The organism is Brucella sp. JSBI001 (genome assembly GCF_026014005.1).
GTDB classification, from domain to species: domain Bacteria; phylum Pseudomonadota; class Alphaproteobacteria; order Rhizobiales; family Rhizobiaceae; genus Brucella; species Brucella anthropi.
Genome location: NZ_CP110339.1, coordinates 173,015 through 403,700, shown reverse-complemented (window position 1 = coordinate 403,700; position 230,686 = coordinate 173,015). Strand labels below are relative to the sequence as shown.

Genomic DNA, 230,686 nt, shown 5'->3' with positions numbered 1-230,686 from the left:
GCAGCAGACCGCCGGGATACATGTCGATCATCGGTGCCAGACACCGACGAATTCCATTCCCCTCCAGCTCCTCGATAAAAGAGCGGATATCCCGTTGCTCCATTCTCGGGAATACGAAGAACTCGTCAGCATCAACCGACAAATACCAGCGCCCGCGTCCGTAGAGGTTGAACAGGGCATCGCGCCAGGCACGTCCGCGGTCAGCCTGTGCGTAGCCAACGTCCGAGGTGAACAAATCCACATCAGGAGCACTGGACAAGATTTCAGTCGTTCCGTCGTCCGATCGGTCGTCTACCACGATGAAACGCGTAACACCCATCTCGCGATAATAGCGCAGAAACGACTTCATATAAGGCGCAGCATTGCGAACCACGCAAACAAGCGGCAGATCGCCTGGCCGTAAAGCCTCGAAGCTTCCGGATGCAGCAATCAGATTTGCCGATTTTTTTCGATGCGGAACCGAAAGCTGCACGTGCCTCCAACGCAAGCGCAGATGTCGCATCGGTGAGGCGCGCCAATAGGCAGTCCAGTCGCCGGTCGCCGAGGCTGGATAGTTCATCACCGTTCGCGTTGGTTTCATAAAGGTGCCAGGTTTTCAATGAAGGTCACAAAAAGCTGGTATTTTGTTGCGCTTCATTCAAGCAACTCTTTGTTGAAGCCGATCACTCTGTAACAGCCCCCGACACGCTTCGTGATGAAAACTTCGTCGCCAGTATTTTGATCGTCGAGCCGATTTGCTTGATTTCAATCAATGCTGCTTCACACAAACGTGGCAAATTGCCCATCAATGCGCCATGGACGGCAAGTGCCAAAAGCGCTAGTTAGTGCACAGACTAAGGAGCGCATTATGGACTATCGCCGTTTTTTCGAAGAAGCGATCGACCAGTTGCACGCCGAGAAGCGTTACCGCGTTTTTGCCGATCTTGAACGTATTGTCGGACGTTTCCCCCGAGCTATCTGGCGCAACAATGGCACTGCCCGTGAAATCACCGTCTGGTGTTCCAATGATTATCTTGGCATGGGACACCACGCCGATGTAATCAAGGCAATGTGCGATACAGCTGGCAATGCTGGCTCAGGTTCCGGCGGCACGCGCAATATTTCCGGCAATAACCATCCGCTCGTTGAACTCGAAACCGAACTCGCCGATTTGCATGGCAAGGAAGCTGGCCTCGTTTTCACGTCGGGCTTCGTTTCCAATGAAGCTTCGATTTCCACGATTGCACGGCTGCTGCCGAACTGCCTCATCCTCTCCGACGAACTGAACCATGCCTCGATGATCGAAGGCGTGCGTCGTTCAGGCGCGGAAAAGAAGATTTTCCGTCACAATGACGTCGAGCATCTGGAACAGCTTTTGAAGGCCGCCGATCCGGCGCGCGCCAAGCTGATCGTGTTCGAATCCGTCTATTCGATGGATGGCGATATCGCGCCGATCGAGAAGATCGCCGACCTCGCCGACAAATATAATGCCATGACCTATATCGACGAAGTTCATGCTGTTGGCATGTACGGCGCGCGTGGCGGCGGCATTACCGAACGCGACGGTCTGGCACATCGGATCGATATTATCGAGGGCACGTTGGCCAAGGCTTTTGGCGCTCTCGGCGGTTATATTACCGGTTCGCGCGCGATTGTTGACGCCGTACGCTCGTATGCACCGGGCTTCATCTTTACGACCTCCTTGCCACCAGCAGTTGCCGCATCTGCGACGGCCGCCATCCGGCATTTGAAGAATTCGCAGGTGGAGCGTAACGGTCAGCAGCGTCAGGCGCAGCGCGCAAAGGACGTGCTTTCGGCCGCAGGTTTCCCCGTGATGCCGTCCGAAACGCATATCGTGCCTATTCTGGTCGGCGATCCTGAACTTTGCAAGAAAGCCAGCGACCGTTTGCTGGAAGTGCACGGTATCTATATCCAGCCGATCAACTATCCGACCGTGCCACGCGGAACCGAAAGACTGCGTATCACGCCGTCGCCTCTGCATGACGACGCCCTGATCGACGGCCTCAAGGATGCCTTGCTGGAAGTCTGGAATGCACTCGGCATTCCTTATGCAGAGCCCACTGTTTCGCAGCCAGCCAGTTCCGAGCGGATCATTCCGCTGATGGTCTCCAAGGCTGGCGGCTGACAATTTCTGGAATTCTCCAATAAAAAGGCCGCTTCGAGCGGCCTTTTTTGTCAGAGCTTTTCGATCCAGCGCACGAGCCGCCGTGCGGCTTCGTCCACCTGTTCCGGATCGCGGCAGAAACAGAGGCGGAAAAAACCTTCGCCGCCGAGGCCAAAAGCGCTGCCAGGTGCCAGACCGACATTGGCATTGTCCACCATATCGATGGCCGCCTTGACGGAATCCCCGACACCATCCACGCCGAAGAAAAGATAAAATGCCCCTTGAGGCGGCGTCAGGCGAACTTTGCCGGTCGATAACAGCGCTGCGCACAGGCTATCGCGCGTCGAACGCGCCCGTTCAACCTGCATCGAAATAAAGGCATCGCCTTCATCGAGAGCCGTAACGGCACCACGTTGCATGAATTGGGCAACACCCGAATTCGAATATTGGATCAGATTTTCAATGACCGGCCCCAGTGACGGGTGCACCGTCATCCAGCCTACACGCCAGCCCGTCATCGCCCAGTTCTTGGAGAACGAGTTGACGAAGATGATGCGATCATCCGGCTCCATAATATCCATGAAGGATGGAGCGCGACCGCCACCATAATAGAAATGGGTATAAATCTCGTCGGCGATGATCCAGAGACCATGCTTGCGGGCAAGATCGAGAATGAATTGCAATGTCTCACGGTCCGCTGTCCAGCCGGTGGGATTGGATGGCGTATTGATGAAGAGTGCTTTCGTGCGCGGCGTGATGGCGGCTGCGATCTTTTCTGGATCAAGCATCCAGCCATTGGCACCGAATTCCAGCTCGACCGGAACCGGAACAGCGCCTGCCAGACCAGCTGCGCCAACAAAATTTGGCCAGGCCGGGGAAAGATAAATCGCCTCTTCGCCCGCCCCAACAGTTGCTGTCAGCGCCATTTCGATGGCGTGCATACCGGAGCCGGTGACATAGAAGTTCTCCGGTTTCAGGGGCAGCGGGAAATGACGCGCGTGATAGCGAGCCAGCGCCTCCCGCAGTTCCGGGATGCCAGCCTGCCAGGTATAGAAGGTCTCGCCTTCAGAGATACCTTTTTGGGCCGCGGCGCGGATGAAATCGGGCGTCGAAAGATCTCCCTCGCCTACCCAAAGCGGGATAAGCCCCTCGCGCCCGCGCCCGTGATTAGCGACCGCCACAATCCCGCTTTCCGGTGACTGGGCTGCTTCCCGACGAAGATTGGCTATGAGCGTCATGATTTCCCCGCGTTGAACTTCGATTTTGATTTCGTGCTTATCAAGGCCCGTTAGCGAAATCACGCGGCTTTTTGTGATGGTCCGATCAAGTGTATTTATGGATCAAAAGAAAACGGGGCCCGAAGGCTCCGCTTTCATTCACCAGTTTTGGATAGGTCAGGCTTTCTGCTTTGCCAGAAGATCGCGGATTTCGGTCAGCAGGACCTCTTCACGCGGTGCTTCCGGTTCCGGCTTTGCCTCTTCCTTCTTCTTCATGCGGTTCATTCCCTTCACCACAAGGAACAATACCCATGCGATGATCAGGAAGTTGATGAGAAGCGTGACGAAATTGCCGTAGGCAATGGTCGCACCGGCTTCACGGGCAGCTGCCAGCGTGGCTCTGGGTTCACCTGCCAGCTGTATGAACATATTCGAAAAATCGATACCGCCAGTGATCAGACCGATGATCGGCATGATGATATCGTTGACGATGGAATTGACGAGGCCGCCGAACGCCCCGCCAATAATGACACCGATGGCCAGATCGACCATATTGCCCTTCAGGGCGAATTCCTTGAATTCCTTTAGCATTACCTGTCTCCCTCACGAACGCGGACCGTTGGGGCCGTCCTGCCGCGGTGGCGTTCGCCAAATCAACCTGGGCACCAGATAAACTGGCAGTGGATGGCAGGGCCCATCTCAGAAGCGAAACTGAAAAGCGCGCTGCCATTTCAAATGCTATCCTGAAAAATGACGTGCACTTCTTCGGGATCACACTCCTAGTGTGTAGGCGAAAATTACCAAAGAAAAGATGAAACCGCTAAAACACACTGTTTTTCATCAATAATCTTGCACGAACGCACTGAAAGTGCTTGCGTCAAATCATGATCGAGGAGTGAGGGAACAGGCTGGCTATGCAGGGCTGGGGTATTATTGGCGCCGCCTTTTTGTATTTGCTGCTGCTTTTTGCAGTTGCCAGCATCGGTGACCGGCGTACGTCGCGCTGGAACAGCGCTCCGCGCCCCTATATCTATGCGCTCAGTCTGGCCGTTTACTGCACCTCCTGGACCTTCTTCGGCTCTGTCGGCTTATCGGCTCAGCGTGGTCTTGAGTTTCTTGGAATCTATATCGGCCCCATTCTCGTCTTTACGCTCGGCAACCGGCTGCTGCGGCATATCGTGCGACTGGCGAAATCCGAGCACATCACGTCAATTGCTGATTTTCTCGCTGCCCGCTACGGCAAGAGCTTCGGTGTAGCCTCTCTTGCAACCTGTATCGCAGCTGTCGGTTCAATCCCCTATATCGCGCTGCAGCTCAAAGCCGTTTCCGGCAGTGTCGGTCTTGTCATGGAACATTACGGATCAGCCGTCGATCCGTCGGTATTCATATTCGGTGACATCTCCCTCCCCGTTGCCGCTGTGCTCGCTGTCTTTGCGATCCTCTTCGGCACCCGCCATACCGACGCCACGGAACATCAGAACGGCCTTATTTTGGCTGTGGCTCTGGAATCCGTCATCAAGCTTTGCGCCTTCCTGACCGTTGGCTTTGCCTGTACCTTCTTTCTGTTCGGCGCCCCATCGCAGCTGATCAATCAGATATCCCAATCACCAGAAGCGCTGGAAGCGTTCCACTACCAGACATCCATCGGCACATGGATCGTACAAAGCGCACTCAGTGCCGCCGCCATCATCATGCTGCCGCGACAATTCCATGTGACCGTGGTGGAAAGCCGGAGTGAAAAGGAACTGCGAACAGCCTCCTGGCTCTTCCCGCTTTATCTGGTCCTCATCAATATCTTCGTCTTTCCCATCGCACTGATTGGCGTGATGACGCTCGGAGGTAATGTCAGCGGAGATTTGTACGTTCTGGCTCTGCCGCTTGCAGCAGGCGCCCATTGGCTCGCACTGGTGGCTTTTCTCGGCGGATTGTCAGCGGCAACGGCGATGGTCATCGTCGCCTGCGTTGCGCTTTCGATCATGATCTCCAACCATCTGGTGCTGCCGCTCTTCATCCGGCGTCTCGCGAAGCAACATGCCGCCGAACAGCGCGACCTGACCAAAGTCATTCTGAACACACGCCGCCTCACCATTATCGGCATTCTGGCATTCGCATTCGCCTATTATCGGTTTACCTCCAACAACATCCATCTTGCTTCGATCGGCTTCGTTTCTTTTGCTGCAATTGCCCAGTTTGTTCCGGCTTTCATCGGCGGGCTATTCTGGCGCAATGCGAATGGGCGCGGTGCCATGCTGGGTCTGTCAGCAGGATTTCTGGTTTGGGCCTACACATTGCTACTGCCAACGATGGCGCCGGAAAATGCTGCCATTCTGCGCAACGGCTTCCTTGGCTTTACGGCGCTACGTCCCGAAGCGCTTTTCGGAACCAACGCTCTCCCGTTGACCAATGGCGTGATGTGGAGCCTTGCAGCCAATACGCTCTTCTACATCCTTGGTTCCCTTTCACGCACCTCGACGCCGCTCGAACGCATTCAGGCAAGTATCTTCCTGCCGCGTTATTTCATCGGCACGCCGACGCTCAAGCGCTTCCGCACAACCGTCACTGTTGCCGAACTGAAAGCCACCATGGCGCGCTATCTCGGTGCGGAACGTGTCGAGCGCGCCTTTCTGCGCTTTGAAGGAAGGGAACAGAGGCGGCTTGATCCGGGCATGACTGTCGACACACCGCTCATCCGTCATGCGGAGCAGCTGCTCGGCACAGCCGTTGGCTCGGCATCGGCGCGCCTTGTACTGTCACTGCTTTTGCAGAAGAGCGATGCATCAGGACGTGACGCGCGACAGCTCCTCGATGACGCTTCGACCGCCTTGCAGCAAAACCGCAATCTGCTGCAAACGGCCCTCGATCAGATGGAACAGGGTATTACCGTTCTCGACAAGGATCTGAGGCTGACTTTCTGGAACCGGCAGTTCCGCAAGCTTTTCGATCTTCCAGATGAAGTGATGCAGGTCGGGATACCCGTTTCGGAAATCGTGGAACAGCTGCACCGCCGCGGCGATATATCGTTCAACGCGCAGAACGGGGTCATCCGCTCGCTCGCAGCTGTGCGCCAGCCATGGCGCATCAACATGAAATCGACGGGCAAGGTGCTGGAAATTCAATCCAACCCGATGCCGGATGGCGGAATTGTCGCGACATATACCGATATCACGGCGGCAGTCGAAGCCGACGTCACGCGCCAGAAGGCAGCGGAAATGCTGGAGCAGCGCGTGGCGGATCGCACGGCAGAACTGACCCGCGTCAACCAGCAGCTCGCCAAGGCCCAGACGGCAGCAGAAGAGGCCAATCAGGGAAAGACGCGCTTTCTGGCAGCAGCCGGTCATGACATTCTGCAACCTCTCAACGCAGCGCGATTGTACAGTACCGCGCTTGCCGAAAAACTCGGACGCTCCGAAACGAGCGAATTCGCACGTAATATCGATTCCTCGCTGGAGGCCGTGGAAGCCATTCTGGGTATGGTGCTGGATATTTCCCGACTGGACACCGGGTCACTCAAGCCTGACCTCTCGGTGTTTCACCTCGACAAGCTGATGAGCCAGATTGCCACCGATTTTACGCCTCTTGCAGCCGCCAAAGGGCTGAAGTTGCGCGTTGTGCCGTCGAGCATCGTTGTCAAAACGGACCGCAATATGCTTCGCCGCCTGATCCAGAACCTTGTTTCCAACTCGATCAAATATAGCCGCAAGGGTGGTATTCTGCTCGGCGTCCGGCGTCGTGGCTCCTTTGTGGAGTTGCAGGTGTTCGATACCGGCATCGGCATTCCATCGCAAAAGCTAAAACTTGTCTTCCGGGAGTTCACACGGCTGGATGAGGGCATGCGGGAAGCGGAAGGGCTTGGCCTCGGCCTTTCCATTGTTGACCGCATCGCAAGGCTGCTGTCGCTGCCGCTGTCCCTGTCTTCGACGCCCGATAAGGGAACCATGTTCACCCTGCGCATTCCTGTCTCGCAGGAAAAAGTGCCCGCCGATGACGTGAAGAGCCGCCGCGGCCTGCAGAAAGCGCTGGAATTGACCGGGCTCGATGTTCTCTGCATCGATAATGACGCCAGCATCCTGTCCGGAATGGAAACGCTGCTTCGCGGGTGGGGATGCCATGTAACGACGTTGCGCAGTGGAGCAGCGTTGAAGAACTATTGTGCCGACCACTCCACACCGCCCGATGTGATCGTCGCAGATTATCATCTTCTACACGAAAACGGCCTCGATATGATCGGCTTTGCACGCGAGACGTTTCAGGTGGAAATCCCCGCCGTCCTGCTGACAGCCGATCGTTCCAAGGAAGTCCGCCAGCGCGCTGAAGACGAGAACGTCACGGTTTTGCACAAGCCACTTCGGCCCGCCGCATTGCGTTCCCTTCTATCGCATTTTTATCATGCGAGGCAGGATAATAGGTCAGCGCAGAACGCCGCTCAGTAGTTGACCGTCATTCAATCCGTGCTCAGGGCATCATTGCCGATGCGTGACAGAAGAATGACCGCCTGCGTGCGGCTGTCGACCCCAAGTTTCTGCAGCACCGCCGAAACATGCGCCTTGACCGTGGCTTCCGACACGCCAAGCTCATAGGCAATCTGCTTGTTCAGAAGACCCTCGGCAAGCATGGTCAACACACGCGTCTGCTGCGGCGTCAATGTACGCAGTCGCGCAATGAGAGCCTCAATTTCAGGGTCGTGCGGATGATCCAGCTCAATATCGGCAGGTGTCCAGATATCGCCGGCCAGAACGGCACGCACGGCCTCGCCAATGGTCTCCATGCTGGCGGATTTCGAGATGAAACCGGAAGCGCCGAGCTCGACAGCATGACGGATCGTGGCGGCATCGTCAGTCGCCGAGACGATGATAACCGGAAGCGCCGGTTGCAAGGCCTTCAACGTCACCAGACCGGAAAGCCCGGTTCCTCCCGGCATCGTCAAATCCAACAGTAGAAGATCGATATCTTCTCGTTCGCCGACCAGTTTCTTGACGGCGTCAAAATCGCCGACTTCGATGATTTCAACACTCTGCGACTGTCCCGAAAGGACCTGCCTGAGTGCGCCCCGGAAAAGCGGGTGATCGTCAGCAATGATGAAATGCATGTGCCTCGCGCGCCATTGTTTCAGGTCTCCTCCCCTCGCGGTGCAGGCCAATCAGCCAACCACTCCGTTTTATGCCGTTTTTTGGCTTGGGCAACCAAAATTCACGTTGCTAACCCGTTTTCACAATACGCATTGCCGCCATCTGGCCGCATTGTATGTTAGGCTGGTGTCGAAAATAACATAAGAGCGGCCCGACCAGCCTAATGGAAGGGAACCAAAAAGGCATTTCATGACGCGCAATACGCTTTATCCAGAAATCCAACCGTTCAAGGAAGAGATGCTTCAGGTTTCTCCGCTGCATCGAATCCATGTCGAGCAATGCGGCAACCCGGACGGCAAGCCGGTCATCATGATCCATGGCGGCCCCGGCGGCGGCATCACACCGACCATGCGCCGTCTGCACGACCCGGAGCGCTATCGCATCATCCTGTTCGACCAGCGCGGATGCGGCCGTTCGACCCCGCATGCGGAACTGCGTGAAAACACGACATGGGACCTTGTGGCGGATATGGAACATATTCGCGCGCATCTCGGCATCGAGAAGTGGCAGGTCTTCGGCGGCTCCTGGGGATCGACCCTTGGCCTTGCCTATGCGCAATCCCATCCGGATCGCGTGGCCGAGCTTGTTCTGCGCGGCATCTTCATGATCCGTCGTTTTGAAGTCGACTGGATGTATTCCAACGGCGCAAGCATTCTATTTCCGGACCATTTCGAGGCTTATCAGGAGCATATCCCGGAAGCCGAGCGCGGCGATATGATCGCCGCTTATTACAAGCGCCTGACTGATCGTGACCCGCAGGTGCAGCTTGAAGCAGCGCGACGTTGGGCGCGCTGGGAAGGCTCGGTCATTTCGCTTCTGCCCGACCCGGCCCGCGTCGATGCCTTCGGTGAAGACCAATACGCCATCGCTTTTGCGCGTATCGAATGCCACTATTTCCAGAACCGCGGCTTCCTCGATTCCGATGACCAGCTTCTGCGCAATGTCGATCGCATCCGGCATATTCCTGGTGTGATCGTGCATGGCCGCTATGATGTCTGCACGCCGTTTATCAATGCCTGGCAGTTGAAGAAGATGTGGCCCGAAGCCGATCTCAGAACCGTCGAGGATGCAGGGCACGCCGTCACCGAGCCCGGTATCACTCATGAACTGATCGAAGCGACAAAGCGTTTCGCTCAATAGAGCGGAAAGCATTCACATTCGTTCGCGCTTCCGCTCTATCTGTTTGTTTTACGCATTATCCTACGCAAAACCGCTTCGTACTTTTGCTAGAAATGCTCTAATGAAAAGGCGCCACATGGCGCCTTTTTTCTTTATCGTCAGGTCCGACCGCCCGGCGCAGTTTCTTTGTTCGGGCTTTCCGGCTCGCTGTCGAAACTTTTCGCAATATCCATGAAGCGACGCATGAAGCGTTCCATATAGCTCATGGATTGCTCGAATTCCTGCTCGGTCGGCAGGCCAGAAGCGGCACTTCCGCCCTTCCCCTCAAGAGCGGAAACCTTGTCTTCAAGCTTCTCTAGACGATCCTGCAAGTCGGCAATGTCGTTCTCATAAGCTTCGCGATCTTCGGTCGCCATCTTGCAGACGAGTTGTCCCTGCTGCTCCGTGCAGGTCGAGAGCGCCCCGGTTCGTGTATCCAGGCGGACATAACCGGTTTCCGTGCCTTCCAGCCGATAACGCCCGTTTTCCTGCGCAAATGCAACACTTGGAGCAAGCGCTGAACCGAGAAGAGCAACAGCAGCCAGATTGCGAACCATCAGTGTCTTTCTGTTCAACATAATGCAATTCCCTTCAGCTTCTCTTTGAGATGTCCCCATCATATGGGACGTTTACGACGAAAATCGAACATGCGGGACTTTGATTTCCGAAGAATTTCAGTCTAGAGAGCAGCCATGACCAATGAGATCATCTATAAGATCGCTCCGCGCGACCTTTGGGCACAAGCAGAACAGGCTGGTAGTTTTACCGGGGCTCCGGTTGATATTGCCGACGGCTATATCCATTTCTCTACTGCAACACAGGTACGGGAAACGGCAGCCAAGCATTTTGCGGGCCAACAGGATTTGCTTCTGATCAGTGTGAACGCTTCCGCGCTTGGAGCAGCATTGAAATTTGAAGTTTCACGCGGCGGAGCCCTGTTTCCTCATCTTTACGGCGAGCTGCCGCTTGCAGCTGTTTTGAAGGTTGAACCCTTGCCACTGGGCGATGATGGTCTTCACATTTTTCCGGAGCTGGAAGATTAATGAGCGGGCTTTTTGAAACTCTCGGGCGACGTGCCCTCTTTGCCTTTGATGCGGAACAGGCACATGGCCTTTCCATCGCTGGCCTGAAGACAGGTCTTGTTACCTGCGGCGCGCCGAACGATCCGGCTCTTTCCGTCAAGGTTGCCGGCCTGCAGTTTCCAAATCCGCTCGGCATGGCGGCAGGTTATGACAAGAACGCCGAAGTCCCGGATGCACTGCTGAAACTGGGCTTCGGCTTCACCGAAATCGGCACCATCACACCGCGCCCTCAAAGCGGCAATCCACGCCCGCGCATTTTCCGCCTCGTTGAAGATAGAGCGGTTATCAATCGTCTTGGCTTCAACAATGAAGGCCATGATGCGGCGTTTAAGCGCCTGTCGCAACGTGCAGGCAAGAGCGGTATCGTGGGCGTCAATATCGGCGCCAACAAGGATGCCGAAGACCGCATCGCCGATTATGTTGCCGGTATTCGCCGCTTCTATCAGCTGGCACGTTATTTCACGGTCAACATCTCTTCGCCCAACACTCCGGGTCTGCGCAATCTTCAGGCTCGCGACAGCCTGCGTGAATTGTTGAGCCGGGTACTGGAAGCCCGAAACGAAGAAGGCAAGATGTGCACGCTGAAGCGTCCGGTTTTCCTCAAGATCGCGCCCGATCTGACCAATGAAGAACTGGACGATATAGCCGCCGAGGCAACCGAACAGAAGCTGGACGGCATCATCATATCCAATACGACACTTTCACGCGCCGGACTGAAAAGCGCAGAAAATCGTGATGAAACAGGTGGGCTTTCCGGTGCCCCACTTTTCGACCGTTCCACCATCGTCCTTGCCCGGATGCGCGAGCGCGTCGGTCCTGACATGCCGCTGATTGGTGTCGGCGGCGTGGATAGCGCCGAGACAGCGCTGACGAAGATCAAGGCAGGCGCCGATCTCGTCCAGCTTTATACGGGCCTGATCTATCGCGGCCCGAACCTGCCTGCTGAAATCGTGCGCGGCCTATCCGCCGCTGTAAAACGTGAGGGCGTTACCAACATCGCCGCACTGCGCGACCGGGACACCAAAGACTGGGCCCGGCGCGAACTGTCTGCATGATTAAGCGATGAATTCTGTACGATAGCGTCGTGGCAAGATCGCCAGAAGCGTAACGCCGCGGATAGACAGAAACAGATTGAGAGCCAGCCAAAGCCCGTGATTGCCCATCACGGGCTTTGCCGCATAAAGAACAACCATAAAGAGTGCGAGCGACAGGAACATCATGTTGCGCATGTCGCGCGACCATGTAGCGCCGATATAGACCCCGTCCATATGGAAGGCCAGCAGCCCCGTAATGCCTGTCAGCGCCGCCCATGGCAGATATTTCAGAGCCTCGGCATGAACGTCTTCCGCTTTGGATAGAAGCCCGATGATGGCATCGCCGAACACCAGCAGGAAAAAGGCGATGACGCTCGCCATGACCAGCCCCCACACGAAAGTGAGCTTGGCGCCCCGTACAAAGGCCGGGCTGTAACGCGCCCCGATCGACCGGCCGACAATTTGTTCGGCAGCCGCCGCCATGCCGTCCAGAAAGAAACCGGCAACGAGAAAGAAGTTCAACAAGACGGCATTGGCCGCAAGCGTGACCGTCCCAAGGTCGGACCCCGCCCGGGTAAAGAAGGCAAAGGCCGTGAGAAGCAGGAATGAACGGATCATGATGTCGCGATTGACCGCGAACATGCGCAAAATTCCTTGCTTCTGAAAGATGCGTGCCCGGTTCGGACGCAGGGATGCATCCTTGCGGAAATGCCTCAGCACGATGAACATGCCGACGAGAGCGGCAACCGTTTCACCAGTCACTGTCGCCCAGGCAACCCCCGTGACGCCCCAGCCCATTTCAAGACCGAGGATGATGCAGAGCACTATATTGATGCCGTTGAGCAGCACTTGAAGACCGAGACCGACAAGGCCCTGTCCGCGGCCAAGAACCAGCCCGAGGATCGAATAATTGATCAGCGCAACCGGTGCCGACAACATGCGGATCGACACATAGGTCGCCATGGCTTCCTGCGTGGCGGAAGTTGGATGCATGAAGGTGGACGAGACAGCGATGATGATCGGCAGGCACAGGATCATCAGACTGCCGGCTACCACCGCGATAATGATTGCGCGCCAGAAGATCGCCTGTTCTTCCACTGCATCTTCCGCACCCACGGCCTGCGCCACAAGTCCAGTCGTGCCGGAGCGGAGGAAGTTGAACATCGATAGCAGGAAGTCAAATACCAGCGCGCCGATCGCCAGACCGCCGATCAGCTCGGCCTGTCCCATCTGGCCGACAACGCCCATGTCCACAAGTCCGAGAAGCGGCGTCGTGATTGCAGCAAGCGTCATGGGAATGGCGATCAGCATCACCATCCGGTGCGTTACGTCGAACGGCCTTGTTACGCCACCAACACGTTGCAGCGACTGATCCATTATGTTTGTCCCGAATGCATTCCCTCTGATGAAGATCATCTACTCTGGAATCAATCGAAACTACAGATAATTCGGCCACCGCATTGTCGCAGTTCCTGACAGCGAACTGTCAGGAGAAACGCGATGTTAGAGACCCAACATCATGGCCCAATATATGTAAGTGGGTTTGTTTTCAGGCGTAGCCCAGGCAAGGCCATAATGCTCGAATGTCGGATCGAGCATGTTCTTGCGATGGCCCGGCGATTTCATCCATGCGTCGAAGACGGCTTGGGTATCACGCTGTCCCGAGGCCACGTTTTCGGCGGCTGGTCCGCGGATACCCGCCTGGCGCAGTCGCGCGACGAAGCCATTGCCCCAACCGACGCTGTGACCGATCTTTCCGTAACTCGCCATACGCCTTGCTTGATAAAGCGCGGCTTGCTCGAGCTTGGAATCGGTCGCCATCAAAGGCAGGCCATTTGCCTTGCGAATAGCGTTGAAAATCGGGGTGGGATCATTGTCTCCGGCAGCCAGCGCCATGTTCAATGGCGCGGCCGACACCGCCAGCGCCCCACCTGCGAGGACCAGAAAACCGCGCCGGTTGAGTGTTAATCCTTGTTTTTGCTGCATTGCCTGTCTGAGCTATCCAATTACCGAATTGAGTTCATTTCCGGTAGCTGAGGATACGGAGCAAAATAAAGGCAGGAATGACGACAGCCGCCCCAAGGATCAGATAATCGACAAAACCTGAGATTGCCGAAAAGCCCATATTCCACAGGCGCAGGAAGAAATCGCGAATGCCGTAGAAAATATCATAGGGCGTCCAGTGAAACGCGCTCATGACCACGCCGACGACCAGCGAGATCAGCACCAGCTTGATCAGGACGCGGGCGGGGGTATCGCCAAGAAAACGGTTCACACCATCCGACATGCAAATCTCCTGAGTGGTTATTGGTCAAAGCGACAGATTCATCGCGCAAGAAATAGGCTGTCCGTGCAACCTTCGCAAGTTCCACACGCGTTTATCGCTGTTTGCGGTAATCTCGCGGAGCTTTCTGCTTTTGCCGCGAAAATGAACGGTTCATGCTGCGCGTATCGGTGAAACCGCTTGCAACAGCCACTTCCAGCAGGGACAGACCTGTTTCGGATAAAAGTTCTTTGGCCTTTTTAACCCGAAGTTCTTCGCGAACCTCGAATGCCGTTCGCTCAAGGGCAAGTTTGAAACCACGCTCCATCTGGCGGACAGAAATTCCCAATCGCCGCGCGACATCGATCATCGGCACCGGGTCTTCCAGCGTTTCCTCAAAAATACGGATCGCCTTGCGGATCATCGGCGAGCGTACACCGTTGAAACTCAGAGCGGGTTGTTCAGAACGTACAAGCTCATAAGGGATCATGAGGATGGATGCGCTCTTGCGCGCCAGTTCCTCGGAAATTTCGTTCTGTATGATTGAAAGTGCCAGCGACGCCGTACCAAGCCCACCAGCACAGGTGAAATGTCTTCCGCTGCGGTGAAACAGGCTGGTCGTATCGGCTGTATAACCGTCGAAAAGCTCCAGAAAATCGTCGCGATGGAACCAGCTGACGCAGCAATTGCGGTCCGGCAGAAGATCGGCCTCCGCCAGCAGAAAGGCGGCAGTACAAAGACCGACTACGGTCTTGCCGCGCCGGTCCGCACGCTTGATGATATCGATCAGTGCCTGCTGCCTCGGCCGATACTGTGCAAGCAGCCCGCCGACAACGGCAACATAATCACAATCGTCGAGTTCTCCCATGGGGGCCGTCGGCTCGATCACCATGCCGGAGCTGGAGGTTACGGGGTCTCCTGATAGCGTGCAGATTTTCCATGCGCAGCGTATCTGACGGCTCTTGTCGCGATCATCGGCAGCAAGGCGAAAAGGATCGAGGAAAAGGCTGAGCGCACTCAGCGTAAAGCCCGGCAGCGCAACAATGCCGACCGATAGCCTGCGCTGCGGGGCATCCGTTGTCGCTTGAAGCTTCCCGTCCTGATCCCGTTCGATTCCAGTTGTCACTTAGGTCGGTCTCCTCCACCCAGAACTATATCTGCTCGGAGGAGGCTAATACAGTCAACGAAAATGCTTGGAAAGCTTCAACTGCTGCGCCTGATAGTTGGAGCCGAGGTCGACACCGTAAAGCGCAGATGGGCGGTGCAGCATGTGTTCGTAAACCAGACGCCCGACGATCTGCCCGTGCTCCAGAATGAACGGAACCTCATGGCTGCGAACTTCCAGAACGGCGCGGCTGCCGGTTCCACCCGCAGCGCTATGCCCGAAACCCGGATCGAAGAAGCCTGCATAGTGAACTCGGAATTCGCCAACCAGCGGATCAAACGGCGTCATTTCCGCCGCATAAAGCGGGGGAACATGCACGGCCTCGCGTGAGACGAGAATATAGAATTCATCCGGATCAAGTACGAGTTCGCGCGCGCCGCGATCATAGATCGGTTCCCAAAAGTCGAGAACGTCGTGCGCTGCGCGCTTGTCCACATCGACCACAGCCGTGTGATGCTTGCCGCGATAGCCGATCAGCCGGTCAGGACCGCCCGAAAGATCGACCGAAAGGGCGATGCCGCCGCCGGAAATATTCGGCATTTCCGCAGCAACCAGTGTTTCGGCATTATGCAGAGCAGCGAGTTCAGCTTCATCAAGCTGGGCCCGCCCCTTGCGGAAGCGTATCTGCGACAAGCGCGATCCCGTGCGCACGACGATCGGGAATGTGCGCGGGCTGACTTCCAGATAAAGCGGGCCATTATATCCCGCAGGCACCTTGTCGAATTCCTGCGCTCCGTCCGCGATAACGCGGGTGAAGATATCGAGGCGTCCCGTTGAACTTTTCGGGTTTGCCGATGCCGACAGATCCGGCGACAGCGCCAACCCTTCGAGGAGCGGAACGATATAAACGCAGCCGGTCTCAAGAACTGCCCCTGCGGTCAGGTCGATCTCGTGCAGTTTCAGTCGTTCCAGCTTTTCCAGGACCGGTGTGCCTGGCCCCGGCATGAAGGAGGCGCGGACACGATAGGCCTTTGCGCCAAGCCTCAGATCGAGGCTTGCAGGCTGTATCTGATCGGGATCAAGAGGGCGTGGAGACGCCAGCAAACCGCTTTCAAACAGCGCGGAAATATCCGCATCCGCCAGAATTCCAGCATCTTTCTGCATCATTACCCCGATACTCCGTAGCCTAAAGCATGTCGTGCTTTATCGTGTTCAAGCGACATGCTTTAATCTCTTGTTTTCACGCATATCTTTATCCCGAAACCGGTTCCCACTTTCGGGAGACATGCTCTAAGCATTGCTTGACAAAGACCATTGACCGCTCGCGGCGTCAATGCCAACCCTTCCAGCAGCTAGAAACCGGGTTTTCCGCAGGAATCCAAGCATTATCACGGCATGCGGGATGCGCTTTTCCCGAAATGGGGCGGTTTCGGCATTGACGGCTCTACTCAACAGGCATAATGGAAATGTGTTCCGTGGTGATTTGGCCGGCCGGCTTGCAGCCACGTTAAAGAATTCGCTAAAAAAGGCCGCGGTTCGTTACCGGCCTTTTGCGTGTTCGCAAGGCCGGTTTTTTATTGGCCGCCGAGGCTCGACTATCCTGCCCCGGCCGACCAGCTTTCGACAGGTTGGAAAAATGACGACTGAGAATACCCGCAAGTTTCGCCCTGCAACTGAGCTCGTGCATGCCGGATCGTTGCGTTCCGGATTTGCCGAAATGTCGGAAGCAATGTTCCTGACACAGGGCTTCCTCTATCCGAATGCCGAAGCCGCCGAAGCGCGCTTCAAGGGCGAGGATCCGGGTTTCATCTATTCGCGTTATGCCAACCCGACCACCGACATGTTCGAAAAACGCATGTGCGCGCTGGAAGGCGCCGAAGAAGCCCGTGCAACCGCATCCGGCATGGCAGCGGTCGCAGCTGCGATCCTGTGTCAGGTGCAGGCGGGCGATCATGTGATTTCTGCCCGCGCCGTTTTCGGCTCCTGTCGCTACATCGTAGAGACCATCTTGCCGAAATATGGCGTCGAAATCTCGATTATCGACGGCTCCGATATCGAAAACTGGAAAGCGGCTGTTCGCCCGAACACTAAGGTCATGTTCCTTGAAAGCCCGTCCAATCCGACGCTAGAAATCATCGACATTGCTGCCGTTGCACAGGTCGCCAATGAAGCGGGCGCCAAACTGATCGTCGACAACGTTTTTGCCACACCACTTTTCCAGAAGCCTCTGGAGCTGGGCGCGCATATCGTCGTTTACTCTGCGACCAAGCATATCGACGGTCAGGGACGCTGCCTTGGTGGTGTAGTCCTCTCCGACCGCGAATGGATTGAAAACACCCTGCAGGATTATTTCCGTCACACCGGTCCGGGGCTCAGCCCATTCAACGCGTGGATCATGTTGAAAGGCCTTGAAACACTGGCCGTTCGCGTGCGCCAGCAGACGCTATCGGCGACTGCGGTTGCCGACTTCCTCGCAAACAAGCCGGGCGTGAAGCGCGTGATCTATCCGGGACGGGCAGACCATCCGCAGGCCGACATCATCGCCAAGCAGATGACCGGCGGCTCGACCCTCATTGCTTTGGAACTTGACGGTGGCAAGGAAGCAGCCTTCAAGTTCCAGAACGCGTTGCAGGTCTTCAGCATCTCCAACAATCTGGGTGACGCAAAAAGCCTGATTACACATCCGGCGACAACCACGCACAAGAATCTCAGCGACGAGGCGAAAGCTGAACTCGCTATCTCGGACGGCCTCCTGCGTATCTCGGTTGGCCTCGAAGATACGGATGATCTCGTGGAGGATGTAGAAGAAGCGCTGAAGGCCGTGCGCTAAGCAAACACAGAGCTATATTGTGGCATTTAGGCTGCAAACAAAGGCTAAAACTGAGCATTTGCCGGAACATTTCGGCAAATGCCGTTCATTTGACGTGCCGAATTGTTGACCTCCCCCGCAACTTTAGCGATAGGTGGGGCGAACAACGGTGCCCATGAAAAGAATCGGCAAACCGTTCAATGCAAAGCATCTTTGCGATCCGGTTTCATCTGATCCCAAGGGTGCCAAGGCCGATGTGAATGTAGGGCGGGTGCGCATGTACAGAGCGGTAACGCGGGGGATCGAAGTTTCGGTCGAACCTTTTTATCTGGAAGATCAATCCGAACCCGAAGAAAACCGTTATGTCTGGGGCTATCGTATAACGATTGCTAACAACTCCACGGAAACCGTACAGCTTCGTTCGCGTTACTGGCAGATTACCGATGCGAACGGGTATGTCGAGGAAGTGCGCGGGCCGGGCGTGGTCGGCGAACAACCAACGCTCGAACCAGGCGACTCTTTTCAATACTCATCGGGCTGCCCGTTGACCACCACGTCGGGAGTCATGGTCGGACGCTATCAGATGCAGGGTAACGGCGGCAGCTTGTTCGAAGTGGACATACCCGCTTTCTCGCTCGATATTCCGGAACAAAGGCGAACTTTAAATTAGGTTGGTCATAAAAAAATGGCTCGCCACCAGTGGTAACAAGCCATTTTCTCAGCTGTAATAAAGCCTAGGACTTTGGCGCGAATTCCGCCGGATCGAACTCATAGCGTTTCGAGCAGAACTCACAGGTCACGGAAATCTTGCCGTTGTCCGCACTCTCCGCAATTTCCTCGGCTGTAAAACCTGACAGCACACCGGAAATTTTGTCCCGCGAGCACGAACACTCGTCCAGCACAGGCACAGAGTCGAACACGCGCACGCCACGTTCATGGAACAAACGATAAAGCAGCCGCTCGGAGCCGACCTGCGGGTCCGTCAGTTCGGAACTTTCGATCGTTCCAACCAGCGAACGGGCTTCGTCCCATGCGTCGTCTTCGGGATGAAAGGCGACTTCGGCTTCATCCTCATCACCGCCTGGCAGGTCGGGGATGCGTGCGCGCAGTTCGGATTCCGGCAGGAACTGAATGATCAGCCCGCCAGCACGCCACTGTTCCACTGGCTTACCATCGGCACCGCGTTCGACAAGCTTGGCAACGCTCAGTTTCAGATCAGTCGGAATCTGTTCCGACTGACGGAAATAGGTCGTGGCGATTTCTTCCAGCGTCGAACCATCAAGCGCAACAATGCCCTGATAGCGCTGAGTATAAGCGCCCTGATCCACGGTGAAGGCGAGTGTGCCTCGTCCAAGCAGTTCCTCGGGCTTCGTCTTGTGGGCGGCAACCGCCTCCTTCAAGCGCTCTTCGTCGAAACGTGCATAGGCGCGTACCGAACGCGGCGTGCGGAAATCGACCACCAGCATGTCGACGGGACCGTCGGACTGCGTCTGGAAGATAAACTTGCCTTCAAATTTGAGCGAAGTGCCAAGCAATACGGTCAGCACCGTTGCTTCCGCCAGCAGGCGGGCCACTTCTTCCGGATAGTTATGGCGTTTCAGAATGCCGTCGATACTCGCGCCAAGCTGAACCGCGCGACCACGCACGTCGAGTCCTTCCACCTGAAAGGGCACAACGGCGTCATCGCCTGCGAAGTCGAAATCGCCCAGATTGACCTGGATGTTCTCGACTTCGGTATGCTCATTGCTGGTCTTGTCAGCCAAATTATGCTCCCAGATCGCGGCTTTGCAGACACCAGGCCAGAATGGCTTTCTGGGCATGGAGCCTGTTTTCCGCTTCATCGAATACGACCGATTGTGGTCCATCGATCACTTCATCCGTCACTTCCTCGCCGCGATGTGCAGGCAGGCAGTGCATGAAAAGCGCCTTCGGATCAGCTTTTGCCATCAGTCGCGCATTGACCTGATAGGGCATGAAAACGTTGTGGCCGCGGGCATGATCTTCCTGCCCCATCGAAACCCACGTATCGGTCACGATGCAATCTGCGCCGTTCGCCGCTCTTTCCGGATCGATGGTAGACATGATGCTCGCGCCATTCGCTTTCGCCCAATCGACATATTGCGACTTGGGTTCACTGCCTTCCGGCGTTGCGATATTGACGTTGAAATCAAAACGCGCCGCAGCTTCAACCAGCGAGTGGAGGACGTTGTTACCGTCCCCCATCCAGGCAAAAGTCTTGCCTTTGATCGGGCCGCGATGTTCCTCATATGTAAGAACGTCAGCCATGATTTGACAAGGGTGTGTATCGTCCGTCAGTGCATTGATAACCGGAACAGTTGCATATTCGGCAAGTTCCAGCATGCGTTCATGCGATGTGGTGCGGATCATGATCGCATCAACATAGCGCGACAGAACTTTCGCCGTATCGGCGATGGTTTCACTGCGCCCGAGCTGCATTTCCGAACCGGTCAGCATGATCGTCTCGCCGCCAAGCTGGCGCATACCGACATCGAACGACACACGCGTGCGCGTGGAAGGCTTTTCGAAGATCATCGCAAGCACCTTGCCGGCGAACGGTCGTTCGATTTCTCCCGCCTTCAGGCGCGCCTTGCGCGCCTTGGCGTCTTCCATGATAGCGCGAAGTTCCGATGCCGGAACAGCAGAGAGGTCGATAAAGTGTTTGATCCCGTTATCGTTAGCCATGATATCACGCCGTCTTGCTGATCGGATTTGCAGTTGCGAGCCGTTCGACCGCCGTTTCAATGCGCTTCAGCGCTTCACGTGCTTCTTCCGGCGTCGTAACCAGCGGTGGCAACAGACGAACGACATTGTCGCCAGCGCCGACGCTCAGGAAATGCTCGTCACGAAGGGCTTGAATGAGACTGGTATTCGGCAACACACATTTGATACCGATCAGCAGGCCGCGACCACGGATTTCGGAGACAACACTCGGGTAGCGGTCAACGATGGAAGCAAGCCCTTGCTTCATGACCAGAGCGGTTGCCTGAACATTTTCGAGGAAACCGTCAGCCAGAACAACATCGAGCACGGCATTACCGACGGCCATGGCCAGCGGGTTGCCGCCATAGGTCGTGCCGTGAACACCAGCCGTCATGCCCTTGGCCGCTTCTGCGGTCGCGAGACAAGCACCCATCGGGAAACCGCCGCCGATGCCCTTGGCCACAGCCATGATGTCCGGCTTGATACCAGCCCATTCATGCGCAAACAGCTTGCCCGTGCGGCCAACGCCGGTCTGCACTTCGTCGAGGATCAGCAGAAGACCCTTTTCATCACAGATCTGGCGCAGCATGCGCATGAATTCTTCAGGGAAACCGCGCAAACCGCCTTCGCCCTGCACGGGTTCAAGCAGGATCCCTGCGGTCTCATCGGTAATAGCGGCACGCAATGCCGCTTCATCACCGAACGGAACCTGATCAAAACCGTCGACCTTCGGGCCAAAGCCTTCGAGATACTTGGCCTGACCGCCAGCGGCAATCGTGGCCAGTGTGCGGCCATGGAAGGCGCCTTCAAAGGTCACAATGCGGTAGCGTTCCGGGTGACCGCTTACATATTGATAACGGCGCGCGGTCTTGATCGCGCATTCAAGGGCTTCAGCGCCGGAGTTGGTGAAGAAGACCTTGTCTGCGAAAGTGCTCTCGACAAGACGCCGTCCTAGCTTCTCCTGCGCCGGAATTTCGTAGACATTCGACAGATGCCACAGCTTTTCCGCCTGGGTCTTCAGCGTTTCCACCAGATGTGGATGCGAATGGCCAAGCGAGTTCACAGCAATGCCGGCAGCAAAGTCGAGGTAACGTTCGCCGTTTTCGGTAATCAGCCAGATGCCCTCACCTCGCTCGAAGCGCAGCGCCGCACGATTATAGGTGTCGTAAAGCGGTTGCACGGTCGTAGCGTCGGTCATAGCGTCAGGCCTCCAAAGCCTTTTTTGCAGCTTGCACGGTTGCACCGGCAAAGCTGTGTTTCCTATAAATAGTCCTCAGGCACTCGAAACGGTTCCCACCTTTCGAAAAGCGCCCAATATTCCATCCCAGCTGCCACGAAAATATAATGAGACATGAGGGAACGGCCCAGATAGCTCATGCTCCTCGCCTGAGCTTCCGGCAGAAATAAAAAACCGCCCTCAGGGCGGCATATTTATCTCGCGCGTATATTGGCGTTCACAAAAAAAATGTCAATCAAAGCAAGCAAGGTTTGCAGGCCATCTTTCGGCATGAGTTCATGCATTTTCTCGTTCTTGTAACATTCGCCGGTCGAAGGTGACTTTACGCGAGCGTCCACACTCTATAGAGAAAGGCCTCTCCTCGGCTGAGGCTGCCAGACGGCATATCCGCTTCGCAAGTTCGCGATGTTCCATCCTGAAACAATCCGGGTTTTCAGTTCAGGACCAATTGCGTGCAAAAATTCGGCGCTGGATCAAAGAAAAACCGTCTTTGGCACCCAAGTTGGGGAAAACCATAAAAATGGAATCTGCCTGACAGGGCTATCCCTTGTCATGGAGTCGTTGGATATTGTAGTTTCTTTTTAGAGATTAAAGCTACATTTCGTGCGGCGGACCTAGTCACCCGGATAGATATGGTGTTTGCGCTTGGAGCAATCCGAGAACACTGGCGGATTCCGGATAACGAAAATGATTGGAGCCCAGGGCGATGAACTGGACAGACGAACGCGTCGAACTACTGAAGAAACTGTGGAGCGAAGGCTTGAGCGCAAGCCAGATCGCAGCACAGCTTGGCGGCGTGAGCCGTAATGCAGTGATCGGCAAAGTGCACCGTTTGAAGCTTTCAGGCCGTGGCAAAACCACGACCGCTGCTCCACGCAGCAAGAAGGTCAACACGGTTGCCGCAGCGCCACGTCCTGCAGCACAACATTCAACCGGCGTGCATACGACGACGATGCGCACGGCTACGGTCACCAAGACGGTTGGCGCTACTGCACTTCAGATGGACTACGCCGTAGACGTCGTTGCGGAAAGAGTGGTCAAGCCGGCTTCAGATGTGGTGGTGCCTATTTCGCGCCGTCTCTCACTGCTGCAGCTGAGCGAACGTACCTGCAAGTGGCCGATTGGCGACCCGCTGAACGAAGACTTTCATTTCTGCGGCCATGAATCCGGTGAATCGAGCCCATATTGCAGCTATCATTCGCGTCTGGCTTTCCAGCCGACTGCGGAACGCCGTCGGGCTCGTTAAGACGAATACGAGAATGAGATTATTGGGCCCCGGAGCGAAAGCTTCCGGGGCCTTTATTTTAGTCCGCACACGCCTTGTCCCGAAAGCCACCCCACAACTTTCGGGGTGCGTTCTATTTCAAAGTAGACTTGTAAACTTCCAGCGTGCGGTCAGCGATCCCGCTCCAGCTGTAATCCCGCGCGATCCAGTCGATCATTTCTTGCGACTGCTTGCTGGTCAACGGGCTATCGATCTTCCGTCGCAGCGCATCCTTCAATGCATCGACATTGCCAAGCGGAAAGTAACTCTCCTCTGAAAGCCCCACTTCGACATTGGCAGTAATATCGCTTGCGAGTACGTTCAAGCCATACCCCATCGCCTCCAGCAGAGCGATCGGCATGCCCTCGTGGCTGGATGGCAGAACGAACAATGCCGCGTGACTGAACAAGGCTGACAGCTCTTCTCCCTGAAGTGCGCCCGTCAGCACGACACCTGGCACAGCATCAGCCCTTGCGCGGACGGCTCCGGCATATTCAGCGGTATATTCCGCCGAACCGATCAGAGCCAGTTTCAAAGAAGGATCGGAAAGTTTTGCAAACGCCTCGATGAGATCGAGTTGACGTTTCTCTGGAACAATCCGTGCCACAAGAGCGATATACCGCTCCGGTAACAGGCCGTGCTTCTCCAACCACGTCTTGTCTCGGCAGGCAGGACGCAGCGTGACGCCGTTCGGGATAAATGTGATCGGCACATGGAAATGCTGTTGCATGGTTTGCGCGATGTCGTTGGACACAGCGATACGTGCATTTGCAAAACGCATCCCGCACCATTCGCCAAGCTTCAGCATCGTGCGCGCAAGACGCCCCCACTTCTGACGATTATAGTCAAATCCGTGGTGCGTCACGACCGTGCGTAACCCCAGCAGACGCGCCAGCGGAACAGCCAGAGCCGGACCGATTGCGTGAATGTGCAGAACATCCGGACGTTTGAACCCTGCCCGCAGCACGCCCAGAACCGTATGGACAATCGCCTCGAATTTCATGGAAGTCGGCGCCCAGATCGGCGTTACCCGCACACCCTCCCATACATAAGGCTGTTTCTTTTCAAGATATGGGCGACGTCCGATGACCTCGACATCCCAGCCCTTTGTCACATAGAGCCGGGCGAGCTCCTCGACATGTTTTTCCACTCCGCCTTGTACGTTTGGAACACCGCGTAGACCCAGCATCATGACGCGAGGTCGTCTGTCGTTTCGGACCATCAAAGCGCCCCTAACTCGGCATAAAGTTCCAGCGTGCGGTTTCTGTATGCCTGTGGCGAGAATTCGTTGCCGGCCCAGACCCGCCCCACATTTCCCATCTTGCGTCGTGCCTGCGGAGATAATCTCGCAAACTCGCCAAGAACACGGGCGAGATCATCGATATCGCCTGCACGGGAAACCATTCCGGTCTCACCTTCGATGATCATTTCGGGAATTCCACCAATGTCTGCGCCAATCACCGGCACCCCAAGCGCATAGGCTTCCAGAATACTGATCGGGGCATTTTCATACCATTCAGACGGAAGAACGAGCGCCTTTGCTTCTCCGATCAGCCTATGCAGTCGTTCACCCGAGACATAGCCTGCGAATGTGACATCGCCGCCCGCCTCAGTGGCAATCGCTTTCAGTGACTGTTCTTCAGGCCCGGTGCCTGCAATAACAAGTTTCTGCCTCGCAATCGCCGCTGCACGAATGAGGGTACCGATCCCCTTTTCCGGTGCCAGTCTTCCAACATAGGCGAAGTAGTCGCCCTCATCTGCGTAAGGTTTCAGATCGTCCGTATGGGCGAAGTTGGGAATATAGACCAGCTTTTCTTCGGGCCAGCCCCATTCGGCAAGCTTGGCAATATAGAAGCGGCTCGGCACAACGATGCGGTCAAGCGTATTGCGGTAAAGACCAAGCATGCGATGAATGGCTGTCTCAACGAAAACCAGCCCGCTCAGCGCCGTGGAATCCTTGATGCATTTATGAAGCGCCACATTATAAATGCGCCCGCCCTTGCAACGCTCGCAAATCTGATTGTGTGACAGCATCTTATAGGCCGGGCAGGCCAGCTTCAGGTCGTGGGCTGTCATGACCGTCGGGATACCCGCGTCCTTCAGAACCGGGAAAATCGACGGTGACAAATGATGATAGATATTATGTGCATGCGCGACATTCGGACGAAAACGTTCGATCAACGCCTTGATCCGGTCGCGCGCTTCCCATGAATAGATGATCTTGCCCGCTTGCACGACTTTTGTGAGTGGGCTGCTTTCCCGGCCATACTCAATTTCCGAGACAAAATAGGAAGACCAGTCGGATGGGAAATTATCCGGATGCTGCATGGCAAAAGGTGCCGTTTGCCAGCCGATTTCAGAAAATAGTTTGATGTGGTCGAGAAAAACAGTTTCGGCGCCACCGCGCCGATAAAAGTAATTGTTGATCGCCAACAGGCGATGTTCTTTATCATTTAAATGCGTCAAGCAGCACCTCGTTGAGCGCCAAGGCGCGCCAATGCTTCGCGGACAGAAAGAACAGCCGCCCCGCTTTTGACCGCATGAGATACGAGGCGCTCAAAGGTTTCAGGCTTGCATCCGAACTCGGTCGGTGTATCGCTGACATCATGCGTATAGAAGACAAGCCAGCCGGGATTTGCATTCAGATCATCGATCCAGCGAGTCTGGCGCGCGGCGTCATCGTCAGGCTGCCTGATCTCCACCGCCTGCAGAAAGGCAAGGTCGATCATGCCGCGATTGATGCGGTTGCCACCTCCGCGGCATGTAGAGAAACGATCAGCAAAGAGCCGCCGCGACATCATGGAAGATGCGCAGTAGGGATAAGCGAAATTGCGCGCCTCAACACGATCAGGCTCGAACACATCGAGATAGGCGGTGTTGCGATCTAAATCGGCCACTATGTTCTGCGCCCCAACATAGGGAACCTTGAGATGATCATAGGTATGGCAACCCAATTCATGTCCGCGCTCGACCAGTTTCCGGCAGCCTTCCTGTGTGATCAGGTTCCTTTTGGCTTCTTTCGTACCAACCAGGTTGCCTGCAATATAGAAAGTGCCATGAACCCCATGCTTGTCGAGAATGGCAGCCCCGGCGCTTTCGGCCGTATCAGGCACATCGTCAAATGTGAAAGTGATGATCCGTTCATTCTTCGGCAGGCAGAATGGGCGCAATGGAAACCGACGGCTGATGCTGTCGTTCAGCCGTATAGCATACCATTCCAGGCGGCTGCGCGCCTTGTCGAGACTATCCATTTCCATCATTGCCCCAGCCCCCAAAAGCTGTTTCAGACGAGCTTTGCCTTTGCCTGCAAGCGCAATCCGAAGACAGCAACCATAATGCAGAACCACACCGCCCCACCGTTCTGAAAGAACGTGCTCTCCATACAAGACATATATAATCCGTAAAGCCAAAGGCGAATATAGAGGAGCGTTAATATAGGGTCGTTATCTGTGCTTTCCGCTTCCTTAATATACCGAAGCGGTAAGACCATTATCCAGATAAGCGTCAGAATTAAACCAATAATCCCAGCATTGATCATCATATCCAGAAAAGAATTATGTGCATTGAAGGCTGCAACCGCCCAGCTTGCGCCACCGCCACCTGCATAGACCATTTCCGGCGTTTTCCAGAACGAGTCCAGACCGTAGCCGAAAATCGGCTTTGCCGAGATTGCGGCGAATGCGAGTTTCCAGATGTCAGATCGATTTGTAAAGCTGGCGTCAACGCCCAGGCTTCGGACAAGCTCGCGCAAGGGATCGAAAACGGCCGCCCCGACAGCAATAATATTGAAAGCAGCGATCCCGCCGATAGCAATGAAAACACGTGTCCATTTCAGTCGCACAAACACCAGCGACATCACGACGATAAACGGCAACATGGCCGTCGATGTCTTGCCGCCCGTGTTAAGAACAAAGAACACGCAAAGGGCGACGATAAGCATACCCGTCTTCGGCAAGCCGGTTTTCCAGATATAGAGGCCGAAAAAGCTCATCAGCACCAGAGAGGCGGCGGCGGCATTCTTGTGTGGATAGTGGCCGCGCCATGCACCGGCCAGCATAGGTTCAATAACTTCAGTACCCTGATGAATAGCCCGTTGCGGCATAAAGATTACGCCGAAATAGGCAAACGCCAGTGTTATCAATGAACCAGCTGCCAGCAACCGTGCCATCTGGCGTTCGGATTGCGGCAACATGAGAAAGATGCTCGCATTCAACGCGGTCAGGATGGACAAGACCACTTTCTTGCTGGCGATCATCGGGTGAGCCGACAAAAGGGCCGTCATAAAGAGCCAAAAGAAAACCAGGCCAATCAGAACGCGCGGTTGCAGAATGGCACTGCGCATGGAGCTGCTCAGTGCGCAAACCAGAAAGCTGCCCGTCAGAAACAAGGTGACCAGCTGGTTGAGCGAGCTGGAATCTGCAGCTTTGGCTGTGACGCCGGTCACGGCACCAAGATCCGGATAGGGATTGGTGCCTATCCAGATGAATAAGAACATGCAGAGAAAAAGAGCGGCCCCGATAGCTGACGAGACTCGCGGTTGTATCTCCTCACGGTAATGAACCGATAGTTCAGCCAAGTCAGACCAGACCCTCACGGTTTCGACGCCATGCACCAAGATAGCCCAAACTGAGCGCGAGAACCACACCAAGGCCCATCCCGGCAATGCCACCCCCAGCACCCAGCACGACGGTCTTGGGTGGCCAGCTGCGACCAATCGGAGGAATGGCAGTCGAAATGATCCGGATATTGGTCGCATCGAGTTGCTGGCGCTGGCTCGTCTCCGATGAGCGGGTCAGAAACGTATTGTAAATAGAGACCTTGGCGGCCATGTCGCGTTCGAGGTCCGAAAGCTGGACTTGCGCGTCATTGTCGAGCGCAACAGCCGAACGTGCGGAAGCGGCCTGTGCGTTGAGAGCCGCTACAACGGCATTTGCCTGATCGAGGTCAACCTTGGCCGATTGCAGGATACGCGCCCGTTCCTGCGCCAGCTGCTGCTCCAGACCGGCAAGCTGGCGTTCCGTATTCATCAGTTCCGGATATCGCGGACCGTAGGTCATGGCGAGAGCATCGTAGCGCTGTTTCAGCGACGCATATTGTCCACGCAGGTTCGTCATCGTGGGCGATTGCAAGGTGCTTGCCGGACTAACGGCGCTGCCGGTATCCTTCGTCAGTTCCTGATAGCGCGTGCTTGCATCGGCAACGCGCGCTTTGGCATCGACCAATTTAGAATTGATCTGCGTCATCGACTGGGTGCTGACGAGTTCGCCACCTGATGTTTGCAGGCCGTGCGCCCGGCGGAACGCCGAGACTTTTTCTTCCGCCTCAGTTGCCGCCTTCTGCAGAGAGGACAGACGTTCGGATAGGGCAGCGGCAGCACGTCCTGCACCATCGGCATCCGCTTGTGCAACTTCCTCCTGGAAGGCGTTCGCCAGAGAATCTGCGACCTTTACCGATTTTTCGGGATTTTCCGTCCAGACCGCAATCGTAACCAGATAGGATCGTTCAGGACGCGTAACGTTGATCCGCTGCGACAGTGCACGCACAGCAGTCAGTGTATCATCTTTCGGACCCGTCGGTTTGCTGAGGCCAAGCATAGCCCTAACATCGAACGCTGGCGGAGGAGGCACAAACTCCTCATCTTCATTCAGCTTCAAGTCCGTCACGACCCGTCGGAGTACGTTGCCGGAAGTCAAGATGCGCATTTTGCTTTCGATGTCGAGAATCTGGCTGTCAGCCTGCAGGCTCTGGGCATAAACATCGTTGGGCAACAACTGGAGTCCAGACGGCGGAACCAGCAAATCCGTATAGGCTGTATAACGAGGCTTTGCCGTCATGCCGTAGGCGAGACCCGCCAAACCACCTATTATTGCGAGCGCTGCGATCAAAATCCACCGGGCACGCATCCAGGCGAGCGCCTCGAACAGGTCGAGTTCCGGCAGCATCAGTCCCTTGTTTGCAGGCGCAATGATTTCAGTAACCTTTTCTTCTTCACGGACAACATACGTCTCGCGTCTGACTGCACGCAGCCGGTCATCGACGGATGCCAGATTTTCACTGGCAGTCTCTGTTACCCGTGCTTTCGAAGCGAGGTCGCGCAAGGTGTACATTAGTCGTCCCTAAGGTTCACTCAATAGCGCAAACATGGCGCTACTATTTTCCTTAGACTTAAAGATTAAAAAATTCGGTTAATGAAAGGCAATCATCTGCACGAGTGTCACCAAAATGCAAATGACGGTCATTTAGTCCTGCAGTTTGTGATAAATTTCGGTCGACATGCTTGGCACCTCATGTTCTTCGGGACTAAGAGAAAACAGTGCATATGCCTCATCATCAGAAGCTTTACGAAAAAGAAGCCTCTTCGCTGTCATAACCTTATCTTGAAGTTCCAAGCGTGCCTTTGATCCTCCAGAAGCACGCTGAGCCATAGCGGCCCGAAAACTCGGTATGAAAATTTGAAACGCCATTGGTCGACATTACTGTCCTACGCAGCTTCTAGCGGCAGCCTTTTTGCGGCAAACATCGCACAGCTTTTTACATTCGCTATCCTGGCACGCTATCTTGGTTCTCACGAGTTCGGTTTGTTCGTGACGGTGATGGCCGTTACCAGCATCGCCACCTTCATTTGCGGCCTGGGCGGAGCGGAATGCCTCGTACGTCGCGTGGCGCAAGACCGAGCGATCTATCCGGCAATGCTTGGCCACAATCTCATTTTGATCGCAGTAACAGGCGTTGTCCTCGTCGCTGCCGGAATGGTGATATTGCCGTTCTGGCTGAGTGGCTCTCCAGAATTTACAAACAACCTGTTTGGGCTTTTTCTGCTACTTGTCACCAATATTGTGTTGGTGCGTCTTATCCTGCTGGTCGAGCAAATTTACATTGCGCATACTGACTTCGTATCGGCCAATCTCTCCGTCGTCGGATTTGCCATTGCCCGCACCATTGGCGCGACAATCGCCTGCCTTGTGTTTGGCGTGTCCACTGTTGTCGGATGGGCTTATTGGCAGTTCGGGGTTCATGTGCTGGTCGCCGTGGTTTATGCCTTGTTCCTGCGCAGACTAGGTCGTCCGCAATACACAATCGTGCGCGATGAACTGCGGCTCGGAGTGATGTTCGCATCACAGTTCATCTTCAAGGCGGTCCGCCAGAATGCCGACCTTCTGCTTCTCGGAACATTGGTAACTCCCAGCATTGTTGGCAGCTACGGCGTCACTCGTCGCATCATCGACAGCAGCACATTGACCGTTGAGGCGATGAACCGTCTCGTCTACCCGCATCTGGCCCGCGCCAGCGCAAACGGCATCCATCATGCGCTACCGATTACAATGCGCCTGCTCGGCGCCGCGATTGCAATCGGCATACTCACATCACTGGCCGTCTTTATCATTGCGCCCTATCTGCCCTATCTCTTCGGCAGCGAATACGACACGCTGGTTTCCTTCTGCCGCACGCTTTGCTGGATCACGGTGTTTGTTGCTCTATGGTCGATAGCGGTGGATCTTCTGGGTGCAGCCAGCCAGCACAGCTATCGCACGGCGGTCCTGAACACAGGCAACATTCTTGGTGCACCGCTTCTGGCACTGGCCACTTGGTATGCGCCAATCACAGGAACTTTCGCAGCTATTTACGTAATCGAAATCAGTATTGTGTTGGCATCGTGGGGCTGCGTTATCTACCTCGTTCGCCGGAGTCGTGACGCAGAAGAGAAAAAAGGCGGTTTCAAGCAGGCGGGGGCTTAGATGACGCGCATCTCCACACCAGCAAATGACATCAAGTCGCGACGTGTTCGCGCGATGCATATTGATGATATTCCTGCCGTCCGCACGCTGTTCCAGCGAGTTTTTCGTCCACACTCAAAGTCATGCAACAAGACTTTCGATCAGTATTTTCAGAAGTTCTTTTTTGAAAGCCCCTACTACGACCCTGCAATTGGCAGCGTGGTCCATGAGGACGAGCACGGTGAGATCGATAGCGCGATCTCGGTTCTGCCCATCCCCTATAGGGTCAATGGTCAATCGATCATGGGGCGATTGCTTTGCGCCTTCATGATGAAACCGGAAATGTCGCCACGCGGCGCCGCCGAATTGACACTCACTTTGCGTCCAAGTGAAAAGATACTCAACTTCACCGACAGTGCTGCGCCAGTAAGCCTCAAACATTCCGAAGCAATTGGGGGGATTACACTCGGCACACATGGGCTCGGATGGACACGCATATTCCAGGCTGCCAGCTATGTGGCCAGTTACGTTGCAGAACGGCGTCCGATCCTCGGCGGATGGGCAACAAGCTCAGTAGGCAGAATGCTCAACCCGCTTTTTCCGATTCCTGCGATCACGAGAGCTGCCAAGCCCCGGGCGAATGTGAAGGAAATTGCGCAAGACGAAGCCATATCTCTTGTTCCAGGTTACCTGCAAAGCTATTTGGCACATCCAGCTTGGACAGAAAGCGACATCAACTGGCTGTTTCTGATGGCGTCCGATAATCAGGCTGCCGGTACCTTGCGTTTCTGTGCGATCAACGACCGCACCGGCAGTCCGAGCGGCTTTTTTTGTTACTACGTCCGCTCCAATGGCATTGCAGAAGTTCTGAACATCCTCGCCAAGGCCGGAATGGAAAAACATGCCGTCGATGCAATGCTGCTCCATCTGCAGGATGAAGGGCATGTCGCAGCGCAAGGCCGGGTCGATCCGCGTTATCTCAATGCGCTCTCACAACAGTCGATCATGTTCTTTCGTCTGAAAGCCAACGTTTGTGTAGCCACAGCAAACGCGGATATGCTGAACGCCGTTCAGCGTAATGATATCTTTATTGGCGGGCTCGCTGGCGAAAGCTGGAGCAGGCTGTCGACGGATTTCTATTGAGCTGCAAGCTTCCGTTCCAGCAAGAAGAACGTCGTCGGCCCTGCTTTGCCAGCTCCATTGTCCAGCCGGAAGGCAATGGGGCCAGACCCGACAGCTATTTTGTCATGAATCTTCCCATCAAGACCGACTGGCGAGAGTGTCCATGAAACAGTATTTCCTGCCAGTGTCACATCCACCCGGTTACGCAGCAGAGTGACTGGCAACCGTCCCCAATCCTCTATGATTTTCTCCGCCTTGTCGCGGAAGCGCATGTCGGTATTGCGGGCATCACTGGCGAAAATTATCAGCAGCTTTTCACTGTCCTTCAATGGCTTCTCATCAATAGCCGAAACAGCAAACAAGCCCCTCTCCTCGGCATTGCCGAGGGATAGCTCACGCAAAGTCAGGCGGTCTTTCAGTTCAGCAAAGGCAATGGCCTCGGTCTTAGGCGTAACGACCTGCATCCGCAGCTTGTTACGGTCGAGCCGGATTTGACCAGTGGCGCTTTCAAACAGGCCTTGCGAGGGACTGGTCGCGTTGTCATCTGCAAGGAGACCCGCCATTTTCAGACGCTGCAACACGTTATCGAGTGATACATTTCGATAATCGACCGCGACTTTTTTTTGTAGGCCTTGCGGCCAAGTCAGTTCTTTCGTGGCAAGACCGATCCCGCCAACAAGTGCCAGCGGTTTCAGTCGCGCCGATTCTCGAAACTCAAGCGATTCACCAAGGCTCGTCTCACCCTGCATCATGAACGGTAGATTGAAATCTGCAGTTTCGATGTCGCCTCGACGAAACAGGAGTGACGCCAGCGTTTCGCCCGCACGTGCGACAGGATCGACGGCAAAAGTGTAGGGAACGATACGTTGGCGGAATGGTGCTGCCTCATCAAATGCAAGCGTTAGCGGCCCCTGCCCATGGCGACAGATACCGTCCCAGCCCTGCAATGCGGCATAGGCCGGAAACACCAAACCCGCTTCATATCGATAGCGGTTCCAGAACAGATGCTCGTACTCGGTCACAAGAAAAGGCCGCCCGAGCCAGCGCCCGACAGCGATTTCACTGACATAGGAAGCAGCGTCGGCAATCGAACTCGTATGCTTGATTTCCGTTCCTGGGTTGAGGGTTCCGATCCAGTCATGATAGGTATTGGCAACCAACGCGTTCTGGTTCTGTCTTGAAAGAGCCGTCTGGACGGTGAACCAGTTGTTATAGGGGGCGACAAGACCGCGATAGCCAAGATCGCGTAGGCCCTGTTCCATCCGTTGCGCCAGTAACCGTTCGCTTTCAACGAGGAAAGCCTGAAAATCCCGAAGCCGTCTCCCGCCGCCGCTACGGCTTTCAGGCAATTGGATGGTTTGTTGCTCCAGATTTTCGTTGGGAGCCAAACCACCCCATGCTCGTGACAAGGCAGCGGTATTCGCATAGCGCTTTTTCAGAAATGCATTGAACGCGGGACGATAGCCGGGCCAAAATGTGGTCCCGTCGTCATGCTCGTGCACAAAGCTTGTGAATTCGATACCATTTTCATTGAACGGAATGATCAGAGCGAGAGCGGGATCCTCAAGAGGTGTGAGGCCTGTATAAGGATTGATCGTGGCGTAGACTTCTTTCTGGAAGCGCAGCCAGTGATCAAATGCTGCACCGTTCACATAGGTTCGGCGTTTCAGATTGCCTTCAAGTCCCCAACGATCAGTGTCCTTCCCGCCCAAAGCGCCGCTTTCGGAGGTAAGCCCGTCGATGATCCAGTAAATGCCCTCGCGTTTGAGCGCCGCCATCAGGTAACGCATCCGGTCGAGAGCTTCCGGACGAAAATCGAAATCGCGCTCCTGTCCAAGCATCAAGTCGGCATCAACAAAATGAAGTCGAGCTATATTGTAGCCGTGCAGGCGAAGCTGTCGCACATATCGATCAATGAAGGCATGATCTACCACGCCAGATGAGGGTGGCCCCCAGGCAATCGCGGCACACTGCAGCCGCATCGTTTGGTCAGGCTCGTCGGCTTTTGCGAAACGCCCGGCGGCATTTGCGATCAAACGATTTTTCTCTTCAATCGGGATGTTTGTCAGAAACCCCGAAAAATCGAGCGGACTTCCATCGGAAATTTCGAGATTGTTTTCTGTGACCGGAAGCCATTCCTCAGCATCAGCGCTGGACATCGCGAGGCCTATAAGTGAAACGGATATGACCAGTCGCAGGATTTTCATCAAGGCTCCCTTATAACCTTACTTTCGATCCAGTCGGTTGGTTTGCGGCGCGGCTGAAAAAAGCCAAGCGGTAGTGCAGCTGCATGAAATATCCATGCTACCACCGCGTAGACGCCAAGCTCGATACTACGCGAACGAATGGACATTGCCGCGAACGGGATCACCACAATCACGACTGCCGCCAGAATTGCCAGCGGCCATCCCGGCACGAAAGCGAGAGCCGCCAAGATCACCAGCCACCAAAGATAAACCGCGCCCCAAAGCCGTAACTCCGGCAGTTCACGGAACAGATTCTTCTGGTGCGCCTGCCCCATTGCAGCACGCAAAACCTCGCCGGTTCCACGCAGATATTTGCTTTTCCAGCGGCGTACCAGAAGCTTATAGGCGTTCATCGTATAGCCAAAATGCTGCACAAAAGGGCGATCCAGACGATGGAGTTTCCAGCCTTTGCTGCGCAGCCGAACACCCGCATCAAACTCTTCATGACCATGAAGATTGCGATCGGAAAAATATCCCGCCTGCTCGATCGCGCTGCGCCTGTAAAGTCCACCGCCATTCATGCGGTCGATGTCACCTGTTCGCGCTTCCGGCGAATGCCGCTTCGCCCGACGCTGGAACTCCAGGCTTTCCAGAATCTGGTCCACGACATGGCCGGTCACGCCACCAACATCTGGATGTTTGTCGAGATAATCGAGCGCTGCCGGCAGAAAATCTGGCTCGATTATCATGTCGCCATCGATCAGGCAGATATAGGGCTGCGTCGAATACTGAAAGCCCAGTTGTGGACCGAGACCGCAGCTGGCCCGCGCGGGAGGCTCGATCTGCACAATCTTGATCGGATAAGACTGTGCTATCTCTATTGTGCGATCCGTGGACCCGCTATCTGCTACGATTACTTCCACTTTTCCGCCAGGCAAAGCCTTCAGAGCGCTCTCTACAGCCTCGGCGATGCGCTTTTCTTCGTTCAAAGTTTTGATGATAATCGAAACAGACATCGTTGACCTATTTGGGAGAAAGCACGCGCCTAGCAATCTATTGGCAGAACCAATCAAGCCAGCATTTCATAGTTTCCTTTGGTTTCAAATCCACTAAACACTTCAACTATAAAATGAGATTCGGCGTACTCAAATAATTGAGGTTTCCTAATTTAGGAAATCCTGAAAGACATTTATGCTGACCAAAGATTTTGACATTCGGGTCTATAGCAGCGCGGAACAGCTATCCAGCGACTGGCCAGATGCCGATGACAAAACCGGCAGCGCATTTTTTGTGTTCCAGACCAAATCTTTCGTAAGAGCATGGGACGCAACTTACGGGCGCAGACCCGGCACACAGCTATGTTTGACCGAGGTTCGCCAGCACGACGGCACCCCGCTTCTTTTTCTGCCGCTCTCAATCACACGTATTTACGGATCCCGTGTGCTGGGATTCATCGATGACGGTGTGAGCGATTACAACGTGCCTATCGTGTTTCCAGCTGCAGCGAAACTTTCCCCTGACACTACCGCACGCATTCTCGAAGCTGTTGTCGCAGCGGTTCCCTCGCATGATGTGATTGCATTCTGCAAAATGCCGGAGCGAGTGGAAGGCTTCGCAAATCCGCTGTGGCAACTGGCAAACAAGCTTTCTAACGCATCGACACATGCGATTTCTCTGATGCGCCCGATGGATGAGATAGAGCGATCCATACAGAGTATCAGCAATATCAAGAAGCGTGATCTCACGCTTCAGAAAATGGAAGGATGTCGGTTCTTTATAGCGCAAACCCAAGCGGAACGACGATCTGTTCTGGAGGTCATGCTACGCCAGAAACAGCGCCGCTTTGAAGAAACAAAAGTCCCTGGCTTCGATGCGCATCCTGAAAAGCGCCGCTTCTTCGAAGAGGCAACCGAGCAACTAGCCCAACACAATGGCCTGCATCTTTCAGCGCTTGCCGTTGGAGAAACAATATTGGCCACCATGTGGAGCGTCGTTCGCAATGACCATTACTGTGCGATGATCACAACCTTCGAAGCCGGTACATGGAGCAAATTTTCACCCGGCAAAGTGATAATTCTGCGCCTTTTGCACAGGCTAAAAGCAGATGGCTACACCAGTTTCGATCTTGGCTTTGGCGACGAAGCATGGAAAATCGGCTTGTGCGACCGGACAATACCCCTGCGCGACTATATTCGCCCCGCCACTTTTCGGGGACGCACCTCCCTCATTCTTGCCCGTTCACTGGAATGGATACGTTCAACCTTGCTTTACAAAAAGCTACGCCCATTGAAATGGCAAGTGTTGCGCAAGTTTGGTTAGAAAGTTCTACACAGTACGTTTCGGCATCCGCACCGTGAAAGTTGATCCTTCGCCCAATTGCGAGCGAACAACCAGACGACCGCGATGGCGTGCAAGGATATGTTTGACGATGGCAAGCCCAAGGCCCGTACCCTTTTGAGCCCGGCTCGTTTCGACGTCAATCCGATAGAAACGTTCCGTCAGGCGCGGCAAATGCTCCGCTGCAATGCCCGGACCAAAATCCTGAACTGATGCCACCACCTCAGCAGAACTGCCGCTATTGTCTTCGTCCAGTTTTACGATGACGCGCTTGCCTGCCTGCCCGTATTTGCAGGCATTTTCGACGAGGTTCTGAAATACCTGGATAAGCTCGTCACGCGCGCCAGTGACTGTAACGGGATGATCCGGCAGTTGACGCTCGATACTGATATCGAGACCGGCTGCCAAGGGCGTCAGTGTGTCGGCAACATGATTGAGGATGGATGTCATGTCCACACATTCATTGACCGCCAGATGTGCCCGCATTTCAAGACGAGACAAGGACAAAAGATCGTCGATCAGCCGCGACATGCGTTCGGCCTGTTTCTGCATGATATCCAGAAAGCGGTCGCGCGCAGCTGCGTCGTTTCGAGCTGGTCCCTGCAACGTCTCGATGAACCCGCGAAGCGAGGCGAGCGGCGTGCGCAGTTCGTGACTTGCATTCGCAATGAAGTCTGAACGCATACGATCAATGCGACGCGTTTCGCTCTGATCGCGGAACAGCAGGACGAAAAGTTCAGGCCTGCCATCCTTACCCGGCAAGGCCTTGACCATCGCCTTGAACCAGCGATCAATCGGGACGCGCTCAAAATATTCAATACTACGCGCTTCGCCGTCTGCAATCACGCCCTGAATGAGAGCATGCATTTCCGGCGCTCGAAACCGCAAGTAGAGCGCTGTGCCGGTTTCCAGCGACTGGAACGCCTCCAGAGCCGCAGAATTGTTGAATAGAACAGTTCCGCTATGATCGAAGACGACCATCGGATCGGTCAGAAGATCGGCCAGACGCTCGCCGGACACTCCCGCCATTTCGTTGGGTGCCGCTGTCTTCACCGGCTCTTCGTCTGGCTCGCTGCTCGCAACTTCGCTTGCGAGCCACACAGCGCCGAGTACAACAACGGCCAGGAGGCCAGCTCGAAACCAGAAGGGGAGATCAAGAGCCAGCACGCAAACCGCGAGAACCATGCTGGCAATCAAGACACCCTTGACCCGGAGAAGCGGTTCGAAAATCGACTTCTCCGCCTGTGGTTCTGGATCGGTGCGGTTGCCTGCCTCGCTCATGCTGCTTCCTTCTGCGGTTGGGGCATAGAGTTATCCGGAAATGCTCGAACGTCCTTTACGCGGCTTCCAAACAGCCCATATCATGCTTTGATATAAACGAAAGGGAATTGCCGTGGGTGACAGTTCGAAGACAGCTAACAAAAAGAAAGACAAAAAAGACGAAGCGAAGCCGACCGACAAGCCAATCAAGCTGAAAATTGACGGTGTAGCGCGTTCGTTTGACATAAATGATCCGAAACTGCCGAAATGGATTGACGATAATGCGCTGCAGTCAGGTGGATATCCCTACCCATCCAAGATGAAGTCGGACGAATATGAAGAAACGCTGGAACGGCTTCAGATCGAACTCGTCAAACTTCAATACTGGCTTCAGGATACTGGAGGCCGCGTCATCAGCGTTTTCGAAGGCCGCGACGCGGCTGGTAAAGGCGGGACAATCTTTACTATCCGTGAGTTCATGAACCCCAGAACCGCGCGGAACGTTGCTTTGCCGAAGCCCACCGAAACCGAACAGGGTCAATGGTATTTCCAGCGTTATGTCGCGCATTTTCCAACTGCCGGCGAGTTCGTTACGTTTGACCGATCATGGTACAACCGGGCTGGTGTGGAACGGGTGATGGGTTTTTGTACCCCGGCGCAGCTTGAAACCTTCCTGACTGAAACACCCGATTTCGAGCGCATGATCGTTACGGACGGTATTCATCTCTTCAAATTCTGGCTGGATATCGGTCAGGAAATGCAGCTCAAGCGCTTTCATGAACGTCGCCATAGTCCGCTCAAGAACTGGAAGTTCTCGCCGATGGATGTGGCGGGAATCTCCCGCTGGAATGATTACTCCGACGCACTACACACCATGCTTGAACGGACCGATACAGGTTACGCACCCTGGACGATCATTCGGTCGAATGACAAGCGACGCGCCAGATTAGCTGCAATCCGGCGCATCCTTTTGACGCTGCCCTATGAAGGAAGAGACCTTCAGGCAATTGGAGCCGAGGATCAATCGATCATCGGACGCGGCTCTACATTCCTCACCTCGTCATCTGCGGAAATGTAGAACAGGCTTGGCTGGTGCGGCGTCTTTTCCCACAGATGAGGCACACGCATCAGCTGCCATAAGGCGCGCCACGCGGAGATTGAAATCAACACCCAGTATACCGGGATTGAGAACAGATAAGCATATCCTCCCAGCTCCGTTGGCTCCATTGTTCTTGCACCCAGAAGATAGAAGCTAAGATAGGCCAGCAGAATATTCGTTACATCAATCCCCAACAGCCAGACGCCATGGGTTGTCAAAGGCCCGAATAACATGCTGGTCAGCAAGATCGCGAACATGGCCAACATGAGCGGATGCAGAAGCGCTGAACTGATTATACCTAGCGTGTAGATCTGATTGACAGAAAACCGGAACCAGCCAAGTTCACGCCATGTGTTGTGCGGCTGGCGTCCATGAACGAGCCATGTCTGCATCCAGCCTTTGAGCCAGCGTGTTCGCTGTTTGCGCCAGATATCATAGTTTACGGGTGCGTCCTCAATCGTTCCGCGCGTGATGACGCCGATGTGATAACCGAACCGGGCGAGCCTCACCCCGAGATCGGCATCCTCCGTGACATTGTAGGCATCCCAGCCGCCAACTTCTTCCAGACAAGATCGCCGAAAATGATTGGAAGTACCGCCGAGAGGAATGACAAGCCCCCGCGAAGCGAGCCAAGGCAACAAACCGCGGAAAAGCGCTGCATATTCAAATGCAAACATTCGTGTCAGCAGGTTGTGGCGGAAGTTCCCGATAATCAGCGGTGCCTGCACACAGGCCAGCTTGTCGCCTTCAGCCTGAAAAGTCTGCCATGCTTCCAGCAGCTGGTCAGGGTGTGGACGGTCTTCAGCATCGAAGACCGCTACAATCTCGCCTCGCGCAAATTGCAATGCATAATTCAGTGCCTTCGGCTTCGTCTTGGGTCCGCCAGACGGCACGAGAACCAATTCGAAATTCAACGGCAGCCGTTCACGGCGTATCGCCGATACTGTATCGAAATCATCCTTCTCGCAAACAAGCTTGATATCGAGTTTGCTGGCGGGCCAATTCAGCCGTTTCAAGCTCGTAATGAGCTGACCGATCACTTCCTGCTCCCGATATAACGGGACCAGGACTGAATAGTTCGGTAAGTCACGCGGATTGCATTTCCTGATTTCGAGAAACTTCAACCGGCGTCCCGAAACAGCCGCGAACAAACGGATCATCACGCATCCGAAGAAGAATACCGACAACGCCACATGAAGCACCAGAAGCGTCATCGTCGGCCAGTTAAACACGCAGGCAAAGAACGCATAGATTGCCATGGCAATGATAAATGCCTGTGGCGTATCCAGAACGCGCGCTGCTGAAAACGACTGCGGCGTCATTTCATGAGCCCGCGCAATCAGATCCTTCTGATGTCGTTGCCGCATGATCTGTTTCAAAAGTGTCGGCGTACAGATCCGAATTCGGCTCTTCAATTGCGGTGTCGCAAGAATATGATCTCGAAGTTTTCGGATACGATTTTCGGACGGAGCAATGTAGAGATAACTATTTCCGTCTGCGCCGAGCACCATAACCTGTCCGACATCGATGAAAGCCGATGGCTTTTCCTCCCCCGATACGAAAATGCGCGACGGTAAAGCCTCGTTTGTGAATTCCAATCCCAGAAGATCAGCGATAGCTGCATAAATGGCCGATTCCGCAACATCTCCTCGCTGAATCAATTCCACACAAAACGATGTTCCATGGTGAGTAGCCGTACTATACGCCCCCAACAACGCATCTCTAGACACGCCACATTGTTCCAATCTGGCTGATATGGCACTGCATATCTCCAGATCGAACGCAATCGATCCATTACTCATAGCACCCCCGCACTACTGAATACCTATATTTACTTATTTTATGCTTTAATAATTCAATTCTTTACTATTTTACCATTTACTTCATTAGGTATTTATTTCGGTAAAATTTGCAATCGAAAGGTAATATACTGAAAATGAATTGCAACCTTTATTTTTATTGAACCTTCGTTGAATATTGCTCGTCACTCGATAACTCAGTTAACGCGAAATTATAGAGAAAAAGGCAAAAGCGGGTCATGAAACGCTACCTTCCAAGACTGCTCGTCGCGTTGGCATTCACGTGTGGCGCCCATGGTGCCTGGGCCTCAGACGCACAGCCAGAGGCTCCATCTTTCATCAACCAGAAAGAACGCCTGCCGTTATCGTCCTTGCAGGCGCTCAATCGGCTGAGGTTCATCACAACCGTTGACTTTCCCCCGTTCAACATGCTTGGCGATCAGGGACAGCTGTCCGGCTACAATGTCGACCTAGCCAAAGCCCTTTGTCGTCAATTGGGTGTTGACGACGTCTGTCAGATTGAAGCTGTGCCGTGGAATGAGCTTGAGGAACGACTGCTTAGCGGACAAGCAGAAGCCATCATAGCCGGATGGAAACCAACCGATGAGAATCGTGGTCAATTTGCTTTCTCGCGGTCCTATATGCGATTGCCTGCGCGATTTGCGACGACCAACGCAGGCGCATTTAATGACGATGCAATTACGGCCACAAAAGGTAAAAGCGTTGGCGTTATTGCGGGATCGGCCCACGAGCAACTGCTAAAAAGCTATTTTCCTCAGGCGATCGCCAAATCTTACCCTGATGCATCTCTCATGTTCGCTGATCTCAAGAGCGGCAAGGTCAGCGCTGTGTTCCACGACGGCATGTCACTTTCAATGTGGTTGAACAGTCCTGAAGGCCATGCTTGCTGCAGCTTTACAGCCGGCCCATACCTCGCACCGCAATATCTTGGCTCCGGTCTCAGCATTGCTGTCGCACAGAAGAACGCTCCCCTTGTCAGTGCCTTCAACAATGCTCTTCAGGCCTTGCAGCAGAAAGGCACGCTAACGGAGCTCTATCTGCGCTATTTCCCCAACAGCTTTTATTGAGCCTAACTCAAGACGGGTGACGCCGATAAAATCGAGATCCCCTTTGCGTGCCATTTTGACGCAGAGAAGGGCCGTCACTAGACGAATTTTCAGATATTCTTGAAATTTCCGATATAACGATACTTACAGTAAAAAAGTAAAATTGTTTTATATCAAATATATAACTTGCGAAAATCGCACCCAAAGCGGAAGAACCCTGCGCTTTGTACAGCAAATTGCGCCGCTTATAGCAGAATAAGATCAATAAATACATGCATTTATTTTGACTTGAACAAATCACCCTCTCATCAATAATCAAGTTGAGGGAGAAGGAGGATTTATACAATGTTCGATGGCGTTCCTGCCCAATGGCACAAGACTCCGGAACAAACAAAGCGCTCGCCCAATGAGGCCGCCTATGTGTTTCTCGGTATCATGCTTGCAGCGCTTAGCGTACCAGCAACTTTTCTGGGCTGGGCAATCGTTCAGAGTATCGCATCGCTGTTTTAGAACATGCGCATCCTTTGGTTCGAGGGATATGTCGCAACGAAATGCGAGTACAGCCTGATAAGCATGAGCATTAACTGATGTAAAAAAAGCCCCGCCTATCGGCGGGGCTTTTGTTTGAAGTTCGAAACGGACTAGATATCTGTCTGCCCATTCGGGCCAGTCGTTTCATTCACATCTTCATCCTCTGGCCGCTTCGGCGGCTTGCGCGCTATCAGACTATAGAACATCGGAATGAAGAACGTTGCGATGAACGTTGCAGCCAACATACCGCCGATAACGCCCGTACCGATCGAGTGACGGCTTGCCGAACCGGCACCCGTACTGATCGCAAGCGGCACAACACCGAGAATGAAGGCCAGCGAGGTCATCACAATCGGGCGGAAGCGCAGGCGGGCCGCCGACGCTGCCGCCTCTATCGCGGACTTGCCTGTCTCTCGCTCGAGTACCGCGAATTCCACGATCAGAATCGCGTTCTTCGCCGCCAGACCTATGAGTGTCACCAGACCAATCTGGAAATACACGTCATTGGTCAACCCGCGCAGATCAGTCGCCAACAGCGCACCGAAGATAGCAAACGGCACTGCGGTAATAACGGCGAGCGGCAGGCTCCAGCGCTCGTATTGCGCCGCAAGGATCAGGAACACCATGACGAGACCGAAGATCATCGCCTGCGTACCTGTGCCGCTTGTGGTTACTTCCTGATAAGCCGAGCCCGTCCATGCAATCTGGTAGCCCTGCGGAAGAACCTCCGCAGCCACTTCCTGCATTGCCTTGATGGAATCGCCAGAGGTGAAACCTGGTGCCGGATTACCGGTGATCTTCGCTGCATTGAAGGCGTTGAAGCGTTCAAGCTGATCCGGGCCAACAATACGTTTGACGGTCACAAGAGCATCAAGCGGGATCATGCTGCCGGAATTGGCCCGCACGAAGACATGCTTGAGATCGCTTGGATCACGACGGAACTCAGCCTCCGACTGCAGGTTGACCTGATAGTTGCGGCCAAACAGCGTAAAGTCGTTGACGTAAAGACTGCCGAACGTTGCCTGCATTGCAGTGAATACAGAGTTGATCGGCACACCCATAGCCTTCGCCTTTTCGCGATCAAGCTGGATGTCATATTGCGGAACATTCGGATCGAACGTCGTGCGTACGCCCTGCAGTTCCGGTCGCTTGGCCGCAGCCTCGGTGATGAGCTTGGTTGCACGCGTCAGCGATTCAACACCACCGCCGGTACGATCCTGAACATAGAGTTCAAAGCCACCGGTCGTGCTGAGGCCCATGATCGGAGGCGGGTTGAATGCCAGCACAAGCCCGTCTTTGATGCCCGAATTCATGGCCATGATGGCACCGGGAAGATTGCGGGCATCGGTTTCAGGTGTCGTGCGTTCCTTCCAGTCCTTGAGCATGATGAACATCGTGCCCGCACTGGTTTTCAGACCACCCGACAGAAGATCGAAGCCGGATACCGCAAAGACGCTTTCCACAGCCGGGCTTTTCCGGATATTCGCGCTCGCCTGATCAAGAACCGCCGTTGTGCGCTCCAACGAGGCCGCGGGAGGCAGCACGGCAACGCTGAACAGGTAGCCCTGATCTTCGTCAGGTAACAGCGATCCCGGAACCCGTTCAAAAAGATAGTATGTAGCACCAAGAAGGCCTGCAAAAATGATCAGACCGATTGCAGCGCGCTTCAAAAAGAAGCGAACGCCACGAGAGTAACCGTCCGTCACCCGCTCGAAGAAGCGGTTGAAGATGCGGAACGGCAACATCGGCTCGTGATGACCCGGCTTGAGGATCAACGCGCAGAGCGCCGGTGTCAGTGTCAGAGCCACAAGACCAGACAACGTCACCGAAATCGCGATAGTGACGGCGAACTGCTTGTACATTTCACCGACAAGACCACCCATGAAGGCCACCGGAATGAACACGGCGCAAAGCACGAGAACAATCGCAACAACCGGCCCCGTCACTTCACCCATGGCCTTGATGGCGGCCTTGCGCGGCGACAGTTTCTCGGTCGACATGATACGTTCGACGTTTTCCAGAACCACGATAGCGTCGTCGACCACGATACCGATTGCCAGCACCAGACCGAAAAGTGTCAGGAGGTTGATGGAGAAGCCGAGCACATACATGCCCGCAAAAGTGCCAATGATCGAGATCGGCACTGCGATGATTGGAATGAGCGTCGCGCGCCAGTTCTGCAGGAAGATGAACACCACCAGCACGACGAGAATGATCGCCTCGATGAAGGTGTGTATCACTTCCTCGATGGAGACCTTGATGAACTTCGTCGTATCGAACGGGATCGAGTAATCGATACCCGCCGGGAAGCTCGCCTTCAGCTCGTTCATACGGTTCTGAATGAGTTCCATCGTGTTGAGCGCATTCGCGCCCGGCTGCAGATAGATTGCAATCGGAACCGCGGACGTACCATTAAGATTACTGTCGACGAGATAACTTTCCGTGCCTAGCTCGACGCGCGCAACGTCCTTCAGACGCAGCGTTGCGGCGTTAGAGCTGGAACGAAGGATAATGTTCTCGAATGCAGCGGCATCCGGCAGACGCCCCTGCGTGGTCGCCGTATAGGTGAACGGCCCGGCCTGCGGATCGGGCTGATCGCCGAAACGACCGGCTGCGAACTGTGCGTTCTGTTCCTGGATAGCCGTCGAGACATCGCTAGGGGTCAGATTATACTGCGCCAGCTTGTCTGGACGCAGCCAGATACGCATCGAATAATCAATATTGCCGAGCAGCTGCACATCGCCAACGCCCTGCAGACGCTTGAGGTCGTCGACCACGTTCAGCAGCGCGTAGTTACCGACGTAGGTGCGGTCATAACGATCGCTGTCGGAGAACATGGCGACCATGCCCAGAATCGTGGTGGAACGCTTGTCCACCGTGACGCCGAGACGCTGAACCTCCTGCGGAAGCGACGAGGTTGCACGCTGTACGCGGTTGTTGACGTTGATGGTGGCCTGATCGGGGTCGGTGCCCAGAGCGAAGGTCACGGTCAACTGCATCGTACCGCTACCAAGGCTCGAGGACTGCATATAGAGCATGTTCTCGACGCCATTGATCTGCTGTTCCAATGGCGCAGCAACAGTCTGCGCCACCGTTTCGGCACTTGCGCCGGGATAGGTTGCACTGACGACCACCTGTGGCGGCGTCAGTTCAGGGTACTGCGCAATCGGCAGGATCCGGATGCAGATCAGGCCAGCCAGCACGAGCACAATGGAGATGACCGCCGCGAAAACGGGGCGGTCGACGAAAAATCTATTCATTGCTTGTCTGCCGCCTGTTCTTTGCCAGCTTCAGCACCCGCCTTGTCAGGCGATGTCTGATTGCTTGCTTCAGTAGCTGCGTCGACCGGATTCACGGGCTTACCCGGGGCTGCCTTGACGAGACCTTCGCTTATAACCCGTTCGCCTGCATTGAGACCTTCGGAAACAAGCCACGCGTCACTCAGTTCACGCGACACCGTGATCGGTCGCACTTCGACAACATTGTCCTTGTTGACCACGTACACAAACTGCGTTTGCGGACCCTGGAGCAACGCGGCCTTCGGGATCGTGATTGCATCCTTGACCTGAATACCGAGGATCACCGCACGGACGAACTGGCCAGGGATCAGGCGGCGATTAGGGTTCTCAACGACTGCGCGGGCACCAAGAGTGCCTGTTTCCGTATCGAGCGACGATGAGGTGAAGTCGATCGTACCTTCATGATCATAAGCCTGTCCGTCACCAAACAGGACCTTGATCTTGAGGCGATCGGCATCTTCACCCGTTGCACCGCGTTCTGCGCGCAAACGGTCGATTTCGGCAGCTTCCGTATCGGTGAAGGAGAAGTTCACATACACCGGATCGAGCTGGGTAATCGAAGTCAGAAGACTGGAGGATGCATCAGTACCGATGAGGCTGCCCTCATTGACCTGTTCCTGGCTGGTAATGCCGCTGATGGGCGCGGTGACCTTGGTATAGCTCAGATTGAGTTCTGCGGTGCGAAGCTGTGCCTTGGCTGCAGCAACCGCCGCCTTGTTCAGGTCGCGCGTCGCAAAAGCGGAATCACGAACTGCCGTGCTCTGCACCTTCTGCTGGACGAGTTGTTCTGCGCGCTCGGCATCCCGAATGGATTGCTGATACTGCGCTTCGGCCTGCGCTACCTGAGCCTGAGCCTTTTCAAGCTCGGCCTCATACGGTGCAGGGTCTATTTCAAACAACACGTCGCCCGCTTTGACTTCCGTACCTTCGATGAAATTGCGGTGAAGCAATATTCCGCCCACGCGCGCTCGGACCTGAACATCGCGATAGGCGCTGATACGCGCCGCATATTCATAGGTAACAGGTACATCATGCGGCTTGACCACCGTAACGGATACCTGTGGCGGTGGCGGTGTAGCCCCCCCGGGTGCCTGCGCCAGAACGGGTTGCCCCGCAAAGACAAGAAATGCGGCCCCTGCCGCAAAAAGCCGAATGGAACGGTTCAAAGTCATGATGGGAGTGCCCTTGCTGTCGCGCGGTGCTGCCAATTTAACATACACGAGTGTTTGTAAATACGGACTACCGTGTTATAGTCAATCACCTAATATTACAGATCACGAATGAGTTATCCAGATTCAGTGGCAAACTGGGCCACTAGCCTGCATCTACCTGAGAGAAGTCATGCGAAGAACGAAAGCCGAGGCAGCCGAGACCCGGGAAGCCATTCTGGTGGCCGCCGAGCAGGTTTTCCTCGAACGTGGTGTCAACCAATCTACACTGATGGAAATCGCATGTCATGCCGGAGTAACGCGTGGTGCGATTTATTTCCACTTCCACGACAAGCTTGAAATCGCGCGCACAATCATAGGTAATGTCCGCTTCCCGCAAGAAGAAATCATGTTGCAGGCAGCAGCCGTTAATCACCCCAATCCAATGCATGTTCTGGAACAATCGATTATCCAGGCGCTGCATCTTTTTTCGAACGATGTACGCCAGCAGAACATTTTCATTATCATCAATCAGCGATGCGAATTCGTCGGCGAGATGGCCCCACTTGAAGACAGGCTCAGGGAAGCGCGATCTAATGTCCTCTCATTGCTCGCAGGATTGCTCGACGTGGCGGCAAGACGCGGGGAGCTTTCAAAGGAATGGACTGCTGATACGGCAGCACTGATCCTGCTTTCCATGTTGAGCGGGCTCCTCAATGAATGGTTGCGCGGCGACAGGAACTACGATCTCGTCACCTATGGCGGCAAGGCAATCTCGATACTCATTCGATCTCTGCGAAATCAGGAATTCGAAGCTCATCAGACGCAAGATTACACATAATTGCGATATGACCCGCCCATCGGACCTGCTATTTTCTCCCGTGCTATCTTTCAACCTATTGTGATTGCTGAACTTAAAAATTGGGGAAGACGCTCGACTCCTTTATAATTTACGCTTACGTCAATGTAACTCTTGCGAAGAGAGTAAAACTCGACCACATTTATGGTGAGGAGGCTGTCCGGGCGGACAGCTTGGGAGACGGCGGGCGCACAGGCTGCCCAACTTAGGACGGAGCAATCCGGGGAGAAGACATGGCGAAAAAAACGACTGGGCGAAGTGCATCCGTAGTTGAATCCGTCGCAGCAGATACAGCCAAGAAAGGCGCGTTGACGCAGGAAAAAATCTGGCTCAAATCGTATCCGGTCGGCGTTCCGCACGAGATCGATCTGAGCAATACCTCGTCTATTGGCGATATGATTCTGGCGTCCTGTCGGCAGTTCCCCGACAATCCCGCCTTTACCTGCATGGGTAAGGATCTCTCTTTCAAGAAGCTGGACGAATACTCTCGCGCCCTCGCAGCATTTCTCCAATCGCGTGGCCTCGTCAAAGGTGATCGCGTCGCAGTGATGATGCCAAACATCCTGCATTATCCAATTGCGTTTACGGCTATTCTCCGCGCCGGTTTCGTGGTGGTGAACGTCAATCCGCTTTATACGCCGCGCGAGCTGGAACACCAGCTGAACGACTCCGGCGCCAAAGCATTGATTGTTCTGGAGAACTTCGCATCGACGGTGGAGAAGACCCTTAACTCCGTCAATGTTCCCAATATCATTGTCGCTTCAATGGGTGACATGCATGGCTTCAAGGGCCACATCATCAATTTCGTCGTGCGCCGCGTGAAGAAAATGGTGCCTGTGTGGAACATCCCGGGGCATATCCGTTTCAAGGATGCATTGGCTCAAGGCCGTGCCCAATCCTTCAACCCCATTCCGGTTCAAGGTTCTGACCTTGCTTTCCTGCAATATACAGGCGGTACGACGGGCGTCTCGAAAGGCGCCATGCTCACCCATAGCAATATTCTTGCGAATGTGGAGCAGATGCATGTCTGGATGGAGGTTGCTTTCCGCAACAAAGGCAAGCCCAAGGCCCTGAATTTCGTATGCGCCCTGCCGCTTTACCATATTTTCGCGCTCACCGTGAATGCGATGATCGGCATTAAGCTTGGTGCACGAAATATCCTCATTCCCAATCCACGCGATATTTCCGGCTTTGTCAAAGAGCTGAAGAAATACCCGTTCCATATCTTCCCGGGCCTCAACACCTTGTTCAACGGCCTCATGAACAACCCTGATTTCCAGACACTGGATTTCAAACCTCTTATTCTCACTCTCGGCGGCGGAATGGCTGTGCAACGTCCTGTTGCCGAACGCTGGCAGAAAATGACTGGTTGCCACGTCACTGAAGGGTATGGTCTCTCGGAGACCTCGCCCGTCGCATGCGCCAACGCGCTTGATGCGACCGAGTTCTCCGGCACTATCGGCCTGCCCATGCCATCGACTGATGTGGCAATCCGTGACGATGACGGAAATGACCTGGCACTCGGAGAGGTCGGGGAAATCTGCGTGCGCGGACCACAGGTGATGTCGGGCTATTGGGAACGTCCCGATGAAACCAAACGCGCGATCATGCCGGATGGTTTCTTCCGCACGGGCGACATGGGCTTCATGGACGAACGCGGTTACACCAAGATCGTCGACCGCAAGAAGGACATGATCCTGGTTTCCGGCTTCAATGTCTATCCAAACGAAATTGAAGAAGTTGCCGCCGGTCACCCCGGCATCGTGGAAACGGCTGCCGTTGGCATACCGAACGAACATTCGGGCGAAGTCGTCAAATTGTTCGTTGTCCGTAGCGACCTCAACCTGACCGAAGACGAAGTCAAAGCCTATTGTGCCGAACGTCTCACCAACTACAAGCGTCCGCGCGAAGTCGAGTTCCGCGAAAGCCTGCCAAAGAGCAATGTTGGCAAGATTTTGCGTCGCGAACTTCGCGACTGAGAACGTTGAAGTTTACAAACAAATACGGCCGGACATTTCATCCGGCCGTATTTGTTTCAGACTGTATCATGCAGATGGCGGCACCAGAGGCTGAACGATCTCCTGGAAAGGTGCCAGCGCTTCGCATCGAGCTGCCAGACCAGCCAATGCCGGATGTTTCTGCTCATTAAAGAGGCTTGGATGCGCCTCGCGCAGAAAGCGAAGCGCACAAGCCGCCGCGATATCGGCATGTCCGATATCATCTCCAAACCAGTATGATGATTTCCGTTCCGCAAGATCACTTTCCAGAACATCCAGCACCCGCGCGATCTGTGTCTCGCAGCGTTCCACCCAAACGCTTGATTTTTCGCTTCGCAGCAAACCTTCATAGAGAAGGCTCACGGCCTTATCGGCAAGACCGGTAGAAAGCGCACATATCTTCAAAGCCTGACGGCGCTCGATACCTTTTTGCGCCACCAACGGAGGCTTGCCGACTGCGATCTCATCGAGATAATCGAGTATCGCCGCGCTTTCGATCACGACGTCGCCATCGTCGAGGACAAGCGTCGGCACGCGGCTCAGCGGATTGAACTCCGCAATCCTGTCACGGTCACCGAATGTCGACCACGGTTCATGCTCGAATGGCAGGCCGTAAAGCCGCATGGCGATAGCGACACGCCGCACAAAAGGGGAATCATACTGGCCGATCAGGATCATGGACATAGCTCGGGAACGTTGAACGTTCCGTCATGCTACTCCACACCGATCACACCGCAAGAGCATTGAGGATGAATTGTCATGATGCTTCCATTCAACGAATTGAATGGAAGCCAGCACTCATCACTTCAATAATTCAGGCAATCCAGCAACGCTATCCAGCACCACATCGGCATGAGGCTCCAGCGCCTCACGAGGAGAGTTGCCCGATAGAACACCGACCGCAAGCCCTGCCCCGGCAGCATGGGCTGTTTCCAAATCATGCAGATTGTCGCCGACCATGGCGATCTCGTGGGGTGCCAATCCCAGCTTTTCTGCAAAATAGAACAGCGGGTCGGGATAAGGTTTTGGGCGCGCCGCCGTGTTGTAGCCAATCACGACTTCGAAGAGCCCGTGGATACCCAGAGCTTTGGCGGTAGCGTGGGCACCAGCCTCGGAATCGTTGGTGGCGATACCAAGGCGAAGCCCCATCTCCCGCAGCGTTTCCAGCGTTTCGCGAACGGCTTCGATCGCAACCGCCGAACGCGCACCTTCGGTGACGCAGTAAGCGTCATATTCTTCGACCAGTTTGCGCACCTGCTCGGATGCGACGTCTGGATGCCAAAGTGAAACGATATCTTCGACTGTACCTGCCGCGATGACCGAATTGGCCCGGAAACGCTCGGTCAGCCAGTCATAACCTCCCGCATCGAGCAACGCGCGAGCCCGCACCTCGTCGCCTTTTGCTGCACGCTGCGCCAGTTGCCACGAGATTGAAAACCAGGTGCGGTCGAAATCGATCAGGGTGCCGTCCTTGTCGAACAGGACGGCACGGATTGATTTCATACGCTCTGCGGAAAGCTTGTCGCTCATGCTTCCAGCGCACCAGCACGCTTCTTGACGGTTGAAGGCTGTGCTCCAAGCAGCTTGAGAAGATCATCCCCACGACGCACATAACGCAGCGAACGACGGGTCAGGATGCGCCCGTCCTGCGGTGCTGTCAGCGTGATGTCGCCCTCCGGTTCACCCGGCTTCGTAACCACTGTAACCAGCTTCGTTCCCGCCTTTACTTCATCGCCCGGCGCTACATGAAAGAGCACCATACCCCCTTCCGGCGCGCGCAACATCTCAACATGTGAGAGCGGCGTGACAAGACCCTTATATTCCGTCTCTAGCTTCACATTGTCGTCGCGGACAACACCGCGATGGACGAGAAATTTGTACAGTCCTTCGGCATCGCCTTTGCCCATATCGGCATAAACATCGCTCAAGCCACGGAATTCAACCGTTGTAACAGCCCGGCGCTTCATGTTGCGCTTGTCCGCCGGCAATTGCAGAACCGGATGCGCACAGGCTTCTTCAAAAGCTGCGTCGGCTGTCGTGTCCCATGCGAGGATTGCCGTCGAATTGAGCGCGATGGCCAGATCTTTCATATCCTCAGCAAACTCTTCCGCGATATAAACGTAGTTTTCGCTCTCATCGTCGCAATGCAGGTCGAGCACGATATCGTTCGTCAGAGCCAGCTTCAAAAGCGTCGCCTTCAGGCGCTGAGCCAGTGAGATCGGCGCATCCGGCTCCGGCAGTTCAGACGTGTCGAAATCCGGCAGTAGCGGGAAAGCGCGATTGAAATTGGTCAGCGAAAACGTCTCGAAACGGCCGAGATGCTGATGTGCCTGCCACTGATTGGAGCCGATCGGGTTGGCTTGCGGAACAACGGTAATATTACCAAGAACGCGCCCTTCCTCAGTCGCTTTCTTCAACATCGGAACCAGGAAATGAAGAGCCGCCTGCCCCGGAAGTTCGGCCCCATGAAGCGAAGATTGCAAATAGGCGGAAGGCGCATCGCTGTCCTTGCCTGCAAAGCGCAGCACGCGCAACTCGATGGCATTTCCCGGTACATCGCCGGCAAATTTTACGATCTCGGTTTTCATTTCATTTCCCATTTATTTCTCATGAAGAGAGCCGGGTTACAAACCCGGCTCTCCTTTATTTCTAGCTGTGCAGAGAATGCCGTCAAGCTTTCCTTCGCGCATGCAGATGCGCGACAAGCCCTTGTGTGGAAGCGTCGCGACCGTCGCTGCTCTCCTCACCCGAAACCACCGGCAGAAGTTCGGTGGCAAGTTCCTTGCCAAGCTCCACGCCCCATTGATCGAAAGCATTGATGCCGAAAATCTGTGCTTCGACGAACACGCGGTGTTCATAAAGCGCTACCAGACGTCCCAGAGCAAACGGATCAAGCTTGTCATGAACCAGCGTCAACGAAGGGCGATTGCCCGAGAAAACGCGATGCGGAGCAATGCGTTCAACTTCGCTCTCCGGCAGGTTCTTCGCCTTCAACTGTGCCCGCGCTTCATCAAGGGTACGCCCCTTCATCAAGGCCTCGGACTGTGCAAGGCAATTCGCCAGCAACATTTCATGCTGATGGTCGAGGTGCTTTTCATGGCCCTTTGCCGCAACGATGAATTCGAGCGGAATGGTGTCGGTGCCCTGATGCAGAAGCTGGAAGAAAGCGTGCTGGCCGTTCGTGCCAGGTTCACCCCAAACAACCGGGCCTGTCGGACCGGAAACCGGCTTGCCATCGACCGTGACGCTCTTGCCATTCGACTCCATGTCCAACTGCTGCAGATAGGCTGGGAGACGGGCGAGACGCTGGTCGTATGGAATGATCGCACGGCTGCCATAACCACAGATCGCACGATGCCAGTAACCGATGAGACCCAGCCAGACGGCTAAGTTCTTTTCCAGCGGCGCATCTCGGAAATGCACATCCATTGAATGCGCACCTGCCAGAAACTTGCGGAAATCCTCCGGTCCAATCGCAATCATCACTGGCAGGCCGATGGCCGACCATACGGAATAACGTCCACCGACCCAGTCCCAGAAACCAAAGACCCGGTCTTCAGCAATGCCGAAGGCGGCAACCTTGTCCAATGCGGTTGAGACAGCAGCGAAATGAGCGCCCACAGCCGCTTCTCCAAGTGCATCTGCTACCCATTTACGCGCGGTCTGCGCGTTGGTCATTGTTTCGATGGTCGTGAACGTCTTGGAAGCGATGATGACAAGCGTTGTCGCAGGATCGAGAATGCCAAGCGTATCCGCAATATGAGCGCCGTCGATATTGGAGACGAAATGCGCACGCGGGCCATCATGATATGGGGAAAGAGCCAGAGTTGCCATGACCGGTCCGAGGTCGGACCCGCCAATGCCAATATTGACGATATCGGTGATCTTCTTTCCCGTCGCTCCCTTGATCGTGCCCGACCGAATGCCATCCGCAAATGCCGCCATACGGTCGAGCACTTCCTTCACGTCCGGTAAAACATTGTGTCCGTCAACAAGCACTTCCTTCGAGGAAGTGTCGCGCAGCGCGACATGGAGAACGGCACGGTCTTCCGTATTGTTGATGTGCTCACCCGCAAACATCGCCGCACGACGACCTTCGACATCGGCAGCAACGGCCAGTTCCTTGAGGAGCCCGATCGTCTCGTCATTGACCCGGCATTTTGACCAGTCGAACAGAAGGTCATCCAGGGATAGCGAATACCGCTCGAACCGGCCCGGGTCTGATTTGAACGCCGCGCGCATATCGTGCGGGGCCGAATCTGCCCAGTGCTTTTTAAGCTTTGCGACCGTTGCTTCAAGCTTCGTCGCGTCTCTTGCCATGATGCTACTCCCGAATCAAATCGATTTAATTGCGGACATTAAGCGTTTTAGAGAGGATTTGCGGCAAATAAATTACCGAACTTCCAATTTGGACAGAGTGTCATATACACCATATTGATCAATTTAGGGTGATCCACCTCGGAGTGAAGCATGGACCTGACCGGAGAAGAGCGGATTGCGGCACCACGCCAAGCAGTCTGGGATGCGTTGAACGACATTGAGACGCTGAAATCCTGCATTCCCGGTTGCGAAGATATAGAGCGCATTTCGGAAACAGAGATACGTGCCGCCCTCAAAGTGAGTTTCGGAATCCTGAAAGTCCGCTTTCACGGCATTCTGGAATTGTCGAATATGAAACCGCCTGTCTCCTATACGATCTCCGGCCATGGGGAAGGCTCTATAGCAGGGTTTGCGCACGGCGCGACCGATGTGCGCCTGGACGAAGATGGTGACGACACGATTTTATCCTACGCCATACGTGGCGATGCCGGTGGCAAGGTGGCACAGATCGGCACGAAATTGCTCGGCTCAGTCGCACGAAAAATCGCAGACCGCTTCTTTGCCAATATCGCAGAAGCGGCGTCGAACGCCGCCGCAAAAACGACCTGATCCAGCTTCACTCTTATAAAGCTGCAACGGTGTTCCTTAACAATCCGGTATTCGATAATTCGCAATACTTCTTGAAAGCCCGCTGGCATGAAACCCAGAGACGTCGCGACCTATATTTTCCTTGCCGTAGCATGGGGACTTTCGTTCCTCGTGGTGTTGCGCGTGGTCGAAGCCTTTGGCTGGGCCGGTGCGGTTGCCTTCCGCTCCTTCATTGCCGCCGGAACACTTTTTGCAATCGCGAAACTCTCCGGACGCAATCTTGATTTTCAGGCGGGCTGGAAACCCTTCGCCGTGGTTGGTGCAACCACCGTTGCGGGCCAGCTTATTGGCCTTTCCTACGGGACGCCGCTGATCGGCACCGCTATGGCCGCGATCTGCGTCGCATCCATTCCGCTTTTCTCGATGGTTATCAGCCAGCTCTGGGGTCTCGAACGCATCACCTCGCGCGGCCTCATCGGCCTGCTCCTCGGCGTGACCGGCATTGTGCTTCTGGTCGGCTTCCCGGCTGTTGCGGTTACGCCTCAATTTATCATGGGCTGTATTGCTGTGCTTTTCTCCTGCTTCTCGGCAGCTTTCGGCAGCAACTATGCAAGCCGTCGTCTTTCTACCACCGGCTCATGGGAAACCACCATCGGCGCATTCGTGTTTGGCGGCATATTAAGTTTGCCACTGATCTTGGCCGTTCCTGTGCCAGCCATGCCGGGGATGATTGATTTTGTGTATCTGCTGATTTCGGCATGCGTGATGAGTGCGCTTACCTATGTGCTTTATTTCAAACTGGTTGGAAATGTCGGGCCGACAAAAGCCATCAGTGTTGAATTCGTGGTAACGGTCATCGCGGTTCTCGTCGGTGCGGTGTTCCTCAAAGAACAGCTTTCCTTGATCCAGTTTGTCGGCGCTGCTGTCATTATCAGTGGCTGTGCTCTGGTGCTAAGCTCGCGCCCGGCACTACCCAAAGAATCCCAAACTTTCCCTGCCTCGGAAGCGACACCGGACGGCCTCAAGTCCGATCCGCTTTGATTTCACACTCTGATCAACTGTCAAAGGCCCGCGCTTCCAAAGCCGGGCCTTTCTCTATTTCTAGTGCCTAACTTTCATAAATTGACCAGATGATAAAAAATTTGACCTTCCGTAAAAATCTGTCATCCTGTCATTAACGGGCATCACGCGACGGCAAAGATCGCAGCCCGGAACAACGTTTAAGGTGCGCAAAGGGAACCCGCGCCTGAACAAGCAAAAATGGGAGATGCGATCGATGAGATCAGCAGACAATTCGCCTATTGATGCAATTGATAATCCGGGACATGCGAACGGGCCTGATATTCACGGCTCGCGGCTGGAAAAGGCCGACTACGCGCATGTTTTCGATGATCTGCATCCGCCGCTGAACAAGCATGAAGCCCTCGTTGAATCTGATCGCTGCTATTATTGCTATGATGCGCCTTGCATGAATGCATGCCCGACCAGCATCGATATTCCGCGTTTCATCCGACAGATTAACACCGGCAATGCAATCGGTGCGGCAAAGACCATTCTTTCAGAGAACATTCTGGGTGGCATGTGCGCCCGCGTTTGCCCGACAGAAACGCTTTGCGAAGAAGTGTGTGTGCGCGAAACGTCCGAAGGCAAGCCGGTCAAGATTGGCGAATTGCAGCGCTATGCCACCGATGTTCTGATGGAAACCGGCAATCACCCATTCAAGCGCGCGCCTGAAACCGGCAAGCACGTCGCAATCGTTGGTGCCGGTCCGGCTGGTCTTTCTGCGGCGCATCGTCTTGCGATGCATGGTCATCAGGTGACGATTTTTGAAGCGCGGCCCAAGGGCGGCGGGCTCAATGAATATGGTATTGCCGCCTATAAGACGGTCAATAATTTCGCCCAGCGCGAACTGGAATTCGTGCTGAAAATCGGCGCAATCAATATTGAATACAATCAGACGCTCGGTCAGGACATCACGATTGAAGCCTTAAAAGCGGGCTATGATGCGGTGTTCCTCGGCATGGGTATGCCGGGCGTCAACGATCTGGCGCTTGCAGGCGAAGATGCGCCCAACGTGATCGATGCTGTCGATTACATCGCCAATCTGCGTCAGGCAAAAGACCTCTCGTCCCTGCCCGTTGGCCGCAATGTTGTCGTTATCGGCGGCGGCATGACGGCGGTAGACGTTGCCATTCAGACGAAGAAGCTTGGCGCTGAAAACGTGACAATCGTTTATCGTCGCGGTCAGGAAAACATGAATGCCAGTGCCTATGAGCAGGAACTGGCGCAGATTCATGGCGTGGTGATCCGTCACTGGTTGCAGCCGCATGCCCTTGAGCGGAATGAGGACGGCACGGTCAATGCCGTGGTCTTTGAATATACCGCTGCCGAGCACGGCAAGCTTTCCGGCACCGGCGAATATCTCCTTCTTGAAGCCGATCAGGTGTTCAAGGCTATCGGCCAGAAGTTTGAACCCGAGCCAATTGCCGGGTCTGGCATCGGACTTTCCAAAGGGCGCATCAGCGTCGATGAAGATCGTCGCACATCCGTTGAGGGCATATGGGCAGGAGGCGACTGCGTTGCAGGTGGTCAGGATCTGACCGTTGCATCGGTGGAAGACGGCAAGGTTGCAGCAGAATCCATCCATGCGACGCTGACAAAACGTCCCGAAGCGATTGAAGGCTTTGCCGATGCGGTATTGTCGGGCGGCGCACTTCATGCGCCCTCCCCGTCTGCTTCGCGCAACCGCAGTGTGCCATTGGGCCAGGAACAGGGCTGAGGAGAGTAAATATGGCTGATCTTTCAACAAACTTCCTCGGCATTAAATCTCCGAACCCGTTCTGGCTGGCTTCGGCTCCACCGACCGACAAAGCTTACAATGTCGAACGGGCTTTCAAGGCTGGCTGGGGTGGCGTGGTCTGGAAAACGCTGGGGGCTGAAGGGCCGCCCGTCGTCAACGTCAATGGTCCGCGCTATGGCGCGATCCATGGTGCCGACCGGCGCCTGCTGGGTCTCAACAATATCGAGCTGATCACCGACCGGCCGCTGGAAGTGAACCTGCGTGAAATGAAAGAAGTGAAGATGCGCTGGCCCGACCGCGCATTGATCGCCTCGATCATGGTGCCGTGCGAAGAAGAAGCGTGGAAAGCAATCCTGCCTCTGGTGGAGGAAACCGGTGCCGACGGCATTGAGCTGAACTTCGGTTGTCCGCATGGCATGAGCGAACGCGGCATGGGTGCGGCTGTCGGCCAAGTGCCGGAATATGTCGGCATGGTCGTGAAATGGTGCAAGCAATATAGCCGGATGCCGGTGATCACCAAGCTCACGCCAAACATCACCGATATTCGCAAGCCAGCGCGTGGCGCGAAAGAAAACGGTACCGATGCGGTATCGCTGATCAACACGATCAATTCGATTGTGTCAGTCGATCTCGACAGCATGTCACCGGTGCCGTCCATCGATGGTCGCGGCAGCCATGGCGGTTATTGCGGACCAGCCGTCAAGCCGATTGCGCTCAACATGGTGGCAGAAATCGCACGCGATCCTGAAACCTATGGTCTGCCGATTTCAGGCATTGGCGGGATTACCACATGGCGCGATGCTGCCGAATTTATCGCGCTCGGCTGCGGCACCGTTCAGGTCTGTACCGCTGCTATGACCTATGGCTTCAAGGTCGTTGAAGAAATGATCGACGGTCTTTCCGACTGGATGGATAGCAAAGGCTATCAGACGCTGGACGATTTCCGCGGCATGGCTGTGGGGCATGTCAGCGACTGGCAGTATCTCAACCTCAATTATGTCACCAAGGCACGGATCGATCAGGATTCCTGCATCAAGTGCGGCCGTTGCCATATTGCCTGCGAAGATACCTCGCATCAGGCAATCACCAGTCTGGTGAATGGTGCGCGGCACTTTGAGGTGATCGATGAGGAATGCGTTGGCTGCAATCTCTGCGTCAATGTTTGCCCGGTCGAGGATTGCATCACCATGGAGCAGATCGGCGATTTCGATCCACGCACCAAGGCACCGATCCCGGCACAATATGCCAACTGGACGACCCATCCGAACAATCCGATGGCCGTGAAAGAGGCCGCCGAATAAAACAGAAACGCCGGGCAAAAACCCGGCGTTTTCTTTTGCTGTATTTGTTTTTAACGGCTGACGCGTTTGCCTTTTTCCGGCTCGAACACATGGCTTGTTGCTGGATCAATCGCAATGGTCAGCACATCGCCCGGACGCACGGTCAGGCGCTCGCGGAACAGGCAGGTAATCGGCTGATCGCCGAGCTTGCCCATGACCATGATTTCCGAGCCGGTTGGCTCAACGATTTCGACCGTGACCGGAACGCCCTGCTCTGCGATCTTCATATGTTCAGGGCGCGCACCATAAACGGCCTTGCCCGAAAGACTTGCATAATCGCCTTCCGGAACCGGCATACGGAAGCCGCCGTCGGCCACGAACGAGCCTTCTTCGATCTTGCCATTGACGAAGTTCATCGATGGCGAGCCGATGAAGCCAGCCACAAACATATTGGCCGGACGATCATAGAGATCGAGCGGAGCGCCGATCTGTTCCACCAGACCATCGCGCATAACGACGATTTTGTCAGCCATGGTCATGGCTTCGATCTGGTCGTGGGTTACGTAGATCGTCGTGGTCTTCAGACGCTGATGCAGGCCCTTGATCTCACCGCGCATCTGCACACGCAGTTTGGCGTCGAGGTTGGAAAGCGGTTCATCGAACAGAAACACTTGCGGATCGCGAACAATGGCACGACCCATGGCGACACGCTGACGCTGACCACCGGAAAGCTGACGCGGAAAACGGTCGAGCAGTTTGTTAAGGCCGAGAATTTCCGCCGCACGATTAACGCGGCTGTCGCGTTCTTCCTTCGGCGCGTTTTTCAGCATGAGCGCAAAGCCCATATTGTCGGCCACCGTCATATGCGGATAGAGCGCATAATTCTGGAACACCATAGCAATATCGCGTTCCTTGGCGCGCAAGTCATTGACGACACGCGGGCCGATGGCGATTTCGCCATCGCTGATTTCTTCTAGCCCTGCGATCATGCGGAGCAATGTGGATTTGCCACAACCCGACGGGCCGACCAGAACGACGAACTCACCGTCTTCGATATTGACCGACACACCATGCAGAACGCCAACATTGCCGTACTTCTTGACTGCATTTCGGATGGATACAGATGCCATCTTGAACCTCAACTCTTATTTGACGGCGCCTGCGGTCAGACCGGCAACGATCTGGCGCTGTGCGAAAACGGTTAGCAACAGGACCGGCAATGTGACCACGAGGGCTGCGGCGGCAAGCGGACCCCAGCTGACCTGTTCAAAGGACAGCATGTTGTAAACTGCGACCGGCAGGGTGCGTGTCTCGCGGCTTGCAAGCACGATGCCGAAAACGAAATTGTTCCACGAGAAGATCACCGCAAGGATGAGCGACACCACAACGCCGGGCTTGGCGATTGGAAGTGCCACCTTCATTAACACCTGCCACGAGGATGCACCATCGATAATGGCGGCTTCTTCAAGCTCCAACGGTGTTGTCTCGAAATAGCCGATCATGATCCAGATCACGATTGGAACAGTCACAACCAGATGGATGATGATCTGTGGCCAGAGCGTGCCAAGCAGTCCCAGCGTCTGAAACAGCAGGAACAGCGGGATCAGATAGGACAGGCCCGGCGTCATACGCGCAATCATGATGACAATTGCCGACTTGTTGGCGCGCAGTCGTGCGATGCCGTAGCCTGCCGGAACGCCGACCAGCAATGCCAGCAAAGTCGCTATTCCGGTCACGAGAATACTGTTCCAGAAATAGAGCAGGAAATCGTTGGTCTCGAAAATCCCGGTATAGTTCGACCAGGCGAAGCGGTCGGGGATCAGGATGGGCGGATAGGCGCCGTTGTCGATTTCATATTTCAACGAAAGCGACAGCATCCAGACGAAGAAGAAGATTGCGGGCGACACGATGATGAAAACCATGAGTGCCGTGCCAAGCTTGGAAAGAATTGACTTGCGTGCCATGGTCGGTCCTCACGAATTCCACTTGGTCCGCTGGCGCAGGGCCAGAAGAACCATCGACATGGCGATAATGACAATGAAGAACACCACGGCAATCGCCGATCCATAGCCAATGTCGTAATAGGAAAACGCCACGTTATAGAGATAGATATTGATGGTTTCCGATGCCGTTCCGGGACCGCCCTGCGTCATCGCATAGATGATGTCGAAGCTTTTCAGCGCATCAATCGATCGGATGATAACGGCCACCATGATAAACGGCAGGATCATCGGAAGCGTGATATAGCGGAACTTCTGCCAGCCATTGGCGCCATCGATTTCCGCGCTTTCAAACGGATCACGCGGCATGGAGGCAAGGCCACCCAGCACAATGAGCATCACGAGCGGCGTCCATTGCCAGGTTTCAACAGCCACCAGCGACGGGATAACCGTGCTCTGGTTGAATATCCATTCCTGTGGGCCAATGCCGATCAGTGACAGAAGATAGTTCAGCACGCCCAACTGCGGGTGATACATCATGGTCCAGACAAGGGCGACCGCAACCGGTGTTGCCATCATCGGCATCACGAAAATACCGCGCAACAGTCCGCGCATCGGCAATTTGCTGTCAAAGACCAGCGCTGCAATCGTGCCTAATATCATCGGCGCCACGACCGAGAGAACCGTATAAACAAGCGTATGCCACATGGATTCCCAGAAGCGCATATCGGCTGCAAGACGCAGATAATTGTCGAAGCCGACAAAGCTCTGCTCCCCGCCGAGCTGCCACTGGTTTGCACTCATCCAAAGCGTAAACACCCATGGGAAGACAATCACCGCCCCGACGGTGATCAAGGCTGGAAGAACAAATGGCCAGTAACTTGGCCGCAAGCGGCTCTTGCCAGTCTTGGTGGAGGAAGCTGCATTGGCAGCAGCTTCCGTTTTTGCACCTATCGGGGCGGCAGATGTCATTTTCCTTCGCTCCGTGCGAGGACCGGACGGAATTCTTCCGTCGCGCGTTTCATTTCAGTTTCTGCATCAGCACCATTCAACAGATTGGTGAGGCCAACACCGATAATGTCGCGGAATTCCGTGACAGGTACGATGACCGGCAGGCAGAGCTGGCTGATTGGTGCGGATTTTGACAGAGCTTCCACCCAGCCCGCTGGCATAGTGACGCCCTTGCGCACGGCTTCATCATCGATGACCGACTTGCGGAATGGAACGCCCGATCCCGACTGCAACAGGCGGGCACCCATTTCCTTGGAAATGGCCCACTGGCAATAGAGATAAGCGGCTTCCTTGTTCTTGGAAGCTTCGGTCACGCCGATGCCGTCGCCGGTGGTTGGTGCTGCCTGTGCATTCGGGCCTGCTGGCATGACACCATAGCCAACCTTGCCGACAACACGCGACTTGTTCGGGTCTTCGAGCGGCGGTGCAAAACCGATACCGTCGAGCCACATTCCGACACGACCCTGCAGGAAGTTCGACTGGCATTCAGCCCAGTTGAAGCCTGCAACACCGGGAGGTGCCGATTTGGTCATCAGGCGCTGATAGAGCTTGGCAGCTTCAATGCCTTCAGCCGAGTCGGTCTGCAGATTACCGTCTGCGTCAACCGACTGCTTGCCATAGCCGAGCAGGAGGCTGGTATAGACCGGCGCATTGGCATTCTTCATGCCGCGAGCGACAAAACCATAGGTTCTGGTTGATGGATCGGTGAGCGCTTCTGCAGCGGCAACCAATGCTTCAAAAGTCTTCGGGAATTCGATGCCCTTGGCGGCAAAGAGTTCCTTGTTCCAGTAGATGATCCAGTAATCGACCGAGAAAGGCAGCGCGCCAAAGCGGCCATTGGCGTCCTTCGCGAATGTCAGACCAGCGCTCGCGAAATCATCTTCTGTGAGTGTTGCGTCGGTCAGCGTCGGGTCTTTCAGGAACGGGTTGAGGTCGGCAAGCCAGCCACCCTTTTCAAACTGACGCTTCTGAACGTGATAGCTGATGTGAATGACATCGAAGCTCGGACGACCAGACGTCAGCTCGATCACCGCTTTCTGGCGCTGCTGCTGTTCCGGCATCTGCTCGGAATTGACCTTGATGCCGGTGAGCTCTTCGAATTCCTTCTGATATTTCTGAAGGATCTCGCCGCGCGGGCTCTTGATGAGATTTACTTCAAGCGTGGTGCCAGCATACTTCTTCCAGTCAACGGTCGACTGCGCGAAAGATGGGCTGATGCCCGTGACACCCGAGGCGGCGATGGCCGCTGTCCCCGCCAGAAACTGACGACGTGTTGGACGTAATAGATTCATTACATGCTCCTCCCCTATGGCTTCTTGGCCCTATCATTCTTCCGGCCCGGCAACTCCTCTTGCCCGACCCTGGTTGTTAAATCTGCAAAGCCAGCTTCCGTGCATTGTTGATGTGAACGGCGATGGCATCCATGGCTGTCTGCGGATCGCGTGTTTCGATTGCAGCAAGGACAGCGAGATGCTCCTGCATGACCGGGATAACGCGCCCGGTAATGCGGAAGCGCTCCTGATTGATCAGGCGCATCTTGATCGTATTGGTCTGGTAAGCACGCCAGATGATCTCATTATCGAGCGAGCCGACAATCGTATCGTGCAGGCTCCAGTCGATATTCTGCGCCCGCTCTTCAAGCTCCGGCGTTTCACCTTCGCTCATTGCGCGATTGAGAGTGTCTTCATGCTCGGCACGCAGCGAACGCAACAGCTCGTCGGAAGCCGACTGACAGAAAATCGCAATCGACTCCTTTTCGATGAAAAGGCGGAACTGAAACGCTTCGCGGATCAGATTGAGGTCGATATGAGCGATCTGAAGCCCGCGCTGCGGCACTGTCTTGATAAGACCTTCCGCCTCAAGGCGCGGGATCAGTTCGCGGATCGCACCCAGTGGCAAGCCCGTCATGGTGACGAGCTGGCGCTGCGAAACGAACTGGCCCGGATGAAAATCACGCGCCAGCAAATGCTGGGTGAAGCTCTGATAAGCCTTATCCCGCAATTTTACTGGTTCGTTGTGATCGTCTGCCAAAGCCTGTCCCCTCTTAGTCCCGTTTGCTTATGCCGCCCTTAAGCTGCTTTTGCCATATGCAAACGGTCGAATACACTGCCGATTGCATCGAAATCCGCATCATTCAGTGAAATCAGCGGTGCGCGTACGCGACGCCACTCCTTGTCACCCGTATGACGCGCCACCATGGCCTTGACCGCGGGCGTTACCGGATAGTTCAGCAATTGCTGTACTGCGCCGACCAGTTCGACATCGTCCTGACCGTCGTTGATCATGCGCAGCAGGCGATCCGGGAACAGATTGGCCATGCCGGAAATCGCACCCTGCCCGCCGAGACGCACACCGGCCGCAAGGTCGCGTTCATCGCCGATCAGGATCGCAATGTCTTTGTGCGCAACAAGCAACTTTTCCGTATAGGCCCAGTTACCGGACGAATCCTTCACGCCGATGATGATTTCACCGAAAGTTGCGCGCAGGCGACCGATGAGATCGACCGACAGTTCAACTGCAGTCACCGATGGAATATTGTAGAGAATGATGCTGCGGGCATCGCTGCCCAGACCTTTGAAGACTGCCGAGAACCAGTTGAACAGACCTTCGTCGGAGAGATTCTTGAAATAGGAAGGCGGTGCCAGAAGAATAGCCTTGCAGCCGCGACGCAGCGCATCGGCCGACTGCAGGACCGCATCGGCAATCGAATTTTCCATAACGCCGACAACAATGTTCGAAGCCGGGAATCCGCCTGCGAGAAATGCATCGAGAAGAGCAGCGCGTTCTGCATCGGCAATCGATGACCCTTCACCGGTGGTGCCAAACAAGGTTACGCTTGAGCAGCCGCTGTCGAGGCGTGCGAGAGCGTGCTTCAGCGCACGGCTGACATCGATTTTGCCATCTACATCGAATGGCGTCGTAAGCGCTGCAGAGAGCCCAAAGCGCTCCTGCCCTGAATGATTATGCGCCAAAACTGGCTCCTCCCAAATTTGAACTTTAAGCTTGCACATACTAACATGTTAGTAAAGAGTCAATTCGGGTTCAGTGTGTAATCTCATGATTTTGGAAGAACCTGGGAGAAAGTAGAATTCGAGCGCTGACCTCTCCTTCCCTCATCCTGAGGAGCTGTTGAAAACAGCGTCTCGAAGGACGAGGGAAAATGAACCAAATGCCTCCCCTCGTCCTTCGACACGGTGCTTCGCACCGGCTCAGGATGAGGGAGGGGACGACAGGAGACGTTCAATTTATCGGACTGGAACAACGCCGGTTTCGATGAAGGAAAGAACTTCTGTTTTGCTTGGCGAACCGGCACGTCCGCCGAAGCGCGCGCATTTGATGGCGGCGGCAGCATTGGCAAAGCGGATGATGTCGGTCATCGGCTTTCCCTCCACCAGACCATGCGCGAAAGCGCCATGGAAGACATCGCCTGCAGCCAGCGTATCGACTGCATCGACTTTGAAACCGGCCACATGGGAAACAGGTTGATTAGCACCTTTCGCCCAATAGCAGCCATCTGCGCCAGCCGTGACAGATGTGAAAATATCATAGCGGTTGCTGAGAATACGGACACATTCACGCAAATCAGGGGTGCCCGCGACGCTGATTGCAGCGGGTTCCGACGCAACGATATGGGTTGCAAGCGGTAGCAGCGTTTCCAGCAATTCGACAGGCGCGGTATCGGCATCAAGTATCGCCGGAATGCCTGCATCGCGTGCCGCACGCAGTGCTGTTTCGGCAGCCCATGGCCAGCGCACATCGGTCATGACAGCCGCATAGGCTCCCGCCACAATCGGCGGCACCGGATCAGACGGACTTGCAAGCTTGCGATCATAAAAGGGCACGATGATGCGTTCACCATTCGCATCGACGAGGATCGAAGAAAATGCTGTGCGTGCGCCTTCCAGCCGTCGGATATAGGAACAATCAATGCCTTCGGCTTCCAGTTCGGCGACGGCGCGATCGCCCACTGGATCAACCCCGGCAGAAGCCCAGAGCGCCACATCGCCGCCAAGCCGGGCAATCGCGGCAGCAGCACTTGAAGCCATGCCAGCTGCAATCTCGACCGCCTCGCGCGGCAGATATTTGCCTGCCTGTTCGGGAAGCGTGTCGAGGCGGAAAATGGTGTCCATTGTGAGGGCACCGACGCAGAGAATCTTGGACGTCATGATCAGGAAATGAGGCCTTCAGAGTGCAAGGTCTGCCAGAATTCATCCGGGATAGACTGCTCGAACCAGACCACATTTTGCCTGATCTGTTCAGGTGAACGTACACCGATCAGAATGGAACTGACGGCCTCATGCCTCAACGGAAACTGCATGGCGGCAGCGGCAAGCGGCACATTAAACTGATCGCAAATATCATGCAGACGATTGGTGCGCGCAATGATGTCGGCAGGTGCATCGGCATAGTCGAACTTCTGTTCGCCGCCGCGCGGGGCTGCCAGGATGCCGGAGTTGAATACACCAGCAATCACCAGCGCCATGCCACGCTTTTGTGCCAGCGGCAGGAATTCTTTTTCGGAAACCTGATCGAGCAGTGAATAGCGCCCAGCCAGAAGCGAGCAATCAAGATCAGCCTCTTCCAGCGCATCGCGAATGATCTGCCATTCGTTCACACCAAGACCGAAGCCCTTGATATTGCCTGCCGCGCGCAACTCGGTCAGCGCACGGAAGCCGCCCCCCTTGGTCAGCGCGTTCCAGTGAAACTCGTGTCTGTCGGCATGGGTCACGCGGCCGATGTCATGGACATACAGAAGATCGATTTCCGGAAAGCCGAGGCGCTGCTGGCTGTCATCGAAGCTGCGCATGACGCCGTCATAGCTGTAGTCAAAAACCTCACGGAAATTGAGGCCATTATGCCAGCCCGAATCGAGCGGATTCTTTGGCGGCGATGGTGGCAGCGTACGACCAGCACGCTCATTGGTCATCAGACGCCCGACCTTGGTTGAAACGACGGCGCGCTCGGGTCTTTCACGCAACATATCGCCAAGAAGGTGCTCGCATCGGCCATAACCATACATTGGTGCGCTGTCGAAATAGCGGATGCCGCTGTCCCAACCGGCTTCCAGCAAAGCGTCCGCATCAGCACGCGAAACCGGCGCATAAAGCCCGCCCAAAGGCGCGGTTCCCAGACCAAGCGCGGTTACAGTCAGACCAGTTCGGCCAAGCGTCCGCTTTTCGGATGCCTTCAATTGCATGGATATCTCCTCAACAACGGCGCTCAACGCACCGCACTCCTCTTCCAGCGATTGATAGGAGCAAGCTTGTCGAAGCGCAATCGGAAAAGCATGCGCATGCAAACAGTCTATTCACGTGCAAATAAACCGTTCTTGACAGCCGCGAATTCCTGTCGATATTACTATGATGTCAGACCAATTTAAGAACCAATAAGGGAACCGGCTCTGACCTGATTGCGCGTTGAGACCCTGGGCCAATCTGTGAAATGGAGGCAGAATGAAAGATCGCAGGCTGCTGCAGATAGCTCCATTACCGCCGATGGATCGCGCCCGGCAGGTAACAGATGCGCTCGCCAATTACATCGCGACAGCGCAGCTTCAGGCCGGAGATCGCCTTCCGGCTGAACGTGAATTGATGGCTGCACTGGCTGTCGGCCGCTCCACCATTCGCGAAGCAATCCGACACTTTCAGGCGCTGGGTGTGATCGAAGCCCGCAAGGGCAGCGGCACCTATCTGCTGAAGCCGATTTCGGCGGCAACCATCCATATGCCACTTTCATTCGACCCCGCGCAATTGCGCGATGCATTGCTGCAATCGCTTGAAGTGCGCCGTGGCATCGAAGCCGAGGCCAGCATGGTCGCCGCGCGCAAACGCACGGCGGAAGACCTCGTCATCATCGAACATAATCTCAATGAGATGGAACGCGTTCACATCGCGGAAGGGACGTCGGGTCCGGAAGATCTGGCGTTTCATCTCGCCATTTACGACGCGACCCATAATCCGCTTTTCAGACAATTGCTCGAACAGATGCGCGAAGCCTTCTTGCACTTCTGGGATCATCCGTTTGAGCGGATCGACTTCGCGCGGCGGACCTTTCCGTTCCACCGCACGCTCTTTAACGCCATCGTGGCTCAGGACCCTGAAGCCGCACGGCAGGAAACACTCAAGATCCTCGACATTGTCGAGGAAGACATCAAGGAAATGTCCAAATGACCGACGGGATGGATCCGCTGGATTTCGCAGCACTTACGGTTGCTCATGATGAAAGCAATGCCTACGACGCCGTGGTTCCACCCATCGTGCAGACCTCGCTTTTCACCTTCCCAAGCTATGACGACATGGTCGCCTCCTATCGCGGCGAAAAGGTTCGCCCGATCTACACGCGCGGCCTCAATCCGACCGTGCGGGCATTTGAAGAAATGCTGGCAAAACTTGAAGGCGGCGAAGACGCGCTGGGCTTTGCCAGCGGCATGGCTGCGATCTCTTCAAGTGTTCTGGCCTTCGTCAATCCGGGTGATCGCATTGTTGCCGTGCGCCATGTCTACCCGGATGCGTTCCGGCTTTTCGGCACCATTATGAAGCGTATGCAGGTTCAGGTTGACTACGTCGACGGACGTGACGAGGAAGCTGTCGCCAAGGCCCTGCCCGGCGCGAAAATCTTCTACATGGAAAGCCCGACGAGCTGGGTCATGGAAGCCCATGATGTCGGCGCCCTGGCAATGATTGCCAGGCAGCATGGCGTGTTGAGCATCATCGATAACAGCTGGGCCAGCCCGATCTTCCAGCGCCCGCTGTCGCTTGGCGTTGATCTCGTCGTGCATTCGGCATCGAAATATCTCGGCGGCCATAGCGATGTCGTGGCCGGTGTCGTGACCGGATCGAAAGCCCTGATCAATACAATCCGGGCGGAAACCTATCCATATCTCGGCGGTAAACTTTCACCGTTTGATGCGTGGCTTCTGGTGCGTGGTATGCGCACCTTGCCAACGCGCATGAAGGCGCACGAGGCTTCGGCACTGGAAATTGCAAAGCGTCTTCAGGCGCTGGATGTGGTTGAAACTGTCTGCCACCCTGCACTTGCAAATCGTCTGCCAGCAGGTCTCAAGGGCACGTCCGGCCTATTCTCGGTCATCTTTCGGGAAGGCGTGAACATTCGCGAATTCTGCAATCATCTCGATCTGTTCAAACTCGGCGTGAGCTGGGGCGGACATGAGAGCCTGATCGTGCCGGGCGAAGTCGTGCTGCAGCAGAAGGCGCAGCCAAATTCGGCACATACGTTCGGCATCGACCCGCGCTCCGTGCGCCTGCATGTCGGACTGGAAGGAACGGAAGCGCTGTGGCGGGATATCGAAGGAGCGCTCGCAGCATCGACCGAATAACGAAAATCCAGTGAGGAGCAATAAGGGGAACTGCAATGAAAAAACTAATAGCAGCCGCATTCGCAACCATGCTTTTGAGCGGTACGGCGCTTGCCGATACCACTCTGAAGCTTGTTGAAGTCATCACCAGCCCGGAGCGCACCAAGACGCTTGAATCCATCGTTGCCAAGTTTGAGGCAGCCAATCCGGGCACCAAGGTCGAAATCATCTCGCTGCCATGGGGCGAGTCCTTCCAGAAATTCGCAACCATGGTTTCGGCCGGTGAAATTCCCGACGTCATGGAAATGCCGGACACCTGGGTTTCGCTCTATGCCAACAATGGCATGCTGGAAAACCTCGAACCATATCTCGAAAAGTGGGAAACCACGCCAGACCTGACCGAGCGCGCGCTTGAGCTTGGCCGCAGCGTCAAGAACACGGCCTATACGCTGCCTTACGGCTTCTATCTGAATGCCATGTTCTACAACAAGAAGCTGCTGTCTGAGGCTGGTGTGTCCGAGCCGCCAAAGACGATGGACGAATTTGTCGAAGCCTCCAAAAAGATCGCCGCCCTTCCCGGCAAGTCCGGCTTCTGTATGCGTGGTGGCCCCGGCGGCCTCAATGGCTGGGTGATTTTTGCTGCATCCATGGCCGGTGACAACAAGTTCTTCAACGAAGACGGCACCTCGACCATGAACAGCGAAGGCTGGAAAAAGGGCATCACCTGGATGGTCGATCTCTACAAGAACGGCCTTGCACCGAAGGACAGCGTCAACTGGGGCTTCAACGAAACCGTCGCCGGTTTCTATAGCGGCACCTGCGCCTTCCTCAACCAAGACCCGGATGCACTGATCGCCATTGCCGAACGCATGAAGCCGGAAGATTTCGGCGTCACCATCATGCCAAAGGGCCCGGACGGCAAGACCTTCCCGACCATCGGTTTTGCCGGCTGGTCGATGATGAGCGGTAGCCAGAACAAGGACCTCTCCTGGAAGCTGATCTCGATGCTTGAAGGCCCGGAAGGCAATATCGAATGGAACAAGCGCACCGGTGCATTGCCGGTTCTCAAATCTGCTCAGAACGATCCGTTCTATAGCGGCGAGCAGTTCAAGGGCTGGTTCGATGAACTGGCTGACAAGAACGTTGTTCCGACCGTCATGCCGACCTATCTGGAAGAATTTGCCTTCTTCAAGGATTCGCTCGTCATCAAGACCTCGCAGGAAGCGCTTCTCGGTGACATCACGCCGGATCAGCTGGCCGATCAGTGGGCAGAATATCTGACCAAGGCACAGCAGAAGCACCTTTCAAAGCAATAGCACCATGAACAGCTTGCAGGCGTGGAAGACCGCGCCTGCAAAGCGAATGATGCAGCCCCGCGAAGGGAAAAACGATGAACGACACCGCTTCCATAAAGGCCCCGGTGCGCAACGACGTGCCAAGGCAGGACCGCCGCAGCTTTCTGCAGCGACTTGCGCACGCCTCCGAGCCTTATCTTTACAGCGCGCCCGCACTGATCCTCATCGGCGCCATCATGCTGGTTCCGCTGGTCCTCGGCGTCTCCTATGCCTTTCGCGACATTCAGTTGCTTAACCCGTTTTCGGGTGGCTATGTGGGGCTTGATCATTTCCGCGAACTTGCGACGGATCAGGCTTTCTATCGTTCCTTGAAAAACACACTCTGGTGGACCGGCTGCTCGGTGCTGCTGCAGTTCGTTTTCGGGCTTATTCTTGCCCTGCTGCTCGACAAACCATTTGCCGGACGCGGCATTGCGCAGGCGCTGATCTTCCTGCCATGGGCTGTGCCGACTTTCCTCACCGGCCTTAACTGGGCGTGGCTGTTTAATCCGGTGATCGGCCCGCTGCCGCACTGGCTACATGCAATCGGCATTCTGAGCGCACCAGACAACATCCTGTCCGACCCTAATCTGGCCATGTGGGGCATCATTACCGCCGGTGTGTGGTGGGGTATTCCGTTCTTTGCCATCACCATGCTGGCCGCTTTGCAGGCCATCCCCCGCGATCTTTATGAAGCAGCAGCGATTGATGGCGCTGGCCCCGTGCAGCGTTTTCTCTCGATCACGCTTCCATATCTCGCGCCAACCATGGCTATCACCATTTTGCTGCGCACCGTCTGGATTGCCAACAGTGCCGATCTGATTGTCGTGATGACCGGTGGCGGCCCTGCCGACCGGACACAGATCGTCGCCAGCTACATCTTCACGCAGGCCTTCAAACGGCTCGATTTCGGCTATGCCTCGGCAATTGCGATGGTCCTGCTTGTCCTGCTGATGGTCTATTCAATGCTCATCGTGCTGTTGCGCCAGACGCTGCTGAACAAGGACTGAGGCCATGACCAACCGTAAACTCCTCCTTGTCGGCGCGCATCGCATTGCCATTCTGCTATTCGTCCTTTTTGCGCTGTTTCCGATCTTCTGGCTGGTGAAGGTTTCCGTCACACCCAATGATCTGCTTTACAGCGAAGGCGTGCGGCTCTGGCCATCGCGCATGACGTTCGATCACTTCAGCCATGTGTTGAACAACAGCTCATTTCCACTGTTCTTCCGCAACAGCCTGATCGTGTCCGGCTCAACCGCTATTATTGTTACGCTGCTGGCATCGCTGTCCGGCTATGCGCTGTCACGTTTCAACTTCCGCGCCAAATACTGGATTGTGGCGCTGATGCTGCTGACACAGATGTTTCCGCTCGTGATGCTGATCGCGCCGATCTACAAGATCATGGCACCGCTCGGCCTCACCAACAGCCTGATCGGCCTCATCATCGTCTATTCGGCATTCAATGTGCCTTTTGCCACCTTCCTGATGCAGTCGTTCTTCGACGGCATTCCGAAGGATCTCGAAGAAGCCGCCAAGATCGACGGCGCAACGCAGTTCATGGCTTTCCGCCAGATTATTCTGCCGCTGACCCTGCCCGGTATTGCTGCAACGCTCGGCTTTGTTTTCACCGCAGCGTGGAGCGAGCTTCTGTTCGCGCTGATGTTGATTTCCGGCAATGATTCAGCCACGTTCCCGGTCGGGCTTTTGAGCTTCGTCTCAAAATTCTCGGTCGATTTCGGACAGATGATGGCAGCGGGCGTGCTCGCGCTGATCCCGGCCTGTCTCTTCTTCTTCCTCATTCAACGATATCTCGTGCAGGGCCTCACGGCTGGCGCGGTCAAAGGCTGAAAGGATTTTTCCCTATGGCTTCCATCGATATTCAGTCAGTCCGCAAAAGCTATGGCGAACATGCTGTTCTGCACGGCGTTGACCTTGAGATCAAAGATGGCGAATTCATCGTGCTGGTCGGCCCGTCAGGCTGCGGCAAATCCACATTGCTGCGCATGATTGCAGGCCTTGAAGACATCACTGCCGGTCAGGTGCAGATCAGTGGCAAGCGCGTCAATGAACTGGCACCCAAAGACCGCGATATTGCGATGGTGTTTCAGTCCTATGCGCTCTATCCGCATATGAGTGTCGCCGACAACATGAGCTACAGTATGCGGCTGCGCAAAACGCCGAAAGAAAAGATTGCAAGCGCCATCAAATCGACCGCCGCCAAGCTCGGCCTTGAGCCTTTGCTGGAACGACGCCCGAAAGCGCTTTCCGGTGGTCAGCGTCAGCGTGTTGCCATGGGGCGCGCCATTGTGCGTCAGCCCAAGGCCTTCCTCTTTGACGAGCCGCTTTCCAACCTCGACGCGCGCCTGCGCGAGCAGATGCGTGCCGAAATCAAGAAGCTTCATGGTGAGCTGAAAGCCACATCGATCTACGTGACGCATGACCAGATCGAAGCCATGACTCTGGCCGACCGTATCGTCGCCATGCATGGTGGTGTGGTGCAACAGGTCGGCTCTCCACTGGAGCTTTATGACCGTCCGGCCAATCTCTTCGTGGCAGGTTTCATCGGCTCACCCGCCATGAATTTTCTCGATGTGACCTATCTTGAACAGGATGGTGGCCCGCGTCTGAAACTCAAGGACGGCACGCTCATCGCATTGCCGCAGCCCGTAAAACTCAAGGATGGCGCGAACGCCACGCTCGGCGTTCGTCCCGAGCATGTGCATATCGAGGATTCAGCAGGCCTGACGGCTGATGTCGATCTGGTCGAGCCGACCGGCTTCGGCATTATCCTGCATCTCAGCCTGCATGGATTGCCGTTCAAGATTTTCACGCTGGATCGCGATGCGCTTCATGCGCAGGGTTCCATTCAGGTGAGCTTCCCGGTACAGCACCTGCATCTGTTCGATCGCGAAGGAAATCGCGTCGAGAGCGCTTAAACTGCATCCGAAAACCGCGCCTGAATGCTCTGCGAAAGCAGGGCAACGGGACGGCTTTGATCGCCAGCCTTGATCCAGATCAGCTCTTCAATCTCGCTGGAAGCGGCAGGCACCTGCCCTTCCTTAAGGCTAAGATGGAACAGCTCGGCTTCAACTGTTGCATCGAATTCATTAGCGGCGGGGGCTGACATTTTCGCAGCATAGCTTAACTGGTCCTCGTCAATGCGAATGCCAAGTTCTTCCTCGATTTCGCGGATAAGGGCTGTTTCAGGCTGCTCGCCTGCATCGATCTTGCCGCCTGGCTGGAAGAAAATCTCGCTGCCCCGCTTGCGCACGAGGAGGAAACGGCCCGCTTCATCACGGACAATGGCTGCTGCAATAAGAATCGTTTTCATGATGACGAGTTTTCGTTTCGTGGGCGGATTCCGTCAAGAATAATGGCGCTCACCGCTTTGGCCGTCTCATCATAAAAACCGGCCTCCTCCGACCGCCTGCCGAGAACGGCCCCGACCTGCACGGAAAAATCCGAATAGTGCTGCGTTACCGCCCATATGGTGAAGATCAGATGATAAGGATCGACCGGAGCCAAGCGTTTTTCAGCAATCCATCGATGAATGACTGCCGCTTTTTCATCGACCAACTGCTTCAGGTGCCCTTTGAGAAAGTCAGAAATCGCCGGAGCGCCATGCAGTATCTCATTGGCGAAAAGGCGCGAAGCCTCCGGTTTCTTCGCCGACATTTCAAGCTTCACAGCAATGTAGCGCCGCAATTCTTCCAGCGGATCACCGTCCGGATTAATGTGTTCGAAAGGCTCCAGCCAGGTGGCAAGCGTATCTTCCAGCACGGTCACATAAATGTTCTGCTTGCGCGGGAAATAATAAAGCAGGTTTGGCTTCGACATGCCTGCCTTCTCGGCGATCTGATCGACCGTCGAACCGCGAAAGCCATAGGCGGAAAAAACCTCCAGCGCTGCATCGAGGATAAGCCTGCGATTTATACCCTGAATGCGCGTCGCGCCTTCCGACTTGTCGTTCGACATCTTCTCGTTTTCAACCGTGTCGGTCCGTGAGTCTGAAGGAGCTGTGGCCATTTGACACCTTTCAGCAGTGTAGAATTTTTCAAAAGCGCTTGACCATATTCAAACGCTCTTCTAGCCTGCAATTTGACCAACTAGTCAAGTTTTTGCCCGCAAGGCAAGAATATTGTGGCCAAAGAGCCGGGTCGTGGGAACATATATTGGCGGGTGGATACGGGCTAGAAGTATAATGGCCCGAATTTAAATGCACATACATAATGCGGAGGCAGAGCGCATGGTGCTCACCAGCAATCTTAGAGTCAATGGCGATCGTCTTTGGGACAGTCTGATGGACATGGCCCAGATCGGTCCCGGTGTGCGCGGTGGCAATAACCGCCAGACCTTGACCGATGAGGACGGCGAAGGCCGCAAACTGTTTCAGAGCTGGTGCGAAAAATCCGGGCTTTCCATGGGTGTGGACACGATGGGGAACATGTTCTTCCTCCGCCCCGGCGAAGATGCCGACGCCGATCCGGTCTATATGGGCAGCCATCTCGACACGCAGCCGACGGGCGGTAAATTCGATGGCGTGCTGGGCGTGCTCGGCGGCCTCGAAGTCATGCGCACGCTCAACGATATGAATATCAAGACAAAGCGGCCAATCGTCGTCGTCAACTGGACGAATGAGGAAGGCACGCGATTTGCCCCGGCGATGCTGTCATCCGGAGTTTTTGCCGGTGTCCACGAGCAGGACTGGGCCTATCAGCGCACCGACGCCAAAGGAAAGAAATTCGGAGACGAACTGGAGCGCATCGGCTGGAAAGGCGATGAACCGGTTGGGCAGCGGAAAATCCATGCGATGTTCGAGCTTCATATCGAACAGGGACCAATCCTTGAAGTTGAGCACAAGGATATCGGTGTTGTCACGCACGGTCAGGGGCTGTGGTGGCTGCAGGTGACCTTGACCGGCAAGGAAGCACATACCGGCTCTACGCCTATGAAGATGCGAAAGAATGCGAGCCTTGGCCTCGGCAAGATGCTGCAGCTCGTCAACGAAATCGCCATGTCCCACCAGCCGGATGCGGTTGGCGGTGTCGGCCATATCGACGTTTCACCCAATTCACGCAATGTGCTTCCGGGCCAGATCGTTTTCACTGTGGATTTCCGTTCGCCCAACCAGGATGTGCTGGATGACATGAAAACGCGGTTTGAAAAGGAAGCGCCGAAGATTGCCGCAGAACTGGACATCGGCATCGAGATTGAGGTGGCCGGACATTTCGACCCGGTGACCTTTGATGATGGTTGCGTGGTGGCGATCCGCAATGCGGCAGAGCGGCTTGGCTATAGCCATCGCAACATCGTTTCCGGCGCAGGCCACGATGCCTGCTGGGTCAATCGTGTCGCGCCAACGGCCATGGTCATGTGCCCATGCGTGGACGGGCTCAGCCATAATGAAGACGAGGATATTTCGAAGGAATGGGCGTCGGCGGGAACCGACGTGCTTCTGCATGCGGTATTGGAGACTGCTGAAATTGTAAGCTGATTTCACAACCATCCACTACTGCTACTGTTCGCAACAAAACCAAAAAGGGGAACGACGAACAATGGCAAAGGTCATCAAAGGCGGAACCGTCATCACGGCTGACCGCACCTTTAAAGCCGATGTTCTCATCGAAGGCGAAAAGATTGTCGCTGTCGGCGACAATCTCTCCGGCGATGAAGTCATAGATGCATCCGGCTGTTATATCATGCCGGGTGGCATCGACCCGCACACCCATCTGCAAATGCCCTTCATGGGGACCTATTCTTCCGACGATTTCGATACTGGAACGGCGGCTGCCCTTTCTGGCGGGACGACGATGGTGGTCGATTTCGTGCTGCCGGATTCCGAAGGCAATCTGCTCGACGCGCTTCAGGAGTGGTTCCAGAAGGCTGGCAAGGCGCGCACCGATTATTCGTTCCACATGGCGATTACCGGCTGGAACGAGCGCACGTTCAACGAAATGGCCGAAGTGGTGAAGCGCGGCATCAACACCTTCAAACACTTCATGGCCTATAAGGGCGCGTTGATGGTGAATGATGACGAGATGTTCGCATCGTTCCAGCGTTGTGCTGAACTGGGTGCCATGCCGCTCGTCCATGCTGAAAACGGCGATATCGTTGCGCAGTTACAAGCCAAGCTGATGGCCGAAGGCAATGACGGACCGGAAGCCCATGCCTATTCGCGTCCGCCGGAGGTGGAGGGTGAAGCAACCAATCGCGCGATCATGATTGCCGATCAGGCAGGCGTTCCGCTCTATGTCGTGCATGTTTCCTGCGAACAGAGCCATGAAGCGATCCGCCGCGCCCGGCAAAAGGGTATGCGCGTGTTCGGCGAGCCGCTGATCCAGCATCTGACGCTGGACGAAAGCGAATATCATAACAAGGATTGGGATTATGCGGCACGCCGGGTGATGTCGCCGCCATTCCGTGACAAGGTCAATCAGGATAGTCTGTGGGCCGGTCTTGCAGCCGGAAGCCTGCAATGCGTTGCAACCGACCATTGCGCATTCACTACTGAACAGAAGCGTTACGGCATCGGCAATTTCACCAAGATTCCGAATGGAACGGGTGGTCTGGAAGAACGTATGCCAGTGTTGTGGTCACGCGGCGTGCGCACTGGTCGCCTGACGCCAAACGAGTTCGTGGCTGTCACCTCGACAAACATTGCCAAGATCTTGAACATCTATCCGCAGAAAGGCGCAGTGCTGCCGGGTGCTGACGCTGATCTTGTCATCTGGGATCCGGAGGCAACCAAGAAGGTTTCTGCAAAAACACAGCTTTCCTCGATTGATTACAACGTGTTCGAAGGTTTTGAGCTCAAGGGCCTGCCGAGGACGACGCTTTCACGCGGACGTATCGCTTTCGACAAGGGACACGTCAAGGCAGAGCCAGGCGACGGGCGCTTCGTCGAGCGCGAACCGAACGGTGCCGTCAATCGGGCGCTGTCACAATGGAAGGAAATCGTTGCGCCGCGCAAGGTGGAACGCAGCGCCGAACATATGCCGATAGGGGTCTGAGACATGGCCATCGTCCAGCTTCGGGAACCGCGCATGAACTTGAATGACAGCATGGCCCCGGAACGGGGCGAGGCAAATGCGCAGACAGTGATCGACATCAAAGACTTGTCGCTCGTCTTCGAGACGAATGACGGACCTGTCCATGCGCTGTCCAATATTGATCTTGCCGTCAAGCGCGGCGAGTTCGTTTCCTTCATCGGACCTTCGGGATGCGGCAAGACTACCTTGATGCGTGTGGTGGCCGATCTGGAGCAACCGACATCAGGTTCTGTCACGGTCAACGGCAAAACACCGGAGCAAGCCCGTCTCGACCGGTCCTATGGTTACGTATTTCAGGCGGCCGCTCTGTTTCCGTGGCGTACCATCGAAGACAATATCAGCCTGCCGCTGGAGATTATGGGGTTCTCCAAGGCAGAAAGGCGCGAGCGGATCGAAAAGAACCTCGCGCTCGTCAATCTCTCAGGCTTTGACAAAAAATATCCCTGGCAGCTTTCCGGCGGCATGCAACAGCGCGCATCGATAGCCCGCGCATTATCATTCGATCCCGATATGCTGCTGATGGACGAGCCCTTCGGCGCTCTGGACGAAATCGTGCGCGATCACCTCAACGAACAGCTTCTCAAGCTTTGGGCAGCAACCCGCAAAACAGTGATTTTCGTCACACACTCGATCCCGGAAGCGGTGTTTCTCTCAACCAAGATCGTTGTCATGAGCCCGCGCCCAGGCCGCATTCATGAAATCATCGATTGCGATCTTGGCCCGGACAGACCACTTGAAATCAGGGAGTCCGAAGCGTTCCTGAAAATTGCCCACCGCGTCCGTGAGGGTTTGCGTTTGGGGCACATCCATGAATAAGGGGGCTTTTCAACGGCATCGTGCTGGAGATCGTCCATGAAAGGCTTCCTGCACGACAGATTCATCCCCGTGGCGACTATACTCGCCGTCATTATTGCGCTTTGGTACGGCCTGGCGGCGGTGCTCAACGCCCCGTTTGAGCGTGATCAGGCGACACGCGCAGGGACAGAAATCACCTTCTCGACGCTTGTTGCCAATACGATGCATCAGGACCGACCGGTCCTGCCCGCACCGCATCAGGTAGCTGAAGAAATCTGGAAAACCGTCTTCGGAGTCAAACCGAGTTCCAAGCGCAGCCTGATCTATCACGGATGGGTCACACTATCGTCCACCCTGCTCGGTTTTGTGCTTGGGTCGGCGCTGGGCGTTCTTCTCGCTGTGGGAATTGTTCATTCCCGCACACTCGACAAGAGCCTGATGCCATGGATCATCACCTCACAAACGATCCCGATCCTCGCCATCGCGCCGATGATTATCGTGGTCCTGAATGCCATTGGCATATCGGGCTTGCTGCCCAAAGCTATCATCTCCACCTATCTCTCTTTCTTTCCCGTAGCGGTGGGAATGGTGAAGGGGCTGAGATCGCCTGATGTGATGCATCTCGACCTCATGCGCACCTATAATGCATCAAGATCGCAGGTGTTCTGGAAACTGCGCTGGCCTGCGGCCATGCCATTCCTGTTCACATCGATGCAGATCGCCGTCGCGATCAGCCTTGTGGGGGCTATCGTCGGTGAATTGCCAACCGGTGCAGTTGCCGGCCTTGGTGCCCGGTTGCTTGCTGGCTCGTACTACGGCCAGACCGTGCAGATATGGGCAGCACTCGTTGCTGCTGCTCTGATGGCTGCGGTGCTGGTTGCGCTGATTGGCGTCGCGGCACAGCTTGTGAACCGACGCATGGGTGTAAAGCCGGAAAGGGCAGCCACATGATGACAGGCATCCTATCCGTCATAGCGCTAATAGCTGTTTCATGGCTGGTTGTGGGCTGGGTCGCAAGTCTCAAGACCCGTAACCCTTTGGGCCAAAAGCTTCTGGATATCGCAGTGCCAGCGCTCTTTGGCATCGCAATGTTATTGCTCTGGGAAGTAACCGTCCGGCTTTTCACTATTCCTCAGGTTCTCCTTCCAGCACCATCAGCAATCTGGGCACGCATAACGGCGTCCGTACCAATTCTCTGGGCGGATTTCCGACAGACCTTTCTGAAGGCCGTCATCATCGGCTATGTGGCGGGATGCGGTCTCGGTTTCATAACCGCCATCATCGCCGACCGGATTCCATTCCTGCGTAAAGGCCTGTTGCCGCTCGGCAATCTGGCTGCAGCACTTCCAATCGTGGGCGTCGCACCGATCATGGTGATGTGGTTTGGCTTCGACTGGCAATCGAAGGCAGCGGTGGTCATCATCATGACCTTCTTCCCTATGCTGGTGAACACGGTTGCGGGCCTTGCCAGTACCGGGGCAATGGAACGGGACATGATGGAAACCTACGGCTCAAGCTACTGGCAGACATTGTTCAAGCTGCGTCTTCCAGCGGCCATGCCGTTCATATTCAACGCTCTCAAGATCAATTCCACCCTCGCACTTATCGGAGCGATCGTGGCGGAGTTTTTCGGCACGCCGATTGTCGGCATGGGGTTCCGCATCTCTGCGGAAATCGGGCGCATGAATGTGGATATGGTTTGGGCTGAAATCTTTGTGGCTGCTCTTGCGGGGTCGCTCTCTTATGGGCTGATCGCGCTGATCGAGCGCAGAATGACATTCTGGCACCCTTCATACAGAAGGGCATAAGCCTGAATATTTGGCATCCGTCACTATAAGACGGAGCTGACAACCAGAGGAGAACTGAAATGAAAAAGGCAATTTCTTTATGCCTTGGAACAGCTGGACTGGCGCTCGCACTCATGAGCAGTTCGGCAATGGCAGCCGACAAGCTGACCTTGCAGCTCAAATGGGTGACGCAGGGGCAATTTGCCGGTTACTATGTCGCCAAGGACAAAGGCTTCTATGAGGAAGAAAATCTCGATGTCGATATCAAGCCGGGCGGACCGGACGTCGCTCCGCCGCAGGTGATTGCCGGTGGTGGCGCGGATGTTGTGGTTGACTGGATGCCGTCGGCGCTCGCGACCCGCGAAAAAGGCGTCCCGCTCGTTAACATCGCCCAGCCCTTCAAGAAGTCCGGCATGATGCTGACCTGCCGCAAGGACACCAACATCACCAAGCCGGAAGACTTCAAGGGTCGCACGCTCGGTGTCTGGTTCGGCGGCAATGAATACCCGTTCCTGTCATGGATGAGCCATCTGAAAATTCCGACCGAAGGCGGCAAGGATGGCGTGACCGTGCTCAAGCAGGGCTTCAACGTCGACCCGCTGATCCAGAAGCAGGCCGACTGCATTTCCACAATGACCTATAATGAATATTGGCAAGTGATTGATGCAGGCATTCCAGCCGATCAGCTTGTCGTCTTCCCATATGAAGAGCAAGGTGTCGCCACGCTGGAAGACGGTCTCTATGTGCTGGAAAAGAGCCTTGATGATCCGGCAATGGTCGACAAGCTCGCCCGTTTTGTCCGTGCCTCAATGAAGGGCTGGAAATACGCATCCGAGAACCCTGGAGAAGCAGCTGATATCATACTCGACAACGATGCTTCCGGTGCTCAGACCAAGGAAGTTCAGGAACGTATGGTCAAGGAAATCGGCAAGCTGGTTGACGGCTCCGATGGCACCCTTGATGTGGCGGCTGCCGACCGCACCGTGGAAACGCTTCTGGGCGGTGGCTCCGACCCCGTCATCACCAAGAAACCGGAAGGCGCGTGGACAGCCAAGATAACCGACGCCATGAAGAAGTGATCCGGTTCAAAACAGCAAAAAACCGGCCCCAAAAGGCCGGTTTCTTTTTGTTTATTCCGCCGGTTCAGCGGTGCCACCCTTTTGTGACTTCCCTTTAAGGGCGTAGTTCAGCTCTCTTTCGAGCCGTGCTTCCTCTTCGGCTTTGGGCTGCGTAAAGCGTCCCAGCAGCAGATAGGCGACCGGCGTTACATAAAGCGTAGCAATCGTTGCTAATCCAAGACCACCCACAATGACCCAGCCCAGAGCCACACGGGCTTCTGCGCCAGCGCCACTTGCCAAAACCAGCGGCACACCGCCAAGCACGGCGCAGATCATCGTCATGCAGACCGGGCGAAGACGAATGTTGGATGCTTCCTCGATTGCTTCTCGAACGCTCAAGCCCTTGTCACGCAATTGATCTGCGAATTCGACAATCAGGATACCATTCTTGGCCATGATGCCGACCAGAAGCACGAGACCGATCTGGCTGTAGACGTTCAGGCTCGTACCTGTGAGCAGCATCGCAAAAACCGCACAACCAAGCCCGAGAGGAACCGTCGCCATCACGATCAGCGCACTGACAAAGCTTTCAAACTGCGCTGCCAGCACCAGAAGAATGATGATGATGGCAAAACCGAACACCATTGCCAGGCCGCTTGATGTTTCGCTGAGTGTCGAAGCTTCAGCCAGCGGAATGATATGGCTTCCCGGAGGCAGCAAAGGTGCCGCGATTTCCTGTGCGACCTTATAGGCGTCCCCCAAAGCGAAATCGTCGCGCAGATTTGTCGTTATGGACACCGAGCGCTGGCGCGTCTCGCGATCAAGCTGCGGCGGAACCGCTTTCTCAACGACCGTAGCGATAGACGACATCGGCACATAACGACCGTCCGTCGTCTTCATGAATATGTTTTCAAGATCGGTCGGATCGTTGATCGGGTTGGTGGTGGCAACGAGTTTCACATCGAAACTGCGATCTCCGACATAAACCGATCCGATCTTGCGACCGTCGAGTACCGACTGCACAGCATTCGCAAGCCCTGTGATGTCGATACCAAGATCGGATGCTCGTTCGCGATTGATCTCGACGGAAAGCTGCGGCTGGGTCGGCTCGACGGACAGTCGCGGCTGCACGAATCGTGGATCCTTTTCCAGCGCGGCAACGACCGCCTGCGCGGCAGGCTGTAGCTTGGCATAATCGCTACCGACTATGGCAAACTGCAAACCGTTGCCCGCACCACGAATACCAAGGCTGTTCGGTTGGGTGGTGAAAATACGCACCGCCGTTATGCCTTTGATGCGCTGGGTAATGTCAGCCATGATTTCCTGCTGGCTGCGCGCGCGTTCTTTCCACGGTGCCAGCGTCAGGACAACAAAGCCGTTATTGGACGACCCGCCGGAACCTGCGATGGCATAAGTAGTAATGATTTCACCGCTATCGCGCAGAGGCTGGACGGCCTCCTCAATCTTGTCAAGCTGAGACTGGAGGAACTCCACACTGATGCCCTGCGGCCCATTGATACGCAGCAGTGCAACGGCACGATCTTCCGAGGGCGTCAGTTCCTGACGGATCAGACCGTAGCCGACAAAGGATGCGCCTGCGAAAAGCATTGCCACCAGCACAACAACGAATGGCGCCGACAGACAGATGTGCAGCGTCTTTTTATAGAAGGTCGCAAGCCCGCCGCCGATACGACGCAGGAAAAGCGGGCCATGGCCGCCGTCTTCGCCATTCCCTTCCTTGAGGAAGCGAGAGGCAAGCATGGGGCAAAGCGTCAACGCAACAACAGATGACAGAAGAACAGCAATTGCCAGCACGAAGCCGAATTCACGGAACAGACCACCCGCCTGCCCCGGCAAAAACGAAATTGGAACGAAAACTGCCGCCAAAGTCAGCGTCGTGGCAATAACGGCGAAGAAGACTTCCTGCGTGCCGAGGACTGCCGCAGCACGCGGCCCCATGCCCTGATTGCGTCGCCGGACAACGTTTTCCAACACAACAATGGCGTCATCAACCACGAGACCTGTGGCGAGCACCAAAGCCAGAAGGGTAAGAATATTGACCGAGAATCCTGCCAGATAGATGGCCGCAATCGTGCCGATCAAAGCGACAGGCATGGACAAGGCCGGGATGAGCGTTGCGCGTATATCCCAGAGGAACACGAAGATAATCGCCACCACGATGATCACTGACGCAATCAGCGCGATTTCCACCTCGTGGATAGCGCCATTGATGAAATTCGCATCGTCACTGGTAACGGCGATATTCACGCCCGCGGGCAAGGTTTTCTGCAAATTGGCGACCGCTGCGCGAATGCCCTCCGAGATGTCGAGCGTATTGGATTGCGCCTGACGGACGATGCCGAGACCGATTGCCGTCTTGCCGTTGGACCGGACCGCCGAGCTTTCGATATCCGGCCCAAGCGTGACGGTCGCAACATCGCGGATTTGCGTGCGTCCGTTGATGTAGACGTTCTCGAAATCTTCCGGCTTTTCCAGATTGGCCGTGGCACGGACAACGATGGACTGATCGGCACTACGCAAAGAACCGGCAGGGGCGTCCAGCCCCATCGAAGAAAGCGCCGTAGAAATATCCGCAATGGTCAGACCGTAGCTCGCAAGGCGCGCCTGATTGATATCGATGCGGAATATCTTGTCGCGGTCACCGTTGATCTGGACGTCAGCCACGCCCGGAACCGCGGAGAGGATATCCTGTATCTGGTCTTCGACCAAAACCGTCATGTCATCGACAGACATGGTGTCAGACGTAACCGCCAGACGCATCACGGGATCAGCGTTGGAATCGGCCTTGATGATGCGCGACGGATCCGCTTCTTCCGGCACGTCATTGGCGACACGGGAAATCGCATCGCGCATGTCGGCGGCGGCAACGTTGAGGTCTACACCATCGTTGAACTCCACCGTGACGCGGCTGCGTTCAAACGACGATGTTGAGGAAATAGATTTTACGCCCGAAACGCGCGCGACAGCGTTTTCGAGAACCTGTGTCAACTGACGGTCAATGGTTTCAGCGGATGCACCACTGAAATCCGTGCTGATTGTCACCACAGGCCGGTCAACGTCCGGCAGTTCGCGAATATCGACGCCTGTGAAAGCAGCAAGACCCGCGACGACAATCAGAACGTTGATAACGAAAGCAAAAACTGGACGACGGATGAAAAGCGCCGTCGATCCGCCGCTGCTGGATGAGGAATTGTGACCGGTCACGCGTTTACCCTCATCCTGCAGTACGTGTTATCGAAACAGGATCAGCCAGTGCCGTACCCTGCTCGTCCTTTACACGTACCGGCGCATCATCGCGCACGGTTTGAACACCTTGCGTAACGATCATGTCGCCCTGCTTCACCGGACCATCGATGAGAATGTTGGTTGAATTGCGCTGAACGATACGCGCGACAATTCTCTTGGCGACACCGTCCTCAACACGCCACACATAGGAACCGTCAGCCCCCCATTGAATGGCCAGTGGGTCGACCGAAGGATAGCGATCACCCGGAAAGAGAACCGTGACGGAGAACGACATGCCCGCGCGCAGACGATCCTGCGTGTTCGGCACTTCTGCGCGAACATGCAGCGTACGGCTGGCTTCATCCAGCATATTGTCAACCGCGTTGATCTCGCCGCTATAGGTCTCACCCGGGAAAGCGGTCGATTCCGCAGTCAATGGCTGGCCAACCTTGATTTGCGGTGCGAAGCGTTCTGGCACCCATATATCGATCAGCACTTTCGACCGGTCATCGATACGACCGATGGAAGTCTGTGCGGTAATGTAGTTACCCACATTGACAGGAAGAATACCAACAATACCGGAGATTGGTGCACGAACCGTGCGACGGCTCAAGGCGAGCTGCGCGTCCTGCAAAGCAAGCTGCGCATTGGCGACCGCCAGCTCAGTCTCAACCACCTGAACTTCAGTTGCGGTGTTCGTCGCCCGCAATTTTGCAATGCGCTGGCGTGTCGTCTGCGCATCTTTCAACGCCGTCTCGGCCTTAGCGACAGCGATCTTTTCCGTCTCGGCGTCAAGTTCGGCAATCGAGTCGCCTTCCTTCACGCTATCGCCCGCCTTGACGTAAAGCTTCGTCATGTAACCGCTGGAGTACGGGGTTATCGACACGGTGCTGAGAGCCCGTGCCGAACCGATAGCCGTCAAACGGTTATTGATGGTCTCTTCGCCAGCAGCCTCGACAACAACGAGTGGTGCGGATCGCCCGCCTTCGCCTTTCGGCGCTTCCTCGCCCGTTGCTGCGGCCTTCACCACATCATTCTTGTTCTTATAGGCATACCAGCCGCCAACAGCAGCCGCAGCTATGAGCAGGCACAAGGCAATCTGCTTCCAGGATTTCATTCAGCTCTCCGGCAAGGCCTACCGTCACCTGACGGCCCTCGTTTTCGAAACCAATTTGTCGGGCGCGGAAAATGCCAGCAAATAGTATCAGAATGATGATTGCCTTCACATTGCGCAAATCATGCAACCCATCAGGATGCATGGATTTTTCCAACCAAGACTTTGCACGCACGATCTCAAGGCGTCGAGTTAAATTTCGGTAATACTGCTTGCAGAGATCCCGGGAGCGGGTGCGTTCTTAACCGATTGAACAAAGGCTGTTGGATTTATCGATCGGCTCCATATATAGGAGGCTACCTTTATGTATTGCGTTTCGATGGCACACAGGTTGAGGCACTGCGGCGATTAGGCCGGTTCACCTCGCGTTGGAAGCACAGGCTATGGCGGTTGTTGAAAAGACCACAGATACGGGCACGCCCTCCCCTGAAGCGGCCTCCCAAACTGCGACCACGGAACGGCTCTCGTCAACCCAGTTCACACGTTTACCCTGGCGAAACCGGCTTTCGAGCAAACTATTGCTCTTGACCGCACTTGCCGTGCTGATCACCGAAGTTCTGATCTTCGTCCCGTCTGTTGCCAATATGCGCGTGCGCTGGATGAGTTCGAGACTTGATACGGTGGGCGCGGTCAGCGAGGTTCTCGCCGCAGGCGGCGATATGGATGTGCCGCGTGACATTCAGGACAAGGTACTTCTGGCAACCGGTACGAAAGCTATAGCCATGCGTGAAGCCGGTGCTTCGCGTCTGCTCGCCATGTCGGAAGTACCCGGCAAGATTGACCAGGTCATTGATCTCAACAATATCAGCGAAGCAGCTGCCATATGGGACGCATTCGGAACCTTGTTCAACGGCGGAGACAGAACACTACGAATCTATGGTTCGGTTTCGCCATCCAGTTCTCCGGGACGTATTATTGAAATCGTGACCTCGGATGCACCCCTCCGACACGCCATGCTCGTCTATGCGCGCAACGTGACTTTTATCTCGCTCATCATTTCAGTGATTGCGGCGAGCCTGATCTACCTGATCATTCACGAAATGCTGTTGCGGCCGGTGCGCATCATGCATCGCAACATGATCGATTTCGCCTCATCCCCTGACAATCCTGCGCTGATCCTTGTGCCAGAAAACCGCAAGGACGAATTCGGCGTGGCACAGCGTCAGATATCGCATATTCAGAGCGACCTTCAGAGAACGCTCAAAGAACAGAAACATCTCGCCGATCTTGGCCTCGCCGTCTCCAAAATCAACCACGACATGCGCAATATTCTGGCCTCAGCGCAGTTGATGTCTGACCGGCTTGCCGATACCGAAGACCCAATGGTGCAGCGGTTTGCACCCAAACTTATCCGCACTCTCAGCCGCGCGATCAGCTATTCCGAAAGCGTCATGGCCTATGGTCGCTCGCAAGAAGCACCACCGCGCCCGCGTCGCGTTCTGCTGCACACAATTATCGCTGACGTTCAGGAAACCCTGAGCCCCAGGTCAGAAAGCAGCGTTGAGTTCGAGAATCTTGTCCCGGAGGATTTCGAACTCAATGTCGATTCGGAGCAGTTGTTCCGTGTACTGAGCAATCTTTGCCGGAATTCGGTGCAAGCCATGGAGCGTGATCAGAGCATTGATGACGCGACCGTCAAGCGACTCACAATTTCTGCCGGAAGAATCGGGACGACGGCAATCATCGGTGTCGAGGACACCGGCCCCGGTTTGCCACAAAAAGCACGCGACAATCTTTTCACGGCTTTCAAGGGATCAACACGCAGTGACGGCACTGGTCTTGGGCTTGCCATCGCGCAAGAACTGATCCGCGCGCATGGCGGGACAATCGAGCTTCGAGAAGACCGCCCGGTTGGGGCACATTTCGAGATTCGCATCCCCGATTTGCCGATGCAACGCGGAGACCGGAGCCCCCAACGGGCAGAGGAAAGTGTTTAGGCAATCTACCGTTGTGCCAACTTTGAACGAAAAGCCCGGAAATGTGGGGCCTGACAAGAAATCTTCACAGAACCACATTTTTTTCTAAGAAGACGCTTGCATTTAGCGATCCGTCCGATTATCAACCGCCCATCGCCGCAGCGAGCGGCACACAGGCAAGCACCCGTAGCTCAGCTGGATAGAGCACCAGACTACGAATCTGGGGGTCAGAGGTTCGAATCCTTTCGGGTGCGCCATTTTCTCGATACTATCAACTGTCACGTAATTTAGCCTTTTGACAGAAATAACCTATTGTCAATTGTCACTTAACTTGGACTCGTTGATCACTAGCTGCCTTTAAGCTGGGGTTGCTGATTTTTCTCACGATTTCAACTGCGCGCGTCCAAAACTGTGACCAAGCGTGGGTGCTAAGGTTTCGTCAACACTCGTGTTAGCCTCCGACCTCGTTCCACACACCAGCGCCAGTCGCCGGGAATGTCCGCTTCACTGCAGGCTAGTTGGGGCCGAACGGGGACAGGAAGGCGCTACGCCGTGGCTGCCCTCGAAGAGCGCTACCCGCCAGTAAGCGGCTACTTCCTCGAGGCCGTGCGAGCGTACCTTGTGAACCATAAAGGCTCTTCCGATTCTATCGGGAGGAGAAGCTGACAGTAGGCAAGCGTGGCGGTCGGAAGCGAGCGATAGGCACACGTGCACCGTCCACATTCTGGCCTCGGCTGGCTGACACCTGCCGAGTTCGCTCAGACCATCAACCCGCGACGTGATGCGGTGCTGCGCAGCCGAAATGGCTCCGCACCGCAACCCGCCGCTACCGCCCCAAATACAGCAACCCAAAACCGCTGGAGCGAACTCAAAACTGGATAAAACTTGCGGGCAAGGTCAGTCACCATGAACATCTGTTCACCAACGATCAACACGCTCGCCAAATCATCGAAGAATGGGGAAGCTACTACAACCTTAGTTGTCCGCATACGAGCCGTGGTGGCTTGCCCCCTTATGAGTTTGCAACCCGGTCCACAAACGACCAAAACCTGAACAGAGCTAATTTCTAATCGCGGACATCAAGGGGAGCAGGTCATCTGGGGCGCAGCATTCTCCATGTCAACGGAAATAAGCCGGTCCTTTTCCTGACGTGAGAAGATGTAGATAAACTTCCAGAAAAGCCGGGTGATTGAGCGCGGTTTCGCGTCCAAATATTTCTGGCCTGAGAAATGTTCTACTTCCGACATCTCGGCAATATCGCGCATGGATTCTGACGTAGGGACCATTATTCTCTCGTTCATGATCTTGCCATTTTTTAGGTTTCCCTAATATATAACCTGATCATCTATCTAACAACGGCACAGGCAGCTTGCTATTAAAGCTAGCCCAGCATGCTCGTTGGTTTGGGAAGGAGAAATATGTCGAATAGGAAATAGGAGACCGACAGAACGTCACCTCTAGGCGCTGAACGCGACATATCAACTGACGTCCAGGCAGAAAATGCCACACTGAACGCAACCATCGATCTGCTTTTAAACAAGCTTTCGAAAATTGAAGCGGCCTACCGCGACGAGCTTACTCGGGCTATCGACCGGGCAGACACGCAAGAGCGGCGCGCTAACCAGGCTATTGCGCGCTTGCAACAGTTTGAACTCAGCGAAGCATGGCGCATTGTGTCAGCACTGAACACTAGGTTGAACCGATTCCCGAAACTGCGCATCACACTTTTGAGGGCGGCGAAGGTAGCTCATTGGACTACAACTGGTCAGCTTCGGGCGAAATATCGACAGTACAAGCTGGTGCGTCAGTTTGAAAAGAGCACTACAGATATCGCCGAACCTGATGGGGGTAAATTAGGGTTTGCCTATCCTGTAAATCAAAGTGGATTACCCGCACCGCTCTTGGACGAAATACTCACGTTCATGAAATCGAACGGGTCTATTGACCTCCTGATGGCTATAAACTTCTATGCCGGTGGTGGTGCAGAGTCCGCCGCGCTGGAATATGCCAAAGCCTATGCCTCCAAAAATGTCGACAAGTCTGCGTTAATCGTGCTCACGGATGGTGGTCCAAAGCGGCCACTTCCAGAAATGCCGAGTAACATATTAATAGTTGATTTAAACGATTGGGATGTAATTGATGCCATCCATAGAGAAGAGTTGCTCTATCTGATATTCCGGGCAATTCCGTTACATGTTTTCATATAATAAATTCTGTGACTGCCTACAATTTCTGAAAAAACTTCCATCAAGATTCTTGAGCGATATAGATATTATTGCCAGCGTCTTTGCATTGCAGTTTGATCCAGACGATAATACAAAAATAATAGGTTACGCTCAAGATTTTCTACCGCCAAATATAGATAAAATCGATAATGTCGTTACAGATAATTTGCGGTTTTCCATTGAGGAGCCGTTGAAAATAGGCATAACTGAACATTCAAAAAATTTATTACTGTTTACAACAAGTCAAAACTCGACGGCATTTTAACCGTCAAGGATCAATAGCACTATCATCCAAACGGAAATTCAATTCATCCGGCGGTGAAAAGCTAAAAGTTATTTGGGCTGGGCGTCTAGATAAAGAAAAGCGCGTAGATTTGCTCATTGAAGTAGCAAAAATAACTGAAGAATTTTGCGATTTCTACGTGTTCGGTGGAGCTGTCGTTGACGGTGGGTATGAAGCGGAACTCAATAAACTGAAAAATTTGGTTCTGTCTGGACCATATGAGAATCCCGTTGAATGGGACCAGAAAGTTTTGGGCAATGTGTTCTTGTTTACTTCCGTCTGGGAGGGGATGCCGAATACCGTAATCGAAGCTTCTTATCTTGGATATCCGATAGTAGCATCAGATGTCGGTGGCGTTTCGGAATTAATAACGCCCTCGACGGGGTGGGCAGTGGATCGGTTCGCGTCAGCAAAGTTTTACGCGGAGGCGTTAAGAGAAATATACGCTGACCATGCTGAGGTGGAGAACCGAACCAAAAGGCTGATCGATTTAGTTCATAGCCGCCACAATGAGAACGCTTATTTGAAATCTCTTTGTCAGGTATCAGGTTATACAAAATTGAACCAATGAGAGCAGAGACTGACAATTTGTTAGCCGCCCTCTGAGGCGGCTTTTTCTTTGCCCAAGGTGTGCTTTGCACCGGTCGCGCGATCCTGTGATCTTCCGCACAATGGAAGAACTCAGGATCGTGCATTATGGATAAGTCAGCACCAACCGGAGCGGCGCTCTTGCTCGACTTCATCTATCGAACCGATGCAGAGAAAGCACCGCCCCATTTCTATCAGGTGATTTTCGGAAACCGCCAGAAGCATTTGCCGAAGCCTATCACCCAGATGACGCTCGGTAATCTGATCGACGTGCAGAAAAACTGGCTAAGCAAAGCTGGGTCAAAAAGAGCTGGAGCTATTCCACCGCATCGTCGGCGACAGGCGCAGCACAGTTCATGCGCGCAACATTGCAAGATTTGTAGAGTGAACTTGGCCTTCGCGACACTCAACTGTCTGATAAAAATCTACAAAATCGACTCGACTTTCACTTATTAAAGCGGCGCGGTTACAGCTTCTTTTCAGCCCGGCATTATCGGTTTTGCCATCTACAGCATAGAGCGGCGCTCCGATCTGTTTAAGGTCGTGAAAGACCTCCAGTCGGAGATTCGTTGATGTTCGATCTACTCGACATTCTCAAAATGGGAGCGGCTGTGGTGGCTGGCGCTGTTATCGTCAGCTCCGCCGCGCACGGCATAGGCGTCTCTGACGGCAAGAAACAGGCTTCAGCCGATGCTCTTGCTGCGACCGTGAAATATTATCAGGACAAGGGGGGGGGTATCAAAGATAAGTTGGATGCTGCTGCCGCTCTTTGCGCTGATTACGGGCTACGAGACGACGAGCTCCCCGAGTGTCTGCGCCGGGTTCGAGAAGTTGCGGCCAAGTCTGGAAACGTCGGTGAACATTCTGACAACTGATCGACCATTCGCCAATCAGGTGACGGCACATAATAGATTCGGAAAACAGGCGGGGTGCTGGAACTGAGTCCGATGAATACCGAGGCTGAAACTGTCGAACGCATGACGGAGCTTCCGTGCCGAACGAAAGAGTTCCTGCCGAAGCCCCTTCTTGTTTTTTTATAAAGCTCTCTGCACTGAAAGAACGACAGTAAATACAATCAGATAGATAGCCTAGACTATGAATCCGGGGGTCAAAGGCTCGAAACCTTTCGGGTGTGCCATTCGTTTCAACAACTTAGCAGTAAGGACGTGCCTACGCATTGCTTTGCATATTTCCTAAATTGACTGCCCCCGACCTCGTGACGTTTTTGCTCGCTCCGCTATATGTGGCTCGACATATCGGCATCACATTTCTGCAGTGGAATTTTTCTCATGAAGCATCACGCGCTCGTCTGGCTGCGTAACGATCTTCGAATCAACGACAACCCCGCACTGGATGCAGCCGCCGAAACAGGCGGCCATATAACAGCAGTTTACGTTCATGAGACCGTTGCCGAGATTCGGGCGCCCGGCTGCGCGGTGCGGTGGTGGCTGGACCAAAGTCTTGAAGCGATAAGAAAACAGCTCGCTGATCGTGGTATCGAACTTCTCATCGAGACCGGTGATCCGAGGGGTATCCTCCCTCAGTTGATCGCGAAACTGGCCGTCACCGAACTGTTCTGGAACCGTCGCTACGCACCGGCGGAACGTGAATTCGATGCAAAACTGAAGTCACAACTCAAGGAGAGTGGAACCGGTGTAACCTCATTTCCTGGCAATCTTCTTCTTGAGCCCTGGGAGCTCAAGACGGCCAGCGATACGCCCTATCAGGTCTTCACCCCTTTCGCCAAAGCGTTGCGCCACCATCACATTCCTCGCCCGCTTTCGCGCAGGCAATGGGATATCAAACCAACACAGGAAACCTGCTATTCACCCAGCGTTCCGTCCTGGGCGGAAAAGTTGGATGGGCTTTGGAATATTGGAGAAGACGCAGCGCGCGACAGCCTGACACGCTTTCTCGAGAGCACGCTTTCGACCTATACCGAGGATCGCGACGTTCCCGGCATCGATGGGACTTCGAGACTTTCACCTCATTTGCGGTTCGGTGAAATCAGCGCCCGTCAGGCGTGGTATGCCACACTGGCGTTTATGGACGAGCATTTTGCAGCACGGGCGGGCGGTGAAAAATTTCTGTCCGAACTGATCTGGCGGGACTTTAACTATCACCAGCTCTATCACCGCCGCGACATCAGCCGACACGATATGCGTGACACACTGTCCGGCATCGCATGGCGCGATGATCGAGCTGCATTCGAAGCATGGCGTCGCGGACAGACGGGCTTTCCCATCATCGATGCCGGTATGCGTCAGCTTTGGGCCACCGGGTGGATGCACAATCGCGTGCGAATGCTTGTGGCATCTTTTCTCACCAAGAATCTGCTCATTGACTGGCGAAAGGGTGAGGAATGGTTCTGGGATACGCTCGTGGACGGCGATATCGCCAGCAATCCGGGAAGCTGGCAGTGGGTGGCAGGCTGCGGCATGGACGCTGCGCCCTATTTCCGGGTGTTCAATCCGATCTTGCAGGGTGAAAAATTCGATGCCGAAGGACAATACGTCCGGCATTGGGTGCCAGAACTATCAGGCCTGTCCGACAAATGGCTGCACAAGCCGTTTGAGGCCCCCAAGGATGTGCTGACCAGCGCTGGAATTGCGTTGGGCAGTACCTATCCCAAACCAATCATTGATTTGCAGGCCTCACAACGGGAGGCCCGCAAACGGCTCAACAGCCAGCCGTAATCAACGCGCTTCCAGTCCGCCATTCTCAACGATAAAGTCGATGATTTCCGGCACGCCCTTGCCGCGATGGAGGTCGGTGAAACCGAATGGACGCTTGCCGCGCATGCGTGCCGCATCGCCTTGCATAATATCGAGATCGACATGAACGTGAGGGGCAAGATCGCTCTTGTTGATCACAAGAAAATCTGACCGCGTGATACCCGGACCGCCTTTGCGCGGAATTTCCTCACCCTGACAAACAGAGATGACATAAAGCGTCAGGTCCGCCAGATCAGGTGAGAAGGTGGCAGCGAGATTGTCACCACCGGATTCGATGAAGACGATCTCCAGATCGGGAAACCGCCGGTTCATTTCGGCAATTGCCTGCAGATTGATGGAGGCATCCTCGCGGATTGCCGTATGCGGGCATCCGCCCGTTTCGACGCCCATGATCCGATCTTCGGACAAAGCCTGAGAACGCGCCAGAATGAGGGCGTCTTCCTGCGTGTAGATATCGTTGGTAATCACGGCGACCGAGTATTTATCACGCAGCGCTTTGCAAAGCTTTTCGGTCAGCGTCGTCTTTCCCGATCCCACCGGGCCGCCGATGCCGATACGCAAGGGTCCGTTTTTCTGTGTCATGTGCGAAAAAGCCTCGAATGTTGGGTTTCGTGTTTCATGGCCATGATGTCGCTAATGTAAGTCGCGGAACCAAGGTCACTCAATGAAGTTTTTTCTATTCGCGCCGCTGTTTCGGCGAGAACCGGCTCCAAATCCGACATTGTCGCAGTCACGCCGTTCTGCCCCATGACCGAAAGACGGATCGATGCCTGCAAAAGATTGATACAGAAGGCTTGCAGAAAGGCGGCGAGTGTCAATCCAAGCGATACTTTGTTAGCGCCCGCCACGGCACCGACTGCCACCGGATAGGGGCAATCGGCTGGCAGGCGATCAAATACAGAACTGGGCCAGCTTCTAGCTGCAGCCAGAAACGCCTCGCCCTGCAGCATCGTCTCCATATGACGTTCACGCGAACCGGCCAGTGCTTCGGCCAATTCTGCAACTTCAACAAGATCGCCTTCGGCAACCGCACACCGCCAGCTTTCCGCGCAAAGCACGGCATCATTCCAGCCGGAGCCACGTGTTACAAGCCAGCGCAGCCAATCGCTCATTGTGGCGGTGTCTGCGACATAGCCATCATGGACGGCCCGCTCCAGCCCATGACTATAGCTGAACGACCCGACCGGAAAGACAGGCGACAGCCAGGCCATCAGCCGCAGCAAAGCGGTGGTGGTATCAGTCGTGGTGGTGGTGATGATGTTCATGATCGTGTTCGTGATGACCATGATGATGATGATCATGGTCATGGTCATCATGCGAATGGCCGCCAGAATAAGCACCGCGCAGCGGACTGAAAATTGCCGTTACATCCGTGACTGTTGCACCAAGCCCCTCAAGCATAGCCTTTATGACATGGTCGCGAAGAATGAAGATACGATCACTCTCGATCTGGGCCGCGAGGTGACGGTTGCCGATATGCCAGGTGAGTTCGGCAATATGCAGCGGATCACGCCCGCGGATTTCGTAAAGTTCCTCGCTTGCGGCGCGGATTTCAATCTCGCGTCCGTCATCGAGGACAAGCCGGTCACCGTGTTCCAGCACCACCGGCTCTGCGAAATCGACGAGTACCTTCTCGCCGCCTTCCAGAACAATGGCTTTGCGCCGCAAATGACGTTCATCACGTTCGAGAACGGCATGGCCCGCAGGCACGGCATCGATCACCTTATCCGCACGAATAATGGCAGTGGCACGAAACATTTTTTTGCCTTTCAAGATCAGAACATGAAGTAGCGTTGCGCCATTGGCACGACGTCGACGGGCTCGCAGGTCAGAAGTTCGCCATCTGCGCGCACCTCATAGGTTTCCGGGTCAACTTCCATTTGCGGCATCGCATTGTTGAGGATCATGGAATGTTTGCCGATACCGCCTCTGGTATTGGCCACTGCAATCATCTGCTTGTCCACCCCAATCTTCTCTCGAAGCCCCTCATCCATTGCGGCCTGCGAAACAAATGTAATGGACGTATTGGTGCGGGCTTTTCCAAACGAGCCGAACATCGGACGATAATGCATCGGTTGCGGCGTTGGAATTGAGCCATTCGGGTCCCCCATCGGCGCGGTTGCGATCCAGCCACCAAGCAGAACCATCTCCGGCTTGATGCCGAAGAAAGCAGGATTCCACAAAACGAGATCGGCGCGCTTGCCCACTTCCACCGAACCGATTTCATGCGCCATGCCATGGGCGATGGCAGGGTTGATGGTGTATTTCGCAATGTAGCGACGCGCCCGATAATTGTCATTTCCGGGCTTGTCGTCGGGAAGACTGCCACGCTGCTTCTTCATCTTGTCTGCAGTCTGCCAGCAGCGAATGATCATTTCGCCGACACGGCCCATCGCCTGACTGTCGGAGGAAATGATGGAGAACGCTCCCATATCGTGGAGAATGTCTTCTGCAGCGATGGTTTCCTTGCGGATACGGCTTTCTGCAAAGGCAATATCTTCCGGGATTGCCGGGGACAGATGATGGCACACCATCAGCATGTCGAGATGCTCTGCAATCGTATTGACCGTGTATGGCCGGGTCGGGTTTGTCGACGCTGGCAACACGTTCGGATACTGACACACCCGAATAATATCCGGAGCGTGCCCGCCACCGGCGCCCTCCGTATGGAAGGAATGGATCGTGCGTCCCTTGAAGGCGTTGAGCGTGTCTTCGACGAAGCCGCCTTCGTTCAGCGTATCGGTGTGGATCGCAACCTGAACATCGAACCGGTCTGCAACCGACAGGCAATTATCGATCGCGGCTGGTGTCGAACCCCAGTCCTCATGCAACTTCAAACCACAGGCACCGGCGCGGATCATTTCTTCCAATGCACCGGGCAGTGAAGCGTTTCCTTTGCCGAACACACCGATATTCATCGGCAGGCCGTCGAATGACTGGATCAGCCGGGCTATATGCCACGGCCCCGGCGTGCATGTGGTTGCAAGCGTGCCATGGGCAGGTCCGGTGCCGCCACCCACCATGCAGGTGATGCCTGCATTAAGTGCTTCATCCACCTGTTGCGGTGAGATGAAATGGATATGCGTGTCGATACCGCCCGCCGTGAGGATCTTGCCTTCACCCGCGATAATCTCCGTACCGGGTCCGATGATGATCGAAACGCCGGGCTGCGTATCCGGATTTCCGGCCTTTCCGATCACCGCGATACGCCCGTCGCAAAGCCCCACATCGGCCTTGTAGATGCCGGTATGATCGAGGATCAGAGCATTGGTAATGACTGTATCCATCGCACCGTCGGCGCGCGACATCTGGCTTTGTCCCATACCGTCACGGATAACCTTCCCTCCGCCAAACTTCACCTCTTCGCCATAGGTGGTGAGGTCCCGTTCGACTTCGATAAACAGTTCCGTATCGGCGAGACGCACCTTATCGCCAACAGTAGGGCCGAACATTTGCGCATAGGTGGCGCGACTAATTCTGGCTGGCATGAAATGTCTCCGTCACCTGTTTTAAAGCTTTCCCATGACCATCTGGCGAAATCCGTAGATCTCGCGCTTGCCGCTCACGGGAACCAATGTCACGTCGCGTTCCTGACCGGGCTCGAAGCGCACGGCAGTTCCGGCTGCAATATCCAGCCGCTGTCCGAGCGCCTTGTCGCGTTCGAAAGAAAGGGCCGCATTCACTTCGTAAAAATGAAAATGGCTGCCGACCTGGATGGGTCGGTCGCCGGTATTGGCGACCTTGATCGTGATGGTGGGTTGCCCCTGATTGAGTTCTATATCGCCGTCCTGCGTAATAATTTCGCCGGGGATCATGTCACACCTCACCCGGCCATCAGCATCAGGCCGCCAAGTGCGGTAGCGCCACCGGCCATACGCAAAGCAATTTTGCCATTCTTGCCCGCCATAAGCCGTCCTGCGGCAAGGCCGACACCCATGCCAGCGGCGTGTAGCAGTGCGGTCGCAAGCGCAAATCCAGCCGCATAGGAGAGGAATGTCGCGCCTCCGATTTCCCCGCCGTGTGCATGACCGTGAAAGAAGGCGAAGAAGCCGGCAATAAGTGCACCAACAACCGGAGTGACAGGGAAGGCAAGCGCCACCATAAGACCAAGCACGACCACCGAAGCCAGAATGACCGGCTCAACAAAGGGCAGTGGCATGCCCAGAAGTGCCGCCACAAAGCCAAGCAGCATCACACCGACAAATGCTGCTGGCACGACGAAGAGTGCCCGTCCACCCAGCATGGCGGCCCAAAGCCCGACCGCAACCATCGCCAGGATATGGTCCGCGCCGGAGAGCGGATGCGTGAAGCCCGCCGCGAATGAGCCGTGTTCGGCCGGGTTAAGATGGGCAAAGGCAGGGCTTGCGGTGAGCGCCATTGCCACTGCGGCAAGGACCGTAGTCTTCTTCATTATCGTACCTTTCAAAAAACAGGTTCGCCTCGGCGAAACCTGAAAATCAGCGGATCGGCTCGTGCACGGTGACGAGCTTTGTGCCATCGGGAAATGTGGCTTCGACCTGAATGTCGTGGATCATTTCGGGCACACCATCCATCACCTGTTCACGGGTGATGACGTGCGCGCCTGCTTCCATCAGATCGGCAACCGTGCGCCCATCGCGGGCACCTTCAACGACAAAATCGCTTATCAGTGCGATCGTTTCCGGATGATTGAGTTTTACCCCGCGCTCCAGACGGCGGCGGGCAACCATGGCGGCCATGGCGATCAAAAGCTTGTCTTTTTCCCTGGGCGTCAAATTCATGACTTCGTTCCAAACTTCATACTTTCAAAGCGGTATGCATTCCGCTGGCGTTAAAAGCGGCGGGATTGCCGCGAACTCAAAATGTCCAAACTTTGGGCAGTCCTGCCTTACCGTTAAGCAGGGCAAGCAATGGCCCCAGACGTTTGCGCAAGGTGTAACTATCCGGCGCGTGAAGTCGCATCATCAGTTTGGTTGCAGGACCAACCTGCCAGAGGCTGGCACCGCCCTCCTCTCCAATGATCTGCCGGGCAGCTTCCAGATGTTTCCCGGCCTCCCCTGAAATCAGAAGCACGGTGGCGACTGCACAGGCCGCATCTGCCACCGGACGGGCTTGCAATTCAGCCCCAATATCCGGTCCCAGCCGAAACTCTTCGGCATGCACAAGCCTCCCATCGGGCCGCCCACCCAACCGCACACGCCAACGATCACTGAACATCGCTTCATCAACCCGCTCACCCATGGCAAGGCGCCCGAATATAGTCGCCTCCACCACCAGGATTTCCGCCCCCTCCTCCAGCTCGACATCCAGCGTTCGTGACAACACGGATTGATTGAACAGAATGGTTTCCTGCGGAAGCCAAGCAAGACGCGTGCCTTTTGCAGCCTTCAAACGCGTGGCAATGCGTGCCCCGCCGCCCCCTGAGCGATAGATACGCTCACAGGCCTGCGTGGTAATGACAGCCGAAGCGTTTTCGCCAAGCTCCACATCCCATTGCAGTCGGTCACCGCCCGTCAGCCCTCCTGATGTGTTGATCAGGATTGCTTCCAGCGGATCGCCTCCGACCTGCGGCATGCGGATCTTGGCTGCGCCTTCCTGGTAAAGCCTGGAAATGCGCGAACGCCCGTCCTTGAAATGTATCGAAAGCCCACCCAGCCCGTTGACGCGCTGCGAGGAGAGCTCCGCTAACTTATTGTTATTTATTATCATCTGCGCGAATCTCGTCTTGCTCTTCTAAAGCAGAACTGACCGCAGAATAAAGGGGGGTGGGGGTGCGGCAGGACGCCGCCACATATTGGAAAGCTTGAAAATGTTTCATCAAAAGCCACGGCAATCCCACCCGAAGCAATGTTTCGGATGGGATTTATCGATCAGTTCCCCGGTCAAATACGCATTGCCGCCGGGTGCGTGACCGTCTTTCGATAGAGATGCCAGGTTGCATGCCCAAGGATGGGTATTACTACCGCCAACCCGGCAAACATCGTGGCAAAACCGACGATCAGCATCGCGGTTACGATTGCAGCCCAGAGCAGCGATTCCATGGGGTTGCGCATGACAACACGCAACGATGTCGCAACCGCTGCCGCAGCGCCGCAATCCTGATCAAGCAGCATCGGGAAAGTCACAATCGTCGAGCACAGGACAACGATTGCAAAAAGCAAACCAATGCCACAACCGGCAAAAATCAGACTGCGTCCCTCTTCCGTTGACGACACCTGATTCATCAACATTGAGAAGCTCTCGGGCGGCATCGGCCCGAAATAGTGAACATAGAGATTTTGAGCCACCAGCAGCCAGACAATAAAGATTGCGAACAGAAAAGCACCGACAGCCACGATGGACGGCAATGCCGGTGAATGGCTCACATCGAGCGCACGTTTCCAGGATGTATCCAACCCTTCTTCACGGCGGCGGCTCATCTCATAAAGCGGCAGCGCAGCAATTGGCCCGATCAAGGCAAAGCCGGACATCAGGGGAAACAAGAGCGGTAACGCGTTTGCGTTCGTGCTCCAGTAAGTGATGAACAACCCCGCCAGCGGGTATATGAGGCAAAGGAAAACGTAATGCGATGGCTTTGCCCAGAAGTCGTCGAAGCCCAGACGCAGGGCATCAAATACATCTGCCATGCGAATGCGCTTAACTTCGGGATAAAAGGCTGATTGGTCTCGACCTGCAACAACATGAAACTGTGCCATGACGCTCCTCCTGCGGATTAAGCAGTCCTGACGGCAAGGAAACGGTCAGGACATGGCCTGCACGCAATTTCTGGCTTTCAACCGGTCACCGGATAAATCCGATTTCGTGACGCCAATTCGTCGGGCTACGCCTGACGGTCTGGCGAACAGTATACATCGAAAAGACTGGTGGCGAAAGAAAAGCGGCTCAATGAGATTGAACCCCGCGTGAACTGATCTCAAATCAGCAACCACACGCACTTTCCATTAGAGCGCATCCCGAAAAGTGTGAAACGGTTTTCGGAAAAGATGCGCGTAACAACAAATGATTAGAGCGCCGATCTGATCCGGTCAGATCGAAACGTGCTTTAACGAAAGCACGGCAAAGCCAGTTTCTGGATTTTATTGGAAAATAATGGTGCTGCGAGAGAGGATTGAACTCTCGACCTCTCCCTTACCAAGGGAGTGCTCTACCACTGAGCTACCGCAGCAATCTCTTGAGTGCGGCGGACTTCTGCCACATCATTACGCAAATCGCAAGCAAGCAATTGCATTTCTTTTCACATAATGTGGAAATCTGCCGGACGCGCATTTGAAAGCAGCTTTTCCGGCCCTTTTTCCCGTAGTAGAAGACCGCCATGAGCGAAAATACGACCAACAAAGAGAAACAAACCCAATCGGACCAGCGCAAAAAGCGCCGGGCTGAGGAGTTACGCGCGAATCTGATGCGCCGCAAAGCACAATCCAGATCACGTCGCGCAGGCGAAGCGGATGAACGAAACGACGGCATCACCGCCGCCAGTGACGATACCGACTGAGAATCGCAACAACAAAGCCTTCCTTGAAGATAGGGGGGCTCTGCGGTAAAAGCTCATTTCTGTTCTTCGCAGCGATGTCGTCCTATTGTGATTCGTATTTGACGTAATTTGGCCGCAAGACTCGTAATTTCATGACGCAACGCCACCGCGCCGTAAGGGCTGCCGGATTTGGTGAAAATTTATCGGGCAAGGTATCGGCCCAGAAGGTGACACAGCATGGATCGCATCAAAATCGTTGGTGGCAACAAGCTCAACGGCATCATTCCAATCTCCGGCGCAAAAAACGCCGCTCTGCCGTTGATGATCGCCTCGCTTCTGACCGACGATACGCTGACGCTCGAAAATGTGCCGCATCTGGCTGACGTCGAACAGTTGATCCGCATCCTCAGCAATCACGGCGTGGATTATTCGGTTAACGGACGCCGCGAACATCAGGATGGGGCCTATTCGCGTACGATCCATTTTACTGCCCGTAATATCGTCACCACCACTGCACCCTATGAACTCGTATCCAAGATGCGTGCGAGTTTCTGGGTTATTGCGCCGCTTCTCGCCCGCATGGGCGAAGCAAATGTTTCCCTGCCGGGCGGCTGCGCTATCGGGACACGCCCGGTCGACCTTCTCCTCGAAGCCTTATTAGCTCTTGGAGCCGACATCGAAATCGAAAACGGCTACGCCAAGGCGAAAGCCAGGAACGGTCTCGTCGGCGCACGCTATAAGTTTCCGAAGGTCTCCGTCGGCGCGACCCATGTCATGCTGATGGCAGCAGCCCTCGCCAAGGGCGAAACCGTCATCGAGAATGCTGCCCGCGAACCGGAAGTCGTCAATCTCGCCGACTGCCTTAATGCAATGGGCGCCAAGATCACGGCGCCGGAACCAGCACTATCCATATCGATGGGGTCACCAACCTGTCGGGTGCGCGCGTTCGTGTTATTCCAGACCGTATCGAAGCCGGCACCTATGCCATGGCCGTCGCCATGACCGGCGGCGATGTGCTTCTGGAAGGTGCTCAGGAAAGCCAGCTTTCAGCCGCTCTCGAAACGCTGCGACAGGCAGGAGCTGAAATCACCGAAACCAATAGCGGTCTCCGCGTTGTCCGTAACGGTCATGGTATCCATCCCGTCGACGTTACCACGGATCCTTTCCCCGGTTTCCCGACTGACTTGCAGGCGCAGTTCATGGGCCTGATGACCAAGGCCAAGGGCACCTCGCGCATCACGGAAACCATTTTTGAAAATCGCTTCATGCACGTGCAGGAGCTGGCACGTCTTGGCGCAAAGATTTCTCTGTCCGGCCAGACTGCAACCGTCGAAGGCGTAGAACGCCTCAAAGGCGCGCAGGTGATGGCAACGGATCTTCGGGCTTCGGTTTCGCTTGTGATCGCTGGCCTTGCTGCTGAGGGCGAAACCATGGTCAACCGCGTGTATCATCTGGATCGCGGCTTTGAGCGCCTGGAAGAAAAACTGTCACGCTGCGGCGCGACAGTAGAACGTATCAGTGGCTGATCTGACCAAGCCGGAGTGACATTCATCGCTCCGGCTTTTTCTTGTGCTACGCTAAAGATTCCAATCGAAGGGCGACAGGCTTGAAAAGCCTGTCGATTTTTTTGTTTTGACATGCCAAGTTGATAATCGGCCGAGCGGGTGATTGATTTTCTGCCTGTTGGGAGCAGTTATTAACCGACAACGGAAAGTGGTGCTGGAGTATGGAGATGTTGAAGCTTGTGGCGCTGGATGAGGAGGATTTGCAGGTCCTGTCCGCTCATCTTCAGGACGCAGTTTTGAAAGTATCCGACCTTCAGTATCTCGGGAACGAGAAGCGCTTCGTTCTCACTGCAAACCGTTTTGTCTGGGAAGAAAGCAAACCGAAGTTCCTGCGCAAGCCGCAATACCAGCGCAGGCGCACCGCTCTGCACTTCAACCGTGTGATCGCAGCCAAGGCAGTCGGTATTGACCGCCAGAAACCGGATGAAGTGCTTTCCCTGATGGCCATTCAGTTCACGGCCGGTGAAACACCTGCCGGAACAATAGAACTGACTTTCTCGGCAAATGCGGCTATCCGTCTTGAAGTGGAATGTATCGAAGCGCAAATGACGGACCTTGGCGCGGCATGGGAAACAGAATCACTTCCTCGCCATAACGTCTAATACCAAACCTTGATGAGCTGAATCATCGAGATTTGGAAAGCCTGTGTGGCGATTGAGCATTTTCAGGGCTTGGATAGCGTCAGCATCTTAGCACCCTGGCATAAGAGAGGGTTATACAAAACCGTCTTTCGTCAGCCAGACGCCAGTCTGGCAAAGCATATTTGAAGGAACAGAAGCGTGGTCAAGACGCTCAGACAAACCGATCCCGATTTCGAGAATAATTTCGCGACATTTCTGGCCAGCAAACGCGAGGCGTCCGAGGATGTCGATCGTGCGGCCCGCGAGATCGTTGAACGGGTGCGTCGTGAAGGTGACAGTGCGCTCATCGACTATTCCCGACGCTTTGACCGGATCGATCTCGAAAAAACGGGAATTGCGGTCACTGAAGCTGAAATCGATGCCGCATTCGACATAGCCCCGGCATCGACGATCGAAGCGCTGAAGCTTGCTCACGAGCGCATCGAGAAACACCACGCGCGGCAATTGCCGAAAGATGATCGTTATACGGATGCGCTTGGCGTTGAGCTCGGTTCGCGCTGGACCGCTATCGAAGCTGTGGGGCTCTATGTTCCGGGCGGCACGGCAAGCTACCCAAGTTCCGTATTGATGAACGCTGTTCCAGCCAAGGTGGCAGGTGTAGAGCGCATTGTCATGGTGGTTCCAGCACCTGACGGCATTCTCAATCCATTGGTTCTGGTGGCAGCACGTCTGGCTGGCGTTTCCGAGATTTATCGTGTCGGCGGCGCACAGGCTATCGCAGCCCTCGCCTATGGCACCGAAACAATTAGTCCGGTTGCCAAGATCGTCGGCCCCGGCAACGCCTATGTTGCGGCGGCCAAACGTATCGTCTTCGGCACGGTTGGCATCGACATGATCGCCGGGCCATCAGAAGTGCTGGTCATCGCTGACAAGGACAACAATCCCGACTGGATCGCCGCTGACCTCCTTGCTCAAGCGGAGCACGATACCGCTGCGCAATCGATCCTTATGACCAATGATGAGGCTCTTGCTCTAGCTGTCGAAGAAGCTGTCGAACGACAGCTCCGCAATCTCCCGCGCGCGCAAACTGCCGCCGCGAGCTGGCGTGATTTCGGCGCGGTTATTCTGGTCGAGGATTTCGAGGCAGCCATTCCGCTTGCCAATCGCATTGCAGCCGAGCATCTGGAAATCGCTACGGCCGATCCGGAAGCATTGCTGCCCAAAATCCGTAATGCGGGATCGATCTTCATCGGCGGCTATACGCCGGAAGTGATCGGCGATTATGTCGGCGGCTGTAACCACGTTCTGCCAACGGCGCGCTCGGCGCGCTTTTCGTCCGGCTTGTCGGTTCTCGACTACATGAAACGCACGTCGCTTCTCAAACTCGGCCCTGATCAACTGCGCGTGCTCGGACCTGCGGCAATCGAGATTGCCCGCGCCGAAGGCCTTGACGCACACGCGCAGTCTGTCGCTATCCGGCTGAATCTATGAGGTGACATGACTGCCGCTGTTCCAAATGCGCGCCTTGTTGACGTCGAGCTCGATGAATCCATCGGGCGCTCGACGCCTGACGTCGAGCATGAACGTGCGGTAGCCATTTTTGACCTCATCGAAGAAAATTCCTTCCACCCGATCGGAGACGACACGGGAGGGCCGTACCGTCTCAAGCTTTCGCTGATGGAATCGCGACTGATCTTCGCCATCACCCGGGAGGCCGGTGAAGACGTCGCAACTCATATTCTCTCGCTCACGCCCTTACGGCGCGTCGTGCGGGATTATTTCATGATTTGTGAAAGCTATTATCAGGCGATCCGGTCGGCCACACCAAGCAAGATCGAAGCAATCGACATGGGACGGCGCGGCCTGCACAATGAAGGATCGCAGACGCTCCAGAACAGGCTGCAGGGCAAGATCGAGGTTGATTTCAACACGGCACGGCGGCTTTTCACACTTGTCTGCGTCCTGCACTGGAGAGGCTGATCATTGATGGTCATCACCGATGCCCCTCCCGTGAATTTCAGCGCCGACGGCGACGAAGATCATAAATCGAGCCTGCCCAAGTCCCTGCTTTTTGTCTGCGGCAAGAATGCAATTCGTTCACCCATGGCGGAGTTACTTGCAAGACAGGCCCTGCCACCCAATATTTATGTAGCTTCTGCAGGTGTGAAGCGGGGTGAACGTGATCCGTTTGTCGATGCTGTACTTCAAGAGGAAGGCTTGACGCTTGATAACCGGCAACCGCGTGGCCTCGAAGAACTTGCTGATGGATATTTCGACCTGATTGTAACGCTGACACCACTTGCCCACCATACTGTGCTGGAGCGAATGCGGGGTTTCTCGGTTGATGTCGAATATTGGCCAACGCCGGACCCCACGCTGGTGGCAGGCAGCAGAAGTCAGATCATGGCGGCTTATCGCGATGTGCGGGACCGCCTGAAGCGGCAAATCATGCAGCGTTTTGACAAGAACGGTTCCGGCTAATACGGAATCGGCGGAACCGCTCTAACTGTTTGTTTTGTCGCATTATCCGACGCAAAACGGCTTCGCACTTTTGCTGGAAATGCTCCAGCATCAAGTTCACGGAATTCCGTTGTTCACAAATGCCGCCTAATCATATAGGTTCCGCGCAAATTCCGACCTAAAGACCGCTCGAGAGCGGCATTTTATCAAAGAAAGACACAGGTATCGCATGGCGAAAGAAGAAGTCCTAGAATTTCCGGGTGTTGTTACGGAACTGCTGCCGAATGCTATGTTCCGCGTGAAGCTCGAGAACGAACATGAAATCATCGCCCATACGGCAGGCCGTATGCGCAAGAATCGCATCCGCGTTCTGGCCGGCGACAAGGTTCTGGTTGAGATGACCCCTTACGATCTGACCAAGGGCCGCATCACCTACCGCTTCAAGTGAGCAATCCGTTCCCGTTCCAGGAAATGTCTATTCGATGAGCGCGCAACACAAGCTGGTTCTTGCCTCCGGTTCTCCACGCAGGATCGAGCTTCTGGGGCAGACAGGCATCGAACCGGACCACATTCATCCGGCCGATATAGATGAAACGCCGCAGCGCGCGGAACACCCGCGCTCGCTGGCGCGACGTCTGTCGCGGGAGAAGGCGCGCAAGGCACAAGAGCAGCTGAAGGACGATGCGAATTTCGCCGGTGCCTTCATTCTTGCTGCCGATACTGTTGTGGCCGTGGGCCGGCGCATTCTCCCCAAAACGGAGATTGCCGACGAGGCAAGAGAATGTCTGCGGCTGCTTTCCGGGCGTACGCACAAGGTGTTCACAGGAGTGAGCCTTGTCTTGCCGAACGGGAATTTGCGCCAGACACTGGTTGAAACACGATTGCGTTTTGAACGGTTATCCCGCCAGCAGATGGATGCCTATCTCTCGTCTGGTGAATGGCGAGGGAAAGCGGGCGGCTATGCAATCCAGGGGCTGGCCGGTAGTTTCGTTGTGAAGCTGGTTGGCTCCTATACAAACGTCGTGGGATTGCCGCTGCAGGAAACTATCAGCCTGCTGAACGACGTCGACTACCCGGTTTACGCTAACTGGAACAGCGGGAAAGTCTGAGAGCAGGTATGAGCGACAAGAAGGACATATCGACCGCAGCAGGTGCACGAGTGACGCCATTGCGTCCGACGCGCCCCTGCCCGGAATGCGGAAAGCCTTCATCGCGCGAATCCTATCCGTTCTGTTCGCCACGCTGTAAAAGCATCGACCTCAATCGCTGGCTATCCGGCAGCTATGTCCTGCCGGGGAAGCCGATTGACGAAGAGGAAGAAGAAGGAAACTAAACCTCTATCAAAGTGGCTTCCTCCAATAAAATCAGTTATTTATCAAAGATGTGAGAAAAGCTGATAAAAATTGCGATACGGTGCTGGACAGCGCGAAATTTAATGCTATAACCCACCCACTTCCGGCGGGAACCAACACCGCCTCGAACGAGCTAACTGCTTGTTACGGATGCCCGGATAGCTCAGTTGGTAGAGCAGCGGATTGAAAATCCGCGTGTCGGTGGTTCGAATCCGCCTCCGGGCACCACTTTAAGCCCTTCAATAGTCGTCGCAAAAATACTTGTTCAATCAGGCCTCTGTATTCGGCGTGATCATGCTCGAAATATTGACCTGACGATTATCCTCTGCAAGGACTAATCATTCCATTTGTTCCTTCCAGGTTCTTCACCAAGCGAGGAAATCTCCATGCTCTGGACGTTGTTCGGCATCCTTTCCGGTGCCTGTATTGCTATTCAGGCGCCAATCAATGCAGCCTTGGCTCGTGGATTGGGATCGCCGGTAACAGCTGCTGCGATTTCGTTTCTTTCCGGTGCCGTCATCCTTGCCGTTATCGCCGGAATTACCGCGCGTGCGACGGGTGCAATGCCAGCGTTCAACGTGCCTGCGGGCTGGCTGTTCGTGGCTGGCGGTGCGCTTGGCTGTATCTATGTGACCGCATCGGTGTTGCTGACGCCGCGCATCGGGGCTGCTGCCGTGATGGGGCTTGCTGTTGCTGGACAATTGATGGCCGGACTGGCTGCTGACCGCATCGGCTTCATGGGCGTTGCGGTGCGTGAAATCACCGCCGGGCGCATTGCCGGGGCGGTTCTGTTGCTTTCCGGCGCATTGATGATCCGCTTCCTCTAAAAACAAAGCCGCGCTTTTCAGCGCGGCTTTTTATTTTACAATAAGCCGAAAACTGGCTCTCAATCCTTGAACGTATATTCCGCAATCGACTGCGGCTTCATTTCAATCGAGAAGCCCGGCAGCGATGGTGGCATATAAGCCGCATCCTTGATGATGCATGGCTCGATGAAGTGTTCGTGCAGATGATCGACATATTCGATCACACGACCGTCCATGGTGCCGGAAACGGCAACATAATCGATCATGGAAAGGTGCTGCACATATTCACACAGGCCAACGCCGCCCGCATGTGGCCAAACCGGCTTGTTGTATTTTGCAGCAATCAGCAGCACGGCCAGAACTTCATTCAGGCCACCCATACGGCATGAATCGATCTGAACGATGTCGATAGCGCCTTCCGCGATGAACTGCTTGAACATAATGCGGTTCTGGCACATTTCACCAGTCGCAACCTTCACATCGCCAATGGCTTCGCGGATCTTGCGATGGCCTGCAACATCATCCGGGCTGGTCGGTTCTTCGATGAAGAAGGGCTTGGAGAAGGCAAGCTTGTTGACCCACTCGATTGCCTGATTGACTTCCCAGACCTGATTGGCGTCGATCATCAGATAACGATCCGGGCCGATTACTTCACGTGCGATGGTGAGACGACGAATATCGTCTTCGAGATCGCGACCAACCTTCATCTTCACATGATTGAAGCCTTCATCAATCGCTTCCTGGCAAAGACGACGCAGCTTGTCATCGTCATAGCCGAGCCAGCCAGCAGACGTCGTGTAGCAAGGATAACCCTTGGCTTCGAGCTTCGCGATACGCTCAGCCTTGCCGGCTTCCGCTTTACGCAGAATTTCGACAGCTTCGTCGCGGGTCAGCGCATCGGTGAGGTAGCGATAATCGACGATATCGGCGATCTCTTCCGGTGACATGTCGGCCACAAGCCGCCATACCGGCTTGCCAGCCTGCTTTGCAGCCAAATCCCAGAAGGCGTTGACGACAGCGCCGGTGGCAAGATGCATCGCGCCCTTGTCCGGGCCGATCCAGCGCAGCTGGCTGTCACCGGTCAGGTAGCGCCAGAACTTGCCGGGGGCCGCGAGGAAATCATCCATCGAGGCACCCACGACCAGATGACGCATGGCGAGAATCGCCTGACAGCAAATGTCGTTGCCGCGTCCAATGGTGAAGGTCAGGCCATGGCCCTTCAGCGCCCCGTCATCCGTATCGAGGATGACATAGGCTGCCGAATAGTCCGGGTCCGGGTTCATCGCGTCAGAGCCGTCCAGACTTTGCGAAGTCGGGAAGCGGAGATCGAAGACGCGCAGATCAGTGATTTTCGTCATGATTTATCCGTGATCAGAGCATGCTCAAAAAATTAAACGTCAGCGCGCACGTTCTGCTTCTGCGTGCCGAGACCTTCGATGCCGAGTTCGACAACGTCGCCAGCCTTGAGATAGCGCGGTGGCTTCATGCCCATGCCAACGCCGGGAGGCGTGCCGGTGGAGATGATATCGCCCGGCTGCAAAGACATGAACTGCGAGAGATAGGAAACGAGGTGGCGTACGCCATAGACCATGGTCTTGGTCGAGCCGTCCTGCATGGTTTCGCCATTGACCTTGAGCCACATGCCAAGGTTCTGCGGATCGGCAACCTCGTCCTTCGTCACCAGCCATGGGCCGGTCGGGCCGAACGTGTCGCAGGATTTGCCCTTGGTCCACTGACCGGCGCGCTCGATCTGGAAAGCGCGTTCCGAGACGTCGTGCAGCGTGCAGTAGCCCGCGACATAATCAAGCGCATCATCTTCCGAAACATATTTCGCGGTCTTGCCGATAACGATGCCGAGTTCGACTTCCCAGTCGGTCTTTTCCGAGCCGCGCGGGATGAGCAGATCGTCGTTCGGGCCAACGATGGCCGAGGTGGCCTTCATGAAGATAACTGGTTCTGGCGGAACGGCCATGCCGGATTCTGCAGCGTGATCAGCATAGTTGAGGCCAATGCAGATGAACTTGCCGGTGCCTGCAACGCATGGACCGAGGCGTGGATTGCCTTCGACCTTCGGCAACGAATTGATATCGATCGCACCAAGCTTGGCCAGTGCATCCGGGGTCAGAGCCGCGCCGGAAAGATCGCCTACATGGGCGGAAAGATCACGGATATTGCCGTCTGCATCGAGAAGGCCCGGCTTTTCCTGACCGGTTTCGCCATAGCGAAGAAATTTCATGAGTTTACTCCTTGAGGGGATAAAATTGGGGGTGGTGGAAATGCCTAGAGCTGTCGAAATTCTGGTTATGGCGTGCCGAAAATGGTGTTTTTCGAGAACCGGAGCGGAATGTACTTAAAGGTACATGAGCACCGGAAGCGCAGAAGAATACCGTTTGCAGGCCGCCAGAGCCTGAATAGCGATAGCTCTAGATCGTCCAGCCACCATCGATGTTATACGCCTGACCGGTGGTGTACGTGGCACCTGCGAGATAGACCGCGAGATCGGCGATTTCTTCCGGCTGGCCGATACGGCCAATTGGCTGACGCGCGATGAAGGCTGCGCGCTGTTCTTCATAATCGCCCTGCGCACGCAGACGGTCCTGAAGCGACGGGCTTTCAACCGTACCGGGGCAGATGGCGTTGCAGCGGATGCCCTTGGCAACGTAGTCGGCAGCGACAGCCTTGGTGAGGCCGATGACCGCCGCCTTGGTGACGCCATAAGCAAAGCGGTTCGGCACGCCCTTCACGCTCGAAGCGACCGACGCCATGTTGACGATAGAACCGTCCTTGCGTTCCAGCATTCCCGGCAGCACGGCGCGAATGGTGCGGATCATGGCCTTGACGTTGAGATTGACGGCAAAGTCGAGATCTTCGTCCTTCATCTCAAGGATTGAGCCGCCATGGACGACGCCCGCGCAGTTGAACAGGATATCGACCTGACCGATCTCGGCGACCGCTGCCTTCACTTCCGCCTCGTCAAGCACGTTGAGCTTGCGGGTGATAATGCCCGAAACGCCTTCGATTTCCTTGAGTGCGGCCTCGTTGATGTCGGTCGCATAGACCTTGGCGCCAGCTTCCGCAAAAGCCAGCGCACTTGCACGGCCAATGCCCTGAGCGGCGGCTGTCACCAGTGCGGTTTTTCCATCAAATCGTATCGTCATTTTCAAGCCTTCCGTTCGACAAGCAGGATGTGGTCGCAAGCCAGCACCACTTCATCCCGCTGATTAAGCACTTCGCACCGCTCGGTAACGCGGCCCATATTGGCCCTCTTCGGGTCATCTTCCTTGGCGCTGATTGTCACGCGCGTGCGGATCGTATCTCCGATATGAACCGGACGAATAAAGCGCAGACGATCATAACCATAGGAAAATGCAACCGGATTGATCAGCGTTGCGGTCAATCCGACACCGATTGCAAAGATCATTGTGCCGTGGGCAATGCGCTGACCACCCGGCAGGGTCTTGGCGAATTCCGCATCCATATGATGCGGAAAGAAATCGCCCGTATGCCCGGCGTGAACCACGAAATCCGTTTCGGTGATGGTGCGGCCCGTGGTGAGGCGCACATGGTTCATTTCATAATCTTCGTAGTAGATTTTCTGTTCGGCCATGATCAGACCTCCGGTTTTGCGGCAAGCGGCGTGGCAGGCGCAGCGCTCGACTGATAGGCGGCCTCGACCAGTGCCATGGTGTGCCAGGCATCTTCGACCGAGCCGACAAGTTCAGCGTCTTCGCCAGTCACGAAACGCTGCAACTGCGCCATGCGGTTCAAGAATGCGTCCGGGAACCACGCGCCTTGAAGTGCGACCTGCACCCAGTCGTCGTCGCCCTTTGGCTTGATCCACAGCTCGTCCGGCTCGCCACGAGGATAGTCGAGATTGACGCCCAGTTTCACATAGGCAGCACCTTCGGTGCCGCAGATGCGAAACTCGCAAGCCTGAAATTTGCGGCCAAAATCATGGTCATGATTGATCGACAGCGCACAACGCACGCGGTTGCCATAATCGAGAATCGCTGCGGTGCGCGTCTGGGCAACTTCGTGGTTCGGATGGCCGATGGTCTTGGCGTGAACGCCGAGCGGATTGCCGAGCAGACCACGCACGAAATCCAGATAATGGATCGAATGCATGGCAATCTCGATGCGTGGTAGACCTTTGAGGAACGGCCACAGACCCCAAGGAGTCGCAAGCGCCAGCCACGCGTCGAAATCCACCACTTCACCAAGCAAGCCCTTATCGACAGCATCATAAAGTGCCAACATCATCGGCGCGAAACGCAGCTGGAAATTCACCGCCGCTTTCAGATTGCGCGCGCGGCAGACTTTCAGAATTTCCGTGGCGCTAGCCAAGTCGCTGCCCATCGGCTTCTGAATGAGGACGGCTGCACCTTCCGGCAATTGCGCGAGGATCGAAGCATGGGCTGAGGGCGGCGTCGCCAGATCGAAGATCGCGCCTTCGACGGCAAGAGCTTCCTCAGTACTTGCAAAAGCCTTGATGCCCCACTGGTCGGCCAGCTCTTTAGCCTTTTCCAGATTGGGATCGAAAATGCCCGCAACCGGAAAGTCGCCCTTCTTGTAGGCGGGCAGGTGCGCGTCGCCGACAATGCTGCCCGCGCCGAAGATCACGATGGGCTTCGGCTTCGACGGCCTGGCCCACCATTGGCGCAGGCTCTTGGGATCAAAAGTCTCAGTCATGATGGAAAACTTCCTCCATCATCGCCCACCACTCACCCTCTTTACGGGTTTCAAGCGGCTGCTGGCATGGCATACAGACTGACCACCATTCCTGATTTTTAGGGTTATCGGCCATCTTCTTCATGTCGGCTTCAAAGTCGGTGCCTACATAGTCCCATGTGCCAAACAGCAGGTTTTCCGGCTCTTTCAGAAAGATCGTATAATTGGTGATGTTGCACTCGGAAATGAGCGACAGAATCTCCGGCCACACGCTCGCATGCAGCTTTTTATATTCTGCGATCTTCTCAGGCTTCAGCCCGATCACCATGCCCATTCGCTGCGACATCACGACCTCACGATCTCGCGGGTGAATTCGGAAACGGAGCGCGCACGCACGGCATCCCAATCCCACGAAATACCAATACCTGGCTCCGATGGAGCAATAGCGTGACCATCACGAATTTCCATGCCCTTGGTGGTCAGATCATCAAGCTGCGGGATATATTCGACATAGCGGCCATTCTGGACGGCACAGGTAAGGCTGACATGCAGTTCCATCAGGAAGTGCGGGCAGACAGGAATGTCGAAAGCTTCTGCGGCGTGTGCCACTTTCAGCCATGGCGTGATGCCGCCGATACGCGCCACATCGACCTGCACGATGGAGCAAGCGCCCTTCTGCATATATTCGCGGAAATGGCGGATCGAATAGATCGATTCACCCACAGCAATCGGTGTCGGGGTGGAACGGGTCAGACGGATATGGCCGTCAAGATCATCCGCCGGAAGTGGTTCTTCAATCCAAGCGAGATCGAGTTCTTTCAGGCGTTCGGCGCGGCGAATGGCTTCGTCCACCGTAAAGCCCTGATTGCAATCGGTCATGATTTCAAAGCCGTCGCCCACGGCAGCACGAACAGCCGCCAAACGCGCATAGTCTTCCGAACCATGCGGCTTACCGATCTTCACCTTGGAACCGGAGAAGCCCTTGGCCTTGGCCTGCAACGCATCCTCGACCAGCGCTTCTTTCTCGATATGCAGCCAACCACCTTCGGTCGTGTACAGCGGACAACGATCCTTGGCACCGCCTGCAAGCTTCCACAGCGGCAGGTTCTGTTTTTTCGCACGCAAATCCCAAAGGGCCGTATCAATCGCAGCCAACGCCAAAGCCGTAATCGCGCCGATGGTGGTGGCGTGGGTTGCAAATTCGAGCTTGCGCCAGATCGCCTCGATGCAATCCGCATCCTCATTGATAATCAGCGGCACCAGATGATCGTTCAACAGGCGCATGACAGACGAGCCGCCGGTGCCGATGGTGTAGCTGTAGCCCGTACCCACCGCACCATCACTGTCGGTGATGGTGACGATTGGCGTTTCCTGGCTGACAAAGCTCTGGATCGCATCGGTGCGCTTGACCTTCGGCGGAAGGTCGACCATGCGCAGTTCGACTTTTTCAATACGCGCCATAACTACACCGCCAAGCTCTTGCCGCTTGCCGCATCAAACAGATGCGCCTGCGACAGATCAAAATGCATGGAGACCGCTTCACCGGAAGTAAGGTGACGCGGGTTCAGCATACGCGCCACCCACTCTTTGCCGGCAATTCGACAAAGACCAGCGTTTCATTGCCAAGCGGCTCGGTGATCGAAACGCGCAATTCGCCCTCATGAACGGCGTCTCCCGATGAAAGCCCATGGCCTTTCGGAAACAGATCATCCGGGCGCAGGCCGAACGTGACCTTGGAGCCATCCGTGACCTTGGCCTTGAACTGTGCCGGCACTGGCAGGCGGTCGCCACTGGCAAAAACCAGTTCCGAACCCTGCACGGTAGCCTCGGCCATATTCATGGGTGGCGAGCCGATGAAGCCCGCGACAAACTGCGTTGCTGGGTGCTTGAACACTTCATCGGGTGTGCCGACCTGCTCGATATGGCCGTCGCGCATGATGACAATACGATCAGCCAGCGTCATGGCTTCGACCTGATCGTGCGTCACGTAAACGACGGTGGACTGCACTTTGGCATGAAGCTTCTTGATCTCCGTGCGCATCTGCGTGCGCAGCTTGGCATCGAGGTTCGATAACGGTTCGTCGAACAGAAACACTTCCGGATTGCGCACGATGGCGCGGCCCATGGCAACGCGCTGACGCTGACCGCCCGAAAGCTGTGCCGGACGGCGTTCCATCAGCGCTTCGAGGCCAAGAATGGCGGAGGCTTCATTGACGCGGCGGTCGATTTCCGCCTGCGGCTGCTTGGCGATTTTGAGCGAGAAGCCCATGTTCTCGCGCACCGACATATGCGGATAAAGCGCATAGGACTGGAACACCATGGAGATGTTGCGATCACGCGGCGGCAGATCGTTGACCACCTTGCCGCCGATTTCGAGCGCGCCGTCGGAGATGCTCTCAAGACCTGCGATCATGCGCAGCGTCGTGGACTTGCCGCAGCCGGACGGACCGACCAGCGCCACGAACTCCTTGTCGGCGATTTCGAGATTGATGCCATGTACCACGCCGACATTGCCGTAGCGCTTGACGAGATTTTTAATGGAAAGCTGAGCCATTTTATATCAACCTTTAACCGCGCCGAACGTCAGACCAGCAACAAGGTGCTTCTGAACGATGAATGTGAGGGTCAGCGCCGGAATAATCATCACGACCGCCAGCGCGCACATGCCACGCCAGTCGATGGTGAATTCAGCGGTGTAATCGAGAAGACCGACTGGAAGGGTCTTGGAATTGACGGAACGGGTAAGCTGGGACGCCAGCGCATACTCGTTCCATGAGGTGAGGAAGGCGAAGATGCCAGCAGTCGCAATGCCGGGACCGGCCAGCGGAAATTCCACCTGCCAGAAGGCCTGCCAGCGCGTGCAACCGTCAATCTGGGCAGCCTCTGCCAGATCCTTCGGTACCTGACGGAAGAAGCCGTCGATCAGCCAGATCGTAAACGGCACATTGAGCGCCACATAGGTGACGATGAGACCAAAATGCGTGTCGATAATGCCGATGCGCGAATAGAGCATGAAGAGCGGCAGTGAAAGCGCAATGCCCGGCACCGAGCGCGTCAGCATGAGGCCGAGGAATGTCGTCGACTTGCCCCAGAAGCGGAAGCGCGCAAAGGCATAGCCACCCGAAACGCCGACAATCAGCGCGATGATGGTGGATGTGACCGAGATAATCAGCGAGTTGCGGAAATAATCCCAGACAGGAATACCGCCGCCGCCTGCGCCTGAGAATATCGCATAATAAGCATCAAGCGTGATTTCCTGCGGAATCCAGACCGGCGGCTTTGCCATGATTTCGACCGGCGGACGCAGCGAGGACAGCACGATCCACAGACCGGGCAGACAAATGATCGCCATCGCGAGAAACAGGCCGATAAGATAGGCGACTTTCTTGACGCGGCGCAGCAGGCGATGCTGGTTATTGGAGAGCGTTGTTGATGCCATGATTACCACTCCGCTCCAATTTGCGCGCGTGCGGCTGCAAGCTTGCGGAAGAACATTACGGTGAAGAGGATCGAGAGCAGGATCGCGACATAGGCCATGGCATTGGCCAAGCCCATCTGCGCATCCGAATAGGCGGTGCGCCCGACCAGCGTCCAGATCAGCTCGGTTCGGCGTGCCGGGCCACCATCGGTCATGATCTTCACGATGTCATAAGCGCGGGCCACATCGAGCGAACGAATGGTCATTGCGATGAAAGCAAAGGGCATCAGATAAGGCCAGATGACATAGCGGAATGTCTGCCATGGCGTGCAGCCGTCGACGCGCGCGGCTTCAACCGGGTCCTGCGGCATGGACAGAAGACCGCCCAGAATAAGGATCGCGAACACCGAGGTCGACATCCAGACTTCTGCCAGCAAAATCGCAAACAGCGCCAGATTGCCGTCGATCAGCCATGGAATAGCCTGGCTGGTGATGCCCAGAGATTGCAGCGCATTGTTCACGAGACCGATATTGTCGTTGAACATGAACTTGAACTGGAAGCCGACGAGAACCGGCGAAAACATCATCGGGAACATCATCAGCGTGCGCAAAACACGCTGACCGTGGGTGGCCTTGTTGATGAGCAGCGCCAAGCCAAGGCCGAGCAGCATTTCCAGATTGAGCGCGATGGTGAGGAAAATCACCGTGCGGATGAATGCAGCCCAGAACACCCAATCACTCATGATGCGCTGATAGTTGCGCAAGCCGATGAAGTTGAACAGGCTGTCAGGGCGCGTCAGCCGGAATGGCGTGAAGCTTGAATAAAGCGAAAGCGCGAGGGGAAAAAGAACCACCGCTGCGAGGATGATAATGGCCGGAAGCAAAAGCAGAACCGGCGGAGAAATTCGTTTAAACATTGTTCTTCCGAAGCGGTGGATCAGCCAGAAAACCTGTCAAAACGGCCCGCCAATTGGTTTCCCAAAGGCGGGCCATGAAGTCACAAAGCGAGACTAGAGTTCGCCAGCATCCTCAAGGATCTGCGTTGCCTTCTTGGCTGCATCGTCAAGCGCCTGCTGTGAGGTCTTGTCGCCAAGGATCGCCGCCTGAAGCTCAGGATAAACAGCGTTGGAAATCTCGATCCAGGAAGGGGTCTGCGGAACCGGGAAAGCGGTCTTTGCCGTTTCCTGGAACACGGAGAGCACTTCCTTCTTGTATGGATCGGAAGCAGCCTGTTCGATGACATAATCCCAGACAGCCGTACGGGTTGGCAGCGTGCCAGCAGCCGATTCCTGCTTCTGCGAATCCTCGTTGGTCAGGAACCAGACGAGCGAAGCAGCAGCTTCCTTGGTGGCGCAGGATTCGGTGACCGAGAAGCCGTGATGGCCCGACCAGCCGGTGCGCTTGCCGGAAGAACCTGTCGGAGGCGGAACGATACCGACATTGCCTGCGACCTTCGACGACTTTGGGTCGTTGAAATAGGTCGCCCAGCCCGGCCAATCCAGGTTGATTGCAATGGTGCCGGATGCAAAGCCAGCGCCGAGCTCATCCCACAGATAGTTGGTGGTGCCTGCAGGAACGGCCTTGGCCTTGTAGAGATTGACGAACCAGTCGAGCGCACGGACACCGGCTTCAGAATTGAAAGCAGGCTTGCCGTCCTTGAGATATTCGCCGCCTTCTGCGACCAGCATTTCATAGAAGCGGCCATTGATCGCCTCTTCCTTGCCCGCAAACTGCGTGCCGTAGAAATTCGGTGGATCGGCAAAGAACACAGCCTGATCGGAAACTTCTTTCCAGGTCTTTGGCGGTGCCAGATCGTAGCCGTATTTTTCCTTGAACGCGGTCTTCTTGGCGTCGTCTTCGTAAAGGCTCTTCTGATAGTAGAGCGCCGAGACGTCGAACTGCGCGCGCGGCAGCATGACCAGCTTGTCGTTAAGCGTCGAAGCCTTGATCACCGATGGCACGAAACCTTCGATTTCGCCCGATGGAAGCAAACCATTCAGGTCGGCATAGAGATCAGGATATTGCGGCGCAAAGGACGAATGGTTGGAGCCGACGCACCAGTTGATCGAACCAGAAGCGATGTCCGACTTGATTTCCTTGTCCAGTTCGAAGTGGTTCTTCTTGGACAGGATGTTGACCTTGGCACCGGTCGCTTTTTCCCATTCGGCAATGCGTGAATACAGCGCTTCATACTGCTGACCGCCGATCAGCTTGGCGTTTACCGTCACGCCTTCAAATTTACCCGGCAAATCGGCCGCACCAGCGGAACCCATTGCCAACGCCAGTAGAGCCGTTCCCGCCAGGCAGGACGTTTTGAAACTCATCATGCTTCTCCTCCTCACGACGGACTTTTCCCCGGTCCGCCCCCAATTGTGAATTTGGTATTTATATGCAAACATATTATTCAAAACCGGTCAAGGCGAGTTTCCGCACATTTGCGACTTTCGCATTCCGGGTTGTTCGTATATGAAGAGGGATATTCATGAGGGGAGCCAACTTGGAAACAGACGATCGCTACCGCGCGCCCGCGCTGGACAAAGGACTGGATATTCTGGAACTGCTTGCGAGCGTGGATGGTGGGCTGACACAGGCAGAAATTGCCAAACACCTCGACCGCAGCCCCAACGAGTTTTACCGGATGCTGGATCGCCTGGTGAAGCGCGGTTACGTGACCAAGCTCGAGGGCGACCGCTATTCACTGACGCTCAAGCTGTTCGGTCTTGCACACCTTCATGCACCGGTGCGCAGACTTGCTTCCTTTGCCACGCCTTTCATGCGTGAACTTGCCGACCGCTCAAAGCAGGCCAACCAGCTTGCCGTGTTTGACCGGGGATCTGTCGTTGTCATTGCACAGCAGGAGGCTCCGGATTACTGGGGCATCTCAATCCGCGTCGGTTCGCATATCAGTCTGTTCGATACCGGTTCCGGCCATGTGCTTCTCGCCTTCCGGTCACCGGAAGAACGCAAGATGATGATTGCCGAATATGCAAAAGACGGTGAAAGCGTGAAGCTCGATGAGAGTTTCTACGAGCGCCTCGACCAGATTCGCGAACGTGGCTATGAAATGATGCCCAGCGCTCAGGTGGCAGGCGTCTACAATCTCTCGGCCCCGATTCTCGGCCCGGATGGTACTTGCATTGCCTCACTGACCTGTCCCTATGTGACACTCGTCAATTCGGCTTCAGCACCCGACATTACGCAGACCATCAGCCTGCTTCAAAAGACCGTCAAAGACCTGTCGAAACTGGTTGGCTCCGATATCGGGGCAACCGACTAAGCAATGCCGATAATTCTTATTTGAAAACTCTCTTCTTTTTTGAAAGTATGTCAATGGAGGAGAGTTTTCATGATTATCGATACCCATCTGCATCTGATAGACAAAAGCGCGCTGACTTACCCATGGCTGGGGGATGTACCGGCGCTCGACCGCGATTTTCTGTTTGAGACCTATCGGAAGCAGGCTGAGCGCTGCGGCATCAAGGCAGCACTGCATATGGAAGTGGATGTTGCGGCTGATAGCATTCAAGCCGAGACGCACCATGTTCAGGATATTTCAATCGCGAATGATGGCTTCATAAAAGGTGCAATTGCCTCCTGCCGCCCGGAAGAACCGGGCTTTCCCGAGTATCTCGAATTGCAGCTTGGCAATCCTTTCGTCAAAGGCTTTCGTCGTGTGCTGCATGTCGTACCTGATGACGTTTCCGAGGGTGTTCTTTTCCGCGAGAATATCAAGCGGCTGGAAGGCACTGGCCTGACCTTCGATCTCTGCACACTCCCACATCAGATCGACAAGGTACTTGCGCTGGCCGATCTTGCCCCGGACGTGCAATTCGTGCTCGATCACTGCGGCGTTCCGGACATCAAGTCAGGTGCGCTGGACGGCTGGAAAAAGGGCATTACCGAGATTGCGCAGCGCGACAATGTGACGGCAAAGATTTCCGGCGTAGTGGCCTATGCCGAGCAGACAAGCTGGACCGTCGACACGGTACGTCCCTATGTGGAGCATGTCATTGAGGCCTTCGGCTGGGAGCGGATTGTGTGGGGCAGCGACTGGCCTGTCTGCACACTGGCAAGCAATGTCGATGCCGGACTTTCGACATGGGTGGCCACAACCCATGCGCTTCTTGAAGGATGCAGCGAAGACGAAAAAGCGCTGCTTCTCTCTGAGAATGCAACGCGCCTCTGGAAACTATAAAACCAATCAGGCTGGCGGCACGCCGCCAGCCTTTCCATATAAATCAGAAGCTTTCGCGGAAAAGCCGGTTGAGATCGGCGATGACGACCTCCGCCTTCTCATTCTCCCGCAAGCCTTTGTTGATGCGTTCCGACGCCGCTTCCTGAAACGGCATATAGCCATCGTGACGCGGGCGCACCCATGCGCCTTCCAACGTCGCGCGCGTGTCGCGATAAAAGCCTGAAGTTGCATTGTTTACGGTATCGTCTTCCCATGCATCTGCATGTCCGGGCTGGCCGTTGGACGCCGCATAAAGCCCCTTTTGCACGTCACCACTGGCAATCCAATAAGCAAAGTCGATTGCCGCTTCAGGATGCTTGCTGAAGGCAGAAACTGCAATGCCTGTGCCACCCAGAGCAGAACCAGCAACACCCGCCGCACCCGCTGGAATATCGGCAAAACGGATCAGGCGATCGCGGAAGCCCGGCATGGCATAATTCACATAGCCGTAGATCAGCGGTGAGCAGGCAATATCCGAATCTGGCTTTGCCATTTCCTCAAACACGGCAATCGGGTCCATGCCGAAGCATTTCGGCTTTACTAGCGAAGCGATCTCGCGCAGTTGCTCGAAAGCTTTGACACCATCCTCAACAGAGATCAGCTCGCCTTCGACCGCGCACGGTGTTCCAGCATTGGCGACAAGCGTGTAAAAACACATCAGCGAATGCGGCGAGCGCAGTGGAAGCAGAACTTTCCCGGCGCGGGCAAGACGCAACACCTCGCCCCATGAGGTGACTGGCTTATCCATCAGGTCCGGACGCCATGCCTGAACCTGTGTTGCTGCATCGAGCGGAAACGCCCATTGCCGCCCCTGCCAGTTATAGCTTGGGAAGGACTGGCCCACGGAACCATCGGCAAGCTCTTTCAGTTCCGTTTCGCGGCCCGGCACATCAAGCGGCAGCAGACAGCCTTCCTTGGTGATCTGCCCCACATGCGGATGGTCGATCACGATCATATCGAAATTGCGGGCCAGTTCCTCGACCGGAAAGGTCTCGAAATCCTGTAGCGACCGCTTTTCCCACTCGATTTCGACGCCCTTGTCAGCAAGCCATTGTTCGGCACCCGCAACCATCGGATCATAGCCGCGCGGGTGGCTCCAGGTCATGCCTTTCAGCTTGATCGTACTCATAGACCGAACTCCTCGCGAATTTCTTTGCTGTTTTCGCCAATGCGCGGTGCAGCACGTGCCACCTTTGGGCGTTGTCCGTTGATGCGCAGCGGCGAACGTGTCGTGGTAATGGAAACATCATCCTCACGCGTTACCGTCTGGAGCATGTCGAGGGTCGAAAACCCTTCGCTTGCGAGCAGTTCTTCCCAGTTGAGAACGCGGGCGCACCAGATATCGGCAGGTTCCAGAATGGCGAGCCATTCATCGACAGTTTTCTTGGCAATACATTCGGCAATCAGACGCTTGATCTCATCGCGCTTGGCGAAAGCCACTTTCGGATCGTCGATAAAAGGCGAAAGCGCATCTGTTTCAAGCAATGCTGCCAGTTTCGCAATCGGCATCATGGCGATGGCAAGATAGCCGTCCGCTGCCGGATAGACGCCATAGGGAGCAGCAAGATAGGCATGGGCGCTGCGGAAATCGGAACGTTTTGGCAGACGACGACCATCGTTAAGGTGGGTGGTCAGCACTTCAAACTGGAAATCAACCAGCGCTTCGAGAAGGCTGGTTTCGACATGCGAGCCTTTATTGGTGATGCCGCGCCGAACCAGTGCTGCAAGAATGCCCTGCGCTGCGGCTGCACCCGCCAGCATATCGGCAACCGCCAGACCAAATGGCACCGGCCCCTGCCCTTCATCGCCATTGAGCCACATCAGGCCCGAGCGCGCCTGCGCCAGCAGATCCTGCCCCGGACGCCCGACCCATGGCCCCTCTTCGCCATAGCCGCTGATCGATGCATAGACGAGACGCGGATTGATTTCTTTAGCGGCGTCGTAGTCAAGGCCAAGACGCTTGATGACACCGGGACGGAAGTTCTGGATCAGCACATCCGCCTGTGTGAGAAGCTTTTTCAAAGCAGCCAAATCGTCAGGATTTTTGAGGTCGATCGCAAGACTGTCCTTGCCGCGATTGATCGCATGAAAAATCGTGGAATCGCCGCCGATCTCCGTGTCGCTCAGATAAAGCCTGCGCGAGAGATCGCCACCATCGGGCCGTTCAATCTTGATGACGCGTGCGCCCAGATCCATCAGACGCAACGAGCAATAAGGCCCCGACAGAAACTGGCTCATATCGACAACGACAAGCCCGCTCAGCGGCAGTTCGCTTTCCGACATCGGGAAATTCCCTCCTCATGAATTTCTTATGTGAATACAGTCTTCACATATGGATTTATGGAAGGCAAGACCGAATTTGGGCTTTGAATGCAAAAACGCCGCCCGGTTGGGCGGCGTTTTCAGTCTCGATTTGATGAATTGGATTGCGTGTTAAACCTCGTTGCTGGCCAGTTCCAGCAAGGTCCAGACGTGATCGGCAAACGAGTTCCACACTTCGATCCGGTAGTGATCGGCATCCCACTTCAACAGAATGATCTGGGCGTGATCAAAGATTGTGCGCGCAGCACCCGGAAAGCTCATCTGCGAAAGCTCAAGTGGGGAAGCGGCATTCAACAGCCATTCGGCCTGCGAACCGGAAATATCGATGCCGGTTTCCCGATGGCTTACTTCCGTCAGGCTGTGCGGCTCTGTTTCATAAAGCGTGGCGAAAGCCTGCGTGATCGCAGCACCCTTGGCTTCATCAGCCCAGATATACCATTCATCCGGTCCGATGCAGGCAACGGCAATATCGTCCGTGCGGATCAAACCGCCGATCTTTGCCGGGATTTTTGCACCCAGTGCCTTTTCGGCCAAGGCCAGTTTTGCCGGGGCAATGCGCAGGATGAAACGGGCGGCATCATCGGCTGCATGGATTTCCAGACGACCGGGAATGACGACCTTGCGGTTCGAATAAGGTTTTGTCTCAACAAGCATGGTTCAATCCTTATCACTACAGTTGCAAATTCGTCAGGCCGTGGCGAAAAGAGTGATTTTCGAGTACCGGAGCGGAGCGTACTTAAAGGTACGTGAGCACCGGAACGCAGACAAATTGCTCTTTGCAGCCCGGCATCACGAAGAATGCAGCTGTAGTGTTATCCGTTCAGTTTCTTTCCTTCGGGGTCATAGAAGACCATTCCCGAAACCACAGCCTCATGCACTGTGCCATCAGGCATCGGCATATAAAGCGTTTCACCCATACGATCCTTGCCACCGGAGACCACTGCCATGGCGATGGAACGACCAAGCGCCTCGCTCCAATAGGACGAGGTGACATGACCAAGCATGGTCATCGGCAGCGCCTGCTTTGGATCGGCAACAATCTGCGCACCTTCTTCCAGCACCAGCTTCGGATCGTTGGTCAACAGACCCACGAGATGCTTGCGATCCGCTTTCAGCATATCCGGACGCGCCAGCGAACGCTTGCCGACGAAATCCGGCTTCTGCTTGCCGACAGCCCAGCCAAGGCTTGCATCATCCGGCGTAATCGTGCCGTCAGTGTCCTGACCGACAATGATATAGCCCTTTTCAGCGCGCAGAACGTGCATGGCTTCGGTGCCATAAGGCGTGATGTCATATTGCTGACCGGCCTCATAGAGCGCCTTCCAGAGTGACAGGCCGTAACGGGCAGGCACGTTGATTTCATAGCCCAGCTCGCCGGTAAAGCTCATGCGGAACAGACGCGCTGGCACGCCAAGGAATGTGCATTCCGCAACCGACATATGCGGGAAGGCTTCATCGGAAATATCCAGACCTTCAACCATTGGCTCAATGAGCTTGCGCGCATTCGGGCCGTTGATTGCCACCACTGCCCACTGTTCGGTGGTCGAGGTCAATGAGACTTTCAGGTCAGGCCATTCGGTCTGGAGATAGTCTTCCATCATGTTGAGAACACGCGCGGCGCCGCCGGTCGTGGTCGTCACGTGGAAGCGGTCCTGCGTCAGACGACCGACAACACCGTCATCGCGGATGAAACCATCTTCGCCAAGCAGCAGACCATAACGGCAGCGCCCGACACCAAGCTTCGTCCATGGATTGGTGTACATGCGGTTCATGAATTCCGCGGCATCCGGGCCGACCACTTCGATCTTGCCAAGCGTTGAGGCGTCGAACATGCCGAGCGACTGGCGGGTCGCCTTGCACTCGCGCGCCACGGCCTGATGCATGTCTTCGCCGGTTTTCGGGAAGTACCATGCGCGACGCCACAGTGAGACCGGCTCAAAAGCTGCGCCATGCTGTTCGGCCCAGCTATCGATTGGTGTCTTGCGCGTGACATCGAACAGCTTGCCGCGATTGTAACCGCAGAAAGCGCCAAAGGTCGTCGGCGTATAGGGCGGGCGGAAGGTAGTGAGACCCACCTGCGGCGTTGGGCGCTTGAGCGCATCGGCTGCAACGGCCAGACCGTTGATGTTCGAGGTCTTGCCTTGATCGGTCGCCATGCCGTTGGTGGTATAGCGCTTGACGTGCTCGATGGAATGGAAACCCTCGCGCACGGCCAGACGAATATCCTTGGCAGTCACATCGTTCTGGAAATCGATGAAAGCCTTGGCCTTGCCCGGATCGCGATCGGTTGGCAGTTCGCGACAGCTTACGCCATCGCAGACAAAATCACCGGCGACCGCATATTCCGATACCTTGGCTTTGTGTCCGGAATCATTGGCAGCAGCGGCACCCGCTTCCGCACCCTCACGCAATGCAGCCTGCAGGTCGAAATTGCCATTGCCTGCACCGGCGCAGCGGCTTTCCTCGGTGCGTTCGCCTGGCAGATAAATCTGGCGTGCCTCATCCCAGACGAGAGAGCCTTTCGTGTGCGAGAACAGATGCACGCTCGGATTCCAGCCGCCGGACATCAGCAGCACATCGCAGGCAATCGTGCGCGCAGCACCGACCGAGCCGTTAGAAACCGGATTAGCGCGGACCGACGACACGCGATGGCGTCCGCCGGTATCCGTCACAGTCCAGCCGGTCAGTGTTTCAATGCCAAGCATTTTTGCGCGATTGACGAGGCTGTCGGCAACGCTTGAACGCACATCGATGATGGCCGGAACCTTGACGCCTGCGACCGCGAGATCGAAAGCCGCAAGCCATGCGCTGTCATGCGAGGTGACGACGACAGCCTGATTGCCGACCTTGACGCCATAGCGATTGAGATAGGTGCGTGCGGCAGAAGCCAGCATCACGCCGGGGCGATCATTGCCTGCAAAGACCAGCGGCTTTTCAATCGCGCCCTGCGCCAGCACCACCTGTTTTGCGCGCACGCGCCACATACGCTCACGCGGCGCATTGGAGGCAGGCTTGGCCTGATGATCGGTCAGGCGTTCGCAAAGACCAACCATGTTCTGATGGTAATAGCCGATGGCCGTCGTGCGCGGCAAAAGCGTGACATTCGGATTGGCTTTAAGGGCCGCTATGGTTTCGTTCAGCCAGTCCCAGCTTGCGCGGCCATTGATGACCGGCTCCGGTTCCGACAGAAGCGAGCCGCCAAATTCGGCCTGCTCGTCGACGAGGATGACCTTCGCGCCACTCTTTGCGGCTTCAAGGGCGGCGGCCAGACCGGCAGGTCCACCACCGGCAACCAGCACATCGCAGAAAGCATAGCGGCTGGCATAGGTGTCCGGATCGGGCTCGGACGGCGATTTGCCAAGACCGGCAGCGCCACGGATGAAAGGCTCATAAACCTTGTTCCAGAAGCTTTTCGGCCACATGAAGGTCTTGTAGTAAAAGCCTGCCGAGAAGAACATGTAGAACGCATCATTGATCGCGCCGACATCGTGCTTCAGCGACGGCCAATGGTTCTGGGTTTCGGCCTTGAGACCATCATAGAGTTCCAGCACCGTTGCGCGGGTGTTCGGCTCAAACCGACCTGGTCCACGCGAGACGCCCATCAGTGCATTCGGCTCTTCGGAACCGGCAGAAAGAATGCCGCGCGGGCGGTGATATTTGAACGAACGACCGGCCAGATGTTCGCCATTGGCAAGCAGCGCGGATGCCAGTGTGTCACCTTCAAAACCGGAATAGGTCTTGCCGTTGAAGCTGAATCGCACGGACTTGGTCTTGTTGACACGGCCTTTGTTATGAATGCGCATATCGGTCATCATTTCGTCTCCGCAGCCGGAGTTTCTGCCAAAGCAGGACGGGGCTCACCGGCCTTGTAGGTGGTGACAAACTTGTCGCTCACCGTATCGCGCACCGCATTGAAAAAGCGGCCGCAGCCATTGATATGCCGCCAGCGTTCATAATGGGTGCCGCGCGGATTGGAGCGCGTGAACAGGAAGTCGCGCCATTCATCATCGGTCAGTGTCGATGGGTCGGCTGGACGCGCAATATGCGCTTCGCCCGCATAGGCGAATTCCAGCTCAGGACGTTCCATCTCGCAATAAGGGCAACGGATTAAAAGCATATCATACCTCCCTTAGTGCGCGACGGCGGCAGCAGCCGCTTCATCGATCAGGCGACCGGTGGTGAAGCGTTCAAGCGTGAACGGTGCGTTGATCCAGTGTGGTTCGTCGCGTGCGATCGTATGGGCAAAGACATGCGCCGAACCTGGCGTCGCCTTGAAGCCGCCGGTACCCCAGCCGCAATTGACAAACAGGCCCGGAACCGGCGTCTTGCCGATAATCGGCGAACGATCCGGCGTGACGTCAACAATACCGCCCCATTTGCGCAGCATTCGCATACGGGTGAAGATTGGGAAGACTTCGCAGATGGCCGCAAGCGTATGCTCGATCAGCGGCAGGCCGCCGCGCTGGCTGTAGGACACATATTGGTCCGTGCCGGAACCGATCACCAGCTCGCCCTTGTCGGACTGACTGATATAGGCATGAACCGTGTTGGACATGACCACACATGGGAAGATCGGCTTGACCGGCTCGGACACGAGCGCCTGTAGCGGAAAGCTTTCAAGCGGCATACGCACGCCTGCCGTATCCATGACAATCGATGTGCTGCCAGCAGCGGAAACCGCCACTTTCTTCGCCTTGATGAAACCGCGTGGCGTATCCACGCCGGTCACGCGACCCGACGCATCGCGACGAATGGCCGTGACCGGGCAATTCTGGATGATATCAACGCCGCGCTCCGTCGCGCCGCGTGCATAGCCCCATGCAACCGCATCGTGACGGGCCACGCCGCCGCGCCGCTGTAAGGTGGCACCGACGACCGGATAGCGCGCATTGGCTGAAATATCGAGCGGCGGGCAATATTCCTTCGCCTGCTCCTTGGTCAGCCACTCATTGTCGATGCCGTTGAGGCGGTTGGCATGGATGTGACGCTTGAAGCTCTGCACATCATGCACCGTATGCGCCAGCATCATCACGCCGCGCTGCGAGAACATGACATTGTAGTTGAGGTCCTGGCTCAAGCCTTCCCACAGCTTCATCGCATGTTCGTAGAGATGTGCGCTCTCATCATAGAGATAGTTGGAGCGGATAATTGTGGTGTTGCGCCCGGTATTGCCGCCGCCAAGCCAGCCTTTTTCGATGACCGCGACATTGGTGATGCCATGTTCCTTGGCCAGATAATAGGCCGCACCCAGACCATGCCCGCCAGCGCCGACGATGATCACGTCATATTCGGCCTTGGGTTCGGCATTCGGCCATTGCGGCTTCCAGTTCTTGTTGCCGGAAAGCGCATTTTTAATAATAGAAGCTGCAGAAAAACGGGACATAGACAACCACCAGTTTCGCGACCGCAAGCGCCCTGTCGGCACAAGCGAAGCCTTTGATGATATTTCTATTGTTTCCGTTTCAAACCCGACAGCAGGCTTGCGTCAAAAGACGCCACAAATACGACATGCCCACCATTTCGCGACATCTCGCCCACCTCATACAAGTGGGCCCGCGTCTGCAACCTGACGGCAAAGCAGTTTCAAAAATCGCCCCTGTAAAATAGGACAACATTATTGTCCTTTTCCCTTTTCTTTTATTGCGCAAAAGACTACGCATTCTTTCGTAAAATCGCGTCCAAAATAAAAGAAACGCAAGAAAGGTGATTCCGTGACTAAGGAGAATCTACTCGAAAGTGCACTTGTCCGTCTGGACGAGGCTGCAGGCCACATCAACATCGATGCGGACGTCATCGAGAAGCTGAAATATGCACGTGAGACCATGAAAGTGCGACTGATGATCCGCATGGATGATGGTTCTCGCAAATCCTTTCTTGCATGGCGCTGCCGCTACGACGACACGCGCGGACCGACGAAGGGCGGCATCCGCTATCATCCGGAATCGACCGCGGAAGAGGTTGAAACGCTGGCCTTCTGGATGACTTTCAAATGCGCAGTCATGAACCTGCCTTATGGCGGCGGAAAGGGTGCAATTCAGGTCGATCCACGTCAACTCTCAAAGGCTGAGCTGGAGCGTCTTTCGCGCGCCTATATCCAGGCTTTCTCCGGTATTATCGGGCCGGATCGCGACATTCCGGCACCGGATGTCTACACCAATTCCATGATCATGGGCTGGATGGCAGACGAATATTCCCAGATCGTCGGACAGTCCTCGCCTGCCGTCATCACCGGCAAGCCGCTGGCGCTTGGCGGTTCGCTTGGACGCAATGATGCCACGGCGCGCGGCGGCTTTTATCTCGTGCGCCATCTGTCACACGATCTGGGCCTTGCTGCGCAGCTTCGCGTCACGGTTCAGGGCTTCGGCAATGCCGGTCAGTTCATCGCCAAGCTGATGGCTAGCGATGGTCACAAGATCGTTGCCGTATCGGATTCGTCAGGTGCTGTTTATTGCGCCAACGGCCTTGATCTCGATGCTCTTCTGGAAGCGAAAGCACAGAACAAGTCGGTTGTCTCGACAGCTGGCAAGAACGGCCATGAAGCCATCACTCCCGATGAATTGCTTGCAGCCGACTGCGATGTTCTGGTGCCAAGCGCCATGGAAAACATGATCCATGCCGACAACGCAGCTTCCATCAAGGCAAAGCTTATTGTCGAGCTTGCAAATGGTCCAGTGACACCGGAAGCAGACGAAATCCTTGCGAAAAATGGCGTCATCGTTCTGCCGGATATTCTGGCCAATGCCGGTGGCGTGACAGTTTCCTATTTCGAATGGGTGCAGAACCGTCAGGGCTATTACTGGACGCTTGAAGAAATCCACGAGCGCTTGAAAACCATCATGGAACGTGAAGGCCGCGCCATCTGGAACCATGCCAAGCAGCACAATGTGACGGTTCGCTCGGCAGCTTATGTCCATGCGCTGCAGCGTCTTGCACAGGCTATTGAAGCACACGGCACGCAAAACGATTTTGCTGCCTGATCCAGCCTTTTGACATTACCCCTCCTGCCAGCCTGCTGTCAGGAGGGGTGTCGAACGGCGGTTTCCTTTTCCCGTTGGCGCTATAGTTTACCTTCACAAGGAAAAACCAGCGCGATGGGATGATGAGCATGTCGTACAGAAACCTATTCAAGGGAAGTGCCATCGCACTTGCCCTCTTTGCAGGCGCAGTTCAGTTTCCCAGCCTCGCGCAGGCACAGGTGGTCGTGTCTTCCAAGATCGACACTGAGGGCGGCGTCCTTGGCAACATCATTCTGGCCATTCTCAATGCAAATGGTATCCAGACCACTGATCGCATCCAGCTCGGCGCCACGCCGGTCGTTCGCAAGGCGATCACCGCTGGCGAAATCGACATCTATCCCGAATATACGGGCAATGCCGCCTTCTTCTTCAACAAGGCTGACGACCCGCTCTGGAAAGACCCAGCCAAAGCTTATGAGACTGCAAAGCAGCTCGATTACGATGCCAACAAGATCGTCTGGCTGGCACCATCACCGGCAAACAACACCTGGGGCATTGCGGTGCGCAAGGATGTCGCCGACGAAAACAAGCTTACGAACCTGAGCGAATTCGGAAAGTACATTTCAGGCGGCGGAAAGGTCATTCTGGCCGCATCCTCGGAATTCGTGAACTCGGCAGCAGCCCTGCCCGCTTTCCAGACCGCCTATAGCTTTACCCTGAAACCCGACCAGCTCATCACACTTTCAGGCGGGGACACGGCTGCAACCATTGCTGCCGCTGCCAACCAGACCAGCGGCGCCAACGCGGCCATGGTCTACGGCACCGATGGCGGCATCGCGCCTTCCGGACTTGTCGTTCTCGAAGACGACAAGCATGTGCAGCCGGTCTACCAGCCCGCCCCGATCATCCGTGAGGAAGTCTTGAAGAAAAATCCGAAGATCGAGGAACTTCTGAAACCCGTCTTCGAGAAACTCGATCTGACCACCCTTCAGGAACTCAACGGTCGCGTGCAACTGGGTGGCGAACCGGCAAAGGCGGTTGCCGAGGATTTTCTTAAAGCCAACGGATTTCTCAAGTAGAGAGCGCGATAACGGATAATTGCCGGGCATGAGTGCAACACACCAGACGATCCAGGCAAATGGCACGAGGGGCTTGTTTGCATATATCGACAAGCTCGGACTGGTCATTGCGGCAATCGGCTTATCGGGATTGCTTCTGCCATTCGCAAACTTTCGGGCAAACCGCATCGTTCAAGGCGAGCCGCGTTATCTTTTGGATGCCCTGCCACCCTCATTGGCGCTGCTGTTCGCCGCTGTCGTAGCGGCAGGACTGCTGATCGGCTTTGTCCGCAGCAACAATTTGTTGCGGCTGTTCGCGGCTCTGTTCTGCCTCACATCCGTCATGGTGGCAATCGGCCTGGCCGCGTCATATCTGTCGCCTGAAGGAAGCAGATATGCGCGCGTTTCTCCGGCTTCCGGTTTCTGGCTGCTGTTTTTTGCGAGCGCACTTTATGTCGCGGATGGGCTGGTCCGGTTGCGTGCCGGTCCGTTTTTACGGGTCGGACTGCTGGTCATTGCAGGATTACTTCTGGCCGCGCTGCTTTCCTCAGGCCTCTGGGACAGCATCTCATTCATGAAGGAATATCAAAGCCGCGCGGACAGCTTCTGGAACGAAGCCGAACGACATATAGCCCTGGCTTTGGGGTCGCTTGCAGCGGCGACCGCAGTGGGCATTCCGCTGGGGCTTGTCTGCCATCGCTTGGCCGGGTTGCGCGCTTTCGTTCTGAACAGCCTCAATATCGTGCAGACCATTCCATCGATGGCCCTGTTCGGTATTTTGATTGCGCCACTCGGCTGGGTCGCCACGCAGTTTCCCTGGGCGGGTGCTATCGGTATCCGTGGTATCGGCGCTGCACCGGCATTCGTTGCGCTTTTCCTCTATTCGCTGCTGCCTATCGTGGCAAATACCGTCGCAGGGCTGGCACAGGTGCCGGAGCCGGTAACGGACGCAGCCCGCGGCATGGGCATGACGCGCCTGCAACGCCTCTTCAAAACGGAATTTCCGCTCGCTTTTCCCGTTATTCTCACCGGCATACGTATCGTCATGGTGCAGAATATCGGCCTGACGACCATTGCGGCATTGATTGGTGGCGGCGGCTTCGGAACATTCGTCTTTCAGGGCATTGGGCAAACGGCCATGGATCTTGTTCTGCTGGGTGCCTTGCCTACCGTTCTCCTCGCCTTTGCGGCTGCTGTCATTCTCGATGCAGCGATAGAAATCACCGGGAAAGGCAGCTCCCAATGATCGAGTTTGACCATATCACCAAGCGCTATAACGGACGCGCAGCGGTGGACGCGGTGAGCTTCACCATCGAACCCCACAGTATTGCTGCCATTGTCGGGACGTCAGGTTCCGGCAAGACGACCCTCCTGCGGATGGTCAATCGTCTGGTCGAGCCGACCGACGGAGAAATCCGCATCGATGGCCGCAGCATCATGGACGAACCTGGTCATGTTCTGCGGCGGCAGATCGGTTACGTCATCCAGCAGAACGGACTTTTTCCGCATCGTACCGTCGCGGAAAACATAGCGACGGTTCCCCTTCTGCTTGGATGGCAGAAACGGCGCATCGATACACGTGTGGATGAACTGCTTGACCTCTTCCAGCTTGAACCAGCGGACTATCGCGACCGCTATCCGCATGAACTTTCCGGAGGGCAACAGCAACGCGTCGGTGTGGCACGCGCACTCGCTGCCGGGCCGAACATCCTTCTCATGGACGAGCCATTCGGGGCACTCGATCCGGTAATCCGAGCCAAGGCACAGGAAGATCTGAAGGCGATCCAGAAGCGGCTCGGCACGACCATAATCCTTGTCACGCACGACATGGAGGAAGCCATATCGCTGGGTGATCGTATCGCCGTCATGGATGACGGAAAATTGCTGCAATATGGTCCACCGGCAGAAATTCTTGCCCGTCCGGCAACCGATTTCGTCGAACGTCTTGTCGGTACGGGCGAACGGCCTTTCCGCCTCCTCTCTCTCATGGACCTTAAAACCGTGCTCCAGCCCGGTGATGCAAGCGGTGCAACAATGCCTGTAACAGCGTCGCAACGCGATGCCCTTGCCGAGCTTCTGTGGTCAGGACGCAAGGCTCTTCCCGTTCTTGATCATGATGGAAGACCACTTGGACAAGTTACGCTCGACAGGCTCCTGCATCAGGCAGAGCGTCCGGCATGAGGTTGTTCCTGTCCCTTGTTCCGCGTGCGCTGCTTCTGGGCGTTCTGCTGCTGTTTCTGTGGCGGCCCCATCTTTTCGAGCCGTTGTTTCGACCGCTCGTCGATGAGGGCGTCCCGGTCATTTATGATCGTGCAAACTTCGTGACACTGACTTTGCAGCATCTCGGCCTGGTCGCTCTGGCCGCACTTGCATCCACGATTGTAGCCGTCTCGATGGCAATCTTTGTTACCAGAAAGCAGGGCGCAGAGTTTCTGCCACTCTCACGCAGCCTTGTGAATATCGGCCAGACCTTTCCTCCAGTTGCAGTGCTGGCACTTGCAGTGCCGGTCTTCGGTTTCGGAGACAAGCCGACCCTGATTGCACTCTTCCTCTATGGTCTGCTTCCGATTTTTGAAAATACACTGACAGGACTAACGACTTTGCCGCCTCCGGTTGTCGAAGCTGCACGCGGCATGGGGATGACCAGCGCGCAACGGCTTGTCAAAGTCGAGGTTCCGCTTGCCATGCCGGTTATTCTGGCGGGTATCAGACTTTCCGTTGTGATCGGCCTTGCAACGGCTACCATTGGCTCGACTGTCGCTGCCAGAACACTTGGAGAAGTCATCATCGCCGGGCTCATTTCCAACAATCTTGCTTTTGTTTTGCAAGGAGGGCTCGTCGTGGCTGCACTTGCCATACTCATCTTTGATGGGTTTCAGGCAATTGAACATTACCTCATGAAACGTTCCGGACGAGCCATCTGAACGCATAAGCCTCTTTGAAAGACGTCTCTGCATTCCTATATCCTTGCAAATAACCAGCCAGCGAGGAACGGGATGAATATAGGGCAGGCAGCTGCAGCATCTGGCATATCGGCGAAGATGATCCGCCATTATGAAACGATCGGACTCATTGAAGCTGCCGAGAGAACCGGTTCGGGCTATCGCGTCTATACGCAGAAAGACGTTGAGACGCTGCGCTTCATCCGCCGCAGCCGCGATCTCGGTTTTCAGGTTGAACAGATCAAGGAACTGCTGACGCTCTGGCGCGATCGCAACCGCGCATCGGCTGACGTCAAGAAGGTAGCGCTTGGCCATGTCGAGGAGCTGGAAGCCAAGATGCGTCAGTTGCAGGAAATGGCTGATACGCTGCGCTACCTCGCGAAAAACTGCCACGGGGACAACCGCCCCGATTGCCCGATCATTCACCAGCTCGCAGAAAACAGCGTGGAAAGCCGCAAACGCCCGGCTCCACGCAAAGGTGAATTGCTGCACGGTAAAATTTAAGGTCTGCAAATAAAACGCCGGGATCACTCCCGGCGCTTTTCTTTCACATCACCGGCTCAGCCTTTCGGCAGAGTATAGGCGATCACATAATCGCCGGGCTTGGTGCCAACAGAACCATGCCCGCCGGCAACCATCAGAACGAATTGCTGATCGCCGACCGTATAGCTCATTGGCGTCGACTGCCCGCCAGCAGGAAGCCGTGCTTCCCAGAGCTGCTTGCCCGAAGTCAGGTCATAGGCGCGCAGATAATCATCCACGGCTGCACCAAGGAAGGCAACGCCGCCTGCGGTGATCATCGGTCCGCCAATGCCCGGGACGCCGACCTTCAGCGGAAGTGGAACCGGTGACATATCGCGGATCGTTCCATTCCGATGCTTGTAGGCAATCTTGCCGGTTCGCAAGTCAACACCAGCGACATAACCCCATGGCGGCGTCTGGCAGGGAATACCGAGTGGGCCCAGGAATGGTCCCATGAAGACGCCATAAGGGGCGCCGTCGTTGCGGTTCAGGCCCTGCTCGCTTCCCTTTTCATCCTGTCCTTTCGGCGGAATGTCCGCGCGTGGAACGAGGCGCGAGGTGAAGGCGAGATAGGTCGGCATACCGAACATGACTTGCCGCACCGGATCGACAGCAACGCTGCCCCAGTTGAACACACCGAAATTGCCTGGATAGACAATCGTTCCGCGCAGCGAAGGCGGGGTATATCGGCCTTCATAGAACAGCTCGTGGAACTTGATACGACAAGCGAGCTGATCGAACATCGTCACACCCCACATGTCACTTTCGCGCAAGGGCGGCGGACTGAAAGTAAGATCGGAGATCGGCTGCGTCGGCGCAGTATGGTCCTCGGGTATCGCGCCTGTCGGAGCAGGAATTTCCCTGACTGGAATGATCGGCTCGCCAGTGCGTCGATCCAGAACATAGAGATCGCCCTGCTTCGTCGGTCCGACCAGTGCCGGAACCCCGTTGATTTCCAGCAGGACCGGCTGGGCTGGAACGTCCATATCCCATAGATCATGGTGAACTGTCTGGCGCACCCAGCGAAGCTGTCCGGTGTTCACATCGAGAGCGACGATGGACGAGGAAAACTTCTCCACATTCTCGCTGCGGTCCATACCAAGCTGGTCGGGCACCTTGTTGCCGAGCGGAACAAAGATCAGCCCGAGCTTCTCATCGACGCTTGAAACGGACCAGCTATTGGGTGAGTTGGTCGTGTAGTGCTCACCCTCCGGCAGCGGCGTGGTGACATCCGGATTGCCTGAATCCCAGTTCCACAGCAGTTGGCCGGTGCGGATATCGAATGCGCGAATGACGCCCGACTGTTCTTCCGTCGAATAATTATCGTTGACGGCACCGCCAACGATGATCTTGTCGCCGACGACCGCAGGGGGCGAAGTGGAGTAGTAATACCCTGCCGGATTGTATTTCATGCCGTGGCTGAGATCGAGAGTTCCACCATTGGCGAAATCCGTGCAGATTTCTCCGGTGGCCGTATCCAGTGCAATCAATCGCGCATCAGATGTCGGCAGATAGACACGCTCGGCGCATTTCGCTCCAGCCGTTGCGGTCGTATCTTTCCAGTAGCTCACACCACGGCAGGTCTGGTGCTGGCGGTCTGTATTGAAACCGACCTTGGGATCGAATTTCCACTTTTCCTTGCCGGTCGCCGCATCCAGCGCAATAGCCCAGTTATGCGGCGTGCAGAGATAAAGGGAATCGCCAATCTTGAGCGGCGTGACCTGATAGGTCGTTTCGCCCACATCCTGCGGCTGCTTCACATCGCCGGTCTGATACTGCCAGGCGACCTGAAGCCTGGAGACATTCTCCGGCGTTATCTGTGCCAGTGGCGAATAGCGCTGACCGTAAGGCGTTCGACCATATTGATGCCATTCACCATCGGGTACGTTGCCACCAAGATCGGGCGTTGCAGCGACCTTCTCCGTCGGCAGGTCTCCGGCAATATTGTAGCTATCCTGTGTTATCGCATAGCCTGCGACCACGACTGCGATCACCGAGGCTGCAGCCAATGGCAGACCGCTATCGCCTGCTCCGTTATTCAATGGTTTCCTGATCCAGGGCGTCAGCATCCAGAAGCCGAGCAGCACGATGATGCCGCCGCGTGCGCCAAGCTGCCACCAATCGAAGCCGACTTCATAAACGGCCCAGCCGAGCGATCCAAGAATGACAAGCGCATAGACCCATAATGCTGTGGCGCTGCGCCGGGAAAGCAAAACGGCGGTCAGCAGAAAGCCGATCGCCGCGAGTATGTAATACCAGCTACCGCCGAGTGCGGCGAGCCAGATGCCTCCCGCGCCGAGCGCAAGCCCGATCAGGAAAAGAACAATAGAAGTTAACCAGATAAGCAAGACATTACCCCCTTCTAGCACAACCGGCATCCCGTCATATGTGCAGGGAAGCCGGGCGGATTAACCGCTCACCAATTTCGAGGCATTCCAGATATGGCCAGATATGGTCAGATATAGGTTGCAAGTCTTGCAGCAATCCGTGTGCCGCACAACTCCCTGCTGCCTACATATCCACATAGGCGAGCATGGAAAAAATCTAGGGAGCGGCAGAGTAATTCTTTCGCCGGAAAGGTCGAGAGGGACTGGTTTCAGTCCAAGCGGCATCCTTAATTAAGGCAGAGTGCCGAAAAGAAGCTTTGAGCTGTCAGAAGACGCGAAAGGTTGCGCGAATAGGCGTATTTTCGCCCATCAATTATGGCTAACGCATGGCAAAACTGTGTATATTCCGGCTTTCAGGAGGCTTTTCGGTGGCATCACGCAGAGCCGCGCATGATGAGGTGGCTATCGAGACGGCGAATTTCCTTCTCGACGGCTACCCCGCTTTCCTGCGCATTGATCCGCGAGAAAAGCATATCGAGACCCAATTGCGCGATTTGCCGATAATCCTGCGCAGCCGTCGTCAGCGGCGGACAGGTGAAGCGACTGAGAGGATGGTCGTCGTGACCGGCAACACGAAGATCGCAGCCCTCTTCGCGTCCGACATGGCGCCGACGCTCGAAGGCGGCGGAGATCACGCCGAAGGCCAGACGATCATTGGCACACAGAACCGTGCGCGTCGGAAACCCGCCGCGATCAAAAATCCGGCCTGCCTCCTGATAGCCCAGTTCCTCGAAATTCCAGTTCTTTGCTTCTATGGGAAGGACGATCGGTTCAACGCCAAGCCTTTCCATGGTTTCGATATAGGCCGAACGCCGTTCCAGCGCATTCTGGTTTACGGCCGGCATTTCGAGGAAGCAGGGGTGTTCCCCCGTTCGATAGAGATACTCGGTGATATTCCCTATGCTCTGACGATTATCCGTGCCGACGAACGGCTGATCGTCGCTGATACGGCTGTCCAGGAAAACTGCAGGTGTCGAGTTCGACAGACTGGAAAGAAGCTTCTCATCCGTATCGAAACCGAGCGGAGCCATCAGAACACCCGCAATCTTGAGAGACATCAAGGTGCGCATCGCCCGCGCTTCGAGTTTTCTCTCACCATGAGATGACAGCACGATGGTCCAGTAGCCCTCCGCCAGACAGCGCATCTCGATCTGGCGAATGATTTCCGCGTAGAATGGATCGGATATATGCGGAACGATAACGCCGATGTTCTTCGGCTTCTTGCGATTGAGGCTGACTGCAAAAATGTTGGGCTGATAATTATAGTCTTTCAACGCCTTTTCGATACGAGCCCGCGTGGAAGGCTTTACGCTTTCAGGATTGTCGAAATATTTCGAGACCGTAGGACGAGACAATCCGCTTGCCGCCGCGAACTCTTCCATCGTCCTGATCTTCTGTTCGGTCATGCCCTGCTTTTCCCATTCGGGTATCGAAGCGTTTTTTCGGCGCCACCCACTTTTCTTTTCATGCGTAAATTTATTTCCGCCCGGAAGCAACAAGTTTCAACACATCAGTGATCAGTAGTCCACGCCTTCACGTGCTTACTGCAGTTCACGCCTATGTAACCTGCCCAAATTCAATCGTTATAATTTTTACACGTGAAAAATTTTATATTGACACACTGAACAAGCTCTAGCATGTCTAGGGGAGCTCAATCACGAGCTGAAGGCCCTGCCCTTCGGGAGGTTTGAAGTTGGCGACAACTGACGGACCAGCAGGAAAACCGTTGTTCATGTCCCATAGAAGGACGCCCCGGCGAGCGCCGGTCATTCGGAGGAAATCATGTTTCGCAAATCGCTCAGCCGTATTCTCTTTTCCGGTGTAGCTCTGGCAATGATGGCAGGTGCTGCATCTGCCGAAGGCATCGGCGCATCGCTTCTCACCCAGCAGCATCCGTTCTACATCTCGCTCGCAGACGCGATGAAGAAGGAAGCGCAGGCAGAAAATGTACCGCTGGAAGTCTCCATCGCCAATCAGGACCTGAGCAAGCAGCTTGCTGATGTGGAAGATTTCATCACCAAGGGCGTTGACGTCATCATCATCTCGCCGGTTGACAGCAAGGGCGTTCGCTCGGCCATCAACAAGGCTGAAAAGGCTGGCATCAAGGTCATTACTGTCGACGTACCGGCCAACAATGTCGATGTGACCTCCTTTGTGGGCACGGACAATTTCGCAGGCGGTGAAAAGGCTGCCGAACTGATGGCAAAGTCCATCGGCGAGAAGGGCAACGTCGCCGTGATCGATTATCCGACGGTTCAGTCGGTCGTGGACCGTATTGAAGGCTTCAAGAAGGGCATTGCCAAATATCCCGACATCAAGATCGTGGCGATCCAGCCGGGCATCACCCGTCCGGAAGCTCTTTCGGCTGCCCAGAACATCCTTCAGGCCAATCCGGATATTGTCGGCATCTTCGGTTTCGGTGACGACGCTGCGCTGGCTGCTGCCTCGGCAGTAAAGTCGGCCAAGCTTGAAAACCAGGTCAAGGTGATCGGCTTCGATGGCATGGAAGAAGCCCGCAATGCCGTCAAAAGCGACCCGGTCATGGTCGGCGTTATCGCCCAGTACCCGGACCAGATGGGCAAGGTTGCAGTTGAAACCGCTGCCAAGGTCATCAAGGGCGAGGAAGTTCCAGCCAAGCAGCCAATCGTTCCGGGCGTCGTCACCAAGGACGGCGAAACCAAGTAACACCGCGTGAAACAGCGACACTCCTCCCAGTCGCTGTTTCCTATCTGCGTGCGGCGGCCCGGCGAACACCACACGCCTTGCCGCCGCCGCAACCCTTTTGAATTGCAGACTTCGCTCGGGATCGATCTTAAAATCCACTGCGAAACTGAATAACGGAGAGTGGAGGCCCCCAAAGTGACAGATACCGAGACAGCCACCAGATCCGAACGAAACGCCCTGCCGGATACGGTGCTTGAAATTCGCGATGTGGCGAAATCCTTCGGCCCGGTCATCGCGCTCAAGCGCATGAACCTGACCGTGCGCCGCGGCCGCGTGCATACGCTTCTTGGCGAAAACGGCGCCGGCAAATCCACGCTGATGAAGATTCTGGCTGGCGTTTTCAAGCCAACCTCCGGCACCATTTTGCTCAAGGGCGCGGCCTATGCGCCGAAAGACCCGCGCGATGCCCGTGCAAATGGTATTGCCATCGTCTTTCAGGAATTGAGCCTGTCGCGCAATCTCAGCGTGGCCGAAAACATCTTCGCCAATCATGAGCCAAGCCGCTTCGGTTTTGTGCGGGAGCGCGAACTGAACGCCGCTGCCGACAAGCTCATCGATGAGCTTGGTCTGCCTGTCGATGCACGCGCAAAGGTTGGCGACCTGTCGATTGCCCAGCGCCAGCTCGTCGAAATCGCCAAGGGCCTGAGCCAGCCTGCTGACGTCGTCATTCTGGATGAGCCGACCTCATCGCTCTCAGACAGCGAAGCGGAAATCCTGTTTTCGATTATCGAGCGCCTGAAAGCCAGGGGCACAGCCGTCATCTATATTTCGCATCGCATGGAAGAAATCATGCGGCTTTCCGACGACATTACGGTCGTTCGCGATGGCGAATATGTAACGACAACCGAGAAGAGTGAGACCACGATCGAGCGACTGATCGCCCTGATGGTCGGCCGTGAGATGAACGACATCTATCCGCCGCGCGAAGCGCCGAGACCATCGGCAAGCGTGCCGCCCATACTTGAAACGAAGAACCTCTCGGTTGCGGGCAAATTTAGCGATGTTTCCATCGACGTGAAACCCGGCGAAGTTCTGGGTCTTTTCGGACTGGTCGGTTCCGGCCGTTCGGACGTGATGAAGGCATTGTTCGGTATGCTGCGGCCCACGGGCGAAATCAGGCTGGACGGAGAGGTTATCACCCTCTCCTCACCGACCGACGCCATCCGCAACGGCATTGCTTTCGTGACCGAGAACCGCAAGGAAGAAGGCCTTGTCCTTCCGCATAGCGTTGAGCGCAACATCAACATGGTTGGGCTCGGACAGCTTGCAGGGCCTTTCGGCCTGATGCGTTCCAGAGCAGAGCGCTCCGCCGCCAAGGCGGAAGTACTGCGTCTTGCCATCAAGACAGCATCCATCGACACGGTTGCCGGGTCGCTCAGCGGCGGCAACCAGCAGAAGATCGTGCTGGCAAAGTGGCTGCAGACAAAGCCGCGCATTCTCATTCTCGATGAGCCGACACGCGGCGTCGATGTCGGCGCGAAATTCGAAATCTATCGCATCATCCGTGAACTTGCCGCCAATGGCGCGGCGATCCTGATGGTTTCCTCCGAACTGCCGGAAGTGCTGGGCCTGAGCGACCGCGTGGCCGTCATGCATAACAAGCATGTCGCCGCCATTGTCGATGCCGATGGTCTTACGCCCGAAACCGTCATGAGCTACGCAGCAGGAATGCACATATGAGCAACGCACAAAATATTCAGAAGAAAGCCGTGGACGCGGAAGTCCGCCGTTCGCTTTTCTCCTCCCCGCTGGTTCGCCAGTATGGCGGCATCATCATCTCACTGGCCGTGCTCTGCGTGGTCTTCGCGGTGCTGAACCCGCGCTTTCTCGCCTTCAACAACTTCATGAACATCATGCAGCAGGTGGCGGTGATCGCCGTTGCTGCCTATGGCATGACCTATGTGATCCTGCTCGGCGAAATCGACCTGTCCATCGGCTCGATCATCGCAGTTTCCGGCATGGTGGCAGCGCAAGCCTTCGCCATGGGCTTCGGCTTTGTGCCGACGGTCGTTTTCACCCTTGCGGCGGGCGCCATCATGGGTGGCCTGAACGGCGTGCTTTCGGCAAAGCTGATGCTGCCATCCTTCATCGTGACGGTTGCGACAATGGGCATCTATCGCGGCATGGTCAGTCTGCCGACCAATGGCGCGCCTGAAATCATCGAAAACGATACCTGGCTTACCATCGGCTCGGAAAACTGGCTCGGTCTGCCGATCATCATCTGGATCGTCGGCATCCTGTTCATCTTCAATTATATCCTGCTGTCGAAGACCGTTTTCGGCCGCCGCATCTATCTTTCGGGCGGCAACAAGGAAGCGGCGATCTATTCGGGTATCCGCGTCGACCGCATCAAGATCATCGTCTTCATGCTCTCCGGCGTCATGGCAGCCATCAGCGGCATCTTGCTCTCATCACGCCTGTCCTCAGCACAGACCAATGCAGGCATGGGCTATGAACTCGACGCCATTGCGGCGGTCGTGCTTGGCGGCACCTCGCTTGCTGGCGGCGTCGGCACCATGGTCGGCACCATTCTGGGCGCGCTCATCATCGGTGTCATCAACAACGGCATGAACATGCTGTCGGTGCCCTATTTCTATCAGCTCATCGTCAAGGGCGTGGTCATTCTGGTCGCCGTCTGGCTGGACGTGCGCTCGAAATCCATGCGCACATAATCGCGGTGCACCTTATGAAAAAGATCATCACCATCGGCGAGATCGTCGTCGAAATCATGGCCCTAGAAACCGGCAACGGTTTCAAGACCGCCATCCCATTGATCGGGCCGTTCGCCTCCGGCGCGCCCGCAATCTTCATCGATCAGGTGGCCAAGATGGGCCAGCCTTGCGGCATGGTCAGCGCGGTCGGCAATGACGATTTCGGCGCGCTCAATGTCGAGCGCCTGCAGAAGGACGGCGTGGATGTTTCGGCCATCGGCGTGCATCCGACAGCCGCCACCGGCAGCGCCTTCGTGCGTTATCGCCCGGATGGCAATCGCGATTTCATCTTCAACATCAAGCACAGCGCATGCAGTGCCATCGGCCTGACGCCGGAAGCCGAAAAGCTGATCGAGACCGCCGATCATCTGCATATCATGGGTTCTGCCCTGTTCTCCGAGGGCATTGTTTCGGCGATCCACGAGGCGACGATCCGCATCAAGGCAAAGGGCGGCACTGTCTCCTTCGACCCGAATATCCGCAAGGAAATGCTGGAATTGCCGGGTATGCGCCAGGCACTGGCCCATGCGCTGGAAAACACCGACCTGTTCATGCCAAGCGGCCCGGAAATCTTCCTCTTCACCAAGGCGACCGAGGAAAAGGCGGCCGTGGAAGAACTGCTGGCGCGGGGCGTCAAGGCCGTTGTGGTCAAGCGCGGTGCGGAAGGCGCAAGCTATTTCGATCAGTCCGGCGAAGTTTTCGCGCCTGCCTTCAAGGTCGATGAGATCGACCCGACCGGAGCGGGCGATAGTTTTGGCGCGGCATTCGTTACCTGCTGGCTGCGCGACATGGCACCGAAAGAAGCCCTCGTCATCGCCAACGCCACCGGCGCACGCGCCGTCGGCGTCAAGGGACCGATGGAAGGCACCTCGACCATGGCCGAAATTGAAGCCTTCCTTCAGAAAAACGGAGTTCCAGCATGAGCAGCACGAAGGTTCTGAGCGCACTTCCCGCCCGTTACGCCAGCGGCGTTCGCGGCGGCATTACGTCGATCTGCTCTGCGCATCCGCTGGTGATTGAAGCAGCCCTTCTTGAAGGCATCGCGACCGAGACCGACGTGCTGATCGAGGCCACCTGCAATCAGGTCAATCAGGACGGCGGCTATACAGGCATGACGCCCGCCGACTTCCGCCGTTTTGTGGAAGACATCGCCGCCCGTGTCGGCTTCGACACCAAGCGGCTTATTCTGGGCGGCGACCATCTCGGCCCCAACCCGTGGAAGCATCTGCCCGCCGAAGAAGCCCTTGCGAAGTCGGATGTGATGATCGACGCCTTCGTGCGCGCAGGCTTCACCAAAATCCATCTCGATACGTCGATGGGTTGCGCTGGCGAACCGGTCGCGCTGCCTGATGCCGTGACCGCCGGGCGCGCTGCGCGTCTGGCCAAGGTTTCGGAAGCAGCGGCCCGTGAAGCCGGATACGACCTGCCTGTCTATATCATCGGAACGGAAGTCCCGATCCCAGGCGGCGCGATGGAAGAAATCGAAGAGCTGGAGCTGACCAAGCCGGGTGCGGCGGTCGAAACCGTCGCCATTCACCGCAAGGCTTTTGCGGCACTCGGGCTGGAGGACGCCTTCGCCCGCGCCATCGGTGTCGTGGTGCAGCCGGGCGTCGAGTTCGGCAACGAAAATGTCGTCTTCTACAACAGCGAAAAGGCGACAGCTCTCAGCGGCGTTCTCAGCGAAATGGCGCAATTCGTCTTTGAAGCCCACTCCACCGACTATCAGCCGGTGGAAGCGCTTTCCGATCTGGTTGATGACGGTTTCACCATTCTGAAAGTCGGCCCCGGCCTGACTTTTGCGCTGCGCGAGGCGCTCTATGGGCTCGACCAGATTGCGGCTTTCCTCGACAAGCTGCCGGAAGAAGAAACCCTGCGCGGCAAGATGGAAGCACTGCTGCTGGCCGAACCGAAGAACTGGGAAAAATATTACCACGGCGACGCGGAAGAACTGCGCCTGCAACGCCATTTCTCCTATAGCGACCGCATTCGCTATTACTGGCCGCATCCGGTCGCAACTGCTGCCGTGGATGCGCTTTTGAACCGTCTGGAAGGGCGCAAGATACCGGAAACGCTGATCAGTCAGTATCTGGGCACGCTTTATCCAGCAGTCGCCTCGGGTGAGATTGAAGCGACGCCCCACGCCTTGATGGTGGAGGCCGTCCGCAATGTGGTCCGGACATACGGCAAGGCTGTCGGAACCCACTGAAATCGAAAGGCGCGGTCAACACCGCGCCTTTCTTTTGCTCAGGCCTCTATCGGGCTTTTAAAAGCCTTGAGCCGCAAGGCATTGCTCAGCACGAAGATGCTGGAGAAAGCCATGGCGCCTGCCGCCAGAACCGGTGACAACAACGTGCCAGTGAACGGATAGAGGACACCCGCCGCGACAGGGATCAGCGCGACGTTATAGGCAAAGGCCCAGAACAGGTTTTCGCTGATATTACGGATCGTCGCCTTCGATATGGCAATGGCATTGACCACGCCGCGAAGATCGCCCGACATTAGCACCACATCTGCGCTTTCGATCGCAATATCCGTGCCGGTGCCAATCGCAATGCCAACATCGGCAGCAGCCAGTGCAGGCGCATCGTTGATACCGTCACCGACAAAAGCAATCCGCTTGCCACCTGCCGAAAGCCGCTTCAACGCTTCGACCTTGCCGTCCGGCAGCACTTCTGCAACGACTTCATCGATGCCGAGACGTTTTGCGATGGCTTCCGCCGTGCGGCGGTTATCGCCGGTGATCATGGCGACCTTCAGCCCCTGCTCGTGCAGGGCAGCAATCGCCGCTGGCGTGGTTTCCTTCATTGGGTCGGCAACAGTCAGGATTGCTGCCAGCTTACCATCGACAGCTGCATAGAGCGGAGACTGCCCTTCATCGCCGAGACGCTTCGCATCATTGGCAAAGACAGCAACGTCATGACCAAGCTTTGCCATGTAACGATCAGCGCCGATGGCAATCTCATGGCCGGACACATGAGCCTTCAGGCCAAATCCAGGAACGGCTTCGAAAGCCGATACATCCGCAAGCTTCAATCCCTTCTCTTTTGCTGCTTCCACAATCGCGTCGGCAATCGGGTGTTCGGAACGTGCCTCCACAGCCGCGACAAGCGCCAGAAGTTCGTCCTTCTCAAAGCCTTCGACGGTCGCGAAATGAGCCAGCGCGGGCTTTCCCTGTGTCAGCGTACCGGTCTTGTCGACGGCGATAACGGAAGCATCGCGCAAGGTCTGCAATGCGTCACCGCGGCGAAACAGGACGCCGAACTCGGCTGCGCGGCCAGTGCCAACCATAATGGAGGTCGGCGTGGCCAAGCCCATGGCACACGGGCAGGCGATGATGAGAACCGCAATGGCGTTCACCAGCGCGTAACCCAGCATGCCCGTGCCACCGATCACAAGCCACAATGCGAAGGTCAGTGCTGCGGCTGCCATAACAGCGGGTACGAACCAGCCGGTCACCTTGTCGACCTTTGCCTGAATTGGCAGCTTGTCAGCCTGAGCGTCCTCGACCATGCGGATGATCTGCGAGATCACCATATCACGGCCAACCTTGGTTGCGCGGAAGGTGAAAGCACCGGTTTTGTTGATCGTACCGCCAACCACTTCCGCGCCTTTTTCCTTGGCAACAGGCACAGGCTCGCCGGTAATCATCGATTCATCCACATAGGACGAACCTTCGATCACTTCGCCGTCGACCGGCACTTTCTCGCCGGGGCGGACTTGTACGACGTCACCAGCGCGAACATCTTCCAGCGGCACATCGATCGTCTCGCCATTACGCACCACACGCGCCGATTTCGCCTGCAGGCCAACCAGCCGGCTGATAGCCGCACTGGTGCGTCCCTTGGCACGCGCCTCCAGATAACGCCCGATCAGGATCAATGTGACGATGACGGCGGCGGCCTCGAAATAAACATTCACCGTGCCTTCCGGCAGCACACCGGGAAGGAAAGTCGCGACCACCGAATAGCCCCATGCCGCGAGCGTGCCAACCACGACGAGCGAATTCATGTCAGGCGTGCCGCGCAACAGCGCCGGAATGCCTTTCTTGAAAAAGCGCAATCCCGGACCGAACAGAACCAGCGTGGTGAGCACAAGCTGCAGATACCAGCTGTTCTGCATGCCGATCCTGTCCATGACGAACATATGAACCGCAGGGATCAGATGCGAACCCATTTCCATAACGAAAACAGGCAAGGTCAAAACGGCAGAGAGAATGACGCTTTTCTTCAGTTCTGCCGCTTCAGCATCCCGCTTCTCGGACTGGGTTTCCTGCTTGACGTCGCTCTGCGCGTCACCCAGCGAACGCGCCTCATAACCTGCCTGTTCAACCGCCTTGATGAGTTCGGAGGGCTGTACCGGCCCGGCCAGTTCCACATGGGCACGTTCAGTTGCGAGATTAACACTGGCGCGTGTTACGCCCGGCACAGCATTCAGCGCCTTCTCAACCTTGCTAACGCAGGAAGCGCAAGTCATGCCTTCAATAGCGAGATCAATGTTCCCTGCCGGGACATCATAACCCGCCTTGCGAATGGCATCGATCACCGACGGCAAATCCGGTTCGCCCTTGAAAGTCACGTCGGCGCGTTCCGTTGCAAGATTGACGGAAACCTTGTCGACGCCCGGAACTTTGGACACGGCTTTTTCAACGGATGACACGCAAGACGCGCAGCTCATCCCTTCGACGGGCACTGGAAAACTGATGGTTTCGTGATTAACAGGCTTGTTCATGGCAATCCCTTTCATCGCCCGGAAAGGGCATAATTCGAGAGTTGCTCCTTAGATAGGCCTTCCCACCGTTGGAAGGTCAAGCCCTTTTTAAGGCGAGGTTCGATTTGGACTTTTCGTTTGGTGTTATGGCTTTTCGAGCGCCGCTCAATAACAGGTGGGCGATGCCCTAAATCGGCAATCTGTTGTGTGCCGCAGGCATTTCCAGACCGACATTGCTGCGATTCTGGATAAAGGAATGCACGTCTCCGGCAGGCATTGGCCGCCCGGTCAGGAAACCCTGCACCTCACCAAAACGCTCGGTCTTCAAACGTTCCAGCTGTTGTGCGGTTTCCACGCCCTCAGCCGTCGTGACAATATTGAAGCCCGCACCGAGCGTTGCCACAGCCTGAATGATGGCCAGATCGCGGGTATCGACTTCGATCCCGGAAACGAAACTGCGATCAATCTTGATCTTATCAAATGGGAATGATCGCAAATAGCTCAAAGAGGAATAGCCAGTCCCGAAATCATCCATCGCGATACGAACACCCAATCGGCGAAGTTCGAACAGCAACTCGATATTGTTCTTGCTGTTCGACAGGAAGACCGACTCCGTGATTTCAAGCTCAAGCCTGTCGGGTGAAAGACGTGCTGCTTCCAACGCATCCGTGACGGAATTCAAGAGCGTGGTCTGACTGAACTGGACCGGTGAAAGATTGACCGAGACTTTTATGTCCTCCGGCCAGAGCACAGCCTCCCGACATGCAGTCCTTAGAACCCAGTCGCCGATCGGTCCGATGAGCCCGGTTTCTTCTGCCAGTGGAATGAATTCCGCCGGTGAAACCATACCGCGATCAGGATGACGCCAGCGGATCAGCGCTTCAAAGCCGGAAATCTTGCCGCTCTCAAGATTGAAAATCGGTTGATAATGCAGTTCAAACTGTTCATCCAGCAGAGCCTGACGAAGTTCGCCGGTCATGACATAACGCTTCTCCGCCGCCAGGCGCAGGGAGTGCTGATAGAACCGGAATGTACGGCGTCCACCTGATTTTGAAGCATAAAGCGCGAGATCGGCATTGCGCATCAGCACATCGGGGTTGTCTCCATGCAATGGCGCTTGGGCGATGCCCATGCTGCAGGCGACGAATTCTGAATTGCGCACCAGTTCGAACGGATCCTGAAAAGCAGAAAGGATACGGTCAGCGAACATTGCAATTTGTGCCAGCGTCCCGCTCCGGTAGACAATGGCAAATTCGTCGCCTCCCAGCCGGGCAATGAATTCGTCCGAAGTCGTGATCTGCTTCAGTCGACGCGCCACTTCCTGCAAAAGCTGGTCGCCAGCCTGATGCCCGATATTGTCGTTGATGTTCTTGAAATGATCGATATCAAGGTAGAACAAGGCAAAAGGCTCGGAATCCCCGCCCTTTTTCAACAAACTCTCTACATGGTGAGCAAAATAGGCGCGGTTCGGCAAGCCTGTCAGACTGTCATGCATGGCAATATGTGCCATGCGTTCCTCAATCTCACGCCGTTCGGTTATATCCTCAACGAGCCCGATCAAATAGCGAGGCTCGTTGCCCTCGACCGGTGGGATCGAACATTTTATGATCCGCATCGTTCGTGACGTTCCGTCCTTGCGCTCGATCTTGCGTTCGACGTTCAACACGCCCCGACGCCGCATCGCCGTGCGATCTTGCTGGATGATGACGGTTGCCTCGCGTTCAGGGAAAAGATCGAGGTCGGTCGAACCGATGGCTTCGTCTACCGGCTGTCCGCTCGCCGCTGATGCGGCCTGATTGTAGAGCACATACCGACCGTCATCGTGCATATCCTTGACGAAGACACCAAGCGGCAGATTGTTGACGAGGCTGTCCAGCAGGGTTTGGGCGTGGTTTGCCTGACGATTGGCTTCTGCCAACTCTGTCCTGTCCTGAACAATGGCGAGAATCGCTTCCTTGCCGTCGAAAAGAACCTGACGTCCATAAGTCAGAACATCAATGATTTCACCATTCGCGCGCAGATGCTGCCAGCGCTCCGGTCGTTCAAGGTCGCTGCGATCACGAATGGCAGCCAGCATTCGATCCCGTTCTGTCTGGGGTCGAATATCGAGCACTGTCATGCCCGGAATTTCATCAGCAGTGTATCCATAGAGCCGATAGGCAGCGTCATTCATCACGATGAAATGCAGCGTCTCCGGGTCATAAACCCACATCGGTGTCGGATGGGTTGTGAAAAGGATGCGGAAGTCCTGCTCGGACGTGCGCGCCATCGTGCCTTCCGTCGAAGCTGAAGCGCCCCTCCGCTTCCTCATCGTAAATCCCTCATCCAACTGATCCTACTGGATAATCTCGATCCACCCTATAAGTGGACCGTCAAGTTTCATGGCACCATGAGTAACACGCGGAAGATGCACCCCGAACATAGATTAAAGCCGAGAATTTTAATAAACCATATACAAATTGAGGGTCGATTTAAGGATTTTCTTTAAAACTGCATTTTTCCATCGCTTGACCGGCTTCAACTTCCAGCCTATGCCTAAAGACGCAAAATTCGTTGGGGTGCCTTCGAAGCAATATCAGGAAAAGTGCCAAGCAGTTTTCCGTCCGATGTTGCGACACAAAAGGCTGAGAGACGCTGATCGCGTTAACCCATTGAACCTGATCCGGGTAATACCTGCGTAGGGAACGGAGTTTGACGCGTCGCAGCCGAGGGTTTCCCTCATCGGAGTTCAAGCTCCAAACAGGTTCATGACGTCTCATTTTTCCGTTCGGAATGAGAGACGTGATGATGGACCAAAAAAACAGTTTCTCCCGAACCACATCAAACGGCAGTGCGGCATTCGTGCCCATATGCGTGACTATTGCCGGTTCCGATAGTGGTGGCGGAGCTGGCATTCAGGCCGACCTCAAGACATTCTCGGCGCTCGGCGTCTATGGTGCGAGCGTCATTGCCGCTGTGACCGTGCAGAACACCTGCACGGTGAGCGCGGTGCACGATATCCCACCCGCCATCGTCGCAGGGCAGATCGATGCCGTCTTCAGCGATCTCGATGTAGCGGCGGTGAAGATCGGCATGGTTTCCGTGCCCGAAACCATCGAGGCCATAGCGCGGGGCCTTGCGCATTTCTCCGGCCCTGTCGTACTCGACCCGGTGATGGTTGCAAAATCCGGCGACCGGCTTTTGAGCGAAAACGCCATTGCGCTTTTGCGCCAGAAACTGGTTCCGCTGGCCACGCTGCTGACGCCCAACCGGCCTGAAGCGGCCTGCCTGCTCGACAGCGATCTGGCTCGCGACGATGTAGACGCCGAAGAACAGGGGCGTGCCTTGCTCGAACTCGGCGCGAAAGCTGTTTTGATGAAGGGCGGCCATGCGGAAGGCGAAATCTGCGTCGACCTGCTGGTTCGCCGCGATCAGCCCACGTTGCGTGTTGAGGCACCGCGTATCCGGACCGCCAACACCCATGGCACGGGCTGCACGCTCTCCTCAGCCATTGCTGCAGAGCTTGCCAAGAACCTGCCGCTCGAAAAAGCAGTCATTGCAGCCCATGCCTATCTGCAAGGGGCAATCCGCGCCGCCGATGCGTTGAAGATCGGACACGGCCATGGGCCTGTTCATCACTTCCATAATCTCTGGAAAGTTCACTCAGAGGAGGCAATGTGATGCGCGTCACCATCATCGGAGCAGGTGTCGCCGGTCTAGTGTGCGCGGCAGAATTTCACGATCAGGGACATGCCGTCACTGTCATTGCCAAAAGCACTGAGATCGGTTCCGACAGCTGCTCATGGTTTGCAGGCGGAATGCTGGCACCATGGTGCGAAGGCGAGAGCGCGGAAGAGCCGGTCGTTCGTTTGGGACAGGAAGCGATCGGCTGGTGGGAGCGGCACGTTTCGACAGTCCATCGCAAGGGTACGCTTGTACTCTCGCACACACGCGATGCGACCGAACTGCGCCGCTTCGCCCGCCGGACGGAAGCATTTGACACCATTGATCAAGACCAGATCGATACGCTGGAACCAGACCTTGCCGGCCGTTTTCGGCAGGGACTTTTCTTTGCGGCAGAAGGCCATCTCAACCCGCGCCAGACACTGATCGAGCTCGCCGAAAAACTGCAGAAGAAAGGCGTGGTCTTTCATCTGGGACAGGATGCGAAAGACGTCAAAGTCGAGGCCGACATTACCGTCGATGCACGCGGTCTTGCAGCGCGTGATCAGTTGCAGGACCTGCGCGGCGTCAAGGGTGAAATGCTGGTTGTGCGCTCGCGCGATATCAATCTCAAGCGACCCATACGCCTCCTGCATCCGCGGATTCCGCTCTACATCGTGCCACGCGGCGACGGCGTGCACATGATCGGCGCGACGATGATCGAAAGCGATGAGCGGGGTGGCATCAGCGTGCGCTCGACGCTGGAACTCTTGAGCGCCGCTTATGCCTTGCATCCGGCCTTCGGCGAGGCGGAAATTCTCGAAACCGGCGTCGATGCGCGCCCGGCCTTTCCCGACAATCTGCCCCGCGTCCGACGGCGCGGCAAAACCGTCTATGTCAACGGGCTTTACCGCCACGGCTTCCTGCTTTCGCCGGCGATAGCGCGCATGGCGGTTGCGAGCGCGACCATGCCGGAGGATGCGCCAGAGCCCAAACCAGAATTTGTGGAGGACTATGCATGACGATCGTGCTGAACGGTGAGGTCATCACCACGGCAGCCGCCAATCTGGCGGCGCTGCTCGCCGAAATCGAACTGGATGAAGCGGTTGTTGCAACCGCGCTGAACGGCGAATTCGTGGCCAGCGACGAGCGCGCAGCCGCGACCCTGTCGGCTGGCGACCGCATCGAAGTTCTGGCCCCGATGCAGGGAGGCTGAGATGCTGGAATTCTACGGACAAAAATTTGAAAGCCGCCTGCTACTCGGCACGGCGCAATATCCATCGCCTGCCATATTGGCCGATGCGGTGCGCGCTTCGCAAAGCGATATCGTCACCGTCTCGCTGCGTCGTGAGAGTGGCGGGGCTCGCGCCGGACAGGATTTCTGGGCGCTTATCCGGGAGCTGGGCGTAGCCGTTCTGCCCAACACGGCAGGCTGCCACACGCCGCGCGAAGCGGTGACCACGGCAAAAATGGCGCGCGAAATCTTCGGCACCAACTGGATCAAGCTGGAAGTGATCGGTGATACCGACACATTGCAGCCAGACCCGTTCGGACTGGTCGAGGCGGCACGCGCACTCTGCGACGACGGCTTCGAGGTCTTTCCCTATATGAATGACGATCTGGTCGTCGCGGAAAGGCTCATTGAAGCTGGCTGCAAGGTGCTGATGCCCTGGGGGGCGCCGATCGGCTCGGGCCGAGGCCTCAACAATCCTTATGCGCTGAAGACCATGCGGGCGCATTTCCCCGATATTCCGCTTGTTGTCGATGCCGGCATCGGCGTGCCGTCCCATGCGGCAGCGGCGATGGAGCTGGGCTTCGACGCCGTGCTCATCAACACCGCCGTCGCCAAGGCTGGCGATCCCGTCGCCATGGCACGCGGCTTCGCGCTTGCGGTCGAAGCCGGGCGGCTTGCTTTCGAAGCAGACGCCATCGAGGCGCGCGACATGGCCGCGCCGTCCACCCCTCTTCTCGGAAAGGCATTTTTGTAATGGCCCTCGATCCGTTCTACCCGATCTTCGATAGCGCCCAATGGCTGGAGCGTATGGTGCCGCTCGGCGTCAAGCTGGTGCAACTGCGCGTCAAGGATAAGAGCGAGCCGGAGCTGCGCAGTGAAATCCGTGCCGCACGGGAAATCTGCCTTGCACATAACTGCCAGCTGATCGTCAACGACTACTGGAAGCTGGCGCTGGAGGAAGGTTGCGACTTCATCCATCTTGGGCAGGAAGACCTCGACGATGCCGATCTCAGTGCCATTCGCGGCGGTGGCTTGAAACTGGGTGTTTCAAGCCATGACGAGGCCGAACTGGACCGTGCCTTGTCGGTGAAGCCTGACTATATCGCACTCGGCCCCATCTATCCGACCATTTTGAAAAAGATGAAGTGGCACGAGCAGGGCCTGCCGCGCCTTGGACAATGGAAAGCGCGCATCGGCGACATTCCGCTGGTGGGCATCGGTGGCATGAGCGTTGAACGCGCGCCCGGTGTTTTCGAAGCAGGCGCCGATATCGTTTCCGTCGTCACCGACATTACCCTCCATGCCGACCCCGAAAGCCGCCTGCGCCAATGGATCGAAACCACGCGCACTTATGCAGGCCATACTCTGGAGCAGACCCTATGAAAAAGACCGCCTTCGCCGCCCTGTTCGGCCTCGCCCTCACGGCTGCCACTTCGGCTCACGCTAACGACAAGCTGAAGCTCATTCTCGACTGGTATGTGAACCCCGATCACGGCCCCATCATCGTCGCCGACAAGCTTGGCTACTTCAAGGATGCCGGTCTGGATGTGGACATCGTCGCACCTGCTGACGCCTCGACGCCCACCAAGATGGTGGCGGCAGGACAGGCGGATCTCGCCATTTCCTATCAGCAGCAGGTGCATCTTCAGGTGCATGAAGGCCTGCCGCTTATCCGCGTCGGCACGTTGATCGACTCGCCGCTCAACTGCCTGATGACCAGAGACGATGGATCGGTGAATTCCATCGCCGATCTCAAGGGCAAGAAGATCGGCTATTCGGTCGCCGGAACCGAGGAAACATTGCTCGGCACCATTCTCGGCCAGCACGGCGTCAAACTCTCGGATGTCGAGCTCATCAATGTGAATTTCTCGCTCGCGCAATCGCTGATGTCGAAGCAGGTCGATGCGGTGATGGGCGCCTATCGCAATGTCGAACTGAACCAGATGGCTGTCGAAGGCGTGCCCGGAAAATGCTTCTTCGTCGAGGAAGAAGGCGTGCCGGTTTATGACGAGCTCGTCTATGTCGCAGCTTCCGACAAATTGGACGCGGCGGAAAAGGACAAGATCGCACGCTTCCTCTCGGCTACCGAGAAGGCCGCGCAGTATATCGTCAATCACCCGGAGAAGAGCTACTACGTCTTCGCATCCTATAGTTCCGAACTCAAGGACGAGCTGAACCAGCGCGCCTGGAAAGACACGGTCGCCCGTTTCTCCCGCTCGCCTGCAAGTCTCGATTACGGACGCTGGAGCCGCTACGAAACCTATCTCAAGGAAAACGGTCTCGTGCCTTCGGTCCTTCCGGTCGAAAAATTCGCCATCGACGTCAACGCGGAAGGGAGCAAGTCATGAGCCAGCCGCAACCGCATTATTCATCCGAACTGTTCACGCGCCTGCGCGCCGCGACGCTTGATGACTGGAAGCCCTATATCGATCATGAATTCGTGCGCGGATTGGGTGACGGCACGTTACCCAAGGCAGCCTTCCTGCATTATCTCCGTCAGGATTATGTCTATCTGCACCACTATGCCCGCGCCTTTGCGCTCGGCGTCGTCAAGGCCAACACACTGCAGGAAACACGGCTCTGCGCCCAGATCATGCATGGTCTGGCCGTCACGGAACTGCCGCTTCATGTCGGCATTTGTGCTCGTGAAGGGATCAGTGAAGACGAGCTCTACGCGACGAAGGAAGAACCGGAAAACCTCGCTTATACGCGCTATGTGCTCGACTGCGGACAGGCGGGCGATTTCCTCGACCTGCTGACGGCGCTCGTGCCCTGCGCACACGGCTACGGCGAGATCGGCCTCAACCTTGCCGTGACCGCCCTGCCCGGTACGCCTTATCAAGAATGGATCGACACCTATGCGGGGCCTGACTATCAGGACATGTGCCACACGGTCGGCAAGCTGTTCGATCAGGCTGCAAAGGACCGCATCGGCGACGACTTTGAGAAAAGCCCGCGCTGGCCAAGGCTCTGCCAGATTTTCGCGACGGCAAGCAGGCTCGAAGCCGATTTCTGGTCCATGGGCTTGAAGGCCGGATAGTGAACGAAGCACTCCCGAACCGAAGTCGAAAAAAGCGTGCTGCCGACGGTTTACTGTCGGCAGCCATAGCGCTTGCCATCTGGCAGGCGGTGGTGAGCATCGGCCAGATGCCGCGCTTCATCCTGCCCGGCCCGCTGGATGTGTTGCAGTCACTGATCGGCAATGCCGGGCTGATTGCCGAAAACGCTGCCGCCACTATCGGCGAAGTTCTGGGCGGTCTGGCGCTTGGCTGCGCGGTCGGCATTGCCACCGCCATCTGCCTGATGATGTCACCGCTGGCGCAGCGGCTTGTCATGCCCGCCATGGTGTTCAGTCAGGCGATCCCGATCTTCGCGCTCGCCCCCATTTTGACTTTGTGGCTTGGCTACGGTCCCGCATCGAAGATTGCAGTCACAGTGCTGATGATCTTCTTTCCCGTCGTTTCGACATTCTTCGACGGCATGCGGCGGACCGACAGCAGCCTTATCGACGCAGCGGAAATTCTCGGTGCCGGACGCATGGCGATCCTGTTTCGCATCCGCATCCCATCCGCCTTTCCTTCGCTGGCGTCGGGTCTGAGCCTCGCCGCAGTCTATGCGCCCATCGGCGCTGTAGTCGGCGAATGGGTGGGCGCATCGAAAGGTCTCGGCTATCTGATGCTGCTCGCCAATGGACGCGCCAAGGTGGATCTGATGTTCGCCTGCCTGTTCGTGCTGGCGGCCTTCACCATGCTGCTGCACGGCACCGTGTCGCATTTCGCCCGCAAGCTTGCTGCCTGGCCTAAAAAAGCCGCATAGAAAAAACCGGCGGTTTCCCGCCGGTTTTTGCATCCACTCACATTGCTATCAGGCCAGCGTATAGGCTGTCTTGACCGTCGTGTAGAACTCGGCGGCATAGCGGCCCTGCTCGCGCGGACCGTAGCTCGAACCCTTGCGTCCGCCAAATGGCACGTGGAAATCGACACCGGCGGTCGGCAGATTGACCATCACCATGCCCGCTTCCGAATTGCGCTTGAAATGCGTGGCGTATTTCAGGCTCGTCGTGCAGATGCCCGACGACAGGCCGAAGCTCGTATCGTTGGCGGTAGCAAGCGCTTCTTCATAATTCTTGACGCGGATGACCGAAGCGACCGGGCCAAAGATTTCCTCGCGGCTGATACGCATCTGGTTGGTGGCTTCAGTGAAAAGCGCAGGCTGGAGATAGAAGCCCGGCGTTTCGCGGTTCAGACGTTCGCCGCCAAAAGCAAGCTTTGCGCCTTCCTTGCGGCCGATCTCGATATAATCCATGTCCTGCTGAAGCTGGCTTTCATCAACAACCGGGCCGATATGCGTGCCCTGCTTCAGGGCATTGTCGACCACAACGCTTTTCAGCTTTTCGATTGCAGCAGCGACAAACTTGTCATGGATACCTTCCGTCACGATGATACGCGACGACGCCGTGCAGCGCTGGCCCGTCGAGAAGAAGGACGAATTGACCACGGACTCGACAGCGACATCGAGATCAGCGTCATCCAGGACGACAACCGGGTTCTTGCCGCCCATTTCGAGCTGGAAGCGGCGGTTGTGCTCGATGGAAGCCGCCGCAACGCGCTTGCCCGTGCCGGTCGAGCCGGTGAAGGTGACGGCCTGAACGTCCGCACTGTCCAGAATGGTCTGGCCGACAACCGAACCCTTGCCCATGACGAGATTGAGAACGCCCTTTGGCAATCCCGCACGGTGCAGGATATCGACAATCGCCCAGGAGCAGCCCGGCACGAGATCAGCCGGTTTGAACACAATCGTGTTGCCGTAGCAAAGTGCCGGCGCAATCTTCCAGGCCGGAATAGCGATCGGGAAATTCCATGGGGTAATGATGCCCACGACACCGATCGGCTCACGGGTGATTTCCACACCGATACCCGGACGTGCAGAAGGCAGAACTTCGCCAGCCAAACGCAGGGCTTCGCCCGCGAAGAAATCAAAAATCTGGCTGGCGCGAATGGTTTCGCCGATGCCTTCAGCCAGCGTCTTGCCTTCTTCGCGCGACAGGAGACGGCCAAGCTCGTCCTTGCGCGCCAGAATTTCATCGGCAGTTTTGCGCAGGATGGCGTGGCGTTCCAGAATGCCGGAACGCGACCAGGCCGGGAAAGCGGCTTTCGCGGCGGCAATGGCTGCCTTGGTGTCTTCGGCAGTTGCCCGCGCATAGGTCCCAACGACATCATTCGTATCCGAAGGATTGATGTTGGCGATCCCGTCGCCGCCGACCCATTCGCCCGCGATCAGATTTTGATGGACTGTCATGAACTCTCCCTGTGCGCCGCACGGCTCTGATATATCTCAGGACGACCCTTCACCCATGAGCGGCAGAATTGCAAGGCCGGAGCCGTCCTGTAACGGAAAAAGTGAAAATATCCGGTCGGCAAAGGGCTGAAAGCTAACAACGCCCTTTAAACAAGGCTTGCAAATTTGTCACAGTCAAATGGCTGGATAGGAAATTCGCCATTTTGCGTCTTGGCAAAATTTTCTGCTCATTTATTGTGCACGCATCTGCAACACTGGCAAGAGGTATGAGATGCGTGTCTATTACCCATTCCCCATGGTGCCCAGTGTTTGCGCGGGCGCTTCCAAGCTTTAAGTCTTTGGCCCGCATTGCAGGCTGAGGCCTGAACGCCCTCCCTAAAAGGGCAAATTCCAAAACTTCCAAATTTGCCGCAGCCCTCACCGGCTGCTTGTTTTGTCTTCTTTAAAGGAACCAGAATCCGTTTAAACACGGCCTGGTATTATAGATATGACTCGGTTTCGCATAGATTTCCGGGGACCTGCCTTCCGCAATGTCCTCGGCTACACTTTCGGCCATTGGCGAAGTCAGCCCTTGCGGCTGACGCTGATGATAATCGGCATGCTGCTTGCAACAGCCGCAGATGTTCTGACACCGCTCTATTCCGGTCGGCTGGTCGACGCATTGTCGCTTGGCGGCGACAGTGGATGGGATGCGGCCATCCACGCCCTGATCATCCTGCTTGCGCTGGGTGCGCTGGCGTTGATTACGCGTCAGCTGACCTTCTATGTCATCACGGACTTCACCTTGAAGATCATGAGCGACATGGCAGCAAGTTCGTTCCGTAAGCTGCAGCGGTTTTCGACAGACTGGCACGCCAACGCCTTTGCCGGATCGACCGTGCGCAAGGTCTCGCGTGCCATGTGGGCGCTCGACCTGCTCAACGATACGCTGATCGTGGCACTGTTGCCGTCAATCCTGATGCTGGTTGGTTCGGTGGTACTTCTATCGTGGTACTGGCCGCTGATGGGGTTGCTGGTTGCAATCGGTTCGGTGCTGTTCATCGTCTGCACGATCGTGATTTCGCTTGGCTTTGTTGCGCCTGCGGCAACGCTTGCCAATAGCTGGGACACGCGCATGGGCGGCGCTTTGGCCGATGCCATTTCGTGCAACGCCGTTGTCAAGGCATTTGGCGCGGAAAGCCGTGAAGATGCGCGTCTTGCAAAGGTCGTTTCCAAGTGGCGCGGTCGCACACGCCGCACATGGCTGATCGGTACGCTGAATGGCTTCATTCAGGGCGCGAACCTGCTGGTGATGCGCGGCGTGGTCATCGCCTTTGCGCTCTATCTGTGGAGCCAGGGCAAGGCAACGGCGGGTGATATCACCTTCGTCCTGACAGCCTTCTTCATGTTGCAAGGCTATCTGCGCGACGTAGGAATGCATATCCGCAACCTGCAGCGTTCGGTCAACGACATGGAAGAACTGGTCGACATCGAGGCACAGCCTTACGGCATTGCCGACAAGCCAGGTGCACCGGCGATCAAGATTGGAAATGGCGAGATCACCTTCGATCACGTCACTTTCCACTATGGCAACCACGAAGCAGCCCTCTATCGCGACTTTTCAGTCAAGATCGAGGCAGGCGAACGGGTTGGTCTGGTCGGTCATTCGGGCTCGGGCAAGACGACGTTCGTCAAGCTGATCCAGCGTCTCTACGATGTCAGTGGCGGCGCCATCAAGATTGACGGACAGAACATTGCCGAAGTCACACAGGCATCGCTCAGATCGCAGATCGCCATCGTGCAGCAGGAGCCAATCCTGTTTCACCGGACGCTGGCCGAGAACATCGCCTATGCCCGCCCCGGTGCGACACAGGCGGAAATCGAAGAGGCTGCACGCCTCGCAAGCGCGCATGACTTCATCAGCCGCCTGCCGAAAGGCTATGCAACGCTTGTCGGTGAACGGGGTGTGAAGCTTTCGGGTGGCGAGCGTCAGCGTGTGGCGATTGCCCGTGCGTTTCTGGCAGATGCACCAATCCTTATTCTGGATGAGGCCACATCGAGCCTCGATTCAGAATCGGAAGTGCTGATCCAGCAGGCAATGGAACGGCTGATGGTTGGTCGTACGACGCTTGTCATTGCGCACCGGCTTTCGACGGTTCGTGCGCTTGACCGGTTGCTGGTTTTCGACAAGGGCAAGATCCTTGAAGAAGGCGATCATGATGCGCTTATCCGCAAGCCGGGTGGCATCTATCGCCGCCTGTTCGAGCGGCAGGCGCTGGAACTGACCAAGGGACTGGAAGACGTCTTTTCGTAATCCAATCCGCTATAATGCCATGGACAGGGCCGGAATAGTTCCGGCCCTGTTTTCATTTTAGAGCATTCCCTGTTTTGATTGAAACATTCGAAATGCTCTATCTGTTGTTTTTACGCATGTCTTTATCCTGAAACCGGTTCCCACTTTCGGGAGACATGCTCCATTCATCATCCATTCAGATCACGGTGCGTATCACTCGCGGCCCAAGCGTGCCTTGACATTTCCATGACAGAAATGTGACAGGCTTTTTGTAGAAGTGCGGGAGTTAGTGAGTAAAACATGCCGGGTGTGATGGAAAATACCGCAGCGCGTCGCTGGAGCGATGCCGCGATTTTCGGGCCTGCCCGTATTGCCTGGCCGCTGCGCCTCGCCGCAATTGCGCTCGCTTCCATTGTACTTTCAACGCTGCTGGTTTTCACTGTCGAATGGATCGTGCGCGGCTCGTTCACCGACACGATGCAGTTCTTCCGCACACCGCATAAGCCTGCATGGACGACCGTTGCGCTCTTCGTCGTGGTCCTGACAGCAAGCGACGCTATTTTCGGACGCATTCACTATGGCTTCTTTGTTGTCGCCCCGCTGGCACTGATTGCGGCCACAACTGCACGCGAAAAGAGCCTTTATCTCGGTGACCCGCTTTATCCGAGCGATTTTCTCTATGCCCGTCAGATCGTCGATCTTCTGCCGCTTCTGGTGCGTGACCGCCCGTGGAGTGCGGTCGGCATAGCCCTGCTTCTCATCGCTTCGGCAGCGGTGATGATCACCGTGACGCTGTTCTGGTGGCGGCGCTTTGATCCGATCCCATGGAAGGGTCGGATGCTGCGTATTGCCTTCGCGCTGCCCTTGCTCGCCTGGTCGCAGTGATTTCCGACTATGCCAGTTTTTCGCTGGCGCGCGACCGTCTGCGCATCCTGCCGATCATGTGGGACCAGAAGGAAAACTACGCCCATAACGGCTTTACCATGGCCTTCATCCTGAATGTGCCAATGGCTACCGTCTTCGCTCCGGAAGGCTATTCTTCCGAAGCAATTGCCGCCATCGAACCGCCGGCGCAGTTGATCCCTGCTGCATTCGATACCAGCAAGCCTGACGTCATTATGGTGATGAGCGAATCCTTCTGGGATCCGACCCGCCTTCCGGGCGTGGCTTTCAGCGCCGACCCGATTCCGACAGTCCGGGCGGAACAATCCGGCCATGTCTTCTCGCCAGAATTCGGTGGCATGACTGCCAATGTCGAGTTCGAGGCTCTGACCGGTTTTTCCAAAGCCTTCCTGCCCTCCGGCAGTATCCCTTATCAGCAATATATCCGTCGCCCGCTTCCCTCGCTTGCAAGCTTTTTCAAGGATCAGGGTTATGCGACGCGCGCCATCCACCCCTATCGCCAATGGTTCTGGAACCGCGGCCCCGTCTATGAAAGCATGGGCTTTGACAAGTTCATGTCAGAAGAAAACATGCCACCGCTGGAAAAGCGCGGCTCATTGGCCTCCGACGCTGCTTTGACCGACGAAATCATCCGCGAAGCAGATTCCATGGATGCGCCGTTCTTCTTCTTTGCCGTCTCGCTTCAGGGACATGGCCCCTACGAAGCCAATCGTTACCCGGATTCCAAACTTGAGGTGCAGACTGACGCCAGCGAGCACACGCGCCAGTCGATCCGTTCCTATTCGCAAGGCGCCATGGATGCCGATGCGAGCCTTGCACGGTTGATGGAGTGGGCGTCGAAGCGCGACCGCGAAACCATTCTCGTCTTCTTCGGTGACCATCTGCCACCACTCGGCCCCGTCTATGTCGAGACCGGGTTCATGGCAAACCGGGTCGCGAGCCGCACAGCGCCTGCCGCCGATATGATGCTGCAACACGAAACGCCGCTTGTTCTCTGGTCGAATAAACGTGGTGCCGAGCGGGGAACCGGTACGATCAGCCCTGCCTTCCTGCCCCTGCACATTCTGGATATGGCAGGGATGCAGCATCCCTATTACACAGGCTTCCTGCGTCAGTTGCATGAGCGCTACCAGGTCGTTGACAATCATGCGGTTTTCGACCGCTCGGAGAAAGTCGAGGAAGGCTGGCAACAGAGGCCGCCATTTCCTCCTCTCCTGCGTGACTATCAGATGCTGCAATATGACATGATCTTCGGCAGCAATTTCGCCCGCGAGCGGTTCTTCCCCTCGCATCCTGCCCAGAGCTAGACAGGCCTATACCGGCGCTTTTCCCGATGACTGGCGGATGATGAGTTTATACTCAATCCGCCGGGAGGCCGACAAATGACCGGTTTCGATCTGGTTGAGAAGCATGTCCGCCGCATCGCGGGTCATCTCGAAAATCGGCTGGCGGACGGTGGTGATCTGCGGCGAAACCATGCTGGCAATCGCGCTGTCATCGAAGCCAACCACCGTTAGCTGATCAGGTATCGCAATGTTGCGGTCATAGGCGACCTGCATGACGGCGGCGGCCATATCGTCGTTTGACGCAAACACTGCGGTGGGTGGTTCCTCAAGCGAAAGCAGCTTCTTTCCGGCGGCGAGACCGCTCGCAAAACTGAAGCCACCCTGCACCTCATAATCGGGATTGCGCTTGATCCCTGCCTTTTCCAGTGCGCGGCGATAGCCTGCGAGGCGCAGCTCTGCCGAGCGATGGGTTGGATCGCCAATCACGATCGCAATCCGGCGATGGCCGAGTTTCAGAAGATACTCCATCAGATCGACGCCAGCCGCTTCGTCATCGATCGTGACGCTATCGGTCGGGTGAACATTCGCGTCGCCTGCGACACGGGCAAATGGCATTGCGGAAGCCGTCAGTTCGGCCAGAATTTCAGGATCGTCCGACATGGGGGGCGTCACGATGATGCCGTCGAGACCTGAAGCGTGGGCTGTTTCGATCAGCGCACCACGGATGTCTTCGCGATTTTCGACGGGGAAGATCAGCAGCCGGTATCGCGTGTCGCGCAGCCGTTCCAGTGCGCCCATCTGCAGTTCGGTGACATAGCTGGCGCTGGGGTTCTCGAAGAAAAGTCCGATCAGGTGAGAACGCCGTTCAACAAGGTTGCGTGCTGCAGCATTGGGACGGTAACGGAGCTCACCCCCCGCCTGTCTGACCCTTTCGCGAATGGCTTCGCGCACATTCGGTTCGTCATTGTAGACGCGTGAAACTGTCTTGATCGACACACCGGCAAGGCGTGCCACATCATGAATGGTTGCTCGTTTTCCTGCTGCGGCCATGTTGGATCGTCTCCCTCCCTCTCCGATCTAACTAACCGCTTCGCCACAAAACGAAAAGAGAAATCAGGGAACCGAACAGACCCGCGAACGCGTCAGAAACCGAACTTCGCGCCCATTGTCGAGGGAGAACATGCCTCCGCGCCCCGGAACGACATCGATGATGAGTTCGGTATGCTTCCAGACCTCATATTGCGGGCCGCTGATATAGACCGGAGCGTCACCGATTTCGCCCAGTTTTACATCCGTATCGCCGACAATAAATTCTCCTTGTGGATAGCACATCGGTGATGACCCGTCACAACAACCACCCGACTGGTGGAACATGATCGGCCCATATTCGGCCTGCAATTCACGGATGAGGTCAAGCGCTGCCGCCGTGGCGCTAACCTGACCCTTGCCGTCGCCGGGAGCTACCTCAACCATATCCTCCTCCATGATACGAAAGGGCGGAAATTCACCGCCCTCTCTTAATATTAGCCCAACTTGCCTATTGAGTCAGGTCCACGACTACGCGACCTTCAATATTGCCTTGGCGCATATCATCGAAGATGGAGTTGATATCTTCGAGCTTCTCCGTGCGGATGGTAGCGCGGACCTTGCCGTCGCCAGCAAAATCCAGCGACTCCTGCAGATCGAGCCGCGTACCGACGATTGAGCCGCGCACGGTGACGCCGTTCAGCACCATGTTGAATATTGAGAGCGGGAAGTCACCGGGTGGCAGACCGTTTAGAGATACAGTCCCACCACGCGATACCATGCCCAAGGCCTGTTCGAATGCGATCGGCGAAACAGCCGTAACCAGCACGCCTTGCGCACCGCCATCGGTTTCTTTTTTGATATAGGCCGCCGGATCATTATGCGTTTTTGCATTGACGGTAACCGTCGCGCCAAGCTTCCGCGCGAGATCAAGCTTTCTGTCGTCGATGTCGACAGCGGCAACGTTAAGCCCCATTGCCTTGGCATATTGCACCGCCATATGGCCGAGACCACCGACACCGGAGATCACAACCCAGTCACCGGGTTTGGTATCCGTTACCTTCAGACCCTTGTAGACCGTCACGCCAGCACAGAGAACCGGCGCGATTTCGTTGAAATCAATGTTCTTCGGCAAGTGACCAACAAAATTCGGATCGGCAACGACATATTCGGCAAAGCCACCATTGACCGAATAGCCTGTATTAAGTTGCTCTTCGCAGAGTGTTTCCCAGCCGCCCAGGCAATGACGACAGTGGCCACATGCGGTATAAAGCCATGGAACGCCGACGCGGTCGCCTTCCTTAACGTGTTTGACACCGCTACCGACAGCCGAAACATAACCGACGCCTTCATGCCCCGGAATGAATGGCGGGTTGGGCTTTACCGGCCAGTCGCCTTCGGCTGCATGCAGATCGGTATGGCAAACGCCGGACGCATGGATGGCAACCTGTATCTGTCCCGGTCCGGGCTCGGGTATCGGCACTTCGTCGATTGTCAGTGGCTTTCCGAATGCGCGCACCACAGCGGCTTTCATTGTCTTTGCCATGAAGTTTCTCCTTCGTTGTCGAACTGAGCTGGCTTCCTGGGGGAGGGAAGAAATGAATGTCGAAAACTGAATGCTTTCCGGAGGCACTAGAAGAAGGTCGCCCGGGCGTTTCCGCCCAGGCCCCCTTGGGAGGGGTATTGGAAACCGTTATGCTCGACGCAATACTGGCATGAGGAACGGTTCCATCCCTTGATTGAGCGCAATACGAAGATGTTTTCTCCGTATTGCAGTTCCGGGGTCAGCTTCGGCTAGAAGAAACCCAGTTTCTTCGGGCTGTAGCTCACCAGCATGTTCTTGGTGTTCTGATAATGATCCAGCATCTTGAGGTGGTTTTCGCGACCGATACCCGATTGCTTGTAACCGCCGAATGCTGCATGCGCCGGATAGGCATGGTAGCAATTGGTCCACACACGACCGGCCTGAATGGCACGCCCGAAGCGATATGCACGCGTGCCATCACGCGTCCATATACCGGCGCCCAGACCGTAAAGCGTATCGTTGGCAATCGATAGCGCCTCCGCATCGTCCTTGAAGGTAGCAACTGACACAACCGGTCCGAAGATTTCCTCCTGGAAAATGCGCATCTTGTTAGTGCCCTTGAATACGGTTGGCTTGACGTAATAACCGCCAGCCAGATCGCCCGGCAGAATATTGCGCTCGCCACCTGCCAGCACTTCAGCACCTTCTTGGCGGCCAATATCGAGATAGCTCAGGATTTTTTCCAGCTGCTCACTGGAAGCCTGTGCACCGATCATCGTGGCAGGATCGAGGGGATCGCCCTGCACGATTGCATTCACGCGCTTGAGCGCCTTTTCCATGAACTTGTCGTAAATCGATTCATGGATGAGCGCGCGACTTGGGCACGTGCAGACCTCGCCCTGATTGAGTGCGAACATCACAAAGCCTTCGATGGCCTTGTCGAGGAAATCGTCGTCTTCCGCTGCGACATCCTTGAAGAAGATGTTCGGCGACTTGCCGCCGAGTTCCAGCGTAACCGGGATGAGGTTCTGGCTGGCATATTGCATGATCAATCGACCCGTCGTCGTTTCGCCGGTGAAGGCGATCTTGGCGATGCGCGGGCTCGACGCGAGCGGTTTGCCTGCCTCAAGACCAAAACCATTGACGACATTGATCACACCGGGGGGCAAAAGATCGCCGATCAGATCCATGAGCACCAGGATCGATGCCGGTGTCTGTTCAGCCGGTTTCAGTACGACGCAGTTGCCCGCCGCAAGGCCGGAGCGAGCTTCCACGTCGCCATGAGAAGCGGGAAATTCCACGGAATGATCTGACCGACAACGCCGAGTGGTTCATGGAAATGATAAGCGACCGTGTCGTGGTCGATTTCGGAAATGCTGCCTTCCTGGGCGCGGATCACACCGGCGAAATAGCGGAAATGGTCGATGGCCAGAGGAAGATCGGCAGCGGTGGTTTCGCGGATTGGCTTGCCGTTGTCCCAGGTTTCGGCGGCAGCGAGCGCAGGCAGATTTTCCTCAATCCGGTCAGCAATGCGATTGAGGATGAGCGCGCGTTCCGCCGCGCTCGTCTTGCCCCAGGCATCCTTGGCGGCATGCGCTGCATCAAGAGCCGCTTCAACATCGGCGGCATCCGAGCGGGCTACTTCGCAAAGCACCTGACCATTGACCGGTGAAGTGTTCTCGAAATAGCGGCCCGACTTGGGCTCGACCCATCTGCCCCCGATGAAGTTTCCGTAGCGTTTTGCGAAAGCCGGCTTCACGGTCCGGCTGAATTCAACCTTGTTCATGACATTCCTCCCAAAACCACGCTGCTCCTACAGCGTTTCATGAGTGAGGATCGCGCGGCAGCACGAAAGAGTCATCCCGCGCATTCAAGCTCGCAAGGTTATGTGTCGCAATATTGAGACAGTTGCGCCCGCTTATTGCTGATTAGTGCGGACGAATGATCTTCAGGCGGTTGAGCTTGCGATGAAGCGTGGCGCGACTGATGCCCAAAAGGCCGGCTGCGGCCGAAATATTCCCTTCCGCGCGCGCAAGAGCGCGCAGAATAACGCTGCGCTCTGACTCGGCCATATCCTCACGAGGGTCAGCATGCCAGCCGAGAAGATCGGCTGCAGGCAACGGAACTGCAATAGCGGCATCGTCAAGGCCCATTGCCAGACGCGCCGCACGTGTGGCGCCGATGACCAGATCATCCTTGTCGACCGCGATCAGTGCTCCGCCGGTTCTGTCGGGGCTTGGCGCCAGCATGATACGAGCCTCGGGAAAAGCCTGACGGAAATTTTCAGCCTCGATGCGCCGTGCAGCATCGATCACTGCGACAGATATAAGCTGCGCAAAAGCCTCCGTCAGATCGGCGCGGCACGAGGAAACATCAAGCGCTGCCATCAAACGCCCTTGATGATCATGGATCGGGGCGACCGTACAGGAAAGCCCGATATTACGGGTATGAAAATGCTGGTCGCGATGAATTGTCAGCGGGCGCTGTTCAACAATGCAGGTGCCGATCCCGTTGGTACCTTCGCTCTGTTCGCTCCAGACAGCACCGGTCCAAAGCCCCCAGCGATAGAATGTATCATCATCGCCCGGCGCACCACGACGTTCAACGGGAACGCCCTCGCTGTCAGCCAGAAGCACGCAACAACCCACACCACCGACGGCCAGATAAAGGCGATCCATACTGGCTTGCGCTATGCTGACAAGACGTTCGATACGTTGATGAGCAGTTCTGAATTCACCATCGGAAAGGGTGCGCACAGACCCCAGTTCGGCAGGATCAAGCCCGTGCAGTTCCGACGAGCGTCGCCACGAGGCGACCAGAGCAGATCGCGCTGCCCCTCCCGCTGTCATGATCGCGGATTGAATCAGATCGGCATGTGTTCGGTCTTGCGGTGTGCCCATCTTTTCCTCCCAGGAAGGCTGGAACCCGCTGTCTGGGAGGATAATGACCGCTCAAAACACAACTGGCAAGTGCGGCTACAGATTGAGAGGGCTTAGGCGACGCGTGCAGGCTTCAGATATTCCTCAAGCGAGGAAACATCCGCCGCATTCAGGCGAAGACCAAGTTTCGTACGCCGCCACAAAATATCCTCGGCGCTCACCGCCCATTCATTCTCAAGCAGATACCGCACTTCGGCTTCATAAAGATCGGCACCGAAATGCTGTCCAAGGTCGGCAAGTGAAGCGGCTTCCCCAAGCAGAACACGAATACGCGTCCCATATTGCCGGAACAGGCGCCGCGCATGAGCAGGCGTCAGGAAAGGATATGCAACTTTCACCTTCTGCAGCTCACGCTCGAACTCGACATCCACGAAATCACCACCGGGTAACGGAGCAGCATGGGTCCACGGCGCACCTTTTTGTCCCAGCCTATGCTCGATCTTCTCCAGCATATGTTCGGCAAGTCGCCGCGCAGTGGTCAGCTTACCGCCAAAAACGTTGATCAGAGGTGCAAGCCCATCGGGTGCGTCTTCTTTCAGGACATAATCGCGCGTTGTTTCCTGTGCCTTGCTTGCACCGTCATCATAAAGCGGGCGCACACCGGAATAGGTCCAGACGATATCCGCGCGTCTGACCGGCTCCTTGAAATATTCACTGGCTGCCGCGCAGAGATAGTCGGTCTCGCCGTCGGTGATCGCAACCTTGGCCGGGTCACCCTGATAGTCCTGATCGGTTGTGCCAATCAGGGTGAACTCATCCTCGTAGGGGATGGCGAATATGATACGCCCGTCATTGTTCTGGAAGAAATAGGAACGGGGATCGGAGAACTTCTTGCGCACCACAATATGGCTGCCCTGAACAAGCCGGACATTGTGAAGCTGTCGATCTCCTTCGACACCCTGCAGAACCTTGTCGGCCCAGGGACCAGCAGCATTGACCAGCAGACGAGCCCGAACTTCCTCGCGCTCACGTGTGCCGGTATCTTCGAGCGTAATGGTCCAGTATTCCCTGTCCCGGCGCGCGCCACGACCTTGGTTCGGGTTTGGATTATCGCTCCGCGATCCGCTGCATCACGGGCAGTTAAGGCAACGAAACGCGCGTCATCCACCCAACAGTCCGAATATTCGAATGCCTTGGTAAAAAGCGGTTTCAAGGGCTGCGCAGCCGGGTCGGAGCGCATATCAAGCGTACGCGTGGCGGGGAGCTTTTTACGCCCGCCCAGATGGTCGTAGAGAAACAGCCCGAGCCTCAACAGCCATGCAGGGCGCATTCCGCCCTTATGATAAGGCAGCACAAAGCGCATCGGATGAATGATGTGGGGTGCGTTGGCCCACAACACCTCGCGCTCCATCAGCGCCTCGCGCACCAGACGAAATTCATAGTGCTCCAGATAGCGCAAACCACCATGAATGAGTTTGGTTGCCCGCGATGAGGTGCCACTTGCCAGATCGTTCATCTCGGCAAGGCCAACTGAAAATCCCCGACCAACCGCATCACGTGCGATACCGCAGCCGTTGATGCCACCGCCGATTACAAAAATATCAAATAGTTTCTCTTGCGCCATGGCGAACCCCGAAGACCACTCTCCGAAAACCAAAGCGAATATAAATCATTTCATACGAAAGCAAATCGAAAATAAACGAAACTATGCTTGTTTTTCTGCCGCCCGGCTTTCTCCAAGGGTTTCAATCAGCTCTACCTCACTTTCGTGGCACAGCTCCCGCAACTGGTTCGACGGACAATGGTCGGTAATGAAGGTATTGATCTGCGATATGTGGCCGATACGCACCGGAGCTGTCCGCTCCAGCTTTGTGGCGTCAGTCACAAGGATTACGTGCCGGGCATTGGCGATAATGGCCTGCGCCACCTTCACTTCGCGGAAATCGAAATCGAGCAAAGCACCGTCTTCGTCCATAGCCGAAGCGCCGATGATTGCGTAATCGACCTTGAACTGGCGGATGAAATCAACGGCGGCCTCGCCAACAATCCCTCCATCAGACGGGCGCACGACGCCGCCTGCCACCACCACCTCTATAGAGGGGTGAACACGCAACGTATTGGCAACATTGATATTATTGGTGATGACCATCAGATTGTTGTGGTCGACCAGCGCTTGACTGACGGCTTCGGTTGTGGTGCCGATATTGATGAACAAGGAAGCACCGTCCGGAATGATTTCTGCGGCAGCGCGCCCGATCGATTCCTTTTCATGCGCGGCGATGCGGCGTCGTGCTTCATACTCCATGTTCTCGACGCCGGATGGATAGAGTGCACCCCCATGGACGCGGCGCAACATCCGGGCGCGGCAAAGATCATTCAAATCCTTGCGGACCGTCTGCGGCGTCACCTCGAAAGCCGTAGCCAGATCATCCACCAGAACCTGCCCTTGCTTGCGAGCGAGCTCAAGAATTGCGTTGTGACGGGGAGTGAGCTGCATTTTTATCCCGGATCTGGCATTATTCTGATTACGTTCGGGTAATTTCGCGTTTTTTCAATAGAAAGCAACCATTTCAGTTCGAATGGCTTCGAATAGCATTCGCTTTTCAGCAATTTTCGATATTTGTCGCTTTCGCCCAATGGCCAACAAAAACAGCATAAATTCAAGTATAAACATTCGTTTACATTTCAAACGAAACGCATATTTCACCGATCAATGTCTAAAGCTCGACCGCCCCTTCGAACGGCCCGACGCAACTCTCATAAACCTAATCGTTAATAGAGAATCCAATATCTATATTCACTGAAAATCGAACAGTTGTATTCTTTCAGTTATCTCTTGCACACGAAAGACTGAAGCAAAGCAAGAGTTACTGGTATGGTAAAAACTTCGCATAGCGCATTTATCCCGGTTCGATGTAACTAAAAAACAAAACCATCGAGCCGTTTAATGATGTTGTTTAGCTTTGGTCGAAGAATGTGGGGAATGAGTAGCGTTATAGCGTAGCAGATCGAGTATGTAATCGGGCTCTGGAAGGCTGGTATTTCAGGGGAGACTGGACTGAGAGCCCAACAAAAGAACATCCATCCTATTATGGAGGAGCGGATCACCAGTTCGCCCCTCCATATTTTGTGGGCAACAGGCGCTGAGCCAGTCCAACGAAAATCGAAATAGTCAGTCGAAATCGAACTTCTCGCCGTACATTCTGTGCAGCTTGCACGCTACTTCCGTGCGGTTCGCGGCACCGATCTTCTTCATGATATTATGCACGTGTGCCTTTACCGTGCCTTCGCTCATACCGAGTTCGAACGCGATGATCTTGTTCGATTTGCCAATTCGGATGGCATGGACGACCTCGATCTCTCGTGCCGTGAGCAGTTCACCCAAAACATCGTCGTCGATATCGGTCGGCGCGGTTTGGAAAACCATGGAGGCCGGAACATACATACCGCCAGCGGTGGCAAGATGGATGGCTTCAACACAGACTTTGATATCGACTGAAGTGGGAATGTAGCCACGAGCACCGATTTCCATGGCGCGCACAACCTGGGACCACTCCTCGCGTTCGGCGAGAAAAACGACCGGAACCGGACGCCAGAGTTCGATCACAGCCTGCAACTTCTCCGAAAAAAACGGATCGGCCAAACGCTTTGAGCCGATATTGATCAGAACAACAGCAATATCGTCCGTTGGATCTGCGAGTTCAACCGCCGCTTGTGTTTCCACGGGAAGCTTGAGTCCGTTCAGCACAAGCCCGTTATAAAGGCACTGCCGCTCAAGATTGCTCTTGCATACGAGCAACAAACGCCGACCACGTGCTGCCTCAATGCTTGCGGCGTTTCCCCTGTCGCCCATGCTTTCCGAAGCAGCCCAAAGGCTATCCCCTCTTGTTTCCAACATGTGATACTCCCGGCGCTACTCAAGTTGCTCTATGTTTATGCATCCAACTATTACTTTCGTCAGAGACGAGTGATTTCCGGTGCTTGTCTGGATAGACCTGTAGCCTTGACTGGGGTAAATATTGCTATCGGGAAATAATCGTGTCATTAACTTATGTTAGCAATGCAGAAAATTTATGACCGTCCATAAGAACGACTTGGAGAGAGGTAGGATATAGCCTCTATATCTTTCGTTTAGTTGGTTTTCGATTTTACTGAATTCGTCAGCGCAAAGGGGGGCAATTGCGCGTTTCAAAGCTCAGGGGCAACTCAGACTTCCAACTGAAATGTTCAACTGGTTGTTTATTCGATTTCCGCGCAAAACCGCCATGCGGTATGGTGGAAGTGCTTTAAATTGCATATCGATTTGATTGAATCGAACGAGCGCCCTAACTGTTCATGTTGACGCGCATCTTTTCCGAAAGGCTGTTTCACAAATTTCGGGATACGCTCTAGTGGGTTAGAAATGCATAGTGGCAAGCAGATCACAGACCCATCGATTGAAGCGCTTATTGGTTTATTGGAGGCACCTCCAATTCTTGCCAAGCTGGAAGCGCGGGAAACAGATGCGCTTTCTTCTCTCACTGTTATCGAAAACGATTATGCGGCCGATGCCACCCTCATTGAACAGGGGGCACGTGTCAGAAGCATCCATCTCGTGCGATCCGGTTGGGGGTGCGTATATCGCGATCTTTCAAGCGGCGAGCGGCAGATCATCGACTTTCCCATGCGAAGCGATTTTCTCGGACTCCGAACCGCCGATGGCTACAGCTACAACACAATCGCGGCAATTACGCCTATGTCGGCTTTCGAGATTCCGCTTGCCTCACTTGAAGCTTCTATCGAACGCGCGCCACGTCTCAGTCTGATCCTTATCGAACTTCTGGCGCGGCAGCGGTCGATGTTGATCGAACATCTCACCAATATCGGATGCCGCGCGGCGTTCGTCCGAACTGCGCATCTGTTTCTGGAGCTTTCCGACCGCGTGAAATCGTGCGGAATGGGTGATCCGAATTCGTTCTACTGCCCGCTGACGCAATATCAGCTTGCCGACGCTCTTGGGCTGACACCGATACATCTCAATCGGATGCTGCGTGACCTGCGCGAGGAAGGGCTGATCCTGTTTCGCTCAAACAGAGTGGAGATACTGGATCGCAAACGCGTGGTCGCCCTCGCCCAATATGATGGGGAGTTCATGCGCATGTCGGTTTTCGGGAAAACGGACTAAGTGAGCGCAACAGCATTCAAACATCACCCATTGAGGATGATAGAAGGCCCGAAACGGGCCTCCTTTTATGTCAGGACGTGACTGCCGTAAGCAGCGACTGCCAACCAGTCTCTTGACCCGGTTCTCCCGGTTTTATCGAGATCATGACACCGGTTTTGAGGCGTCGTCGCAGCATGCCGTTTTCATCCGGTACAATCCGAATTACACCTCCATCGCTAAGTGCCTGAAGGCGAGCACGAGATAATTTAAGCTCAGCTGCAAGCAGACGATCAAGGCGAATGCTGACCGGCAGGGCAATTTGCAATTCGATCTCGATTGCCTTGCAGCTGGCAGCCCCACACACGATACGTTTAGCAACATCGTACTCCGGGAACTCATCGACGCGCTGCGATTTCCGTTTCAGTGCCTGCATATTAAACGCCTCGACCCAAATCCATTGCGGATCGTTGGAATGAAGTGCCTCCAGTATCCTGGGATTGATCTCGCGGATATTCTGTCGTTCGAAGATCGTCCGGTTCCATGTCTTGTCGCATGTCAGGCATTTATAGATCAGCCACGCATCAAGCTTGCGACCGTTGGCATTCAACCGAACCTTTCCACTTGATTGAAAAGGCTTCAGCTTGCCGCATCCGCTGCACGCAATCCAAGGCTGGGGGGCAATATTCGGTGTGATCATCCACCGCACCCGAAGAGTATCGCTCATAATATCTCGGTCTTCCATTTTGGAAGTTCACCAAGATGGCGAATGAGGTGCCCAATCCGGGCGCGGCATGGCGATATTTCAAGTGGCTGAAGAGCAGAGACAGCGCAAGCTGTTCCGGCACATTTGACAATGCCAAACCGGTCTCTAGCCACCACCCAATGAACAAGTTCACACGCCCGACAGCTCTCTGCTGTCAGGTCGCGTAGGTGAAACTGGGTTGAGACCGGTATTAGTTAGGCAAAGTCTACCTCAATGCGCCAATGCTCTTCGAAAAGGCACTTACCACAGTATCCGTTTAGGAGGTAGCCAATACTGATGTTCTGAAGGAAAAAAGCATCGCCTGACACACAAGCAATTGCCCATCATCGGCGATGATATACTCTGTCTGATACTAAAAATCGGATGAAAGAGCAGCCTTCACTCTCAGGAAAATGGTCGGAGTGAGAGGATTCGAACCTCCGACCCCCTCGTCCCGAACGAGGTGCGCTACCAGGCTGCGCTACACTCCGTGACCACGTGGTCTTGACCATTGAGGCGGCTTATAACGCCCCCAATTTCAAGCTGCAAGAGCATCCTGTCGTTTTTTTAATGCCTAACCCCAAAAGTTGGAAATGGCTTCAGACGAGTTGCATATGAGAGCAGGACGGCGCTATCCGTTTGCTTCCAAAATCTATTAAAGCATAGCAAAAACAGGCTTCGTACCACCGCCAAAAGCCACGAAATTGGGGTTTGCAAAACCCGCAACACCTTCATTGGCGCGTTGACCATAAGAGAGCGGCGTTCCCTCGAAAGTCGTGGTGAGGCCACCAGCGGCGCGTAACACGGCATCGCCCGCCGCCGTATCCCATTCCATCGTCGGGCCGAAACGTGGATAAATATCGGCCTCTCCACTGGCAATCAGGCAGAATTTCAGCGACGAACCGATGGAAACACAGCTGTTGATCCTGTTGTCGTTCAGGAACTTTTCCGTTTCCGGGTTCTTGTGTGACCGGCTGCAGACGGCCACCCGCTCTGGCCCATGGACGCGCACCGCTATCCCACGCCTTGTTCCGATTGCATGATCTTTGGTCGTCGTTATTTCTTCAGCACCATTGCTGTTTCCAATAAACAAGCGATTGCGAACTGGTGCATAAACGATGCCGAGAACCGGAGCGCCGTCCTCGATCAGGCCGATATTCACCGTGAAATCGCCGTTTCGCAACAGAAACTCACGGGTGCCGTCGAGAGGGTCGACCAATAAAAATCGCCGCCCCAAATGTGAAGGCAAACGTCCCGCTGCCACTTCTTCTTCAGCCACAACCGGAATATCCGGAACAACGGAAGCGAGTGCAGCAAGAATGATGGCTTCCGCGTCACGATCTGCTTCCGTGACCGGGGAAGAATCTTTCTTACTCTGAACCGCGCAACCATTGGCATAGTGCTTCATGATAACGCGCCCCGCCTCGAGTGCAGCTTCCTGCAGGACGGCCAGCATTGCTTCGTCGTTCGGATCGGCTTTCGGGGAGGCTGAAATCTTCATTGCTCAGATTGACCAGGAATCGCTGCCATAACTGCCGATGATACCACGTTCGGCAAGATACTTTTCTACTTCTGCGACGAGTTCGTCAACGTCACGACCTGTCGTGCTAAGGCGTAATTCCGGTGAAACTGGCGCCTCATAGGGAGAATCGATCCCGGTGAAAGCCTTGATCTCGCCACGCAAAGCCTGCGCATAGAGCCCCTTCGGGTCACGCGCGATGCATTCCTCTATCGGTGTATCCACGAAAATCTCGACAAACTCGCCTTCAGGCAGGCGAGCGCGAATCCGATCACGCTCAGCTTGAAATGGCGAGATGAAGGAAACCAGCACAACCAGCCCCGCATCGGTCATCAACCGGGCGACTTCGCCGACACGGCGGATGTTCTCCGCCCTATCCTCATCGGAGAAGCCCAGATCGCTGTTGAGGCCATGACGGACATTATCACCGTCCAGCAGGTAGGTGTGCTTGCCAAGCGCGTGGAGCCGCTGTTCCAGCCGGTTCGCGATGGTGGATTTGCCGGAGCCTGACAGCCCCGTAAACCAGAGCACAGCCGGTTTCTGGAATTTCTGCGCTGCGCGTGTCTGCTTGTCGAGGTCGAAGGACTGCAGATGCACATTCGTCGCCTGACGAAGAGCACTATCGATCATCCCAGCGCCCACAGTCGCGTTGGTAAGCCGGTCGATCAAGACGAAGGCGCCGGTTACGCGATTATCCGCGTAAGGATCGAACGCAATCTGATCCACCGTCTGGAGATGGCAAAGTCCGATTTCGTTGAGGTCAAGGCGGGGTGCTTCCTGACGGGTGAAGCTATCGACATCGGTTCTGTATACGATCTCGTTGATCGTTACCGGTGTCTGATCAGTCTCGGTACGCAGGATATAGGAACGGCCGGGATGCAACGCCTCCTCGCCGAACCAGACTATATTGGCTGAAAACCGATCAGCAACTTCGGGCCGGGCCTCCGTCCCGACCAGCATATTGCCGCGTGAAACCTCGATCTCGTCCTCAAGCACCAGTGTGACAGCCTGTCCTTCGGAAGCACGTGGCAGATCACCGTCATAGGTGGCGATGCGTTTTACGCGGGAGGTTTTTCCTGATTTGGCAACCACCACGGCATCACCGGCACTGATCGAACCGGATGCCACAGTGCCGGAGAAGCCGCGAAAATCGAGATTCGGCCGGTTCACATATTGCACCGGAAAACGAAACGGCTTGGCCGCTGCCTCCGTGTCGATGCGCACGGTCTCCAGATGTTCGAGCAGATGCGGCCCTTCATACCAGTCCATGCGTGGCGACGGCAGGGTGACATTGTCGCCGAAACGCGCCGAAAGCGGGATCGGCTGGATGCTGACAAAGCCTAATTCATTGGCGAAACTCATATAATCGGCAACGATGCGCTCGAAAGCCTCTTGCGAAAAATCGACCAGATCGATCTTGTTCACGGCCAGAACGATGTGACGAATACCAAGTGCAGCGGCAATGAAGGAATGGCGTCGTGTCTGGGTCAGTACACCCTGACGGGCATCGATGAGCACGATAGCAAGATCGGCTGTCGAGGCACCAGTCGCCATGTTGCGCGTATATTGCGCATGACCGGGTGTATCAGCGACAATGAATTTACGACGTGGCGTCGAAAAGAACCGATAGGCGACATCGATGGTGATGCCCTGCTCCCTCTCGGCCTCCAGACCGTCAACCAGCAACGCAAAATCGAAATCATCATCCGTGGTACCGAACTTGCGGCTATCGTTCTTCAACGATGCGAGCTGGTCTTCGAAGATCAGTTTCGTGTCATAGAGCAGGCGTCCGATGAGCGTTGACTTGCCGTCATCCACCGATCCGCAAGTAAGGAAGCGCAAGAGTGTCTTGCGCTCCTGATCGGCCAGGAAGTCGCTGACTGCGGCATTGGTCGCAACAGGCTTGATTATCGCATTCATCAGAAATAGCCCTCGCGCTTCTTTTTTTCCATCGATCCGGCTTCGTCACGGTCAATGGCGCGGCCCTGCCGCTCGGATGTACGGGCAATCAGCATTTCTTCGACAATATCGGAGAGGTCAGCCGCACTGGATTCAATAGCGCCGGTCAGCGGATAGCAGCCAAGCGTGCGGAACCGCACCAGCCGGTTTTCCACCGTTTCGCCCGGACGCAACTTCATGCGGTCGTCGTCGAGCATGATCAGCATGTCGTCGCGTTCGACCACCGGACGATGCGCTGCAAAATAAAGCGGGACGATGGGGATATTCTCTTGCAGGATATATTGCCAGATATCGAGTTCAGTCCAGTTCGACAGCGGAAAGACGCGGATCGATTCCCCTGCGGAAACCCGCGTATTGTAGATCTTCCACATTTCCGGACGCTGGTTCTTGGGGTCCCAACCATGCTGCGCGTTACGGAAGGAAAAGATGCGCTCCTTGGCGCGCGATTTCTCCTCGTCGCGACGGGCGCCACCAAAAGCAGCATCGAACTTGTACTTGTCGAGCGCTTGCCGCAAAGCGACCGTCTTCATCACATGAGTGTGGACATTCGATCCATGGCTAAAGGGGCCAACCCCCTCGCGCACGCCATCCTCATTGATATGCACGAGCAGCTCAAAACCCTTTTCACGCGCCTGCGCATCGCGAAACTCAATCATCTCCCGAAACTTCCATGTCGTATCAACATGCAGAAAGGGAAAAGGCGGCGGAGCGGGATAGAATGCCTTCATCGCCAGATGCAGCATCACCGACGAATCCTTACCGACCGAATAAAGCATTACCGGGTTGGAAAAACTTGCCGCAACCTCGCGAAAAATATGGATAGCTTCCGCCTCAAGGCGCTGAAGATGCGTCAGGTTCTTGGTCAGGGATGCATGATGCACGACTACTTACTCCCGGCAACCGGATGGGGACTCGATACTGGCGGGAGGGATGGCGAATGCCTTCATCCGGCGCAGGTGTGGCAAAAGCCACGGTGCGCGCATTGTCGTAAAATGATGCGGAAAAGTGAAAGAAACCTATCGCGTATTGCAACTCGCTTGCGCGAAAAACTTACCGTATTTGCACGCGGGGCCGGAACAAACTTGCGCGCGCCGGGAAAAGCCGCTTTTTGGCCAAGTCACGGAAAATCATACAATTTTTGTGATATTTAACGGGATTTTGCTCTGGAGCTGCCCGTTATTCGGACAGCTCCAGAGCAAATTATTACCTGGTGAGGCTTGCCTGAACATCGTTCAGCGTCGCCTCGAGCGCGGACACCATCGTATCAATCTGCTGATCGTTGATGATGAGCGGCGGGCAGAAGGCAAGCGTATCGCCCATTGCGCGGGAAATGACGCCGCGCTCCTGAAGAACGGCGTTTGCCTTTGCGCCCAGAGCGCCGGTTGGTTCAAGGCCCGTCTTGGCCTGCTTGTCGGTGACAAGCTCGACACCGGCTATGAGACCAACGCCACGCACTTCGCCGACCAGAGGATGATCCTGCAACTCACGCAGGCGCTTCTGCATATAGGTGCCGCGGTCGCGCGCATTGGCGACCAGATCACGCTCTTCAATAATGGCGAGGTTTTCCAGCGCTACCGCTGCCGCCACCGGATGACCGGATGCCGTGAAGCCCGTGCCAAGCGTGCCGATCTTGTGGCTTTCTTCGGCAATTGGCGCGTACACACGCTCGTTGATGAGGAAGGCCGAAATCGGCAGATAGGATGACGAAAGCTGCTTCGACATCACCAGAATGTCCGGTTTCATATCGAAAGTCTGGCTGCCGAACAGATTGCCTGTCCGTCCGAAGCCGCAAATAACCTCGTCAGCGATCAGCAGAATATCGTAGCGCTTGAGAACAGCCTGCACTTTTTCCCAATAGGTTTTGGGCGGCACCACCACGCCACCGGCACCCATGACCGGCTCTCCGATAAAAGCGGCGATCGTGTGTGGCCCTTCAGCGATGATCAACTGTTCCAGCTCATCCGCCAGCCGCGTTGCGAATTGTTCCTCACTCTCGCCAGCCTGTCCTTCGCGATAATAATGCGGGCAGCCCGTATGCAGGATACGATCGATCGGCAGATCGAAAGAACGGTGATTGTTGGGCAAGCCGGTCAGGCTGGCAGAGGCAATCGTCACACCGTGATAGCCGCGCTTGCGTGAGATGATTTTCTTGCGCTCCGGTTCACCCAGCGCATTGGAGCGATACCAGATCAGCTTCACGACCGTATCGTTGGCTTCGGAACCTGAATTGGTGAAGTAGGCCTTGCTCATCGGAACAGGAGCCATTGAGACAAGCTTTTCAGCCAGATCAATGACAGGACCATGCGAACGGTAGGAGAATGTATGGTAGAAAGGCAGCTTCTTCATCTGTCGTGCAGCTGCTTCGGCCAGACGCGGTTCGGAAAAGCCCACGCCAACACTCCACAGTCCTGACATCGCTTCGATATAGCGCTTGCCCGATACATCTTCGACGTAAATGCCATCGCCACGCTCGATGACGAGCGGACCTTCCGCTTCGAGGCGGACAGCATCGGTATAAGAATGGAGATGATAACGGATATCGCGAGCTTCAAGAGAGTTTGGCTGAGCAGTCATTCATTGATCCTCCGGGAAAGATAATGAATTTGTAGCCCGTTTCAGAAAAAGCGCAAACCGGAAAGCCGCTGAAAAATGCCCTTCGGATCAAACCGCCGAGGGACTTGGAAGATATTTACAGAAGACCGAAAGTGCGGGCCTTGGCGACGGCCTGAACCTTATTCACCGCAACAAGCTTTGTGAGCACGTTGCTGATATGGAAATTCACCGTGCGCGTCGAAATATTGAGGATCGTGCCGATGATCTCGGCAGTCTTTCCCTCACTCGTCCAGCGCAGGATTTCCCGCTCGCGCATCGTCAGGTTCACTTCAGAAACGCAGTTCATCGTCGGAACATCAAGATGTTCGTACATGGACAAATGCAGCAGATTGGCTGCGATCTGCATCTGGCGCCGCAACATTGAAATCTCGCCGGAAGATAATGCCGGGCCAGTTCTCAGGAAAGACAGCATTCCGAACACGCCTTGAGCAGCCCAACACGGCTGGGAAATCCCAACCTTGAGGCCGAAGCGCTGTGCATCGGCCCATATCTGTGGTGCTTCCGCAAAGAGCTTCGACGACCAGACCAATGGCTCTATGCTGTTCAGTGCCTTGCGAACCAATGGGTCAACATCCGCATATTTTCGGGCTGTATAGTGATCGGTCCATTCCTGCGGCAACGACCCAAAGCTGAGCCATTTGACCACGCCGTTCAACAAGGGAACGCGCATGACATACGCCGTATGTGCAAATCCGCACTGCCTGGCATAGGTGCCTATATATTCAAGGAGCTGTCCGGCATCGTCAGCAGATTGCATGGATTCATAAATTTGTTCCCATTTCATTGCAGACTTCCCAACGAAAAATATAACTATTGATGATTATTGAAATTCGAAGCATTTAAATAAAACGCCAACAAATCAGTAACACATCTCTGTATTTTTCTCTATATACTAATCAGAAATGCATACATCTCCACCGGTTAAATATTACAGTAATCTAAATTATAAATTACTTTAATAAATACTTAATTATTACATGAAGCAAGGCCAGCTCTAAAACGCCAAATAAATCAACGGTTCTGGAACATGGAATGCCGAGCCGATGCAGTTACGTCTGCTAGTTTGTAGTCAACAAGCAACTACAAACCAGTCAAACGCACCCAATACATCTGTCAGAAATACGAGTATATGAGATTAAGCTAAACAAGTTGCGGCATTTGTCACGCCGCAGCCTCTTCGGGAGCTGCACCTGGGGTATAATTAAGGATCGGTGCGAGCCAGCGCTCGACTTCCTCTATCGTCATTCCCTTGCGGCTCGCGTAATCCTCGACCTGATCCCGTTCGACTTTGGCCACGCCGAAATAATAGCTTTCCGGATGGCCGATATAGAGACCCGATACGGAAGAGCCGGGCCACATGGCGTAGCTTTCGGTCAGTTCCACGCCCGTATTCGCGGTCGCGTCCAGAAGGCGGAAAAGCGTCGTCTTTTCAGTGTGATCGGGCTGGGCCGGATAGCCCGGCGCAGGACGAATACCCTGATAGGGTTCACCGATCAGTTCTTCAGGCGTGTAAGTCTCGTCAGATGCATAAGCCCAGAACTCCTTGCGCACGCGCTCATGCATCAGTTCTGCAAAGGCTTCGGCAAAACGGTCAGCCAGCGCCTTCACAAGAATAGCGGAATAGTCGTCATTGGCGCGCTCGAAACGCTCGGCAATCGCCACTTCGCCAATGCCTGCCGTGACGACGAAGCCGCCGACATAATCCTGCTTTCCGCTCTCGGCGGGTGCGACGAAGTCGGACATCGCCACATTCGGACGACCATCGCGCTTGCTCAATTGCTGGCGCAGCGTGAAGAAAGTGGCAAGTTCCTCGTTCCGGCTTTCATCGGTGAAAAGACGAATATCGTCGCCGACCGCATTGGCGGGCCAGAAACCGACGACAGCTTTCGGCGTGAACCACTTTTCGTCGATGATCTTTTTCAGCATCGCCTGAGCGTCGTCCCAGAGTTGCCGGGCTGCCTCGCCCTGCTTCTCGTCTTCAAGAATTGCCGGATAGCGGCCTTTCAACTCCCAGGTCTGGAAGAACGGCGTCCAGTCGATATAGCGGGCGATTTCGGCCAGATCGTAATCGTCGAAGGTCTTCGTGCCAGTGAATGTCGGCTTTACCGGAACAAAATTATCCCAGTCAACCTTATGCGCATTGGCGCGGGCACGAGCGATCGGCAGGCGCTGCTTTTCCGCTTCATTGCGCGCATGAGCGGCTGCCACCTTGGCATATTCCCCGCGCAGACCGTCAACATAGGCCTGCTTGCCTTCCGGCGACAGCAGGCTCGAAACCACACCGACGGCACGGCTGGCATCGATGACGTAGACCGCCTGTCCGCGTTCATAGCGCGGATGAATCTTCACCGCCGTATGGACACGGCTCGTGGTCGCGCCGCCGATCAGAAGCGGAATATCGAAACCTTCGCGCTCCATTTCTGCTGCCACATGCGCCATCTCATCCAGCGAAGGCGTGATGAGGCCGGAAAGGCCAATGATATCCACCTTTTCGTCACGCGCTACCTGCAGAATTTTCTGCGATGGCACCATCACGCCAAGATCGATGATCTCGTAATTGTTGCAGGCCAGCACGACGCCGACGATATTCTTGCCGATATCGTGCACGTCGCCCTTCACGGTCGCCATCAGCACCTTGCCAGCGCTCTGACGTTCACCGCCGCCAATGCCTTTTTCAGCATTGAGACGCTTTTCTTCTTCCATATATGGCAGGAGAACGGCCACGGCCTGCTTCATCACGCGGGCCGATTTGACCACCTGTGGCAGGAACATCTTGCCGGCACCGAACAGATCGCCGACCACATTCATGCCAGCCATCAGCGGGCCTTCGATGACGTGCAACGGACGTTCGGCAGACTGGCGCGCCTCTTCCGTATCGGCTTCGATATATTCGGTGATGCCGTTGACCAGCGCATGTTCGAGGCGCTTTGCCACCGGCCATTCGCGCCAGGTCAGATCCTGCACCTTGGCTTCCTTGGAGCCGGAGTCGCGGAAACGTTCGGCGATTTCCAGCAAACGTTCGGTCGCATCGGAGCGGCGGTTCAACACCACATCCTCGCAGGCCTCGCGCAGTTCCGGATCGATGGCATCGTAAACCGCCAGCTGACCGGCATTGACGATGCCCATATCCATACCCGCCTGAATGGCGTGGTAGAGGAAGACGGCATGCATCGCCTCGCGCACCGGCTCATTGCCGCGGAACGAGAAAGAAAGGTTCGACACGCCACCCGAGACATGGACATGCGGCAAGGTCGCCATGATCTTGCGCGTCGCTTCGATGAAATCGACACCGTAATTATTGTGTTCTTCGATACCGGTCGCCACTGCAAAGATGTTCGGGTCGAAGATGATGTCTTCCGGTGCGAAACCGACCTGTTCGGTCAGGATCTTGTAGGCCCGGGTACAAATTTCGATCTTGCGCGCCTCAGTATCGGCCTGCCCGGTTTCATCGAAAGCCATGACGACAACCGCCGCGCCATAAGCACGGACGAGCTTGGCGTGATGGATAAACGCTTCCTCGCCTTCCTTCATCGAGATGGAATTGACCACCGCCTTGCCCTGAACGCATTTCAGGCCAGCCTCGATTACCTCCCATTTGGAACTGTCAATCATGATCGGCACGCGAGCGATATCCGGCTCGGCAGCAATCAGATTGAGGAATTCGACCATGGCCTTTTCGGAATCGATCAGGCCTTCATCCATGTTGATATCGATGATCTGGGCGCCGTTGACCACCTGATCGCGCGCGACGTCGAGCGCAGCAGCAAAATCGCCAGCCTTGATCAGCTTGCGGAAGCGTGCCGAGCCGGTCACGTTGGTGCGTTCGCCGACATTGACGAAAGGAATATCCTCGGTCAGCGTGAAGGGCTCAAGGCCCGAAAGGCGCATCAGCGGCGCGACCTTGGCAGGCTTGCGCGGCGGGTGTTTCGCAACAGCCTCGGCAATGGCGCGGATGTGTTCGGGCGTCGATCCGCAGCAGCCGCCGACCACATTGACCATGCCGTCACGGGCAAAGCCTTCGATCTGGGCAGCCATCGCTTCCGGCGTTTCGTCATACTGGCCAAACTCGTTCGGCAGACCGGCATTCGGATAGGCGCAGATGAAGGTGTCGGCAATGGTCGACAATTCGTCGAGATGCGCACGCATAGCGTTGGCGCCGAGCGCGCAATTGAGGCCGATGGTAAATGGTTTGGCGTGACGCAACGAATGCCAGAATGCCGTTGGCGTCTGGCCGGACAGGGTGCGACCGGAAAGATCGGTGATCGTGCCGGAAATCATTACCGGCAGAAAGATGCCCTTTTCCTCGAACACTTGTTCCGACGCGAAGACGGCAGCCTTGGCGTTGAGCGTATCGAAGATGGTTTCAATCAGAATGATATCAGAACCGCCGTCGATCAGCCCCCGGATCTGCTCGGCATAGGCGATGCGCAGATCGTCGAAGGTAACAGCGCGGTAGCCGGGATTGTTGACGTCAGGCGACAAGGAAGCGGTGCGGTTTGTCGGCCCCAGAGCGCCCGCAACGAAACGGCGGCGGCCATCCTTCTGCTCGGCGCGCAAGGCTGCACGGCGGGCAAGACGCGCACCGTCGCGGTTCAATTCGTAGACCTGCTCTTCCATGCCATAATCGGCCTGGGCAATTGTCGTGGACGAAAACGTATTGGTTTCGAGAATATCTGCGCCCGCAATGGCGTAGGCATAATGGATTTCCTCGATAGCCTTGGGCTGGGTCAGCGTCAGAAGGTCGTTATTGCCCTGAAGCTGGCAGTCGCAGGCGCCGAAGCGCTCGCCGCGGAAATGCTCTTCATGAAAACCAAGCCCCTGAATCTGGGTTCCCATCGCGCCGTCGAGGATCAGGATGCGCTCACGCGCTGCCTTGGTGAGAGCTGCGAGCACTTCTGAGCCATCCGGCTGCGCAGCCGTTGCACCAAAAAGACCGTCGAGGGAAGAGGCCATAAAACACCGCCTATATTCAATCTGTTACCAGGCAGCAGGTCTGTTCGGACACATAAACCTGAATTGCCCTTTATACGCACATCACGGAAGTCGCTTAATGACATAAACATATCTTTATGTCAATTCGGGGCGACTAATTCCTACCCCAAAATCAGAGCATCACCCATCTGTTGCCGCAACGAAGAAATCGTGACTTCGCAGGGCCACTGCTCCGCCACAATGTCCGGCCTAAAATAACGGCAGGGACGATATGTGTTGTTTATTTTTACGCGCATCTTATCCGAAAACCGTTTCACATTTTTCGGTATGCGCTGTGAGGAGAGACCGATGAAAAGGTTTGCTTATTCTCTGTTTGCCGCATGTTTGTCACTCGGCATGGGACTATCCGCTGCTGCCGGAACTGCGAATGCGGCGCAGCCGTCTTTGATGGCGACACCGTCCGCCCAGGCTCCAGCACCGAATGTTCAGAACGTTCAGTATTACGATTATCGTGGTGACCGCCGCTATTGGCGGGAGCATCGTCGACACTGGCGGCATGATCGTCCGCGTTACCGCCCATACTATCGCTATGATCGCCGTTACTGGGGACCGCCGCCTGCTTATCGCTACCGTCCGGCACCGGTCTATCGCGGCGGCAACCCGCATGTGCGGTGGTGCTACAACCGTTATCGTTCCTACCGAGCCTACGATAATACGTTCCAGCCCAACTATGGGCCACGGCGCCAGTGCTATTCGCCATATCTCTAAAACGAAAAAGCCCCGGAAAACCGGGGCTTTTTTTCTTAATCATACGGTACAAAAATCAGGTGACATAAGCACCGATTGAAGCCGCAACCAGACCGATCGCAACCGCAATCATCACGCCATAAACGCGTGGCTTGTCAAACAGGACGCGAAAGCCGCGAACCAGCTGACAACCGCAGCGCCCAGCGCGAATAAAAAGCCCGGCTTGTCGCCGTGGTACAGGTTGGCCGCCATGAGGCCGCCGATAATCAGCGCGCCAAAAACGATCATCAACCCTGTGGCATATCGCTCGTAATCGTCCATTTAAATTCCTTGGTTCCGCGCCCGCCGTGACAGGTGCCGGAAACTCTCGTCAATCCGTTTGGCCATTTAAGGGCATTGGCCGGTCGCCATCACACAATCATTATTTGTGTCGTTCTTCAACCATTTCGCTGCGCCATTTTTCGCAATTGTTACGACTTTTCACGTGAACGTTCCTATCGTTGCCCGATAACCGGCATTTGTCCCGTTCAAAACCATGTTAATATGACTTCCATGGAATCGTCAGGCGTCACCATTTTCGAAACAGAGATCGGACCGTGCGGCATTGCATGGCGCGGACAGAAGATTGTGGGCGTCGAGATCGGGGATGCTGACGAGAAGGAAACCCGCTATCGGCTCGGCGAGCGGTTCCCCGGTGCCGAAGATATCAACGAGCCCTCCTTCGTCAGCAATGCAATCCAAGGTGTGCGCGCGCTTCTGGCAGGCACCGATGTCGATTTTTCAGGTACACCGCTGGCGCTGGATGCCCAGCCCGATCTCAACCGGCAGGTCTATGAAATTATCCTTGAGCTGAAACCGGGCGAGACAACGACCTATGGTGCGATTGCCCGACGGATCGATGACGTAAGTCTCTCGCAGGCTGTCGGTTATGCACTGGGCAAAAACCCGTTTCCAATCATTGTGCCCTGTCACCGGGTGCTCGGTGCCAATGGCAAGGTCGGCGGCTTTTCCGCAGCAGGCGGAACGGCAACAAAACTCAAGCTCCTCAATATCGAACGAGCGAGAACGTCCAGCGAGCCTGATCTTTTCGGCGGCCTGCCGTTACAGGAAAGACCACAGGCCGACTGGTAGTTATTTTTACGCATTTCCGAACGCAAAACCGCTTCGCACTTTTGCTGGAAATGCTTTAACGCTTGTCTGTCAAAACATCGGCTGAAAAGCGCAATTCGCGCATCGGACGCACCAGTTGCGTCGTCGCGTCATAGGTCGGATGTTTCTTAAAAGCGAAAAGCGCTTCCTCATCTTTGAACTCGGCATAGACCACGAGATCAATGCGGTCACACATCGGATCGACCCTGGAATTCGGCAGAACTTCAAAAAGGTCAGCATGAGGAATGGTGCCGAGTTGCTCCAGCCCCTTTTTGACAGTCTCTATATCCTGACCTTCTTTGACACTGAAGAAAACAATATGCCGGATCACACCGCGACTCCCTGAAGTTGGTGAGGCGTGTCTAGCGCATCAAGGCCCGCAGAAAAATGGCAAATTTGAGTGATGTGCCTAACTTGCCTTGACGCGACGCCAGGCGAACCCAGCCTCTTCCGGCACAGAACCGCGTCCTGGCTGATAATAGCCGGGCGTATCGACCAGACGATTTTCGCCAAGACGGCCCTGCGCCACCTTGTTGGTCACCTGAAGGCTGTCGAAACCGGTCCGCAGCATCAGGGCGGCCTGATCGATCAGCACGTCGCCAACGGCGCGCAACTCACCCGCAAAGCCTTCGCGGCGCAAAATCTCCGCCTTGGAATAGGAACGCCCGTCATTAAAGGCCGGAAACTGCAAGGCGATCAGCGGCACACTGCCCAGATCATCCAGAAGCGGATCAATGGCTTCGCCCGGCGCCACCGAAACGCCGATCCGGCGATTGGAGGCGCGGCGGCGCTCCTCATCCAGTCCGAGCCAGACGGCCAGCGGAATGATGATTGCCGGGGCATCGCCCGCCATTTCAAGATCGTCGGCAAAGACATAGTCGTCCTCGCGAAAGCCCTCGGCAGACCAGAGTTTGGTTTCGTTGATATCGCTCATTTCCGGTCACCTGCTCCCAAATTCTTCAAACTATCGGACAGACCCGACAGATGGATGCCGCATTCTGTCTTTTCCGATCCGGCCCAGCGTCCGGCTCGCTGATCCTCGCCCTCGCTCACGGGCCGTGTGCAGGGCATGCAGCCGATGGAACGATAGCCCTGCGCGATCAGCGGATGCGGCGGCAGGTCGTGTTTTTCGGCATAGGCCTTGAGATCGGCTGCCTGCAAACGCGCCAGCGGATTGATACGAATGCGCGAACCGACCGATTCAAACACCGGCAGGCTTTCGCGCGTCGATGCCTGAAACTGCTTGCGGCCCGTCATCCAGGCCCGATAAGGGGCCACGGCGCGCGCCATCGGCTCGACCTTGCGGATGAAGCAGCAGCGATCCTTGTCGGTCATCGACAAAGCGCCAAACGGGTCTTCCGTCCTGACACTGTCTTCCAGCGGCAGAATATCCTGCACATCGGTCAATCCCAGCCGGTCCACCAGATCATGACGATAATCAAGTGTCGCCCGAAAATGCTTGCCCGTATCGAGAAACAGAACCGGCGTCGCCGGATCGATTTGCGAGATCATATGCAAAAGCACAGCCGATTCCGCGCCGAAGGAAGACACGACCGCGATCTGCCCCTCATAGAGTTCACGCGTGACGAGCGCGATCACATCCTGCGGGGAAGACGCACCGTGGCTTGCCTCCAAAAGGCGGGCTTCGGCGGCAGCACTTTCTTCAGCATCAAGCTGCACGGCTTATTTCTCCATAAAGCGCTTGTTTGAACGGCTCCATGCCGACGCGGCGATAGGCGGTAAGGAAGGTTTCTTCCGGGCTTTCCCGCAAGGACAGATAGGTGTCCACAACTGTTTCGATGGCATCAACCACCTCTTCCGACGAGAAGCCGCGACCGGTGATGTCACCGATAGTCGAATACTCGTCCGCCGAACCGCCAAGCGTGATCTGATAAAGCTCTTCGCCCTTCTTCTCGACGCCCAGAATGCCGATATGGCCGACATGGTGATGACCGCAGGCATTGATGCAGCCGGAAATCTTGATCTTGAGATCGCCGATCTCAAGCTGGCGCTGCTGGTCGCCGAAGCGCTCCGAAATGCGCTGCGCCACCGGAATGGAGCGTGCATTGGCAAGGGCGCAATAATCGAGACCGGGGCAGGCGATGATATCGGTGATGAGACCGGCATTCGGCGTCACCAGACCGTCCGATTGCAGCAGATCGTAGACGGCTGCGAGATCGGCCTTGGCCACATGCGGCAGAACCAGATTCTGCTCGTGGCTGACGCGGATTTCATCAAAGGAATAGGTCTCGGCAATATCCGCCACCAGCTCCATCTGTTCAGCGCTTGCGTCACCCGGAATACCGCCAATGGGCTTGAGCGAAATGGTGACGACCGCATAATCCGGGTTCTTGTGCGGCGTGACATTGCGCGCCACCCAACTTGCAAATTCCGCATCGGCCTTCTGGGTGACAGCCAGAATTTCCCAACCTTCCGGCCGTTGCGGCAAGTTCGGCATGCGGAAATAGCTTTCGATGGCGTCGATATCGCGCTGCGGCAGCTTCAATTCGCCATTGCGGATTTCGTCCCACTCGGCATCGATCTCACGGGTCAGCTCTTCAACGCCCGTTTCATGGACGAGAATCTTGATGCGCGCCTTGTATTTGTTGTCGCGACGGCCATGCAGATTGTAAACGCGCACGATGGCCGTCACATAGGTCAGCATGTCCTCGATGGGCAGGAAGTCGCGGATTTTCTTCGCCACCATCGGCGTGCGGCCCTGACCGCCGCCAATATAGACAGCCAGCCCCAGATCGCCCGCCTCGTTCTTCTTCAGCTGCAAGCCGATGTCATGCACCTGAATGGCGGCGCGGTCGTGGTCCGAGCCGACGATGGCAATCTTGAACTTGCGCGGCAGATAGGAAAACTCCGGATGCAGCGACGACCACTGGCGCAAAATTTCGGCGAATGGGCGCGGATCGGCCACTTCGTCGGCGGCAGCGCCCGCGAAATGATCAGCCGTCACGTTGCGAATGCAATTGCCGGAGGTCTGGATGGCGTGCATTTCGACTTCCGCCAGCTCTTCCAGAATACGCGGCACATCCTTCAGCGCAGGCCAGTTATACTGGATATTCTGGCGCGTGGTGAAATGGCCGAAGCCGCGGTCATAGACGCGGGCAATGTGACCGAGCTTGCGTAGCTGGCGGCTCGACAGCGTGCCATAGGGAATTGCCACACGCAGCATATAGGCGTGCAGTTGCAGATAGAGACCGTTCATCAGACGCAGCGGTTTGAACTGGTCTTCCGTCAGTTCTCCGGCCAGACGGCGCTCGACCTGATCCTTGAACTGGGCAACGCGGGCCGCAACAAAATCGCGGTCGAATTCATCGTAACGATACATAGGCTAGGTCCAAATCCACAATCAGGAGGCGCGCTTCAATTCAGGCTTTTCGAGGGGCAAATCGCCAAAGGTCACGATGGTCGGGCCGGAAAGGCGGATGCGTTCGCGTAGGCGGATCGGGTAAAGCCCCTCCTCGCGCTCCTCGACATCGATCACATTCACATCGACAACCAGATTGGCCTTCGCTGCAAGCTTGCCCGCATCTTCAAGCGCCGTGACAGCTTCGGCATGGCGGGCGATCAGCGCGCCGTCGATGGTCTCCTGCCACGACCCGTCAGCACCGAGCCAAACAGCCTGTCCGTCGATCAGCCGGTTTGCAGTGAGAACTTTTACAACCATTTCCAAACTCCAAACTTTTGTTAACCGCGCATCCCGCAGGTTTAGGCTGCGACGGATACCGGCTTGAGGGCCAGCGCTTCGGCTTTGTCGATTGCGGCACCGGCGACCGCATCGCCAATGATCACCATGACCGGACCGGAAAGCTCCTTGCGGCTTTCCAGATCCGGCAAATCCTTCAGCGTACCGTGGAACAGGCGCTTGTCCTGCCGGCTCGCATTTTCCACCACCGCCACGGCGGTATCTTCGTGCAGGCCCGCACCCATCAGCCGCGCGGCAACCGATGCCGCGACGGTCGAGCCCATATAGACGGCAATGGTTGCGCCGGAGACGGCGAGCTTCGCCCAGCCCGGCAGCACGTCGCCGGTCATGTCATGACCGGTAGTGAACACCAGCGACGAGGCGACACCGCGCAGCGTCAGCGGCAGTTCCATGTCGGCTGCGGCGGCAAAGGCAGAAGTGATGCCGGGAACGATTTCGAATCCGATACCGGCGGCACGCAGTGCGGCCATTTCTTCACCTGCACGTCCGAACACCAGCGGATCGCCCGATTTCAGCCGCACAACGCGCTTGCCTTCGCGGCCCAGCGCAACCAGCAGGCGGTTGATCTCTTCCTGACTTTTGGAATGGCAGCCTTTGCGCTTGCCGACGGCAAGACGCTCCGCATCGCGGCGACCCATGGCGATGACACCTTCCGGCACCAGCGCATCATGCACAATCACATCGGCTTCCATCAAGGCGCGATGGGCGCGCAGGGTCAGCAGGTCTTCGGCACCCGGACCGGCACCGACCAGCCAGACATAACCGGCGACATTGTCGCGCTGCTTGATCAGGTCGTTCGCGGCTTTCTGCGCTTCCTCCCGGTCGCCATTCTCGATGGCATGGGCGACACGGCCCGAAAAGAACCCGCGCCAGAAGCTGCGGCGTGCCAGCCCCTTGGGCAAGGCGCGCTCGACCAGCGGACGCCAGCTTTCGGCAAAATGCGCAAGCTCGCCCAGACGCGGCGAGAACGCGGCATCAATCCGCGCGCGCACCATCTGCGCCAGAACCGGGGCTGTCCCTTCCGAACCGATAGCAATGGTGACCGGCGCACGGTTGACGATGGCGGGCGTCAGAAAATCGCAAAGTGCGGGACGTCAACCACATTGACCGGAATTTTTTGCGCCTTCGCGGCAGCAGCAATGGCGCGATCCTGCGCTTCATCGCCGGTTGCGACAAAAACCAGCTTTGCGCCATCGAGATGCTCAGGCGCGAAAGGTGCAGCCACATGCTCCGCGCCGTGGCCTGCGATGAACTCGGCCAGATGATGTTCTGTTTCTTCGGCAACGATGCGAAGTCGCGCCGAAGTCTGCGCCACAAGGCGCGCCTTGTTCAAAGCTTCCTCGCCGCCGCCAACGACGACAACCACCTCTTCCGATACCCGGAAGAAGGCAGGAAAATCAGCCAGTAAACGCTTTTGCGATAGAGACACGGCGCCATCCTTGGGAGCATTTCCAGCGAAAGTGGATACTGGTTTCGCGTGCGGAAATGCGTCTTGTAAAAGTTGGCGCCATTATCCGTTGAGCGACGTGATTTTATAAGAAATGGGCTTGCGCGTGAAAATGACGGCGAGCATCACTTTTCCTCAAAACAGAGGAATACGGGATTTTAATTTCCCGTAATGCCGGAAATATACCCCACAATTTTTATAGGATTTACATAGACTTATCAGTAGTTGCCGCTCGTGAAGAATGCCGGAATATGTTTGGGCCACCGTCGCGGCAGCACGGCAATCAGATCGAAACGCAGCGACAGGCGGGCATGGTCGGGCTGGCGTTGCAGCCAGAGATCGGCTGCGGCTTCGATGCGGCGCATGGCCTGCGGCGTGACAGCGAGGTGTGCTGCTTCCAGACTGCTCCGCGCCTTGACCTCAACGATCAAAATCAGATTGCCACGCCGGGCGATCAGATCGATTTCGCCGAGCCTTGTCCGATAGCGCCGGGCGACGATCCGAAAACCTTTCAGAAGAAGAAGCACTGAAGCAAAACGTTCGGCGCTGTGTCCGCGAAAGAAAGCAGTTCGCTTTTTCTCGCGGAGGTCTGTCATCGCTGATCCGATTTCAATTGCATGAGACGCTGATAGAGAACCGATTTCTGTCCGCCGGTCATGCGGGCTGCCTCGCCTGCGGCCTTGGATGGCGGCAGTTCGGCGGCAAGCGACAGCAGCAGCTTGTCGATGTCTTCCTCGCTTTGCGGAACGGCGTTGCCCGTTGGCGGCCCCACTAGCAGAACGACTTCACCGCGAATGCGATCTTCGCCGTCAAACTCGGCTGCAAGCTCGCCCAGCGGCGCAGTGCGAATGGTCTCGTAGGCCTTGGTCAGTTCACGGCAGAGCGCGCCCATACGATCCGGCCCGAACACTTCGGCCATTTCCGCCAGCGTTGCCGCTGTCCGGTTTGGCGATTCATAAAAAACCAGCGTCGCATCGATGCCCTTGAGGCTTTCGAGCTTCGACTGTTTTTGTCCATGCTTGGACGGCAGAAAGCCGCAGAACATGAAGGCGTCGGTCGGCAGGCCCGAAGCGGCAAGTGCGGCCAGAACGGCGGAAGCACCCGGAATAGGCACGACACGAATGCCCGCCTCGCGCGCTTCGCCCACCAGACGGAAACCGGGATCGGAGACGAGCGGCGTTCCGGCATCGGACACCAGCGCAACGCTTTTGCCCGCTGAGAGCGCCGCTATCAGCTTTTCACCGGCTTCGGCGGCATTGTGCTCATGATAGCTGATGGGGCGGCGCGCTATACCATAGCGGTCGAGCAGAACGCGGGTTACACGCGTATCTTCGCAAGCCAGAATATCGACGGACGCCAGCGTTTCGATACCGCGCAGCGTCATATCGCCGAGATTTCCGATGGGGGTCGAGACGATATAAAGAGCAGGCTCCAGTGGCCGGGCGCGCATTGTCGTGCCGCCAACCACATATTCCCGTCGCCCCTCGCCTGCTTCGTCCGTCATTATAAGTTCCTTATGCCGCCAAGTCGGCAACCAGCGCGTCGAGCACCAGCGCACCATCTGGCGTTGCGCGAATGATGCTGCCGCTCATCGGCTCGATCATGCCTTCCGCGATCAGTTTCGCAAGTCGCTTTTCATCAACTGCATGGCCAGAAAGTCGCTCATAACGGGCAAGATCGATGCCTTCGCGTAAACGCAAGCCCATCATCAGGAACTCGTCGCCTTCCTGTCCGCCATCGAGATATTCTTCTTCGATAATGCCGTGGCCATTGCGTTCGACCTTATCCAGCCAGGTTTCCGGATGTTTTTCGGTCATGGTGACGGTACGAATATCATTCTCTACGAAACGCCCATGCGCGCCGGGACCGATGCCGACATATTGCCCGTAACGCCAATAGACGAGATTGTGCTGTGACTCGCGCCCCGGCACCGCATGGTTGGAGATTTCATAGGCAGGAAGGCCGTGCTCTGCCGTGACCCTTTGCGTTTCCTCATAAAGCGCTGCGGCGTGATCCGGCTCGGGCGTCGTCAGCTTGCCAGCCTTCCAGAGATTATAGAACTGTGTGCCTTCCTCGATCGTCAGCTGATAGAGCGACAGATGATCGGCAGCAAGCCCGATGGCCTCTTTCAGTTCCTCCCGCCAGTCCTCGATTGTCTGGTTCGGGCGTGCATAGATCAGATCGAAGGACAGGCGCGGGAAAATCTCACGTGCCAACCGAATGGCCGCCTTGGCTTCCTCGACCGAATGCATGCGTCCGAGACGGCGCAAATCGGGATCGTTGAGTGCCTGAATGCCAAGCGACACGCGATTAACGCCTGCCGCGCGATAGCCGCGAAAACGGTCTGCCTCCACGCTGGTCGGATTGGCCTCCAGCGTCACCTCAATATCGGGCGCTACCGACCAATGGGACGCGATCCCATCGAGAAGTGCACCCACGGTTTCCGGCTGCATCAGCGACGGTGTGCCGCCACCCAGGAATATGCTGGTGATCGTGCGTGGGCCGGTGCGCTCACGCAAGATTTCCATCTCGCGAAGAAATGCTTCCGAAAAACGCGCCTGATCGACCGGCTTGTGACGAACATGGCTGTTGAAGTCACAGTAAGGGCATTTGGCCAGACAGAATGGCCAATGCAGGTAAACGCCAAACGCATTTTCCCCATTTGCACGCGCGATTGGGATCGACCCGGCGGCATTTGCGCGAGCAGCATCTATTGCCTGCAAAGGGGGAAACAGCTTGTTCATTTTGCGGATGCCGGCTCCACATTAAGCACTTTTTCGGCGAAAAGCTTGAAAGCACGGGCACGGTGCGACAGGGCCGAAGCATCACCTGGCTTCCAGCCGTGCTTCTCATCGGCAGTCATTTCGCCGAAAGTCTTTTCATAGCCATCGGGCAGGAAAATCGGGTCGAAACCGAAACCCGTAGTGCCACGTGGCGGCCAGACAATCGCGCCCTCGACTTCGCCACGGAAATATTCAGCCTCCCCATCGGGCCAGGCAAGGCAGATGACCGATACGAAACGCGCCTTGCGCTGCTGTGGCGCAACGGCAGCCTTTTCTTGCAGCAGGTTCTCGACCTTTTGCATCGCCATGTCGAAATCGCGTGTGCCGTCTTCAGTCTCGGCCCAGTTTGCCGTGTAGACTCCCGGATCGCCATCGAGCGCATCGACCATCATGCCGGAATCGTCGGACAATGCAGGCAATCCGGTGGCCTCAGCCGCAGCAAGAGCCTTGATATAGGCGTTTTCCTCAAACGTGGTGCCGGTCTCGTCCGGCTCAGGCAGGCCAAGAGCGGCAACCGAACTGACTTCGAAGCCGAACGGACCGATCAGACCGTCGAACTCCTTCAGCTTGCCCGCATTGTGCGAAGCGACGATCAGCTTGCCCTGTTCCAGTTTTCTCATTTTCAGTTCCACAGTTTGGGTTCGGCAATCTCCAATGAATTGCCGGACGGATCACGGAAGTAGATCGAATGCGCACCATTCGGCCAGTCGAACTCGGCCTCGATTGCTATGCCATGTTTTGCCAGATGGTTGCGCCAGCGTTCCATCTCCTCGCGGCTTGCAGCAAAACATACATGGCCGGGACCGCTTGTGCCATGGGACGGCACGGGCAAGTGCTCTGGCAATGGCGGCTTCAATGTCTCTTCGGCCTTGAAGAGAAGCAATATGCCGTCGCCGCACCGGAAAAATGCGTTGCGCTCGCTGACTTTCCCAACCGGCTCCAGACCCATAATGCCGTGATAGAACTCTATAGCCTCCGCGACATCGCGGACATAGAGCGCGGTTTCAAGGATGCGTGCTGCGCGCATGGAAGAGGTCTCCTCGATATATGGAGCAGACCTCGTTCCTATCAGGCGACAGCCATCTTCTGCAAGGACACAAGGCGATCAATGCCGCCGCGAGCGAGCTTCATCAGATTGGCAAACTCTTCTTCCGAGAAAGGTGCACCTTCCGCCGTTCCCTGAATTTCAACAATTCCGCCCTTGCCGGTCATAACGAAATTGCTGTCGGTCTCGGCGACAGAGTCTTCGGCATAGTCGAGATCAAGCACCGGCTCGCCCTCATAGATGCCGCAAGAAATCGCCGCGATATGATCTTTCAGAACCTTCTCGACGCGCACCATCTGGCGTGCTTCCATCCAGCGCAGGCATTCATGAAGCGCTACCCAGCCGCCGGTGATGGCTGCCGTCCGCGTGCCGCCATCGGCCTGAATGACATCGCAATCTACCGTGATCTGTACTTCGCCAAGCGCCTGCATGTCCACGACGGCGCGCAAGGAGCGTCCGATCAGACGCTGGATTTCCTGCGTGCGTCCGCCCTGCTTACCGGCAGCGGCTTCGCGGCGCATGCGGTCGCCGGTCGAACGCGGCAGCATGCCGTATTCCGCCGTGACCCAGCCCTTGCCCGTATTGCGCATCCAGCCCGGCACCTTTTCCTCAAGGCTTGCGGTGCACAACACATGCGTATCGCCAAACTTGACGAGGCAGGAACCTTCGGCATGTTTGGAGATGCCGCGTTCGAAAGAAACGGCACGCATTTCGTCAGCCGCACGCTTGGATGGACGCATAGAAAATTCCTCGATTCATTTTTCCGGTGCGGCTTTTTAGGCTTCCCGGTCGCAAATAGAAAGCCATTCTGCCCGAAAAACCGTCAGAGATGTTGAGAGGCCTGTCACTATAGCCTAAAGGCTTTGACGCTTTGACTTGCGACCTTATATTTGGCGTATGCTATTTCCAGTGTGGCGAATCCGAAATTCGCATCACCTGGGAACAGCGCTGTGAACGAATTTCGGATTCAAAGCCACACTAGGGTTCGCGACCATATTATGATGAAAACGCCGGAACACCAGCTTTTGAGTTCGCTCGACCAGCGTTCGCGCGATATTTTCCGGCTGATTGTGGAAACCTATCTGAACGATGGCGATCCGCTTGGCTCGCGCAATCTCTCACGACTGCTGCCACACACGCTTTCACCTGCCACGATCCGCAATGTGATGAGCGATCTCGAGCATCTGGGTCTCATCTACGCACCGCATGTCTCAGCCGGGCGCCTGCCGACCCAGATCGGGCTACGCTTCTTTGTCGACGCGTTTCTCGAAGTGGGCGATCTGCCGCCGGAGGAACGCTCCTCCATTGAGGCGCAGGTTCGTTCCGCCGGTATGAACAATTCTGTCGAAAGCGTTCTGACCGAAGCAAGTCAGGTTCTTTCAGGTCTGTCGCGCGGCGCGGGCCTCGTGCTTGCCACCAAGGCGGAAGGTGCGCTGAAACACATCGAATTCGTTCGCCTCGAACCGACACGGGCACTGGCTGTTCTTGTCATGCAGAACGGCGATGTCGAAAACCGCGTCGTCAATCTGCCCGTCGGCATCAGCAATTCGCAGCTGGTCGAGGCATCGAACTTTCTCAACGCACACATCCATGGCCACACGCTTTCCGAAGCCAAAGCCGAATTGAAAAAGCTGACGGAAGAAACACGGCAGGAACTCGATCAGCTATCGCAGGAACTTGTTGCCCAAGGGCTGGCGGTCTGGAGCGGTGCCGGAACGGATCAACCGGCACGGCTGATTGTTCGCGGACGCGCTAATCTTCTGGAAAATATCCATGCGCAGGAAGACATCGAGCGCCTGCGCCATCTGTTCGATGATCTCGAAACCAAGGACGGCATGGTCCAGCTTCTCGATCTCGCGGAAGCCGGTTCGGGTGTCCGCATCTTCATTGGTTCGGAGAACAAGCTTTTCTCCCTTTCCGGCTCATCGCTGGTGGTCGCCCCCTATCGCGACAGCGAGCAAAGGGTTATTGGTGCTCTGGGAGTCATTGGGCCCACACGGCTCAACTATGCGCGGATCGTTCCCATGGTGGACTACACCGCTCAGATCGTTTCCCGGCTCCTGCGGTAACTGTGAGATTTGCCGGGACAAACCAAGTCCCTGAAAATAGACCTTGATTTTACTGGCATGAAACTCGATATCCGCCCCAGAAGATATTCAAGACGGAAGTAGCATTATGGCTGACGAAAAAAACAAATCCCAGAACCCCGATCTTGAGCAGCGCGACATCAACAATCCCCGGGATCGTGAGGCGCTGAACCGAGCTGCCGACGATTTTCTGAAAGCGCGCAAGGCTGAAGCTCGTGCGGAAGTTGCCGAGGATGAAGCTGAGGCGGCGGTAGATGAAACCGCAAACCGGATCGCGATGCTCGAAGCTGACAATGGCGAGCTGAAGGATCAGCTCCTGCGTGCTGCAGCCGAGATGGAAAACCTTCGCAAGCGCACCCAGCGCGATGTGCAAGATGCGCGCACCTATGCCGTGACCAACTTCGCTCGCGACATGCTGTCGGTCTCTGACAATCTCCGCCGCGCGCTCGACGCTATTCCTGCTGATGCTCTGGCGACCGATGCCAGCCTGAAGTCGCTCGCAGACGGCGTCGAAATGACCGAACGCGCCATGCTGCAGGCTCTGGAGCGTCACGGCGTCAAGAAACTTGAACCGGAAGGCGAGAAGTTCGATCCGAACTTCCATCAGGCCATGTTCGAAGTGCCTAATCCGGATTTGCCGAACAACACCGTCGTGCAGGTCGTGCAAGATGGTTACGCCATCGGCGACCGTGTTCTGCGCCCGGCCATGGTCGGTGTCTCCAAAGGCGGCCCGAAGGCGACTGCCGACAATGGCGCTTCCGAAGGCAATGGCTGATTATTTCAGCAATAACGGATGAGTATTGGAGCGGCGGCTTTGTCTGCCGCTCTTTTCATATCTGCAGTCCAGTTTGCGATAAAGCGCATTTCGATCTGACTGGATCGGATCAGCGGTCTAACCTATTCTATTTTAATCATAATCTTATCGATCCTCGTTTCACTCCGGTCGGATTATGCTCTAATGTGCATATTGCTATTGGCGCGAACCGGTGAAAAATTGTCACTGGAAGTGTGGAGGAGACCTGCAGCGTGACGATTCCTGAGTTTTTGAACTTCGCAGGCGTTTTCGTTTTCGCTGCGACCGGCGCTCTTGCAGCATCGCGACGCCAGCTCGACATCATCGGTTTTCTGTTCCTTGCCAATATCACCGGTATTGGCGGCGGAACGTTCCGCGATCTCGTCCTCGGTGCACCGGTTTTCTGGGTTGTCGAGCCGACTTATCTGCTGGCGGGTACGCTGGCGGCCATCTTTGTCTATTTCACCGCACACATGGTCGAATCGCGCTATCGCGTCCTGCTCTGGCTCGATGCCATTGGTATGGCCGCCTATACCGTAATAGGTGCAGCCAAGGGACTGGCGCTCGGTTTCGGACCATCCGTCGCCATTGTGACCGGCATTTCAACAGCCACTCTGGGCGGCATATTGCGCGATATGGTGGCGGGCGAGCCTTCCGTGCTAATGCGTCGCGAAATCTATGTCACGGCTTCGCTTGCCGGTGCGTGTCTCTATGTCCTGCTTGCCTGGTTGCAGGTCGAGCCAGCTATATGTGCGATTGCAGCGGCTCTGACCGCGTTTCTCATTCGCGGCGGCGCACTTTATTTCGGCTGGACATTGCCCGTCTATAAAAGCCGCCCCGGACGCACTGAAGAAGAGCTTCAGCGCGACCGGATCATCAGGCCGGAATAAATCTTAAACAAGGCCAGCCTGACCTGCAGCAGCCTGCAGGCTGAGCTGCGGACGCGGCCCCATCTGCTGGATAATAAGCCCCGCCGCCAATGAACCAAGACGGGCGCAATCTTCCAGTGAACGCTCGTTCGTATAACCGTAAAGGAAACCAGCTGCGTAGAGATCGCCTGCGCCGGTCGTATCGACCAGCGCGTCGATTTCAATGGCTGGGACGGTCAAGGTCTGGTCAGGTGTGACGACGACCGCACCTTTTTCCGAACGGGTGATGATCGAAAGCGCGCAGTCCATGCGCATGGAGGCAATCGCCGTTTCAAGCGACTTCGTCTTATAGAGCGACTTGGCCTCATCCTCATTGGCGAAAACGATATCGACAGTGCGCGAGCGCATGAGTTCCAGAAACTCTTCGCGATACCGGTCGACACAGAACGGATCGGAAAGCGTCATCGCCATCTGGCGCTTCTTTTCGTGCGCGATCTTCGATGCCATGACGATGGCTTCCTTCGCGCGCGGCGGGTCCCACAGATAGCCTTCGAAATAGGTCACCTTCGCATCGGACACCTTGGAGGTTTCGACATCTTCCGGTCCGAGTTCCACGCAGGCACCGAGATAGGTGTTCATCGAGCGTTCGCCATCCGGCGTCACGAAAATCATGGAGCGAGCAGTCGGCGATCCCTTTTCCAGCGGACGGGTGTCGAATGCAACGCCTTGCGCGCGGATATCATGCGCGAAAACACGGCCCAGGTGATCGGTCGCAACCTTGCCGAAATAGGCCGAGCGTCCGCCAAGGCTCGCGACGCCGGCTGCCGTATTTCCGGCACTGCCACCCGACATTTCTGTTGCCGGACCTGCAATCCGGCCATAGAGCAATTCAGCACGCTCTGCATCGATCAGGTTCATCGCGCCTTTGACGATTCCATTCGTTTCCAGAAAAGAGTCATCAGTGCGCGAAAGAATATCGACAATGGCATTGCCGATGCAAAGAACGTCGAATGTGGCCATGAGCGCGAGAAGCTCCCCTTTTAATTAGTCTCCTATCCGGCAAAACAGATCGTCATCGGAAAAGTCGCTATGCATTTTTCCGCGACATGCGTTGGGCCGGATATGCGGCAGTCATGTGGGTGCCGGTTTAGCGGTTTGAAACCCCTTTGGCTACCCTGCAAGCCTCCCGCATTGTGGGTAGTGCAGCTTGCGCCAAGATGAAGGCATACCTATTTCCATCTTCGTCCACAGTCGGAATTGGGTCGAAAATGATCTTAGATGCTGCATTGAAAGCTCTGAAACGCCTGACCACGCCAGAATTGCGTGCAGTTTTCTGGAAGACCCTCGGTTTGACGCTGTTGCTGCTGATCGGTCTTTGGGCGGCAGTTCGTCAAATCTTTTTTACTTTTGCCTGGCCGTGGATGGAGCAGATACTGCCCGGCATGCCGGAATGGGCAGGCTGGCTCGGCATTGTTGCAGCCATTGTCGCAGGCCTCGGTCTGGCGCTTGTTCTCGCATTGATGATCGCACCTGTCACTGCACTTGTGGCAGGTCTCTTTCTCGATGACGTCGCCGAAGTGGTCGAACGCGAAGACTATCCGAACGATCCACCCGGTACGCCTTTGCCGACCGGCCGCTCTATCGTTGTTTCGCTGAAATTCCTCGGTATCGTCATCCTCGGCAACATCGTCGCCCTGTTCATGCTGTTCATACCCGGCGTCAATCTGATCGCCTTCTTCGTCATCAATGCCTATCTGCTCGGGCGGGAATTCTTCGAGTTTGCCGCTATGCGTTATCATTCCGAAGCCGAGGCCAAGGCGCTACGGTCGCATTATAGCGTAACCGTCTTTCTGGCCGGGCTGCTGATTGCAGGCTTCATGGCTATCCCCATCGTCAATCTGCTGACACCGCTTTTCGCGGCAACGATGATGGTCCATCTGCACAAGGCTGTCTCGCAACGCGAAGCCCGGCTCACGCCTGCGGTGGCAAGGGGATAAGCGGCGCAGGAATGTCGCAGGTTTTCGCCGGATATTTGCAGATATCGGCAATCACACATTTCTCGCATTCCGGCTTGCGCGCCTTGCACACGTAACGCCCATGCAAGATCAGCCAGTGATGCGCATGAAGCATATATTCTGCGGGGATGACCCGAACGAGGATGGCTTCCACGGCCTCTGGCGTTTTTCCCGGCGCAAGACCAATCCGATTGCCGATACGCAGGATATGCGTGTCCACCGCCATTGTCGGCTGGCCGAAAGCCATATTCAGCACCACATTGGCAGTCTTGCGGCCAACACCCGGCAGCTTTACCAGTTCGTCCCGGTCCCCCGGCACTTCTCCGCCATGATCGCGGATTAAGGCTTCGGACAGGAGAATGACGTTCTTTGCCTTGTTCCGCCAAAGACCAATGGTGCGAATGTGGTCGCCGACTTTCTCTTCGCCCAGCGCCAGCATTTTCTGCGGCGTATCGGCAATTGCGAAGAGCCCGCGCGTCGCCTTGTTGACCCCGGCATCGGTGGCCTGTGCCGACAAGACCACGGCGACAAGAAGCGTAAAAGCATTCACATGCTCAAGCTCGCCCTTCGGCTCCGGTCTCTGAATGGAGAAACGGCGAAATATCTCATGAATTTCGTCTGCTGTATAAAGCGTACCACGCACCCGACGTTGAGGGCGGGTGGCGGCAGAGACGTTCACAGGCGATTTGATTTTGGCCTTTTCCATTCCGTCTCTATAATAGTTTCTTGATCGACAAAACAATCAGCAGCTTGCCGCAGGCCAGTATAGGCCGGGACAATCTGCCAGACGACCTGAATGCTATGCATCACCCAGACGGCGCAGAACCTGACCGGTTCGACAAACCCATTTTCGAAGCTCTCCTCACCCCCTATCGTTCGCTGGGACGTACGGGCTTCACCATATTGATGAGCGCTCTGATCGGCTGCTGGATGTTCGTCGGTATTCTTTTCTGGTCCATCGGCGCATGGCCGATCTTCGGATTTTTCGGTCTCGATGTACTGCTGATCTATCTGGCTTTTCGCTGGAATTACCGCGCAGCCCGTGCCCGCGAGGAAATTTCCATGTCGCGTTCCACCCTGTATATTCGCAAATATGCAGCGTCCGGTAAGCTGACTGCGCATCGTTTCAATCCATTCTGGACGCGATTCAAGGTTGCGCGAAAGCCGGATATCGGAATTACCGGTATGAGCGTCGAAAGCCGTGAAGCGAGTGTAGTGATCGGAAACTTCCTCTCCCCGGATGATCGCGAAAGCTTTGCGACAGCTTTCGGCGCAGCGCTTTCAGAAGCACGACGATAGCAACACCCTAGGGTCAGGACCTATTAATTTGATGGAAATGGCACCTGAAATGACAAGGGCTGCTAGGAGAGACGCGAAGAACGGGGTGGTTTCCCCGGTCAAGCGGTTCGACGCAGCAGATCGCCAGTCATTTCGGTGTCCAGAGGATGTGGTCCATCCACCCGGCTACTTTGTCGAAAAAGCTCGAAAATGAACCACATTTCCTTCGCCTTTTCTCCTCGTATCCGAATGGATGGCCTCACACCATTTTCACCAGATTAATAGGTCCTGACCCTAATATTGCCGGGTATCCTGAACCTCTCCTTCGTTTTAAGTTGAAACGAAGGAATCCGGATTGGCCCTTGAAGTCAGGCTTTTCACAAGCCATATCAGTTAGCGAGGAGATACGCCGTAAGGGTTCTCTTCATAACGGTCGCTTCTCATCAAGGACTGATGCAATGACAAGAATGACACCGTTTTCGAGCCCTTTGCTGCTCGGATTCGACACGATGGAAAAAACGCTGGAACGGATCGCAAAATCCGGCGACGGTTATCCGCCCTACAATATTGAACGCCTGCGCGGCGAGACGGGTTCCGAACGTCTGCGCATCACTTTGGCGGTGGCCGGTTTTGCCAGCGAAGACCTCGAAGTCATGACGGAAGACAATCAGCTCGTCATCCGCGGACGCCAGACCGACGATACCGAACGGGAATTTCTGCATCGTGGCATCGCTGCCCGACAGTTTCAGCGCGTTTTCGTCCTGGCAGACGGTATGCGGGTTCTCGGTTGCGACCTGAAAAACGGCCTTTTGGCCATCGATCTCGACCGCCCCGAACCCGAACGGCTGGTTAAACGAATCAGCATAGCGGTGAAAGACTGAGCTTGTTCAGTTTTTGTTCAGCACAATACCGCTATATTGAGAATGTGAAGCTCTGATGCGGCATGGTCGCAAATGACATGCCGACGAAATGGAGGCTAAGACCATGAACAGACATATATTCACCGAAAATGAATTCGCCCATCTCGGCGAAGGTGAAGTTGCCTATGTGCGCAAGATCCGTTCAGATGACCTTGCCCGCAGCTTCCCTGCCCTCCCACCGATAGAGCCGGGCCTTGAACTCTGGGCGCTTTTTGGCGCCAGCGGCGAGCCAATCGTGCTCTCCGATGTCCGCGCCACCGCGCTACAAGGCGCGCAAGACCATGAACTGCGCACGGTAATGCTGCACTAAGGATAGACGCGATACCGGCCATCGCCGGTATCGCGCTTCCGTATGAAATCAGTACGGAAGATCGTGGCGTATACAAATGCCGCAAGTCGTCTTGAGGCAGAAGAAATATGCTTCTGCTCGGACTGTTTTTTCCTTCCCTGCCAATTCGTTTCTGCGAGCAAACAAACAAAACCGCCGTTCAAGCCGAACGGCGGTTTTGTCTACGAGAAACTATTTGAACTCAGGCGGCGTTGGAAGCAGGCTGAGCTGTCAGGAATGAATAGAGCGCCTGCGCGTCATGTGTGCCGCGCAATTTGGCAACCGTATCGGCATCGCGCAGCATACGGGCGATGCGCGAGAGTGCCTTCAGGTGATCCGCGCCGGCATTCTCCGGCGCGAGAAGCAGAAAAACAAGATCGACGGGTTGATCGTCCAGCGCCTCGAAATCGACCGGGGTTTCCAGACGAGCGAAAATTCCGGCTATTTTGTTGATGTTCGCCAGCTTGCCGTGCGGAATGGCAACGCCATTGCCCACCCCGGTAGAACCGAGGCGCTCACGCTGGAGAATTGTTTCGAAAACTTCACGCTCAGGGAGACCGGTCAGTTCCGCAGCCTTTTCAGACAGAATCTGCAAAAGCTGTTTTTTGGAGCTGGCTTTCAGCGCCGGGATAATCGCCCCAGGCTGAATCAGATCACTAAGATCCATTCTCTCCGTTCCTTCTTCAATCAGGCCTTTGCGGCCCGGTTTTGGGAAGCGCACGCGGCCGCCTAATCGCGATCTGCTGCGTGCGCTTCAGGTTTGCCGTCAGGCGCGTGGCGCGGCCTGGCGGGTGACCATCGATGGATCGACCCAGCCGATATTGCCGTCCGCGCGACGGTAGACGATGTTAACTTCATCATTGCCGGCATTGCGGAATACCAGAACCGGGTTCTCGATCAGATCCAGTTCCACAACCGCCGACGCCACCGACATGGTGCGCAGGGCGACGGACGATTCCGCAACAATTGTCGGCGCATAATCCGCCGGAAGATCCTCCTCTTCCTCCGACAGCGGTGCCATAACACGATATGCAACGTCATCATAGATCGCATCTGGCTGCGTAGCCGGGCGCGATTTCAGACGACGCTTATAGCGGCGAAGGCGGGTTTCGATCTTGTCCGCGGCCGCTTCAAAAGCCAGCTGCGGATCCTGCGCGTCGCCAGTGCTTTGCAGAGTTGCACCACTATCGAGGTGCAAGGTGCAATCCGCACTGTAACGCGAACCGGACTTGGTGACCGTAACCTGTCCGGAAAAGCCATGATCGAAATATTTGCCGACTGCTTCATTCACCCGATCAATGATCCGGGTTGTGAAAGCTTCACCGACGTCCATATGCTTTCCAGATACACGCAGAGTCATTTGGCACACCTCATTTGCGTTACACCACAGGACTCAGTCTAATCACAAGGCGAGCGAAGCGCAAAGCGAACCAGCATCAAAGATGCTTTTCGTCCTGTGCGTTTTCCAACTAAATTCATGGTGCATGCACGCTTGCCAGGCGCACTTTCCGATGAGGCGTTGAAACACCTTCCGAAAAGCCGTCGAAGTCGTGACTGCTCCAATCAATAGCCCCTTTACGGGATGGTTGCCGCACATTGCTCTTTTAAGTAACGCCCCAGTAGCTGGTCCGTTGCCCGGATTTTTCCGGCCCGATTTTCCCGGAACGCCACATTGCCCTTCCTTCAAACATATGGACAACCGCAATTTCTTCCAGAAATTACAGCGATATTATCGGACGTTGTCTGCAAAACGCATTCGGCGGAAACGTCCAACCCATGTCTTCATCCCCAAACCGGTTCTACTTTGAGGAGACATGCTTCAATTCTGCTTTGGCGTATTTTCGATCGTAGAAACACAAGTGCTTCTGCTGACATCTCGCCAACTCACGCTGACGACTTATCAGGAAGCCCTGGAAATGAGGGCGTCCAGACACGTGCCGCAACGCGAGCCGGGCTTCTATTGGGTGAAATGGCGCTTGTCAATTGGTCCTCCTGCCAGTTGGTCCTCTTGCAATGCTGATCTTTCCACAAATCGAGATCGAATTTTTCTGAAAGAGCAGCGCTACAGATCCAAAATTTTAGAGCATTCCCCCCTATTCGAATACGGGAATAAGGCCCTAGAGGTACAATCGGTAATTTAAAACGGTCCCTTCTCAGCGCAATCTGTGGAACCATTTTGGCTAGAGCGAAATGCGCTCACATTCGTTCGCGCTTCCGCTCTATCTGTTTGTATTACCGCATTTATGCAACGTCAGGTGATACCACCTGAATGCAAAATGCTCTACGCAGTCAGGAAGCTGACAATCTTGCCTTCTTTTCACGCCTGCGCTGAACCGATGAAGCAATATTCATCGATTCCCGATATTTTGCGACCGTTCTTCGCGCGATATCCACACCGTCCTTCTTCAGAGCATCCACGATGGCATCATCGGACAGCACGTCATCGGGCTTTTCGGCGTCGATCATCTGCCGAATACGATGGCGCACGCTCTCCGACGAATGAGCGTCGCCGCCCTCGGATGAGGCAATGGAGGCCGTAAAGAAATAGCGCAGTTCAAACACGCCACGCGGCGTGGCCATGAATTTGTTCGCCGTCACGCGGCTGATGGTCGATTCATGCATACCGACCGCGTCGGCAACCGTGCGCAGGTTGAGCGGCTTCAAGTGGGTCACGCCGTGACGCAGAAAGCCGTCCTGCTGCCGGACGATCTCCTGTGTTACCTTGAGAATGGTGCGCGCGCGCTGGTCGAGACTGCGTACGAGCCAGTTCGCGGTCTGCATGCAATCCGAGAGAAATGCTTTTTCTTCGGCTTTGACCGAGGTGCTCACCTCTGCATAATATTCATTGTTGACGATAAGACGTGGCATTGCGGCTGCGTTGAGTTCAATAGTCCAGCCACCGTCACGCGACGGTGTAACCAGTGCGTCCGGCACGATGGCATCGGCCACGGAGATTTCGAACAAAGCACCCGGCTTCGGATCGAGCATGCGGATTTCGGTCAGCATATCGAGGATATCGGCCTGATCGACACCGCACAGCTTCTTGAGCGTCGCGAAATCCCGCCGTGCAAGAAGATCGAGATTGTCGATCAACGCCTCCATAGCTGGATCGAACCGATCCTTTAGACGCAGCTGTATCGCCAGACACTCCCGCAGATCACGGGCAAAAAGTCCTGCCGGATCAAAGCCTTGCATCATTCCAAGAACGCGCTCGATCTCGACGGTTTCCACGCCAAGATTCTGGGCCAGACCGACAATATCGACACGCAGATAGCCGCTCTCGTCCAGTGCATCGGCGAGCGCCGTCGCAATGAACCGGTCTGCCGCTTTGGAAAAAGTCAGCGTGATCTGTTCCGCTACGTGCTCGCTCAATGAAATCCGGCTGGCCGTAACCTGATCGATGTCGTAACTGCCACCTGAAACATATCCGTCACCGACGGACGATTTCCATTGCGCGGCAAGATCGGGACCGATCTCGTCGAAGCGACCCGGATCATCCGGAAAGATATTTTCAAGCGAGCTGTCGAAGGTGGATGAGAGATTTTCGGCATTATCCGAAGCGCCTGTTTTGAACCAGTCGCCATCCGGCGAGTCGTCCGACGCCGCATCCTCTCCGCCGGTTTCAGCACCGTCTCGTGCTGATTCAGCGCCTGAAAAATCATCATTCGCTGCCTCAATTCGATCCAGCAGCGGATTTTTTTCAATTTCAATGTCGAGAAATTGCTCCAGCTCCATATGCGTCATCTGCAGCAGCTTGATCGACTGCATCAGCTGGGGGGTCATCACCAGCGATTGCGATTGACGGAAATCGAGCTTGGGCGACAGAGCCATGCGACGCGTTATTCTCCCCCGTTAAACCCTGTCAATAACCGCGGAACACATGGTCAACGCGCGAGATATCCTTGACAGCAATCTGGCCTTCAGACGGCACTCATCGACATGGGACCTGAGTCCATACAGAGGAATAAGCCGTGCGCTCGCAGCCGTTTCAAGCTGAAAGCGTATTTGAATGAAAACTGGTATGAACCTTGCTTGTCAATTCAGAATGTGCGGTTTGGGGACAAAAGGGGAAATAGTCGCGGTTCAGCGGCACTTTCTGTAACTTTGTACAGAACATAACAGGCTCAAACCGATGGCTGATCAGAATGAAGGCATTTCCATAGGAGCCTGAGACGATATGAAAATGCCGAATATTAAAGTGTGAATTGGTCGCCGAGATAAAGCCGGCGCACGTCGGGATTGGCGACGATTTCGGCAGGACGACCATGTGTCAGCACCTGACCGGCGTGAATGATGTAGGCGCGGTCGATAAGGCCGAGCGTTTCACGCACATTATGGTCGGTAATCAGAACGCCGATGCCGCGGCTTGTCAGATGGCGAACGAGTTGCTGGATATCCGAAACGGCAATCGGATCGACACCAGCAAAAGGTTCATCGAGCAGCATGAAGTTTGGGCGCGATGCCAGCGCACGCGCAATTTCGAGACGACGGCGCTCGCCGCCGGACAGCGAAATGGCAGGCGCCTTGCGCAGATGAGCGATGTGAAATTCTTCCAACAACGCATCCAGCTCGGAAGCGCGTTTGGAGCGATCTTTCTCCACAACTTCCAGCACAGCCTTGATGTTGTTTTCCACCGAAAGGCCACGGAAAATGGATGCTTCCTGCGGCAGATAGCCGATGCCAAGACGGGAACGGCGATACATCGGCATAGACGTGACGTCGAAACCGTCGATCTCGATGGAACCGGCATCAGCCGGAACGAGGCCTGTCACCATATAGAAGCAAGTGGTCTTGCCTGCGCCGTTCGGCCCCAGAATACCGACAGCTTCGCCAGCACGCACACCGAACGATACGCCATTGACGACCTGCCGGCCGCGATAGCTCTTGCAGAGACCGCGTGCCACCAGCGTCCCTTTGAGACGCGTCGACTTACCCGGCTGGCCGGGCATAGCGCCCGCGACATCGGATGGTGCGTTCACATTTTGCGATGCGTCTTGCGGCCCGTCGGCCTTCTTGTTCCAGAACAATCCCACGCCTGCTCCGGTCAGTTCTGCTTGGGCGCAGCACCGCCCTGCTGTTGATCTTTCGGGGCCATGATAATCGATACGCGACCCTTGGTCTGGCCCTTGCAGCTTTCGACATTGGCGCGGCCCGTATCGAGATGCGCCGTCAGCTTGCAACCGGTCACGACATTGTCGCCATCGGTCAGAACCACTTTCTGCCCCTGAAGAACCATAACCTGGTTTTTCGCATCATAACGCCCGGTATCACCAGTTGCGACCTGCGTCCCGGACTTGAGATAGACTTTCCCCGAAATGTCGATGTGATCGATGCTCGATGAATCGAGGCCGCCCACGCCAGCACTTGTCGGTTCCGGGGCCGGTGCTTCGCCGTCTTTCTTGGCCTTGTTGTAATAGACTGTCATCTGGCCTGCCTTCAACAGGGCGTCGCCCTGCGAAACGGCAACATTACCGGTGAATATGGCAATGCCTTCCTTGTCGCGCATTTCCAGCTTGTCAGCGTCGATCTTGACGGGCGCCTTGCTGTTGGAAAGCTTCAGGCCGTTCACGGCTGCGCCTTCCTGCGCCAGTGAAACTGTCGGAGCCGCGACAATGCCGAGCGCCAGAACTGCAAATCCCATCCGCAAAGTGCGGGCCATCGTACCCTTGTTCATCTTGCCCGTCTCGCGTTCCATATAATTTCAGCTCCCCGAAGCATTCGACCATCTCTGGGTCGACATGCGGTCAGACGCAACATTAAGCACTTTGCGGCCAAATGGGAACATTCAGCATCGCAAAATGCGATCAAAAAAGCGGCTTAGAGCCTGTACCATTCCGATTGCATCAGAATCACGCTCTAACAATCTGTTTTCGAGCACATTTCGATCCGAGGACCGGTTTCAGAATGTACTCAACCGCGCCGCACAGATATGAATCGGTCCGAACGCTTCCCCTATCCTCAAATCAGGCGCCCTTTTCAGGGAGCCTTGTTGGGCGAAACAACGCTGCCGTCAACAGTCATTCGAACCTTGTTCTCGAAAATCAGAACCTTGCCGTTGTCCTTGACCTGCATGCTGTCGGCCAGAATATGCGTGCTGCCGCTGCGGATATCCACGGGCTTGTCAGTGGTGATCTGCCCGCTCTTGAGATTTACGTCCGCAGAACGCAGCACCGCACGTAAACCGTCGTCTGTCGTAACAGTAAAGTCCTTATCAAGTTGCAAACGCCCATTGGCATTGTCGTAAACACCGGACGTTGCCTCGACCTTGGCCGTGCCCTTGTCACCAACCGGCAGCTCCGCGGAAATGCCTTCAAGCGAAATCGCACCGCTGTTCTTTGCATCCTGCGTCGCCTTGGAAGCGGTCATCGAATAGGGGCGGTTATCCTTGGTATAACCATTCAGGTGCGGGCTCGTCATGACAAGCTTTCCGCTTTCGCCGCCATTGTTCACTTCGACCTTAACGGGCGCGTTCGGCGTCGCAAGAAACGTATACCAAGAGAATACCGCTCCCACGATGATTGCGGCGACAGGAAGGACTGTCTTCAGAACGCGAACGCGGATCGAATGGCGCTGCGCAGCATGAAAAAGCGTCTCGGCCTTCTCCGACGCACCAAAACGCATGCCACCCGTGCCGCGACCTTGAGCGGTCGCGTTCTGCGGCGCATGGCTATCTGTGGTGTCGGCGGTCATGTGGCGTTCAATTCCTCAACGGCTTTCGTAAAACTCGATAATCAGCGCGTGTGTGTCGCGCTTTTTCATTTCAATAAGGTTTATTTGGGGTGAAATAGTCGGTCGCTCAATAGCTTTATACCGCGCAAAACACCGCACCCGCCTCGCAAACAGCAAGCAGGAACGGCCTATGCCTTTGATAATTCAGCCCAATTGACACCCCACCGAATTAAGCAGGATGCTATTCAACTCTTTGATACCACAAAACTCGGTCAAATTACAGCTGTGCGTAATGCAACCGCCAGAGCTGATCCGGCAACGAACATAAGAATCTCGGACAGCTTCATTACAATATGTATTTCAGGCACTATCTCTAACCAGACCTATTTTTCGAAGATACTTGCCGCGTGCCCTCATTCGGGGCACAAGGTGAACTGCGGGGCGCAAGCCGCGCGATTTGAACGAACGGATGGACGGGAATGGCTCAAGACGCCGAAGCAATTATCGAACGCCGGAAATTGCGCAGAAAGCTGACGATCTGGCGTGGGGCCTTCCTGCTTTTGATCGCCGCCCTGATTGCCGTCTTCGCTTCATGGTCCATGCGCGGCACCAACTTCAACCAACCGCACATTGCCAAGGTTCGTATCGAAGGCACCATCTTCGAGAATGAGGAATTGCTGAAGCGTCTCGACAAGATCGCCAAGGATGACGCCGTCAAAGGCGTGATTCTGGTTCTCGATTCGCCCGGTGGAACGACGGTGGGCGGCGAAGCGATTTTCGAAGCCGTGCGCAAGATTGCCGAGAAAAAGCCGGTCGTCACGCAGGTAGGAACCCTTGCAGCTTCCGCCGGTTACATGATTGCCAGCGCTTCGGACCACATCGTGGCACGACAGACATCCATCGTTGGCTCGATTGGTGTCCTGTTCCAGTATCCCGATGTTTCGAAGCTGCTTGATACGATCGGTGTGAAGGTCGAAACCATCAAGTCCTCACCACTCAAGGCGGAACCCAATTATTTCAGCCCGGCCAGCGAAGAAGCCAAGGGCATGATCCGCAATATGATCATGGATTCCTATGCATGGTTCGTGGACATTGTCGAAAAACGCCGTTCGTTCACACATGAACAGGCGCTGGCCCTCGCCAATGGCGCGGTTTTTACAGGGCGACAGGCACTCGATAAAAAATTGATCGACGGATTGGGCGGTGAAGAGGAAGCGGTCGCCTGGCTTGCGAGCAAGGGGCTTTCCAAAGATTTGCCGCGTCTGGAATGGAAGCCGGTCAGCAGTGAAACGGGTTTCTCGCTGCGCGATCTTATCATTCATGCCGGTGCACGCCTTCTTGGCGTGCCGCAGGAAGCAGACGGCATGTTGAAGCAGATCGCCAAGGAACGCATCTTTCTTGACGGACTTCTTTCGGTTTGGCACGTTGACGGTACGCCTGAAGCGAATTGACGCCAGCCAGGTAAACTTACACAATATCCGGTAGATACCGGATGAAACAAACAGAAGAACAGGGGTTTAAAGCCGTGATCAAATCGGAACTCGTTCAGATTATCGCCAGCCGTAATCCGCATCTCTTTCAGCGCGATGTCGAAAACATCGTGGGCGCGGTATTCGACGAGATCACAAACGCTCTTGCCGAAGGCAATCGTGTTGAGCTGCGCGGCTTCGGCGCCTTTTCGGTGAAGAACCGCCCTGCTCGCAGCGGTCGCAATCCGCGCACCGGCGAAACGGTGGATGTGGAAGAAAAGTGGGTTCCCTTCTTCAAGACCGGCAAGGAACTGCGCGACCGTCTCAACGGCGCAGTCTGATAGACATCATGGCGGCAAAACGCATCATCGCCATCATCGTTCTCGTGCCGCTTGCAGTGGCTCTGATTGCGTTGTCGGTTGCCAATCGCGCATCGGTGCAGTTTACGATCGATCCGTTCAATCCGGGCAATCCCGCTCTGTCCTATAATGCGCCTCTGTTTCTGTGGCTGTTCGGCGCGCTTCTTCTCGGCGTTGTCATCGGCTCACTGGTGACGTGGCTCACACAAGGCAAGCACCGCCGCAAGGAGCGCATGTACAAGCAGGAAGCTGCGCGCCTGCTTGAACGGAGCACCGCCGCCGAAAAGCGCAATATGCCGGTCGTGAACTCCTGAAACACCTGCTATTCTCAAACCCGGAGGCAAAACTTCCGGGTTTTCATGGTCGAAGCGCGATTGAACGTCGTTTTCCCCTTTCACACCGGCCCTGTTTATCCTACCTAGACCCCAATCATGATGATTGGAGTTTCGGGTGAAAGCGCCAAAGGGAAAAGGCAAAAAGCCGTCGGGCGGCAAACAGGACCGTGGTTTCGAGCGCGCAAGACATGATGCGCCGCGTTCAGAAAGCAAATTTGAAGGCCGATCTGATGGCAAGTCTGACAATAAAGGCTCGTCTTTCAAAAAGCCGCGTCCCCAATTCGCCAAGGCCGCACCCAAGCCCGTAGACGACAAGCCCGCTACTCCGCTTCGCGAAATCAAGCCTTATGCCGGTGCACGCCCGGGAGAACGACTGCCGCTCATTCTCGAAACGGAACCCTCGCCCGATTATGCGCTTCTCGACAGCGGCAACGGGTTGAAGCTCGAGCAATATGGTCCCTATCGGATCGTCCGCCCGGAAGGTCAGGCAATCTGGTTGCCGAGCCTGCCGCAGAAGGAATGGGACCAGGCCGATGCCGTCTTCACCGGCAACACCGACGAGGAAGGCATGGGACGCTGGGCCTTTCCGAAAGTGCCGCTCGGCGAAACATGGCCAATGCAGCACGATGGCATTTCCTTTCATGGCCGTTTCACCTCGTTCCGCCATGTTGGCGTGTTCCCAGAGCAGGCCGCGCATTGGTCCTATATGGATGGGCTTATCCGAGATGGGGTAAAGTCCGGACGCAGCGTTAAGGTGCTCAATCTTTTCGGCTATACGGGCGTCGCCTCGCTGGTAGCGGCACGTGCAGGTGCGGAAGTGACCCATGTGGATGCCTCCAAGAAGGCCATTCTCTGGGCGCGTGAAAATCAGGAAATGGCCGGGCTTTCGGACAAGCCAATCCGATGGATCTGTGAAGACGCGATGAAATTCGTTCAGCGTGAGGAACGGCGCGGCAGTTTCTATGACATCATCCTGCTTGATCCGCCTGCCTATGGGCGCGGGCCGAGCGGCGAGGTTTGGCAGTTGTTCGAGCATCTGCCCGCAATGGTCGATACATGCCGGTCCATCCTGACGCCAAAACCGCTCGCCGTCATCCTGACTGCCTATTCGATCCGCGCATCCTTCTTCGCCATTCACGAACTGATGCGCGACCGTTTCACCGGTCTTGGTGGTACGGTCGAATCGGGCGAACTTATTCTGCGCGAACGTTCCGCCGATCAGTCGGGAGGACGCGCGCTTTCCACATCCATGTTCAGCCGCTGGGTACCAAAATGAGCCGTGACGACGATTTTTCCAAAGGCGGCTCTCGTGCCGAATATTCCAAGGTAGGTCAGGTGAAGGAAGTCACCAGCCTCACCAACCCTATCGTGAAAGATCTCCGCTCGCTGGCGCTGAAAAAATTCCGCGACCAGCAGGGCGTTTTTCTGGCCGAAGGGCTGAAGCTTGTCATCGACGCGCTGGAACAGGACTGGCGCATCAAGACGCTGGTCTTCGCCAAATCCGGCAAGGGCAACAAGATGGTCGAGCAGGTTGCCGCCCGCACCTTCGCCAAGGGCGGATTGGTGCTGGAAGTGACCGAAAAGATCATGGCTGCCATTACCCGCCGCGACAACCCGCAAATGGTGGTTGGTGTTTTCGAACAGCAATATCGCCCGCTCACAAACCTCAAGCCGAAGAACAACGATGTTTATATCGCGCTCGACCGCGTGCGCGATCCCGGCAATCTGGGCACTGTCATCCGTACCGCCGATGCGGTCGGCGCCAAGGGCATCATTTTGATCGGCGACACCACCGACCCCTATTCGCTGGAAACCGTGCGCGCCACGATGGGCTCGGTCTTTTCCATGCCGCTCTATAAAGTGACGGAAGCCGACTTCCTCAACTGGCGCAAGGGCATTTCCGGCCTTGTCGTCGGCACCCATCTGAAAGGTGCGGTCGACTATCGCACCATTCCCTATGCCAACAAGCCGGTCGTGCTGATGATGGGCAACGAACAGCAGGGCCTGCCGGACAGTCTGGCCGATACTTGCGACAAGCTCGCACGCATTCCGCAGGCAGGCCGTGCAGATTCCCTCAATCTTGCAATTGCCACCGGCGTCATGCTCTACGAAATTCGTCGCGACGCACTCACGCTCGATGAAAGGGTTTCCGGATGAAGCGACACGCAGTCTGGTCCTCACTGTTCGTCGTTGTCCTCACCATACTGATCGATCAGGGTGTCAAACATCTGGTGGAAACACGGATGGGCTACGGCCAGCAGATCGACCTGCTACCGTTCCTTGCCTTGTTTCGTACGCACAATGAGGGCATCGCCTTTTCCATGCTGGCATGGCTGCATGATTGGGGACTGGTCGCAATCACCGCAGCAGTTATCTTGTTCGTACTTTATCTGTGGTGGACCAACGCGCCGGACCGCATCTTCGCACGCTACGGTTTTGCACTTGTCGTTGGCGGCGCCATCGGCAATCTTATCGACCGCGTGATGCACGGTTACGTCGTGGATTATATTCTGTTTCACCTGCCAACCTGGTCATTCGCAGTTTTCAACCTCGCCGACACCTTCATTACAATCGGTGCAGGTCTCATAATTCTGGAGGAATTCCTCGGCTGGCGGCGCGAACGGGCTGCCCGCTAACCCGCCGGGTTGAACAGTTTCTGCCTTTCGCATAATTTGATCTCTTAAAATTAAAAGCTTTTTGAAGAGGATAAGGTCCAGCCATCCGAATTGACACATTGGTGACATGCTTCTGTCATCGTCGCGTAGCACTGAATCTGTACTGCTTCGGTCGAACTGGACACCCTGTCCATGCAATCGGCTGAACAAGGATTGGAATTGGCTAGCTCTCGCTGAAATATCCGTGGGAAAGCCGTTCAGGAATACGTGAATAGACAAATCAGGAGCCATCATCATGACAGTACTGCTTGGAATGGACCAGCAAATCATTGATGATACGGTCATGTCAGGCTTAGAAGCACAACAGGCGCTGTTCGCGTCCAACGGCGATCCCATCGTTCTGGGACGCATCGGATCGCTGGAAGTACGGCTTGCAAATTCACGCGAGGCGGTAGAAGCCGCGCAGGAATTGCGTTTCCGCGTCTTCTTCGACGAAATGGGCGCGCGTAGGGAAAGCATCGAAGCGGTGGAGCTTCGAGACGCTGACCGTTTCGACGCTATTTGCGATCATCTGCTCGTTTACGACACCGCCCTGCCCGTGCCGGAGCATCAGCAGATTGTCGGCACCTATCGTCTGATGCGTAGCGATCAGGCGGAACAGGCGCTCGGCTTTTATTCTGCCGATGAATATGACGTGCAGCGTCTGGCCCTTTCACGCCCGAACCTCCGCCTGCTTGAACTGGGTCGCTCCTGCGTGAAGGCGGAATACCGCTCCAAGCGCACTGTCGAGCTTCTTTGGCAAGGTGCCTGGGCCTATTGCCGCCGCCATTCCATCGATGTGATGTTCGGCTGTGCTTCATTCCACGGCGCGGTGCCTGCAGCGCACGCGCTCGGCCTGTCGTTCCTCCATCACAACTGCCGTGCCACCGATGACTGGGACGTTCGTGCCCTGCCCAATCGTTATCAGGCCATGGACCTGATGCCGAAGGAAGCCATCAACAACAAGGTTGCGCTGTTCTCAATGCCGCCACTGGTCAAGGGTTATCTACGTCTCGGCGCAATGATCGGCGACGGCGCAGTGATCGACGAGGCATTCGGCACAACCGATGTCTTCATCATCCTGCCGATTGAGCGCATTTCCAGCCGCTACATCACCTATTACGGCGCGGAAGCGAACCGCTTTGTGTAGTCTGTAGATATTCTGGTTCTGACGGCCTGCAAATGGCGCTGTTTTGCGCTTCCGGTGCTCATGTACCCAAAAGTACACTCCGCTCCGGGTCGCAAACATCACCATTTTCGGCTCGTCATAACCAGAATCTCAAACAGACTGGAGCACCCTACCTGGCCAGAACTCGTCACGCCTTTCCGGCCAGTTCCTTTAATTTGTAGATCAGGTCCAGCGCTTCTCGCGGTGTCAGTTCGTCTGGACTGATTGCAGAGACAGCCTTGGTCAGTTCACTATCTTTCCCCTGAACCTGCAGCTTCGGCTTTTCCTGCTGCAAGACGACAGAGAACAGCGGCAGATCATCGATCAGCTTGTCAGCCTTGCCCGAGGTCTCGCCCGCTTCAAGCTGGTGCAGCACATCGCGCGCGCGATTGACGACCGCTTCGGGCAGCCCCGCCAGACGCGCGACCTGCACGCCATAGGAACGGTCAGCTGCCCCTTTCGCCACCTCATGCAGGAAGACGACATCATTGTCCCATTCCTTGACCCGCATGGTGACATTGGAAAGCCGCTCAAGCTTTTCTGAAAGTGCAGTCATTTCATGAAAATGCGTGGCAAACAAAGCCCGGCAACGGTTCTTTTCATGCAGATATTCAACCGCTGCCCAGGCAATGGACAATCCGTCGAAAGTGGCTGTACCGCGCCCGATCTCATCGAGGATCACCAGCGAGCGTTCGCCTGCCTGATTGAGGATCGCAGCCGTTTCCACCATTTCAACCATAAAGGTTGAACGCCCGCGTGCCAGATCGTCGGAAGCACCGACACGACTGAACAGCCTGTCCACGACACCGATCTGTGCAGAACCCGCAGGCACGAAGGAGCCCATCTGTGCCATGATCGCAATCAGCGCATTCTGGCGCAGGAAGGTTGACTTACCGCCCATGTTCGGGCCGGTCAGAAGCCAGATCGCGCCATTGCCGCCGTCTGCTTGCGGCGAGAGATCGCAATCATTGGCGACGAACGGATTGGCCGCTTGACGCCGGAGGGCCTGCTCTACGACCGGATGACGACCCGCGATAATATTGAAGGACAGGCTGTCATCGACTTGCGGACGGCAATAACCCTGCTCTTCCGCCAGCACAGCAAGCGCTGCCGAGACGTCGAAAACAGCAAGCGCCGATGCGGCGGCACGGATGCTATCAGCATGGGAGACCGCTTCCGCCGTCAATTCCTCGAACACGGCAAGCTCGATTGACAATGCGCGGTCGGCAGCATTGGCGATCTTGCTTTCCAGTTCCGCCAGTTCGGTCGTGGTAAAGCGCATGGCATTGGCCATGGTCTGGCGATGGATGAAACGGCTCTTGGCTTCATCCGTATCCGTCATCGCCCCGGCATTGTTGGCCGTCACCTCGATAAAATAGCCAAGCACATTGTTATGCTTGATCTTCAGCGACTTGATACCGGTTTCTTCGATATAATTTGCCTGCAGACCGGCGATCACCCGGCGTGACTGATCACGCAAAGCCCGCATTTCATCGAGTTCGGAATTATAGCCTCCGCGCACAAAACCGCCATCGCGTTTCAGAAGCGGCAATTCGTCGGCCAAGGCCCGGTCGAGATGGGCGGTAAAGATGGCGGGCATGGCACTGACGGCATCGCGGGCATGTGCCAGTTCGTCGGGCAGCAAAGCGCTTTCCAGCAGGCTCGCAATGACATGCGCAGCCTCGAAGCCTCGGGCAAGGCTGCCCAGATCACGCGGACCACCGCGCCCGACGGCAAGGCGCGAGAGACCGCGCGGCATATCCGGCACGCCCTTCAGTTCCGCGCGCATGGCTTCACAGAGCGACTGCTCGCTCAGGAACCAGGAAACGGAATCGAGCCGCAGCGCGATTTCCTTCGGATTGGTCAGCGGTGCAGTCAGGCGTTCGGCAAGGAGTCGCGCGCCGCCGCCCGTCACCGTGCGATCAACCGCCTTCAGCAAACTGCCATCTCGATTGCCCGACATGGTGCGGGCAAGTTCCAGACTGGCGCGTGTGGCCGGGTCGATAAAAAGCGTGCCGCCCTCATGTTCGCGTTCGGGCCGCATCAAGGGTGGGCGCTCGGAAATCTGCGTCTTCTCGATATAGGCGATTGCCCCGGAAATAGCTGAAAGTTCAGGACGGCTGAACTGGCCGAAACCATCCAATGTCGCGACGTTGAAATAACGTTGGATGCGCGTTTCCGCGGCCGCGCTGTCAAAGAGGGTCGCCGGTTGCGGCGTTACCGCCTTGCCGACCAGATCGAAGACCGGGCGCAGCTCCTCATCATGGAAGGCGCTGTCAGCCACGACCAGTTCGCGCGGGTCGACCCGCATCACATCGGCGAAAAGCCGGTCCGGCGTGGTTTCCGCCACACGGAAAGTTCCGGTTGAAATGTCGATCCAGGCGAGCGCCAGCGCACCATCGCCGCGCGTACGCCCCATCGCCATCAGGAAATTGGCTTCGGACGGATCCAGCAGCTTTTCTTCGGTCAGCGTGCCCGGTGTGACGAGACGGATCACATCGCGCTTCACCACCGATTTGGAGCCACGCTTCTTCGCCTCTGCCGGGTCTTCCACCTGTTCGCAGACCGCGACGCGATAGCCCTTGGCGATCAGCTTCTGCAGATAATCGTCGGCGGCATGGACCGGCACGCCGCACATGGGAATATCCTCGCCCAGATGCTTGCCGCGCTTGGTGAGCGTGATGCCGAGTGCCGCAGAGGCTTCCACTGCATCATCGAAGAACAGCTCGTAAAAATCGCCCATGCGATAGAAGAGCAACGAATCGACATTCGCCGCCTTGATCTCAATATACTGTTCCATCATGGGCGTCAGGCGAACGGGCGCTGCCTCGGCGGTGTTTTCTTCCGCTTCCGAGCCGTGTTCGTTAGCCGTCGTTTCCATCTGAAAACCTTCATTTATTGCTTAGCCGGCGAGGCTAAAGTTATAAAATTTCGTATTCCATCGTTTTTGGATGAATATCTATTCCTCGAAGCACTGTTTACACGATGCGTGACTGGCGCTATCGAGGTTCTCCCGCAGATGAAACCGGAGGGAACATGCCAGCCTCGACGCCGAAGGGCAACACATCAGAACGCGCACCCACAGCCAGTGAGAAGGAAGCGCTAGACTTTCACGCGCAGGGTCGCCCGGGCAAGCTGGAGATCAACCCCACCAAGCCCATGACCACGCAGCGCGATCTGTCGCTCGCCTATTCTCCGGGCGTTGCCGTGCCGGTGAAGGCAATCGCTGAAGACGCCGCCCGCGCCTATGACTATACGGCCAAGGGCAATCTCGTCGCTGTCATTTCGAACGGCACCGCCATTCTCGGGCTCGGCAATCTGGGTGCGCTCGCATCCAAGCCGGTGATGGAAGGCAAGGCTGTGCTGTTCAAGCGCTTCGCCGATGTCGATTCCATCGATCTTGAGGTCGATACGACCGATATCGATGCCTTCATCAATGCGGTGCGCTATCTCGGACCGTCGTTCGGCGGCATCAATCTGGAAGATATCAAGGCGCCCGACTGCTTCATCATCGAGCAGCGCCTGCGCGAACTGATGGACATTCCGGTTTTCCATGACGACCAGCATGGAACGGCCATCATTGCCGCTGCCGGCCTGATCAATGCGCTGCATCTGACCGGCCGCGACATGAAGACGACGAAGCTCGTCTGCAATGGCGCGGGCTCGGCGGGTATTGCCTGTATCGAGCTTATCAAGGCGATGGGTTTTGCCTCGGAAAACGTCATCCTGTGCGACACCAAGGGCGTCGTCTATCAGGGCCGCGAAGAGGGCATGAACCAGTGGAAGTCCGCCCATGCGGTGAAAACCGACAAGCGGTCCCTCGCAGATGCCATGAACGGCGCGGATGTCGTGTTCGGCCTTTCGGCCAAAGGTGCATTCACCGAAGACATGGTCCGTTCCATGGCGCCGAACCCGATCATCTTCGCCATGGCCAATCCCGACCCGGAAGTAACGCCCGAAGAAGTGGCGCGCATCCGTGATGACGCCATCGTTGCCACCGGTCGTTCGGATTATCCGAACCAGGTCAACAATGTCCTTGGTTTTCCTTACATCTTCCGTGGCGCACTCGACGTACGGGCAACCACCATCAACGATGCGATGAAAATCGCAGCCGTCAATGCATTGGCCGAACTTGCCCGCGAGGACGTGCCGGACGATGTGGTTGCCGCCTATCAGGGCAGCCGTCCGCGCTTCGGCTCAAGTTACATCATTCCGGTGCCGTTTGATCCGCGTCTGCTTGCATCCGTCTCGGCTGCCGTCGCCAAGGCAGCGATGGAAACCGGCGTTGCCGGGCGTGCCATTGCCGACATCGAAGGCTACAAGCGCGAACTGTCGGCACGTCGCGATCCGATCGCCTCGACGCTGCGCGGCATCTATGAGCGCGTGCGTCGTCAGCCGAAGCGCATCGTCTTTGCCGAAGGTGAAGAAGAACAGGTGATGCGTGCCGCCGTTTCCTACGTCAATCAGGGCCTCGGCACCGCTATTCTGGTTGGCCGCGAGGAACGGGTGAAGGATACGGCCAAGGCTGCCGGTCTCGATCTCGACCGTCCCGGCATCGAAATCATCAATGCGCGCCTTTCGAGCCGCAATGCGGCCTATGCCGACTATCTCTACGAGAAACTGCAGCGCAAGGGCTATCTGACGCGCGATTGCCACCGCCTCATCAACAATGACCGCAATCATTTTGCGGCCTGTATGGTGGCGCTCGGCGATGCCGACGGTATGGTAACGGGCGTGACCCGCAATTACGCGACGGGTCTGGACGACGTGCGCCGCGTGATCGATTCCAAGCCCGGCCACCGCATGGTTGGTGTTTCCATCGCACTTTGCCGTGGACGCACGGTGTTCATCGCCGATACCGCCGTTCATGAAATGCCGACCGCAGCGGAGCTTGCCGATATTGCGGTTGAAGCTGCGGGCATGGCGCGCCGCATGGGTTATGTACCACGTGTTGCACTGACCGCCTTCTCGACTTTCGGCCATATGGGCGGTGAACGCTCCGCGCGCATTCAGGAAGCCGTCCGCATTCTCGCAACGCGTCATGTCGATTTCGAATTCGACGGCGAAATGAGTGCCGATGTGGCGCTGAACCCGAAGCTGATGGAACAATATCCGTTCATCCGCCTGTCGGGCCCGGCCAATGTGATCGTCACACCGGACAATCATTCGGCCTCGATTGCCGCCGACATGCTGCAGGAACTGGGTGGCGCAACGATTATCGGCCCGTTGCTCGTCGGCCTCGACAAGCCAGCGCAGATCGTCACCATCGGAGCGAAGGATTCCGACATCGTCAATATGGCGGCAATTACCGCCTATAACGCGACGAACTGAAAGATCAGCGAAGAGTAATACAAAGGCCGGGTTTTCCCGGCCTTTGCTTTTGGATATTCATCATCCATAAAAGCGGCTATAGGATAGCCATCGTCCACTATCCTTTTCTCCGCAAACCGGATCTACATGCCGCATGAGCGCACACGACCTTAAGCTGGAAGAGATCGTCAATCCCGAGACGCTACGCCGCAAGCTCAACGAACTGGCGGATTCCACGGACGAAAACTACACCAGTCCTACCGTGCGAAAAGTGGTGCTTCAGGCTCTGAAGGACGCTTTGGTGCGCGGTCGCGCCAATGCCGAAGGCATGCTGATGAAGGATGGCGGCGGCACGCTCTGCGCCAAACGTCTGTCCTTTCTCATGGATACGCTGATCGAGGCGCTGTTCGAATTCGCCACTACCAAAGCCTATCCGATGATCAACCCGTCGAAGGCCGAGAACATGGCTATCGTCGCGGTCGGCGGTTACGGGCGCGGCGGGCTGGCGCCGGGGTCAGATATCGATCTTCTGTTTCTGCTGCCCTACAAGCAGACCCCCTGGGGCGAGCAAGTTGTCGAATACATGCTCTACATGCTGTGGGACATGGGACTGAAAGTCGGCCATTCCACGCGCAACATCGATGAGTGCATCCGGCTTTCGCGCGAAGACATGACGATCCGCACGGCAATTCTCGATGCGCGGTTTCTCACCGGCAATCGCGAGCTCTTCAAAACGCTTGTTACCCGCTTCGACGAGGAAATCGTCAAGGATACCGGCCCGGAATTCATCCAGGCCAAGCTTGCCGAGCGCGACCAGCGCCACCGCAAGGCAGGCGAAACCCGCTATCTGGTTGAGCCGAACGTCAAGGAAGGCAAGGGCGGCCAGCGCGACCTGCATACGCTGTTCTGGATCACCAAATATTTTTACCGTGTCAAAACGAAAGAAGAGCTGGTCAAGCTCGGCGTTCTGTCACGAGCCGAGCTGAAGCTGTTCAACAAGGCGGAAGATTTTCTTTGGGCGGTGCGGTGCCACATGCATTTCGCGACGTTGAAGGCAGAAGAACGCCTTTCCTTCGACATCCAGCCGGAAATCGCCCAACGCCTTGGCTATACGGCGCATCCCGGCCAGAACTATGTCGAACGTTTCATGAAGCATTACTTCCTCGTGGCCAAGGATGTGGGCGATCTCACCCGCATCATCAGCGCAGCGCTGGAGGAGCAGCAGGCCAAGCATGTACCGGGCTTCAACCGCATTTTCCTTACGTTCTCGCGACGCAAGCGTAAGCTTTCCGCTGACGGCGACTTCGTTTCGGAAAATCACCGCATCAACATCGCACGGCCAGACGTTTTCAAGGAAGACCCGGTCAATATCATCCGCCTCTTCCATCTGGCCGACAAACACGGGCTGGAATTTCACCCCGAAGCAATGCAGAGCCTCACGCGCTCACTGAAACTCATCAATTCCGATCTGCGTGAGAATCCCGAAGCGAACAAGCTTTTCCTCGAAATCCTGACCTCGCCGCGCAATCCCGAACTCATCCTGCGCCGTATGAACGAATCCGGCGTGCTTGGAAAATTCATTCCTGACTTCGGTAAGATTGTCGCCATGATGCAGTTCAACATGTACCACCATTATACGGTGGACGAGCATCTGCTACGCTGCATCGCCGTGCTGTCGGAAATCGAGCATGGTGAGCTTGAAAACGAACATCCGCTTTCAAACCACCTCATCACGACAGTCAAGCGCGACCGCAACCTGCTTTATGTGGCGCTGCTCTTGCACGACATCGCCAAGGGGCGCCCGGAAGATCATTCCGTTGCTGGTGCACGCATCGCCCGCAGGCTGGGACCACGGCTGGGTCTTACCCCTACCGAAACAGAAACCGTTGAATGGCTTGTGCGCGAACATCTGACCATGAGCATGGTCGCGCAGTCACGTGATCTCAACGATCGCAAGACCATCATCGACTTCGCCGACACCGTGCAGACCATGGAGCGGTTGAAGCTCCTCCTGATCCTGACCGTCTGCGATATCAAGGCGGTTGGTCCCGGCGTGTGGAATGGCTGGAAGGGCCAGCTTCTGCGTACGCTCTTCTACGAAACCGAACTGGTCCTGACCGGTGGCTTTTCGGAATTGTCCCGTGCCGACCGCGACCATCAGGCGCGAGAGGCGCTGGCGGACCGGCTCTCTGATTGGCCGAAGGACAAGCGCGATGCATACCTGGCGCTTCATTACACCAACTATTTCCTGACTGTCAGCCTCGAGGATCAGGTCCGGCACGCCCATTTCATTCGCGAAGCCGACCGCAACGAGCGGGCGCTGGCCACCATGGCCAAGCCGCATACTTTCGAGGCGGTTACGGAAATCACGGTACTGGCGCCTGACCATCCGCGCCTGTTGTCGATCATCACCGGTGCCTGCGCAGCAGCTGGCGCCAACATTGTCGACGCGCAGATTTTCACCACTGGCGACGGGCGCGCACTGGATACCATTCTCATCAGCCGCGAGTTCGACACTGATGACGACGAGCGCCGCCGTGCCGAACGCGTCGGCAAGGTCATTGAGGATGTTTTGTCCGGCAAGGCCCATCTGCCGGACGTGCTGGCCAAGCGCACCAAGCCGAAGAGGGCCGCCAAGGCGTTCAAGGTGGAACCGCGAGTCGAGATCAACAACACGCTTTCGAACAAGTTTACCGTCATTGAAGTGGAAGGTCTGGACCGGCCCGGTTTGCTTTCAGAACTGACTGGCCTTATTTCCGACCTTTCGCTGGATATTGCATCGGCTCATATCACCACCTTCGGCGAGAAAGTGATCGACAGTTTTTATGTGACTGACCTTGTGGGCCACAAGATTTCAAACGCCACCCGTCAGGGCAATATCAGGCGCAAGCTGCTTGGTGTTCTCAGCGGCGAAAATGGCAGCAAGACAAACGGCCGCTCATCTCAGGCCGCAGCATAGGTTTTTCAGTAAATGAGTTTGGTCAAAAAGTTCGCCACGGTCGCGTCCGGAACGCTGATGAGCCGCATTTTCGGCTTCACGCGCGAGATGTTCATGGCGGCAGCGCTCGGCACCGGTCCGGTAGCCGACGCCTTCAACGCCGCCTTCCGTTTTCCAAATACCTTCCGGCGGTTGTTTGCCGAAGGCGCGTTCAATTCAGCCTTCGTGCCGCTTTTTGCCAAGGAAATCGAAAAGAACGGCATGGACGGCGCGCGCCGTTTTTCCGAAGAAGTGTTCGGCGTTCTCTTCACGGTGCTTCTGTTCCTGACCATCGTGATGGAACTTTCGATGCCCTTCATCGTACGGACGATAATTGCACCGGGTTTCACCGACGATCCGGTGAAGTTCGACAATACGGTGCGTCTCGCCGTTATCATGTTCCCCTATCTCGCCTGTATGTCGCTGGCGGCGATGATGGGCGGGATGTTGAATTCGCTGCATCGCTATTTTGCAGCGGCCATTGCGCCGGTATTCCTCAACATCATCCTGATCGGGGTTCTGGCTTTCGCGTGGTGGCGTGGCTATGACGCGCTTTCGGTCGGCTATGGCCTTTCGTGGGGCGTGATGGCTGCAGGTCTGGTCCAGCTTGCCATTGTGTGGATCGCCGTGCGCAATGCAGGTATCAAGATCGGCTTCCGCCGTCCACGTCTGACCTCGAACGTCAAACGGCTTCTCGTGCTGGCACTGCCCGCAGCGATCACCGGCGGCATCACGCAGATCAACCTGCTCATCAACACCAATATCGCATCCGGCATGGAAGGCGCGGTATCGTCGCTCGTCTATGCGGACCGCATCTATCAGCTTCCGCTCGGCGTCGTCGGCATCGCCGTCGCAACCGTGCTTCTCCCGGAACTGTCACGCGCGCTGCGTGGCGGGCACATGAAAGAAGCGTCGAACCTTCAGAACCGCTCGGTTGAGTTCACCTTGTTTCTAACGTTGCCAGCCGCTGCCGCTCTTCTGGTCATGTCGGAACCTATCGTCCGGCTTCTGTTCGAACGCGGCAAGTTCAGCCCGGATTCCACGCTTGTCGTTTCCAATATTCTGGCCATCTACGGCCTCGGCCTGCCCGCGTTCGTGCTGATCAAGGCGTTCATTCCCGGTTTTTTTGCCCGAGAAGACACCCGCACACCGATGATCTTCGCCGCCATTTCGGTGGCGGTGAACGTCTCGCTTGCCATCACGCTTTTCCCGCATTTCGGTCCGACCGGCATCGCCACGGCTGAAATCGTTGCCGGATGGGTCAACGCTATCCTGCTGTTCGCCATGCTCGTGAAGCGCGGCCATTGGGGACGCGATATTCCGCTGCTCACCCGTATTCCGCGTCTCCTCATCGCTGCCGCGATCATGGCATTCGGAATCCACTATGCCATCGGCCATTTTGCCTACGAACTTTCCTCCGCAGCGCCGCTTGCTCTGCGGGCGGGAACCGTCACCGCTATCGTTGTTGCGGCAATGGTGGTCTATTTCGGTTTGGCCTTCGGTCTGGGTGGCGCCAATACGGGAATGATCCGTCGCAACATCAAGCGCGGCGCGGCAAAGAAAGCCCCTGAAAGCGAGCAATAATTCAAGCTTGAAAGGCGGCTGCGTCTCTGCGAAAAGACCAGCATTCAAAATCCCCGCTCTCCACCGGCGGGGCTAACTTTTTTAGGATAAAGCCATGAGCACGTTCAAACCGCTTGTCTTCTCCGGCGTCCAACCGACCGGAAATCTTCACCTCGGCAATTACCTTGGGGCGATCAAGCGGTGGGTCGAGGTTCAGGAAACGCAGGAATGCATCTATTGCGTCGTGGACATGCACGCGCTGACCATTTCGCCAGATCCGGCTGAACTGATGCAATCGACCCGTGAAGTCACCGCGGCTTTCCTTGCTGCCGGTATCGACCCGAAGAGAAGCATCGTCTTCAACCAGAGCCGCGTCATGCAGCACGCAGAGCTGGCATGGGTATTTAACTGCATCGCGCGCATCGGCTGGATGAGCCGCATGACCCAGTTCAAGGACAAGGCAGGCAAGGACCGCGAAAACGCTTCGCTCGGCCTGTTCGCTTATCCAAGTCTGATGGCCGCCGACATCCTGCTTTATCGCGCAACCGCAGTGCCGGTGGGTGAGGACCAGAAGCAGCATCTGGAATTGACCCGCGACATCGCGCAGAAATTCAACAACGATTATTCGGATCGCATCGCTTCGCTCGGCGTGGGCGTGGATATGCAGGTTGGTGACGAGCAGGTTTCCGGCTTCTTCCCGATGACGGAACCGATGATCTCCGGCCCTGCCATGCGCATCATGTCGCTGCGCGACGGCACCAAGAAGATGTCGAAGTCCGATCCGTCCGATCTGTCGCGCATCAACCTGATCGACGACGAAGAGACCATCACCAAGAAAATCCGCAAGGCAAAGACCGACTCGGACGGCCTGCCCACCGAGCTCGACGGTCTCGCCGGTCGTCCGGAAGCCGATAATCTGGTTGGCATCTATGCAGCACTTTCCTCTCAATCGAAGGAAGATGTGCTCAACGAATTCGGCGGACGCCAGTTCTCCGAATTCAAGGCATCACTTGCCGATCTCGCGGTGGCAAAGCTTTCGCCGATCACTCATGAGATGCGCCGTCTGGTCGCTGATCCGGCTTACATCGACAGCGTTCTGCGCGACGGTGGTGAGCGGGCTGGCGTGATTGCCGAACAGACCATGCGCCATGTTCGCGACATCGTCGGCTGGCTGCAGAACTAAACTTCTCAATGATCAAGCGAGCGGCAACATTTTTGCTGCCGCCGCTCTTCACTTGAAAATCATCATCCGATCTTCAAGTACCTACCAAATGTCAGCTTGCAGACGGTCAATCCCGATGGCAAATTGCGGCCATGGTATCAAAACGACTTAGCCGGGAAGCCGGTCACCGCCGCAAGTTTCTTGCCGTCATCGATGAGACGCCCGAATGCGGGCGCGCCGTTGCATATGCCGCGCGCCGTGCAAAAAATACGGGCGGCTCTCTCATCCTGCTTTTCGTGATTGATGACTCTGATTTCCAGCAAATTCTGGGCGTCGGCGAAATCATGCGCTCCGAAGCGCAGGAACGTGCTCGCGCAGCGCTGGAAAAATTCGCCGCAACTGTGCGTGCAGCCCAGGGCATCGAGCCGGAAATCAACATCCGTGAGGGCGAAACCGCCTCGGAGTTGATTAGCCTCATCGAAGAAGATCAGGACATCGCCATTCTGGTTCTGGCTGCCGGTTCGGGCAAGGAAGGCCCCGGCCCTCTCGTGCAATCGCTGGCCAGCCGCTCCCAGTTCCCGATCCCGGTTACGGTCATTCCGGCAGGTATGAGCGACGATGACATTGATGCGGTGACCTAATCACCCTATATTGATGACAACTGATACACGCAGCATCGGGACAGTACTTGCGTCCATGAGTATCTGCGCTTACGAGAATCGTTCCAAAATCTGAAAGCGGGACAACTGGCATGTTCATCCAGACTGAAACCACGCCCAACCCGGCGACCCTGAAGTTTCTTCCCGGCAAGGTCGTGATGCCGGAAGGTACCGCCGATTTCCGCGATGCCTCCACCGCGGGCAACACATCGCCGCTCGCAGCCAAGCTTTTTTCGGTTCCGGGCGTGACCGGTGTTTTCTTCGGTTATGACTTCATCACCGTCACCAAGGAAGACGGCGAGTGGCAGCATCTGAAGCCCGCCATTCTTGGCACGATCATGGAACATTTCATGTCGGGCGCACCTGCAATGGCTGGCAACAGCAATGCAGACGCTGCCGCCGCTCATGGCGAAGAAGAGTTTTTCGATGAAGCCGATGCCGAAACCGTCGAGATAATCAAGGAACTGATCGAGACCCGCGTTCGTCCGGCAGTTGCACAGGATGGTGGCGACATCACATTCCGCGGTTTCGAGAACGGCACCGTGTTCCTGAACATGAAGGGTGCATGCTCTGGTTGCCCGTCGTCGACTGCAACGCTGAAGCACGGCATTCAGAACCTCCTGCGCCATTTCGTGCCGGAAGTGCAGCAGGTCGAACAGATCTGACCTTGCTGAGACTTGTAAAGAAAAAGGCCGCTTGAAGCGGCCTTTTTCATATCTGTCATCATCTGGACTTACTGCTTCACGATGACCTTGGCACCCTGTTCGGTGCGGTCGTAAAGATCCATGATGTCCTGATTCATGAGGCGGATGCAGCCGGAAGACATTGCCTTGCCGATGGACCACCATTCCGGCGTTCCGTGCAGACGATAGCCCGTGTCGCCACCCTTGTTGTAGAGATATAGAGCGCGCGCGCCGAGCGGATTGCGCAGGCCGGGGTCCATGCCGTTGCGATATTTTGCCAGTTCCGGTTGGCGCTTGATCATGGCGGAAGGCGGCGTCCAGGTCGGCCATTCCCGCTTCATGGCAACGCGCGCCGTACCGGACCATTCAAATCCTTCACGACCGACGCCGATGCCGTAACGCATGGCCTTGCCTTCCGGCATAATGAGATAGAGGAACTTTTCCCGCGTATCGACGATGATCGTGCCGGGGGCTTCGTCCGTTGGATATTTGACGATCTGGCGGCGATATTGCGCCTGGATCTTTTCACTCGGGATGGCCGGGACGACATAGCCAGCGTCGGTGACCGAAGAATAGGAGGCAGTATAGAAAGTGCCGCCTACGGTCGAGCAGCCTGCCAATGCACCTGCCAGAAAAAGAGCCGTCGTCAATTTAAGGACGCGAGAATTCATGCATTCCCCCAGATTGGTTCATTCCGTCAATGGGACCACGATGGGCCGGAGATAGAAGCGAATCGCTCATTCTTGTCGAAGATGCGGTAGTATTGTTAACCAGGCGTTAACCGTAAATTGAAAATTCCTTGAATAAGACATTTTTTGGCCATGTTTGCCTTGGTAGCGCGGTTTTCGTACGGCTCGTCCCAGTTTTCCGATTGTTTCGATCTGAATCCACGCACAAAATGCGCCCATGCCAATCGTGATTCCCAACCAGACCCATCCTCTTTCCGACGGCCGACAGTCGGACAACGCCATGCTGGTGCGGCGTGGCGTGCAGCGTCTTTTTCTGGAAATGGGGCTTGCAACATTGCCTGAACTGCCGCTGGCATCCGGCAGGCGCGCCGACCTGATGGCGGTCAACCGCAAGGGTGAAATCTGGATCGTGGAGATCAAATCGTCGATCGAGGATTGGAAAGCAGATCACAAATGGCCCGAATATCGCGCTTACTGCGACCGGCTGTTCTTCGCCACTCATCCGGCGGTGCCGCGCGAAATATTTCCGCAGGAATGCGGCTTCATTCTCTCTGATGGATATGGGGCGGAAATTATGCGTGATGCGCCAGAACATAAATTGCCCGGCGCAACCCGAAAGGCGTTGATGCTACGCTTTGCGCGGGCGGGCGCCGCCCGCCTGACAATCGCCGAACTTGCGGGTCTCGATGTACCCGAGACAGAAATAGATTGATTTAGCTGCCCAAGTTAACGAGGCGCGCGTTTGGCCAGAATGCGCTGCAATGTACGGCGATGCATGTTGAGACGGCGTGCGGTCTCGGAGACATTGCGTTCGCACATTTCATAGACGCGCTGGATATGTTCCCACCGAACCCGGTCGGCAGACATCGGATTCTCCGGCGGCGCAACCTTTTCGCCGGGACGGCGGGTCAATGCTGCGAAGACCTCATCCGCATCGGCAGGCTTCGACAGATAGTCGATTGCGCCGAGCTTAACAGCGTTCACAGCAGTTGCGATATTGCCGTATCCGGTGAGAACGATGGCGCGCGTATCGGCACGGCGCGAACGAATAGCTTCTATGATGTCGAGGCCGTTGCCGTCGCCGAGGCGCATATCCACGACCGCATAGGCCGGGGCGGCGGCCTTGGCGGCAGCAATGCCTTCCTCAACCGATTCCGCAGTTGTCACCTGAAAACCCCGACTCTCCATGGCGCGGGCAAGGCGCTGCAAAAAGGGCTTGTCGTCATCAACCAGAAGGAGGGTCGGATCGTTGCCTATGGCTTCGGTGTCTTCCTGCTTCAAGTCGTCCATCGGGTGCTTCCTGCCTGTATTTTTCTTTCCTTATTGATACCCCTGCGTCAAAAAGTCAAATAGCCATTGAATTGTTGAAGCAATTTCAGCATTCGCCCATACACAGGAATAATACAAGCCATTGTATTTTCAGAATATTTTAAAAATGGACACAAGGAATTGATAGCAAAATCGTGCGTAAGCCGCAGTCCTTTGCTCAGATGGCCCAATATTGCCGAGCCTCGGCGGATAACCCAGCCAGAAAGCTGTCGAGCTCCACTTGATCGATATGCGCACGCAGCGCCTTGGCAACATCGTAAATAGCTGAATCCGGTGCAAAATTATGATCTTTGCGCAGAGATTGCACTTCACGGGTCAAGACTTGTCGGTTCTGAAATGGCCGTTTAATTTCGCCAATATCCCAGTTTGCTACAAAAACCGCACGAAGAACGGGTGGCAATATCGTGGCAAAGCGAATCGCTTCATCGACCTCCAACCGGTGGCGGAAGGTGAGCAGCACAGCTTCCACCATCGTATAGGCCTGATTGCGTGTAGCGAGCCCTGCCTCATCCCGAGCCATATGGAGAAACTTGTCGAACTCCTCCGTCGCCCTCTGGATTTCAAGCGGAATCGTCATGCTGCATCCTTCTTCAGCCTGATGTGAATGCTGAACGCGGCCACACCACCTTCACTTCTGCGCCCTGTCCGGGATTGTTGCGATTGCGGAAGGTGATATGCGCGCCTGAGCGTTCCAGCAGAGTCTTGGCGATGAACAGACCAAGGCCGAGTCCGCCGCCGTTCCGCGTATTGTCGCGACTCGTCATATAGGGCTCGCCGATACGGTCGAGGATTTCCGGCTTGAACCCCTCGCCATCATCCTGAATGGTCACGCTCACATTACCGTCGGTCCAACCCCAGGTCACGTTGACCGTACCACGTGCAAAATCGACGGCATTTTCCACCAGATTGCCGAGACCGTAGAGAAGGCCGGGATTGCGCCGGGTGACGGGTTCCGGTTTCGGACCTTCCGTCTTCTGCACGTCAATCGTGATACCGAAGTTGCGGTGCGGCGCAATCACCTCTTCGATGAGAGAGGAGAGCGGCAGGCGCGACATGTGTTCCTCGCCCTCCGAGGAAAGACTGGTCAGCCGCTGAAGAATTTCACGGCAGCGCTGGGTCTGGGAATGGAGCAAGGCGATGTCTTCGGCAAGGCCCGGATCGGTGGTGCGGGCGCGCTGCATTTCCTTTACCACCAGTGCAATCGTTGCCAGCGGTGTGCCCAATTCATGGGCGGCTGCGGCAGCCAGACCATCCAGCGCCGACAGATGCTGTTCACGCTGGAGAATAAGTTCGGCAGCGCTCAATGCATCGCCCAGCTGACGCGCTTCCTCGGCGATACGATAGGCGTAAACGCCAGTGAATCCGAGCGCCGAAATAATGGCGCACCAGATGCCGATGACGAACAGAAACGGCAGGTCCAGCGTTTCGCCCGGATACCAGGGCAGCGGTTCGTGCCTGATGGTAAGCACCGACGTACAGGCAACCACCAGCAAGGCGAGTACCAGCGTATGACGAGCCGAAAGCGACGTCGCCGAGATAATGACGGGTACGATCATCAAAATGATGAAAGGATTCTGCAAGCCGCCAGTGAGATAGAGCAGCCCTGCCAGTTGCAGAACGTCGAACGCCAGAACCAGGCTTGCCGCCGCCGGATTGAGCCGGTGGTTGGTCGGAAAACGGAAGGCCAGATAAAGGTTGAGCCATGCAGAACAGGCGATCAGA

General features: G+C 55.9%; 202 protein-coding genes, 4 tRNA genes, 9 pseudogenes and 2 riboswitches (2 of these 217 cut by a window edge). Of the genes and pseudogenes, 100 read left to right on the top strand and 115 right to left on the bottom strand.

Going from position 1 to position 230,686, the window contains the following annotated elements; all coding sequences use genetic code 11:
• Positions 1–559, bottom strand: the 5' portion of a protein-coding gene (locus LJ361_RS01835) for a glycosyltransferase family 2 protein (RefSeq protein ID WP_226622387.1). It extends 509 nt beyond the left edge of the window; the window shows 559 of its 1,068 coding nt (coding positions 1–559); it begins with the start codon at positions 557–559; its stop codon lies off the left edge, out of view.
• 288 nt (positions 560–847) lie between these two features.
• Between LJ361_RS01835 and hemA the strand changes: the two genes are divergently transcribed.
• Positions 848–2,125: a 5-aminolevulinate synthase gene (gene hemA / locus LJ361_RS01830; protein WP_012090709.1), complete on the top strand. Its 1,278-nt coding sequence runs from the start codon at positions 848–850 to the stop codon at positions 2,123–2,125.
• Between the two features lie 50 nt (positions 2,126–2,175).
• Here hemA and LJ361_RS01825 read toward each other — a convergent pair whose 3' ends face one another.
• Together LJ361_RS01825 and mscL are read right to left on the bottom strand one after the other, a co-directional pair.
• Positions 2,176–3,342 (bottom strand): pyridoxal phosphate-dependent aminotransferase, encoded by a 1,167-nt coding sequence (locus LJ361_RS01825; RefSeq protein ID WP_029925736.1) that lies wholly within the window; start codon positions 3,340–3,342, stop codon positions 2,176–2,178.
• Between the two features lie 156 nt (positions 3,343–3,498).
• On the bottom strand, positions 3,499–3,912 hold the full coding sequence (gene mscL, locus LJ361_RS01820; protein ID WP_010658231.1) for a large conductance mechanosensitive channel protein MscL: 414 nt from the start codon (positions 3,910–3,912) through the stop codon (positions 3,499–3,501).
• Positions 3,913–4,235: 323 nt separating this feature from the next.
• Here mscL and LJ361_RS01815 point away from each other — a divergent pair, with 323 nt between their 5' ends.
• Entirely contained in the window at positions 4,236–7,751 is a 3,516-nt protein-coding gene (locus LJ361_RS01815) for a PAS domain-containing hybrid sensor histidine kinase/response regulator (RefSeq protein WP_040129909.1), read from the top strand.
• A gap of 11 nt (positions 7,752–7,762) precedes the next feature.
• Here the strand turns inward: LJ361_RS01815 and LJ361_RS01810 are convergent, their stop codons facing one another.
• Entirely contained in the window at positions 7,763–8,407 is a 645-nt protein-coding gene (locus LJ361_RS01810; RefSeq protein ID WP_010658229.1) for a response regulator transcription factor, read from the bottom strand.
• 229 nt (positions 8,408–8,636) lie between these two features.
• Here LJ361_RS01810 and pip point away from each other — a divergent pair, with 229 nt between their 5' ends.
• On the top strand, positions 8,637–9,587 hold the full coding sequence (gene pip, locus LJ361_RS01805; protein ID WP_151663136.1) for a prolyl aminopeptidase: 951 nt from the start codon (positions 8,637–8,639) through the stop codon (positions 9,585–9,587).
• 137 nt (positions 9,588–9,724) lie between these two features.
• On the opposite strand, the gene LJ361_RS01800 is transcribed toward pip, so the two are convergent.
• Positions 9,725–10,183, bottom strand: a complete 459-nt coding sequence (locus LJ361_RS01800) for a hypothetical protein (protein ID WP_012090705.1) — start codon at positions 10,181–10,183, stop codon at positions 9,725–9,727.
• A gap of 114 nt (positions 10,184–10,297) precedes the next feature.
• Here LJ361_RS01800 and LJ361_RS01795 point away from each other — a divergent pair, with 114 nt between their 5' ends.
• Both LJ361_RS01795 and LJ361_RS01790 read left to right on the top strand, forming a co-directional pair.
• A complete protein-coding gene (locus LJ361_RS01795) occupies positions 10,298–10,648 on the top strand; it encodes a DUF952 domain-containing protein (RefSeq protein ID WP_010658226.1) in 351 nt (116 codons plus the stop codon).
• Positions 10,648–11,742, top strand: coding sequence for a quinone-dependent dihydroorotate dehydrogenase (locus tag LJ361_RS01790; protein WP_010658225.1), 1,095 nt, complete (start codon positions 10,648–10,650; stop codon positions 11,740–11,742). Before LJ361_RS01795 ends, LJ361_RS01790 begins: the two co-directional genes overlap by 1 nt.
• Here LJ361_RS01790 and LJ361_RS01785 read toward each other — a convergent pair whose 3' ends face one another.
• The 5 genes from LJ361_RS01785 to LJ361_RS01765 all read right to left on the bottom strand — a co-directional run bounded on the left by LJ361_RS01785 (position 11,743) and on the right by LJ361_RS01765 (position 16,256).
• Positions 11,743–13,098 carry an MATE family efflux transporter gene (locus LJ361_RS01785; RefSeq protein WP_166943101.1) on the bottom strand — a complete coding sequence of 452 codons (1,356 nt, stop codon included), beginning with the start codon at positions 13,096–13,098 and terminating at the stop codon, positions 11,743–11,745.
• A 126-nt stretch (positions 13,099–13,224) separates the two neighbouring features.
• Positions 13,225–13,707: a CAP domain-containing protein gene (locus LJ361_RS01780; RefSeq protein ID WP_151663133.1), complete on the bottom strand. Its 483-nt coding sequence runs from the start codon at positions 13,705–13,707 to the stop codon at positions 13,225–13,227.
• A 34-nt stretch (positions 13,708–13,741) separates the two neighbouring features.
• The gene (locus LJ361_RS01775; RefSeq protein WP_010658222.1) at positions 13,742–14,008 is read right to left on the bottom strand and encodes a DUF6460 domain-containing protein; all 267 of its coding nucleotides are present in this window, start codon (positions 14,006–14,008) and stop codon (positions 13,742–13,744) included.
• 91 nt (positions 14,009–14,099) lie between these two features.
• Complete coding sequence (locus LJ361_RS01770) at positions 14,100–15,110, bottom strand: GlxA family transcriptional regulator (protein WP_012090703.1); 1,011 nt, start codon at positions 15,108–15,110, stop codon at positions 14,100–14,102.
• 54 nt (positions 15,111–15,164) lie between these two features.
• Positions 15,165–16,256, bottom strand: a complete 1,092-nt coding sequence (locus LJ361_RS01765; RefSeq protein ID WP_094514782.1) for a 2'-deoxycytidine 5'-triphosphate deaminase — start codon at positions 16,254–16,256, stop codon at positions 15,165–15,167.
• A 298-nt stretch (positions 16,257–16,554) separates the two neighbouring features.
• A riboswitch (SAM riboswitch) is annotated at positions 16,555–16,634 on the top strand.
• Positions 16,635–16,725: 91 nt separating this feature from the next.
• Between LJ361_RS01765 and LJ361_RS01760 the strand changes: the two genes are divergently transcribed.
• A complete protein-coding gene (locus LJ361_RS01760; protein ID WP_166943103.1) occupies positions 16,726–17,919 on the top strand; it encodes an O-succinylhomoserine sulfhydrylase in 1,194 nt (397 codons plus the stop codon).
• 256 nt (positions 17,920–18,175) lie between these two features.
• Positions 18,176–18,568: a Co2+/Mg2+ efflux protein ApaG gene (apaG, locus tag LJ361_RS01755; protein WP_010658218.1), complete on the top strand. Its 393-nt coding sequence runs from the start codon at positions 18,176–18,178 to the stop codon at positions 18,566–18,568.
• Positions 18,569–18,632: 64 nt separating this feature from the next.
• Here the strand turns inward: apaG and LJ361_RS01750 are convergent, their stop codons facing one another.
• From LJ361_RS01750 to LJ361_RS01740, 3 genes are read right to left on the bottom strand one after another with little or no spacing between them, the layout of a single operon-like run.
• Positions 18,633–19,661, bottom strand: coding sequence for an Hsp33 family molecular chaperone (locus LJ361_RS01750; RefSeq protein ID WP_010658217.1), 1,029 nt, complete (start codon positions 19,659–19,661; stop codon positions 18,633–18,635).
• 1 nt (position 19,662) lies between these two features.
• Positions 19,663–20,601 (bottom strand): ornithine carbamoyltransferase, encoded by a 939-nt coding sequence (gene argF / locus LJ361_RS01745; RefSeq protein WP_151662721.1) that lies wholly within the window; start codon positions 20,599–20,601, stop codon positions 19,663–19,665.
• A 4-nt stretch (positions 20,602–20,605) separates the two neighbouring features.
• Entirely contained in the window at positions 20,606–21,817 is a 1,212-nt protein-coding gene (locus tag LJ361_RS01740) for an aspartate aminotransferase family protein (protein WP_151615003.1), read from the bottom strand.
• 745 nt (positions 21,818–22,562) lie between these two features.
• On the opposite strand from LJ361_RS01740, the gene LJ361_RS01735 reads away from it, so the two are divergent.
• Positions 22,563–23,102: a GcrA family cell cycle regulator gene (locus tag LJ361_RS01735; RefSeq protein WP_010658214.1), complete on the top strand. Its 540-nt coding sequence runs from the start codon at positions 22,563–22,565 to the stop codon at positions 23,100–23,102.
• 112 nt (positions 23,103–23,214) lie between these two features.
• Here LJ361_RS01735 and LJ361_RS01730 read toward each other — a convergent pair whose 3' ends face one another.
• Genes LJ361_RS01730 through LJ361_RS01710 form a run of 5 tightly spaced genes read right to left on the bottom strand, consistent with a single transcriptional unit; the run spans position 23,215 to position 29,227 of the window.
• Positions 23,215–24,342 (bottom strand): glycosyltransferase family 4 protein, encoded by a 1,128-nt coding sequence (locus tag LJ361_RS01730; RefSeq protein ID WP_166943106.1) that lies wholly within the window; start codon positions 24,340–24,342, stop codon positions 23,215–23,217.
• The gene (locus tag LJ361_RS01725) at positions 24,342–25,586 is read right to left on the bottom strand and encodes a glycosyltransferase family 4 protein (protein WP_151691189.1); all 1,245 of its coding nucleotides are present in this window, start codon (positions 25,584–25,586) and stop codon (positions 24,342–24,344) included. Before LJ361_RS01725 ends, LJ361_RS01730 begins: the two co-directional genes overlap by 1 nt.
• Positions 25,583–26,380 (bottom strand): polysaccharide deacetylase family protein, encoded by a 798-nt coding sequence (locus LJ361_RS01720; RefSeq protein WP_010658211.1) that lies wholly within the window; start codon positions 26,378–26,380, stop codon positions 25,583–25,585. The genes LJ361_RS01725 and LJ361_RS01720 overlap by 4 nt, the downstream gene beginning before the upstream one ends.
• Positions 26,381–26,403: 23 nt before the next feature.
• Positions 26,404–27,732, bottom strand: coding sequence for an O-antigen ligase family protein (locus LJ361_RS01715; RefSeq protein ID WP_264812474.1), 1,329 nt, complete (start codon positions 27,730–27,732; stop codon positions 26,404–26,406).
• Complete coding sequence (locus LJ361_RS01710) at positions 27,698–29,227, bottom strand: GumC family protein (RefSeq protein ID WP_166943109.1); 1,530 nt, start codon at positions 29,225–29,227, stop codon at positions 27,698–27,700. The genes LJ361_RS01715 and LJ361_RS01710 overlap by 35 nt, the downstream gene beginning before the upstream one ends.
• A gap of 345 nt (positions 29,228–29,572) precedes the next feature.
• On the opposite strand from LJ361_RS01710, the gene LJ361_RS01705 reads away from it, so the two are divergent.
• Both LJ361_RS01705 and LJ361_RS01700 read left to right on the top strand, forming a co-directional pair.
• The gene (locus tag LJ361_RS01705; protein WP_040129921.1) at positions 29,573–30,856 is read left to right on the top strand and encodes a lipopolysaccharide biosynthesis protein; all 1,284 of its coding nucleotides are present in this window, start codon (positions 29,573–29,575) and stop codon (positions 30,854–30,856) included.
• Positions 30,857–31,978 carry a hypothetical protein gene (locus tag LJ361_RS01700; protein WP_040129923.1) on the top strand — a complete coding sequence of 374 codons (1,122 nt, stop codon included), beginning with the start codon at positions 30,857–30,859 and terminating at the stop codon, positions 31,976–31,978.
• On the opposite strand, the gene LJ361_RS01695 is transcribed toward LJ361_RS01700, so the two are convergent.
• Positions 31,972–34,164, bottom strand: coding sequence for a glycoside hydrolase (locus tag LJ361_RS01695; protein WP_166943112.1), 2,193 nt, complete (start codon positions 34,162–34,164; stop codon positions 31,972–31,974). The two genes, LJ361_RS01700 and LJ361_RS01695, sit on opposite strands and share 7 nt — an antisense overlap.
• Positions 34,164–35,159: a glycosyltransferase gene (locus tag LJ361_RS01690; RefSeq protein WP_151614999.1), complete on the bottom strand. Its 996-nt coding sequence runs from the start codon at positions 35,157–35,159 to the stop codon at positions 34,164–34,166. The genes LJ361_RS01695 and LJ361_RS01690 overlap by 1 nt, the downstream gene beginning before the upstream one ends.
• 175 nt (positions 35,160–35,334) lie before the next feature.
• Here LJ361_RS01690 and LJ361_RS01685 point away from each other — a divergent pair, with 175 nt between their 5' ends.
• Positions 35,335–36,462, top strand: a complete 1,128-nt coding sequence (locus LJ361_RS01685; protein ID WP_151614998.1) for a GNAT family N-acetyltransferase — start codon at positions 35,335–35,337, stop codon at positions 36,460–36,462.
• Positions 36,463–36,468: 6 nt separating this feature from the next.
• Here LJ361_RS01685 and LJ361_RS01680 read toward each other — a convergent pair whose 3' ends face one another.
• On the bottom strand, positions 36,469–37,761 hold the full coding sequence (locus tag LJ361_RS01680; RefSeq protein ID WP_040129932.1) for an ATP-binding protein: 1,293 nt from the start codon (positions 37,759–37,761) through the stop codon (positions 36,469–36,471).
• Positions 37,762–37,873: 112 nt separating this feature from the next.
• On the opposite strand from LJ361_RS01680, the gene ppk2 reads away from it, so the two are divergent.
• Complete coding sequence (gene ppk2, locus LJ361_RS01675) at positions 37,874–38,818, top strand: polyphosphate kinase 2 (protein ID WP_094514776.1); 945 nt, start codon at positions 37,874–37,876, stop codon at positions 38,816–38,818.
• Here ppk2 and LJ361_RS01670 read toward each other — a convergent pair.
• Positions 38,761–40,641 carry a glycosyltransferase family 2 protein gene (locus tag LJ361_RS01670; RefSeq protein ID WP_166943115.1) on the bottom strand — a complete coding sequence of 627 codons (1,881 nt, stop codon included), beginning with the start codon at positions 40,639–40,641 and terminating at the stop codon, positions 38,761–38,763. The genes ppk2 and LJ361_RS01670 overlap by 58 nt on opposite strands.
• A gap of 236 nt (positions 40,642–40,877) precedes the next feature.
• Here LJ361_RS01670 and LJ361_RS01665 point away from each other — a divergent pair, with 236 nt between their 5' ends.
• Together LJ361_RS01665 and LJ361_RS01660 are read left to right on the top strand one after the other, a co-directional pair.
• The gene (locus LJ361_RS01665; protein ID WP_166943118.1) at positions 40,878–41,726 is read left to right on the top strand and encodes a transporter substrate-binding domain-containing protein; all 849 of its coding nucleotides are present in this window, start codon (positions 40,878–40,880) and stop codon (positions 41,724–41,726) included.
• A gap of 324 nt (positions 41,727–42,050) precedes the next feature.
• Positions 42,051–42,215: a hypothetical protein gene (locus LJ361_RS01660; RefSeq protein ID WP_006466025.1), complete on the top strand. Its 165-nt coding sequence runs from the start codon at positions 42,051–42,053 to the stop codon at positions 42,213–42,215.
• 131 nt (positions 42,216–42,346) lie between these two features.
• Here the strand turns inward: LJ361_RS01660 and bepE are convergent, their stop codons facing one another.
• Together bepE and LJ361_RS01650 are read right to left on the bottom strand one after the other, a co-directional pair.
• On the bottom strand, positions 42,347–45,496 hold the full coding sequence (bepE, locus tag LJ361_RS01655; protein ID WP_166943121.1) for a multidrug efflux RND transporter permease subunit BepE: 3,150 nt from the start codon (positions 45,494–45,496) through the stop codon (positions 42,347–42,349).
• Positions 45,493–46,707 (bottom strand): efflux RND transporter periplasmic adaptor subunit, encoded by a 1,215-nt coding sequence (locus tag LJ361_RS01650; RefSeq protein ID WP_010658198.1) that lies wholly within the window; start codon positions 46,705–46,707, stop codon positions 45,493–45,495. Before LJ361_RS01650 ends, bepE begins: the two co-directional genes overlap by 4 nt.
• A 169-nt stretch (positions 46,708–46,876) precedes the next feature.
• On the opposite strand from LJ361_RS01650, the gene LJ361_RS01645 reads away from it, so the two are divergent.
• Both LJ361_RS01645 and LJ361_RS01640 read left to right on the top strand, forming a co-directional pair.
• Complete coding sequence (locus LJ361_RS01645) at positions 46,877–47,524, top strand: TetR family transcriptional regulator (protein WP_010658197.1); 648 nt, start codon at positions 46,877–46,879, stop codon at positions 47,522–47,524.
• Positions 47,525–47,775: 251 nt separating this feature from the next.
• On the top strand, positions 47,776–49,521 hold the full coding sequence (locus LJ361_RS01640; RefSeq protein ID WP_166943124.1) for a long-chain fatty acid--CoA ligase: 1,746 nt from the start codon (positions 47,776–47,778) through the stop codon (positions 49,519–49,521).
• Between the two features lie 66 nt (positions 49,522–49,587).
• Here the strand turns inward: LJ361_RS01640 and LJ361_RS01635 are convergent, their stop codons facing one another.
• The 4 genes from LJ361_RS01635 to pgi form a co-directional block, all read right to left on the bottom strand.
• Positions 49,588–50,217: a glutathione S-transferase family protein gene (locus tag LJ361_RS01635; protein ID WP_040130246.1), complete on the bottom strand. Its 630-nt coding sequence runs from the start codon at positions 50,215–50,217 to the stop codon at positions 49,588–49,590.
• Positions 50,218–50,340: 123 nt separating this feature from the next.
• Complete coding sequence (locus LJ361_RS01630; protein ID WP_166943127.1) at positions 50,341–51,069, bottom strand: HAD family hydrolase; 729 nt, start codon at positions 51,067–51,069, stop codon at positions 50,341–50,343.
• Entirely contained in the window at positions 51,066–52,127 is a 1,062-nt protein-coding gene (locus tag LJ361_RS01625) for a succinylglutamate desuccinylase/aspartoacylase family protein (RefSeq protein WP_029925760.1), read from the bottom strand. Before LJ361_RS01625 ends, LJ361_RS01630 begins: the two co-directional genes overlap by 4 nt.
• Before the next feature lie 82 nt (positions 52,128–52,209).
• The gene (pgi, locus tag LJ361_RS01620) at positions 52,210–53,859 is read right to left on the bottom strand and encodes a glucose-6-phosphate isomerase (RefSeq protein ID WP_151662709.1); all 1,650 of its coding nucleotides are present in this window, start codon (positions 53,857–53,859) and stop codon (positions 52,210–52,212) included.
• A gap of 150 nt (positions 53,860–54,009) precedes the next feature.
• Here pgi and LJ361_RS01615 point away from each other — a divergent pair, with 150 nt between their 5' ends.
• The 4 genes from LJ361_RS01615 to preA all read left to right on the top strand — a co-directional run bounded on the left by LJ361_RS01615 (position 54,010) and on the right by preA (position 58,548).
• A complete protein-coding gene (locus LJ361_RS01615; protein ID WP_071631937.1) occupies positions 54,010–54,468 on the top strand; it encodes an SRPBCC family protein in 459 nt (152 codons plus the stop codon).
• 87 nt (positions 54,469–54,555) lie between these two features.
• Positions 54,556–55,488 (top strand): DMT family transporter, encoded by a 933-nt coding sequence (locus LJ361_RS01610; RefSeq protein WP_166943130.1) that lies wholly within the window; start codon positions 54,556–54,558, stop codon positions 55,486–55,488.
• Positions 55,489–55,714: 226 nt separating this feature from the next.
• A complete protein-coding gene (locus LJ361_RS01605; RefSeq protein ID WP_182505862.1) occupies positions 55,715–57,226 on the top strand; it encodes an NAD(P)-dependent oxidoreductase in 1,512 nt (503 codons plus the stop codon).
• Positions 57,227–57,237: 11 nt separating this feature from the next.
• Positions 57,238–58,548 carry an NAD-dependent dihydropyrimidine dehydrogenase subunit PreA gene (preA, locus tag LJ361_RS01600; RefSeq protein ID WP_010658188.1) on the top strand — a complete coding sequence of 437 codons (1,311 nt, stop codon included), beginning with the start codon at positions 57,238–57,240 and terminating at the stop codon, positions 58,546–58,548.
• Between the two features lie 50 nt (positions 58,549–58,598).
• Here preA and LJ361_RS01595 read toward each other — a convergent pair whose 3' ends face one another.
• The 8 genes from LJ361_RS01595 to LJ361_RS01560 form a co-directional block, all read right to left on the bottom strand.
• Positions 58,599–59,657 carry an ABC transporter ATP-binding protein gene (locus LJ361_RS01595; protein ID WP_166943136.1) on the bottom strand — a complete coding sequence of 353 codons (1,059 nt, stop codon included), beginning with the start codon at positions 59,655–59,657 and terminating at the stop codon, positions 58,599–58,601.
• Between the two features lie 15 nt (positions 59,658–59,672).
• Positions 59,673–60,491 carry a carbohydrate ABC transporter permease gene (locus LJ361_RS01590; RefSeq protein WP_264812469.1) on the bottom strand — a complete coding sequence of 273 codons (819 nt, stop codon included), beginning with the start codon at positions 60,489–60,491 and terminating at the stop codon, positions 59,673–59,675.
• A 9-nt stretch (positions 60,492–60,500) separates the two neighbouring features.
• The gene (locus LJ361_RS01585) at positions 60,501–61,439 is read right to left on the bottom strand and encodes a carbohydrate ABC transporter permease (RefSeq protein ID WP_166943141.1); all 939 of its coding nucleotides are present in this window, start codon (positions 61,437–61,439) and stop codon (positions 60,501–60,503) included.
• Positions 61,436–62,770 carry an ABC transporter substrate-binding protein gene (locus tag LJ361_RS01580; protein WP_166943144.1) on the bottom strand — a complete coding sequence of 445 codons (1,335 nt, stop codon included), beginning with the start codon at positions 62,768–62,770 and terminating at the stop codon, positions 61,436–61,438. Before LJ361_RS01580 ends, LJ361_RS01585 begins: the two co-directional genes overlap by 4 nt.
• 76 nt (positions 62,771–62,846) lie before the next feature.
• A complete protein-coding gene (locus tag LJ361_RS01575) occupies positions 62,847–63,509 on the bottom strand; it encodes a GntR family transcriptional regulator (RefSeq protein WP_012090686.1) in 663 nt (220 codons plus the stop codon).
• Positions 63,510–63,547: 38 nt separating this feature from the next.
• Complete coding sequence (locus LJ361_RS01570; RefSeq protein WP_166943147.1) at positions 63,548–64,450, bottom strand: dihydrodipicolinate synthase family protein; 903 nt, start codon at positions 64,448–64,450, stop codon at positions 63,548–63,550.
• A 273-nt stretch (positions 64,451–64,723) separates the two neighbouring features.
• The gene (locus tag LJ361_RS01565) at positions 64,724–65,644 is read right to left on the bottom strand and encodes a PfkB family carbohydrate kinase (protein WP_182505863.1); all 921 of its coding nucleotides are present in this window, start codon (positions 65,642–65,644) and stop codon (positions 64,724–64,726) included.
• 2 nt (positions 65,645–65,646) lie between these two features.
• Positions 65,647–66,675, bottom strand: a complete 1,029-nt coding sequence (locus LJ361_RS01560) for an aldo/keto reductase (RefSeq protein WP_166943153.1) — start codon at positions 66,673–66,675, stop codon at positions 65,647–65,649.
• Between the two features lie 256 nt (positions 66,676–66,931).
• Here LJ361_RS01560 and LJ361_RS01555 point away from each other — a divergent pair, with 256 nt between their 5' ends.
• The 6 genes from LJ361_RS01555 to LJ361_RS01530 all read left to right on the top strand — a co-directional run bounded on the left by LJ361_RS01555 (position 66,932) and on the right by LJ361_RS01530 (position 73,063).
• Positions 66,932–67,648 carry a FadR/GntR family transcriptional regulator gene (locus tag LJ361_RS01555; protein ID WP_166943156.1) on the top strand — a complete coding sequence of 239 codons (717 nt, stop codon included), beginning with the start codon at positions 66,932–66,934 and terminating at the stop codon, positions 67,646–67,648.
• Positions 67,645–68,814 (top strand): PLP-dependent transferase, encoded by a 1,170-nt coding sequence (locus LJ361_RS01550; protein ID WP_166943159.1) that lies wholly within the window; start codon positions 67,645–67,647, stop codon positions 68,812–68,814. Before LJ361_RS01555 ends, LJ361_RS01550 begins: the two co-directional genes overlap by 4 nt.
• Positions 68,815–68,849: 35 nt before the next feature.
• Positions 68,850–70,109: an ABC transporter substrate-binding protein gene (locus LJ361_RS01545; protein ID WP_166943162.1), complete on the top strand. Its 1,260-nt coding sequence runs from the start codon at positions 68,850–68,852 to the stop codon at positions 70,107–70,109.
• 74 nt (positions 70,110–70,183) lie between these two features.
• Positions 70,184–71,137: a carbohydrate ABC transporter permease gene (locus LJ361_RS01540; protein WP_166943165.1), complete on the top strand. Its 954-nt coding sequence runs from the start codon at positions 70,184–70,186 to the stop codon at positions 71,135–71,137.
• Between the two features lie 4 nt (positions 71,138–71,141).
• Entirely contained in the window at positions 71,142–71,975 is an 834-nt protein-coding gene (locus LJ361_RS01535; RefSeq protein ID WP_010658175.1) for a carbohydrate ABC transporter permease, read from the top strand.
• A gap of 14 nt (positions 71,976–71,989) precedes the next feature.
• Complete coding sequence (locus LJ361_RS01530; RefSeq protein ID WP_166943167.1) at positions 71,990–73,063, top strand: ABC transporter ATP-binding protein; 1,074 nt, start codon at positions 71,990–71,992, stop codon at positions 73,061–73,063.
• Here LJ361_RS01530 and LJ361_RS01525 read toward each other — a convergent pair.
• Positions 73,060–73,458, bottom strand: a complete 399-nt coding sequence (locus LJ361_RS01525) for an NUDIX hydrolase (RefSeq protein ID WP_166943170.1) — start codon at positions 73,456–73,458, stop codon at positions 73,060–73,062. The two genes, LJ361_RS01530 and LJ361_RS01525, sit on opposite strands and share 4 nt — an antisense overlap.
• Entirely contained in the window at positions 73,455–74,153 is a 699-nt protein-coding gene (gene rutR / locus LJ361_RS01520; protein WP_012090679.1) for an HTH-type transcriptional regulator RutR, read from the bottom strand. Before rutR ends, LJ361_RS01525 begins: the two co-directional genes overlap by 4 nt.
• 220 nt (positions 74,154–74,373) lie before the next feature.
• Between rutR and LJ361_RS01515 the strand changes: the two genes are divergently transcribed.
• From LJ361_RS01515 to LJ361_RS01490, 6 genes are all read left to right on the top strand, one after another.
• Positions 74,374–75,621 carry a Zn-dependent hydrolase gene (locus tag LJ361_RS01515; protein WP_010658171.1) on the top strand — a complete coding sequence of 416 codons (1,248 nt, stop codon included), beginning with the start codon at positions 74,374–74,376 and terminating at the stop codon, positions 75,619–75,621.
• Between the two features lie 61 nt (positions 75,622–75,682).
• The gene (gene hydA, locus LJ361_RS01510; RefSeq protein ID WP_166943173.1) at positions 75,683–77,137 is read left to right on the top strand and encodes a dihydropyrimidinase; all 1,455 of its coding nucleotides are present in this window, start codon (positions 75,683–75,685) and stop codon (positions 77,135–77,137) included.
• A gap of 33 nt (positions 77,138–77,170) precedes the next feature.
• The gene (locus LJ361_RS01505) at positions 77,171–77,992 is read left to right on the top strand and encodes an ABC transporter ATP-binding protein (RefSeq protein ID WP_080574579.1); all 822 of its coding nucleotides are present in this window, start codon (positions 77,171–77,173) and stop codon (positions 77,990–77,992) included.
• A 36-nt stretch (positions 77,993–78,028) separates the two neighbouring features.
• Entirely contained in the window at positions 78,029–78,922 is an 894-nt protein-coding gene (locus LJ361_RS01500) for an ABC transporter permease (RefSeq protein WP_010658168.1), read from the top strand.
• Positions 78,919–79,779, top strand: a complete 861-nt coding sequence (locus LJ361_RS01495) for an ABC transporter permease (protein WP_166943175.1) — start codon at positions 78,919–78,921, stop codon at positions 79,777–79,779. Before LJ361_RS01500 ends, LJ361_RS01495 begins: the two co-directional genes overlap by 4 nt.
• A 59-nt stretch (positions 79,780–79,838) precedes the next feature.
• Positions 79,839–80,837 (top strand): ABC transporter substrate-binding protein, encoded by a 999-nt coding sequence (locus LJ361_RS01490; protein ID WP_010658166.1) that lies wholly within the window; start codon positions 79,839–79,841, stop codon positions 80,835–80,837.
• Between the two features lie 51 nt (positions 80,838–80,888).
• On the opposite strand, the gene LJ361_RS01485 is transcribed toward LJ361_RS01490, so the two are convergent.
• Both LJ361_RS01485 and LJ361_RS01480 read right to left on the bottom strand, forming a co-directional pair.
• On the bottom strand, positions 80,889–84,041 hold the full coding sequence (locus LJ361_RS01485) for an efflux RND transporter permease subunit (protein WP_010658165.1): 3,153 nt from the start codon (positions 84,039–84,041) through the stop codon (positions 80,889–80,891).
• A gap of 10 nt (positions 84,042–84,051) precedes the next feature.
• Entirely contained in the window at positions 84,052–85,179 is a 1,128-nt protein-coding gene (locus LJ361_RS01480) for an efflux RND transporter periplasmic adaptor subunit (RefSeq protein WP_166943177.1), read from the bottom strand.
• A gap of 380 nt (positions 85,180–85,559) precedes the next feature.
• On the opposite strand from LJ361_RS01480, the gene LJ361_RS01475 reads away from it, so the two are divergent.
• The 4 genes and pseudogenes from LJ361_RS01475 to LJ361_RS23550 all read left to right on the top strand — a co-directional run.
• Positions 85,560–87,113: a sensor histidine kinase gene (locus LJ361_RS01475; RefSeq protein WP_071631916.1), complete on the top strand. Its 1,554-nt coding sequence runs from the start codon at positions 85,560–85,562 to the stop codon at positions 87,111–87,113.
• Between the two features lie 159 nt (positions 87,114–87,272).
• Positions 87,273–87,349 (top strand) — tRNA-Arg (locus tag LJ361_RS01470).
• A gap of 457 nt (positions 87,350–87,806) precedes the next feature.
• Positions 87,807–87,974, top strand: a pseudogene (locus LJ361_RS01465) (IS3 family transposase); the annotation flags it as partial.
• A gap of 53 nt (positions 87,975–88,027) precedes the next feature.
• Positions 88,028–88,162: pseudogene (locus tag LJ361_RS23550) on the top strand (IS3 family transposase); the annotation flags it as partial.
• Between the two features lie 9 nt (positions 88,163–88,171).
• Here the strand turns inward: LJ361_RS23550 and LJ361_RS01460 are convergent.
• Positions 88,172–88,378 carry a hypothetical protein gene (locus LJ361_RS01460; RefSeq protein WP_166942838.1) on the bottom strand — a complete coding sequence of 69 codons (207 nt, stop codon included), beginning with the start codon at positions 88,376–88,378 and terminating at the stop codon, positions 88,172–88,174.
• A 351-nt stretch (positions 88,379–88,729) separates the two neighbouring features.
• On the opposite strand from LJ361_RS01460, the gene LJ361_RS01455 reads away from it, so the two are divergent.
• The 6 genes from LJ361_RS01455 to LJ361_RS01430 all read left to right on the top strand — a co-directional run bounded on the left by LJ361_RS01455 (position 88,730) and on the right by LJ361_RS01430 (position 92,884).
• Positions 88,730–89,299 carry a hypothetical protein gene (locus tag LJ361_RS01455; protein ID WP_264812463.1) on the top strand — a complete coding sequence of 190 codons (570 nt, stop codon included), beginning with the start codon at positions 88,730–88,732 and terminating at the stop codon, positions 89,297–89,299.
• A 49-nt stretch (positions 89,300–89,348) separates the two neighbouring features.
• Positions 89,349–89,582 (top strand): hypothetical protein, encoded by a 234-nt coding sequence (locus LJ361_RS01450; RefSeq protein WP_264812462.1) that lies wholly within the window; start codon positions 89,349–89,351, stop codon positions 89,580–89,582.
• Positions 89,524–90,171 (top strand): glycosyltransferase, encoded by a 648-nt coding sequence (locus LJ361_RS01445; protein WP_320109279.1) that lies wholly within the window; start codon positions 89,524–89,526, stop codon positions 90,169–90,171. The genes LJ361_RS01450 and LJ361_RS01445 overlap by 59 nt, the downstream gene beginning before the upstream one ends.
• A 125-nt stretch (positions 90,172–90,296) precedes the next feature.
• Positions 90,297–90,644: a hypothetical protein gene (locus LJ361_RS01440; RefSeq protein ID WP_166942831.1), complete on the top strand. Its 348-nt coding sequence runs from the start codon at positions 90,297–90,299 to the stop codon at positions 90,642–90,644.
• A gap of 116 nt (positions 90,645–90,760) precedes the next feature.
• The gene (locus tag LJ361_RS01435; protein WP_194531884.1) at positions 90,761–91,063 is read left to right on the top strand and encodes a hypothetical protein; all 303 of its coding nucleotides are present in this window, start codon (positions 90,761–90,763) and stop codon (positions 91,061–91,063) included.
• 414 nt (positions 91,064–91,477) lie between these two features.
• Positions 91,478–92,884, top strand: coding sequence for a cryptochrome/photolyase family protein (locus LJ361_RS01430; RefSeq protein ID WP_166942825.1), 1,407 nt, complete (start codon positions 91,478–91,480; stop codon positions 92,882–92,884).
• Here LJ361_RS01430 and ureG read toward each other — a convergent pair whose 3' ends face one another.
• The 10 genes from ureG to LJ361_RS01380 form a co-directional block, all read right to left on the bottom strand.
• On the bottom strand, positions 92,885–93,505 hold the full coding sequence (gene ureG / locus LJ361_RS01425; protein ID WP_010658108.1) for an urease accessory protein UreG: 621 nt from the start codon (positions 93,503–93,505) through the stop codon (positions 92,885–92,887).
• The gene (locus LJ361_RS01420) at positions 93,502–94,188 is read right to left on the bottom strand and encodes an urease accessory protein UreF (RefSeq protein ID WP_166942844.1); all 687 of its coding nucleotides are present in this window, start codon (positions 94,186–94,188) and stop codon (positions 93,502–93,504) included. The genes ureG and LJ361_RS01420 overlap by 4 nt, the downstream gene beginning before the upstream one ends.
• Positions 94,160–94,681 (bottom strand): urease accessory protein UreE, encoded by a 522-nt coding sequence (gene ureE / locus LJ361_RS01415; protein ID WP_151576470.1) that lies wholly within the window; start codon positions 94,679–94,681, stop codon positions 94,160–94,162. The genes LJ361_RS01420 and ureE overlap by 29 nt, the downstream gene beginning before the upstream one ends.
• 17 nt (positions 94,682–94,698) lie before the next feature.
• Positions 94,699–96,411 (bottom strand): urease subunit alpha, encoded by a 1,713-nt coding sequence (ureC, locus tag LJ361_RS01410; protein WP_151576469.1) that lies wholly within the window; start codon positions 96,409–96,411, stop codon positions 94,699–94,701.
• Positions 96,412–96,432: 21 nt separating this feature from the next.
• A complete protein-coding gene (locus tag LJ361_RS01405) occupies positions 96,433–96,738 on the bottom strand; it encodes an urease subunit beta (RefSeq protein WP_010658104.1) in 306 nt (101 codons plus the stop codon).
• A gap of 8 nt (positions 96,739–96,746) precedes the next feature.
• Positions 96,747–97,334: a HupE/UreJ family protein gene (locus LJ361_RS01400; RefSeq protein ID WP_151576468.1), complete on the bottom strand. Its 588-nt coding sequence runs from the start codon at positions 97,332–97,334 to the stop codon at positions 96,747–96,749.
• 46 nt (positions 97,335–97,380) lie between these two features.
• Positions 97,381–97,683: an urease subunit gamma gene (locus tag LJ361_RS01395; protein ID WP_010658102.1), complete on the bottom strand. Its 303-nt coding sequence runs from the start codon at positions 97,681–97,683 to the stop codon at positions 97,381–97,383.
• Positions 97,684–97,759: 76 nt separating this feature from the next.
• Positions 97,760–98,611, bottom strand: coding sequence for an urease accessory protein UreD (locus tag LJ361_RS01390; protein WP_151576467.1), 852 nt, complete (start codon positions 98,609–98,611; stop codon positions 97,760–97,762).
• A 173-nt stretch (positions 98,612–98,784) separates the two neighbouring features.
• A complete protein-coding gene (locus LJ361_RS01385; RefSeq protein WP_151576466.1) occupies positions 98,785–99,597 on the bottom strand; it encodes a DUF2189 domain-containing protein in 813 nt (270 codons plus the stop codon).
• Positions 99,598–99,992: 395 nt separating this feature from the next.
• Positions 99,993–100,067 (bottom strand) — tRNA-Thr (locus LJ361_RS01380).
• Between the two features lie 147 nt (positions 100,068–100,214).
• Between LJ361_RS01380 and LJ361_RS01375 the strand changes: the two genes are divergently transcribed.
• The 11 genes and pseudogenes from LJ361_RS01375 to LJ361_RS01325 all read left to right on the top strand — a co-directional run bounded on the left by LJ361_RS01375 (position 100,215) and on the right by LJ361_RS01325 (position 107,158).
• Positions 100,215–100,394 (top strand): hypothetical protein, encoded by a 180-nt coding sequence (locus LJ361_RS01375; protein WP_010658099.1) that lies wholly within the window; start codon positions 100,215–100,217, stop codon positions 100,392–100,394.
• 216 nt (positions 100,395–100,610) lie between these two features.
• A pseudogene (gene murA, locus LJ361_RS01370) lies at positions 100,611–101,899 on the top strand (UDP-N-acetylglucosamine 1-carboxyvinyltransferase).
• A 200-nt stretch (positions 101,900–102,099) separates the two neighbouring features.
• A complete protein-coding gene (locus LJ361_RS01365; protein WP_010658097.1) occupies positions 102,100–102,540 on the top strand; it encodes a DUF2948 family protein in 441 nt (146 codons plus the stop codon).
• Positions 102,541–102,717: 177 nt separating this feature from the next.
• Positions 102,718–104,010, top strand: coding sequence for a histidinol dehydrogenase (gene hisD, locus LJ361_RS01360; RefSeq protein ID WP_011982501.1), 1,293 nt, complete (start codon positions 102,718–102,720; stop codon positions 104,008–104,010).
• Between the two features lie 6 nt (positions 104,011–104,016).
• Complete coding sequence (locus LJ361_RS01355; protein ID WP_010658095.1) at positions 104,017–104,499, top strand: UPF0262 family protein; 483 nt, start codon at positions 104,017–104,019, stop codon at positions 104,497–104,499.
• 6 nt (positions 104,500–104,505) lie between these two features.
• On the top strand, positions 104,506–105,000 hold the full coding sequence (locus LJ361_RS01350; RefSeq protein ID WP_320109278.1) for a low molecular weight phosphatase family protein: 495 nt from the start codon (positions 104,506–104,508) through the stop codon (positions 104,998–105,000).
• A gap of 208 nt (positions 105,001–105,208) precedes the next feature.
• The gene (infA, locus tag LJ361_RS01345; RefSeq protein WP_002965531.1) at positions 105,209–105,427 is read left to right on the top strand and encodes a translation initiation factor IF-1; all 219 of its coding nucleotides are present in this window, start codon (positions 105,209–105,211) and stop codon (positions 105,425–105,427) included.
• Between the two features lie 34 nt (positions 105,428–105,461).
• Positions 105,462–106,088 carry a Maf-like protein gene (locus LJ361_RS01340; RefSeq protein WP_010658093.1) on the top strand — a complete coding sequence of 209 codons (627 nt, stop codon included), beginning with the start codon at positions 105,462–105,464 and terminating at the stop codon, positions 106,086–106,088.
• A gap of 8 nt (positions 106,089–106,096) precedes the next feature.
• Positions 106,097–106,312 carry a DNA gyrase inhibitor YacG gene (yacG, locus tag LJ361_RS01335; protein ID WP_010658092.1) on the top strand — a complete coding sequence of 72 codons (216 nt, stop codon included), beginning with the start codon at positions 106,097–106,099 and terminating at the stop codon, positions 106,310–106,312.
• A gap of 171 nt (positions 106,313–106,483) precedes the next feature.
• Positions 106,484–106,559, top strand: a tRNA-Phe gene (locus LJ361_RS01330).
• Between the two features lie 158 nt (positions 106,560–106,717).
• Complete coding sequence (locus LJ361_RS01325) at positions 106,718–107,158, top strand: DMT family transporter (protein ID WP_029925820.1); 441 nt, start codon at positions 106,718–106,720, stop codon at positions 107,156–107,158.
• A gap of 59 nt (positions 107,159–107,217) precedes the next feature.
• Here the strand turns inward: LJ361_RS01325 and LJ361_RS01320 are convergent, their stop codons facing one another.
• From LJ361_RS01320 to LJ361_RS01270, 11 genes and pseudogenes are all read right to left on the bottom strand, one after another.
• The gene (locus LJ361_RS01320; protein WP_151576465.1) at positions 107,218–108,495 is read right to left on the bottom strand and encodes an L-fuconate dehydratase; all 1,278 of its coding nucleotides are present in this window, start codon (positions 108,493–108,495) and stop codon (positions 107,218–107,220) included.
• A 32-nt stretch (positions 108,496–108,527) separates the two neighbouring features.
• Positions 108,528–109,373: a fumarylacetoacetate hydrolase family protein gene (locus tag LJ361_RS01315; protein WP_011982497.1), complete on the bottom strand. Its 846-nt coding sequence runs from the start codon at positions 109,371–109,373 to the stop codon at positions 108,528–108,530.
• Positions 109,374–109,560: 187 nt separating this feature from the next.
• Complete coding sequence (locus tag LJ361_RS01310; protein ID WP_011982496.1) at positions 109,561–110,295, bottom strand: SDR family oxidoreductase; 735 nt, start codon at positions 110,293–110,295, stop codon at positions 109,561–109,563.
• A gap of 2 nt (positions 110,296–110,297) precedes the next feature.
• Entirely contained in the window at positions 110,298–110,744 is a 447-nt protein-coding gene (locus LJ361_RS01305; protein WP_010658087.1) for a MaoC/PaaZ C-terminal domain-containing protein, read from the bottom strand.
• Positions 110,745–110,746: 2 nt separating this feature from the next.
• Positions 110,747–111,826 (bottom strand): Gfo/Idh/MocA family protein, encoded by a 1,080-nt coding sequence (locus tag LJ361_RS01300; RefSeq protein ID WP_151576464.1) that lies wholly within the window; start codon positions 111,824–111,826, stop codon positions 110,747–110,749.
• The gene (locus tag LJ361_RS01295) at positions 111,819–112,151 is read right to left on the bottom strand and encodes an L-rhamnose mutarotase (protein WP_151576463.1); all 333 of its coding nucleotides are present in this window, start codon (positions 112,149–112,151) and stop codon (positions 111,819–111,821) included. Before LJ361_RS01295 ends, LJ361_RS01300 begins: the two co-directional genes overlap by 8 nt.
• Positions 112,151–113,266, bottom strand: a complete 1,116-nt coding sequence (locus LJ361_RS01290) for a mandelate racemase/muconate lactonizing enzyme family protein (RefSeq protein ID WP_151576462.1) — start codon at positions 113,264–113,266, stop codon at positions 112,151–112,153. The genes LJ361_RS01295 and LJ361_RS01290 overlap by 1 nt, the downstream gene beginning before the upstream one ends.
• A 2-nt stretch (positions 113,267–113,268) precedes the next feature.
• Positions 113,269–114,359, bottom strand: a pseudogene (locus LJ361_RS01285) (ABC transporter ATP-binding protein).
• A 6-nt stretch (positions 114,360–114,365) separates the two neighbouring features.
• Positions 114,366–115,244, bottom strand: coding sequence for a carbohydrate ABC transporter permease (locus tag LJ361_RS01280; RefSeq protein ID WP_010658082.1), 879 nt, complete (start codon positions 115,242–115,244; stop codon positions 114,366–114,368).
• Positions 115,245–115,246: 2 nt separating this feature from the next.
• Entirely contained in the window at positions 115,247–116,140 is an 894-nt protein-coding gene (locus tag LJ361_RS01275) for a carbohydrate ABC transporter permease (RefSeq protein ID WP_010658081.1), read from the bottom strand.
• A gap of 93 nt (positions 116,141–116,233) precedes the next feature.
• Entirely contained in the window at positions 116,234–117,550 is a 1,317-nt protein-coding gene (locus tag LJ361_RS01270; protein ID WP_011982490.1) for an ABC transporter substrate-binding protein, read from the bottom strand.
• A gap of 155 nt (positions 117,551–117,705) precedes the next feature.
• On the opposite strand from LJ361_RS01270, the gene LJ361_RS01265 reads away from it, so the two are divergent.
• Positions 117,706–118,500, top strand: a complete 795-nt coding sequence (locus tag LJ361_RS01265) for an IclR family transcriptional regulator (RefSeq protein ID WP_010658079.1) — start codon at positions 117,706–117,708, stop codon at positions 118,498–118,500.
• A gap of 69 nt (positions 118,501–118,569) precedes the next feature.
• A complete protein-coding gene (locus LJ361_RS01260) occupies positions 118,570–119,418 on the top strand; it encodes an amidohydrolase family protein (RefSeq protein ID WP_010658078.1) in 849 nt (282 codons plus the stop codon).
• 43 nt (positions 119,419–119,461) lie between these two features.
• Here the strand turns inward: LJ361_RS01260 and LJ361_RS01255 are convergent, their stop codons facing one another.
• The 6 genes from LJ361_RS01255 to LJ361_RS01230 form a co-directional block, all read right to left on the bottom strand.
• Complete coding sequence (locus LJ361_RS01255) at positions 119,462–120,586, bottom strand: extracellular solute-binding protein (RefSeq protein ID WP_010658077.1); 1,125 nt, start codon at positions 120,584–120,586, stop codon at positions 119,462–119,464.
• Complete coding sequence (locus tag LJ361_RS01250) at positions 120,583–121,740, bottom strand: CaiB/BaiF CoA transferase family protein (RefSeq protein WP_010658076.1); 1,158 nt, start codon at positions 121,738–121,740, stop codon at positions 120,583–120,585. Before LJ361_RS01250 ends, LJ361_RS01255 begins: the two co-directional genes overlap by 4 nt.
• 150 nt (positions 121,741–121,890) lie before the next feature.
• Positions 121,891–122,433: a sarcosine oxidase subunit gamma gene (locus LJ361_RS01245; protein WP_010658075.1), complete on the bottom strand. Its 543-nt coding sequence runs from the start codon at positions 122,431–122,433 to the stop codon at positions 121,891–121,893.
• A 158-nt stretch (positions 122,434–122,591) separates the two neighbouring features.
• The gene (locus tag LJ361_RS01240) at positions 122,592–125,591 is read right to left on the bottom strand and encodes a sarcosine oxidase subunit alpha (RefSeq protein WP_010658074.1); all 3,000 of its coding nucleotides are present in this window, start codon (positions 125,589–125,591) and stop codon (positions 122,592–122,594) included.
• A complete protein-coding gene (locus LJ361_RS01235; RefSeq protein ID WP_010658073.1) occupies positions 125,591–125,896 on the bottom strand; it encodes a sarcosine oxidase subunit delta in 306 nt (101 codons plus the stop codon). The genes LJ361_RS01240 and LJ361_RS01235 overlap by 1 nt, the downstream gene beginning before the upstream one ends.
• Positions 125,897–125,908: 12 nt before the next feature.
• Positions 125,909–127,162 carry a sarcosine oxidase subunit beta family protein gene (locus LJ361_RS01230; RefSeq protein WP_010658072.1) on the bottom strand — a complete coding sequence of 418 codons (1,254 nt, stop codon included), beginning with the start codon at positions 127,160–127,162 and terminating at the stop codon, positions 125,909–125,911.
• 328 nt (positions 127,163–127,490) lie between these two features.
• Between LJ361_RS01230 and LJ361_RS01225 the strand changes: the two genes are divergently transcribed.
• From LJ361_RS01225 to cueR, 6 genes are all read left to right on the top strand, one after another.
• The gene (locus tag LJ361_RS01225) at positions 127,491–128,756 is read left to right on the top strand and encodes a Glu/Leu/Phe/Val family dehydrogenase (protein ID WP_010658071.1); all 1,266 of its coding nucleotides are present in this window, start codon (positions 127,491–127,493) and stop codon (positions 128,754–128,756) included.
• A 128-nt stretch (positions 128,757–128,884) separates the two neighbouring features.
• Positions 128,885–129,814, top strand: coding sequence for an ABC transporter substrate-binding protein (locus LJ361_RS01220; RefSeq protein WP_029375863.1), 930 nt, complete (start codon positions 128,885–128,887; stop codon positions 129,812–129,814).
• A 19-nt stretch (positions 129,815–129,833) separates the two neighbouring features.
• Complete coding sequence (locus tag LJ361_RS01215; RefSeq protein WP_376752912.1) at positions 129,834–131,039, top strand: ABC transporter permease; 1,206 nt, start codon at positions 129,834–129,836, stop codon at positions 131,037–131,039.
• A complete protein-coding gene (locus LJ361_RS01210; protein ID WP_010658068.1) occupies positions 131,036–131,974 on the top strand; it encodes an ABC transporter ATP-binding protein in 939 nt (312 codons plus the stop codon). The genes LJ361_RS01215 and LJ361_RS01210 overlap by 4 nt, the downstream gene beginning before the upstream one ends.
• Positions 131,971–132,717 carry an ABC transporter permease gene (locus LJ361_RS01205; protein WP_010658067.1) on the top strand — a complete coding sequence of 249 codons (747 nt, stop codon included), beginning with the start codon at positions 131,971–131,973 and terminating at the stop codon, positions 132,715–132,717. Before LJ361_RS01210 ends, LJ361_RS01205 begins: the two co-directional genes overlap by 4 nt.
• Before the next feature lie 72 nt (positions 132,718–132,789).
• Positions 132,790–133,239 (top strand): Cu(I)-responsive transcriptional regulator, encoded by a 450-nt coding sequence (cueR, locus tag LJ361_RS01200; RefSeq protein WP_010658066.1) that lies wholly within the window; start codon positions 132,790–132,792, stop codon positions 133,237–133,239.
• A gap of 56 nt (positions 133,240–133,295) precedes the next feature.
• Here cueR and LJ361_RS01195 read toward each other — a convergent pair whose 3' ends face one another.
• Positions 133,296–135,605: a glucose/quinate/shikimate family membrane-bound PQQ-dependent dehydrogenase gene (locus LJ361_RS01195; RefSeq protein WP_010658065.1), complete on the bottom strand. Its 2,310-nt coding sequence runs from the start codon at positions 135,603–135,605 to the stop codon at positions 133,296–133,298.
• Positions 135,606–136,018: 413 nt separating this feature from the next.
• Positions 136,019–137,050 (bottom strand): LacI family DNA-binding transcriptional regulator, encoded by a 1,032-nt coding sequence (locus LJ361_RS01190; protein WP_264812384.1) that lies wholly within the window; start codon positions 137,048–137,050, stop codon positions 136,019–136,021.
• A gap of 376 nt (positions 137,051–137,426) precedes the next feature.
• Here LJ361_RS01190 and LJ361_RS01185 point away from each other — a divergent pair, with 376 nt between their 5' ends.
• From LJ361_RS01185 to LJ361_RS01165, 5 genes are all read left to right on the top strand, one after another.
• Positions 137,427–138,329: a substrate-binding domain-containing protein gene (locus LJ361_RS01185; protein WP_010658063.1), complete on the top strand. Its 903-nt coding sequence runs from the start codon at positions 137,427–137,429 to the stop codon at positions 138,327–138,329.
• Positions 138,330–138,503: 174 nt separating this feature from the next.
• Entirely contained in the window at positions 138,504–140,048 is a 1,545-nt protein-coding gene (locus LJ361_RS01180; RefSeq protein ID WP_010658062.1) for a sugar ABC transporter ATP-binding protein, read from the top strand.
• Positions 140,045–141,040, top strand: a complete 996-nt coding sequence (locus tag LJ361_RS01175) for an ABC transporter permease (protein ID WP_010658061.1) — start codon at positions 140,045–140,047, stop codon at positions 141,038–141,040. Before LJ361_RS01180 ends, LJ361_RS01175 begins: the two co-directional genes overlap by 4 nt.
• A 14-nt stretch (positions 141,041–141,054) precedes the next feature.
• Positions 141,055–142,002 carry a sugar kinase gene (locus LJ361_RS01170; protein ID WP_010658060.1) on the top strand — a complete coding sequence of 316 codons (948 nt, stop codon included), beginning with the start codon at positions 141,055–141,057 and terminating at the stop codon, positions 142,000–142,002.
• Positions 141,999–143,285: a D-tagatose-bisphosphate aldolase, class II, non-catalytic subunit gene (locus LJ361_RS01165; RefSeq protein ID WP_010658059.1), complete on the top strand. Its 1,287-nt coding sequence runs from the start codon at positions 141,999–142,001 to the stop codon at positions 143,283–143,285. Before LJ361_RS01170 ends, LJ361_RS01165 begins: the two co-directional genes overlap by 4 nt.
• A 38-nt stretch (positions 143,286–143,323) precedes the next feature.
• Here the strand turns inward: LJ361_RS01165 and LJ361_RS01160 are convergent, their stop codons facing one another.
• Positions 143,324–145,807: a heavy metal translocating P-type ATPase gene (locus LJ361_RS01160; protein ID WP_029375860.1), complete on the bottom strand. Its 2,484-nt coding sequence runs from the start codon at positions 145,805–145,807 to the stop codon at positions 143,324–143,326.
• Positions 145,808–145,973: 166 nt separating this feature from the next.
• Positions 145,974–148,097: a putative bifunctional diguanylate cyclase/phosphodiesterase gene (locus LJ361_RS01155; RefSeq protein ID WP_029375859.1), complete on the bottom strand. Its 2,124-nt coding sequence runs from the start codon at positions 148,095–148,097 to the stop codon at positions 145,974–145,976.
• A 233-nt stretch (positions 148,098–148,330) separates the two neighbouring features.
• Positions 148,331–148,487, top strand: a riboswitch (TPP riboswitch).
• An 86-nt stretch (positions 148,488–148,573) separates the two neighbouring features.
• Between LJ361_RS01155 and thiD the strand changes: the two genes are divergently transcribed.
• The 8 genes from thiD to LJ361_RS01115 are packed head-to-tail and all read left to right on the top strand — an operon-like array spanning position 148,574 to position 154,478.
• Positions 148,574–149,446 (top strand): bifunctional hydroxymethylpyrimidine kinase/phosphomethylpyrimidine kinase, encoded by an 873-nt coding sequence (gene thiD, locus LJ361_RS01150; protein ID WP_010658056.1) that lies wholly within the window; start codon positions 148,574–148,576, stop codon positions 149,444–149,446.
• A complete protein-coding gene (locus LJ361_RS01145) occupies positions 149,446–150,450 on the top strand; it encodes an FAD-dependent oxidoreductase (protein ID WP_010658055.1) in 1,005 nt (334 codons plus the stop codon). Before thiD ends, LJ361_RS01145 begins: the two co-directional genes overlap by 1 nt.
• Positions 150,447–150,644 carry a sulfur carrier protein ThiS gene (gene thiS, locus LJ361_RS01140; protein WP_010658054.1) on the top strand — a complete coding sequence of 66 codons (198 nt, stop codon included), beginning with the start codon at positions 150,447–150,449 and terminating at the stop codon, positions 150,642–150,644. Before LJ361_RS01145 ends, thiS begins: the two co-directional genes overlap by 4 nt.
• Position 150,645: 1 nt before the next feature.
• Complete coding sequence (locus LJ361_RS01135; protein ID WP_151576459.1) at positions 150,646–151,416, top strand: thiazole synthase; 771 nt, start codon at positions 150,646–150,648, stop codon at positions 151,414–151,416.
• On the top strand, positions 151,416–152,045 hold the full coding sequence (locus LJ361_RS01130; RefSeq protein ID WP_010658052.1) for a thiamine phosphate synthase: 630 nt from the start codon (positions 151,416–151,418) through the stop codon (positions 152,043–152,045). Before LJ361_RS01135 ends, LJ361_RS01130 begins: the two co-directional genes overlap by 1 nt.
• Positions 152,042–153,010, top strand: a complete 969-nt coding sequence (locus LJ361_RS01125; RefSeq protein ID WP_264812382.1) for an ABC transporter substrate-binding protein — start codon at positions 152,042–152,044, stop codon at positions 153,008–153,010. The genes LJ361_RS01130 and LJ361_RS01125 overlap by 4 nt, the downstream gene beginning before the upstream one ends.
• Complete coding sequence (gene tenA, locus LJ361_RS01120) at positions 153,007–153,702, top strand: thiaminase II (RefSeq protein ID WP_010658050.1); 696 nt, start codon at positions 153,007–153,009, stop codon at positions 153,700–153,702. The genes LJ361_RS01125 and tenA overlap by 4 nt, the downstream gene beginning before the upstream one ends.
• A complete protein-coding gene (locus LJ361_RS01115; RefSeq protein WP_010658049.1) occupies positions 153,702–154,478 on the top strand; it encodes an ABC transporter permease in 777 nt (258 codons plus the stop codon). The genes tenA and LJ361_RS01115 overlap by 1 nt, the downstream gene beginning before the upstream one ends.
• 48 nt (positions 154,479–154,526) lie before the next feature.
• Here the strand turns inward: LJ361_RS01115 and LJ361_RS01110 are convergent, their stop codons facing one another.
• Positions 154,527–155,960 (bottom strand): aldehyde dehydrogenase family protein, encoded by a 1,434-nt coding sequence (locus LJ361_RS01110; protein ID WP_010658048.1) that lies wholly within the window; start codon positions 155,958–155,960, stop codon positions 154,527–154,529.
• A gap of 487 nt (positions 155,961–156,447) precedes the next feature.
• Here LJ361_RS01110 and LJ361_RS01105 point away from each other — a divergent pair, with 487 nt between their 5' ends.
• Positions 156,448–158,253: an ABC transporter ATP-binding protein gene (locus tag LJ361_RS01105; RefSeq protein ID WP_011982463.1), complete on the top strand. Its 1,806-nt coding sequence runs from the start codon at positions 156,448–156,450 to the stop codon at positions 158,251–158,253.
• 279 nt (positions 158,254–158,532) lie between these two features.
• Positions 158,533–160,442, top strand: a pseudogene (locus tag LJ361_RS01095) (LTA synthase family protein).
• Positions 160,443–160,448: 6 nt separating this feature from the next.
• Here the strand turns inward: LJ361_RS01095 and LJ361_RS01090 are convergent.
• From LJ361_RS01090 to LJ361_RS01055, 8 genes and pseudogenes are all read right to left on the bottom strand, one after another.
• Positions 160,449–161,471: a LacI family DNA-binding transcriptional regulator gene (locus tag LJ361_RS01090; protein ID WP_010658045.1), complete on the bottom strand. Its 1,023-nt coding sequence runs from the start codon at positions 161,469–161,471 to the stop codon at positions 160,449–160,451.
• Positions 161,472–161,534: 63 nt separating this feature from the next.
• Positions 161,535–161,894: a DUF779 domain-containing protein gene (locus LJ361_RS01085; protein WP_010658044.1), complete on the bottom strand. Its 360-nt coding sequence runs from the start codon at positions 161,892–161,894 to the stop codon at positions 161,535–161,537.
• A 64-nt stretch (positions 161,895–161,958) separates the two neighbouring features.
• Positions 161,959–162,993 carry an alcohol dehydrogenase AdhP gene (adhP, locus tag LJ361_RS01080; protein WP_010658043.1) on the bottom strand — a complete coding sequence of 345 codons (1,035 nt, stop codon included), beginning with the start codon at positions 162,991–162,993 and terminating at the stop codon, positions 161,959–161,961.
• Positions 162,994–163,241: 248 nt separating this feature from the next.
• A pseudogene (adh, locus tag LJ361_RS01075) lies at positions 163,242–164,758 on the bottom strand (aldehyde dehydrogenase).
• A gap of 142 nt (positions 164,759–164,900) precedes the next feature.
• Positions 164,901–165,872, bottom strand: coding sequence for a GAF domain-containing protein (locus tag LJ361_RS01070; RefSeq protein ID WP_010658041.1), 972 nt, complete (start codon positions 165,870–165,872; stop codon positions 164,901–164,903).
• A gap of 92 nt (positions 165,873–165,964) precedes the next feature.
• A pseudogene (glpD, locus tag LJ361_RS01065) lies at positions 165,965–167,475 on the bottom strand (glycerol-3-phosphate dehydrogenase).
• A gap of 81 nt (positions 167,476–167,556) precedes the next feature.
• Positions 167,557–168,348, bottom strand: a complete 792-nt coding sequence (locus LJ361_RS01060) for a DeoR/GlpR family DNA-binding transcription regulator (protein ID WP_264812378.1) — start codon at positions 168,346–168,348, stop codon at positions 167,557–167,559.
• A 675-nt stretch (positions 168,349–169,023) separates the two neighbouring features.
• Entirely contained in the window at positions 169,024–169,749 is a 726-nt protein-coding gene (locus tag LJ361_RS01055; RefSeq protein ID WP_010658038.1) for a response regulator transcription factor, read from the bottom strand.
• A 504-nt stretch (positions 169,750–170,253) separates the two neighbouring features.
• On the opposite strand from LJ361_RS01055, the gene LJ361_RS01050 reads away from it, so the two are divergent.
• Positions 170,254–171,015 carry a Crp/Fnr family transcriptional regulator gene (locus LJ361_RS01050; RefSeq protein ID WP_010658037.1) on the top strand — a complete coding sequence of 254 codons (762 nt, stop codon included), beginning with the start codon at positions 170,254–170,256 and terminating at the stop codon, positions 171,013–171,015.
• A 70-nt stretch (positions 171,016–171,085) separates the two neighbouring features.
• Here the strand turns inward: LJ361_RS01050 and LJ361_RS01045 are convergent, their stop codons facing one another.
• The 8 genes from LJ361_RS01045 to metH all read right to left on the bottom strand — a co-directional run bounded on the left by LJ361_RS01045 (position 171,086) and on the right by metH (position 182,780).
• Positions 171,086–171,691 carry a DUF1062 domain-containing protein gene (locus LJ361_RS01045; protein ID WP_080574578.1) on the bottom strand — a complete coding sequence of 202 codons (606 nt, stop codon included), beginning with the start codon at positions 171,689–171,691 and terminating at the stop codon, positions 171,086–171,088.
• 459 nt (positions 171,692–172,150) lie between these two features.
• Positions 172,151–172,227 (bottom strand) — tRNA-Pro (locus tag LJ361_RS01040).
• Between the two features lie 164 nt (positions 172,228–172,391).
• Positions 172,392–173,237 carry a 3'(2'),5'-bisphosphate nucleotidase CysQ gene (cysQ, locus tag LJ361_RS01035; RefSeq protein ID WP_010658035.1) on the bottom strand — a complete coding sequence of 282 codons (846 nt, stop codon included), beginning with the start codon at positions 173,235–173,237 and terminating at the stop codon, positions 172,392–172,394.
• A 3-nt stretch (positions 173,238–173,240) separates the two neighbouring features.
• Positions 173,241–175,175 (bottom strand): sulfate adenylyltransferase subunit CysN, encoded by a 1,935-nt coding sequence (cysN, locus tag LJ361_RS01030; protein ID WP_010658034.1) that lies wholly within the window; start codon positions 175,173–175,175, stop codon positions 173,241–173,243.
• Positions 175,175–176,095 (bottom strand): sulfate adenylyltransferase subunit CysD, encoded by a 921-nt coding sequence (cysD, locus tag LJ361_RS01025; RefSeq protein ID WP_010658033.1) that lies wholly within the window; start codon positions 176,093–176,095, stop codon positions 175,175–175,177. Before cysD ends, cysN begins: the two co-directional genes overlap by 1 nt.
• A 322-nt stretch (positions 176,096–176,417) precedes the next feature.
• A complete protein-coding gene (locus LJ361_RS01020) occupies positions 176,418–177,788 on the bottom strand; it encodes an aspartate aminotransferase family protein (RefSeq protein ID WP_036577631.1) in 1,371 nt (456 codons plus the stop codon).
• Positions 177,789–177,903: 115 nt separating this feature from the next.
• Positions 177,904–178,611, bottom strand: coding sequence for a LuxR family transcriptional regulator (locus LJ361_RS01015; protein ID WP_010658031.1), 708 nt, complete (start codon positions 178,609–178,611; stop codon positions 177,904–177,906).
• Between the two features lie 377 nt (positions 178,612–178,988).
• Complete coding sequence (gene metH, locus LJ361_RS01010; RefSeq protein ID WP_010658030.1) at positions 178,989–182,780, bottom strand: methionine synthase; 3,792 nt, start codon at positions 182,778–182,780, stop codon at positions 178,989–178,991.
• A 327-nt stretch (positions 182,781–183,107) separates the two neighbouring features.
• Between metH and LJ361_RS01005 the strand changes: the two genes are divergently transcribed.
• Entirely contained in the window at positions 183,108–183,527 is a 420-nt protein-coding gene (locus LJ361_RS01005; protein ID WP_010658029.1) for a BA14K family protein, read from the top strand.
• 55 nt (positions 183,528–183,582) lie between these two features.
• Here LJ361_RS01005 and LJ361_RS01000 read toward each other — a convergent pair.
• Positions 183,583–183,827: pseudogene (locus LJ361_RS01000) on the bottom strand (hypothetical protein).
• Positions 183,828–184,058: 231 nt separating this feature from the next.
• Between LJ361_RS01000 and LJ361_RS00995 the strand changes: the two are divergent.
• A complete protein-coding gene (locus tag LJ361_RS00995; protein WP_010658027.1) occupies positions 184,059–184,637 on the top strand; it encodes a methylated-DNA--[protein]-cysteine S-methyltransferase in 579 nt (192 codons plus the stop codon).
• Between the two features lie 55 nt (positions 184,638–184,692).
• On the opposite strand, the gene LJ361_RS00990 is transcribed toward LJ361_RS00995, so the two are convergent.
• The 12 genes and pseudogenes from LJ361_RS00990 to rph form a co-directional block, all read right to left on the bottom strand.
• Positions 184,693–184,986 carry a Dabb family protein gene (locus LJ361_RS00990; RefSeq protein ID WP_010658026.1) on the bottom strand — a complete coding sequence of 98 codons (294 nt, stop codon included), beginning with the start codon at positions 184,984–184,986 and terminating at the stop codon, positions 184,693–184,695.
• Positions 184,987–185,064: 78 nt separating this feature from the next.
• A complete protein-coding gene (locus LJ361_RS00985; RefSeq protein ID WP_010658025.1) occupies positions 185,065–185,589 on the bottom strand; it encodes a DUF934 domain-containing protein in 525 nt (174 codons plus the stop codon).
• On the bottom strand, positions 185,586–186,335 hold the full coding sequence (locus LJ361_RS00980) for a phosphoadenylyl-sulfate reductase (RefSeq protein WP_010658024.1): 750 nt from the start codon (positions 186,333–186,335) through the stop codon (positions 185,586–185,588). The genes LJ361_RS00985 and LJ361_RS00980 overlap by 4 nt, the downstream gene beginning before the upstream one ends.
• Positions 186,325–187,995 (bottom strand): nitrite/sulfite reductase, encoded by a 1,671-nt coding sequence (locus LJ361_RS00975; protein WP_010658023.1) that lies wholly within the window; start codon positions 187,993–187,995, stop codon positions 186,325–186,327. Before LJ361_RS00975 ends, LJ361_RS00980 begins: the two co-directional genes overlap by 11 nt.
• A gap of 21 nt (positions 187,996–188,016) precedes the next feature.
• Complete coding sequence (locus LJ361_RS00970; RefSeq protein ID WP_010658022.1) at positions 188,017–188,334, bottom strand: DUF2849 domain-containing protein; 318 nt, start codon at positions 188,332–188,334, stop codon at positions 188,017–188,019.
• Positions 188,335–188,375: 41 nt separating this feature from the next.
• Positions 188,376–189,802 (bottom strand): annotated as a pseudogene (gene cysG, locus LJ361_RS00965) (siroheme synthase CysG).
• A 236-nt stretch (positions 189,803–190,038) separates the two neighbouring features.
• Positions 190,039–190,416, bottom strand: a complete 378-nt coding sequence (locus LJ361_RS00960; protein ID WP_010658020.1) for a YraN family protein — start codon at positions 190,414–190,416, stop codon at positions 190,039–190,041.
• Positions 190,413–191,324, bottom strand: coding sequence for a 16S rRNA (cytidine(1402)-2'-O)-methyltransferase (gene rsmI / locus LJ361_RS00955; RefSeq protein WP_010658019.1), 912 nt, complete (start codon positions 191,322–191,324; stop codon positions 190,413–190,415). The genes LJ361_RS00960 and rsmI overlap by 4 nt, the downstream gene beginning before the upstream one ends.
• 10 nt (positions 191,325–191,334) lie before the next feature.
• A complete protein-coding gene (gene hemW / locus LJ361_RS00950) occupies positions 191,335–192,564 on the bottom strand; it encodes a radical SAM family heme chaperone HemW (protein WP_010658018.1) in 1,230 nt (409 codons plus the stop codon).
• Entirely contained in the window at positions 192,561–193,223 is a 663-nt protein-coding gene (gene rdgB / locus LJ361_RS00945; protein WP_010658017.1) for an RdgB/HAM1 family non-canonical purine NTP pyrophosphatase, read from the bottom strand. Before rdgB ends, hemW begins: the two co-directional genes overlap by 4 nt.
• 2 nt (positions 193,224–193,225) lie before the next feature.
• A complete protein-coding gene (locus tag LJ361_RS00940; RefSeq protein ID WP_010658016.1) occupies positions 193,226–193,630 on the bottom strand; it encodes a VOC family protein in 405 nt (134 codons plus the stop codon).
• Positions 193,631–193,671: 41 nt separating this feature from the next.
• A complete protein-coding gene (rph, locus tag LJ361_RS00935; RefSeq protein ID WP_010658015.1) occupies positions 193,672–194,388 on the bottom strand; it encodes a ribonuclease PH in 717 nt (238 codons plus the stop codon).
• 258 nt (positions 194,389–194,646) lie between these two features.
• Between rph and hrcA the strand changes: the two genes are divergently transcribed.
• From hrcA to LJ361_RS00920, 3 genes are all read left to right on the top strand, one after another.
• Positions 194,647–195,717 (top strand): heat-inducible transcriptional repressor HrcA, encoded by a 1,071-nt coding sequence (hrcA, locus tag LJ361_RS00930; protein WP_010658014.1) that lies wholly within the window; start codon positions 194,647–194,649, stop codon positions 195,715–195,717.
• Positions 195,718–195,823: 106 nt separating this feature from the next.
• Entirely contained in the window at positions 195,824–196,510 is a 687-nt protein-coding gene (gene grpE, locus LJ361_RS00925; RefSeq protein ID WP_010658013.1) for a nucleotide exchange factor GrpE, read from the top strand.
• 251 nt (positions 196,511–196,761) lie between these two features.
• Complete coding sequence (locus tag LJ361_RS00920; protein WP_010658012.1) at positions 196,762–197,418, top strand: trimeric intracellular cation channel family protein; 657 nt, start codon at positions 196,762–196,764, stop codon at positions 197,416–197,418.
• A 3-nt stretch (positions 197,419–197,421) separates the two neighbouring features.
• Here LJ361_RS00920 and LJ361_RS00915 read toward each other — a convergent pair whose 3' ends face one another.
• Complete coding sequence (locus LJ361_RS00915; RefSeq protein WP_010658011.1) at positions 197,422–198,417, bottom strand: adenosine kinase; 996 nt, start codon at positions 198,415–198,417, stop codon at positions 197,422–197,424.
• 248 nt (positions 198,418–198,665) lie between these two features.
• Here LJ361_RS00915 and LJ361_RS00910 point away from each other — a divergent pair, with 248 nt between their 5' ends.
• Positions 198,666–199,394, top strand: coding sequence for a sulfate transporter family protein (locus tag LJ361_RS00910; RefSeq protein ID WP_010658010.1), 729 nt, complete (start codon positions 198,666–198,668; stop codon positions 199,392–199,394).
• On the opposite strand, the gene nth is transcribed toward LJ361_RS00910, so the two are convergent.
• The gene (gene nth, locus LJ361_RS00905; RefSeq protein WP_010658009.1) at positions 199,369–200,118 is read right to left on the bottom strand and encodes an endonuclease III; all 750 of its coding nucleotides are present in this window, start codon (positions 200,116–200,118) and stop codon (positions 199,369–199,371) included. The two genes, LJ361_RS00910 and nth, sit on opposite strands and share 26 nt — an antisense overlap.
• A gap of 95 nt (positions 200,119–200,213) precedes the next feature.
• Here nth and LJ361_RS00900 point away from each other — a divergent pair, with 95 nt between their 5' ends.
• From LJ361_RS00900 to LJ361_RS00890, 3 genes are all read left to right on the top strand, one after another.
• On the top strand, positions 200,214–200,711 hold the full coding sequence (locus tag LJ361_RS00900; RefSeq protein ID WP_010658008.1) for a DUF2244 domain-containing protein: 498 nt from the start codon (positions 200,214–200,216) through the stop codon (positions 200,709–200,711).
• 437 nt (positions 200,712–201,148) lie between these two features.
• Positions 201,149–201,571, top strand: a complete 423-nt coding sequence (locus LJ361_RS00895) for an Hsp20 family protein (protein WP_010658007.1) — start codon at positions 201,149–201,151, stop codon at positions 201,569–201,571.
• Between the two features lie 103 nt (positions 201,572–201,674).
• Positions 201,675–201,920, top strand: a complete 246-nt coding sequence (locus LJ361_RS00890; RefSeq protein WP_010658006.1) for a DUF1150 family protein — start codon at positions 201,675–201,677, stop codon at positions 201,918–201,920.
• 220 nt (positions 201,921–202,140) lie between these two features.
• Here the strand turns inward: LJ361_RS00890 and ptsN are convergent, their stop codons facing one another.
• From ptsN to lptC, 6 genes are all read right to left on the bottom strand, one after another.
• Positions 202,141–202,605: a PTS IIA-like nitrogen regulatory protein PtsN gene (gene ptsN / locus LJ361_RS00885; RefSeq protein ID WP_006465889.1), complete on the bottom strand. Its 465-nt coding sequence runs from the start codon at positions 202,603–202,605 to the stop codon at positions 202,141–202,143.
• 99 nt (positions 202,606–202,704) lie between these two features.
• Complete coding sequence (gene hpf, locus LJ361_RS00880; RefSeq protein WP_010658005.1) at positions 202,705–203,298, bottom strand: ribosome hibernation-promoting factor, HPF/YfiA family; 594 nt, start codon at positions 203,296–203,298, stop codon at positions 202,705–202,707.
• A gap of 929 nt (positions 203,299–204,227) precedes the next feature.
• On the bottom strand, positions 204,228–205,769 hold the full coding sequence (gene rpoN, locus LJ361_RS00875; RefSeq protein ID WP_010658004.1) for an RNA polymerase factor sigma-54: 1,542 nt from the start codon (positions 205,767–205,769) through the stop codon (positions 204,228–204,230).
• A gap of 362 nt (positions 205,770–206,131) precedes the next feature.
• Positions 206,132–206,971, bottom strand: coding sequence for an LPS export ABC transporter ATP-binding protein (gene lptB / locus LJ361_RS00870; protein WP_010658003.1), 840 nt, complete (start codon positions 206,969–206,971; stop codon positions 206,132–206,134).
• Positions 206,972–206,982: 11 nt separating this feature from the next.
• Positions 206,983–207,633 (bottom strand): LptA/OstA family protein, encoded by a 651-nt coding sequence (locus LJ361_RS00865; RefSeq protein ID WP_011982370.1) that lies wholly within the window; start codon positions 207,631–207,633, stop codon positions 206,983–206,985.
• Positions 207,634–207,914: 281 nt separating this feature from the next.
• Complete coding sequence (gene lptC / locus LJ361_RS00860; RefSeq protein ID WP_029375853.1) at positions 207,915–208,628, bottom strand: LPS export ABC transporter periplasmic protein LptC; 714 nt, start codon at positions 208,626–208,628, stop codon at positions 207,915–207,917.
• A gap of 458 nt (positions 208,629–209,086) precedes the next feature.
• Between lptC and sppA the strand changes: the two genes are divergently transcribed.
• The 7 genes from sppA (at position 209,087) to LJ361_RS00825 (ending at position 214,574) form a co-directional block, all read left to right on the top strand.
• Complete coding sequence (gene sppA / locus LJ361_RS00855; protein WP_010658000.1) at positions 209,087–210,058, top strand: signal peptide peptidase SppA; 972 nt, start codon at positions 209,087–209,089, stop codon at positions 210,056–210,058.
• Between the two features lie 74 nt (positions 210,059–210,132).
• A complete protein-coding gene (locus LJ361_RS00850; protein WP_004687882.1) occupies positions 210,133–210,417 on the top strand; it encodes an integration host factor subunit beta in 285 nt (94 codons plus the stop codon).
• Between the two features lie 8 nt (positions 210,418–210,425).
• On the top strand, positions 210,426–210,749 hold the full coding sequence (locus LJ361_RS00845; protein WP_010657999.1) for a lipopolysaccharide assembly protein LapA domain-containing protein: 324 nt from the start codon (positions 210,426–210,428) through the stop codon (positions 210,747–210,749).
• Positions 210,750–210,885: 136 nt separating this feature from the next.
• Complete coding sequence (locus tag LJ361_RS00840) at positions 210,886–212,046, top strand: class I SAM-dependent rRNA methyltransferase (protein ID WP_264812372.1); 1,161 nt, start codon at positions 210,886–210,888, stop codon at positions 212,044–212,046.
• Positions 212,043–212,927, top strand: a complete 885-nt coding sequence (locus tag LJ361_RS00835; RefSeq protein WP_010657997.1) for a TrmH family RNA methyltransferase — start codon at positions 212,043–212,045, stop codon at positions 212,925–212,927. Before LJ361_RS00840 ends, LJ361_RS00835 begins: the two co-directional genes overlap by 4 nt.
• A complete protein-coding gene (lspA, locus tag LJ361_RS00830; protein WP_010657996.1) occupies positions 212,924–213,406 on the top strand; it encodes a signal peptidase II in 483 nt (160 codons plus the stop codon). The genes LJ361_RS00835 and lspA overlap by 4 nt, the downstream gene beginning before the upstream one ends.
• Positions 213,407–213,680: 274 nt before the next feature.
• Complete coding sequence (locus tag LJ361_RS00825; RefSeq protein WP_029375852.1) at positions 213,681–214,574, top strand: GNAT family N-acetyltransferase; 894 nt, start codon at positions 213,681–213,683, stop codon at positions 214,572–214,574.
• Positions 214,575–214,740: 166 nt separating this feature from the next.
• On the opposite strand, the gene mutS is transcribed toward LJ361_RS00825, so the two are convergent.
• Positions 214,741–217,473, bottom strand: coding sequence for a DNA mismatch repair protein MutS (gene mutS / locus LJ361_RS00820; protein ID WP_010657994.1), 2,733 nt, complete (start codon positions 217,471–217,473; stop codon positions 214,741–214,743).
• Between the two features lie 155 nt (positions 217,474–217,628).
• On the opposite strand from mutS, the gene LJ361_RS00815 reads away from it, so the two are divergent.
• From LJ361_RS00815 to LJ361_RS00790, 6 genes are all read left to right on the top strand, one after another.
• Entirely contained in the window at positions 217,629–219,923 is a 2,295-nt protein-coding gene (locus LJ361_RS00815) for an NADP-dependent malic enzyme (RefSeq protein WP_010657993.1), read from the top strand.
• A gap of 133 nt (positions 219,924–220,056) precedes the next feature.
• A complete protein-coding gene (locus tag LJ361_RS00810) occupies positions 220,057–222,861 on the top strand; it encodes a [protein-PII] uridylyltransferase (protein ID WP_010657992.1) in 2,805 nt (934 codons plus the stop codon).
• Positions 222,862–222,873: 12 nt separating this feature from the next.
• Complete coding sequence (murJ, locus tag LJ361_RS00805) at positions 222,874–224,463, top strand: murein biosynthesis integral membrane protein MurJ (RefSeq protein ID WP_010657991.1); 1,590 nt, start codon at positions 222,874–222,876, stop codon at positions 224,461–224,463.
• Positions 224,464–224,557: 94 nt separating this feature from the next.
• Positions 224,558–225,625 carry a tryptophan--tRNA ligase gene (trpS, locus tag LJ361_RS00800; protein ID WP_010657990.1) on the top strand — a complete coding sequence of 356 codons (1,068 nt, stop codon included), beginning with the start codon at positions 224,558–224,560 and terminating at the stop codon, positions 225,623–225,625.
• Positions 225,626–225,756: 131 nt separating this feature from the next.
• Positions 225,757–226,245: a universal stress protein gene (locus LJ361_RS00795; RefSeq protein WP_010657989.1), complete on the top strand. Its 489-nt coding sequence runs from the start codon at positions 225,757–225,759 to the stop codon at positions 226,243–226,245.
• Positions 226,246–226,355: 110 nt separating this feature from the next.
• On the top strand, positions 226,356–226,928 hold the full coding sequence (locus tag LJ361_RS00790; RefSeq protein WP_010657988.1) for a NifU family protein: 573 nt from the start codon (positions 226,356–226,358) through the stop codon (positions 226,926–226,928).
• A 68-nt stretch (positions 226,929–226,996) separates the two neighbouring features.
• Here the strand turns inward: LJ361_RS00790 and LJ361_RS00785 are convergent, their stop codons facing one another.
• Positions 226,997–227,617, bottom strand: coding sequence for a L,D-transpeptidase (locus LJ361_RS00785; protein WP_010657987.1), 621 nt, complete (start codon positions 227,615–227,617; stop codon positions 226,997–226,999).
• Positions 227,618–227,852: 235 nt separating this feature from the next.
• On the opposite strand from LJ361_RS00785, the gene LJ361_RS00780 reads away from it, so the two are divergent.
• Positions 227,853–228,347, top strand: coding sequence for an MmcB family DNA repair protein (locus LJ361_RS00780; RefSeq protein ID WP_010657986.1), 495 nt, complete (start codon positions 227,853–227,855; stop codon positions 228,345–228,347).
• Between the two features lie 14 nt (positions 228,348–228,361).
• Here the strand turns inward: LJ361_RS00780 and regA are convergent, their stop codons facing one another.
• From regA to LJ361_RS00765, 3 genes are all read right to left on the bottom strand, one after another.
• Positions 228,362–228,925: a global response regulator transcription factor RegA gene (gene regA / locus LJ361_RS00775; RefSeq protein WP_006465866.1), complete on the bottom strand. Its 564-nt coding sequence runs from the start codon at positions 228,923–228,925 to the stop codon at positions 228,362–228,364.
• Positions 228,926–229,121: 196 nt separating this feature from the next.
• Positions 229,122–229,541: a DUF2267 domain-containing protein gene (locus LJ361_RS00770; protein ID WP_010657985.1), complete on the bottom strand. Its 420-nt coding sequence runs from the start codon at positions 229,539–229,541 to the stop codon at positions 229,122–229,124.
• Between the two features lie 13 nt (positions 229,542–229,554).
• Positions 229,555–230,686: the 3' portion of an ActS/PrrB/RegB family redox-sensitive histidine kinase gene (locus tag LJ361_RS00765; RefSeq protein WP_010657984.1), read on the bottom strand. It continues 161 nt past the right edge of the window; 1,132 of the gene's 1,293 nt are visible here — the last part of the coding sequence; its start codon lies off the right edge, out of view; its stop codon occupies positions 229,555–229,557.

Excerpts from the sequence above, each read along its gene's own strand:
- hemA (WP_012090709.1), top strand. The coding sequence starts at position 848 with ATGGACTATCGCCGTTTTTTCGAAGAAGCGATCGACCAGTTGCACGCC.
- LJ361_RS01825 (WP_029925736.1), bottom strand. The coding sequence starts at position 3,342 with ATGACGCTCATAGCCAATCTTCGTCGGGAAGCAGCCCAGTCACCGGAA.
- mscL (WP_010658231.1), bottom strand. The coding sequence starts at position 3,912 with ATGCTAAAGGAATTCAAGGAATTCGCCCTGAAGGGCAATATGGTCGAT.
- LJ361_RS01815 (WP_040129909.1), top strand. The coding sequence starts at position 4,236 with ATGCAGGGCTGGGGTATTATTGGCGCCGCCTTTTTGTATTTGCTGCTG.
- LJ361_RS01810 (WP_010658229.1), bottom strand. The coding sequence starts at position 8,407 with ATGCATTTCATCATTGCTGACGATCACCCGCTTTTCCGGGGCGCACTC.
- pip (WP_151663136.1), top strand. The coding sequence starts at position 8,637 with ATGACGCGCAATACGCTTTATCCAGAAATCCAACCGTTCAAGGAAGAG.
- LJ361_RS01800 (WP_012090705.1), bottom strand. The coding sequence starts at position 10,183 with ATGTTGAACAGAAAGACACTGATGGTTCGCAATCTGGCTGCTGTTGCT.
- LJ361_RS01795 (WP_010658226.1), top strand. The coding sequence starts at position 10,298 with ATGACCAATGAGATCATCTATAAGATCGCTCCGCGCGACCTTTGGGCA.
- LJ361_RS01790 (WP_010658225.1), top strand. The coding sequence starts at position 10,648 with ATGAGCGGGCTTTTTGAAACTCTCGGGCGACGTGCCCTCTTTGCCTTT.
- LJ361_RS01785 (WP_166943101.1), bottom strand. The coding sequence starts at position 13,098 with ATGGATCAGTCGCTGCAACGTGTTGGTGGCGTAACAAGGCCGTTCGAC.
- LJ361_RS01780 (WP_151663133.1), bottom strand. The coding sequence starts at position 13,707 with ATGCAGCAAAAACAAGGATTAACACTCAACCGGCGCGGTTTTCTGGTC.
- LJ361_RS01775 (WP_010658222.1), bottom strand. The coding sequence starts at position 14,008 with ATGTCGGATGGTGTGAACCGTTTTCTTGGCGATACCCCCGCCCGCGTC.
- LJ361_RS01765 (WP_094514782.1), bottom strand. The coding sequence starts at position 16,256 with ATGATGCAGAAAGATGCTGGAATTCTGGCGGATGCGGATATTTCCGCG.
- LJ361_RS01760 (WP_166943103.1), top strand. The coding sequence starts at position 16,726 with ATGACGACTGAGAATACCCGCAAGTTTCGCCCTGCAACTGAGCTCGTG.
- apaG (WP_010658218.1), top strand. The coding sequence starts at position 18,176 with ATGTACAGAGCGGTAACGCGGGGGATCGAAGTTTCGGTCGAACCTTTT.
- argF (WP_151662721.1), bottom strand. The coding sequence starts at position 20,601 with ATGGCTAACGATAACGGGATCAAACACTTTATCGACCTCTCTGCTGTT.
- LJ361_RS01740 (WP_151615003.1), bottom strand. The coding sequence starts at position 21,817 with ATGACCGACGCTACGACCGTGCAACCGCTTTACGACACCTATAATCGT.
- LJ361_RS01735 (WP_010658214.1), top strand. The coding sequence starts at position 22,563 with ATGAACTGGACAGACGAACGCGTCGAACTACTGAAGAAACTGTGGAGC.
- LJ361_RS01730 (WP_166943106.1), bottom strand. The coding sequence starts at position 24,342 with ATGGTCCGAAACGACAGACGACCTCGCGTCATGATGCTGGGTCTACGC.
- LJ361_RS01720 (WP_010658211.1), bottom strand. The coding sequence starts at position 26,380 with ATGATGGAAATGGATAGTCTCGACAAGGCGCGCAGCCGCCTGGAATGG.
- LJ361_RS01710 (WP_166943109.1), bottom strand. The coding sequence starts at position 29,227 with ATGTACACCTTGCGCGACCTCGCTTCGAAAGCACGGGTAACAGAGACT.
- LJ361_RS01700 (WP_040129923.1), top strand. The coding sequence starts at position 30,857 with ATGACGCGCATCTCCACACCAGCAAATGACATCAAGTCGCGACGTGTT.
- LJ361_RS01695 (WP_166943112.1), bottom strand. The coding sequence starts at position 34,164 with ATGAAAATCCTGCGACTGGTCATATCCGTTTCACTTATAGGCCTCGCG.
- LJ361_RS01690 (WP_151614999.1), bottom strand. The coding sequence starts at position 35,159 with ATGTCTGTTTCGATTATCATCAAAACTTTGAACGAAGAAAAGCGCATC.
- LJ361_RS01685 (WP_151614998.1), top strand. The coding sequence starts at position 35,335 with ATGCTGACCAAAGATTTTGACATTCGGGTCTATAGCAGCGCGGAACAG.
- LJ361_RS01680 (WP_040129932.1), bottom strand. The coding sequence starts at position 37,761 with ATGAGCGAGGCAGGCAACCGCACCGATCCAGAACCACAGGCGGAGAAG.
- LJ361_RS01670 (WP_166943115.1), bottom strand. The coding sequence starts at position 40,641 with ATGAGTAATGGATCGATTGCGTTCGATCTGGAGATATGCAGTGCCATA.
- LJ361_RS01665 (WP_166943118.1), top strand. The coding sequence starts at position 40,878 with ATGAAACGCTACCTTCCAAGACTGCTCGTCGCGTTGGCATTCACGTGT.
- LJ361_RS01660 (WP_006466025.1), top strand. The coding sequence starts at position 42,051 with ATGTTCGATGGCGTTCCTGCCCAATGGCACAAGACTCCGGAACAAACA.
- bepE (WP_166943121.1), bottom strand. The coding sequence starts at position 45,496 with ATGAATAGATTTTTCGTCGACCGCCCCGTTTTCGCGGCGGTCATCTCC.
- LJ361_RS01650 (WP_010658198.1), bottom strand. The coding sequence starts at position 46,707 with ATGACTTTGAACCGTTCCATTCGGCTTTTTGCGGCAGGGGCCGCATTT.
- LJ361_RS01645 (WP_010658197.1), top strand. The coding sequence starts at position 46,877 with ATGCGAAGAACGAAAGCCGAGGCAGCCGAGACCCGGGAAGCCATTCTG.
- LJ361_RS01640 (WP_166943124.1), top strand. The coding sequence starts at position 47,776 with ATGGCGAAAAAAACGACTGGGCGAAGTGCATCCGTAGTTGAATCCGTC.
- LJ361_RS01635 (WP_040130246.1), bottom strand. The coding sequence starts at position 50,217 with ATGATCCTGATCGGCCAGTATGATTCCCCTTTTGTGCGGCGTGTCGCT.
- LJ361_RS01630 (WP_166943127.1), bottom strand. The coding sequence starts at position 51,069 with ATGAGCGACAAGCTTTCCGCAGAGCGTATGAAATCAATCCGTGCCGTC.
- LJ361_RS01625 (WP_029925760.1), bottom strand. The coding sequence starts at position 52,127 with ATGAAAACCGAGATCGTAAAATTTGCCGGCGATGTACCGGGAAATGCC.
- pgi (WP_151662709.1), bottom strand. The coding sequence starts at position 53,859 with ATGGCAAGAGACGCGACGAAGCTTGAAGCAACGGTCGCAAAGCTTAAA.
- LJ361_RS01615 (WP_071631937.1), top strand. The coding sequence starts at position 54,010 with ATGGACCTGACCGGAGAAGAGCGGATTGCGGCACCACGCCAAGCAGTC.
- LJ361_RS01610 (WP_166943130.1), top strand. The coding sequence starts at position 54,556 with ATGAAACCCAGAGACGTCGCGACCTATATTTTCCTTGCCGTAGCATGG.
- LJ361_RS01605 (WP_182505862.1), top strand. The coding sequence starts at position 55,715 with ATGCGATCGATGAGATCAGCAGACAATTCGCCTATTGATGCAATTGAT.
- preA (WP_010658188.1), top strand. The coding sequence starts at position 57,238 with ATGGCTGATCTTTCAACAAACTTCCTCGGCATTAAATCTCCGAACCCG.
- LJ361_RS01595 (WP_166943136.1), bottom strand. The coding sequence starts at position 59,657 with ATGGCATCTGTATCCATCCGAAATGCAGTCAAGAAGTACGGCAATGTT.
- LJ361_RS01590 (WP_264812469.1), bottom strand. The coding sequence starts at position 60,491 with ATGGCACGCAAGTCAATTCTTTCCAAGCTTGGCACGGCACTCATGGTT.
- LJ361_RS01585 (WP_166943141.1), bottom strand. The coding sequence starts at position 61,439 with ATGACATCTGCCGCCCCGATAGGTGCAAAAACGGAAGCTGCTGCCAAT.
- LJ361_RS01580 (WP_166943144.1), bottom strand. The coding sequence starts at position 62,770 with ATGAATCTATTACGTCCAACACGTCGTCAGTTTCTGGCGGGGACAGCG.
- LJ361_RS01565 (WP_182505863.1), bottom strand. The coding sequence starts at position 65,644 with ATGACGTCCAAGATTCTCTGCGTCGGTGCCCTCACAATGGACACCATT.
- LJ361_RS01560 (WP_166943153.1), bottom strand. The coding sequence starts at position 66,675 with ATGCAATTGAAGGCATCCGAAAAGCGGACGCTTGGCCGAACTGGTCTG.
- LJ361_RS01555 (WP_166943156.1), top strand. The coding sequence starts at position 66,932 with ATGAAAGATCGCAGGCTGCTGCAGATAGCTCCATTACCGCCGATGGAT.
- LJ361_RS01550 (WP_166943159.1), top strand. The coding sequence starts at position 67,645 with ATGACCGACGGGATGGATCCGCTGGATTTCGCAGCACTTACGGTTGCT.
- LJ361_RS01545 (WP_166943162.1), top strand. The coding sequence starts at position 68,850 with ATGAAAAAACTAATAGCAGCCGCATTCGCAACCATGCTTTTGAGCGGT.
- LJ361_RS01540 (WP_166943165.1), top strand. The coding sequence starts at position 70,184 with ATGAACGACACCGCTTCCATAAAGGCCCCGGTGCGCAACGACGTGCCA.
- LJ361_RS01535 (WP_010658175.1), top strand. The coding sequence starts at position 71,142 with ATGACCAACCGTAAACTCCTCCTTGTCGGCGCGCATCGCATTGCCATT.
- LJ361_RS01530 (WP_166943167.1), top strand. The coding sequence starts at position 71,990 with ATGGCTTCCATCGATATTCAGTCAGTCCGCAAAAGCTATGGCGAACAT.
- LJ361_RS01525 (WP_166943170.1), bottom strand. The coding sequence starts at position 73,458 with ATGAAAACGATTCTTATTGCAGCAGCCATTGTCCGTGATGAAGCGGGC.
- rutR (WP_012090679.1), bottom strand. The coding sequence starts at position 74,153 with ATGGCCACAGCTCCTTCAGACTCACGGACCGACACGGTTGAAAACGAG.
- LJ361_RS01515 (WP_010658171.1), top strand. The coding sequence starts at position 74,374 with ATGGTGCTCACCAGCAATCTTAGAGTCAATGGCGATCGTCTTTGGGAC.
- hydA (WP_166943173.1), top strand. The coding sequence starts at position 75,683 with ATGGCAAAGGTCATCAAAGGCGGAACCGTCATCACGGCTGACCGCACC.
- LJ361_RS01505 (WP_080574579.1), top strand. The coding sequence starts at position 77,171 with ATGAACTTGAATGACAGCATGGCCCCGGAACGGGGCGAGGCAAATGCG.
- LJ361_RS01500 (WP_010658168.1), top strand. The coding sequence starts at position 78,029 with ATGAAAGGCTTCCTGCACGACAGATTCATCCCCGTGGCGACTATACTC.
- LJ361_RS01495 (WP_166943175.1), top strand. The coding sequence starts at position 78,919 with ATGATGACAGGCATCCTATCCGTCATAGCGCTAATAGCTGTTTCATGG.
- LJ361_RS01490 (WP_010658166.1), top strand. The coding sequence starts at position 79,839 with ATGAAAAAGGCAATTTCTTTATGCCTTGGAACAGCTGGACTGGCGCTC.
- LJ361_RS01480 (WP_166943177.1), bottom strand. The coding sequence starts at position 85,179 with ATGAAATCCTGGAAGCAGATTGCCTTGTGCCTGCTCATAGCTGCGGCT.
- LJ361_RS01475 (WP_071631916.1), top strand. The coding sequence starts at position 85,560 with ATGGCGGTTGTTGAAAAGACCACAGATACGGGCACGCCCTCCCCTGAA.
- LJ361_RS01460 (WP_166942838.1), bottom strand. The coding sequence starts at position 88,378 with ATGGTCCCTACGTCAGAATCCATGCGCGATATTGCCGAGATGTCGGAA.
- LJ361_RS01440 (WP_166942831.1), top strand. The coding sequence starts at position 90,297 with ATGGATAAGTCAGCACCAACCGGAGCGGCGCTCTTGCTCGACTTCATC.
- LJ361_RS01435 (WP_194531884.1), top strand. The coding sequence starts at position 90,761 with ATGTTCGATCTACTCGACATTCTCAAAATGGGAGCGGCTGTGGTGGCT.
- LJ361_RS01430 (WP_166942825.1), top strand. The coding sequence starts at position 91,478 with ATGAAGCATCACGCGCTCGTCTGGCTGCGTAACGATCTTCGAATCAAC.
- ureG (WP_010658108.1), bottom strand. The coding sequence starts at position 93,505 with ATGACACAGAAAAACGGACCCTTGCGTATCGGCATCGGCGGCCCGGTG.
- LJ361_RS01420 (WP_166942844.1), bottom strand. The coding sequence starts at position 94,188 with ATGAACATCATCACCACCACCACGACTGATACCACCACCGCTTTGCTG.
- ureE (WP_151576470.1), bottom strand. The coding sequence starts at position 94,681 with ATGTTTCGTGCCACTGCCATTATTCGTGCGGATAAGGTGATCGATGCC.
- ureC (WP_151576469.1), bottom strand. The coding sequence starts at position 96,411 with ATGCCAGCCAGAATTAGTCGCGCCACCTATGCGCAAATGTTCGGCCCT.
- LJ361_RS01405 (WP_010658104.1), bottom strand. The coding sequence starts at position 96,738 with ATGATCCCCGGCGAAATTATTACGCAGGACGGCGATATAGAACTCAAT.
- LJ361_RS01400 (WP_151576468.1), bottom strand. The coding sequence starts at position 97,334 with ATGAAGAAGACTACGGTCCTTGCCGCAGTGGCAATGGCGCTCACCGCA.
- LJ361_RS01395 (WP_010658102.1), bottom strand. The coding sequence starts at position 97,683 with ATGAATTTGACGCCCAGGGAAAAAGACAAGCTTTTGATCGCCATGGCC.
- LJ361_RS01390 (WP_151576467.1), bottom strand. The coding sequence starts at position 98,611 with ATGATAATAAATAACAATAAGTTAGCGGAGCTCTCCTCGCAGCGCGTC.
- LJ361_RS01385 (WP_151576466.1), bottom strand. The coding sequence starts at position 99,597 with ATGGCACAGTTTCATGTTGTTGCAGGTCGAGACCAATCAGCCTTTTAT.
- LJ361_RS01375 (WP_010658099.1), top strand. The coding sequence starts at position 100,215 with ATGAGCGAAAATACGACCAACAAAGAGAAACAAACCCAATCGGACCAG.
- LJ361_RS01365 (WP_010658097.1), top strand. The coding sequence starts at position 102,100 with ATGGAGATGTTGAAGCTTGTGGCGCTGGATGAGGAGGATTTGCAGGTC.
- LJ361_RS01355 (WP_010658095.1), top strand. The coding sequence starts at position 104,017 with ATGACTGCCGCTGTTCCAAATGCGCGCCTTGTTGACGTCGAGCTCGAT.
- LJ361_RS01350 (WP_320109278.1), top strand. The coding sequence starts at position 104,506 with ATGGTCATCACCGATGCCCCTCCCGTGAATTTCAGCGCCGACGGCGAC.
- infA (WP_002965531.1), top strand. The coding sequence starts at position 105,209 with ATGGCGAAAGAAGAAGTCCTAGAATTTCCGGGTGTTGTTACGGAACTG.
- LJ361_RS01340 (WP_010658093.1), top strand. The coding sequence starts at position 105,462 with ATGAGCGCGCAACACAAGCTGGTTCTTGCCTCCGGTTCTCCACGCAGG.
- yacG (WP_010658092.1), top strand. The coding sequence starts at position 106,097 with ATGAGCGACAAGAAGGACATATCGACCGCAGCAGGTGCACGAGTGACG.
- LJ361_RS01325 (WP_029925820.1), top strand. The coding sequence starts at position 106,718 with ATGCTCTGGACGTTGTTCGGCATCCTTTCCGGTGCCTGTATTGCTATT.
- LJ361_RS01320 (WP_151576465.1), bottom strand. The coding sequence starts at position 108,495 with ATGACGAAAATCACTGATCTGCGCGTCTTCGATCTCCGCTTCCCGACT.
- LJ361_RS01315 (WP_011982497.1), bottom strand. The coding sequence starts at position 109,373 with ATGAAATTTCTTCGCTATGGCGAAACCGGTCAGGAAAAGCCGGGCCTT.
- LJ361_RS01310 (WP_011982496.1), bottom strand. The coding sequence starts at position 110,295 with ATGACGATACGATTTGATGGAAAAACCGCACTGGTGACAGCCGCCGCT.
- LJ361_RS01305 (WP_010658087.1), bottom strand. The coding sequence starts at position 110,744 with ATGGCCGAACAGAAAATCTACTACGAAGATTATGAAATGAACCATGTG.
- LJ361_RS01300 (WP_151576464.1), bottom strand. The coding sequence starts at position 111,826 with ATGACTGAGACTTTTGATCCCAAGAGCCTGCGCCAATGGTGGGCCAGG.
- LJ361_RS01295 (WP_151576463.1), bottom strand. The coding sequence starts at position 112,151 with ATGTCGCAGCGAATGGGCATGGTGATCGGGCTGAAGCCTGAGAAGATC.
- LJ361_RS01290 (WP_151576462.1), bottom strand. The coding sequence starts at position 113,266 with ATGGCGCGTATTGAAAAAGTCGAACTGCGCATGGTCGACCTTCCGCCG.
- LJ361_RS01280 (WP_010658082.1), bottom strand. The coding sequence starts at position 115,244 with ATGGCATCAACAACGCTCTCCAATAACCAGCATCGCCTGCTGCGCCGC.
- LJ361_RS01275 (WP_010658081.1), bottom strand. The coding sequence starts at position 116,140 with ATGTTTAAACGAATTTCTCCGCCGGTTCTGCTTTTGCTTCCGGCCATT.
- LJ361_RS01270 (WP_011982490.1), bottom strand. The coding sequence starts at position 117,550 with ATGATGAGTTTCAAAACGTCCTGCCTGGCGGGAACGGCTCTACTGGCG.
- LJ361_RS01265 (WP_010658079.1), top strand. The coding sequence starts at position 117,706 with ATGAGGGGAGCCAACTTGGAAACAGACGATCGCTACCGCGCGCCCGCG.
- LJ361_RS01260 (WP_010658078.1), top strand. The coding sequence starts at position 118,570 with ATGATTATCGATACCCATCTGCATCTGATAGACAAAAGCGCGCTGACT.
- LJ361_RS01255 (WP_010658077.1), bottom strand. The coding sequence starts at position 120,586 with ATGAGTACGATCAAGCTGAAAGGCATGACCTGGAGCCACCCGCGCGGC.
- LJ361_RS01250 (WP_010658076.1), bottom strand. The coding sequence starts at position 121,740 with ATGTCGGAAAGCGAACTGCCGCTGAGCGGGCTTGTCGTTGTCGATATG.
- LJ361_RS01245 (WP_010658075.1), bottom strand. The coding sequence starts at position 122,433 with ATGCTTGTTGAGACAAAACCTTATTCGAACCGCAAGGTCGTCATTCCC.
- LJ361_RS01240 (WP_010658074.1), bottom strand. The coding sequence starts at position 125,591 with ATGACCGATATGCGCATTCATAACAAAGGCCGTGTCAACAAGACCAAG.
- LJ361_RS01235 (WP_010658073.1), bottom strand. The coding sequence starts at position 125,896 with ATGCTTTTAATCCGTTGCCCTTATTGCGAGATGGAACGTCCTGAGCTG.
- LJ361_RS01230 (WP_010658072.1), bottom strand. The coding sequence starts at position 127,162 with ATGTCCCGTTTTTCTGCAGCTTCTATTATTAAAAATGCGCTTTCCGGC.
- LJ361_RS01220 (WP_029375863.1), top strand. The coding sequence starts at position 128,885 with ATGTCGTACAGAAACCTATTCAAGGGAAGTGCCATCGCACTTGCCCTC.
- LJ361_RS01210 (WP_010658068.1), top strand. The coding sequence starts at position 131,036 with ATGATCGAGTTTGACCATATCACCAAGCGCTATAACGGACGCGCAGCG.
- LJ361_RS01205 (WP_010658067.1), top strand. The coding sequence starts at position 131,971 with ATGAGGTTGTTCCTGTCCCTTGTTCCGCGTGCGCTGCTTCTGGGCGTT.
- cueR (WP_010658066.1), top strand. The coding sequence starts at position 132,790 with ATGAATATAGGGCAGGCAGCTGCAGCATCTGGCATATCGGCGAAGATG.
- LJ361_RS01190 (WP_264812384.1), bottom strand. The coding sequence starts at position 137,050 with ATGACCGAACAGAAGATCAGGACGATGGAAGAGTTCGCGGCGGCAAGC.
- LJ361_RS01185 (WP_010658063.1), top strand. The coding sequence starts at position 137,427 with ATGTTTCGCAAATCGCTCAGCCGTATTCTCTTTTCCGGTGTAGCTCTG.
- LJ361_RS01175 (WP_010658061.1), top strand. The coding sequence starts at position 140,045 with ATGAGCAACGCACAAAATATTCAGAAGAAAGCCGTGGACGCGGAAGTC.
- LJ361_RS01170 (WP_010658060.1), top strand. The coding sequence starts at position 141,055 with ATGAAAAAGATCATCACCATCGGCGAGATCGTCGTCGAAATCATGGCC.
- LJ361_RS01165 (WP_010658059.1), top strand. The coding sequence starts at position 141,999 with ATGAGCAGCACGAAGGTTCTGAGCGCACTTCCCGCCCGTTACGCCAGC.
- LJ361_RS01160 (WP_029375860.1), bottom strand. The coding sequence starts at position 145,807 with ATGAACAAGCCTGTTAATCACGAAACCATCAGTTTTCCAGTGCCCGTC.
- LJ361_RS01155 (WP_029375859.1), bottom strand. The coding sequence starts at position 148,097 with ATGAGGAAGCGGAGGGGCGCTTCAGCTTCGACGGAAGGCACGATGGCG.
- thiD (WP_010658056.1), top strand. The coding sequence starts at position 148,574 with ATGGACCAAAAAAACAGTTTCTCCCGAACCACATCAAACGGCAGTGCG.
- LJ361_RS01145 (WP_010658055.1), top strand. The coding sequence starts at position 149,446 with ATGCGCGTCACCATCATCGGAGCAGGTGTCGCCGGTCTAGTGTGCGCG.
- thiS (WP_010658054.1), top strand. The coding sequence starts at position 150,447 with ATGACGATCGTGCTGAACGGTGAGGTCATCACCACGGCAGCCGCCAAT.
- LJ361_RS01135 (WP_151576459.1), top strand. The coding sequence starts at position 150,646 with ATGCTGGAATTCTACGGACAAAAATTTGAAAGCCGCCTGCTACTCGGC.
- LJ361_RS01130 (WP_010658052.1), top strand. The coding sequence starts at position 151,416 with ATGGCCCTCGATCCGTTCTACCCGATCTTCGATAGCGCCCAATGGCTG.
- LJ361_RS01125 (WP_264812382.1), top strand. The coding sequence starts at position 152,042 with ATGAAAAAGACCGCCTTCGCCGCCCTGTTCGGCCTCGCCCTCACGGCT.
- tenA (WP_010658050.1), top strand. The coding sequence starts at position 153,007 with ATGAGCCAGCCGCAACCGCATTATTCATCCGAACTGTTCACGCGCCTG.
- LJ361_RS01110 (WP_010658048.1), bottom strand. The coding sequence starts at position 155,960 with ATGACAGTCCATCAAAATCTGATCGCGGGCGAATGGGTCGGCGGCGAC.
- LJ361_RS01105 (WP_011982463.1), top strand. The coding sequence starts at position 156,448 with ATGACTCGGTTTCGCATAGATTTCCGGGGACCTGCCTTCCGCAATGTC.
- LJ361_RS01090 (WP_010658045.1), bottom strand. The coding sequence starts at position 161,471 with ATGGCCGCAGCAGGAAAACGAGCAACCATTCATGATGTGGCACGCCTT.
- LJ361_RS01085 (WP_010658044.1), bottom strand. The coding sequence starts at position 161,894 with ATGGTTGAGGTAGCTCCCGGCGACGGCAAGGGTCAGGTTAGCGCCACG.
- adhP (WP_010658043.1), bottom strand. The coding sequence starts at position 162,993 with ATGGCAAAGACAATGAAAGCCGCTGTGGTGCGCGCATTCGGAAAGCCA.
- LJ361_RS01070 (WP_010658041.1), bottom strand. The coding sequence starts at position 165,872 with ATGGGCACACCGCAAGACCGAACACATGCCGATCTGATTCAATCCGCG.
- LJ361_RS01060 (WP_264812378.1), bottom strand. The coding sequence starts at position 168,348 with ATGCAGCTCACTCCCCGTCACAACGCAATTCTTGAGCTCGCTCGCAAG.
- LJ361_RS01055 (WP_010658038.1), bottom strand. The coding sequence starts at position 169,749 with ATGTTGGAAACAAGAGGGGATAGCCTTTGGGCTGCTTCGGAAAGCATG.
- LJ361_RS01050 (WP_010658037.1), top strand. The coding sequence starts at position 170,254 with ATGCATAGTGGCAAGCAGATCACAGACCCATCGATTGAAGCGCTTATT.
- LJ361_RS01045 (WP_080574578.1), bottom strand. The coding sequence starts at position 171,691 with ATGATCACACCGAATATTGCCCCCCAGCCTTGGATTGCGTGCAGCGGA.
- cysQ (WP_010658035.1), bottom strand. The coding sequence starts at position 173,237 with ATGAAGATTTCAGCCTCCCCGAAAGCCGATCCGAACGACGAAGCAATG.
- cysN (WP_010658034.1), bottom strand. The coding sequence starts at position 175,175 with ATGAATGCGATAATCAAGCCTGTTGCGACCAATGCCGCAGTCAGCGAC.
- LJ361_RS01020 (WP_036577631.1), bottom strand. The coding sequence starts at position 177,788 with ATGACTGCTCAGCCAAACTCTCTTGAAGCTCGCGATATCCGTTATCAT.
- LJ361_RS01015 (WP_010658031.1), bottom strand. The coding sequence starts at position 178,611 with ATGAAATGGGAACAAATTTATGAATCCATGCAATCTGCTGACGATGCC.
- metH (WP_010658030.1), bottom strand. The coding sequence starts at position 182,780 with ATGGCCTCTTCCCTCGACGGTCTTTTTGGTGCAACGGCTGCGCAGCCG.
- LJ361_RS01005 (WP_010658029.1), top strand. The coding sequence starts at position 183,108 with ATGAAAAGGTTTGCTTATTCTCTGTTTGCCGCATGTTTGTCACTCGGC.
- LJ361_RS00995 (WP_010658027.1), top strand. The coding sequence starts at position 184,059 with ATGGAATCGTCAGGCGTCACCATTTTCGAAACAGAGATCGGACCGTGC.
- LJ361_RS00985 (WP_010658025.1), bottom strand. The coding sequence starts at position 185,589 with ATGAGCGATATCAACGAAACCAAACTCTGGTCTGCCGAGGGCTTTCGC.
- LJ361_RS00975 (WP_010658023.1), bottom strand. The coding sequence starts at position 187,995 with ATGTATCGTTACGATGAATTCGACCGCGATTTTGTTGCGGCCCGCGTT.
- LJ361_RS00970 (WP_010658022.1), bottom strand. The coding sequence starts at position 188,334 with ATGGTTGTAAAAGTTCTCACTGCAAACCGGCTGATCGACGGACAGGCT.
- LJ361_RS00960 (WP_010658020.1), bottom strand. The coding sequence starts at position 190,416 with ATGACAGACCTCCGCGAGAAAAAGCGAACTGCTTTCTTTCGCGGACAC.
- rsmI (WP_010658019.1), bottom strand. The coding sequence starts at position 191,324 with ATGACGGACGAAGCAGGCGAGGGGCGACGGGAATATGTGGTTGGCGGC.
- hemW (WP_010658018.1), bottom strand. The coding sequence starts at position 192,564 with ATGAACAAGCTGTTTCCCCCTTTGCAGGCAATAGATGCTGCTCGCGCA.
- rdgB (WP_010658017.1), bottom strand. The coding sequence starts at position 193,223 with ATGAGAAAACTGGAACAGGGCAAGCTGATCGTCGCTTCGCACAATGCG.
- LJ361_RS00940 (WP_010658016.1), bottom strand. The coding sequence starts at position 193,630 with ATGCGCGCAGCACGCATCCTTGAAACCGCGCTCTATGTCCGCGATGTC.
- rph (WP_010658015.1), bottom strand. The coding sequence starts at position 194,388 with ATGCGTCCATCCAAGCGTGCGGCTGACGAAATGCGTGCCGTTTCTTTC.
- hrcA (WP_010658014.1), top strand. The coding sequence starts at position 194,647 with ATGATGAAAACGCCGGAACACCAGCTTTTGAGTTCGCTCGACCAGCGT.
- grpE (WP_010658013.1), top strand. The coding sequence starts at position 195,824 with ATGGCTGACGAAAAAAACAAATCCCAGAACCCCGATCTTGAGCAGCGC.
- LJ361_RS00915 (WP_010658011.1), bottom strand. The coding sequence starts at position 198,417 with ATGGCCACATTCGACGTTCTTTGCATCGGCAATGCCATTGTCGATATT.
- LJ361_RS00910 (WP_010658010.1), top strand. The coding sequence starts at position 198,666 with ATGATCTTAGATGCTGCATTGAAAGCTCTGAAACGCCTGACCACGCCA.
- nth (WP_010658009.1), bottom strand. The coding sequence starts at position 200,118 with ATGGAAAAGGCCAAAATCAAATCGCCTGTGAACGTCTCTGCCGCCACC.
- LJ361_RS00900 (WP_010658008.1), top strand. The coding sequence starts at position 200,214 with ATGCATCACCCAGACGGCGCAGAACCTGACCGGTTCGACAAACCCATT.
- LJ361_RS00895 (WP_010658007.1), top strand. The coding sequence starts at position 201,149 with ATGACAAGAATGACACCGTTTTCGAGCCCTTTGCTGCTCGGATTCGAC.
- LJ361_RS00890 (WP_010658006.1), top strand. The coding sequence starts at position 201,675 with ATGAACAGACATATATTCACCGAAAATGAATTCGCCCATCTCGGCGAA.
- ptsN (WP_006465889.1), bottom strand. The coding sequence starts at position 202,605 with ATGGATCTTAGTGATCTGATTCAGCCTGGGGCGATTATCCCGGCGCTG.
- hpf (WP_010658005.1), bottom strand. The coding sequence starts at position 203,298 with ATGACTCTGCGTGTATCTGGAAAGCATATGGACGTCGGTGAAGCTTTC.
- rpoN (WP_010658004.1), bottom strand. The coding sequence starts at position 205,769 with ATGGCTCTGTCGCCCAAGCTCGATTTCCGTCAATCGCAATCGCTGGTG.
- LJ361_RS00865 (WP_011982370.1), bottom strand. The coding sequence starts at position 207,633 with ATGGAACGCGAGACGGGCAAGATGAACAAGGGTACGATGGCCCGCACT.
- lptC (WP_029375853.1), bottom strand. The coding sequence starts at position 208,628 with ATGACCGCCGACACCACAGATAGCCATGCGCCGCAGAACGCGACCGCT.
- sppA (WP_010658000.1), top strand. The coding sequence starts at position 209,087 with ATGGCTCAAGACGCCGAAGCAATTATCGAACGCCGGAAATTGCGCAGA.
- LJ361_RS00845 (WP_010657999.1), top strand. The coding sequence starts at position 210,426 with ATGGCGGCAAAACGCATCATCGCCATCATCGTTCTCGTGCCGCTTGCA.
- LJ361_RS00835 (WP_010657997.1), top strand. The coding sequence starts at position 212,043 with ATGAGCCGTGACGACGATTTTTCCAAAGGCGGCTCTCGTGCCGAATAT.
- lspA (WP_010657996.1), top strand. The coding sequence starts at position 212,924 with ATGAAGCGACACGCAGTCTGGTCCTCACTGTTCGTCGTTGTCCTCACC.
- LJ361_RS00825 (WP_029375852.1), top strand. The coding sequence starts at position 213,681 with ATGACAGTACTGCTTGGAATGGACCAGCAAATCATTGATGATACGGTC.
- mutS (WP_010657994.1), bottom strand. The coding sequence starts at position 217,473 with ATGGAAACGACGGCTAACGAACACGGCTCGGAAGCGGAAGAAAACACC.
- LJ361_RS00815 (WP_010657993.1), top strand. The coding sequence starts at position 217,629 with ATGCCAGCCTCGACGCCGAAGGGCAACACATCAGAACGCGCACCCACA.
- LJ361_RS00810 (WP_010657992.1), top strand. The coding sequence starts at position 220,057 with ATGAGCGCACACGACCTTAAGCTGGAAGAGATCGTCAATCCCGAGACG.
- murJ (WP_010657991.1), top strand. The coding sequence starts at position 222,874 with ATGAGTTTGGTCAAAAAGTTCGCCACGGTCGCGTCCGGAACGCTGATG.
- trpS (WP_010657990.1), top strand. The coding sequence starts at position 224,558 with ATGAGCACGTTCAAACCGCTTGTCTTCTCCGGCGTCCAACCGACCGGA.
- LJ361_RS00795 (WP_010657989.1), top strand. The coding sequence starts at position 225,757 with ATGGTATCAAAACGACTTAGCCGGGAAGCCGGTCACCGCCGCAAGTTT.
- LJ361_RS00790 (WP_010657988.1), top strand. The coding sequence starts at position 226,356 with ATGTTCATCCAGACTGAAACCACGCCCAACCCGGCGACCCTGAAGTTT.
- LJ361_RS00785 (WP_010657987.1), bottom strand. The coding sequence starts at position 227,617 with ATGAATTCTCGCGTCCTTAAATTGACGACGGCTCTTTTTCTGGCAGGT.
- LJ361_RS00780 (WP_010657986.1), top strand. The coding sequence starts at position 227,853 with ATGCCAATCGTGATTCCCAACCAGACCCATCCTCTTTCCGACGGCCGA.
- regA (WP_006465866.1), bottom strand. The coding sequence starts at position 228,925 with ATGGACGACTTGAAGCAGGAAGACACCGAAGCCATAGGCAACGATCCG.
- LJ361_RS00770 (WP_010657985.1), bottom strand. The coding sequence starts at position 229,541 with ATGACGATTCCGCTTGAAATCCAGAGGGCGACGGAGGAGTTCGACAAG.